The following is a 228,970-nucleotide window of genomic DNA, read 5'->3' as shown; positions in this document are numbered from 1 at the left end:
AAACTCGTTGCGGTGCGCCAGATCTGGAGATAGACCTCTTGCGTGGTCTCCTCCGCGTATCCGGGGTCGTGGAGGACCCGGAGGATCAGGCCGAAGACGCGTGCGGACGTCCGGTCGTACAGTTCGGCAAAGGCTTGCTGGTCGGACATGCCGCATCGTTCCAACAGTGCAGCTAGCTCGACTCCTTCGGCCGCGCGTGCGGTAACCGCAGAATCCACGCTCGGTGGGAAGGCTTCGCTTCGGAACCCATTCTGTGTCATCGGTCACGAATGTAGCCCGCGGCTATGACCTCCCTTCGCCCGGGGTGCCTTTGGATCGCGTGCCAGCTGTTTGCTAGAGATTCGGCACGCCACGCCGGGCGGATGGGATTTGATTTGCCGAGCTATCTACACGGCCATGCGGCGCCGGTTGCGGCGCGCGTGCATCTCCCGCTCGGTCTCCGACATCCCGCCCCAGATGCCGTACGGCTCGCTGACCTTGAGGGCATGGGTGCGGCACTGCATCAGCACGGGGCAGGCCCGGCAGATCTCCTTGGCGCGCATCTCGCGCGCGGTGCGGGCACGGCCACGCTCGCCGTCGGGGTGGAAGAAGACGGCGGAGTCCTGACCGCGGCACGAGCCACGCATCTGCCAATCCCAGACGTCGGCGTTCGGACCGGGGAGGTGGGTGGGCATGGGCATGTGAACTCCTTGTGGTGCGAGCTCGTCAGCGTTGTCGAGCGACGTGGTGCGGCAGGTCTTCGCGCCACCTGGTGCGGTGGCCGGCTCGACGGTGCCTGACGGTGCGCCTTGAGGTGGTCGCTGCAATTTCGCGCGGCGCCGACCCCGGCGATGAGCTACGTTAGGTGCAGGCGGGAAATTCCGTCAATAGTTCCGCGCACTGATTCCGCAAATCCACAACGCTGAAATTTAACCTGCGAACTGTTTACATTTCACTTCCGATTCGTCCATACTGTTCGGTTGGCTATGGGTCGGTCCATGTGCGGTGTCCCTCGGTTCCGTGGTTTTCCCAGGTCGCGCGCTCATAGCCGGTGTACGGCCTGGTGAACGGCCCGCGGGACGGGTGGTGCGGGTCACAACCCCCGTCGGCGTCGAGGACCGCGCAGATGGCGGAAACGGGGCGCCGAGGTTAATTGCGCGAAACGCATGTGAATTCGAAACATTGCGGTAGAGGCGCCTACGGTCGGAGATTTACCTGATGGCAACATCGGGGCCCCGGAGAAAAGCTGACCGGTTGCTGATGGCGGACGACTGGGACATATCACGAGAACGGCCGCGGCGCGGTGGCGGCTACAGTCTCGGCGTGCAGACAACGGCTTCACCCGCGGATATCGGTTCCGAAATACTCGTTTCGACAGCTTTCGGGCCCACCCCCGGCCGGTCCGCTGCGGAGTTGCCGGAACCCGCGACCCCTGGACAACGATGGCAGCGCGCCGTCGCGCTCGGTGCCCAGGGTCACTACGCCGCCGCCAGAGCCGACCTGTCGATCCTCGCCAGAACCCGGATCGACCCCGCCCTGCGCTCGCTCGCCGCGAGTACCCACGGTTCCCTCGTGCGCCAGCTCGGCGGTCACGCCGCGGCCGCGACCCTCGACGGGCGCGCGGCCGCGTCGGCCAGGGCCGCCACCGGCTCCGCCGGGGCCGAGGCCATGGCCGACGCGCTCACCGGGCTCGCCGCCGACGCGCTCGGCACCGGCAGGCTCGCCCTCGCGCACCGCCTGCTCGGCCGGGTGGAACCGCTGCTGGTCGACGCGCCGGATCGCTGCGCGGTGCGGTGGCACTGGGTGCGCGCGGAGACCGCGCTCGCCGGGGGCGCGGCCGCGCCCGCGCTGGCCGACGCCGAGCGGGCGGCCGAGCTGGCCGCCGCACTGACATCGGTACGGCACCGGGTGAAGTCGGCGCTGCTGGTCGCCGCGGCCACCGCGGCGTCCGGTGACCTCGCGCGCGCGGCCGAGCTCGCCGACGCGGTCGATCTCGCCTGCCGCGAGCACGGCCTGCTGCCGCTGCGCTGGGCGGCCGCGATGCTGCGCGCCGGCGTGGCCGAACCGGCCGCCGCGCAGGTCGCCGCGCGCGAAGCCGCAGATCACGCCGCCCGCATCCGGGCCATGGGCGGGGATTTCGCCGCGCCGTCGCGCTGACCCACCCAAGTGATCTTCCTGAGAGCTCCCCTAGAAGGGACCAGGCCCGCTCGCGGGTGATCTCGGGGTCGCTATTGTTAGTTCCGTTCCGCCACTTCGGTGGAAGCTCGGTCACATCGGACCGCGCCACTCGTAACGCCAGGAAAATCTCTGACGATGACGCATATGGGCGAAGAGTTGGACCTCGCCGTCGCTGCGGCTGCGCAGGGCGACAGGACCGCTTTAGCTCAGGTACTGGAACTGATCCGGCCGCTGGTAGTCCGCTACTGCCGAGCCAGGATCGGAGCCGCGGAGCGCGGGCAGCTCTCCGCGGATGATGTTGCGCAAGAGGTCTGTCTGGCTGTGATGACCGCCCTGCCCCGCTATCAGGATCAGGGGCGGCCCTTCATGGCCTTCGTGTACGGCATCGCTTCGCACAAGGTCGCCGACGCCCATCGCAACGCCGCCCGTAACAAGGCGGAGGCGATGGCCGAAGTACCAGATGTCATATCCACCGACCAGGGACCGGAGCAGCGAGCTCTCGACTCGGAGACGAGCAGGCAGATGAACACTCTGCTGGCCACGCTCCCCGAGAAACATCGGGAAATCCTGATCCTGCGTCTGGTCATGGGTCTGTCAGCAGAGGAAACCGCAGTCGCCGTGGGCAGCACGGCGGGGGCGATACGGGTAGCCCAGCACAGGGCACTCGCGAAACTGAAGTCACAAGTGGCGAGGGCAGGTGAAATGTATGGCTAGGGATGGCGAGCGCGGTCGAGGCGACCGGAAGGTTTGGCGTGGGTCGCACGACAGCGGTCCCTACGCCGCCGAGGATGCCGGTGATTCCGGTCCGGTCGACATTGCGGCGGTGCGCAGCGACGATGCGCTGATCGACGCGATCGCGAGCGACGGACCGGTCCGTACCGACAGCCCCGAGGAGTTCCAGCTGGCGTCGTTGCTTGCCGATTGGCGGGCCGACCTGCTGGCCGAGCCGATGCCGGCAGGTCCTGATCTGGATACCGTCTTCGCGGCGGTCAATCAGGAGATCGGCGCGCGGCAGGTTCGAGTCGGAGCATCCTCGCGCGGACGTCTACGGCTGGTCAGGCCCCTGCTCGGGGCCGCCGCGGCACTGGCCGTGGTCTTCGGTGGTCTCACAGCGTTCTCCTACAGCGCGGCACCCGGCGATCCGCTGTGGCGGGTCAAGGAGGTCGTGTTCAGCGAACAGGCCCAGTCGACGGTCGTGCAGCATGCCGACGACGATCTGGTGGCCGCGCAGAATCTGCTCGACTCCGGCAACCCGGAGCAGGCGCGGGCCCGGCTGGAACAGGCGTCCGCCACCGCCAGCCAGGTCGACGACAAGGGTAAGCGCGAGGATCTGATCGCGCGCTGGAACCTGCTGCGTGATCAGCTCGCCGTGAAGGCGCCCGAGATCGCCGCGCAGCTCCCGACGCCGGCGCCGACGACCCCGGGCCAGACCAAGCCGAGTTCGCCGTCCCCGGCGAGCCCGTCGCCCGCCAATCCCGGCTCGACCGCGCCGGTGGCCCCGACCAACCCCGGTTCGGGCACCGCCGATCCGTCCGAGCCGCCGGTGATCATGCAGACGCCGGGTCCGGAGACCAAGCCGATCGCGCCGGAGCCGACCGAGCCGACGCAGCCGCCGGTGACCACGGTCCCGACGACTCCGCCGCCGGTCACCGTCCCGACGGCGCCGACGACCATCGCCGAACCACCGCCGGTCACCGTGCCGACGGTGGCTCCGACGTCGCAGCAGCTGCCGCCGACGATGCCGATCCCGCCGGTCACCATCCTGCCGGTGCCCCCGGGCGTGCCCTCGCCCTAGCACTCGACGCGAAAGGCCCCGAACCGTTCAGGTTCGGGGCCTTTCGCGTTGCCCGGATGGTCGTCGCGTCGTGACCCGCGCACGCGTGACCGGGGCGGGAGAAGCGGCGCCGTGCGGGCGGCTCAGTTGTCGAAGCCGTCGAACCCGTCGCCGTGGAACGCCTCGTTCATCGACGCGTCGGCGTAGCCGCGGCAGTAGTCCCACGTGACGTACGCCTCGGGCGTCGGGTCGTAGGCGGGCTCGTGCGGACGGACGGTGCCGTCGACGAGTAGCTGGAGCAGGTTCGCCCGCAGCATGTCCCAGTCGTGGTAGTGATCTTGCCGACAATCCTCACAGCTGACGACGAGCCCGCGGATCCCGCGATGGGCCAGCAGGGCTTCGTAGACGGCGAGGTCGGCGAGATCTTCCTCGACCGCGAGGCGCTCATGAGGATCCAGCGGCTCACCGGGCTCGATGGCATCGAGCGCGGCGGACGGGTCGGAGGGGTCTCCGGCGAAGGGATCCGGCGGCAGGCCAGGTGGTAGATGGTCACGCACATCCCCACGGTACGCAGTACTTGGTGGTCTGCGCCAGCGATGCACCGGGCAAGTTTTGCCACGGGCCTCACTTCGCAGGCGTGTTCGCCCGCCGGATACCATGGAATGCAGGCATCGGCGAGCTTGTTCTCACCGACCATCAATCTTTTCCGCTCAGCACCGTCGCATCGCAGCTTTCGGCGTACGTTGCTACCGACGACCAGGAGGGGTCGATCCGAATGAGTAATCCCGTGTCGGGCGAACGAATCGCGGTGCGCCCTCCTACGGGTGGCGACGATCCGAACAAGATCGCCATGCTCGGCCTCACGTTCGACGACGTGCTGTTGCTGCCTGCCGCCTCGGATCTCATCCCCAGTTCCGTCGAGACCTCCAGCAGGCTCACCCGGGAGATCACCCTGCGCACGCCGCTGGTGAGCTCGGCCATGGACACCGTCACCGAGGCGCGCATGGCCATCGCCATGGCGCGTGCGGGCGGTATGGGCGTGCTGCACCGCAACCTCTCGGCCGCCGATCAGGCCGCCCAGGTGGAGACGGTGAAGCGCTCGGAGGCGGGCATGGTGACCGACCCGGTCACCTGTCGTCCCACCGACACCCTCGCCGAGGTCGACGCCATGTGCGCCCGCTTCCGCATCTCGGGCCTGCCCGTGGTGGACGAGACCGGCGCGCTGGTGGGCATCATCACCAACCGCGACATGCGCTTCGAGGTCGACCAGGATCGCCGCGTCGACGAGGTGATGACCAAGGCGCCGTTGATCACCGCCCAGGAGGGCGTCACCGCCGAGGCCGCGCTGGGGCTGCTGCGCCGCCACAAGATCGAGAAGCTGCCGATCGTCGACGGCAACGGCCGCCTGCGCGGCCTGATCACGGTCAAGGACTTCGTCAAGACCGATCAGTACCCGAACGCCACCAAGGACCGCGACGGCCGCCTGCTGGTCGGCGCCGCGATCGGCGTCGGCCAGGACTCCTGGTCGCGCGCGATGACGCTGGCCGACGCCGGGGTCGACGTGCTGATCGTCGACACCGCGCACGGCCACCAGTCGCAGGTGCTGCAGATGGTCTCCAAGGTGAAGGCCGAGGTGGGCGATCGCATCCAGATCGTCGGCGGCAACGTCGCCACCCGCGCGGGCGCCGCGGCGCTCGTCGAGGCGGGCGTCGACGCTGTCAAGGTGGGTGTCGGTCCCGGCTCCATCTGCACCACCCGGGTCGTGGCCGGTGTCGGCGCGCCGCAGATCACCGCGATCCTCGAGGCCGTTGCCGCGTGCAAGCCCGCCGGTGTGCCGGTGATCGCCGACGGCGGCGTGCAGTACTCCGGTGACGTCGCCAAGGCCATCGCCGCGGGCGCCTCGACCGTGATGCTCGGCTCGCTGCTCGCGGGCACCGCCGAGTCGCCCGGCGATCTGGTGCTGGTCAACGGCAAGCAGTTCAAGGCCTACCGCGGCATGGGCTCGCTCGGCGCGATGCAGGGCCGCGGTCAGGCCAAGTCGTACTCCAAGGACCGCTACTTCCAGGACGACGTGCTCGCCGAGGACAAGCTGGTCCCCGAGGGCATCGAGGGCCGCGTCCCGTTCCGCGGTCCGGTCAACCAGGTGATCCACCAGCTCGTCGGCGGCCTGCGCGCGGCCATGGGCTACACCGGCTCGCAGAACATCGAGCACCTGCAGAACGCGCAGTTCGTGCAGATCACCGCGGCGGGCCTCAAGGAGAGCCACCCGCACGACATCACCATGACCGTCGAGGCCCCGAACTACACCGGGCGCGGCTGAGTACAATAGATGCGTTTGTGCGCCGGGAGGTACGCTCCCGGCGCACAGCCATGCGGTCGTCGAGGATCGTGACAACGCGCGCACACGCGCGCCCGAACACAGGGAGCAACTGTGCGTGACATGGTGGAAATCGGGATGGGCAGGGTTGCCCGCAGGACTTACGAGCTCGACGATGTCGACATCGTGCCCTCGCGGCGGACCCGGTCGTCGAAGCAGGTCTCGGTGGCCTGGCAGCTCGACGCCTACCGTTTCGAGATCCCGGTGCTCTCGCACCCCACCGACGCGCTGGTCTCGCCCGAGTTCGCGATCGAGCTGGGCCGCCTCGGCGGCCTCGGCGTGATCAACGGCGAGGGCCTGTGGGCGCGGCACGCCGACGTGCAGGACAAGGTCGATCAGCTGATCGACCTCGTCGACAAGGGCGGCTACGAACGCGCCATCTCCCTGCTGCAGGAATTACACGCGGCACCGATGCAGCCCGACCTGCTCGCGGCCGCGGTCGCGCAGGTGCGCGCGGCGGGCGTGACGGTCGCGGTGCGGGTGAGCCCGCAGAACGCGCGCGCGCTCACCCCGGCGCTGGTGCAGGCCGGTGTCGACCTGCTGGTCGTGCAGGGCACCATCATCTCCGCCGAGCACGTCGGCGACGGTGAGCCGCTGAACCTCAAGACCTTCATCGCCGAGCTGGACGTGCCGGTCGTGGCCGGTGGCGTGAGCGATCACCGCACCGCGCTGCACCTGATGCGCACCGGCGCCGCGGGCGTCATCGTCGGCTACGGCTCCTACCCGGGCGCCACCACCACCGGCGAGGTGCTCGGCATCGGCGTGCCGATGGCGACCGCGATCGCCGACGCCGCCGCGGCCCGCCGCGACTACCTCGACGAGACCGGCGGCCGCTACGTGCACGTCATCGCCGACGGTGACGTGGCCACCTCCGGCCAGCTCGCCAAGGCCATCGCCTGCGGCGCCGACGCCGTGATGCTCGGTGTGCCGCTGTCGGTCTCGGCCGAGGCGCCCGGTCGCGGCTGGTACTGGCCCTCGGCCACCGCGCACCCGTCGGTGCCGCGCGGCTCGTTCCTGCCGGTCGACGAGTCCTGGCTCGACGGCGCCGACGGCACCGTCACCCGGCCGAGTCTCGAGCGCGTGCTCTACGGCCCGTCCGACGACCCGTTCGGTTCGCTGAACCTGGTCGGCGGCCTGCGCCGCTCGATGGCCAAGGCAGGCTACTCCGACCTCAAGGAATTCCAGAAGGTCGGGCTCAGCGTTCGCTAACGCACGTGGGCGAGTGAGACCCGCTCCCGCAGGAAGCGCGCGATCGCCGCGTTCACCGGTTCGGGGTGGGTCATCGTCACGGCGAGACGGGCGCCATCGATCTCCACGAATGTGGAGGCGGTGAGCCCGTCGGCCAGCGTGCGGGCGCGGGTGCCCGCGATGCCGCTGTGGGTCGCGTGGATGATCAGCGCGGGGCAGGTGATCTCGCGCAGCCGGTCGAGGACCGAGTCGCGCCCGAGCAGGCAGCCGACGGCGGCGTCGAGGCCGTTGTGCGCGTCGCCGACCCAGCGCCTGGTCCAGATGTCGCGGTACCAGGCGTCGTCGCCGATGAGCCAGTCGGCGAGGCGGTTGGCGGCTTCCTCGCGCGAGCCCTTGTCGTGCCACTCGTCGAGGAAGCGCTGGGTCGCGGTGGACTGTTCCGGCGTCGGCCCGTGCGCCTCGGTGCTGATGAGGATGAGCGCGGCCACCCGTTCCGGCGCGACCAGCGCGGTGCGCAGCGCGGTGAACCCGCCCTGGGCGGTCCCGCCGACGATGGCGCGTTCGGCGCCGATGTCGTCGAGGATCGTCAGCGCGTCGCGCGCGGCGGTCCAATACGTGAACGGCAGTCGCTGATCCCTGGTGCGGCCGTGCCCGCGCGCGTCCCAGGCCACGATCCGGAATTCGGGGGAGAGAGCGGCCTGCTGCGAGGCGAACATCGTGCGGTCCATGAAGAACTCGTGGGCCAGCAACACCACCGGCCCCGTGCCACCGCTGTCCTCGTAGTAGATGTCGGCATCGATCGCGCGGGCGAATGGCACGAGCACGAGGATAGCCAGGTCGGCGCCGTCATGCGCAATGTTCGCCCGACGCGTGTAGCGACCACCGATCCCGCTGCTCGCCCGTCGTGTGCCGTCACTAAACTGTGGCGGTGGCAGAAACTCAGAGACCGGTCCTCGTCGTCGACTTCGGCGCGCAATACGCCCAGCTGATCGCTCGGCGGGTGCGCGAGTCACGGGTGTTCTCCGAGGTGATTCCACACACCATGACGGTGGAGGAGATCGCCGAGAAGCGGCCGCTGGCCGTGATCCTGTCCGGCGGCCCGTCCAGCGTGTACGCCGAGGGCGCACCGCAACTCGACGCGCGGCTGTTCGACATCGACGTGCCCGTGTTCGGCATCTGCTACGGCTTCCAGGCGATGGCGCAGGCGCTGGGCGGCACGGTCGCCCACACCGGCACCCGCGAGTACGGCCGCACCGAACTCAGCATCGATGGTGGCGTGCTGCACGGTGGTCTGCCGACCCTGCAGCCGGTGTGGATGAGCCACGGTGACGCGGTGACCGATGCCCCGGAGGGGTTCGAGGTCACCGGAACCACCGCGGGCGCCCCGGTCGCCGCGTTCGAGGATCGCGCGCGCCGCCTCGCCGGTGTCCAGTACCACCCCGAGGTCCTGCATTCGCCGCACGGCCAGCAGGTGCTGAGCCGCTTCCTGCACGAGCTGGCCGGCATCCCGCCGCAGTGGACCCCCGCCAACATCGCCGAGTCGCTGATCGAGAGCGTGCGCGAGCAGATCGGCGACGGGCACGCGATCTGCGGTCTGTCCGGCGGTGTCGACTCCGCCGTCGCCGCCGCGCTGGTGCAGCGCGCGATCGGGGACAGGCTCACCTGTGTGTTCGTCGATCACGGTCTGCTGCGGGCCGGTGAGCGCGAGCAGGTGCAGCACGATTTCGTCGCCGCGACCGGTGCCAAGCTGGTCACCGTCGACGCGGTCGACAAGTTCCTCGGCGAGCTGAAGGGCGTCTCCGATCCGGAGGAGAAGCGCAAGATCATCGGCCGCGAGTTCATCCGCTCCTTCGAGGACGCGGTCTCCGGCATCGTCGCCGAGCACGGTGGCGACGGCTCGGCGCCGAAGGTCGAGTTCCTGGTGCAGGGCACCCTGTACCCGGACGTGGTCGAGTCCGGCGGCGGCACCGGCACCGCGAACATCAAGAGCCACCACAATGTCGGTGGCCTGCCCGACGATCTCGAGTTCGAGCTGGTCGAGCCGCTGCGCCTGCTGTTCAAGGACGAGGTCCGCGCGGTCGGCCGCGAGCTGGGCCTGCCCGAGGAGATCGTCGGCCGCCAGCCGTTCCCCGGCCCGGGCCTGGCCATCCGCATCGTCGGCGAGGTGACCGCCGACCGTCTCGACCTGCTCCGCCAGGCCGACGCCATCGCCCGCGAGGAACTCACCGCCGCCGATCTGGACAAGCAGATCTGGCAATGCCCGGTCGTGCTGCTCGCCGACGTGCGTTCGGTGGGCGTGCAGGGCGACGGCCGCACCTACGGCCACCCGATCGTGCTGCGCCCGGTCTCCAGCGAGGACGCGATGACCGCGGACTGGACCCGGCTGCCCTACGACGTGCTCGAGCGCATCTCCACCCGCATCACCAACGAGGTGGCCGAGGTCAACCGCGTTGTCCTCGATGTGACGAGCAAGCCGCCGGGCACTATCGAGTGGGAGTGACGGGCGGCTTCGTCTCGGCCGGAGCCGTGGCCGGCGGTTTGTGCCGGTAGGCCAACAGGATTCGGCCCAGCGGTAGCCCGTTCGCGGGCCGAGCCGGGGGGCTGGTGTTTCCGGAGCCGTTGATGTCGTTCATCGTTCTCGTCTCAGGGTGTTCGGTTGTCTCTCACCGTCGTTTGCGGCTCGGGGCGAAGGTGAGCAGCAGGCCGACGACGATGGCCGCGAGGACCACGCCCCAGCCGATCGGCAGGATGCCGCCGTCGCCGGGGGTCGGCCCGCCGAGCAGGGCCCACACGCTCACCGCGAGGGCGAGCAGGCCGGTGACCAGCAGGGAGAAGGCCGGACGGCGGCGGGTTCCGGGAGCGGTCTGGTCAGCCACGGGTCACCGCCACGTCGCCGAGGTGCATCGTGATGCGCAGGTCGAGGACCGGGGCGCCGGGGGTGTTCGGTCCGGTGATCCCGTCGACACAGCCCGAGTCCGAGACCCGGACATCGCAGGTGGTCTTCACTGTCATTCCTTCCGGCAGGAGTACTTTCGCGTCACCGATGTTCACCGCGACCTCCACGGTGCGGGATTCGGTGAGCTCGAGTCCGCGCAGATCCAAGGTGCCCGAACCGATGTCGAGCGCGTAGCGCGGTTGCAGTTCGGTCACCGAGGTCGGTGCCCAGAGCCGCTCGCCGATGTTTCTGCCCTCGAAGTCGATCGGCCCGATCAGCGAGGCGAGCAGGACGAACCCGGCCAGTGGCGCGGTGAGGACGAGCAGCCCGTAGCCCCGGCGCAGGAAGGCGCCGGCGATGAGGCCGAGGCCGACGACGGCGAGTGCGAAGGCCGCGATGCGCGCCGGTGTCATCCATTCGACGCCGGAGGCGGCGACCGCACCGGCCACGGCGGCGGCCAGGATCGCCAGCCCGATGGTCACCGGGGTGAGCCGCGAGCGCGGCCGCTTCGGCGGTGGCGGGGCGGCCACGGCGTAGCGCGGGGCGGCCTCGGGGAGTTCCCAGGCCAGCGGGGCGATGCTGAGCGGATCGATGCCGGGGGGAACCTGGGCGCCCGCGCGCGGGAAGCCGGGGGTGGGCTGCGGGAATTCCTTCGCCAGGACCGTCGTCGGGTGGTCCGGCTCGGGGGTGCGCTGGTCGAGGTCGGGATTCGGATCGTCCTGGACGGCAGCGAGTTCGGACGAGCCGCCGGTTCGGGGGGACTCGTCGTCCGCCGTCGGGGAGCTCGCGGTGGAGGACTTGGTCAGCTGGACCGAATCCGAGGCGGGCTCACCCGGTTCCGTGGTGGACCCGTCGGCGGTCACGTCCGTGGTGTCCACCACCGCGGTCGCGGAGGTCACGACGTCGGCGGGGACCTCGATCGTGGGCTCGGGGTCCGTCGCGTCCTTGTGCAGGACGACCGTGTCGGTGGCGTCGACGCGCAGCAGCGGGGTGGATTCCGCTGTCGCCGTGCGGCTTTCCTCGCGGGGCAGCACGGTGGTGGCCGGGTCGGGGACGTAGGCGTCGGGCAGCTTCGTGTAGGGGGTGTACATGCCGGTCGGCGGCACGTCGGGGGTGTACGGGTAGCCGCGCACCGGCACGCCGGTCGGGTAGCCCACGGTCGGGTAGTCGCCGGTGCCGTACGCCGCGGCGCGGTAGGTGTCGAAGCCCGTCGGCAGTTCGGGATGCCGGATGTAGAGCATCCACCAGCCCGCCAGCATCAGCCCCATGCTGACCACGCCGGACCCACCGAGCCCGAGCCCGATCGGACCCATGGTCGAGACCGCGATGGCCAGCGCGACGATCAGCACGATCGTCTTGGTCTGCGAATGCCCGCCGCGCGCGTGATCGGTCAGCGCCTCGGCGGCCGAGGCCTCGTTCCCCGCGGAACTCAGCACCAGCCAGGCCAGCAGGTACAACACGATGCCCGCGCCACCGAAGATGGTCGACACCACGAACGCCACCCGCAACAGCACCGGATCGATCCCGTACCGCAGCCCGAACCCGGCCGCGACACCGGCGATCGGCCCCTGCCGCGGCAGCCGGACGGGCCGCGTATGCCACATCTGCTGGATCTGGTCACCGAAGCTCGTTCTGCTCATGCCCTCCATGGTCTGCCCGGCCAGCCCTTTCCCGCATCGGGGGGAACCCTGAGGTTTGCCCGGGTTCAGGAGCAGGGCGGGCGATAGGGGACATGCGGGAGCTGGCGCTCCCAGACCTGTTCGGTGAGCAGGTCACCGGTGGCCGCGCAGATCCGGTCGGCGACCCGCTCCGGGACGAGGTCCCAGACGCCGAGCTGGCCGTTGTCGGTGAGGAATACCAGGTGGCCACCGCCGGGGTGCAGGATCGCTCGCCGATTGCGGCCGTCCGCCGGGCCGATCGGGCCGCTGGCTCGGCGAGGAGCGCGCGGGTCGGTGGTGTCCCACAGCAGGGTGGTGCCGTCGTCGCTGACGGTGGCGAGCAGGCCGTCAGCGGCGGATGCCGAGACGATCGGCGCGATCTCGGTACTGATCGACTCTGTCAGTGGCTCGAGACTTGCTTCGGTCTGGCGCCACAGCCGGAAGTGATCGAAGTCGGCGACGACCGAGCTGTTGTCGTCGGGCAGGTAGACGGAAGTCTGGAAGGCGCCGGCGGGGTCGGGGGCGACACCACCGACGCGGGCCGGACCGCGTGGGTCGTCGAGGTTCCAGACCTGCCGGAGATAGGGCTGGGGCAGGTCGTCCATGTCGAACGAGATCAGCTCCATCCGTTTTCCGTCGGGCGATAGCTGCGCGCGGGTGATGTTGCCGTGTTCCGCGTCGATCGGTCGGCCGAGACGCACCGGCGCCAGCCGGTCACCGATATCCCATAGCTGGACGGTGGTGCCGTAGGTGACGGCCATGCGATTGTTTCCGACCACCGACTGCGCCGTTCCCCGGGCAGGCCAAGCGGGCAGCGCCCGCGGGCTGCGCGGGTCGTCGAGCGCGTAGACGAGCCGTTGGCTGCTCGCGCGGTCGTGCACCGACAGGGTGCGCCCGTCCGGGCTCAACGCCGCATCGGCGAGGTCCGTCGTGCCGGGGATCGTGGACAGCCGGACCGGGCGGGCGGGGTCGGTGGTATCCCAGACCACCATGGTGCCGGTGGCGTACAGGACCACCATCCGGTTCCCGGTCCGGTCGAAGACGGGTGTCTTCGGCAGGCCGGCAACGATGTCCACCACGGACCTCGGCAGTGACCACATTCGCAGCGCGCCGTCGTCTCCTGCCCCGGCCACCAGTCCCCGGCCGGACAGAAAGTCGACCGACTGGGGTCCGGCCTTGCACGGTGACATCACGTAGTACGGGCACGGCACGGGGCTGATCGACATCGTGGGCGCAAGCTGAACCGGCTGGTTCGGATCGGCGATGTTCCACAGCTGCCCGGCACCGTTCGAGCCGGAGGCGAGGATCGTTCCCGCCACGTTGAACGCGATCGAGTTCAGCACGTCGTTGTCCGCGTACCAGGGGGCGCCGACGCGACGCGGATCGCGGGGATCGGCGACGTTCCACAGTTCGATCCGGCTCGACTGGCCGGTGGTTGCCTCGGTCGATCCGTAGGTGGCGAGGGCAAGCGTGCGGCCGACCGGGCTGAACGCGAGGTCGCGCAGGCGCGTGTTGCCCGACGTCGTTTTCGCGGGACCGACCCGACGTGGCGCTCCTGGATCGCCGATATCCCAGAACTCGACGGTATCGGCGTCGTCCACCTCCAACTGAGTCCGGCCGAGCGCGAGCAGGTTGCCGTCCGGGCTGACGGCGACCCGGTGCAGTTGTCTGGAACGATCACCGGACAGCGCGATGGTGGCGGCGTGCGAGGGACGGTCGCGATCGCCGATTCGCCAGAGCGTCAGCGCGTCCGCGCTGACCGCGACCAGGCGTGTGTCGTCACCGGCTACCGCGATCCCGTGTTGGTTCTCGACGCCGAGGGTGTGCAGCAGCCGGGGCGATTCCGGTCGAGCCAGATCCCACAGCTGTACTCCGGACGGTCCGTCGGTCACCGCGTCGGTGCTGTGCGGAACGAAGGCCAGATGATCGATCGGCACGGGGAATTCGCCGCCGAGCCGCCGGGGGCGCGCCGGATCGATGGTGTCCCAGAAGAAGGCTTTTCCGTCGTAGCCGACGGAGGCGAGCATGCCGTCACCGGATCGGCCGACAAGCTCACTGATCCGCTGATCGTGCGCGACGACCGAGCCTGCCAGCGGCAGTTCCTGCGTATTCAGCAGCTGAGTGAGCGTCGACTCGTCAGGGCGCATCCGATAGGCGGCCAGTGACAACTGCGCCGACAGCGACGGATCACTGGCCCTGGTCCGCTGCGCCGCCGCCACCAGTTCGGCGTAGTCGCGGTCGGCGGTGCGCTGGTCGGCGAGTTTGCCGCGGTCCCAGGCCACGACGCCGGTGCCGAGCAGGGCGACGACGACCAGGGCGGCGCCGACGCGCCAGCGCTTGCCGAGGCGGGCGGAGCGACGGGAGGCGTCGAGGAAGGCGCGGGAGCGGGGGCTGGTGGTGCCGCGCGCGTGCTCGGTGGCGGTGTCGAGGCGGGTGCCGCGGTAGAGGAGGGCGGGGTCGCGGGCGGCGGCCTCCCATTCGGTGGCGTCGGCTTCCAGACGCTGGCGCACGAGGTGACCGACGCGATCGGTCGCGATCCAGCCGCGCAGCCGGGGCCAGGCGGTGAGGACGATCTCGTGGGTGAACTGGACCGAGTCGGCGTCGAGGGCGACTAGCCTGCTGGCGGCGAGGACCTCCAGCGCCTGCGCCGTGGCGTCGGGATCGGCGCTGCGGGAGAGCAATTCGGCGCGACCGGCGGTGCGCCGGGTATCGCGCGCGTCCTGCCCGACGGTGACCAGCGAGCCGAGCAGATCCTGGGCGGCCTCCTGCTGCACCGGCGTCAGCTCGCTCCACGCCAGTTCCGCGGTCTCGGCGACCGATCCGGCGACGCCGCCCGCCTTGCGATACCCGGCGACGGTGAGTTTGCGACCCTCGCGTTGCTGCCAGGTCGCGGCCATCACGTGCGAGAGCAGGGGCAGCGAGCCGGGGTCGTAGGCGTCGGTGTCGGCGTGCGCGCCCAGCCCGCGCAGTTCGCTGAGGACCAGCTCTTCCAGGCCCTGTTCGAGGGTGAGCCCGGCCGCGGTCGCGGGCCCGGTGATCGCCCGCGACACCTCCTCCATCGACATCGGACCGAGCAGATAGTGGTTGCGCCGCAGGCTGTCCCGCAGCACCGGGTGGTGCAGGCAGCGTTCGTAGAAGTCGGCCCGCAGGGCGAGCACGACCGTGAGCGGGTCGGCGGCTCGGGTGGTCAGGTCGGCGAGGGCGGTGAGGAAGGACGTGCGCTCGGCCTCGTCGGGACACAGGGTGAACAGTTCCTCGAACTGGTCGACGATCAGGACGCGCGGCTCGGCGGTGTCGACGGCGGCGAGCGCGGCCAGCGGCGCGGCGCCCGGGGTGATGGTGGCCGAGGGCAGGTCGAGGGCGGGGCGAAGGCCCGCGGCCAGCAGTGAGGACTTGCCCGCCCCGGAGGCGCCGATCAGCACCACGATGCCGGTGGTGGCGCGGACCAGGTCGACGAATTCGGTGGTGGCCTGCTCCCGGCCGAAGAACAGCGCGCGCTCGTCGGCGCGGAAGGCGCGCAAGCCGGGATAGGGGCAGGTGTCGCCGTCGGTGGCGGTGGCCGTCCAGGTCACCGATTCCTGCCACAGCCTGCGCCATTCGTGCGGGTCGGCGAGCCGGCGTGGCAGCTCACGCTGGGCCTTCTCGGTGAGATCGACGAGCGTGAGGACCACCGGCAGCAACGATTCGAAGCGGGCGGGCACATTGCGTCCGGCCTTCCAGTCGCTGATCCGCTGGGGTGACGGGGTGCCCGCCTGCGTGCCGCGCATGCGCCGCTCGGTGGCCGCGGCGACCCGGCGCAGGGTCGGATTGCCCGCGGCGGCATAGAGTTCGGCGAAGCGCTGCGCGAAAACCGCACGCGGCGAAGCGCTCTGCGGATCGGTGATGGTCAAGGAACCCCCCGTTCGATGAAAACGACCGAGGGGAATGATATTTGGTGGTTCGGGGCCCGGCACCTCGCCGGGCCCCGATCGATCACAGGAACATGGTGTCGCCGAAGATCGAGTTGGTCGCGCTCACCTGCGGAGTGCTCGCGGTGACGGTCGCCCAGGAGTAGATGTTGAGCGGGCCACCGCAATTGCCCACCATCAGGTGGAAGTCGCGATTCACCAGGTAGGTGGTGCCGGAGCCGAGTGGCATGCTGCCGACATCGATCTTCTTGATCTCGCCCGGCGCGAGCGTCAGGCTCAGGTCGATCCCCGCGAAGATCGACGGACCGATGTCGACCGACGCGTCGGGCCCCGACGAACCGAATCCGGCGGACGCCCCCGCGTCGACGGCGATGCCGCCGTCGAGTCCCACCGAGAGCTCCAGATCCACGGCGCAGGCGACGAGGTAGCCGGATTCGAGGGTGCCGGTGGCCCCGGCGGGCGCGGTGACATAGGCGGTGTTGTTCAGGAACACCTCCCGGTTGGTCGGCATGGCGTTGAGCGCGGGCACCTGCCGGTAGGACTCGTCGGTGTGGCCGAGGGTCAGCTCGAAACCCGCCGGCCCGAGATAGGTGGTCTCGTGCGGCGCCATCGGACCGGCCGCCGCGACGGGCGCGAGCCCGGTGGTGGCGAGTGCGACAGCGGTGGCCCCGAGCACGGTGGTGATGATGTTCAACGTTCCTCCCCTGACTGTCGGCCGTGGATTCCGGCCTGACATCAACGTAGGAACCGGCCCATGGTCCGGGCTGCCGGAAACCCGCTGCAAGAGCGGATAACCGCAGGTGCGAGGGCGGTGACCGGTTATCCGGTCCGGCGTCGCCGAGCGCGTCGTCGGCCGTCCGGTGGCCTCGGTGAATGCCCAGGTAGGGCGGGTTTTCTGTCCGGACCGGACAGTGTTTGCCCAGGTCGGGGCGGCGGGTGGGTGGGCACCCGGCCGGGCGGCGGCACAGCGCGTTGGGTGATCGGCTCGGCGCGGGTGTGGCAGCCCGCGTCCCCGATGCGCGGAAAGCGGCGAGATCAGGGAGATTCCCGATGCCGGGGGTCGGCGGAGCGTGCCACTATCGAAGGATGGATCCGTCTGTTCCTCCGCGCACCGCCGCTCCAGGGGCCGTGGCCTCGTCCGGGCTCGGCGCTGTCCCGGGGAACACCGCACCGCGCTCGTCCGCTGATCCGGGCGCCGGCCCGGCGTACCGGGCACCGGCACCGGGTGCGGTCGGCGCGCCGGGCGCTCCCGTGGCGAACGGTCCCGCGGTCGGCAGCGCGTACAACCCGGGCGGCCCGGCGCGGGGTGTCGCGGCGTCCGGTCCCGGCGCGGCCGCGAATCCGCGCGGTGGGCACTGGCCGCGGGGTCCGCAGCGCTTCGTGGCGCGCACCTTCGGCGCCGGGCACGCCGTCTACGGCGCGCCGCAGCCGTATCTGCCGCCGCAGTCCTACCGCTCGATGCAGCCGTATCAGGGCGCGCCCGCGGGCTACGGCGTCCCGCGCGGCTACCGGCCGGGCATGCTGCCCGCGCCGGGGCCGGAGCCGATCGGCGCGCCGCCCGCGGAGACCCGGCGACTGGTCCGGCGGACCGGCGGACGGGTCGTCGGCGGGGTCGCCGGCGGACTGGCCGATCACCTCGACGTCGACGTGTTCAAGGTGCGGATGGCGTTCGTGCTGCTGTCCGCGCTGATGGGCGCCGGTCTGGTCGCCTACGGCCTGCTGTGGATCTTCACCCCCGCGGGCGGTGACGCGACGAAGCCGACCGGCGACGAGCGCAGGCAGGCCATCGGCCTCGCCCTGCTCGGCCTCGGCCTCACCGCGACGGTGGGCTGGCTGTTCCAGGGCACCGCGGCGCGGGTCATCGCGCCGATCGTGGTGATCGCGGTCGGCGCCGCGCTGGTGTGGCGCGAGTACGACGTCGCCGCGCCGGGCCCGCGCGCCCTGTTCGGCCTGCCCGCGCGACCGTCGGTGATCACCTGGTCGCGGATCGTGGCCGGGGCGACGTTGATCGTGCTCGGCCTCGGGGTGGTGGTGCTGGCCAGGATCGACCTGAGTTCGCTCGGGTCGGCGCTGATCGCGGTGGCGGTCACCCTGATCGGCGCCGGTCTGCTGACGGTGCCGCTGTGGCTGCGGATGGTCCGCGCGCTCAACGCCGAACGCGGCGCCCGCATCCGCAACGAGGAACGCGAGGAGATCGCCTCGCACCTGCACGATTCGGTCCTGCAGACGCTGGCCCTGATCCAGCGCCAGGCCGAGGACCCGCAGGAGGTGCTGCGCCTGGCCCGCAGCCAGGAACGCGAACTGCGCAAGTGGCTCTTCGACGACACCGCGCCCGCCCACTCCAGCCTGGCCACCGCGCTGCGCACGATCGCGGGTGAGGTGGAGGACCAGCACGGGGTGAAGGTCACCCCGGTGACCGTCGGCGATGTCGCGATGGACCCCGGCGACACCGGCGCGGGCCTGCCGAAGGAGCATTTCACCGCCCTGCTCGGCGCCACCCGCGAGGCGCTGGTCAACGCGGCCAAACACGCCGACGTCCCCGAGATCGACCTGTTCGCCGAGGCCGAGCCGCACCAGGTGAGCATCTTCGTCCGTGACCGCGGCGCCGGATTCGACATCGCCACGGTGGCCGACGACCGGCGCGGCATCGCGAAATCCATCTGCGCCAGGATCGAACGCCGGGGCGGCACCGCCGAGATCGACTCCACCGTCGGCCGTGGCACCGAGGTGCGGATCGTGATGCCGCGCACCGACTCCGGCACCGCCGAGCCCGAGGCCGAACCGGCGCCGGACGGCGACGCGGAGGGCTCCGCCGTCGCCGGGCCGGGCCCGGCCGAAGCGGATCACCCGGCGGCCGAGGACCGCGCACACGACTGAGCACCGCGAGATCCGCGCCGGGATCGGCGGCGGGGTGACGCGCTGTGGTACCGATGAACCGAGCCGATCGCACGGTGGGATGAGGGAGAGCTGTCAGTGAGTGTTCGGGTGTTCCTGGTCGACGACCACGCCGTGTTCCGCTCGGGCGTGCGCGCCGAGCTGAGCCGCGAGACCGATATGGAGGTCGTCGGCGAGGCGGGCGGGGTGGCCGAGGCGGTGGCCGGGATCGACGCCGCGCGCCCCGACGTGGTGCTGCTCGATGTGCACATGCCCGACGGCGGCGGCGTCGCGGTGCTGACCGGGATCGCGGAGGGCCCGGTGTGCCTGGCGCTGAGCGTCTCCGACGCCGCCGAGGACGTGATCGCGGTGATCAGGGCGGGCGCGCGGGGGTATGTCACCAAGACGATTTCCGGCGCCGAGCTGGCCGACGGCATCCGTCGGGTGGCAGGCGGCGACGCCGTCTTCAGCCCGCGCCTGGCCGGTTTCGTGCTCGACTCGTTCACCGGCCGCTCGCCGGTCCCCGAGCCGCCGCTCGACCCCGAACTCGATTCGCTCACGCCCCGCGAACTCGAGGTGCTGCGCCTGCTCGCGCGCGGCTACACCTATCGCGAGATCGCCGAGACCCTGTTCATCTCGGTGAAGACGGTGGAGACACACGCCTCGAACGTGCTCCGGAAAACCCAGCAGTCCAATCGAAACGCGTTGACCCGCTGGGCCCACCGCCGCCGCATCGAGTGACTACATCACCGCGATGATGATCGCGATGAGGATGACCAGCCCGATCAGCACGCCCGCGCCGATGGCCAGCGGTGCGCCGTTGGGCAGGTTGTCCAGGAAGCTGCCGGTGCGCGGCGCCGCGGCCGGCGCGGCGACGGGCGCACGCTGGGGACGTGGCAGCGGCGCGGAGTGCGGGCTGCGCAGGCCGCTGGCCCCGTTGCGGGCGGCCCAGGACGGGATGGTGCCGTCCTCGGTGCGCAGCGGCACGCCGAGGATGTAGGCGGCGGTGCCGGGACCGAAGGCGGCGGTGAGGATCTCGTCGCGCGCCTGGGCCATGCTCGGGCGACGCTGCGGCGCGGGCTCGAGCATGTGCAGCAGCGGCTGGGTGAGGATGCCGGTGCGGCTGGGCGGGATGATCTGCCCCATCGCGGCCTTGGTGACGACGTCGTTCTCGTCGCTGTCGAAACCGAACGGCGGCTGGCCCTCCAGCATGGTGTAGAGCGTGGCGCCGAGGGAGAACACGTCGCTGGCCTCGGTGGGCGTGGCGCCGCGGGCGACCTCGGGCGGCAGGTAGGCGGGGGTGCCGGTGATGATGCCCTCGGGGTCCTCGCCGTGGGTGTCGCCCGCGCCACGGGAGATGCCGAAGTCGCTGAGCTTGGCCTTGCCCAGATCGGGGCCGCGGTCGGCGACGAGGATGTTGCCCGGCTTGATGTCGCGGTGCACGATGCCCGCGGCGTGCGCGGCGGCGAGCGCGTCGGCCACCTGCGCGCCGATCTGGGCGACCTCCACGGCGGGCAGCGTGTCGACCATCGAGAGCGCCTTGGCCACGCTGCGCGAGGGTAAGTGCTCCATGACGAGCCAGGGCTCGCCGGCCTCGAGCACCACGTCGTAGACGGCGATGGCGTGCTCGTGGGACAGCTTGGCCGCCACCCGGCCCTCGTGCACGATGCTGCTGCGGATCGCCTCGGCCTCGGCCTCGCTCAGACCGGCCGTGGAGAGCACCTGCTTGATGGCGACGTCCCGGTTCAGCAGCCGGTCGGTCGCGAGCCAGACCGCGCCCATGCCACCGCCGCCCAATTTCGACTGCAGGCGGTAGCGACCCGCGACGAGGTAGTCGGGGCCGATATGGGGACGAGCACGTTCGGTCACGGGTGCGAGGGTAGCCGAATATGCCGATGACTGGCCGGTATCACGGCGCGCGGGTATAAGGCCCCCGCGGTGGACACGGGGGAGGGGTGGGTGTCACGCTGGTCGCTATCGAACGTATATTCGAATACGATCGATAGCTGGAACGGTGCTGTGATTCCGGCGCCGAGCGGTCTCCGCTCACGGGTCCATCGTGGAAGTAGGTGGTGTTGATGGGTTCGGATGCGTCCTCACCCGAGGTCGATGCGCGGGCGGGCGCGATCGCCGACCTGCGCCGCCGCATGGCCGCGGTGCAGGGCCGCCGCGAGACCGCCACCCGGCACATGCCGGGTGACCAGCCGCTACGTCGCGATCTTCTGCCGGTGCCCGGCCCGCTCGCCGACCTGTTGCCCGACGGCGGGCTGCCCAAGGGCGCGGTGGTCGCCTACTCCGGCGCGCACTCGCTGCTCTCCGGTCTGCTCGCCGCGGTGACCGGCGACGGCGGGTACGCCGCGGTGGTCGGCCTGCCCCGGCTCGGTTTGCTGGCCGCCGCCGAGATGGGCGCGCAGTTGTCCAGGCTGGCGGTGATCGCCGACCCGGGCCCCGATCCCGCCGAAGTCGCCGCCGTCCTGCTCGACGGCCTCGATCTGGTGGTCCTCGGCCTCAGCGGGCGCGCCGTCCCGCCCGCCCGCTGCCGTGTCCTGGCCGCCCGTGCCCGCAATCGCGGCGCCACCCTGGTCGTGGCGGGCGGTGCCTGGACCGAGCCGGCCCTGCGGCTGGACACCCGCGTCACCGGCTACGACGGTCTGGGTCCCGGCCGTGGCCGCCTGCGCTCGGTCTGCCTCGACGTGCGCGTCAGCGCCAAGGCAGGCCCGCCGCGACACGGCCGGATAGACCTGTGCGCTGCCGCGGGCCGCACCGAATGGCTCGCGCGCGAACCGGTTTCGCGCCCGGCCGAGGTGCGCGAGCTCAGGGAGGCCGTGTCGTGACGGGCCTGCGGTACATGCCGGCGGCGGCGCACCCGGATGTGCCGCGATGACGCGTGCGGATCGGGTGCTCGCGCTGCTGTGTCCCGACTGGTCCGCGGTGGCGGCGGCCGCTGGGGCCGGGGTGGCGGCGGATCGCCCGGTGGCGGTCCTGCGCGGGAGCAGGGTGGTGTCGTGTTCGGCGCTCGCCCGTCTCGAGGGCGTGCGGGTCGGGCTGAATCGCCGGGAAGCGCAGTCGCGGTGCCCTGATCTGCTTGTCGCCCAAGATGATCCGGATCGCGATGCCCGGCTGTTCGAACCGGTGGTCGCGGGCGTCGACGCGACCGTTCCCGGCGTCGAAGTCCTGCGCCCCGGCCTGCTCGTCCTCGGCACGCGCGGCGCCACCCGCTTCTTCGGCTCCGAGGAAGCGGCGGCGGTGCGGCTCATCGACGCCGTCGCGGCGGCGGGCGCCGAGGCGCAGATCGGCATCGCCGACGCCATGTCCACGGCGGTGCTGGCGGCCCGGCGGGCCGCGATCGTGCGGGCGGGCGAGGGCGCGAGCTATCTGGCGCCGCTGCCGGTGGCCGAGCTGGCCGCCGAACCGGCGCTGGCCCCGCCCGAGCGCGCCGACCTGGTAGACCTGTTGCACCGCTTGGGTTTACGCCGCGTCGGTGACTTCGCCCGGCTCACCCCCGCCGAGGTCGCCTCCCGTTTCGGCGCCGACGCGGTGCAGGCCCACCGCCTCGCCCGCGCCCTGCCGGAACGTCCGCCCTCGGCCCGGCAGGCGGCGCCGGAGCTGGCCGTCGACCTGGACTGCGACCCGCCGATCGACCGGGTCGACGCGGCCGCCTTCGCCGGTCGCGCCCTGGCGACCCGGCTGCACACCGCGCTCACCGCGGCGGGCGTCGCCTGTACCCGGCTGGCCGTCACCGCGCGCACCGAGGCGGGCGAGGAACTCTCGCGCATCTGGCGCTGCGCCCGCCCGCTCACCCCGCCCGACACCGCCGACCGCATCCGCTGGCAGCTCGACGGCTGGCTCACCCACCGCGACCGCCCCACCGCGCCGATCGTCGCGCTGCGCCTGGAGCCGGTGGAGGTGGTCGCCGCGGGCGCGCTGCAGCTGGGTCTGTGGGGCGGGGAGGGGGAGGAGACCGAGCGGGCCCGCCGCGCCCTGGTCCGGGTGCAGGGTCTGCTCGGCGGCGAGGCGGTGCGGGTGGGGGTGCTCAGTGGTGGGCGCGGTCCCGCCGAACGCATCACCATGATCGCCCTCGGTGACGAGCTCACCCCCGCCGCCGACCCCGCTCAGCCCTGGCCGGGTCGCCTGCCCGAACCCGCCCCGACCCTGCTGCTCCTGCACCGGCCCACTGTCGAATTGACGGCCGCCGACGGCGTCCCCGTCGAGGTCACCGCGCGCGGCCTGTTCACCGCCGACCCCCTCCGCCTGCGCTGGGGCAGCAAGCAGTGGGCCCTGCTCGGCTGGGCCGGTCCGTGGCCGGTCGACGAACGCTGGTGGACCACGACCGACCCGGCCACCCCCGTCGCCCGCGCCCAGGTGCAGTTGGACGCCGCGCCCACCGAGATCCGGGTGGTCCTGCTCGTCTACGACGCCGACTCCTGGCACGCCGAGGGGGTCTACGAGTGAGTCCGCCGCGCACGAGATGAGTCCGGCGCGCTCGAAGCGGCCGAGCGGCGGTCGGTGCCCGACCTGGCGCGCGTCGGGACCGCCGTGTGTGCACGGTGATCCACCAGGACCACGGCAGCGGCCGGATCACAATGCGCCCGCGTCGCCGGTCTGCTGATCGACGCAGGGGAGTATCGCGGCACAGCCGAACACAGGGTGCCCTTACCGCTCGGCCCACACACGGCTCTAGAGTGAAATGACGCCTGGTCCGGATGGCCCGGCGATGCGGTCGCGGAAGGAGCTGTCATGAACCCGTTCGAGGGCATGGGCTGCTCGGCGGCCGCCGTCGACCTGCCGATGCTCGGCACCGCGGCGCACGTGCCCGGCTGGCTGTGCGTCGAGCACCCCGGCGCCTGGGGTCGCGACGTGATCGGTGACGAGGTGCTCGGCCCGGAGATCACCGCCGAACTGGCCGCACGGACGACGGCCGCTCAGGTGCGTCCCACGCTGATCCGCCGCCCCGGCCGCAACGAGTTCACCGGGAAACGCACTGTCCTGCTGGCCTCGTCCCGCCCGGAGGGCTCGTGGTGCGAGCGCTTCGAGATCACCGACCTGCGCGAACTGTTCGACATCGACCTGCGCCTCGTCGACGGTCCCGCGCCGGGAATCGGTGCGCGCGTGGACGACCCGGTGGTCCTGGTTTGCGCGCACGGCAAGCGCGACCAGTGCTGCGCCCTGCTCGGCCGCCCCATCGCCGCCGCGCTGGCCGCCGACAACCCCGGCCGGGTCTGGGAGGCCACCCACACCGGCGGCCACCGCTTCGCGCCCGCCGTGGTCCTGCTTCCGTCGGGCCTGACCTACGGCCGGGTCGACGTGCCCGCCGCCCGCACCCTGCTCGCCGCCGCGGATCAGGGCGAGGTGTCCATGACCGGCCTGCGCGGCCGCGGCTGCTACGACCCGATCGGGCAGGTGGCCGAAATCGCCGTGCGCGAACAACTCCCGCCCCTCGCGCTCGACGACCTCACGGTCACTCCCGCCCAGGCGCCCGCCGAGGACGCGACGCTGGCCGGCGCAGCTCTCGTCACCCATCGCGACGGCCGCCGCTGGCATGTCACGGTCCGCACCGTCGCGGCACCGCCGCGCCAAGCCAGCTGCGGTGGCCCGGCCAAACCGGTCACCTATCTGGAACCCGCCGCGGTGGAACAACTCTCCGCGGCGGCCGCCGTCCAGGCCGGCTGCCCGTCGGCCTGATCCGCGACTGCGACCTGGGTCCCGCCTCGCCGTCGCCCGCACCCGCCCCCGAGACGACTCGATGCGAGGGCTTGTCGGGAGCGCCTCAGCGGCTGATCACCAATGCGTGCCCGGCACCCAGCGGGCCGCGCGGCGCAGGGCGCTGCCGGTGGCCTTCCGTGCCGCCGACTTGGGCCTCGGCGCGGGCGCGTCGGTCGCTTCCACGACCACCGGCTCGACCGATTCGCCCTTGGCCGCAGGGGAATCCGGTAGCGCGCGGTAGTAGCGGTGCAGCACGCGGTCACGCAGCTTCGGGGTGATGATGCCGCCGTACTCGGCGAGGGTGCCGACGGGGACATCGATGCGCTTGGGCCGTTCGCTGAGCGCCCGGACGATGGTGGCCGCGGCCCATTCCGGCGATTCGGAGGGCCCCTGATCACCGCTCGGGGTGATCATCGGCGTGCGCACCAGGGGCATGTGGATGGTGGTGAAAGTGACTCCGTTGGCGAGGGTTTCGATGGCGGCGACCTCGGTGAACTTGTCCAGCGCCGCCTTGGAGGCGAGATAGGCGGCGAAGCGCGGGGTGGCGATCTGTACCCCGGCACTGGAGATGTTGACGATGTGGCCGAAGCCGCGCTCGCGCATCTGCGGCAGCAGCGCCAGCGTCATCCGCACCGCGCCGAAGTAGTTGACCGCCATGGTGCGTTCGAAGTCGTGCATGCGGTCGGTGGAGCGGTGGATGGCGCGCCGGATCGAGCGGCCCGCGTTGTTCACCAGCATGTCCACGTGGCCGTGCTGATCGAGGATCGTCTCGACGGTCGACTCGACGGACTCGGCGTCGGTGACATCGCACTGGTAGCCGTGCGCGCGCCCACCCGCGGCGCCGATCTCGGCGACCACCTCGGCCAGTTCGTCGCCGCGGCGGGCCAGCAGGAATACGACGGCGCCTTTGTCGGCGGCCGCCAGCGCGGCGGCCCGCCCGATTCCGGACGACGCGCCGGTGATCACGACATGCCGGTCGGTGAGATCGCGCCGCCGCCGACGGTTCGGTGTGCCGGGAGAAACCTGGGACATCACTGCTCCTTTGCAGCTCGTTGCCTCGAACTTACTCCAAAGTAAGTTCCGGGACCAGGTCTGGCGAAAAACTCGAAAATATGTTCGAACACCTCTCGCCATTGTTCGAACGTATGTGCGATACTTGTGCCCATGGCGGACGATCGGATGGCGGATATCTATGCCGCGGTGCGGCTCGGCGGTATCGACCCTGACGCTGCGCGCGCGGCGCTGACCAGGCTCTGGGACGAGATAGGGGAAGGCGGCGACGCGTTGCATCGCTGCGTGATCGCACATCACCTCGCTGATGTGCAGGAGCTACCCGAGGGCGCGTTGCTCTGGGATCAGCGGGCGCTGGCCGCGGTGTTCGGGCCGGGCGTCCCGCTGGACGAGGGGCTGCGCGGATTCCTGCCCTCGCTGTATCTGAACCTGGCCGACAGTCACCGGCGGGTCGGTGACTTCGAGATGGCGCGGATGCAGCTGGCCATCGCGCGCGGGCACCTGGACGTGCTCGCCAACGATGCCTACGGCGCGGTGATCCGGTCGGGCCTCGGCCATGTGGAGGCCGCGCTGGAGTCGCGGTCGATGGAGCGTTTGCCCGCGAGTTGAGGGGTCGGGCAACCGCGATCGAGTGGGAGGTGACGGGGCAGGGAGAGGAGTTGGCGCGTGGGCTGAGCAACGGTCCGCCGACCTGGTCGGAACTGGAGCGGGTGCTCTCGGGCAAGCCGAGTCGCCGCCCCGCCGAGGAGATGCATCCCGGCGACGGCGGTGACAGCCCCGCTTGGTCGCGCAAACGCGGGGCGTACGAGGCGGATTCGATCGAGCGACCCGCCGCGACCGTGCCCTTCGCCGAGTTGCACGCCCACTCCGCCTACAGCTTCCTCGACGGCGCGAGCCAGCCGGAGGAGCTGGTGGAGGAGGCGGTGCGGCTGGGTCTGGAGGCGCTCGCGCTCACCGACCACAACGGGTTCTACGGGACCGTCCGGTTCGCCGAGGCGGCCAGGGAATGGGGAATACCAACGGTTTTCGGTGCCGAACTGTCACTGGGAACCGATGCGGAGGCGGCGCCGGGCCGAGGGGATGCGGTCCGGCGCCGTACTGTTCCCCGGGGCGGCAGGCGCCCCCTCGGCGACCCGGCGATATCCGAGGGCGCCAACGGACATGTGCGGGCACCGGATTCGCTGCCGCGCACGGGATCCGCCGATCCAGGGGGACCACATCTGTTGCTCCTCGCCCGTGGTCAGGAGGGCTACCGCAGGCTGTCGCGGGAGATGGCGGCCGCGCACATGGCGGCGGGGGAGAAGGGCATCCTGCGCTACGACCTCGACACGCTCACCGCCGCTGCGGGCGGGCACTGGCATGTCCTCACCGGCTGCCGCAAGGGTCACCTGCGTTCCGCGCTGGAACTCGACCTGCGCGCCGGCGACACGACACTGCCGAAAGCCGAAGCGGCCCTGCGTGAGCTGGTCGAACGCTTCGGCGACGACCGGGTGAGCGTGGAGCTCACCCATCACGGCATCGCCACCGACGACGAGCGCAATGCCCATCTCGTCGCGCTGGCCGACCGGCTCGGCCTGCCCGTGCTCGCCACCACCGGCGCGCATTTCGCCTCGCCCGCCCAGCGGCGCAGGGCCATGGCGCTGGCCGCGATCCGGGCCAGGAGCAGCCTCGACGAGATGGCGGGCTGGTTGCCGTCCACCGGTGGCGCGCACCTGCGCTCGGGCGCGGAGATGGCGCGGCTGTTCGCCGCGCATCCGCGGGCCGTGGCGAACGCGGTGGAGCTGGCCCGCGCATGCGCCTTCGACCTGCGGTTGATCGCGCCGAAACTGCCCCCGTTCGAGGTGCCGTCCGGCCACGACGAGGACTCCTGGCTCCGCCACCTCAGCTACGAGGGGGCCGCCAGGCGCTACGGCCCCCGCGAGACGAACCCGAGGGCGTACGCGCAGATCGAGCACGAGCTCGCGGTGATCGAGCGGATGGAGTTCCCCGGCTACTTCCTCGTCGTGCACGACATCGTCGAGTTCTGCAAGCGCAACGGCATCCTGTGCCAGGGCCGTGGTTCGGCCGCCAACTCCGCGGTCTGCTACGCCATCGGCATCACCAATGTCGATCCGGTGGGCAACAACCTGCTGTTCGAACGCTTCCTGTCCACCGAACGCGACGGGCCGCCCGACATCGATATCGACATCGAATCCGATCGCCGCGAGGAGGCCATCCAGCACGTCTACGGCAAGTACGGCCGCGACTACGCCGCCCAGGTGGCGAACGTGATCACCTATCGCGGCAAGTCCTCGGTGCGCGATGCCGCACGGGCGCTGGGCTTTTCACCCGGCCAGCAGGACGCGTGGAGCAAACAGGTGAGCCGCTGGTCGGGGGTGGCCGCCGAGACCGGCACCGACATTCCCGCGCCGGTGCTCGAACTCGCGGGCGAGCTCGACGGTCTGCCACGGCATCTGGGCATCCACTCCGGCGGCATGGTGATCTGTGATCGGCCGATCGCGGACGTGTGCCCGGTGGAGTGGGCGCGGATGGCGGGTCGCAGCGTGCTGCAGTGGGACAAGGACGACTGCGCCGCGGTCGGTCTGGTGAAATTCGACCTGCTCGGCCTCGGCATGCTCTCGGCGCTGCGCTACATGATCGAGCTGGTCCACGAGCACAAGGGCGAGAAGGTCGAACTGCACGCGCTCGATCTCGCCGAACCGGCCGTCTACGAGATGCTGCAGCGCGCCGATTCGATCGGGGTGTTCCAGGTGGAGTCGCGCGCGCAGATGGCCACCCTGCCCCGGTTGAAGCCGCGGGAGTTCTACGACCTGGTGGTGGAGGTGGCGCTGATCCGGCCCGGGCCCATCCAGGGCGGTTCGGTGCACCCGTACATCCGCAGGCGCAACGGCAAGGAGGCGCCGGTCTGTGACCATCCGGCGCTGGAGAATTCGCTCGCCCGCACCCTCGGCATCCCGCTGTTCCAGGAGCAGCTGATGCAGATGGCCATCGACGTCGCCGGCTTCAGCGCCGCCGAGGCCGACCAGCTGCGCCGCGCCATGGGTTCCAAGCGGTCACCGGAGAAGATGGAACGGCTCAAGGGCCGCCTCTACCAGGGCATGCGTGACCTGCACGGGATCACCGGCGCGCTGGCCGACCGCATCTACGAGAAGCTCTACGCCTTCGCCAATTTCGGTTTCCCCGAAAGTCATTCGCAGAGCTTCGCCTCGATCGTGTTCTACTCCTCGTGGTTCAAGCTGCACCATCCCGCCGCGTTCTGCGCCGGGCTCCTGCGCGCCCAGCCGATGGGCTTCTACTCGCCGCAGTCGCTGGTCGCCGACGCGCGCAGGCACGGCGTGCGGGTGCACGGTCCCGACATCAACGCCAGCCGGGCCGAACCCACCCTGGAGAACGCCGGGACCGAGGTCCGGCTCGGCCTCGCCGCCGTCCGGCACATCGGCGACGACCTCGCCGAACGCCTCGTCGCCGAGCGCGCCGAGCACGGCCCCTACACCTCGATGCTCGACCTCACCGGTCGCGTGGGATTGTCTGTCGCCCAAGCGGAATCGCTGGCCACGGCGGGTGCGCTCGACGGGCTGGTCGATGCCGAGCCGGGCGGGCACGCGGCAGCCCGGCTCCTACCGGATGCGCCGGTGAAGCCGTCCGCTGTGGCCGAGGCCGGACAGAGTGGTGCCGACCGGGCGGCGCGCGGGAGCAGTGTGCGCAGGGCCGCGTTGTGGGCGGCGGGCGCGGCGGCGGGGGAGCGTCCCGAGCTGCTGCCCGGCACCGGCGCGGTGACCGCGGCCCCGTCCCTGCCCGGCATGAGCGCGCTCGAGCTCGCCGCCGCCGACGTGTGGGCCACCGGCGTCTCACCCGGCAGCTATCCCACCGAATTCCTTCGTGCGCACCTGGATTCGCTGGGCGTGGTGCCCGCCGCCGACCTGCTGCTCGTCGAGGACGGCACCCGCATCCTGGTCGCGGGCGCCGTCACCCACCGGCAACGTCCCGCCACCGCCGCCGGCGTCACCTTCCTCAACCTGGAGGACGAGACCGGCATGGTCAACGTCGTCTGCTCGGTGGGCCTGTGGACCCGCTACCGCCGCCTCGCCCAGACCGCCACCGCCCTGCTCGTGCGCGGCCGCCTGCAGAACGCCGAAGGCGCCGCCAGCCTCCTCGCCGACCACCTCGCCCCCCTCGACCTCACCATCGTCGCCCGCTCCCGCGACTTCCGCTGACGCGCAGCCGAATCGGCGCCGAACAGCCTGTCCGGCACCGGCAGAGCCGAGTACCGTGGACCTCGGGGCGGGGGGCAGAAGTCGAACGATGACCGCTCCGGTCGCCTCGGGAATCGGGGGGCGCTGTGCGGCGGCTGATCACGCGACGGGACCGGTGCACGGTCGCGCTGGGGACGATCGCGGTCTCGTTGCCCTCGATGGTGCTGAGCGGCTGGCTGCTCGCGACGGTCGCCGGGTATCCGGGGCGATGGGTGGCGGTCACGGTGACCGCGTTGTGGCTGCTGTGTGGTGTGCTCGTGCAGTGGCTGGGGGTGCTGCTCGCGACGGTCGCGCGGCACGGCACCCCGGTCGATCCCGAGTCGCCGGCGGGCCGGGCGTGGGCGGAGGTCGCGCGGGCGGCCGGGATCGACGCATCCGGCTTTCAGGTCTGGATCAGTGAATCGGACCGAGTGCACGGGTTCGCCACGGCCGGCGGGCATCTCGTCGTCACGCGGGCCGCCGTCGACGCGCTCACCGGCCCGCAGCTCGCGGCATTGCTGGCCCACGAGCTGGGACACCAGGTGCTGGCATCGCATCGGCTGGTGCTGCTGACCCGCTGGTATCGGTGGCCCGTGGACGGGCTGCTGTCCACCTCCACGTGGGCGATCTACCTCGTGCTCGGCCTGTTGCGCCCGGACCCGGTACTGACCGACGCTCGGTTCCGCGCGGGAACGCTGGGATTTCTGGTCGGTTCGCTGACGGTGTTCGTGCCGATGGTCGCGGCCTTCGCGTGCTGGGTGGCGCTGGTCGGCGCCGGTCTCGTCTTCCTGCTCGGGGTTCCCGGCGCGGCCTGCGCCGCGCTGCTGCTCATCGCGCAGGAATTCGCCAGGCCCGCGTTGTCGCGGTGGGTGGAGTCACGCGCGGACGACACGGCGGTCGACCTCGGCTACGGCCGCGCCTTCCTCGGCGTACTGATCCAGCTCGCGCACCAGGACCAGGAGGTGGAGCCGACGCTCCAGCTGTCGCGCCGGCTCGGCACCCACCCCACCGTCGACGCCCGCATGAGCCGGGTGCACCTGCGCGAAGCGCGCCGCCGCCGCGAGCTCACCGAGCGCACCCGGCCGCCATGACCCCCGCCGACGGCGACGTCGGCACGGCACGCCGTGCGCGATGGGTGGTACCATATATGGCATGATCAAGACGACCGTGTACCTCCCCGAGGAGTTGGAGGTCCGGCTCGATGCCGAAGCTGCCGCGACCGGCGTCAGCAAGGCGGAACTCATCCGACGGGGGATCGCGATGCTGCTCGACGCTTCCGAGGTGCCGAAGAACGACGCGCCGCTGCCGGTGTTCCGTAGCGGCCGGGCCCGCACCGTCGAGGAGATGGATCAGTCCATCTACGACCACATCAAGTCCCGGTCCGAGCGCCGATGATCATCGTCGCCGACACCTCGGCCCTGTTCGCCGCGTTCGACGCCGATCAGCCCGAACACGACCGCGCGGCCGCGGTCATGGCGACCGAGACCCTGGTGATCTCGCCGCTGGTGTTGACCGAGCTGGATCATCTCGTGCACCGCGATCTCGGTTTCGACGCGGCGATGCAGGTCACCGAGGCCTTGATGGCGCGCATGCTCGACGGCCGGTACCGGCTCGCCGAACTCAAGCACGTCGATCTCGCTGCGGCGCAGACCATTCGGGCCAAGTACGAAGGTTTGCGGCTCGACCTCGCCGACGCGGTCGGCGTCGCCCTGGCCGACAAGTACCGCACCGACTGCATCTTCACGCTCGATCAGCGGGACTTCCGGGTGATCGAACCGCTCACGCCTGGTGTCGCCGCGTTCCGGATACTGCCCGCCGATCTGTAGTCGGCGGCTACGCCCGCCGACGGCCTCGGCGCATTACGCTGCGACCATGCGCAAGCTTGCGGTGGTGTTGATCGGGGTGCTCGGCCTGTTGTTCCTGGCCGGGTGTGGGGACGACGCGGGGGAGACGAGCGCCGACCAGGCGTCCTCGCCAACGGTCTCCGGGCCCGCGGCGGCCGTCGCGCCCGGGTTCCGGGAGGGCGCGCCGGCGAAAGAGAGTCCGGCGCCGCAGGATTCGGCGAACCGGAAAGAGGTGATCACCGGGTCGGTCGACATCACCGCCGACGATCCGATCGGCGCCGCGGCCACCGTCGCCGAGCAGGTGCGCGCCCTGGACGGCCGCATCGACAGCCGGACCGAACAGCCGGGCACCGACAAGCGCACGCCGCGCGCGGTGCTCAGCGTGCGGGTGCCCGCCGACAAGACCGATGCCTTCATCACCGGGTTGGGCGGCGTCGGCAGCGTCACCAAGGTGAGCACCAACCGCGACGACGTCACCATGCAGTGGGAGGACCTCGACGCCCGCATCCGCGCCCTGCAGGCCTCCGTCGACCGGCTGCGCGCGCTCATGGCCAACGCGGCCAACACCGCCGACCTCATCGACGCCGAGGAGGCGCTGTCGAGCAGGCAGGGCGAACTCGACAGCCTGACCGCGCAGAAGCGCTCCCTCGACGACCAGGTCGCGCTGTCCACGCTCACCATCACGCTCACCGCCGACGACAAGAACGCCCCCGGTGACCCGGACAACTTCTGGGACGGCATCGTCGCGGGCTGGAACTCGCTCGTCGACTGGCTCCAGGACGCGATCGTCTTCGTGGGCAAGGCGATTCCGTGGCTCGCCTTCCTCGCCGTCCTCGGCGGAGTGGGCTGGCTGGTCCTGCGCGCGGTGCTGCGCCGCCGCCGTCCCGTCACGGCGCCGACCACCTCGACGAAGAAGGGGCCCAGCGGTGCCGACGGTACGGGCGACGATCAAACCGAACAGCCGTAAAGGCCCGCTGGTCGAGACCGCCGAGGACGGCACCCTCACCCTCTACGTGCGCGCCCCCGCCGTCGAGGGCAAGGCCAACAAGGCCGCCGCCGAACTCCTCGCCGCCCATTTCGGCGTCCCCAAATCCGCCGTCCGCCTGACCGCGGGCGCCACCTCCCGCTTCAAACGCTTCGACATCGACGCCTGAATTCCGCTACTCCCCGCCGGGGAAGCCGAGTTGGCGCCAGGCCTCGTAGACCGAGACCGCGGCGGCGTTGGAGAGGTTCATCGAGCGGCGGCCGGGCAGCATCGGGATGCGGATCTGGTCGGTGATCCGGGGGTCGGTGAGGACCTCGGCGGGCAGGCCCGTGGGTTCGGTGCCGAACAGCAGGGCGTCGTTGTCGCGGTAGGCGATGTCGGTGTAGCGGGTGCTCGCCTGGGTGGTGAAGGCGAACACCCGGCCCGGGTCGATGGCCGCGAACGCCGTCGCGAGGTCGGGGTGCACGGTCACCACCGCGAGGTCGTGATAGTCCAGTCCGGCGCGGCGCAGCTTCGATTCCGACAGGTCGAAACCCAGCGGCTCGATCAGATGCAACGCGCACCCGGTCCCCGCCGCCAACCGGATCGCGTTGCCGGTGTTGGGCGGGATCACCGGGTTGTGAAAGATCAGGTGCAGCACAGCGCACCACTCTGTCATGCCGGGGTGGCGCGGCTGACGCCGAGATCGGACTCGGGCCGCCCGCTCGGTGCCGGCGTCTGGAACAATCGGGGCCGTGAACAAGGCGGAGACGACCGGGAAGCATCGGGTCGTGCGGATGACGGCGGGTGAGCAGTACCTGCGCAGTCACCTGCCGATGACCGTGGTGAGCGCGCTGATCCTGGTCGCGATCGTGTTCGTCGCCTGGGATCGGTGGCGCCGTGGTGCGATCATCTTCGGCAGCGCGGCCCTGGTGGCCGCCGCCTTCCGGCTGTGTCTGCCGACGGTCCAGGTGGGCCTGCTGGCCGTGCGCAGCAAGCCCTTCGACGTGGCCACCCTGACCGCCCTCGGCAGCGCCATCGTCTTCCTGGCCGTCACCATCAACACCCTCGGCGTCAGTTGAGATAGCGCTCGGCGAACACCGTCAGCTCGCGCGGCCTGCGGCCCGGGTGCGGCGGAACCGCGACACCGTGGCCGACGGTGACCATGACCGCGATGGCCAGATCCGCGTCGGCGTCGATGCCTATCGCGTGCTTCACCAGCTCGGCGTCCCACCCGTTCATCGGCGCCGAGGCCAGCCCGAGGCCGGTCGCGGCGAGCATCACGTAGGTGGCGGCGATCATGGCGTTCTTCACGGCGTTCTCGCGCAGCAGCCCGCGCTCGCGCAGTGCGTGATACTCGGCGCGCGAGTCGAACATCGCCCGGAACTCCGCGTTCCAGGCGCCGCTCGCCGAGGCCTGCTCGGCGATGTCGGCGTTGGCCGCCGCCCAGGCCGCCGGGTCGGCGACGAAGACGAGGACGGCGGGCGCCTCCAGCGGTTGGGGTTGCCCGAAGGCGGCCTCCGACAGCGCTTTCCGGCCCTCGTCGCTGGTCACCACGACGATGGAACGGTCCTGCATGTTCCAGGCGCTCGGTGCCTGCACGGCGAGGTCGAGCAGTTCGTCGAGCAGCGCGGGGTCGAGCGGTTCGGGGCGGTAGTGGCGGACGGTGCGGCGGGTGCGGATGGCTTCGGCGACCGAAAGTGTCTGTGTGCTCATGATTCCTACTATCGGAGAGTCGCTCTCCATTGGGAAGTAGGCACCTGAAAGTGCGTTAGAATCAGCGAGGTGTCCACCATTCACGAAGCCAGTGGCCTGCCCGCCGATGTCTACTCGGCGAAATGTCCCACCCGCGAGGTCCTCGACCACATCGCGGGCAAGTGGACGGTCCTGATCGTCGACGCGCTGGCCGACGGCACTCTGCGCTACACCGACCTGCGCCGCCGCATCGAGGGCATCTCACAGAAGATGCTCACGCAGACGTTGCGGCAGCTCGAGACCGACGGATTCGTGGCGCGCACGGTGTATCCCACCGTGCCGCCGCGCGTGGAGTACACCCTCACCGAGCTCGGGCACAGTCTGCGTGAGCCGATCGCGGCGCTGCGGGAATGGATCGAGACCAATATCAACCGGATCGACGAGGCCAGGCGCGCGGCCGCGTCCTGATCCGGCGTGGGTGAAAGGCCGGCCACGGCATCGTCGGCGTGACCGGTCTCGCGCGATGCCCTTGTCCGTCAGGCGGATTCGGCGATCGCGGGCTGTTCCCACAGGCTGCGAGTGCCCTGGCTGCCGTAGAGCTCACGCGCCCGCTGCGGCGTGATCGTCTCCAGCTTCTGCGGCGGTGCGGCGTCGGCGTGGGCGGCGAAGATCGCGCCCGTCATCGGGGCGATGAACGGGGCTGCCTTGATGATGGCCCAGTTGTCGCGGCGGGCGGCGGTCCAGGCGATCACCTTCGCCGGGATCCGGACCAGCGGATCGACGACGCGCGGCACGGCGAAGCGCCCGAGCCTGCGCATCCACATCGGCAGGGTCGGAATGCTGGCCAGCGAGAGCAGCCTGCTGCCGATCGCGAAGTGCCAGCCCTTGCTCGGTGGCGTCCACATCAGGTAATGCATGCCCTCGATCGCCCGCTCGGAGGCGCACAGCCGGGGGCGCACCCGCTCGAAGTAGGCGCGCACCTCGGCACGGTTTCGCGGCACGTCGGCGGGTTTGCAGGTCTGCAATTCGGCGGCGATCGCGCACTCGGCCCAGAAGCGGTCCTCCTCCTCGGGGCTCAGCGGACCCGGCCCGTACACCTCGTAGCACTTGAGCACCGAATGCCAGCCGGTGATGTGGATCCACAGCTGGGTGTCGGGGCTGTTGGCGCTGTAGCGCTTGCCGCTGATCGGCTCGATGCCGGTCATCGGCGCGTGCACCCTCATCAGGTGCTCGGCGGCCTGGATGGCGGTGCGGCCGTCGCCGACCGCGACCAGCACGAAGTAGGCGAGGGTGTGGTCGAGGCGAGTCGCCGGGTTGTCGTAGATCCCCCGTGAGTCGGCCACCGCGGCCGTCAGAAACGGGTCGAAGTGCTCGAGGCTGACCGCGCGCTGGAACCCGATCAGCGAGGTGGGCGACGTCCACACCTTCCAGCTGGGGGAGTCCGGTCCGAAGAAGCCGTAATCGTCGCGGCGCAGGGTGGACGGGTCGAAAGCCATTGCACGTGCTCCTTTGCAGTGCCGAGGCGAACCTCGCAGGTGAATACAACGCCACCGTAGCAATTGCGCGCAGTGAATACAACGGCTGCGTAGGAATAGTGTGATGGGGCCGGGTATCGTCTGGTGGACGAAGGAGGTGTCCGGTGACCGCGACGCGAGAGCAACGACCGCGGCGCCGCTATGCCCAGCGCCTGCCCCCGGAGGAACGCCGCGCGCAACTGCTCGACGCCGCGTTCACCGTCCTGGGCCGGATGGAACTGCACGAGCTGAGCATGGAAGCGGTCGCGCAGGCAGCCGGCGTGGGAAAACCGGTGCTGTACACCGTGTTCAAGACCCGCGCCGAACTCGTCGAAGCCCTGCTCGAACGTGAGCGCGAACGTGGCCTGGAACAGATCGCCGACACTCTGCCGGAGAATCTGCTCGACACCGATCCGGTGGCCGCGGCCTCGGCGACCGTGGAGGCGTTCGTCGGTGTGGCACTGGCGAATCCGACGCGCTGGCGGCTGATCCTGGCGACCCCGGCCAGCGCCCCGGACGAATACCGGGCCGCCCTGCGCGCGGGCCGCGACGAGATCCTGGCCCGCGCGGAATCCCTTGTCCGCGTCGGCATCGCGATGTCACCGCGCTGGTCGGGAATGGACGCGCAACTACTCGCGAACTCGACCCTCACCGTCGCCGAGATGCTCGGCAGGCTCGCGGTGAGCGAGCCGCAGGAGTACCCGAAGGAACGGCTCCAGGACTACGTGCGCTCGATCGTCACCCTGCTGACGAGCTGAACCCGTCAGCGGTTCTCGCGCGCGAGACGCATGGTCTCGGTGAGCAGCTTGGCCACCGCGGCCGCCTCGGTGAGGAAGCCGTCGTGGCCGTCGCGCGAATGCACGATCTCGAGACCGGCGCAGCCGGGCAGCCCCTCGGCCAGCTCGGCCTGGGTGTGCAGCGGGTACAGCCGATCGGAGTCGACGCCGCCGACCACGCACGGGACGGGCGTCGAGGCCAGCGCGGCGGCGACACCGCCGCGCCCGCGGCCCACGTCGTGCCGGTTCATGGCCTCGCTGAGCAGCACGTAGGTGGCCGGGTCGAAGCGCTGGCACAGCTTCTCGGCCTGGTGCTCGAGGTAGCTCTGCACCGCGTAGCGGCCGCCGGTCCACGGATCCTCGTCGCCCTGGGCCTGATTGGTGAAGCGGTGGTCGAGCTCGCCTTCGGTGCGGTAGGTCAGGTGCGCGATCCGGCGGGCCAGGCCCATGCCGGTCATCGGCGCGCGACCGGTGCCGTGGTAGTCGCCACCGAGCCAGTCGGGGTCGGCGGTGATGACGGCCATCTGGGTGGTCTGGGTGCCGATCTGATCGGCGGTGGCCCTGGCGCCGACGGCGAGCACCAGCGCGGCCGCGACCCGCTCGTGCTGCCCGATCATCCACTCCAGCACCCGCATGCCGCCCATCGAGCCGCCGACCACGGCGGCCAGCCGCTCGATCCCGAGCAGATCGAGCAGCTGCGCCTCGGCGGCGACCTGGTCGCGGATGGTCAGGTCGGGGAAGCGGGAACCCCACGGCGCGCCGTCGGGCGCGAGCGAGGACGGTCCGGTGCTGCCGCGACAGCCGCCGAGCACGTTCGTCGCGATCACACACCACTCGTCGGTGTCGACCGGGGCGCCGGGACCGACCATCCCCTCCCACCAGCCGGGGGCGGTGTTGTCGGCGCTCGCGATGACCTGCGAGTCACCGGTGAGCGCGTGCTCGACCAGCACCACGTTGTCGAGCGTGGGCGAGGGCTCGCCCCAGCGTTGCACCGCCAGCCGCACATCGGGGACCACGGCGCCGTTCTCCAGCGCCACATCCCCGATGGCGACCACGCCGAGTCGCCCGTCCGGCGGCGGCAGCAGGGCCACCCCGGTCGCGGGACGGGCGATCGGCGATTCGGTGCTCACAGTCACGTGTTCGCCGCCGCGAATCCGGCCCGCAGATCGGCCAGGATGTCGTCGATTCCCTCGATGCCCACGGCGAGCCGGACCAGCCCCGGGGTGACGCCGGAGGCCAGCTGCTCCTCGGGCGTCAACTGCGAGTGCGTGGTCGACGCCGGGTGAATCACGAGAGAACGCACATCACCGATGTTAGCGACATGGCTGTGGAGGCTGAGAGCGTCCACGAACTTCTTGCCCGCGTCGACGCCGCCGGCCAGTTCGAACGAGACGATCGCGCCCGCGCCCTTGGGGGCGAGCTGCTTGGCCCGCGCGTGCCAGGGCGAGGTCTCGAGGCCCGCGTAGTACACGGCGTCGACACCCGGCTGCTCGGCGACGAACTTCGCGACCGCCTCGGCGTTGGCCACGTGCCGCTCGATCCGCAGGCTCAGCGTCTCGATGCCCTGGGCGATGAGGAACGCGTTGAACGGCGACACCGCCGCGCCCAGGTCGCGCAGCAGCTGCACGCGGGCCTTCAGCGCGAAGGCGGGCGCGCCCAGGTCGGCGAAGACCGCGCCGTGGTAGCTGGGATCGGGCTCGGTGAAGCCGGGGAAGCGGGCGTTGCCCTCGGCGTCGCGCACGGTCCAGTCGAAGGTGCCGCCGTCGACGATCGCGCCGGCCACCGCCGCGCCGTGGCCGCCCAGGTACTTCGTCGCCGAGTGCACGACGATGTCGGCGCCGTGGGCCAGCGGCTGGATCAGGTACGGGGTCGCGACGGTGTTGTCCACGATCAGCGGCAGGCCGGCGGCGTGAGCGACCTCGGCGATGCCGGGGATGTCGAACACGGCGCTGCTCGGGTTGGCGATGGTCTCGCCGAAGAAGGCCTTGGTGTTGGGCCGGACGGCGGCGCGCCACTGCTCGAGGTCGTCGGGGTCCTCGACGAAGGACACCTCGATGCCGAGCTTGGGCAGCGAGTAGTGGAACAGGTTGTACGTGCCGCCGTAGAGGTGCGGGCTGGACACGATGTGGTCACCGGCGCCCGCCAGGTTCAGGATCGCGTAGGTCTCGGCGGCCTGGCCCGAGGCCAGCAGCAGCGCCGCGACGCCGCCCTCGAGCGCGGCGATGCGCTGCTCGACCGCGTCCTGCGTCGGGTTCATGATCCGGGTGTAGATGTTGCCCGGCTCGGCCAGCCCGAACAGCGCGGCGGCGTGATCGGTGTCGCGGAAGGTGTAGGAGGTGGTCTGGTAGATCGGCAGCGCCCGCGCGTTGGTGCTCGCGTCGGGGGCCTGGCCCGCGTGGATCTGCTTGGTCTCGAACGACCAGTTCTCGGGCAGGGCGGAATCGGACATGGCTACATGCTCCAGGGGTTGTGCGTCGGTGGGTTCAGCTGGGGCGGATCGACGGACAACAACACATGGGGGCCTCCTGCGAATGCGCGCTTGCTCCCGACCTTCGAGAGCCCGGTCATCACCCGGAGCACCCCACCGCAGCTGGAGGGTTGCCGACCAGCGAGCCGGGGCTTGACGCTGGTACTCATGACCTTGCCGTCATGGTAACCGGACAGCCCGCCCACACGGAAACTTCCCACCGAAACGTCGCCTGGATCACTTCTCGGCCGGTGTGCCGGGCCCGGCGTGTCGGCACGGGCGCATGCGTCCCGACATCGGCCGATCGGGGTGCGGCCCGGCCGCAAATCGTTCGCAAGCGGGTGCCAATCGGAGGCGGTCAGGCTCGGCGCATGACGATCGAATACGCCCCGGAATCCACCACCACAACCGTCGCGGCGCCGCCTCGCCGTGACCGTGCCCGCGCGGTGACCCTCGCCGTCGGCGCACTGCTGTGGGCCGTGGGCAATCTGCTGCATCCGCTCGAACACTCCGAGGACGCCGTGCACGCGCCGACCTGGGCGGCCGCGCACCTCACCTTCGCCGTCGGCGCCGTGCTGATGGCGGTGGGTCTGCCCGCGCTGGTCCGCGCGATCCGCCGCCCGGACGGCGGCTGGGCGAGCCGGATGCTCACCCTCGCGCACGGACTGCTGTTCGCCGGGCTGGCCGTGGCGATCCCGATCGGCGCCTATCACGAGGTGTTCGTGAGCACCGGTGTCGACCACCACACCGCCGACGAGATCGCCGAGGCGTCCGCCGCCGTGCTCGCGCCGCTGTCGCTGGCGCTGCTGCTCGGTTTCGTGCTGCTGGCGGTGTACGCGCTGCTCCGGCCCGCCGGGGTGTTCGGGCGGTGGTCGGGTGTGCTGATCATCGCGGGCACGCTGTCGATGACGGTCGCGGCGATGATGCCCGGTGTGCTGCCCGGCGCCGAGGGTTGGTGGATCATCCCCGGCACGGTCGCCCAGGGTCTCGCGATCGGCGTCGCGGGGGTGCGTATCGCCCGGTAAATTGACCGTATCGAACAGGAAGGACCGTACGGCGGCGCGACCGCCGTACGCATCGATGTGCTCGGCCCGCTGCGGGTCGAGGTGGGCGAGCGGCCCGCCGATCTGGGTGGGCCGCGTCAGCGCGCGCTGCTGGCCAGGCTGGTGCTGGCCGGCGGCGAGGTGGTGTCCACCGACCGGCTGATCGAGGACCTGTGGGCGGGCGACCCGCCGCCCAAGGCACTGGGTGCGCTCCAAGCACACATCTCCTACCTGCGCCGCGCCGTCGAACCCGCGCGCCCACCGCGCGCGCCCGCCACCGTCCTGGTCTCCGAGGCGCCCGGCTACGCTCTGCGCCTCGATCCCGCGGCGGTCGACGCCTGGCGTTTCGAGCGGCTGCTCGCCGAGGGCGACCCGGACGACCACGCGCGCCGATACCAGCGGCTCGGGACGGCGCTGGCCTGCTGGCACGGCGAGCCGTACGCGCCCTTCGCCACCGCGCACTGGGTGCTCGCGGAAGCCGCCCGCCTGCACGAACTCCGCCGCGTCGCCGTCGAGGGCCGCGCCGAATCGGCACTGGCCCTCGGCCGCCCCGACGAGGCCTTCGCGCTGCTGCACCGCCACGTCACCGACCATCCCGACCGGGAGAACGCCGCCCGCCTCCTCGCCCTCGCCCAGTACCGCCTCGGCCGCCAGCTCGACGCCCTCGCCACCCTCCGCGCCCTGCGCACCTACCTCGACACCGAATTCGGCGTCCGCCCCAGCCCGGCCCTGAGCGCCCTCGAAACGGCCATCCTCACCCACGCCCCGGAACTGGACCAGCGGGTGGGATCGGACCGTGCGGACGATGCAGCCCCCTTCCCCGATCGGGTCGACACGGGCGCACCTGGTCAACCGGTCCCGCGGTCGGACCCGGAGGCCGATACCGCGCCCGAAACGGTCGCCGAGCCCACGCTGGTGGTCGGCTACGCCTCCGAACGCGCCGCCCTCGTCGCCGAGACCGCGGAGGTGGTCGCGCACAAGCGGGCGCGGGTGGTGTGGCTGGAAGGCGAAGCGGGCGCGGGCAAGTCGACACAGGTCGACGTGCTGGCCGGGGAGCTGGCCGCCGACGGATGGACGGTGGCGAGCGCGTCGTGTCCCGAGGTCGACGGCGCCCCCGCCGCCTGGGCCTGGGTTCATCTGCTGGATGCCCTCGATCCGACCTGGTTGTCTGCGATGGGGGACGAGTCTGCCCGGACACCGGTCCAGGCGGGGCCGTTCGCCATCGCGCGGGCGGTCGCGGAGGTGTGTGGGCGGCGGCTGGACGACGGTCCGTTGCTGGTGGTGCTCGAGGACGTGCATCGGGCCGACAGCGCGACCCTGCAGATTCTGCGGCAGGTGGTGGCGTGGTTGACGCGGCGGCCGCTGCTGGTGCTGGTCACCGCGCGGGGCTCGGAGACCGACGCGGGGGTGCGGGCCACCGCCGCGGCCCTGGCGGGGTCGACCGGTCGGCGGCTGGAGCTGGGTGGGCTCGACGGCGCGGCGGTGCGCGCGGTCGCGGAGCGCGCCGGGCTGACGTCCCTCGACGACGACACGGTCGAGTGGCTGCGCGCGCGGACCGCGGGCAACCCGCTGTTCGTCCGCGAGGTCGCCACGCTCGCGGCGGCGGTGGGCGATCTGCGCGCGGTGCCCGAGGGAGTGCGTGCCGTCCTGCACCGCCGCATCGCTCGCCTGCCCGCGGGCGCCGCCCGCGCCCTGCGACTGGCCGCCGTCTGGGGCGACGACATCGACTTCGACACCCTGCTCGCCCTGACCGCCGAACCCGAGGACACCCTCATCGATCTGGTCGACACCGTCACGGTCGCCGGTCTCGTGCGCGTCGACACCGATCGGATCACCTTCGCCCACGCTCTGATCCGCGACGCGGTCTACGGCGACATCCCCACCCTGCGCCGCGCCCGCCTGCACTGGTCGGCCCTGGAATTCCTCGAAAGCAGAACCTTTCCCACCCGGCCCCCGTCCCGCCCGGGCGCGGATCACGCGCACGGCGCCGCCGAACCCGGCCTCGATTCCGGCCCGATGCCGATCGGCGCCGAATCCGCCACCGACCTCGCCGCCGTCGACACGGTCGTCCTCGATGCCATGGCCCACCATGCCATCGCGGGCGCGGTCACCTCGACGGCCGATCACGCCCTGCGCTACGTCCTCGCGGCCGCCCGCCGCCGCACCGCCCGCCGTGCCCACCAGGACGCCGAACCACTGTGGCGCGCTGCCCTCGAACTGCACGCCCGCGCCGGCCACGACAGCCCCACGGCCACCCGCCCCGACCGCCTGGCCGCCCTCGCCACCCGCTGCGCTCTCATCAACGCCCTCGCTTACGGCGGCAACGACGACCAGGCCCGCCGCCTACGCGCCGAATCCCTGACCATCGCCCGCGCACTGATGCCCGCCGACAGCAGCGCGAGACCAAGCGAGGGCGGCGCGGCCGGTGATGATGTGCGGGCAAGCCACGATGCCGGTGCGCCCATCACCCGCCGAGATCCTGCCGCCTCGCCCGGTGACCACTCCGGCCTCGGCCGGTCCGCCGTGCCGGAGGCGGGCCGGGCGTCCACCGCGGACTCCCGGATCGCCGTGGACCCCGTCGTCGCGGTTCTCACCTGCTGGCGCGCACCCACGATCTGGACCAGCCGGGACCGTGGTCTGCCCGACTCCGACATGGCGGCCGATCTCGCGGCCGCGCTGGACCGTACGACCGCGCCGGATCTGCGCGTCCGGCTGCTGGTCACCACCGTGTTCGCGGTGGAGGGGTTCGACAATCCGCGCGCCTTCGCCTGCTCCGCCGAGGCCGTGCGTACCGCGCGCGAGTTCGGCGAGCCCGAACTGCTGTGCGCCGCGCTCAATGCCAGGGCCTTCGTCGCCCTCGGCCCCGACCTGTGGTCGGAACGCGCCGACCTGGCCGACGAACTGCTGCGCGTGGCAACGGCGGCAAGCCTGCCCGAGTATCAGGCCGTCGCGCACTTCCTGCGCTTCCTGGTCGCTTCGGGCGCGGGCAGGCTCGTCGACGCGCGGTCGGAGATCGCGCGGGCACTGGACTGCGCGGAGGGTGGACAGCTCGGCCCGCTGCTGGTCGTCGCCACCGCGCACCTGGCCGTCCTCGCGGTGCTGCGCGGCGACCTCACCACCGCCGAGGCGATCGACACCGACCTCAGCGCGAAGATGATCGCCGCGGGCAACGCCAACGGCGCCCAGCTGGTCCTGCTGGCCCAGATGATGACCGGATGGGCCCGCGGCGACCTCAGCCCGGGCCTGGACGGCTACGCCCAGCTGTACGCGGCCGCGCCGTACGCCATCAGCTACGTGTACGCCCTGGCCCTGCTCGACGCGGGCGACATCGAGCGAGCGGCCACCGTGCTCGACGCGGGCACCGAGGTGCTGCGCGACTACTACTGGGGCGCGATGTCGGCGTTCGAGGCCAGGGTGGTCGCCCGAATCGGCACCGTCGCAGCCGCCGCGCGGCTCTACCGCGACCTGCTCCCCAGAGCGGGCACCATCGCGGGCATGGATTCCGGCTCGGTCGCCTTCGGCCCCGTCGACACCGTCCTGGCCGAACTGGCCGACCGGCTGGGTGACCACGTCGCCGCAGCCCAGCACCGCGCCGCCGCCGAGCGAGTCCTCGCCAACCTGTCCACCGAGCTGGCGGCCCTCGACCACACCGGCGCGACACTCACCTGACCGGCCCAGCCGTCGCTCGCGCCCCGATCCGGCGGCCCTTCCCGCTCCCCTCGCGTGGGCGCCTGCCCGTGAGCGATCCGGCGGCCCCGCCCGCTCCCCACGCGTTGGGGCCCGTGATCCAGCAGCGGCCCCGCCTGTCCCCTCTCGCGTCGCGGGCCTGCCCGTGAGCCAGCGGGACCAGCCCGCGTGGCCGCCGGCACAACCCTCAGCCACCCGCCAGCGCCCGCTCCCGCCTGCGATGCCGCACCCCGAACACCGAGAGCATCGCGCGCACCGGCAGACCGCCTTCGCGCAGCACCTCGGCACGTTCGGCGGGTGTGCAGACCGCCATCATCCGTGGCAGTTCGAAGCGCAGTACCGCGCCACCGCGGGCGGCCGCCTCGACCTGGCCCCAGCGTGCGGGGCTGAGGTACTCGGTGACGATGGGGAACACGGTCCGCTCCTCGTCGGTGATGTGCTCGTCGAGCACGGTGTGCAGGCAGGTCAACCGGTCGGCGAGGTGCGCGGCCGCCCCGGCCCGGCCGGCGACGAGGTCGGCGCAGGCGGCCCTGATCCCGGCCAGCATCGGGTCGAGCTGGGCGTGGTCGTCGGTGAGTTCACGCAGGTCCACCGCGTCGCCCGCGGCGGCGGCGAGCATGGGCCAGAGGACCTCGTCCTCGACCCGGTGGTGATGGTGGATGGAGTCGCACAGCAGCCCGAGATAGCCGGCGACCGCGCGCGCTCGGCGCGGCGGGCACGGCCCACCGGCGAGTTCGCGGGCGAGGGTGGCGAAGCGGGCGGTGTCGGCGAGCATGGCGCGGTGGGCCAGCCGGATACCGAGCAGGTTCGGAGTCGGAGGTATGTCGGTCACCTCCCGAGGGTGTGCCCGCTCACTTGCGACCCGTTTGCCATCCGCTGCCTGCGGGTTCCGTCATTACTCGCGAGTACGCGGAGCGGGTGTGGCGGCGGTGTCCGGGCGGGGTAACTTCGTGGAGTCCCGCACAGCGGGCCCTCCCGTCGCGGTGAGGGCGGGGGCAGCAGTACGCTCGTCTTGTTTGCACCACACGTCCCGCAGACAACGCGGGGCATATACGTTGTCTGTTGGAACAGCTGGGGTCCGCTCACAAGCGTGTTCGCCTGGCCGTGCAATGAGGGCACCATCCTAGGAGGACACGAAGATCCATGTCCAAGATCAAGGTTGAAGGTACCGTCGTAGAACTCGACGGCGACGAGATGACCCGGATCATCTGGCAGTTCATCAAGGACAAGCTGATCCACCCGTATCTCGACGTGAACCTCGAGTACTACGACCTCGGCATCGAGTACCGCGACAAGACGGACGACCAGGTCACCGTCGACGCCGCGAACGCCATCAAGAAGCACGGCGTGGGCGTGAAGTGCGCCACCATCACCCCCGACGAAGCGCGGGTGAAGGAGTTCAGCCTCAAGAAGATGTGGCGCTCGCCCAACGGCACCATCCGAAACATCCTGGGTGGCACCATCTTCCGCGCGCCGATCATCATCTCCAACGTGCCGCGCCTGGTGCCCGGCTGGACCAAGCCGATCATCATCGGCCGTCACGCGTTCGGCGACCAGTACCGCGCCACCGACTTCAAGGTCTACGAGGCGGGCACCGTCACGCTGACCTTCACGCCGGAGGACGGCAGCGAGCCGATCGTGCACGAGGTCGTGAAGATGCCCGAGGACGGCGGCGTCGTCATGGGCATGTACAACTTCAAGAAGTCCATCGAGGACTTCGCGCGGGCCTCGTTCAACTACGGCCTGCAGCAGAACTACCCGGTGTACCTCTCCACGAAGAACACCATCCTCAAGGCCTACGACGGCATGTTCAAGGACACCTTCCAGGAAGTCTTCGACGCCGAGTTCAAGGCCGAGTTCGACGCGGCGGGCCTCACCTACGAGCACCGTCTCATCGACGACATGGTCGCCTCCTCCATGAAGTGGGAGGGCGGCTACGTCTGGGCGTGCAAGAACTACGACGGCGACGTGCAGTCCGACACCGTGGCGCAGGGCTTCGGCTCGCTGGGCCTGATGACCTCGGTGCTGCTCACCCCGGACGGCCGCACCTGTGAGGCCGAGGCCGCGCACGGCACCGTCACCCGGCACTACCGCCAGCACCAGCAGGGCAAGCCGACCTCGACCAACCCGATCGCGTCGATCTTCGCCTGGACCCGCGGTCTCGAGCACCGGGGCAAGCTGGACAACACCCCCGAGGTGATCGGCTTCGCGCAGGCGCTGGAAGACGTCGTCATCAAGACCGTCGAAGGCGGCCAGATGACCAAGGATCTGGCGCTGCTCGTCGGCGGCGACCAGGGCTACCTGAGCACCGAGGAGTTCCTCGGCGCCCTGGACGTCAACCTGGCCCGCGCCCTGAAGCGCTAGCACCACCCCTCCCGACACCCGGCCGCCCGGCGCGCGATCCGCGCCCCGGCCGACGGCGAGGCAGATATCCCGACCCGGTGAGTCACCCGTGTTCCCCCAGAACACGGGCCACTCGCCGGGTCGCACGCTTTCATGGGGGATTTGTGCATCGTGACCTGCTGCCCTGGCCTGCGGGCTTCGGCTCGCAGCAGCCCAGGTACCTCATCGCCGGGGCGATCGTGGCGACGTTCGTCCCGGGAACGATGCTGTTCCTGGCGGGCTTTCTCACTGCGGTCGAAGACGCCGACGTGCCGCTCGCGGTGTTCTGCGGGTCGGGTGCCGCGATGTGTGGGTTCGGCCTGCTCGGTCTCCCCGTCTTCGTCCGGGAGATCCGCATCGACGCGACCGCGCACCGCATCGACCCGGCTCTGCTCTATCACCTGATCCGGTTCTATCGCGCCGAGGCGAATCGTCGCCCCGAACTCGGGACCGAGGCCGCTCTCGCACGGGTTCGGGAGGGGGACCTGGCAGTCTGATGCCCGTGGTGGGATAACTCACGGTCGGGTCGGGTAGCGATCGGGGGGTGGGGGTCGTTGCATGGAGGCGTGACTTCTTCCCTCTCCACCGCTGACCGCGTCGAGACGCCCCGCACGAGCTGGCACGTCCCCGCGATGCTGGCGTTGGCGCTGGGTGGGTTCGGTATCGGGACCACCGAGTTCGTGACCATGGGGTTGCTGCCCGACATCGCCGCCGACTTCGGTGTCTCCGAGCCGACGGCGGGGCACGCGGTGTCGGCGTACGCGCTCGGAGTCGTGGTGGGCGCTCCGCTGATCGCGGCGCTGGCCGCGCGGGTGCCGCGCAAGAAGCTGCTCATCGCGCTGATGGTGGCGTTCACCATCGGCAACGCGGCGACCGTGCTCGCGCCGACGTTCGGCACCCTCACCCTGGCCCGGTTCGTCTCCGGCCTCCCGCACGGCGCCTACTTCGGCGTGGCCTCGCTGGCCGCCGCGACCCTGGCGCCGGTCGGGCAGCGGGCCAAGGCGGTGGCCGCGGTGATGCTCGGCTTGAGCGTGGCCAATGTGATCGGCGTGCCCGGCGCGACCTGGCTCGGACAGCATCTGGGTTGGCGCGACGCGTATGTGGTGGTCGCCGTGATCGGCGTGGCGACGGTGGCCGCGCTGTGGCGGTTCGTGCCCGACCTGTCCGGAATGAAGGTCACCAACCCGATCACCGAACTCGGCGCGCTGCGCAGGCCGCAGGTGCTGCTCACGCTGGCCGTCGGCGCGATCGGCTTCGGCGGCATGTTCGCCGTGTACACCTACATCGCCACCACCATGACCGATGTGGCCGGCATGCCGATCGGCGCGGTCCCGGTCGTGCTCGCCCTGTTCGGGCTGGGCATGATCGCGGGCAACATCCTCGGCGGCGTCCTGGCCGATCGCGGCGTCGACCGCTCGATCTTCGCCGCGCTGCTGGCGATGGTGGTGATCCTGGCCGGCTTCGTCCTGGCCGCGCACAACCCGATCACCGCGGGCGTCGGCGCGTTCCTGGTCGGCGCGTCCGGCGCCGCCCTGGCCCCCGGCCTGCAGACCCGCCTCATGGACGTGGCCGCCGACGCGCAAACCCTCGCCGCCGCCCTCAACCACGCCGCCCTCAACATGGCCAACGCGGCAGGCGCCTGGCTGGGCGGCCTGGTGATCGCCGCGGGCTTGGGCTACACCGCCCCTGCCCTGGTCGGCGCGGTCCTGGCGGTCCTCGGTGTCCTGCTGTTCACGGTCACCGTGTGGCTCCAGCGCGCGCCGCGCAACACGCCGTAGTTGATTCGAAAGTATCTTCGATTGGCCGTACGTTGCGGCGCATGCCGAGCTACCTCCACGTTCTGCGATTTCACCGATGTCGGTCCCAAGGAGTTCCGGGGCGATCTTGCGTTGAGTACGCATGATGCTCGAGATCGTCCCGTACTCGGTGTTTGTGTCGAAGTGCAGTTGGACCGCAAGGACGTACGCCGGTGGAAGTGGCCGGTATACCTCACCACGTTGCGCGCTCGGCTCTGCTGTCCGGTGGTGCTACTCGTGGTCACGCCGAGCCACAGCGTCGCGAAATGGGCGGAGATGCCGATCGAACTCGACACCTTCGGGTCGGTCATCCAGCCCCAGGTGCTCGGGCCCGACCGCTTTCCCCTGGTCACCGACCCCGATGAAGCCAGGAGGTGCCCAGGACGCGCGGTACTCTCGGCCATGGCACACGGGGCGGGACCACACATGGACGAGGTTCTGTCGGCGTTCCTGTCCGGCTTGATGAATACCGACGACGAACATGCGAAAATGTACCTCGACCTGGTTGACGAGGCGTTGACCATAGCGGCGAGCCGACGTCTGGAGGAACTTGTGAAGAGCACTCCCGAGTACCGTGGCCGCATCGCCACCAAGTATGTGGCGAAGGGTCGGGAAGAAGGGCGGGCGGAGGAGGCAGCGCACGCGGTCCTCACCGTGCTGACCGCCCGCGGACTCGAGCTCTCCGCTGCGCAGCGCGCTCGTCTCGCCGAATGCACCGACCTCGGTCAGCTCAATGCATGGCTGGTGCAGGCGGTCACCGCGACACGGACCGACGAACTCTTCGACTGAAGGCATGCGCGCCCGCCGCTCTGCGACCGGCCGGATGGACGTCCCGGGAAAGGCCTAGTCAGGACCAGTCCGGACGCGAAGCCGGACCATCGGCAACGTGCCCACCGGCGTGCCGGTCGCCCGTTCGATGGTGGCCCGGAGCTTGTCCCAGGCGCGCGGATGAGCTTGCGCGTACCGCGTGAGGGCCTGCGCCGATTCCTCCTCGGTCATCGGGGTGGCGAGGGCGGGGACGAGTCGCCGGAACCACCACGAGACCCGGACGTGCGGGTCGGCGACGACATTGCGGTACCACTGCGCGCCGGTGCCGAACCCCGAGACACTCTCGCAGCGTAACTCTCACCCCGCGCGGGGATCAGCGTTCACCGGCCGGGCGCGCCCAGCCGACACTGAGCTGCACCGCCCGCTGCCACCGCTCGTACTCCTCGTCGCGGACCGCTCGGTCGTCGCGCGGCACCCACTGCGCCGCCACCCGCCAATTACCCCGCAGCCCTTGCAGATCCGGCCAATATCCGACGGCCAGTCCGGCCGCGTAGGCGGCGCCGAGGGAGACCGTCTCGGTCACCAGCGGGCGCATCACCGGCACACCGAGCACGTCGGCGATGATCTGCATGAGCAGATTGTTGGCCGCCATCCCGCCCGCGACCCGCAGCGACCCGGCCCGGAGCCCGGCGTCGGCGTTCATCGCCTCGACGACGTCGCGGGTCTGCCACGCGGTGGCCTCGAGCACCGCGCGCGCCAGGTGCCCCTTGGTGACATACGAGGTCAGCCCGATCAGCAGGCCCCTGGCGTCGCTGCGCCAATGCGGCGCGTAGAGCCCGGAGAAGGCCGGGACCAGGTAGCAGCCGCCGTTGTCGTCGACGGTGCCTGCGAGCGTTTCGATCTCGGGCGCGGTGGCGATCAGGCCGACGATGTCGCGTACCCACTGCACCAGCGATCCGGTGACCGCGATCGGCCCCTCCAGCGCGTACACCGGTTCGGGGCCCACCTGATAACCGATGGTGGTGAGCAGTCCGTGCCGCGAGCGGATCAGTTCGGTGCCGGTGTTCATCATGAGGAATCCGCCGGTGCCGTAGGTACATTCGGTCTCGCCGGGCGCGAAGCAGGTCTGGCCGAACAGCGCGGCGTGCTGGTCGCCGAGGGCGGCGCCGATCCGCACTCCGGGCGCCACCGTGCGCGCTGTCCCGAAATCGCCGGTAGACGGCTCGATGCGGGGGAGCATGGCGCGGGGAATGTCGAAGAACCGCAACAGTTCCGCGTCCCATTGCCGGGTGGCCAGGTTCATGAGCAGCGTGCGGCCGGCGTTGGTGACGTCGGTGACGTGGACGCCGGTGAGGTTCCAGATCAGCCAGGACTCCATGGTCCCGAACAGCACCTCACCCCGTTCGGCGCGCGCCCGCAGCCCCTCGACGTGGTCGAGCAGCCAGCGCAGCCGGGGCGCGGCGAAATAGGTGGCCAGCGGCAGCCCGCTCAACTCTGTGATCCGGTGTGCGCCGGGCGCTTTCCGATACTCCTCGACGAGCTCCTCGGTGCGGATGTCCTGCCAGACGATGGCCGGACGCACCGGCACCCCGGTCCCGCGGTCCCACACCACGGTCGTCTCGCGCTGATTGGCGATCCCGATCGCCGCGACCTGCTCGACGGTGATCCCGGCATCCCGCAGCGCCGCGGGCACGAGGCGCTCGACCGTCCGCCAGATCTCCATGGCGTCCTGCTCCACCCACCCCGAACGCGGATACCGCTGACGATGCGCGCGCTGCGCCAGCCCCACCAGCCGCGCGTGCCGGTCGAACACGATGCACCGGGTGGAGGTGGTGCCCTGATCGATGGCGACTACGAACCGTTGCGTCACCGGAGCCTCCCGTTCATCGTGCCGCGGGCCTCGCACCTGCCGTCGGCCCGCTGCCACCCCGCGAACCGCGCCGATGGCCGCAGCGGCGAGTTCGTCTTCGGCGCGGCGGTGCGCATCATCGGACCGCCCCGAGATCGCGATGGACAGCCTGAGCGGCAGCACGTACCCGTTCGGCAGCGGCCGGTCGGATCTGTAATCGGTTGTCGCACAATCGCTCTGGCGGCCCTGTGATGCCGATGGCGGCGACCACCAGGCCGCCCCTGGCCCGGATCGGCGCGGCGATGCCTGCCTGGCCGGTCCGATACTCCTCGATCTCACCGGCCCAGCCGGTACGCCGCACCTCGGCGATCGCCCGGTCCAGCGCGGACCGATCGACGATGGTGCGCCGTGTAAAAGACTGCAGTGCACCGGTTTCGGTCGCCGCGTCGTAGGCGAGCAGTACCTTGCCCAAGGCGGTCGCGTGCGCGGGCAGCACCTCGCCGACGGCGAGCACCTGCTCGGTGTTGTCGGGTCGGAAGACGTGATGCACCACCGTCACTCCGGCAGGGCGCGCCACGGCCATCCGCACCGACTCGCCGGTCCGTGCGGCGAGCGCGTCGGCCCGGTGGATCGCGCGCGATCGCAACTCGTTGACGTCGAGATGGTCGCTGCCGAGTTCGCCGAGTGCCGGCCCGAGCAGATACCGGCCCGTCGCCGGATCCTGGTCGACGAAGCCCACTCCGAGCAGGGTGCGCAGGATCCCGTGCGCGGTGGGTTTGGCCAGGTCGAGCGCGGCCGCGATCTCGCCCACCGCCAGCGGCCCGGATCCGCGGGCGAGCAGTCGCAGCACCGCTGCGGCGCGTTCGATCGACTGGATCGGTCCGGGCACGATCCGAATCTAGCAGCCCTTGCGTTCAGCATTGTCGAACGGCAGCCGTGGCGTCCGGGTTGTCCCGTTTCTAGCGTGGAGCGCGGGCCCGGCGGCGACCGTGCGCCCGGTGGACGGACTCGACGGCGAGTCCCTCGAAAGGACCGCGATGAACCGGTATGTGGGTGCGATCGACCAGGGCACGACGTCGACGCGCTTCATGGTTTTCGACCACACGGGCAGCGTGATCGCCCGGCACCAGCTCGAACACGAGCAGATCATGCCGAGAGCGGGCTGGGTCGAACACAATCCGGACGAGATCTGGGAGCGCACCCGCACCGTCGTCAAGACCGCGCTGGCCACCGCCGATCTCACCGCCGCCGATCTGGCCGCGATCGGGGTCACCAACCAGCGCGAGACCACCGTCGTCTGGAACCGCCACACCGGCCGCCCGTACTACAACGCGATCGTCTGGCAGGACACCCGCACCGACCGCCTCATCGCCGCGCTCGACGCGGCCGGGCACACCGATCTGATCCGCGAGCGGACCGGATTGCCCCCCGCCCCGTACTTCTCGGGCGGCAAGCTGCGCTGGATCCTCGACAACGTCGAGGGCGTGCGGGCCGACGCCGAACGCGGTGACGCCCTGTTCGGCACCCTCGACACCTGGCTGATCTGGAACCTCACCGGCGGTGTCCGCGGCGGCGTGCACGTCACCGATCCCACCAACGCCTCGCGCACCATGCTCATGGACCTCGAGACGCTGCGCTGGGACGACGAACTCCTGCGGATCTTCGACATCCCGCGCGCCGTGCTGCCCGCCATCGCGCCGTCGTCGAACCCGGCCGGTTTCGGCACCACGAATCCCGACGGCCCGTTCAAGGGCGCGGTCCCGATCGCCGGCGTCCTCGGCGACCAGCAGGCCGCGAGCGTCGGGCAGGTGTGTTTCCAGCCGGGCGAGGCCAAGAACACCTATGGCACCGGCAATTTCCTGATGCTCAACACCGGCACCGAGATCGTCCGCTCGAACCACGGCCTGATCACCACCGTCGCTTACCGCTTCGGCGACGACAAACCGGTCTACGCGCTGGAGGGCTCGATCGCGGTCACCGGGTCGGCCGTGCAGTGGCTGCGTGATCAGCTCGGCGTCATCGCGGGTGCGGCGCAGATCGAGGACCTGGCCGGGCAGGTCGCCGACTCCGGTGGCGTGTACTTCGTGCCCGCGTTCTCCGGTCTGTTCGCGCCGTACTGGCGCCCCGACGCGCGCGGCGCGGTCGTCGGCCTGTCGCGATACAGCAACAACGCCCACTTGGCCAGGGCGACACTGGAATCCATCGCCTACCAGACCCGCGACGTGGTCGAGGCGATGCAGCGCGATTCCGGCGTGCGGCTGGCGACGCTGCGGGTCGACGGCGGCGTCACCATGAACAAGCTCGCCATGCAGATCCAGGCCGACCTGCTCGGCGTCCCGGTCTCGCGGCCGGTCGTCGCCGAGACCACCGCGCTCGGCGCCGCCTACGCGGCCGGGCTCGCGGTCGGGGTCTGGGACTCCACCGACGAACTGCTCGCGAACTGGCACGAAGACGTCCGCTGGTTCCCCTCCTGGTCCGGCGAGCAGCGCGAACGCGGCTACCGCCGCTGGCACAAGGCCGTCGAACGCACCCTCGACTGGGCCGAACTCGACTGATGCACGATCACCTCGACAAGGAGCAAGCCGTGTCCGTTTCCCTGGACCCCACCTACCGCGCCGCGGCGATCGCCGCCCTAGGCGACCGCGAGATCGATGTGCTGGTGATCGGCGGCGGTGTCACCGGCGCGGGCGCCGCGCTCGACGCGGCCTCGCGCGGCCTGTCGGTGACCCTCGTCGAGGCCCGCGATTTCGCCGCGGGCACCTCGAGCCGCTCGTCCAAGCTCATCCACGGCGGTCTGCGCTATCTCGAGCAGCTGGACTTCGCGCTGGTCCGCGAGGCGCTGAAAGAGCGTGGGCTGTTGCTGAACACGCTCGCCCCGCACCTGGTGCATCCGGTGCCGTTCCTGTTCCCGCTGCGGCATCGGGTCTGGGAGCGCGCCTACATCGGCGCGGGCGTCGCGCTCTACGACACCCTCGGCGGAGCGCGCGCGGTGCCCATGCACAAGCACCTGACCCGTTCCGGCGCACTGGAACTCGCCCCCGCCCTGCGCGAGGACGCGATGACCGGTGCGATCCGCTACTACGACGCCCAGGTCGACGACGCCCGCCACACCATGATGATCGCCAGGACCGCCGCCGAACACGGCGCGACCGTGCTGACCCGCACCAAGGTCACCGGGCTCGTGCGCGACGGCGAGCAGGTCGTCGGCGCCCACGTGGTCGACCTGGAAACCGGTGCCGCCCACACGATCCGGGCCCGCAGCGTGATCAGCGCGACCGGGGTGTGGACCGACGACATGATCAAGATGACCGGCGTCGACTTCCCGTTCCACGTGCAGATGTCCAAGGGCGTGCACATCCTGGTGCCGCGCGACCGGCTCGACCTGCGCACCGGCCTGATCATGCGCACCGAGAAGTCGGTGCTGTTCGTGATCCCGTGGGCCGAGCACTGGATCATCGGCACCACCGACACCGCGTGGTCGCTGGACAAGGACCACCCCACGGCCACCGCCGCCGACGTCCAGTACATTCTCGACCACGTCAACGCGCTGCTGCGCGAGCCGCTGACCAGGGCCGACATCGTCGGCACCTACGCCGGGCTGCGCCCGCTGATGACCGGCGCGTCCAAGGAGACCGCCAAGCTGTCCCGTGAGCACGCCGTCGCCGAGCCGGTGCCGGGGCTGTTCGTGATCGCCGGCGGCAAGTACACGACCTACCGGGTGATGGCCGCCGATGTCGTCGACGCAGTCACCGCCCGGCTCGGTGGTGACATCCCCGCCTCCGGAACGGCGCGGCTGCCGATCGTCGGTGCGCAGGGGTATGCCGAGATGCTCGCCGAGGCCGCCGAGCTGGCCGCGTCGGTGGGCCTGCCGCTCGAGGTCGTCGAGCACCTGCTCGGGCGCTACGGCTCGCTGGCCACCGACATCTTCGAGCTGATCGCGGCCGATGCCACGCTGCGGCAGCCGATTCCGGGTGCCCCCGACTACCTCGCCGCGGAGGCCGTCTACGCGGTGACCCACGAGGGCGCGCTGCACCTGGACGACCTGCTCACCCGCCGCACCCGCATCTCCATCGAGGTCCCGGACCGCGGCCTGGCCGCCGCGCCGGAGATCGCCCGGCTGATCGCGCCGCTGCTCGGCTGGGATGACGAGCGGACGAACGCCGAGATCAACCGCTACTTCGATCGGGTGCACGCCGAACTGGCCGCCAACGAGGCGGGTGACGACGAATCGGCGAACTCCGCCCGGCTGGTCGCCGTGCGGTGACCGCTTACCAACAGGTCTGTATGTAAGCGGTAAGATCGGCCGATGACCAGCACCGCAGCCGACAGACCGCAGCGGCGGACACAGGAGCAGCGCAGCAGCGAGATGCGCGTCCGCCTGCTCGACGCGACCATCGACTGCCTGGTCGAATACGGCTACGCGGGCACCACCACGCCGCGCGTCGCCGAGCGGGCCGGCGTCACGCGCGGGGCCCAGGTGCACCACTTCGGGTCCAAGCACGATCTCGTGGTCGCCGCGATCAAGCACCTCGCCGAGCGCCGGGTCGCGGCCGCCATGAGCGAGATGACACAGGTGCGGGTGGGCGACGACCCGGTCGGCGCCGCGCTCGAGTTCCTCTGGGACCTGCACCAGGGTCCGCTGTTCATCGCGACGGTGGAGCTGTGGGTGGCGGGCCGCACCGATCCGGTGCTGGCCGCGGCGATGGAGGAGGTCGAGCCCGTGGTCAACACGGCGGTGCTGCGCGCCATCGCCGAACTGATCCCGGACGACCTGCACCGCAAGGGCGCCCGCGACTTCACCTACACCGCCATGGACGCGCTCCGCGGCATCCTCGTCGCCAATTTCGTCGTCCCCGACCCGGAGCGCGCGCACCGCCGCTGGCGTCGTGCCATGGTCGACCTGCGTGCCGCCGCGGCCACGGTGATCGCCTCGGGTCCGCGCTGATCACGAACCGGGGACCGCGGTGATCACCAGCGCGTTCGCGGTGATCGGTTCCGCCCGTGGGGGCGGATGGCTAGCGTGAAGCGCATGGAATCGCACATCGAGCCCTCGTCGGCACCGGCGGTGACGTCGTGAGCCGGGGCACCATCGTGATCACCGGCGCCAGCTCCGGTCTGGGCGCCGAGATGGCCCGCCAGTTCGCCGCACTCGGCTATGACCTCGGCCTGTGCGCGCGCCGCACCGAACGGCTCGACGAGCTGCGCACCGAGATCCTGGCCGCGCACCCCGAGCGGGTCGTGGCGGTGAAACAGCTCGACGTTACCGATGACGCCGCCGTGTTCACCGTCTTCGACGCGTTCGCCGCCGAGTTCGGCGGCATCGACCGGGTGATCGTCAACGCCGGCCTCGGCAAGGGCGCACCGCTGGGCACCGGCAAGCACGCCGCCAACCGGGAGACCGCGGTGGTGAACTTCCTCGCCGCCCTGGCCCAGACCGAGGCCGCGATGTCGATCTTCCGCGCGCAAGGCCGCGGCCACCTGGTGATGATCTCCTCGATCTCCGGCCTGCGCGGCATGCCCAAGACCCTCACCACCTACGCCGCCACCAAGGCGGGCGTCGCCGCGCTCGCCGAGGGGCTGCGCGCCGAAGCCGTTCCCGGCGTTGATGTCTCGGTGATCTACCCGGGCTACATCCGCTCGGAGATGAACGATCGCATCAAGCACGAACCGAAGTTCATGGTGGACACCGAGACCGGCGTGCGCGCCATGGTCGCCGCCATCGAGAAGCGCCGCGCCAAGGCCTATGTGCCGGACTGGCCCTGGATCCCGATCGGCTTCGCCCTGCGCACCCTGCCGCTGCCGCTGGTCCGCAAGCTGCTCTGAGCACGACGAAGGCCGTACCCGGCGAAAGGTGTTCGCCCGGTACGGCCTTCGCGCACGCGGTCAGTGCTGGCGCGGCAGCAGGTGCTTGCCCTCGCGGTCCGTCGACAGCGCCAGCGAGCTGATGTACTGGATCTCGCCCTCGGGCCCCGGCACCGCGGAGGCGATCATGTCGGGCCGCTCGAACTCGAGCCCGGTGACGTGGCAGGGCAGCAGGTCGCCCGACGGGTTGCCGTGCTCGTCGAACATCGGCAGTTCGATGCCGTCGTCGGCGCGGCGCAGGTAGTACTTGCCCTTGGTGAGGACCGCGGTGAGCGGGGTGGCGACGAACGCCACCAGCACCGCGACCAGCGGCGAGTACGGCTTCAGCAGCTCACCGAAGAGTCCGAAGAAGGTCATGATCGACAGCACCGCCGAGAGCCCGAAGCCGACCAGGCCCACCGGGTTGAAGTCGTAGAGCATGCCGCGCCGGAACTCCGGGACCTTCGGCGAGATCTTCAGCAGGTACTTGTTGACCGCGATGTCGGTGGCCACGGTGACGATCCAGGCGATGCCGCAGTTGGCGTAGAAGCCGAGGATGTTGTTGAGGAAGTCGAACATGTCGGCTTCCATCAGCACCAGCGCGATGGCCAGGTTGACCACCAGGAACACCAGCCGGCCCGGGTAGGTCTTGGTGACGCGGGTGTAGGAGTTGGTCCAGGCCAGCGAGCCCGAGTAGGCGTTGGTGACATTGATCTTGATCTGGCTGATCACCACGAGCACCACGGCCAGCGTCATGGCCAGCCAGCCCGGCACCATGTCGCGGTAGATCTCCAGGAACTGGTGCACCGGCTGGTTCGCGATGCCCTGCGCGGCGGGCAGATTGGCGATCAGGTAGACGGCGAGGAACAGGCCGACGACCTGCTTGGCGGCACCGAAGATCACCCAGCCCGGCCCGGCGAGCAGCATCCAGCCCCACCACTTGGCGCGGTTCTCGGGGGTGCGCGGCGGCATGAAGCGCAGGTAGTCGATCTGCTCGGCGATCTGGGCGATCAGCGACAGGCACACACCGGCGGCCAGCAGCGCGCCCGACAGGCTCACCCCGGCGCCGTCCTTGCCGCCGTAGGCGAAGAACGAGCCGACCGAGTCGGGATGGCGCAGCAGCAGAAAGCCGAACGGCGCGACCATCAGCAGCAGCCACAGGGGAGTGGTCCACACCTGCAGTTTGGCCAGCGTGTTCATGCCGTAGATGACCAGCGGGAAGATGATCACCGTCGAGGCCAGATAACCCAGCCAGAGCGGAATTCCGAGGCCCAATTCCAGGCCCTGCGCCATGATCGAACCTTCGAGCGCGAAGAAGATGAAGGTGAACGAGGCGAACACGATATTGGTGATCACCGAGCCGTAATAACCGAATCCGCTGCCGCGCGTTATCAAATCCAGATCGATGTTGTAGCGCGCCGCGTAATAGGCCAGCGGGAAGCCGGTGAGCATCACGACGACGGCGAAGATACCGATCCCGATCAGCGCGTTTCCGGTGCCGTGGGCGATACCGATATTCGCGCCGATGGCGAAATCGGCCAGATACGCGATGCCGCCGAGCGCCGAGATGCCGACCACCGCCGGGCTCCATTTGCGGTAGCTCCGCGGGGCGAAACGCAGCGTGTAGTCCTCGAGTGTCTCTTTGGCGGCGGTATCTGCTCCGGCCATTGCCTCTCTCCCTCATCTGCTCGCCCCACGAATTCGTGCGACTCACCGACGGTCCTCGATGGATGTAGACGGCAATTTTCCGAACCGTTACGCCGCTGTTACGCACCCCGATGGTGACCGGCGTCACCGAAACCGTTGTGAAGATACATGCAGAGCTGTATGTTTGTGGCCACGCGCGAGGATGGGAGATCGATGGCGAACAAGGTCTATGTGATCGGCGTCGGGATGACGAAGTTCGAGAAGCCGGGCCGCAGGCAGGTCGAGGAGGCCGATGGAACCACCAGGGCCTGGGATTATCCGGACATGGCCCGCGAGTCGGGCACCAAGGCGCTGGCCGATGCGGGCATCGACTACCGCGAGGTCGAGCAGGCCTACGTGGGCTACGTCTACGGCGAGTCCACGTCCGGTCAGCGCGCGGTCTACGAGCTGGGCATGACAGGCATCCCGGTCGTCAACGTCAACAACAACTGTTCGACCGGCTCGACCGCGCTCTACCTCGCGGCCCAGGCGATTCGGGGTGGCCTGGCCGAGTGCACGCTGGCGCTGGGCTTCGAGAAGATGCAGCCGGGCTCGCTGGCCTCCACCTGGGACGACCGCGAGCAGCCGATGGGTAAGCACGTGCTGGCCCTGGCCGAGATCTCCGAGGTGCTGTTCCCGGTGGCGCCGTGGATGTTCGGCGCGGCGGGCCGCGAGCACATGAAGCAGTACGGCACCACCGCCGAGCACTTCGCCAAGATCGGCCACAAGAACCACAAGCACTCGGTGAACAACCCGTATTCGCAGTTCCAGGACGAATATTCGCTCGACGACATCCTCGGTTCGCGGATGATCTACGACCCGCTCACCAAGCTGCAGTGCTCGCCGACCTCCGACGGTTCGGGCGCGGTGATCCTGGCGAGTGAGGCGTTCGTCGACCGGCACGATCTGTCGGCGCAGGCGGTCGAGATCGTGGGGCAGGCGATGACCACCGACTTCGCCTCGACCTTCGACGGCACCGCCAAGAACCTCATCGGCTACGACATGAATGTCAAAGCGGCGCAGCTGGTGTACGACCAGGCCGGGCTCGGCGCCGAGGACTTCCAGGTGATCGAGCTGCACGACTGCTTCTCCGCCAACGAACTGCTGCTCTACGAGGCGCTCGGGCTGTGTGGCGAGGGCGAGGCCGGGAAGCTGATCGACGCGGGCCAGACCACCTACGGCGGCAAGTGGGTCGTCAACCCCTCCGGCGGACTGATCTCCAAGGGGCATCCACTCGGCGCCACCGGGCTCGCCCAGTGCTCCGAGCTCACCTGGCAGCTGCGCGGCACCGCCGACAAGCGCCAGGTCGGCGACGTCACCGCCGCACTGCAGCACAACATCGGCCTCGGCGGCGCCGCCGTGGTCACCGCCTACCAGCGCGCCGTGCGCTGACCCACAGGAGAACCGACATGGGACACATCGAAGCCACCAAGTCCGTCACCGCGAGCCCCGAGGCCCTGTGGGCGGTCGTCTCCGACCCGCAGACCTGGGACAAGTGGTTCACCATCCACGAGCGGTTCATGGAGGAACCGCCGACGGTGCTCACCGAGGGCGCCGGCCTGGTCGCCAAGATCGTCATGCTCGGCATGGCGAACAAGATGGAGTGGACGGTCAAGGCCGTCGAGGTGCCGAACCGTTTGACGCTCACCGGCGCCGGAATGGCCGGTGTGCGTACCGAATTCACCTTCGACATCCAGCCCGACGGCACCGGCAGCACCATCGTGGTCTCCGGCGATTTCGAGGGCGCCCTGATCAAGGGCGCGCTGGGCAAGGCGGTGGAGAAGGACGGTCACACCCAGCTGGACAAGTCCCTCGACCAGCTCGACGCGCTGGCCTCGGCGTAAGGCGCGCCGATGACAGCGCAGGCAGCGGGCCGGGCGGTCGAGTTCGACGACTCCGGCCTCGAGAAATGGAGTGACGCCGAGCAATTCGCCGTCACCGCCGAGCGGATCGGCGAGTACGCGGCGGCCACCAACGACCCGATCCCGGCGCACCGCGAGGGCGCCGTCGCGCCGCCGGTGTTCGCGATCGTGCCGGTGTTCGAGGCCATGATGATGCCCGTCATCGACGTGGCGCCGATGGACATCTTCGGCCGGGTCGTGCACGGCGAGCAGGACTTCCACTTCCATCGGCCGATCCGGCCCGGTGAGGAATTGACCTCGCGAGCCAAGGCCGTCGGCTACACGAGCAAGTCCACCGGGACCACCATCACGATCCTGGTCGAATGCCGCGACGCGGCGGGCGAACTGGTGAACGAGCAGTACCTGACCGCCTTCTTCCGCAACATCGACGCGGGGAAGTCGGTGGGCGAGCAGGCTCCGGCGCATCGTTTCGACGAGAACCTCAGGGCCACGGCGCCGTTCGCCGTCGTCGAGCACCACGTCGACGACGACCAGACGTTCCGGTACTCGCCCGCCTCCGGCGACCCGGTGCCGCTGCACCTCGACGAGCAGGTCGCCAAGGACGCCGGGCTGCCCGGCATCATCGCGCACGGGCTGTGCACGATGGCGATGGCCTCCTGGGGCGTGCTCACCGCGACCGCGGGCTCGGATGTGCACCGGTTGCGACGGTTCGCGGTGCGCTTCGCCAAGCTCGTGTTCCCCGGCGACGATCTGCAGACCCGGATCTGGCCCGTCACCAGCGCCGACGGCGCCACCACCTACGCCTTCGAGACGGTGCGCGGCGAGGACGTCGTGCTCAGCGACGGCCTCGCCGTGATCGCCGACTGAACCACTCACACACAGGAGTCCTATCCATGAGTTCCCTGGCAGGCAAGGTCGCCGTGATCACCGGCGCCGGGCGCGGCATCGGACGGGAGCACGCGCTGCTGTTCGCCCGCGAAGGCGCCAAGATCGTGGTCAACGATCTGGGCGGCAGCAACGCGGGCGAAGGCGCCGACGTGGGCCCCGCCCAGCAGGTCGTCGACGAGATCCGCGCCGCGGGCGGCGAGGCGGTCGCCAACACCGACAACATCGCGACCTGGGACGGCGCGCGCACCCTGATCGAGCAGGCCGTCGCGGAGTTCGGCGGGCTCGACATCGTCGTGAACAACGCGGGCATCCTGCGCGACGTGTTCGTCGCCGCGATGGACGAGACCCAGTGGGACGCCGTGATCGCCGTGCACCTCAAGGGTCATGCCGCGGTGCTGCACCACGCGGCCGCCTACTGGAAGGCGCAGAGCAAGGCCGGCAACCAGCCCAACGCGGCCGTCATTAACACGGCCTCGGCCTCGGGCGTCACCCTGCCCAACGCGGGCCAGGCCAACTACGGTGCGGCCAAGGCGGGCATCGCGGCGCTCACCCTGGTCGCGGCCGAGGAGCTGGGTCGTTACGGCGTGCGGGTCAACGCGATCGCGCCGATCGCGCGCACCCGGCTCACCCTCGCCACCCCCGGCATGGGGGAGATGTTCGCCGCCGAGGCCGCCGCGGCCGAGGAATCCGGCGGCTTCGACGCGTTCAGTCCCGCCAACATCTCGCCGCTGGTGGCCTACCTGGCCTCCGACAAGTGCCCGATCACCGGCAAGGTGTTCGCCGTGCAGGGCGGCGCCATCTCCGAGCTGGCCGGCTGGCACGACGTGAAGACCATCGAGACCGAAGGGCCGTGGGCGATCGACGACATCGCCGTGCGGCTGCCCTGAGCACGGGAGACGACATGATCGAATGGTCCGAGACGGATCTGATGATCCGCGACGCGGTGCGCACCTTCATCGACAAGGAGGTGCGCCCCCACCTGGACGCCCTCGACAGCGGGGAGATGCTGCCGTACCCGATCCTGCGGAAACTGTTCAGCCAGTTCGGGATCGACGCCATGGGCGAGGACGCTGTCGCCAAGATGCTGGCCAAGGAGGCGGCGGGTTCCGGCGAGAAGTCCGGTGCCGGATCGCCGTTCGGCGGGCAGCAGTCCATGATGGCGGTGCTGATCAGTGAATTGTCCGGCGTCTGCATGGGTTTGGTGTCGGCGCTCGGCGTGAGCATCGGGCTCGGCGCCACCACCATCATGTCGCGGGGCACGCTCGCGCAGAAGGAGCGCTGGCTGGCCGACATCGTGACGTTGCGCAAGGTGGCCTCGTGGGCGATCACCGAGCCCGACTCCGGTTCGGATGCCTTCGGCGGCATGAAGACTCGCGTCGAACGCGATGGCGAGGACTACATTCTCAACGGGCAGAAGACCTTCATCACCAACGGCCCGTGCGCGGACGTGATGATCGTCTATGCCAAGCTCGACGAGGGCGACGGCGCCGACAAGCGTGACCGCAAGGTGCTCACCTTCGTGCTCGACAAAGGCATGGAGGGGCTCACCCAGGGCAAGCCGTTCAAGAAGATGGGCCTGCACTCCTCGCCGACCGGTGAACTGTTCTTCGACAACGTCCGCCTCGGCCGGGACCGGCTGCTCGGCGAGACCGAGGAGCACAAGGGCGGCGACGGACGTGAAAGCGCCAGGGCGAGTTTCACCGCCGAGCGGATCGGCGTGGGATTCATGGCGCTGGGCATCATCGAGGAGTGTCACCGCCTCTGCGTCGACTACGCGCGCAATCGCACGCTGTGGGGACAGGAGATCGGGCGTTTCCAGCTGATCCAGCTCAAGCTGGCGAAGATGGAGGTGGCCCGGATCAACGTGCAGAACATGGTGTTCAACGTGCTCGAGCGCAGCAAGGCGGGCAAGCCGCCGAGCCTGGCCGAGGCGTCGGCGATGAAGCTGTACTGCTCGGAGGCCGCCACCGAGGTGGCCATGGAGGCGGTGCAGTTGTTCGGCGGCAACGGCTACATGAGCGAATACCGGGTGGAACAGCTCGCGCGCGACGCGAAGTCGCTGATGATCTACGCGGGCAGCAACGAGATCCAGGTGACCCACATCGCCAAGGGTCTGCTCGGCAAGTAGCACGGCACGACACCCCGGTCCCGAGGGGCCGGGGTGTCGTCGTGTTCAGACCGCGCGCAGGTGCCCGCGGCTGGCGTAGATGTGCTCGGCGATGAGGGTGGCGATCCGGTCCGGCGCCTCCAGCATCGGCACGTGCCCGACGCCGTGGACCAGGATGCGGTCCGCGGAGTCGGGCAGTTCGCGCAGGTAGCGGGTGGCGTAGACGTGGTTGGGGATGATCCGGTCGTACTCGGCGAGCAGCATCCGCACCGGAGTGGCGAGTTCGCCGAGGTCGTCCATGCCCGGCGCGCGCAGGCTGCCGAGGATGAGCGGGATCATCGCGTCGCAGTGCAGCACGGCCGTGAGGACGGCCGCCAGGTCGCGGCGGGGGACCGCGCCGGTGTTCTTGCTCACCAGGAAGGCGGCCACCTGCTGGATGAGCGCGTTGTTGACCGCAAGACCACCCAGGCGCTTGCCGATCTCCACGAACGGGATCATCGCCGCGAACTTCAGGCCCACCCGGAACTGGCTCAGCGACGGCGAGGCCCAGCCACCGGCCGCCGCCACCGTGGTGAGAGTGCGGGCCCGGCCGCGGCGGGCCAGCTCGAGGCCGACCCAGCCGCCGAGGGAATTGCCCGCGATGTGGCAGGTGCGCCAGCCCAGCTCGTCGAGCTGGTCCTCGATCTGGTCGGCCAGCGCGTACACATCCAGCGACCAGCCCTCCACGCGCGGCCCGCCCCAGTGCCCGGCGAAGGCGGGCGCGTAGACCTCGCAACTGGCCGACATCCGCCGCGCGACCTGCTCCCAACAGTGCGGCGACAACAGGAAACCGTGCAACAGCAGCACCGGGTCACCGGACCCGAGATGCAAGGCCGCGACGGGTGCGGGCGGGGCAGCGGGCTTCGCGGTGCGTGACGTCATCGTCATTCACCCCTTCCTGGACAACGATGTCCTCAGGGCGCGTTCCTGACCTGTCATTGTACGGTTTCCGAATGGCTCTCATCCTCTCTACCGTGAACGTCAACGGCGTGCGTGCCGCGGCGACCAAGGGCATGGTGCCGTGGTTGGCCGCGACCGAGGCCGACATCGTCTGCCTGCAGGAGACCAGGGCGACCGACGCGCAGGTCGCCACCGCGCTGGCCCCGGCGCTGGACGCGGGGTGGGTGCTCACACACGCCGAGCCGGAGTCCAAGGGCAGGGCCGGGGTCGCGATCCTGTCGCGGCGCACGCCCGACGCGGTGCGGATCGGGTTCGGGAGCAGCGAGTTCGCCCAGTCGGGACGCTACGTCGAGGCCGATTTCGACGACCTCACCGTCGCCAGCGTCTACGTGCACTCGGGCGAGGAGAACACCCCGAAGCAGGACGAGAAGTACCGGTTCATGGCCGAGTTCGGCGCCTACCTGAAGACGCGCACCGGCGATTTCGTGGTGAGCGGGGACTGGAACATCGCCCCCGCCGAGGTGGACCTGAAGAACTGGAAGGGCAACCAGAAGTCGGCGGGCTTCCTGCCCGAGGAGCGGGCCTGGATCGCCGAACTGCTGGCCGCGGGCTACGTCGACGTGGTGCGCGCCCTCCACCCCGACGTCGCGGGTCCCTACAGCTGGTGGTCCTACCGCGGCCGCGCCTTCGACAACGACTCGGGCTGGCGCATCGACTATCAGCTCGCGCGCGGCGAGCTGCCCGGCCGTGCCAAGCAGGCCGTCGTCGAGCGCGCCGCGGCCTACGACCAGCGGTGGTCCGACCACGCACCCGTTACGGTGCAGTACCGATGAACCTCTCACGCAAAACGCTCGGCCTGCTCGGCGGGCTCGTCCTGATCGTCCTCGCGGTCGGCTTCACGCTGCTCACCGGTCGCGGGGAGAACACGGCCGCGACCACCACCAAGCCGGTCGCCGGGATCACCACGTCCAAGACCGCGCCCAAACCCGGTCCCCCCGCGGGCAATTCCAGCGCCGCGACGACCGGCGCCGCGCCGGTCACCAAGGTCGCCGGCGTGCCCGATCGCGCCTACGCCACCCTCGTCGAGATCGACGCGGGACGCTGGCCCGATTCGGCGAACGCGCCGGGCACCAAGGGCGGCGAGCAGTGGATGAACCGGGGAACCAAACTGCCGCCCAAGGATTCGGCGGGCAAACCGGTGACCTACCAGGAGTGGGATGTCAATCCCAAGCAGCGCAACCGGGGTCGGGATGCCGAACGCATCGTCACCGGCAGCGACGGCACCGCCTGGTACACCGGCGACCACTACGAGACCTTCACGAGGATGCGCTGATGACACAGCGAATGACGCTGTCGCAGTTCCTTGCTCGTCCCACCACCGACGCACCGGCCGCTCTCGCGCGGCCGGTGCTCGGCGCCCTCGCGGTCGACGCCTCGGCGTTCAGCGGCGTCCGCTACGACGCCCCCGCCGACTACCGCGTCCGCGAACTGCGCGGGCCGAAGATGCGCGAGCTCGCCACGCTCTTCGACGAGTTCGCCGCCGCCTTCCAGTTCCCGTACTACTTCGGCGCCAACAAGGACGCTTTCGACGAATGCCTGCGCGACCTGGACGATTTCGTCGGCGACGCGCCCGGCTACGTGGCCGTGGTGCGCGACGCGGCCGACCTGCTCGCCGGACAACCCGACGAGCGCGCCTGGTTCGACAGCGCCATGCGCGACTGCGCGGCCTACTGGTCGCGCCGCGACGTCGTCTTCCGCGTCGTCCTGCAGGGCGAGCCGGAGACCTTCGACGCGGTGGCACTCACCGACTGACCGCTCGGGCGCGTCGGGGTGTGGTGCCAGGCAACAAGCGCGGCACAATCGCGCGGTCGCCACCCAGACCAACCGCCGCATCACCACCGGATCGACGTCATCGACCAGACCAGCACGCGCTGCACGTCGTCGACGAAGTCCGGTCGCCCGTGCGGCCTCGAGCCGCTCGCCGACCCTGGTCGGTGCCACGTGCACGCGGCCGACCTTCAATGCTCACATTCCAGAGGCCATATCAGCTGACATCGCGGCCTGCACTTCGCCCTGCACCACCGCCAGACCGACCCCGACCGCGCGCGAGAATTCCCGGAGCGACTGCCCTCGGCGTGACGAGCCAAGATCGCGCGCCTCTTGTCTTCGTCGACCACCCGAGGAAGTCATCACACCGCGGATTCGGGCGGACCGAGTAGATCCCATCGGTTTCCAGAGATGTCGTTGAAGACGGCGACCCGGCCGTAGGGCTCGGTGCGGGGCTCGGTCACGAACGCCACTCCGGCTGCGAGCATCCGCTGGTAGGCCGCGGCGAAGTCAGCGACTCGCAGAAAGAAGCCGACCCGGCCGGCGACCTGGTCGCCGATAGCGCGCTGTTGCCTTTCGCCGTCCGCTTGTGCGAGCAGGATTCCCGTCGTCGCGTCAGGCGGGCGAACGATCACCCATCGCTTGGGACGTCCGTCGTCGGTCATCGACGGCGAGTCCTCGATGAGGTCGAAACCGAGCTTCTCGACGAAGAATTCGATGGCCGAGTCGTAGTCCTCAACGATGATCGTGATGAGCTCCAGGTGCACTCGAAGAGCCTATGGCGTGGCCGCTCGGGTATCCGCACATGCCGCTGATCGCTCGCCTCGATGCCGCCACCAGTGTCGGTGAACGATCGTTTTCCGCGGTGGCGCCGCGGAGCATAGGAGTCAACCGAGGCGATGCCCTTCCCGGCCCCCCGTCCTTGGACTCATACGCCTGGCTCGCGGCGATGGTCTCGCCGTTGCCCGGCCTTCAGCCGCCACCGGCACTTGCCGCCCTGATCAGCGAAGATCTCGAACTTGCCCGCAGCCACTCGGGTCGAAGTCTCGGTCTCAGCCGAATTCATAGGAATCGCTCGAGATCCGGAAGTAGCGGTCGCCGTGGGTACACCGAACGCCGTCCGTGGCGCTGGTACAGGCGATCCCGGCGAAGGTGATCGACGCACCGTATTCCAGAACTTTCATGTTCACCGCTCACGCCCGGTGAACCCACCCGCTCCATTGTCGGTCCGCCGCGGATGTCGCGCATCCGGCGAATGCCGTAGTCGGCTACGCCGGTCTACGTAGAGTTCACGTGGTCCGGACGCTGACTAGGACACGACCAGTCGCGGCCGCGCCGCCGGGCGACCGCTCTTGGCGATGAGTCTCGCGTTCGGTCTCGCCGCCGGGATATGCGCGTTTCGCGGTGGATTACTCGAATCGCGCCAGGCGTTCGGAGAGCAGCACGATCCGCGTCACTGACCCGATCCCTTCACCCGATTCGATTACCCAGCCCCGTCGGCCGGGCAATGCATCGCATCGTCGGTGCGGCGAGCGGCGTGGTGGGTCGTGCCGGTGCCGATCGCCGATATCGAGTACCGCGAGGTCGGTAGCGACGGGCTGCTGCGGCACCCGAGCTCCCGCGGGATCCGCACCGACAAGACCCCCGACGAGGTCGGCTGACGGCGTCGGCTCCGACCGCTTGCCAGTAGGCTTCCGCCTCACCCTCCTCGGAGCCCCTTCGTTGACCGGGTCCCCGGACTTCGGCGGCTGGGCCGGCCCCGGCGACTTGTCAGCGGTGCCGTTCGGCGAGGTCGTCGCCGAGGAGGACGAAGACCTCGGTGACCTGGTCGATCAGTTCCTCGCGGGTGAGATCCAGGTCGCCTGCCAGCCAGGTGGTGAGGGTCTGGGTCAGCCCGCCGATGAGGTAGATCGCGCGGAAGTCGACGAGCTTCTGCGGCACCTCCACCCCGTAGAAACCGGTGCCTTCCGCGGCGACCAGCCGGGAGAACGCGCGCACCGTGCGGGCCGTGCGGGCCCGCAGCTCCTGTGTCGCCATGCCCGCGATCAGCGCGGCCTTCGCCTTGCGCGGATCGTCGATGAGCACCGCGATGCCCGCCTCGATCGCGGCATGTGACTGGGCCCGGCTGTCGGCAGGCGCCGTGGTCAGCGCGGCGACGATGGCGCCGGTCAGTTCCTCGGCGATGCGGTCGAGCAGGGCCTCGAGCACGCCGTCGCGATGCTCGAAATTCTCGTAGTAGTAGCGCTCGTTCAGCCCGGCGCGGGCGCAGAGTCCCGCGACGGTGAGCTTGGCCTGCCCCTCTTCGGCGACGATGTCGAGCGCCGCGTCCAGCAGGGCGGTGCGGCGTTGGGCCCGGCGCTGTTCGGCCGAGACGCCACCGTAGGTGCGTTGTGCTGCCACAGCTCCCATTCTGCGTCCTGCCGTCGCGGAAGATGTTTCTGGTAGAGACCCTTGCCAGATTGCCAATTCTGGTGGATTCTATTGCCAGATGCACTCGACGAGGAGGCGCAGCATGGCCGCACGGCAGGGCGAACCCGGATATTTCGCCGACGATTCGATGATCCGACGGGTGATGAGCAAGCGGGCGGTCGGTCTGACCTACGGCGTGCGGGCGCTGGTGATCGGCGCGGTGCACCCGCTGCTGTTCGTCGGCACCAGCGAGCACACCGCCCATCGCGCGACGCCCTACACCCGGCTGGCCGTCACCGGCGCGCTGTTCGAGGCGGTCTTCCTCGGCAGCAGGAGCGAGGCCGACCGCGCGCTGGCCTTCACCCGGCGCAAGCATGAACGGGTGGTCGGCGCCCTACCCGAGGACGCCGGCGCTCACCACCCCGCCGGTACGCCGTACGCGGCCCACGATCCGCACCTGATGTTCATGACCATGGCGTTCACCTTCGACTCCGCCGAGGCGATGTACGACCGGCTCGTCCGTACGCTCACGCCCACTGAACGCGAGGACCTTTACCAGGACTACGTGCGCTGGGGCGAGCTGTTCGGGATGCCCCGCGACGCCGCGCCGGCGGACTACCCGGCCTTCCGCCGCTACTTCGACGGCTACTTGAACTCCCCGGAGCTGTTCCTCACCGACGAGGCCCATCTGGTGGGCTCCTACCTGGCCGGTCACCGCAAGGCCTATCGCCTGCGCCCGCCCGCCGAGCAGGTCGGCGCGACGCTGTACCTGCTGATCCAGGGCAGCCTGCCGGAGCGGATCCGGCGGATGTACGGCATCGAATGGGGCCTGGCCGATCAGCTCGCCTACAGCACCCTGTGCCGCAGCCTGCGCACCGCGCACGTCGCCCCGCCGCTGGCGCCGCGCGTACTGGCCGGTGCGCTGGCCGGGCCGAGCGCACCGTCCTATCAGCTGCTGGCCCGCCGCGAGCAGCGCATGGTCCGCGCGGGCAAGCCGAGCATGCCGGGTGTCGATCCGCGCAACTGGGTGCAGCGAAATTCCGCTTGATGGTCATGGAAAGATCGGGGGCATGTCCAGTCCTGCCCCGGCCGCGACGGCCGAACGCAAGCAGCGGGTGCTGTCGGGCATCCAGCCCACCAGCGACTCCTTCCACCTCGGCAACTACCTGGGTGCGCTGCAGTACTGGGTGACGATGCAGGACGAGTACGACGCGCTCTACTTCATCCCGGACATGCACGCCATCACCGTCAGCCAGGACCCCAAGGCGCTGCGCGGCCGCACCAAGGCCGCCGCCGCGCAGCTGCTGGCGCTGGGCATCGACCCGGCCAGGTCCACGCTGTTCGTGCAGAGTCAGGTCCCCGAGCACGCCGAGCTCGCGTGGGTCCTGAGCTGCATCACCGGTTTCGGCGAGGCGAGCCGGATGACGCAGTTCAAGGACAAGTCGGCCAAGCAGGGTTCGGAGAACGCGACCGTCGGCCTGTTCACCTACCCGGTGCTGATGGCGGCCGACATCCTGCTCTACCGCCCGCACCAGGTGCCGGTCGGCGAGGACCAGCGCCAGCACCTGGAGCTGACCCGAAACCTGGCCCAGCGCTTCAACACCCGCTTCAAGAAGACCTTCGTCGTGCCGGAGCCGCACATCGTGAAGGGCACCGCGAAGATCTTCGACCTGCAGGATCCGACCGCGAAGATGAGCAAGTCGGCCAGCACCGACGCCGGGCTGATCAACCTGCTCGACGATCCCAAGGTCACCGCCAAGAAGGTCAAGTCGGCCGTCACCGACACCGAGCGCGAGATCCGCTACGACCCCGAGCACAAGGCCGGCGTGAGCAATCTGCTGGTGATCCTGAGCTCGCTCACCGAAACTCCGATCGTCACCCTGGAGGAGAATTTCGCAGGCAAGGGTTACGGTGATCTCAAGGCCGAGGTGGCCGACGCGCTGGTCGAATTCGTGACACCCGTGCAGAAGAAGGTGCAGGAGTATCTGTCGGATCAGGCAGAACTGGACCGGATTCTCGCGGCGGGTTCCGAGCGGGCGCGGGAGATCGCAGGCAACACACTGGCCCAGGTGTACGACCGGGTGGGCTTCCTCGCTCGCTGAGACGTTGTGCGCCTGGGGTTTCGGCTGAAGGGGCGCGCGGTATGCAGGTCATCGACAACATCTCGGCCACCGTCAAGCGGCAGGTCGAGCAGCGGCCCTGGCTGGATCATCTGGTCAGGGCGGGTGGGCGGTTCCAGAGCCAGCGCGGCGACTACTACGCCGCGGGCATCACCTACTTCACGGTGCTGTCGCTGTTTCCGCTGCTGATGGTGGCGTTCTCGGTGGCGGGCTTCATCCTGGCCGGGCGGCCCGAACTGCTGAACGAGCTGCAGGACAAGGTCGTCGAGAACAGCGGTGAGTTCGCCGATCAGATCAACGACCTCATCGACCAGGCGATCAACTCGCGCGGCACGGTCGGTGTGCTCGGTCTGCTGGTCGGTCTGTACACCGGGCTCGGCTGGATCGCGAACCTGCGGGCCGCGCTCACCGAGCAGTGGGCGACCAAGAGTCCCGAAAAGCCGTGGTGGCGTAGCAAGTTGTCGGATCTGGGCGCACTCATCGGCCTCGGCCTCGCTTTCGTCGTCTCGCTCGGCCTGTCGGCGGTGGCGTCGAGCGGGCTCGGGAGGAAGGTGCTCGAGGCGGTCGGCGCCGATCACCTGCCCGGTGCGTCGCTGGTGCTCTCGGCGCTCTCGATCGCGCTCGGCCTGCTCGCCTCGTGGGCGGTGTTCGCCTGGATGATCGCCCGGCTGCCGCGCGAGCCGGTCTCGCTGCGCAGCGCGATGCGCGCGGCGGCGCTGGCCGCGCTCGCGTTCGAGGTGTTCAAGTTCATCGCCGCGATCTACCTGCAAATGGTGCTGCGCAGCCCGGCCGGCGCGACCTTCGGCTCGATCATCGGTCTGATGGTGTTCGTCTACACGACCTACCGGATCCTGCTGTTCGCGACGGCGTGGGCGGCGACCTCGGCCGACAACGAGCGCGCGGCCGCGATCGCGGCGCCGGACGCGGTGGTCATCCGGCCGCGCGTCGTCGAGCACGGCATGTCGGCCGGGGCGGGCGCGGCCTATTTCGGCGCTGGCGCGATCGCGGCGCTGGCGCTGGTGCTGTTCGGCAGGCGCCGCTGACTCAGCGGACGCGCCGGTACGCGCGCCGGATCCACAGCAGCAGCACCAGCGCCGCCAGCGGCGCGCCGATCAGCACGCCGACCCTGGCGGCCTGATGCGGCGGCTGCTCGGGCTGCGCCTGGGTGCCGTCCGCACGCGGCGGCGGTGAGGCCAGCGGCACGCTGGGTTGCACTGCCGCGCTGCCGGATTCGGGCAGCTTGCCGACCCGGGCGTCGGCGTCGAGCGCGAAGCCGTAGTCGAGCAGCCGGGCGGCCTGCTCCCACGGCCGGATCGGCCGCACGTCGGCCTTGAGCAGGGTGACGACGAGGCGGTGCCCGTCGCGCTCCGCGGCGGCGACGAAGGTCTGCCTTGCGTCGTCGGTGAAACCGGTCTTGCCGCCGATCGCGCCCGCGTAGTTGTAGAGCAGCTGGTTGTCGTTGGCGATCGGGAAGCCGGGGTGGTCCTCGTCGCCGGGGATCTTCGGGTCGGCGGGGTAGCCGGGGAAGTCGACCTGCTCGGTGTGGATCAGCTCGGCGAACAGCGGGATGGTCATGGCCTCGCGGAACAGCACCGACAGGTCGTAGGCCGAGGTGCTCATGCCGGGCCCGTCGAGGCCGGAGGGTGTCGCCGCGCGGGTGTCCATGGCGCGCAACGACTTCGCGAGATCGTTCATCTTCGCCACAGCGGCCTTGTCGCCGCCGAGCTGGGTGGCGATGGCGTGCGCGGCGTCGTTGCCCGAGCACATGATCAGCGCCTGCATGAGCTGGCGGTTGGTGTAGCGGCCGCCCGGCCCGATCCCGACCCTGGTGCCGTCGACGTCGGCGTCGGCCTGGGTGCCGGTGACGACGGTGTCGAGGTCGAGGGTGCGCAGCGCGACGATGGCCAGGGCCACCTTGATGGTGCTGGCGGGCCGGTAGCGCCCGTGCGGGTCCTTGCCGGCGAGTACGCGTCCGGTGTCGAGGTCGGCGAGCAGCCAGGACGTCGCGGAGATGTCGGCGGGCAGCGGCGGCGCGCCCGCGTGCAGGACGACGCCGCATTCGCTCATCCGGTCGCCGCCGACGGCGGGGGAGGGCACGGGCAGGGCGCTCGGGGTCGGCTCGCCGGGCGCGGGGACCTCCGAGGTGTCGATCGGCGGCGGCGGTTGCGTGCGCTGGGCGCAGTTGTCGGTGTTCGGGGTGGTGAACGGCGGCGTGGTGGTCGTGCTGGAGCCGCTCGGCGGCGTGCTCGGCGTGGGGACGGCGAGGACGGGAGCGGCGGTCAGAGCGGCCGCGATGGCGGCGGCGCCGATAGTGCTGGCGGCGCGCACGCCGTGTTCGCGGAGCTTCATCGCCTCAGAGCCTAGCGAGTCGCCGCGCCCGGGTCGCGGCGGCGGGGCCCGTCTATTGACATAGGCAATCAAATGCGAGTTACTAGCAAATGACAGTAACTCTCATTTGGAGGAGATATGCGGACGGAATCCACGCGCCGCTGGCTCGCCCTCGGCGCACTGGCCCTGGCGATGCTCACGATCGGGCTCGACGTCACCGTGCTCACGGTCGCGATCCCGACCCTCGCGGTCGACCTCGACGCGAATACCGCGGCGCTGCAATGGTTCAGCAGCGCCTACACCCTCGCCCTGGCCGCGCTGATGCTGCCCGCGGGCGCCCTCGGCGACCGCTACGGGCGCAAGAAGGTGCTGCTCGCCGCACTGCTGTTGTTCGGGGTGGCCTCGGTGGCTTGCGCCTTCGCCGGCTCCGCCGGGCAGTTGATCGCCGCGCGCGTGCTGCTCGGCATCGCGGCGGCGGCCCTGATGCCGCTGTCGATGGCGGTGCTGCCGGTGCTGTTCACCGACCCCGGCGAGCGGCAGCGCGCGCTCACCATCTGGGTCACCTCGACCGCCATCGGCCTGCCGCTCGGGCCGATCCTCGGCGGCTGGCTGCTGCAGCACTTCTGGTGGGGGTCGGTGTTCCTGATCAATGTGCCGCTGGTGGTGGTCGGCGCTCTCGCCGTGGCCACGCTCGTGCCGGAATCACGCAGCGACAACGAGTTTCGCGTCGACGTGGCAGGCGCTCTGCTCTCGGCCGGCGGCATGCTCGGGCTCACCTACGGCTTCATCCGGATCGGCGAACGCGGCTGGGGCGACCCGCTCGCCTGGCTCGCGGTCGGCGCCGGCGTCGGGCTGCTCGCCGTGCTGCTCTGGTGGCAGCGCCGCAGCAGTCACCCGCTCATCGATGTCACGCTGTTCGCCGCGCCGGGATTCCGGTGGGGCACCGTGATCGCCATCGGGGTCAGCTTCGCGATGTTCGGCCTGTTCTTCACGGTTCCGCAGTACTTCCAGGCCGTGCTCGGCGTCGACGCGCTGGGCAGCGGCGTGCGACTGCTGCCCCTGATCGGGGGACTCGTCGTCGGCAGCAGGCTGGTCGACCCGCTGCTGCCCCGCCTCGGCGCGCGGGTGGTGGTCACCGCGGGGCTGCTGGTGGTGGCGGCCGGGGTCGGCCTCGGCGCATTCACCCGCGTCGAGAGCGGGTACGGGCTCACCGCGCTGTGGACGACGGTGTTCGGCGCCGGTCTCGGCGTGGTCATGCCCGCCGCGATCGGCATGGCCATGGGCGAGCTGACCGCCGAGCGAGCAGGGTCGGGTTCGGCTCTGCTGCAAGCGCTTCGGCAGGCGGGCGGCACGATCGGCGTCGCGGTGCTCGGCACCGTGCTGTCCACCGCCTACCGGGCCGATCTCGGTGAGCTGGACCGGGCGCCGATTTCGGACGGGGTGAACGCGGGCGTGGCCGTGGCGCGGGCGACGGGCGATCCCGCGATGCTGGACCAGGTGCGGCACGCATTCGTCTTCGGCATGGACACCATGCTCGGCGTGTGCGCCGCACTGTGCCTGGTCGCCGCCCTCGGCACGGGGCTGTTGCTGCGGCAGGCGCCCCCGGTGCGGCAGGCTGATGCGGCAGAATCGATGCATGTCGGTTGAGATGTCGCTGCGTGAGCGGAAGAAGGAGCGGACCCGCCGGACCATCAGGGTCGAGGCGTTCCGGCTGTTTCGGGAGCAGGGCTACACCGAGACGACGGTCGAGCAGATCGCGGCGGCCGCCGAGGTCTCCCCGAGCACCTTCTTCCGCTACTTCCCGACCAAGGAACAGCTGGTCATCGCCGACGACCAGGACGCGGTGATGATCGAGGAGCTGGCCACGCTGCCGCGCGGCATGAATCCGATCACCGCCATCCGCACCGCGGTCGCGGCGGTGTTCGGGCGGATGTCGCCGGAAGACCTGGCCTTCGAGCAGGAACGCCAGGCCCTGCTGTTCCACGTGCCGGAACTGAGCTCGGCGATCGGCCTGGAATTCCTGCGCAGTATCGAACTCGCCGCCCAGATGCTGGCCGACTACACGGGGCGATCCGCGGAGGACTTCGATGTGCGGGTCGCCGCCGGCGCGATGATCGGCGCGATGCTCGCCATCGCGCCGGCGACTCCGATGAATGTGGGCAACGTCAGCGCCGCCCTGACATTCCTGCAGGCAGGCCTGCCGTTCGACGAGAAGTCCTGATCACTCGGACTTGCCGTGCGGCACCGGGCAGCCGTGCGCCAGCGGGCCGAGCAGCTTGTTGTTGTCGTAGAAGTGTTCCAGCTCGAGGATGCGCAGATCCTCGCTCACGCGCGCGATGGTGACGCCGAACATCTCGATCTGCTCGCCGGTGGGCTGGTGGCCCTTGTACTCGCCCTCGTATTTGCCCCAGTGCCGCCACCGGAAGGTCACCGCCGGCGGGCCCGAGAGCACCTCGACGACCTCCCAGAAGAAGCCGCCGGGGAACGCGGTGTGGAACACCTTGTGCGAGGACTCGAAGGTCTCGTTCGCCGCGTCGTAGAACGGGTTGTCGCCGATCAGGATGTTGTAGCTGCCGATCCGCGCGAATTCCTCGGCGTCCTGCCACTGCCCGCCGTTGACCCGCCCGCGGTACTGCTCGGCGACGACCGAGAGCCAGGTGGCCGGGTCGCCCTTGTGTGAGACCTCCATCTCGAAGACCTTCACCAGATCCTCGACGATCGCCTCCAGTGAGCCGGGCGCGTGCTCGGTGCTGCGCTCACGCGGGATCACCACGTGGCTGAGGTGGTAGTCCGGCGCGCCGTCGCGCCATTCCTCCGGCGCGGCCGCGGCGATGACCGCCTCGCGGCCCTGCAGCCACAGTGGCGTCGCTGGTTCGGTGTTCTGCGTATCCGTCTCGTCCACAGTCATTTTCGGTCTACCGACCCTTTCGCAAAGCTCGAACAACCGGACGAAACTAACAGCCGACCGGAGTCCGCGCGCGGTCAGATCTCAGCATGTGAGACGGCATTAAGTGGCGAACTGCGTTCTGTGGCAACGATTTCGAGGGTTGCTAGGCGACCGGATGCAGCCGTGCGGGGGTGTCGTCGTCCATGGTCGCGAAGAATTCGCCGAGCACGTCGACGATCTGGTCGACGGATTCGGCGCAGAACAACACCGGCTGGTAGTGGGTGATGTCGTAGCTGATGGTCCCCATCTCGGCGACATTCAGCGGGCGTAGCCGGGCGTGGCGGAATTCGTCGATCTCGCCGTAGGAGGAAAGCAGACCGGCGCCGTAGCAACGGATCTCACCGGCCTCGCGCACCACGCCGAATTCCAGCGAGAACCAGAACACATCGGCGAGGAATTTCAGCGCGGTCTCGGTCTCCAGCCTGCCGACCGCGTTGCCGACCGTCTCGTACAGCGCGGCGAATCGTGGGCTCGCGATCTGATTGGCGTGGCCGATGATCTCGTGGATGGCATCGGGTTCGGGGGTGTACAGCGGCGCCGAGTGATGGCGGATGTACTGCGTCGAATGGAAGGTGCGCTCGGCGAAGGAGCCGAAGAATTCGCGCAGCGGAACCAGCCCGGCCGCCGGGACGTATCGGAATCCGGTGAGCGGGGCGAGCAGGGCTGACACCTCGTCGAGCTGGGGGATGTGATCGCGCGGCAGGGCGAGCGCGGCGGCGGCGTCGCGTACCTCGGCGCAGGCGTAGATCTCGTGTTTGCGGGCCAGTTCGGCCGAGGCGATCCGCCACACCCGCTGCTCTTCCTCGGTGTAGTCGACGTGCGGCAGCGGACTGTCCGGCGTGTAGTCGAGCGCCATCGCCGCGATCGCGTTGCGCCGCGTGCGGTAATCGGGATCGTTCACACCTGGGTGGTCGGCGCTCAGATGAACGGTGACATCGCCGTCGTTCTCGCGCGTCACCGGAGAATACAGCTGCGCCTCGGTGAACATGACTCAAGGCAAGCACCGCACCGGCACTTCGACAACAACGACGCGCACAACTGTGCAAACTGCCCAGTTTCGGCTGGCCCTTCGCCGCGATTCCGACGATCATCAGGGTTTTCTGTGCGCTTGCTGACGACTGCGGCGGCCTGCCGGAAACCGGTGATGTGCGTGTTTGCGAACGGCCGCGTCCGGTAACGAGACGGTGAATAGACCGACGCGTCCGCGGCGCATAACGCAAGATTGCGATCAGACGAAGGAGGACGATTGCGATCCCTGCGGATAGATCTCGATCAGCACCTGCTTGCCGCGGCGGCCGACATCATGGGCACAGCCGACAGCAACGCGACCGTCAACGAGGCGCTGCGCCGCATCGTCGTCCACGAGCGCCAGCTTCGCAATCTGGAGCGTTTGATGGCCGACTCGATCTTCAGCACCCGGCCGGAGGCCGATTCGGACCTCGCACTCGACGGCGAACCGGTGGCCGAACGATAGCTCCAGCGCGAATCTGTCGGTACCCGCTGGGAACATCGAGCACGTCACCGATCCGCAGGGGGAACGATGTCGGTACCGATCGCGCACTTGCCGGCGGCGCAGCGTCCGCGTGAGCGCCTGTTGCTGCTCGGCCCGCACGCGCTGAGCGACGGCGAGTTGCTGGCGCTGTTGCTCGGCCAGGGCACCCGTGGGCTCTCCGCGCTCGAGCTGGCCGCCCAGTTGCTCGGCGAGTACGGCGGATTGGCCGAACTGGCCGCGGCGCGCCCGGAGGAACTGGCCCGCAGGGCCGGCATCGGCCCTGCCAAGGCGGCGACGGTGATCGCCGCGTTCCATCTCGGCACCCGCTCGCGCACCACCGAGTCGGTGCCGCAACTGTCCACCCCCGCCGACATCGCCCGCGTCGCGGTGCCGCTGTTCGCCGGAGCCAGGGTCGAACGCCTGCTCGTGCTCATCTGCGACACCCAGAACCGCCTGCGGCACCGCGCTTTCGTCGCCGAGGGCGCCATCGACCACGTCGCCGTCCCCGTCCGCGAGGTGCTCAACACCGTGCTGCGCCACGACGGCCGCGCCTTCGCCGTCATCCACAACCACCCCTCCGGCGACCCGACCCCGAGCACCGACGACCGCAGAGCCAGCACCCTGCTCGCCACCGCGGCCACCACCGTCGGCCTGCGCTACCTCGACCACCTCGTCATCGCCGGCGAATCCTGGTCCACCGCACCGCCATTGGAATGAGCCGCCATGCCGGTGCAACCTCGCTAGCCTTGACCATATGGGCGAGGTCTTCGATCACCTCAGGCGCCTGCTGGGGGTCTTCTGTACGTTGCTCGACAAGGTGAGTCCGTGGGGCGTCCCGTGGCCGATCACGCTCGGACTCGTGTTCCCGGTCATCATGTCGGTGCTCACCGTGACGGTGTGGTTGTCCAGAGGCAGAGCGTGGCGCGTCGCCTGCGACTACCCGCTCACCTCGACCAATCAGCCGTGCCGCAATCCCGTCTTGGGGGAGTGGACGCGCTGCCACCATCACCGGCCGGGCACGGTTCGCAGCTCCGGGAGCACGGTGCGCGCACTGTTGCGTTGGCAGACGGTTCGTTCCGGTGGGGCGGTGGTCGAGCGGGCCGACATCCACGGACGCGGAGTACTCAGGGACAGACCGCGCTTCCGTGGGCTTCTCTACTACCGGGGCTTCGCTCGTCCGCCGCGCGACGTAGTCGGCTTCGCGCGAACGTGGTGGGATGAGCGCCTAAGCGACATCAAAGCGCTCTGGCGTCAGCTCCAGGACGCCGGAGCCGTCGATCTCCGTGTCATCCTGCGCGGTCCCGCTGGTCCGACTGCTCGGGTCGGTGTGTCCGACCATGTGGCCCAAGTGATCCGGGCGACCAGGGTGACTGCCGTACTCGTTGTGATCGGCTTGCTGATGGTCGGCTACATGGTGTGGAAACACCTGGGCTCGAAATACTGGCTGAACTACACCGCCACCTATGCCTTTCTGGCGGCGTGGGCAGTCGTGCGGTTCGGAATCTGGGCGTCCATTAGCGAGGGTGCGCCGACCGAGGAAGCGGCGAGCTGGCCGAAACAGGCCGCGAAGGCCGCTACGAAGTGGTTTGTCGCGTTCATCGTCATCTCGGTCCTGGCCGGTCAGTTCTTGGACTTCCTGGAGAAGCTGGTGAACGGACCGGACGCGATCAGAGTCGGGTTCTAGCGCTCGAGGTCGGCGGCGGTGAGGCGGGTCATGGCTTCGGGGGTGGGCCAGGTGCGGGCTTCGAAGCGGGTGGGCTCGATGGTGGGCAGCGGGGTGAGGCCGAGAACCTCGACGACGGTGGGGAAGGGGACGGTGCAGACCAGTTCGACCTCGCCCGCGTCGTCGCGGCGCAGGAAGCGGACGACGTCGGTCTCCGGGAGCAGGTACTCGACGCCTTCACCCCACACCACCGAGGTGAAGGCGCCGTCGGTGGACTCCTCGTAGTTCACCGAGGCGGCGTAGGCGGGCTCGATGTCGAGCTCGGGCAGCTCCAGGTACTCCTCGAAGGTGTTGTTCAGGTACTCGGTCTGAATGCTGTACTCGGTCGCGGCCAGGCCGGCCCTGGCCCGCAGGGCCAGGGGCATCGACGGGTGCTCGCCCGCCTCGTCGAACGGGACCACCGCGCCGTCGGCGTTCACCGTGTAGCCCTGCGGCGAGATCGGCCTCGCGGCGTCGCGGTATTGCTGCTCGACCATTTCGAACACCCCGACCAGCAGCTCGGGATCGTCGGGAACCACGAGCAGTGAATCGTTCTCGGCGATGAACGCGACCGGCCGGAATTGCCCGCCCGCGTACCCGGCCAGCCAGCCGGGCACCAGCAGCCACGAGGCCGTGTAGGAGTCGCCCGCGTCGAAGAAGCGCAGCACCTGCAGGTTCTCCGGCGCGCCCGGCTGCGCCAGCGCCGCGAGATTGCTCCGCGCCGCCGCGAACACCTGATCGGCGTCGACGCCCCACTCCGCGGGCTGAGTCGTCGACACGAAGGACCGGGTGCGCGGCAGGTCGACGACGACCACCTCGTCGACGAACGGGAACGCGGCACGGTGCAGCGGGCGTGGCCCGTCCTGCCCGAGGGTCACCGGCCGCAGCACCGAGCGCAACAGCGGCCGCACCGACTCCCAGTCGCCGGGAACCTCGTCGGAACTGGTCAGCGCGGCGACGAAGGCATCGATGCGGTCCTGACTCTCCGCCGCGTCGAGGTGCTCGCACTCGCGGAAGATGTTGCCGAGGAAGATCACCCGGCCGGTGCCGAGCCGCACACTGAACTCGTCGTCGGCGTACTCGGCGTCCTCGACGCCGCTGTCCCGCACGCTCGCCAGCACCGTCCGCACGAACTGCTCGCGCTCCATCGCTCGTCACTTCCCGTCCCTGTCGGTGTCGTCTCGATCTTGGCCCACCGCAGTGGGTTTCGTCGAGGCGAAGCCGGGCTCAAGGTGCGAAGCCGGTGGTGCGGGCCAGTTCGGCCAGCATCGCGTCGAACATGATCTCCGGCTCGGCCAGCGGGATCGGGTAGTTGCCGAACACCTCGAGCGTGACGTGCCCGAACAGCCGGGCCCAGATCTGCACCATCAGGTACGTGACGCCGAGGTCGAGCTTCTCGGCGGGGAACTTCTGCCCGGACTCCGACAGCACGGCGAGCAGTTCGGTCTGGAAGCTGACGAGGTCGTCGCGCAGCGCGGGCGGGATGGTGTCGCCCGGCGGAGTGGCGATGTCGAAGTTCGCCAGCAGCCGCCCGGCCGCGGCGAGGAAGATCCGGCCGAAGGGTTCGTCGAAGCGGCCGATCATCGGCCGCCCCGACGCGGGCGAGGCGAAGACCAGGGTGAACGCCCGGGGATTGGCCAGCGCCCAGCGCCGGAACCCGCGACAGATGGCGAGGAACTGCACCGCGCCGTCGTCGGGGAGCGGGGCGATCTCGGTCGAGAGGTAGTCGGCCAGATCGGCACAGAACTCCACCCGCATCCGCTCGATCAGCTCGTCGCGGGAGGCGTAGTGCCGGTACAGGGCGGGCGCCGTGACCCCCAGCTCGCGGGCGATGGCCCGCAGGGTGACGGCTTCGGGCCCCTGCTCGGTCAGCAGCGCCCTGGTGACCCGCCGGATGTCGGCATCGGTCACCACGGGCGCGCGGCCGCGCGCCTTTCCCGTCACCCGGCGGTCCCTTCGATCATGGTCTTGCTCAAGCGTATTCGACTTCCCAGCGCTTGATGCCGTTGAGCCAGCCGCTGCGCAACCGCACCGGATCGGCCACCTGGCGCAGGTTCGGCATCGCGTCGGCAATGGCATTGAACATCAGGTCGATCTCCAAGCGGGCCAGATTCGCCCCGACACAGTAGTGCGTTCCGGTGCCGCCGAAGCCGACGTGCGGGTTCGGGTTGCGCAGGACGTCGAAGGTGAACGGGTCGGCGAAGGCCTCCTCGTCGAAATTGGCCGAGCTGTAGAACAGGCCGATGCGCTGGCCCTTCTCGATCTGCTGTCCGCCGAGTTCCAGGTCGCGGGTGGCGGTGCGCTGGAACGCGGTCACCGGGGTCGCCCAGCGCACGATCTCGTCGGGGGCGGTGCGCGGCCGCTGCTCCTTGTAGAGCTCCCACTGCTCGGGGTTGTCGACGAAGGCCTTCATGCCGTGGGTGATCGAGTTGCGGGTGGTCTCGTTGCCCGCGACGGCGAGCAGGATGACGAAGAACGCGAACTCGTCCGAGCCGAGATGCTCGCCGTCGACGTCGGCGTTCACCAGCTGGGTCACGATGTCTTCGGCCGGACAGCCGCGGCGCTGCTCGGCCATGTTCCACGCGTAGCCCATCACCTCGGCGGTGGCGGTGTGGTGGTTGCCCTCGAACTCCGGATCGTCGTAGGAGATCATCTGGTTGGTCCAGTCGAAGATCTTGCGGCGGTCCTCCTGCGGCACGCCGAGCAGTTCGGCGATCGCCTGCAACGGCAGTTCGACGGCCACCTGCTCGACGAAGTCGCCGCGCCCGGACTTCTTGGCCTCCCACACGATCCGCTCGGCCCGTTCGGTGAGCGCGGCCCGCAGGCTCTCCACCGCGCGCGGGGTGAAGCCCTTCGACACGATCCGGCGGATCTTGGTGTGCTGCGGCGGATCCAGGTTCAGCATCAGCATGTTGCCGAGCATGTCGATCTGCTCGCGCGTGGTCTCCTCGTTGAACCGGATGATGGCGGTGTTCTCGTGCGAGGAGAAGTCGTCGGGGTTCTTGGAGATCTCCTTGATGTCGGCCAGCTTCGAGACCACCCAGTAGCCGCCGTCGTCGAATCCGCTGGCCCGGTCGGGCTGGGAGCACCACCAGACCGGCGCGGTCCGGCGCAGTTCGGCGAACTCCGCGATCGGCAATCGGCTGGCGAGCAGGTCGGGATCGGTGAAATCGAATCCCGCGGGGATGTTGGTGCTGGTCACGACTGTCTCCTCCGGTCTCAACGTGATGCGGACCACGTCCAGCATCGATGAAACCACGGATCGACTCTTTATGAACAGTGTTTAGTAATACCCGTTTATAAAGTGGTCCGCGGGGCGCGTGAGTCGATCGGCCACCGCGGCCGGGGCGCCTGGGCACAATGGCAGCCGTGGACCTGCCGTACCTGCGCGCGAACCCGCACCTGCTGCCCACCTTCCTCACCCATCAGCGGCTGCGGACGACTCCCGTCGGTGGTGGTTCGATCGCCGTCGCCGAACGGATCGGACTCGACGACGGGACGCAGTTGTTCCTCAAGACCTGGCCCGGCGGGGTCTCCGCGGCGCCCACCGACGGTGCGCCCGCCGCGGCGCCGCCCGGCTTCTTCGCCGCCGAGGCGGCCGGGCTGAGCTGGTTGCGGGCGGCGGAAGGGGTCGCGGTGCCGGAGGTGTACGCCGTCTCCGACGACCTGGTGCTCATGCGGTGGGTCGACCACGCCGAACCGACGGCCGCCGCCGCGGAGCGCTTCGGCCACGGTCTGGCCACCACCCACGACGCGGGCGCACCCACCTTCGGCGCGACCGGCGATGTCGCGGCGCGGGACGGCGACGGTGTCGGCTACCTGGGCAGCCTGCCGCTCGACACCACCCCCGGCGACGACTGGCCGACCTGGTTCCGCGAACGCCGCATCCTCCCGTTTCTGCGACTCGCCGTCGACGCGGGCGCCCTCGACGCCGCCGACGCCCGCCTCGTCGAATCCGTCCACATCGAGGCCCCCGCCGAACCACCGTCGCGCATCCACGGCGACCTCTGGCCCGGCAACATCCTCTGGGGTCCCGGCGACACTCCCTACCTGATCGACCCCGCGGCCCACGGCGGCCACCGGGAAACCGACCTCGCCACCCTCACCCTCTTCGGCGGCGCCCCGCAGCTCACCCGAATCATCGCCGCCTACAACGAAACCCATCCCCTCGCCCCCGACTGGCGCTCCCGCATCCCGCTCCACCAGCTCCCGCTCCTGCTCGTCCACGCCGTCCTGTTCGGTCGCGCCTACCGCTCCGCGGTACTCGACGCGGCCGCGCACCACCGATAGCCGGAATCCGCGCGGTCGGTCGCCGCCCTGTGGTGGTGATCTAGGCTCACCTACAGAATCCGGTCGGGGCGGCACAGGGGAGGTGCGGTCGATGGGCTACATCCAAATCGGCGTCGTTGTTCTCGCGCTGCTCCTGCGACTCACAGCGTTCGGCTGGTTCGCCATGATCTATGCCGGGATCAGCGTGTTCACCCTCGGTCTGCTGCCCGCCCTCACCTTCGGGCCGTTGATCTTCGCCGGATTCGCCGCCTCGCCGACGGTGTGGCCCCTGCTCATCGTCGCCGACACACTGCTGCTGGTGTGCGCGTTGACCCTGGACGACGGCGGCGACAACGAATCCACGAACCCGATGGAAGTGCTCACCGGACACGACGGCGGCCTCATGGCCGAGAAGGGGTTCCGATACAGCGGGATCGCCTATCTGAGCGCCCTGCCCCTGCTGGTGATCTGGACACTCGTAACCAAGGTATGAGGGGCCGAGCCGCGCCGAAGCGCCTCCCGTGGCCGGGTCGCCTGGGTGGAATACACTGTCTGAGCAGGCTCGATGGATCGAGGTGGCTGCCATGTCCCGCCTTCGCCACGGTGTTCGTCGTGTGCTCGCGGGCGAGGTCGGCCTGGAAGTGATCGTCGGTGGAACCGGGCCGCCGCTCGTGTTGATCCAGACCGGGCTGCTGGCCGAGGAATGCGCGCCGTTGGCGGACGCGCTGGCGCGCGATTTCACCACGATCCGCTGTCACCGGCGCGGCTACGCGGGCAGCGATCCGGTGACCGGTCCCGGTTCGATCGGCCGCGACGCGCGGGACTGCGCGGCCCTGCTCACCGCACTGGGAACCGACTCCGCGCACGTGCTCGGGCTGTCCTACAGCGGCGCCGTCGCCCTGCAACTGGCGGCCGACCTGCCGGAGCGCGTCCGTTCGCTCATCCTGATCGAGCCCCCGCCGGTCCATCTCGCCGAATTCCGCTCCGCCTGCGTAGAACTCGAGCGCGAATTCACCGTCGCGGGTGCCGACGCCGCCCTCGCGCACCTGATGGAGATCGTCAGCGGACCCGACTGGCGCGCCGTCCTCGACCGCCAGCTCCCCGGCGCGAGAGCGCAAGCGACGGCCGACGCGCCCACCTTCTTCACCACGGACCTGCCCGCCCTCCTGGCCTGGACCTTCACCGCCATCGACGCCGCCCGCGTCCAGGCCCCCGTCCTCTACCTCGGCGGCACCGCGAGCGGCCCCTGGTTCGCCGAGATCAAGGACCTGATCACCACCTGGTTCCCCCACGCCCGATCCGTCCTGCTCCCCAACGCCGATCACGGCCTCGCCCTCACCCACCCCACCTCCCTGGCCGCCGCCATCACCACCTTCACCGCGGAGCTGGGAGAACTTCCGGCACCGTGAAGCCCGCGATCACCGTTTCGCGGCACCGGTCGACGGACCCTCAGTCGACGGTGCCCGCAGGCACGACCCAGACGTGGGGCTGGCGGGTGACGGCGGCGATGTGCTCGAAATCGCGGTCGTAGTGGACGATGACGGCATCGTGGTACTCCGCGATCGCGGCGGTGAGCAGGTCGACCAGGCCCGCGCTGCGGTGGTGGCCCTTCTTCGCCATCAGCAGCTGAACTTCCTTGGCGCGCTGGGCGATCGAATCGTTCATCGGCAGGTCGTGGTACAGGGCACGGCGACGCTGGGCGATGTTCTGGACGTCGGCAAGGCTCCGGCCCGAGTAGCCGGCTTCGAGATCGACTGTCACGCACGTGGCCGCCGCGCGGTCTGCGATCAGCCCGGCGAGGACCGTGCGGACGGCCTCATGGCGGATCCTGGCCGCGGCCGACGTGTCGATCAGATGCAGCCGCAGGGGAGTGGCCTCGGTCAACGCCTGGCCTGGCGCATGATTTCGGGATCGTCGATATCGGGACCGACACCGAATCCGTAAGGATCGCCGAGGACCTGCTCGATACGCCGCCTGCGCTCGGCGACGAACTGCAACGCGGCGTTGACGGTGTCCTTCTTGGTGGTGGTCCCCAGTTCCTTGGCGGCCAGCGCCAGGGCCTCGTCGTCCAGATCGATCATCGTCTTCATGTTTCTCACGATATTTCCCCCGCAATATCAGCAGCAATACTCGTGCGGTATTCGAGACCGACCCGCCGCCGGATCGGTGCGCGGCGGCGATGAGTTCGTGGGTGCTGTGCCGTCTTATCCAGCGAACCCACTCAGTGCTCGTCAGAGGAGAACTTCGATGCGGAAAATCACTGCCGGACTGTTCATGTCGATCGACGGCGTGATCGCCGACCCCCAGGATTGGCACTTCCCCTACTTCGACGACGCCATGGGCGCCGCGGTCGACGCCCAGCTCGGCAGCGCCGACACGTTGCTGCTCGGCCGCGGGACCTACGAGGGTTTCGCCGGCGCGTGGCCGGACCGGGAAGCTGATGGCGGCCCGGACGCCGGGTTCGCGAAGAAGCTGGGTGACGCGCGCAAGCTGGTGGTCACGCACCAGGAAAATCCGGAACTGTCCTGGCGCAATTCCGAGCGGCTCGACGGCGAGCTCACCGAGGCCGCGGCCGCGCTGCGGAACGAGGACGGCGGGGACATCGCGATCAGTGGTTCGGTGTCGGTGGTGCGCCAGCTGCTGGCCGCGGGACTGCTGGACGAACTGCACCTGCTGGTGCATCCGATCGCGGTCGGGAAGGGCGAGCGGCTGCTCGAGGACAGCGCGCCGATTCCGCTGCGCCTGCTCTCGTCGGAGACCTTCGGAACCGGCGTGCTGCACCTGGTCTACACCCGCGACGAGAACGCCCCCACCGGCTCCTACGAGGAAGCCAAGGCGCACCTCGACTGAGAAACGGAAAGGCCGCCTCCCTCGAAAGAGGAAGGCGGCCTTCGCGTTCGGGCTGGAAGGATCAGCGGGCGAACAGCAGCGCGCGCTTGACTTCCTGGATGGCCTTGGTGACCTCGATGCCACGGGGGCACGCGTCGGTGCAGTTGAAGGTGGTGCGGCAGCGCCACACGCCCTCGACGTCGTTGAGGATGTCGAGGCGCTCGCGGGCGCCCTCGTCACGGCTGTCGAAGATGAAGCGGTGCGCGTTCACGATCGCGGCCGGGCCGAAGTAGCTGCCGTCGCTCCAGTACACGGGGCAGGAGGTGGTGCAGCAGGCGCACAGGATGCACTTGGTGGTGTCGTCGAAGCGGGCGCGGTCGTGCTGGGACTGGATGCGCTCGCGGGTCGGCTCGTTACCCGAGGTGATCAGGTACGGCTTGACGGCACGGAAGGCGTCGAAGAACGGCTCCATGTCGACGACGAGGTCCTTCTCCACGGGCAGGCCGCGGATCGGCTCGACGGTCATGGTGAGGGTCTTGTCGCCCTTGGGCAACAGGTCCTTCATCAGCACCTTGCAGGCCAGCCGGTTCACGCCGTTGATCCGCATCGCGTCCGAACCGCACACACCGTGGGCACAGGAGCGCCGGAAGGTGAGGGTGCCGTCCAGGTAGGACTTGATGTAGATCAGCACGTTGAGGAAGCGGTCGGTCGGCAGGACCGGCACCTGGAACGAGTCCCAGTACGCGCCCTTGTCGTTCTCGGTGCTGAACCGGGCCACCTTGACGGTGACCATGACCGAGCCCTCGGGAACGGGCGCGGGCTTCTGCGTGGTGGGTTCGGCGACAGCAGTCATCAGTACTTACGCTCCATCGGCTCGTAGCGGGTCTGCACCACCGGCTTGAAGTCGAGGCGGATCTCGGAGATGAGCTCCGGCCCCTCCTTGTACGCCATGGTGTGCCGCATGAAGTTCACGTCGTCGCGATCCGGGTAGTCCTCGCGGGCGTGGCCGCCACGCGATTCCTTGCGGTTGAGCGCGCCGACGACGGTGACCTCGGCCAGCTCGAGCAGGAAGCCCAGCTCGACGGCCTCGAGCAGGTCGCTGTTGTAGCGCTTGCCCTTGTCCTGCACCGTGATCCGTGTGTAGCGCTCCTTGAGCGCGTGGATGTCGGTGAGGGCCTGCTTGAGGGTGTCCTCGGTGCGGAACACGGCGGCGTTCATGTCCATCGTGTACTGCAGCTCGGTGCGGATGTCGGCCACGCGCTCGTTGCCGTGGTCGGACAGGATCAGCGTCAGCCAGTCCTGCACCATCTGCGCCGGGTTCTCCGGCATCTCGACGAACTCGGTGCGCTGGGCGTACTCGGCGGCCGCGATGCCGGCGCGACGGCCGAACACGTTGATGTCGAGCAGCGAGTTGGTGCCGAGGCGGTTCGCGCCGTGCACGGAGACGCAGGCGCACTCACCGGCGGCGTACAGGCCGGGGACCACGTCGGTGTTGTTGCGCAGCACCTCGCCACGGATGCGGGTGGGGATACCGCCCATCACGTAGTGGCAGGTCGGCATGACCGGCACGAGCTCCTTGACCGGGTCGACGCCCAGGTAGGTGCGCGCGAACTCGGTGATGTCGGGCAGCTTCTCCTCGAGCACGTCCTCGCCGAGGTGGGTCACGTCGATGTAGACGTAGTCCTTGTTCGGCCCGGCGCCACGGCCTTCCAGCACCTCGAGCACCATCGAGCGGGCGACGATGTCACGCGGCGCGAGGTCCTTGATGGTGGGGGCGTAGCGCTCCATGAAGCGCTCACCGGAGGCGTTGCGCAGGATGCCGCCCTCACCACGCACAGCCTCGGAGATGAGGATGCCCAGGCCCGCGAGGCCCGTCGGATGGAACTGGTGGAACTCCATGTCCTCGAGCGGCAGGCCCTTGCGGAACACGATCGCCATGCCGTCACCGGTCAGCGTGTGCGCGTTCGAGGTGGTCTTGTACATGCGGCCCGAGCCGCCGGTGGCGAACACGATCGACTTCGCGTGGAAGACGTGGATCTCGCCGGTGGCCAGCTCGTAGGCGACGACGCCGGTGGCGACGGGGCCACGGTCGGTGTCGGTCATCACCAGGTCGAGCACGTAGAACTCGTTGAAGAACTCCACGTCGTGCTTGACGCAGTTCTGGTACAGCGTCTGCAGGATCATGTGACCGGTGCGGTCGGCGGCATAACACGCGCGACGCACGGGCGCCTTGCCGTGGTCGCGGGTGTGGCCACCGAAGCGACGCTGGTCGATCTTGCCCTCGGGCGTGCGGTTGAACGGCAGGCCCATCTTCTCCAGGTCCATGACCGCGTCGATGGCCTCCTTGGCCATGATCTCCGCGGCGTCCTGGTCGACCAGGTAGTCACCACCCTTGACGGTGTCGAAGGTGTGCCATTCCCAGTTGTCTTCTTCGACGTTGGCCAGCGCGGCGCACATGCCGCCCTGGGCCGCGCCGGTGTGGCTGCGCGTCGGGTAGAGCTTGGTCAGGACCGCGGTGCGAGCACGGGGACCGGCCTCGATCGCCGCGCGCATGCCCGCGCCACCGGCGCCGACGATGACCACGTCGTAGCGATGTTCCTGAATCGGACGGGATTCACTCATGCGAGGTGGCCTGTTCCTAACCGGTGATGTTGGGGTCGAAGGTGAAGATGACGTACGTGCCGACGCCCATCACCAGGATCATCGAGACCACGAGGATGGTCTTGAGCCAGAACCGGGTGGAGTCGTTGCGGGCGTAGTCATCGATGACGGTGCGCAGACCGTTGCCACCGTGCAGCTGGGCCAGCCAGAGCATGGTCAGGTCCCACAGCTGCCAGAACGGGCTGGCCCACCGACCGGCGACGAAGCCGAAGTTCAGGCGCTTCACGCCGCCGTCGATCATCAGCATGATGAACATGTGGCCGAGCACCAGCACGATCAGCAGCAGGCCGGAGAAGCGCATGAACAGCCACGCGTACTTCTCGAAGTTGCTGTTCGACTTGGCCCGCGGGGAGCGGGGCGCGTCCAGGCTGGCCGGGCGGTCGTAGGACTTGCCGAGGACAGGTGCAGACATATCAGTGCTCCGTCAGCAGGTAGAAGAACTGGCGGCCGACGCCGGCGGCGGAGACCAGGACCCAGATGGCCAGCACGATCCACAGCATCTGCTTCTGGAAGCGCGGACCCTGCGACCAGAAGTCGATGAGGATCACGCGGACACCGTTGAGCGCGTGGTACAGCACGCAGACGACGAGGCCCATCTCCAGCAGCGCCACGATGGGCGTCTTGTAGGTCTCGATGATCTGGTCGTAGGTGTTCGGGTTGACCCGGACCAGTGCCGTGTCCAGCACATGCACGAAGAGGAAGAAGAAGATGGTGACACCGGTGATCCGGTGCAGAGCCCAGGACCACATGCCCGGGTCGCCGCGGTACAGCGTCTTCCGCTTCGGCTGGGCCGGAGCCGGAGCTTCTATCGTGGTCATAGAGTGCGGTGCCTCCAACGTCGTTGATGGACCCGGTCACAGATCCGACGCCAGCGTGCGTGGAGAGGCAAATGCCCAGGTGGCTGCGCTGTGTTCGCGAGCGCTGGCCCGCCGCCGGGAACCTGAACCGATCTTCGGCTGACTCTAATCCTCTCTGTTTCGCGGAACTAATTCGGCGTGCCGTGCGTTGCGTGCGAATCCGCCGAGTTAGGTTTACCTTTCTCAATGCCGGATACTGGTCCGGAGGGCGCTTCGCCGACGCGTTCGGCGGTATCGGCTGGAGGTTCGTGATGCCCGAAATCGACTGGAATACCTTGCATGACAAGGCAATTCACGCTATGGGCCTGGCGTATGCCCCGTACTCGGGTTTCCCGGTCGGCGCCGCGGCTCTCACCGCGGATGGCCGAATTGTGAGCGGATGCAATGTGGAAAATGTCTCATATGGGTTAACCCTGTGCGCCGAATGCGTACTCGTCGGTAACTTATTCGGTTCCGGTGGCGGGCGTCTCGTCGCGGTCTCGGTGACCGATTCCCGGGGCGAAATCCTGATGCCGTGTGGGCGCTGTCGGCAGCTGCTGTACGAGCACGGCGGCGCCGAGTTGCTCGTCGACCACGCCGCGGGCCCCAAGCCGCTGGCCGAGCTGCTGCCCTACGCGTTCGGGCCCGACGATCTCGCGGCCGGTCAGGCTGGCGAACGCGGGTGACCACTGGTTGAGTGGGCCCATGGGCAACAGCCACGACGCGGTATCGGTCATCAGGACCAAACGGGACGGCGGGGAGCTGTCGGACGGGCAGATCGACTGGGTGGTGGACGCGTTCACCCGCGGGATCGTCGCCGACGAGCAGATGTCGGCACTGGCCATGGCGATTCTCTGGCGGGGGATGACCCGCCGCGAGACCGCCCGCTGGACCGCCGCCATGATCGGCTCCGGCAGCCGCATGGACTTCACCGACCTGCCGCGCCCCACCGTCGACAAGCATTCGACCGGCGGCGTCGGCGACAAGATCACCCTGCCGCTGGCCCCGCTGGTGGCGGCCTGCGGCGCCGCGGTGCCCCAGCTGTCCGGGCGCGGGCTCGGCCACACCGGCGGCACGCTGGACAAACTCGAATCGATCCCCGGCTGGCAGGCCGACGTCACCGTCGCCCGGATGCGCGAGATGCTGACCGACCCGGCGGTCGGCGCGGTGATCTGCGCCGCGGGCGCCGACCTGGCCCCGGCCGACAAGCGGCTCTACGCGCTGCGCGATGTCACCGGCACGGTCGAGTCGATCCCGCTGATCGCCAGTTCGATCATGAGCAAGAAGATCGCCGAGGGGACCGCCGCCCTGGTGCTCGACGTGAAGGTCGGCTCGGGGGCCTTCCTCAAAACGGTCGAGGGCGCGCGCGAGCTGGCGACCGCGATGGTCGAGCTCGGTCGCGACGCGGGGGTGAACACCGTCGCCCTGCTCACCGCGATGGACACCCCGCTCGGCCGCACCGCGGGCAACGCGCTCGAGGTCGCCGAATCGGTCGAGGTGCTCGCCGGCGGCGGCCCTGCCGACGTGGTCGAACTGACGTTGCTGCTCGCCCGCGAGATGGTCGCCCAGGCGGGCCTGCACATCGACCCGGCCGAGGTCCTCGCCGACGGTCGCGCCATGGACCACTGGCGCGCGATGATCCAGGCCCAGGGCGGCGACCCGGACGCGACCTTGCCCACGGCGCGCCACACCGAAACCGTCCACGCCGACGCGACCGGCACCCTCACCCGCCTCGACGCCATGGACGTCGGCATCGCGGCCTGGAAGCTCGGCGCCGGCCGGGCCAGGCAGGGCGAGGGCGTGCAGGCCGGAGCCGGCGTCGTCATGCATGCCAAGCCCGGCGACGCGGTGACGGCGGGCCAGCCACTGTTCACCCTGCACACCGACACCCCGGATGCCTTCGTGGCCGCGACGAGCGCCCTCACCGACGCGGTCACCATCGAGGCGACCTCCGAGTTCAAACCCGGCGAACTGTTCCTCGGCCGCATCGGCTGAACCCGGGGCGGCGCGCCGATCGGGGCGCCCGGGCGCTGAGGCACGACTGCGGTCTGGCTCTCAGGTACCCGCCAGGCAGCTGCCTGCGGTCGTTGATCGAGTGACGGGCGTGGGTGCACCGCGGGTGGCCCGCAGCAGTCCGTCGCGGGACGGGCGGTCGACGAGACGGTTGCCACGCGGGAAGTTCGCTGACGGGATCGGCGTCTGCGGCTACCGTCAGTACATGACTGGACCGGCGCCCCTAGACCTTGCTTCGATCCGACGCGCACCGAAGGCCCTGCTGCACGATCACCTCGACGGTGGTCTGCGGCCCGCGACGGTGCTCGAGCTCGCCGCCGACTGCGGCTACGACGAATTACCCGCCCACGACGCCGAGAGTCTCGGCGCGTGGTTCCGCGACGCCGCCGACAGCGGATCGCTGGAGCTGTACCTGGAGACCTTCGCCCACACGGTCGCCGTGATGCAGACCCCGGAGGGTCTGCGCCGGGTGGCGCGCGAATGCGCGATCGACCTCGCCGCCGACGGCGTGGTCTACGCCGAGGTGCGGTTCGCGCCCGAACAGCACCTGGAGAAGGGGCTCACCCTCGACGAGGTCGTCGAACACACCATCGAGGGTTTCCGCGAGGGCGAGGCCATCGCGGCCGAACAGGGCCACCGCATCCGGGTGACCTGCCTGCTCACCGCCATGCGGCACGCGGCGCGCTCCCGCGAGATCGCGGAGCTGACGGTGCGGTTCCGCGATCGCGGCGTCGGCGGGTTCGACATCGCGGGCGCCGAGGCCGGGTACCCGCCCACCCGGCACCTCGACGCGTTCGAATATCTGCGAGCCAACCACGCGCACTTCACGATTCACGCGGGGGAGGCGTTCGGCCTGCCGTCGATCCACGAGGCGCTGGCGTTCTGCGGATGCGACCGGCTCGGCCACGGCGTGCGCATCACCGACGACATCAGCGTGCCAGGGGGCGAGATCGCGGACGCTCAGCTCGGCCTCGTCGCCAACTACGTGCGCGACATGCGGGTGCCGCTGGAGCTGTGCCCGTCGTCGAACGTGCAGACCGGCGCGGTGCCCTCGCTGGACAAGCACCCGTTCGACCTGCTGGCCCGGCTGCGTTTCCGGGTCACCGTGAACACCGACAACCGGCTGATGAGCGACACAAGCATGAGCGAGGAGATGCTCAAACTCGTGACGACCTTCGGGTACGGCTGGAGCGATCTGGAGCGGTTCACCATCAACGCCATGAAGTCGGCGTTCATCCCGTTCCCCGACCGGCTGGAGATCATCGACGAGGTGATCAAGCCCGGGTACGCGGTGCTGGTGGGTTGACGGAAACGGGGTGGGCTCGCGCCCACCCCGTTTCACGGTCTATTCGCTGGTCAGCCGCGCTTCGAAGGCGCGCTGCAGCTCGCGGAAGCTCTGCGCCTCCGCGGCGAACGGCGGGTTCGGCGCCATCCGGTTCGGGTCGGGGTTGAGCAGGTAGGAGACGTACCAGCCGAGCGGATTCGACGGCGCCAGCGCCTGTTCCACGCTGTCGTCGTCGGCGTAGTCGGCCGCGTCGCTGAACAGTTCGACCGCCAGGTCGAGCTGCTCGATGTCGACCGCTTCCGGGCCCTCGGCCAGGTCGTCGACCAGACCGGTGAGCACGTACACGTTCTCGTCGGTCACCTCGACCTCGAGTGAGCCGTCCACCGCCGCGGTCTGCACGTCGGCGAAGGTGGAGACCCGCGCCAGTTCGTGCTCGTGATCGTCGGCCAGGTACCGCGCCAGTGCGCGCTCGGAGCCGAACACGGTGATGGTGCGGCCGTTGCCGAGGAAGATCGGCTCGTCGTCGAGGTAGCAGCGCAGCGTGTAGTGCTCGCCGTCGGAGGTGACGATCTTGACCGGGTCGATGCCGACCTCGTGCCAGAAGGAATCGTCCTCTTCGTCCTCGTCGTCGTCCTCGGCGTCGAGGTCGACGGGCTCGAACTCCTCGTCCTCCTCGGCGGCGTCGTCGGCGTCGACCTCGTTCTCCTCGGCGGCCAGCAGCTCGGCCTCGGCGACCGCGACCGCGGCCGCGTCGACCTCGGGCGTGGTGACCACACCGTCGATCGCGTCGAGCACGTCGTCCCAGCCCTTGACGATCGCGGCGCCGATCTGGTCCCACAGCTCCTCACCGTCGCGGCCGGCGTAGGTGTTCACACCGCCGGCCAACGTGTCGAGCACCGGGTTGGAGCCGAAGAACTTCGTCACCACGTCGAGCTCGCACACCTCGCCGATGTTGCGCACCATCGCCAGGGTGTCCTCGAGCTCGCCGACGACCTCGACGTCCGGATCGCCCGCGGCGAGCTCGGGCACGGCGACCAGATCGAAGCTGAAGTTCTCCTCCGGCTCCAGCTCGGCGGCCGACAGCCCGGCGATGATCGCCCAGGCAGGGTGGTCGACGAGATCGTTGTCGGAGTTGGTGCGGATGAACGCCGCCAGCTCCGCAACGGACTCGAATCCGTAGAGGTCGTCCTCGTGACCGAGGAACGCCTCCCACTCGTCGTCACCGTCGCGCCAGCGCGGTGCCCACAGGGTGACGAGATCGCCATCGGTCAGACCGAGCTCGATCGGGACGATGTCTCCAGAAGCCATGACGCGAAGCCTATCGACCTTCAGCCCCGCGCACTATCCGGCCCGGGTGCCAATTGCTCCGACGCCTGCGGCGCCGACCCGGTGAGCGATTCGTTCAGTGTCGCAATGATGTTGGAACGCGCCGAACCGGCCGTCTCGGTGGCCTGCTTGCAGGCGTGCAGGATCAGCTGCGAGGCCTCGGCGGGCGCCAGGGCGGTGATGCCTTCGTCGAGGGTCAGCGCGACCAGGGCGCCGTCACTGTTCACCTCCGCGGTGACCAGCCCGTCCTCGGTGGTGAAGCGTCCGTTGACCTGCTTCAAGCCGTACAGCGCCGCCTCCAGCGCCTCGAGCTTGCCGGTGACCCCGGCGACCAGGGCGTCCATTTCCGCGCTCACAGCGGCCTCATCCAACTCGTCTGGCCGGTGTCGGCGTCGTCGATGCGGTCGAGCTCGTCGACCGCCTGGCGCCGGGTCGGCAGGTTCATCCGGTCGAGCAGGTGATCGGGGATCTGCGCCTGCTCGCTGTAGATCTCGCGCAGCCTGGCGGCGGCGGCGATGGTCGAACGCCTGGTCAGCCGCAGGATCTCATCGGCGAGCGCCTGCGCGCCGTACTGGTATTCGCTGCGCTCGAACTTGATCGCGATGGGCAGACCCATGCTGGTCGCGCGGACCGAGATCGTGCCCGACCGGTTGGTGCTGACCGCGGACTCCACATTGGGAACCTCGGGGATCGGCGTGCCGGTCATGCGGTAGGCCTGTAGAAGCCGTAGAACTCCATGCCACTGTTCTCCGTTCGGATGGAACTGATCGAGACCGGGTCACCGGCCTCGACGAGCTGCCCGTTGCCGACCACCATGGCGACGTGGCCGTCCCACACGGCCAGGTCGCCCGGTTGGAGGTCACCGGGGGAAACCTGAGGATGTCCGATGTGCTGTTCCTGCGCGAGCCGGGGCAGCTCCACCCCGGCCTCCCCGTAGGCGTACTTGGTGAGCCCGCTGCAGTCGATGCCGGAGCCCGGGGTGTTGCCGCCCCACACGTACGGCGTGCCGACGGCGCTGATGGCCGAGCGCACCGCAGTGGCGGCCTCCTCGTTGGGCGCCTCGACCACGCTCCCGTCGGGCAGGGTGATCTTGACGCCGGTGCCGTCGGCGGAGCCGGTCGAGGAACCCGCCGACGAGCCGGTCGAGGTCTTGCTGCCGTTGTTGCCACCCGAGGTGGCCGTCTTCGACCCGTTCGAGGTGCCGCTCATGGCGGTGGACAACCCGGACGACACCGCGCTGAGCACCGTGCTGCCGCTGCCGGAGAGCAGGCTGGACGCCGTCGAGGCGAGGCCGCTCGCGCCCGAGGACACACTCGCCAGCGAGGTGCTCGACGGCGCTGGGGTGAGCTCCTGGATCGCGGCGGTCTGGGTGCCCAGCTCGTCCTGCACGCGGCCGACGACGCCGAGTCCCTGGCCGATGTGGTCTATCGCCGAGCTCACGACCGCGGCCAGCCCGACCGGGGTGCCGAGGGTGGGGCTGAGCGCGGACACATCGCTGAGGAACGAGTTGACGATGGTGTCGAGGTCCTTCTGCCCGGTCTCCACGTACGCGGCGGCCTGGTCGACCACGGTCGCCATCTCGTTGCCGGTGTCGGACAGATTGGCCGAGGAGTTCTGCACGCGCAGGGCTTTGGCCGTGGCCGCGTCGACGGCCTGGCCGTCCCACGCGGTGTTCACGTTGTTGATGCCGGTGCGGCCGAGTTGATAGATCTGGTCGAGATTGGTCGAGGTCGAGCGCAGACCGTCGGAGGCGCCGCCGGTGCCGGAGACGTTGAGGCCGAAGCTCGACAGCAGGTCGTAGAGCGGCTGGGCCAGCCCGCTGAGGTCGATCATGCGCCGGTCCCGATGTCGCCCGTCAGCGCGGTGATCGGCGCCGCGTTGTTGAGGTCGGTGTCGACGAGGGTGGTCGCCGCGCCCGCGGTGGCGGCGCCCATGCTGGCCATCACGGCCGAGAGCTGGGCGATCGCGGCGACGTGACCGGCGTGCGCCGCGGAGTAGGCGGCCACGAAGTCGCCGCCGATCAGGCCCATGATGGGGCCGAGCACGGTGGGATCGGAGGCTACCGAGCCCGCGGCCGCTGTCGCCAGGTCGGTGGCCATGACTTCGGCTGTCGCGCTGTAGGCGATGATGCCCTCGGCATCGGCCGACATCTTTGGCATCGAACTTCCCCCAATCCTCGAGTTCCCGGGCAGAGTACGTCACTCACATGGTTCGACGCACCGAGGCCGCTCCCGGTTCCCTCGACCGCGAAATTTCCCCAGCGGCCGTACCAGGAGCGCCCGGTGACCCTATCGTTTTTTCATGCGCACCGACACCGTCGACCATCCGCTCGCCGCGGCCCTGCTGAGCACCATGCGGGACGCCCGTACCGACAACGCCGCGTTCCGCACGGCGTTGCGCGACCTCACCGGCATCCTCATGTACGAGGCCCTGCGCGACGCGCCGGTCGTGCGCGCGCCCATCGACACGCCGGTCGCGGTCACCGAGGGTGTCCGGCTGGCCGCGCCGCCGCTGCTGGTCCCGGTGCTGCGGGCCGGCCTCGGCATGGTCTACGCCGCCGCCGATCTCGTCCCCGAGGCCAGGGTCGGCTTCGTCGGCATCGCGCGCGACGAGGACACCCACCAGCCCGTGCCCTACCTGGAATCGCTGCCTGCCGACCTGAGCGACCTGCCGGTCTTCGTCCTCGACCCGATGCTCGCCACCGGCGGCTCGATGCGCCACACCCTCGAACTGCTCGTCGCCCGCGGCGCCACCGACATCACCGCCGTCTGCGTCGTCTCCGCACCAGAAGGCGTTGCCGCCCTGGCCGACTCGGGCCTGCCGGTCCGCCTGGTCACCGCGGCGATCGACGAGAAACTCAACGAGAACGCCTACATCGTCCCCGGCCTCGGCGACGCGGGCGACCGGCAGTTCGGCCCGCGCTGAATCCGCTGCCGACCGGCGGACACTGTGCGATCCTGCCTGCATGGGGAGTGCGGACAGCGGGGACGAGCTGATCACAACGGCCTACGACGACCTGATGGATTGGGTCACCGGGTATTTCGTGATCCTGGTCGGCGACGGCGTGGGTTACCGCGACGGTGAGCGGATCCACTGGTGCCCGCAGTGGTGGCGGCATCCGGGCGCGGTGGTGCGGCTGGACGCGCTCTGGCGGGCCTGGGAGTACTGCAGGCACGTGGGCGCGTTCGGGATCAGCCAGTGGCTGCTCGACCACGCGGATCCCCATGTGCGGGTGTTGCTCTCGCCGTCGGGGCCGTTTCAGCACTGCTCGGGCGAACACGGCCACCGGGCCACCGAGCCGCTGCCGGTGGTGGACCTGCCGACGGAGGTTCCCGTGTTCTCCGCCCCGAAGCTGCCCGGCGACAGCAGGGCCTAGCCGAGCGACCGGCAGTAGGCGGCAAGCTCGGCGAGCCGGTCGGCGGCCGCGACGCGGGCGCCGGGGAGCGCGGCCGCGTCGGGGACCGGGGCGAACACCTCCAGATAGCACTTGAGTTTCGGCTCGGTGCCCGACGGACGGATGACGATGCGGAAGTCGTCGGCGTCGAAGATCAGCGCGTCGGTCCGCAGCCGGCCGCGGACCTGGGCCTGATCGGTGAACTTCACCGGGGTGCCCGCGATCTCGCTGGGCGGGGCGGCGCGCAGTGCCGCGGTCAGGGCGATCGCGGTGGCCTGATCGGGCAGGCGCAGCGACACCTGGTCGCCGGCGTGCAGACCGAATTCGACCGCGTAGGAATCCAATTCGTCCTGCAGGGTGCGGCCTGCCGCCTTCAACAGGGCGACCAGGTCGGCGGCCGAGACCGCGGCGGAGATGCCGTCCTTGTCGCGCACCGTGGCCGGGTCGACGCAGTGCCCGATGGCCTCCTCGTAGGCGTACACCAGGCCCTCGCCCGCCCTGGCCAGCCATTTGAAGCCGGTGAGGGTCTCGGCGTAGCGGGCCGAACGCGCGGGCGCCAGCCGCGAGAGCAGCCGGGAGGAGACGATCGTGGTGGCCACCAGCGCGTCGGCGGGCGCGGTGCGCAGCACGTAATCGGCCAGCAGCACGCCGGTTTCGTCGCCGCGCAGCATGCGCCACCCGTCCGGGCCGGGCACGCCGACAGCGCAGCGGTCGGCGTCGGGGTCGAGGGCGATGGCGACATCGGCGTCGACCCGGGCGGCCAGCGCGAGCAGCAGATCGGCGGCGCCGGGCTCCTCGGGATTGGGGAAGGCGACGGTGGGGAAGTCGGGGTCGGGTGCGAACTGCTCGTCGACCACGTGCACATCGGTGAACCCGGCCGCGGCCAGCGCCCGCACCGCGAGCTCGCCGCCGACGCCGTGCAGCGCCGTCAGCGCGATCCGCACCGGGGCCCGCTCACCGGCGCCGCCCAGCACCAGGGGCAGTTCGGCGACGCGCGCGAGATACTCGCCGACGAGTTCCGCGCCGGAGGGTGAAACGAACTGCCGCGCAATGGGTTCGGTGACGGCCTCGATGCACCGCTCGATCTCGGTGTCGGCGGGCGCGATGAGCTGGGAACCGCCGTCCAGGTACACCTTGTAGCCGTTGTCGGCGGGCGGATTGTGCGAGGCGGTGACCTGCACGCCCGCCACCGCGCCGAGCCGCTTCACCGCGAACGCCACCACCGGCGTCGGCACCGGTTCGGGCAACAGCGTCACCGGGAAGCCCGCCGCGGTGAAGATCTCGGCGGTCGCCGTGGCGAATTCCGCCGAACCGTGCCTGGCGTCGCGTCCGACCACGATCGCGCCGCCGCCGAGGCACCGCTCGCGCAGCCAGGCCGCGACACCGGCCGTCGCCCGCGACACGGTGGTCACGTTCATGCCGTCCGGCCCTTCGCGCAGCGGTCCGCGCAGGCCCGCGGTCCCGAAACGCAGCATCTAGACGCGCTCCAGGATCCCGCGCAGCAGCTTGCCGAGGCGGGGCGCGGCGGCCTGCCCCTCGGCGAGCACCTCCGCGTGCGACAGATGGTCGCCGGTGACACCGGCCGCCAGGTTCGTCACCAGCGAGATGCCGAGCACCCGCGCGCCCCGCGAGCGGGCCTCGATCGCCTCGAGCACCGTCGACATGCCGACCAGATCGGCGCCGATGGTGGCCAGCATGCGGATCTCGGCGGGCGTCTCGTACTGCGGACCGGTGAGCCCGGCGTAGACCCCCTCGGTCAGGCTGGGATCGATCTCCCTGGCCACCGTGCGCAGCTCCGGATCCCACGCGTCGACCAGGTCGACGAACCGCGCCCCCTCGAGCGGGGTGCGGGCGGTGAGATTGAGGTGGTCGGCGATCAGCACCGGTTCGCCGACCCGCAGGCCGGGCCTGATCCCGCCCGCGGCATTGGTGAGCAGCACGATCTCCGCGCCCGCCGCGATCGCCGCCGTCACGGGGTGCACCACCTGCTGGGGTGTGTAGCCCTCGTACAGGTGCTGGCGGCCCATCAACAGCAGCACGTGATCGTCGTTCACCGGGATCGAGTGGATCATCCCGCCGTGGCCCTGCGCGCTGGGCTTGCCGAAGCCGGGCAGCTCCGGCATGGCGATCGAGGCATGCGGGGCGCCGATCTCGGCCGCTGCCTCCTGCCACCCCGATCCCAGCACCACGGCGACGCGGTGACGCGGCACTCCCGTACGTTCGGCGATCGCCTGAGCGGCCTGTTCGGCAAGCATGCCGTCAGTCTATGACGGTGGCGACCGGAGCGCTGGAGTGCTCGTGCGTACCCGCGAGTAGCCACCCGCGAACTGCGGTTTATTCTTCCCGCATGCCGTATTTGGAGCGCTCCGGTGACGTGTTCGTGCTGTACCTCGGGAACGAGGGCGAGACCGACAACGAGAACCGTTTCTCGCTGGCCTGGATGGACGCCTTCCACGCTGCCCTCGACGAGGTCGAGGCCTCCGAGGGGGCCGCCGCGCTGGTCACCGTGGCGACCGGCAAGTTCTACAGCAACGGCCTCGACACCGACTGGGTGTTCGGCAACCTCGACAAGATCCACGGCTACCTCGACCGCGTGCACACCCTGTACACCCGGCTGCTGACCTTCCCGATGCCGACCGTCGCCGCCGTCAACGGGCACGCGTTCGGCGCGGGCGCGATGCTGGCCACCGCGCACGACTTCCGGGTGATGCGCGGCGACCGCGGCTTCTGGTCGCTGCCCGAGGTGCACCTGGGCATGCCCTTCACCATCGGGATGAACGGCCTGCTCAAGGGCCGTCTCGCCAACCAGGTGTGCGTGCGGGCGATGACCACCGGACACCGTTTCGCCGCCGACGAGGCGATCGCCGCGGGCATCGTCGACGCCAAGGCCGACGCCGACGCGGTGCTGTCCACCGCCGTCGCGCAGGCGGGCGCGCTGACCAGCCTGCGCAAGCCGATCACCCCGGTGATCAAGACCGCGCTGCACGCCGAGACCCTGGCCGCGCTGGCCACCCCGGTGACCCCGGAAAACCTGGCCTTCGGCAACTGACCGCTCGCCGGTGCGCCCGTGACACCCCCTGATGCGAGACTGGGGGTATGGCACTCTCGCGCACCGGCGAATTCTCGGCCACCACCTGCGACGCCGCGATCACCGCGGCGTCGGCGGAGTTGATCGGGCTCTCGCACGCGATTCACGCCGAACCCGAGCTGGCCTTCGCCGAGACGCGCAGTGTCGCCAAGGTGCTCGCGCCGCTGGTGGAGCGGGGTTTCGCGGTGACCACCGGGGTCGCGGGCCTGCCGACCGCCTTCCGCGCCGTCTACGGCGGCGGCCCGCTCACGGTGGGCATCTGCGCCGAATACGACGCGCTGCCCGAGATCGGGCACGCCTGCGGGCACAACATCATCGCCGCGTCCTCGGTCGGCGCCGCGCTCGGACTCGCCGAGGTCGCCGATCAGCTCGGACTCACCGTCGTCGTGCTCGGCACGCCCGCCGAGGAGAGCGGCGGCGGCAAGGTGCTCATGCTCGAGGCGGGCGCCTTCGACGACATCGCGATGGCGATGATGGTCCACCCCGGTCCCGCCGACATCGTCGGCGCGCGCTCGCTGGCGCTGGCCGACCTCGCCATCACCTTCCACGGCCGCGAGGCGCACGCCAGCGCCGCGCCCGAACTGGGCCGCAACGCCGGCGACGCGGTGACGTTGACCCAGGTCGCCGTCGGCTTGCTGCGCCAGCATCTGCGGCCCGGTCAGCAGCTGCACGGTATAGTGTCCGACGGCGGCGTAGCCCCCAACATCGTGCCCGGACGGGCGGAATTGCTGTACTACCTCCGCGCGGCCGACTCCGCGTCACTCGACGACCTGATGCGCCGAGCGAAGGCGTGCTTCGAGGCGGGCGCCCTGGCGACCGGCTGCACGCACGACATACGGACGCTCGCGCCCACCTATACCGAGCTCACCCCCGATCCGGTTCTCTCGGCTGCCTACCGTGCGCAGATCACCGGACTGGGCAGGACGCCGATCGCGCCCGAGCTCGAGGTGCTGCGACCGCTCGGGAGCACCGACATGGGCAACGTCACCAACGTCATCCCCGGTATCCACCCGGTCATCGGCATCGACGCCGGTGGCGCGGTGACCCATCAGCCGGACTTCGCCGCCGCCGCGGTGAACGCCTCGGCCGATCGGGCGGTGGTCGACGGCGCGCTCGCGTTGGCGCGTACCGCTGTCGCGGTGGCACGCGATGAAGTACACAGAGACAGGTTGTTGCAACGGCTGGTCGAACGACAGGAGGACATTCGGTGAGCATTTCCGGCTATTCGGGCACCGCGCGCGCAGGCGCCGAGTCGCTATCGATGGACGTGGACGTCCACTCGATGATGCGCGAGAACGCGGCCTGTCCGACCATGCCGGACGCCGAGCGAATCGAGATGTCAGGAGCGGAAATCGTCGACGCGTGGCTGGCCGAGCACACCGCCGACCTGGTGCAGTGGCGCAGGCACATCCACGCCAACCCGGAACTGTCGCGCGCGGAGTTCGCCACCACCGAGTTCGTCTCGGGCTGGCTCACCAAGGCGGGCCTGAGCTGGGAGGTGCTGCCCGGCGGCACCGGCCTGATCTGCGATCTCGGCCCCACCGACGGTCCGCGGATCGCGCTGCGCGCCGACATGGACGCCCTGCCGATGCAGGAGTTCACCGGCCTGAGCTTCGCTTCGACCGTGCCCGGCGTCTCGCACGCCTGCGGACACGACGCGCACACCACGGTGTTGCTCGGCGCCGCGCTGGCGCTGGCCGAGGCCGAGGACAAGCTGCCGGTGGGCGTGCGGCTGGTGTTCCAGCCCGCCGAGGAGGTGATGCCGGGCGGTGCGCTCGACGTCGTCGCGGCGGGCGCCATGCGTGGCGTCGACCGGATCTTCGCGCTGCACTGTGATCCGCGTCTCGAGGTCGGCAAGGTGGGCATGCGCACCGGCGCGATCACCTCCGCCGCCGACACGGTCGAACTCGTCCTCGACTCGCCGGGCGGGCACACCTCCCGGCCGCACCTCACCAGTGATCTGGTGTACGCCATCGGCACCGTCATCACCGGCCTGCCCGGGCTGCTGAGCCGCCGGGTCGACCCGCGGACCAGCACCGTGATGGTCTGGGGCGCGGTGAGCGCGGGCAAGGCGCCCAACGCCATCCCGCAGACCGGCATGCTCACGGGCACCGTCCGCACCGGCGATCACGCCACCTGGCTGGAACTCGAGCCGCTGGTCCGCGAGATCGTCGACAGCCTGCTGGCACCGACCGGCGTGCGTTTCCAGCTCAACTACAAGCGCGGCGTGCCGCCGGTGGTCAACGATCCGACCTCGGCGCTGATGTTCGAGAACGCGATCCTGGCTCTCGGTCCCGACGCGCTGGCCGACACCCCGCAGTCCGGCGGCGGCGAGGATTTCTCCTGGTACCTGGAGGAAGCCCCGGGCGCGATGGGCCGCCTCGGGGTCTGGTCGGGCACCGGCGAGCAGCTCGACCTGCACCAGCCCACGTTCGACATCGACGAGCGCGCACTGGCGGTGGGCGTCCGCACCCTGACGAACATCATCCTCCAGGCCCCGAGCAGCACCGGCGTACAGGGGTAACGCACCGACCGACCCACTACCGAACCGCCTGCCGCCGACGCTACGTCGGCGGCAGGCGAGTCCGGCCAGAAGTCGCGGAGCGGCGGACCGGCTAGGCGCCCGGGCCCACGTTCTTGCTGTTGCGGGTGCGCAGGGCATGCACGTATTCCTCGGGGGCCCCGGCCTTTTCGGCCGCGTCGGCGATGACGCCGATGTAGCGCGCCGAGGGCAGTCCGCCCTCGTAGGCGTCGAGCACGTACAGCCAGGCCAGCCGCGACTCGCCCTGGGTCCCGGTGACGCGCAGCCTGATCTTCTTGTGGATCCCGAAGTCCGAGCCCTCCCAGCGGTCGAGGCGCTCCTCGTCCTCGGGGGAGACGTCGTAGAGCACGACGAACACCCGGGAGCCCGGATCCTCGACGACGGTGGCCAACGGCCCTTCCCAGCCGATGTCGTCACCGGCGAAGGTCAGGCGCCAACCTTCCAGCCACCCGGTCCCGGACATGGGCGAATGCGGGCAGCGTTCCAGCATCTGCGTCGAGTCCATGTTGGACCCGTAAGCGGCATAGATCGGCACCTGACGAACTGTAGCCAATAACAGCAGCGGAATTCCCGTCTCCCACCCAGATCGGCTGACGGTCACAGTCGTGGCGCCGTCGAACACGCCGAACACGTTCACCGATCCGGCCCTGGGTTGTCGCCGCGCACCTGAAATGATGGGGCGACAGTACGGGCGGGTCCTCACAAGGGGCGCGGCCGTTGCGGCGAATACAGGGAGCGTGGCTGTGGCACGGATTGCGATCATCGGTGGCGGACCGGCGGGATACGAGGCGGCGCTGGTGGCCGCGCAGCACGGGGCCTCGGTGACCCTGGTCGACGCCGACGGCATCGGCGGCGCGTGTGTGCTGTGGGACTGCGTGCCCTCCAAGACCTTCATCGCCTCGACCGGCCTGCGCACCGACCTGCGCCGGGCGCGCGATCTGGGCATCACCCTCGACGCCAGCCAGGCGCAGGTGCACCTGCCGGAGGTGAACGGTCGCGTGAAGGCCCTCGCGCTGGCCCAGTCCTCCGACATCCGCGCCAAGCTGCAGGCCGCCGGGGTGCAGCTGCTGGCCGGGCATGGCGAATTGGTCGGTCCCGCCGCCGGTTTGGCGCATCGGGTGCGCGCGACCCTGGCCGACGGCAGCACCGAGGAGTTCGAGGCCGAGGTCGTGCTCATCGCGACCGGCGCCAGCCCGCGCGTGCTGCCCGGCGCCGAACCCGACGGCGAGCGCATCCTGAACTGGCGCCAGCTCTACGACCTGCACGAACTCCCGGAGACCCTGGTGGTGGTCGGTTCCGGCGTCACCGGCGCCGAGTTCGTCTCCGCCTACACCGAGATGGGTGTGCGGGTGAAGCTGGTCTCGAGCCGCGACCGCGTGCTGCCCGGCGAGGACGCCGACGCGGCCCTGGTGCTCGAGGAGGCGCTGGCCGAGCGCGGCGTCGAGCTGGTCAAGCACGCCCGCGCCGACGCGGTCGAGCGCACCGCCGACGGCATCGTGGTGAAGCTGTCCGACGGCCGCACGGTCACCGGCTCGCACGCCCTGATGACGGTCGGTTCCACCCCCAACACCGAGCACCTCGGCCTCGACCGGGTCGGCATCGAGCTCGATCGCGGCGGCTACCTGCGGGTGGACCGGGTCTCGCGCACCTCGGTGCCCGGCATCTACGCCGCGGGCGACTGCACCGGCCTGCTGCCGCTGGCCTCGGTGGCCGCGATGCAGGGCCGGATCGCGATGTACCACGCCCTGGGCGAGGGCGTGAGCCCGATCCGGCTCAAGACGGTCGCCTCCGCGGTGTTCACCCGGCCCGAGATCGCGACGGTCGGGGTGAGCCAGACCGCCATCGACAACGGCGAGGTCCCGGCCCGCACGGTGATGCTGCCGCTCAACACCAATCCGCGCGCGAAGATGTCGGGGCTGCGCCGTGGCTTCGTGAAGATCTTCTGCCGTCCCGCGACCGGCGTGGTGATCGGCGGTGTCGTCGTCGCGCCGATCGCCTCGGAGCTGATCCTGCCGATCGCGCTGGCGGTGCAGAACAACCTCACCGTCACCGATCTGGCGCAGACGTTCTCGGTGTATCCCTCGCTCACCGGTTCGGTCACCGAAGCCGGGCGTTTGCTGATGCGCCACGACGATCTGGACTGAGTTCCGCGAAACCTACTGCCGCGTTGCCTGTCTCGGCGTCATGTGGTTGACTCACGGCCGAGGCGCGATCGGTATCGATCGCGTGGTGGAGTAGTGGGGGATTCCCTCCGGGAAAGGGATAAGCGAAAAGTGAAGCATCGTAAGCCGAGTCGGGCGCAGCGAGCGATGGCAAGCACGTCGTTGCCCCTGGCTGCCGCGGCCGCAGTGGCAACCCTCCTTGCGGCCCCCGCCGGCGCGGTCCCCAGCGACCAGCCGACGACGCCGGCCACGCCGGCCCCCGCGCAGCCGGGCACCAACCAGAGCGACGCCCCGGAGACCCCCGAGCAGGAGACTCCGGAGAACGCCAAGCCGGGCGAGAAGAAGCCGGGCGAGACCAAGCCGACCCCGGCCCAGCCGGGCGTCACCAGCCCCGCGCCGGGTCAGCCGGGTCAGGCCACGCCTGCCACGCCGACGCCGAGCCAGCCGGGCGTCACCACCCCGCGTGTCGCGCCGCTGCCGGTGCCGGGCCAGACCGGTCAGAACGGCGAGGCGCAGTCGGCCGTGCAGCCGGAGCGCACCGGTACCACCCCTGAGCAGGAGACGACCCCCGGCCAGCCGGGTACCACTCCGGGCCAGCAGGGCGGCACCACCCCGGGTCAGCAGTCGCAGGGCCAGCCCGCGCAGCCGTCGCAGACCCAGCCGAGCGCGCCGACCGAGGAAGGCGCCGAGGACGAGGGTTCCGACCAGCTCGTGCAGACCCCGACCTGGCAGGCGCCGCACTTCGCCGACGCCCCGGCCGCGCCGGTCGTCGAGATGGAAGGCCCGCACCAGGAAATCGGCGTCTCCGTCGACGGCGGCGGTGTGCTGCCCGGTGTGGTCAACACCCATCACTACAACAACGCGTCCGGCTACGTCGGCACCGTCGGCTACCGCACGCCGACCGGTTTCGGTGACGCGGGCGTCTCGGTCGAGTACATCGGCGAGAACTCGGTCAAGGTCACCAGCTACACCGGTGGCGCGGGCCAGGCTGACAACACCACGGTCACCGTGCTCGACACCACCCAGGCCAACCTGGCCAAGGCGGCGGTCGAGAACTGGATCAAGGCGCAGCCGGGCGGCGTCGCCGCGATGGAAGCGGCCGCGAAGGCTACACTTCCCGTGCCGGGGGAGCTGCTTCAGACGGTGAACGTCGCAGGTGTCACCACCCAGTGGGGTGGCTCGCTCCAGTACTGACACGCAGTACGTCGTGTGGGGCGGTCGGATGCGACCGCCCCACACGTGTGTCCTGGGGAAAGGATTGGAATTGGGCACCGACGGTGACGACAACGAGCGCGGCGAAAAGCGACCCGGGGCCGAATTCGGCCCTCCGGTAAGCGATTTCGGCCCGCCGCTCGACGACGCCGCGGGCTTCGGCGCGCCGCTGGCCGCCCCGCCGCCCACACCGCCGGGCGCGTTGCCGGAAATGGGCTGGCGTCCGGCAGGCGCTCCCGGTCCCTCGCCCGCGACCCCGCCGCCGGGTCCGTTCGGTGCGCCCGTCGCCGGGACGCCCCCGGTCGCTCCGCCGCCGGGTCCGCCCACCATGCCCCCGCGCGGGCCGGTGCAGCCGCCGCGTTCCGCGCCGACGTCCGTCTTCGGTGACGCCGTCGCCGCGCCGCCGCCGGTTCCGCCGCGTGCGCCGGACGCGTCGCCGTTCGGTGCGCCCGATCCGCGCGTCTCCGCGCCGTCCGAGGACCAGACCGTCCGCTTCAGCGGTGAGCGCAGGGACAGCTCGCCGTTCGGCGACTCGGTGCCGGTCACGTCCGGCCGCGAGGCCACCGAGGTGATCCGGCGCGACAAGCCGGGCCCGCGCGCGCAGGCGCCCGCCGCCGAACCGGCGCCGGAGACCGTGCGCATGGCCACGCCGGACATCGTGCGCCAGCCCGAGCGTGCCCCGAGCGCCGACGACGCCGAGGACAAAGCCTGGTGGAACAGCCCCGACGAGGGCGGCGCCGTGCCCAAGCCGCCGGAGGCCGGGCTGTCGTGGGCCGATGACCCGATCGCGCGGCGGCTCGCGCCGAAGAACCCCGTGACGCCCGCCGCCGAGCAGAACAAGACCAAGGAATCCGATCGGCGGCTGCGCTGGATCATCGGTGGCGCGGCCGCGGCGGTGCTGCTCGTCGTCGCGCTGGTGCTGACGATCGGCCTGGTCAAGCGGGGCGGCGGGGACGACCCCGGTGTGACAGCGGCGCCGATCCCATCGGTCGCCTCGCCCACCGAGTGCAAGGCGATGTCGGAGCAGGCGGTCACGGTGGGCAACGGCCCCGGCGACACCTCGACCGGCGCCAAGGCCATCCTCGGTTTCCAGTACGCGTTCTACGTCGACCGTTCCGGCGCCAAGGTGCGCGAGTACGTGGCGCCCGACGCCGAGAACATCTCGCCCGCCGAGACGATCCAGAAGGCGATCGACGACCTGATCCCCGCCGGGTCCACGCACTGCGTGCGGATGCGCGAGACCTCGGTCGGCCGCTACGACGTCGAGCTGCGTGAATGGCATCCGGACGGCTCGGCCATCGTGTACAAGCAGGAGATCGTCACCACCAACACCGACGGAAAGTGGCAGGTCAAGTCGATCACCGCGCGCTAGTGTCTCAGTGTTTGGGACTGCGATTTCACATTCTGGTGGACGATATGCAATCGTAGGATGATTGCTTCCCTTGTCGTCCCCGGAGGTTTCCCATGTCGCAGACCACTCCAGCATTGGCGGGCAAGCTCGCGGGTCTGCAGAGTTCGGCGATCCGGGACCTGCTCAAGCTCACCGCGCGCGCCGATGTCGTCAGCCTGGCCGGTGGTCTGCCGGACGCCGCGCTGATGCCGCGCGAGCGCATCGCCGCCGCCGCGGCGGCCGCGCTGGACGACGCCGCGGTCCTGCAGTACACCGAGTCGCCCGGCTGGCCCGCGCTGCGCGCCGTGCTCGCGGCCAGGGAGACGGCCAGGATCGGGCGTGCCGTGCCGGAGGCCGAGGTGTTCATCACCCATGGCTCGCAGCAGGCGCTGTCGCTGCTGGCCGAGGTGCTGCTCGATCCGGGCGCGCTGGTGATCGTCGAGGATCCCGCGTATGTCGGTGCGCTGCAGGTGTTCCGGGCCGCGGGCGCGCGCATCGTCGCCGTGCCGCTGGATCGTGACGGCATGCGGGTGGACGCGCTGGAGGAACTGCTGGCGGCGGGCGAGCGTCCCGCGGTGGTCCACACGGTCTCCAATTTCCACAACCCCGGTGGCGTCACGCTGGCGCCCGAGCGGCGTCGTCGCCTCGCGGAACTCGCTGAGGCGCACGGGTTCTGGATCATCGAGGACGACCCCTACGGCGAACTGTGGTTCGACGCGCCCGCCCCCGCCCCGATCGCCGCCTACTCACCCCAGGTGATCCGGCTCTCCAGCGTCTCGAAGATCCTCGCGCCCGCCCTCCGCGTCGGCTGGATGGTGGCCCCGGATCGCGTCTGTCGCGCGGTGGAGCTCCTCAAGCAGGGTGCCGATCTCTGTGGTTCCGCGCTCACGCACCGCATCGCCACGGATCTGCTCACCGACACCGACTGGCTCGCCGCCCACGTGACCGCGATCCGCACCGCCTACGGCACCCGCGCCAAGTCCCTGGTCGACGCCGTGCGCACCACCTTCGGCGATCGCGTGAGCTGCACCGACGCCACCGGCGGCATGTTCGTCTGGGCCGACTTCACCGACGGCACCGACACGTCCGCCCTCCTGCCCGCCGCCCTCGACGCCGGCGTCGCCTACGTCCCCGGCTCGGCTTTCGCCGTCTCCGACGCCTACCGCTCCTCCATGCGCCTGTGCTTCACCACCTCCGACGAACCCACCCTCACCGAAGCCGTCACCCGCCTGGCGAAGGCGGCCGAGTAGCCGGGCCGTCGTATCGGTGGGAACGACACGACGGAAGGCGCCCACGGCGATGCCCATTCGATTGTCAAGATCCTGACGATAGATCTCGGAAGTCACTGAGCCGCAGATAATGTGCCCGGCCGATCCGTAGCGGCGTCCGCAGTGATCGGGTTGGCTGCGATAGGTAGCGGGTACATGTTTGGCGTGACGTTCCAGGCGCAGGGCGGGGAAAGCGGCATTGCCGCACCGACATTCGTGTTTGTGCACGGGCTGGCGAGTACCGGATTCTACTGGGCGCCGGTGGTGCGGGAGCTGGTGTTGCTCGGGCATCGGGCGTTGGCGGTGGATCTGCCGGGGCACGGGTTGGACGCGCCGTTCCGGATGTCGTACCAGGCGCCGCAGGACCTCGCGGGGTTCACCGCTGCCGAGTCGCCGCTGGCGGGGATCACGCTGCGCGACAATGTGGCTCACGTGATCGAGGTGGTGCGGCAGGTGCGGCGCCACGGGCCGGTGGTGCTGGTCGGGCACAGCCTGGGAGGGGTGACGATCGGACAGGTGGCGGAGGAGATTCCGGACGACATCCATCGGCTGGTCTACCTGTCGGCGTTCTGTCCGACCACCGCCGAGGCGCCCAGCGCGATGGCCCTGGCCCGGCTGCCCGAGGCGGCCGAGGGGATCCCGGCTCCGGATCCGGAGCATTCACTGTTCCTCGGCCTGGACGCGGTGCCGCCCGGGATCATTCGCTTCAATCTGCGGTCGGCCGATCTCGCGGCCGTCGAGAACTTCCGGCTCGTCAACATGCCCGAGGCGACCTTGGCCCAGACCCTCGCGGTACTCGAGTTCGGCATGCAGCACGAAGACGGCGCGCACACCCAGTTCGCCGATGCCCGCGTCGGCGCCGAACGGTGGGGCCGGGTGCCGCGCAGCTATATCCGCCTCACTGAGGACAACGTTCTCTCCGCCGCCCTGGTGACCCGGATGATCGCCGACGCGGACCGGCTCACCCCGGACAACCCCTTCGACGTGCACAGCCTGCCCGCGGGCCACGCGGGCGTCGTCCTCCGGGCACGTGAACTGGCCGTGCTCCTCGGCAGCCTGCCGTGACTCACACCCAGCCGTAGGTGCGTTCGACGGCCTTGTTCCATTCGGTGTAGCGCTCGGTGCGTTCGTCCTCGGGCATCTGAGGGGTCCAGGTGTGGTCGGCGATCCAGTTGGCGCGCAGGTCGTCGAGGCCGGACCAGTAGCCGACGGCCAGGCCCGCGGCGTAGGCGGCGCCGAGGGCGGTGGTCTCGCTGACGACGGGGCGGACCACGGGGACGTCGAGGATGTCGGCCTGGAATTGCATGAGCAGGTCGTTGCCCGTCATGCCGCCGTCGACCTTGAGGGTGGTCAGCTCGAGGTCGAGGTGCTGGGCGGCGGCGTCGGCGCGCATGGCGTCGACCACCTCGCGCGTCTGGAAGGCGGTGGATTCCAATGCGGCCCTGGCCAAGTGGGCCTTGGTGACGAAGCGGGTGAGCCCGGCGATGACACCGCGCGCGTCCGGCCGCCAGCGCGGCGCGAACAGTCCGGAGAACGCGGGCACGAAGTAGGCGCCGCCGTTGTCGTCGACGCTGCGGGCCAGCGGCTCCACCTCCGCCGCCGAACCGATGATGCCGAGATTGTCGCGCAGCCACTGCACCAGCGACCCGGTGACGGCGATCGAGCCCTCCAGCGCGTAGACGGCGGGTGCGTCACCGAGCTGGTAGCAGGCGGTGGTGAGCAGACCGTGCTTGCTGAACACCGGCGTGGTCCCGGTGTTGAGCAGCATGAAATTACCGGTGCCATAGGTGTTCTTGGCTTCGCCTGGCGACAGGCAGGCTTGGCCGAAGGTGGCCGCCTGCTGATCGCCGAGGATGCCCGCGACCGGCGCGCCCGCGAACGGTCCCGCGGTGATCTCCGCGTACACCTCCGAGGAACTGCGGATGCGCGGCAGCAGCGACTCCGGGATGCCGAACTCGGCGCAGATCTCCGAATCCCATTGCAGTGTGCGCAGATCCATCAGCATGGTGCGCGAGGCGTTGGTGACGTCGGTGAGGTGCTCGCCGGTCAGTTTCCACAGCACCCAGGTGTCCATGGTGCCGAAACACAGGTCGCCCGCCTCGGCCCTGGCTCGCACGCCGTCGACGTTGTCGAGGATCCAGCGCAGCTTCGGTCCGGCGAAATAGGTCGACAGCGGCAACCCGGTGCGATCGGCGTAACGCTGCGGACCCTGATCGCCTGCGAGTTCGGCACACAGTTGATCGGTGCGGGTGTCCTGCCAGACGATCGCGTTGTACACCGGCTCCCCGGTGGCCCGATCCCAGACGACGGTCGTCTCGCGCTGGTTGGTGATGCCGATGGCGGCCAGGTCGCCCGCCGAACAGCCGCTGTTGCCCAGCGCCGCGCCGAGCACCCATTCGGTGTTGCGCCAGACCTCCACCGGATCGTGCTCGACCCAGCCCGGCTTCGGGAAGATCTGCCGATGTTCCCGCTGCGCGGTCCCGACGATCCGGCCCTGCCGGTCGAAGACGATGCACCGACTCGAAGTCGTGCCCTGATCGATGGCGGCCACATAGCGACGCATGGCAGCAGGCTACCCAAGCGCACCGGCCCGAATGTCCCAGTTGGCTGCCACGCCCCGCCGTAAGCCTCGCCCGCGCCGCGGAGGCACTACGTTTAGCGTGTACGCAGCGGTGCCGGACGTGGCCCGGCGCCTCCACCCACTGTCGGCTGAACCGGCCGCCCGGTCGGCGAGGAGTCCAGCATGTCGCAGACACCGGAGTTCCCGTTCCTGCACCCGGGGGAGTTGGTCGCGGGTGGTTCGCGGCTCGGGCCCGGCCAGCTCGGCCCCGAGCAGCGCCGCACCGCCTGGGAGCGCCTCGGCAAGGATCAGTTCGACGTGCTGGTCATCGGCGGCGGCGTCGTCGGGGCCGGCATCGCGCTCGACGCGGCCACCCGCGGCCTGTCGGTGGCGCTGGTGGAGGCCCGCGATCTGGCCTCCGGCACCTCGAGCCGCTCGTCGAAGATGTTCCACGGCGGGCTGCGCTATCTCGAACAACTCGAATTCGGCCTGGTCAGGGAGGCGCTCAAGGAACGCGAGCTGGCGCTGTCGACGCTGGCGCCGCATCTGGTGAAGCCGCTGCGGTTCCTGTACCCGCTCACCCACCGGATCTGGGAGCGGCCCTACGTCGCCGCGGGCCTGACCCTCTACGACACCATGGGCGGCGCGAAATCCGTGCCGGGACAGCATCATCTGACCCGGCACGGCGCGCTGCGGTTGGCGCCGGGCCTGCGCAGGGATTCGATGATCGGCGGCGTCACCTACTTCGACACCGTCGTCGACGACGCCCGCCACACCATGACCGTGGCCCGCACCGCCGCCCACTACGGCGCGGTCATCCGGACCTCCACCCAGGTCGTCGGCCTGCTCAGGGAGGCCGACCGGGTGGTCGGGGTGAAGCTGCGCGACACCGAGGACGGGCGCACCGCCGAGGCGCGCGCGAATGTGGTGATCAACGCGACCGGCGTGTGGACCGACGAGGTGCAGAGCCTGTCGCGCCAACGCGGCCGCTTCCATGTGCGGGCGTCCAAGGGCGTGCACATCGTGGTGCCCCGCGACCGGATCGTCAGCGACGCGGCGATCATCCTGCGCACGGCCACCTCGGTGCTGTTCGTCATCCCGTGGGGCGCGCACTGGATCATCGGCACCACCGACACCGACTGGAACCTCGACCTCGCCCACCCGGCGGCCACCAAGGCCGACATCGACTACCTGCTCGACCGGGTGAACGAGGTGCTGGTCACCCCGCTCACCCACGCCGACATCGACGGCGTCTACGCGGGCCTGCGGCCCCTGCTGGCCGGCGAGAGCGACGAGACCTCCAAGCTGTCCCGCGAGCACGCCGTGGCCAGGGTCGCCCCGGGGCTGGTGAGCATCGCCGGCGGCAAGTACACCACCTACCGGGTGATGGCCGCCGACGCGATGGACGAAGCGGCACAGGACATTCCGGCGCGGGTCTCGCCGTCGATCACCGAGAAGGTGGCCCTGCTCGGCGCCGACGGCTACTTCGCCCTGGTGAACCAGACCGTGCAGCTGGCCGAGCACTACGGCGTGCACCCGTACCGCATGACGCACCTGCTCGACCGCTACGGCTCGGTGGTCGACGAGGTGCTCTCGCTGGCCGTCGGCAAACCCGAACTGCTGCAACCGATCACCGACGCGCCTGCCTACCTCCAGGTCGAGGCCGTGTACGCCGCCGCGGCCGAGGGCGCGCTGCACCTGGACGACATCCTGGCCCGCCGCACCCGCATCTCGATCGAATACCCCGACCGGGGCGCGCACTGCGCCGAGCAGGTCGCCCACCTCGTCGCGCCCGTCCTCGGCTGGGATGTCGACGAGATCGACCGCGAGGTGGCCACCTATCAGGCGCGGGTGCGGGCCGAGATCGAATCCCAGACCCAGCCCGACGACGCGTCCGCCGATGCGCTGCGGGCCGCCGCCCCGGAACCGCGGCCGCAGCTGCTGGAACCGGTGCCGCAGGACCGATGACCGCGCCGGATCAGACGCCGACGCCCTGCAACCGGCGCAGTTCCACGGCGCTGTGCGCGCAGAAGACCGTGACCTCGTCGCCGTGACCGCGCAGGAGCTCACGCAGCCGTTCCTGATTGGCGACGCGCGCGGCGGGGACGGTCTGCACGAGACGTTCGAACAGGGTGGCGCCCGACGGCTGATGCGGGTGCTCCAGATCGACCTGGCCGGGGTGGAAGTAGGCGTCGCCGACGGAGAACTTCCAGCCGTCGCCGGTGTCGATCGCGATGCCGGCGTGGCCCCTGGTGTGCCCCGCCAGCGGGATGAGCAGCAATTCGGCCGGTAGCCCGCGCAATTGACGCACCGCGTCGAAGCCGAACCAGGATTCGCCCAGTTCGTCGTAGCTCTCCCACTGTGGGCCGTGCGCGAATTGGGCCGCGCGATAACGGAACTTCTCGCGCGGGCCGTAGTGACCCTCGAGCGCGCGCAGTTCGGCGCCGTAGACATGGACCTTCGCCTGCGGGAAGTCCGCGAGGCCGCCCGCGTGGTCGAGATCGAGGTGGGTCACGACGATGTCGGTGACGTCCTCCCTGCGATAGCCGAGCGCCTCGATCCGGCGGGCCACCGTGCGCTCGAGTTCGAGAACCGGGCTGGTCATCCGGATGAACTGGCGGCCGAGCCATTCGTCGGGCCTGCGCACCGCGCCCTCGCCGATGCCCGTTTCGATCAGGACGAGGCGGTCGTCGAGCTCGATCAGCACACAGTGGCAGACCATCTCGGCGCGGAGGGTGAGGCCGCTGACGCCGTCGAGCAGGCGGCCGCCGAGGGGGCGCATGGTGCCGCCGTCGAGGTGATGGATTCGCATCAGGAGAGCTCCCGTTCGAGTGTGGCGCGCAGGTGGTCGGCGACCGTGCGCAGGGGGGTGAGGTCGCGGCGGGTGCGGGCCAGCAGGAGGCCGCCCTCGAGCATGGCCAGCGCGACGGTGGCCAGTTCGTCGGCGCGGCGGTCGGGAATGCCCTTGGCGCGCAGGAACTCCTCGATGGCGGTGCGCCAGGATTCGAATCCGGTGACGCAGGCTTCGCGGATCGGTTCGCTGTCGCCGCCCGCGTCGAGCGCGATGGTGGCGATGGGGCAGCCGCGCTGGAAGTCCGAGTCGGTGAGCATCGCGCCGAGCGCGTCGAACACGCCGTCGACGTCGCCGTGGTCGAGGGCGGCCGCGAGCGTCGCCCGCAGCGCCTCCGCCGATTGGACCAGCGCCTCGGCGGCGAGCTGTTCCTTGCCGCCGGGGAAGTGGAAGTAGAAGGAACCCTTGGGCGCGCCGCCCGCGCTGACCAGCTGGTTGACGCCGGTGGCGTGGTAGCCCTGGGTGTGGAACAGGTCGGCGGCCGCGTCGAGGAACCGCTGCCGGGAATCCGTGCGTGGAGTCACTCCCCGAGCGTAGCTCGAGTATGACGACCGGTCTAGTTATTGGGCTCGGGTTGGCAGCGGGGACAGAAGTAGATGCCGCGTTCGCGCTGGGTGATGCGGTCGGCGGGGTCGTCCTCGCCGAGCAGACGGGTGACGATGGCGGTGCCGCAGCGGGGGCACGGCCGCCGGGTGCGGCCGTAGACCATGGGGCGCCACGGTGGCTCGTGCGCGGCTTTGCCCAGCACGCGATGGGCCTCGTCGACCAGGGCGGGCAGATCGGCGATGTCCCCGGTGGGGGTGGCCGGGTGCACGCGCCGTAGGAAGCAGATCTCGCTGCGGTAGATGTTGCCGATCCCGGCCAGGTTGCGCTGGTCGAGCAGGGCAAGGCCGACCGCCCGGGCGGGGTGTGTCTCGAGCCTGCGCAGCGCCTCGGCGCCGTCCCAGTTCGGGCCGAGCAGATCGGGGCCGAGATGGTCGATGACGGTGTGTTCCTCGCCGCGCGGCAGCACCTGCACCTTGCCGAGTGAGAAGCCGACGGCCTCGACCTCGTCGGTGGCGAGCACGACCCGGGCGGTGACGCGCGGCTTGGTCCAGCGCTGGCCGCAGTGGAACACCCGCCAGACGCCCTCCATCTTCAGATGGGTGTGAATGCTGACGCGGTCGGTGCGGATGAACAGGTGCTTGCCGTAGCTGCCGACCTCGGTCACGAGATCGCCGACGAGGTCAACGGTGGCGTAGCGCGGCACGCGGAAGTCGCTGCGGGTGAGCGTCTTTCCGGCCAGCGCGGTGCGCAGCCGCTCGGCGGTGCGGAAGACGGTGTCGCCCTCGGGCATCCGGCTACACCTGCCTGCGCAGGCGCAATCCGCGCGGCGTCATCGAGAAGCCCGCTTCCACCAGGACGTCGGCGAAGGTGTTGCCGTGCACGGATTCCCCGTTGGCCTTGTCGATCACCAGGCTGTCGACGCGGCGCTCGTGCACCAGGCCGGCGAGCGCGACCGCGGCCGTGCGGCGGAGCCCGGGGTCCTCGGTGAAACTGAGCAGCGTCTTGCCGCCGCGCTCGACATAGAGCACCAGCTCGCCGCCGACCAGCACCACCAGGGCGCCCGCCTTGCGGCCGGGACGATGCCCGCTCTCGGCGTCGCCCTTGGGCCACGGCAGGGCGGCGCCGTACGGGTTGGCGGGATCGCAGGCGGCCATGGCCAGCGCGGCACCGGGCTGGGCGGCGCCGCGGTCGGTGTCGAACGAGCGCAACCGGTCGACGGTGTCGGTGGTGGAGAACTGGGCGCCGCCGAGGGTGTCGACGAAATAGCCGCGTCGGCACCGGCCGCGGTCCTCGAATTCGGTGAGCACCCGGTACATCAGCGCGAAACCGCCCGGCACACCCTCGTTCTGGACCGATCCGCGCGTCAGGACGCCGTAGCGTTCCAGTAACTGGTCGGCGGTGGCGTGGGCGCGAAGGGTGTTGTCCCGCACGCGTTCCGGCAGGATCGACCAGCGGCCCGCCAGCGTCGGCGGGCCGGAACGGGTCGGCATGGACGGCCGCGGCAGGTAGGCGCGCCCGCGGGGTGCCCGGCGCGGGGTGCGGTGCGCGGTGGTGCTGCGGGTGGTGCCCGAGAGCAGGGCGCGGACCGGCGCGAAGGTGTCGCCGGCGAGGTAGCCGGCCCAGACCAGCTGCCACAGGGCATCGCCGACGGCCTTGTCGTCGAGCAGGCCGGTGGCATCGGAGAGCTGCCGGAAGAAGAACGCGCCGCCGCCGCGCAGGGTCTTCGGCAGGCGGAAGGCCTGGCCGTGATCCCCGGTGTGCGCTCCACCGATGTCGCCATGCACAGCGTCGGTGTCCCGCCGGCCAGGTGTGGAGTGCTGGGGTGACCGCGCGACCGATTCGGCACGCGGCTCGGTCCGGGAGCCGGCCTGGTCGGCGGTCGCGGTGGGCGGGGCGGCGGATTTCGGCGTGGCATCGGTCGCGTCGAGGTCGACCGGGGGGTGCCGGTCGGCCGGCCACGGCTCCAGTTCGGCGCCCAGGGCGGCGAGGAGGCCGAGCTGGATGTCGGTGGGGTCGATGTCGTCGGGCGGCGGCAGGGTGTACGGCGCCTGGTCGGCCAGGTGCAGCGCGATCCAGCCGTCCTTGGCGGTGATCGCGCCGTGCCCGGACCAGATCACCTCGCCGCTCGCCATCAACTCGTCCAGCATGGCGGGGGAGTAGTCGCGGACCCGGGTCGGCAGGATCAACGACTCCCAGGCCGAGGCCGGAATCGGCACGCCCGCGAGCTGTTCCACCACCGTGGCGACGCCGTCGATACCGCGCAGCTCCCCGGAACCGACGTGCTGCCAGGCGGGCAGGAAGCGGCCGAAGGCGGCGGTGGTGACCGGCTCCACTTCGTGCCTGGCCGCCGCCAGTGAGCGGCGGCGCAACCGGCGCAGCACCTGGGCGTCGCACCATTCCGTCCCCGCCGTGGCCGGCGTGAATTCGCCCTCTACCACGCGCTTCTCGGCCAGCAGGTGGTGCAGCGCCGTCGCCGCGACGGCGCTGCCGAGCCCGAAGCGAGCCGCCACGTCGGCGGTGGTGAACGGGGCGTGGGTGCGCGCGTACCGGCCGACGAGGTCGCCGAGCGGATCGGGCACCGGCTCGATGAAGGCGGCGGGCACCCCGATCGGCAGCGGCACACCGAGCGCGTCCCGCAGCCGCGCGGCATCCTCCACGGCGACCCACCAGGTACGGCCCGCGAACGAAACCTCCAGTGCCCGACGGGCATCGCGCAATTCGGCGAACCAGGTCGGTGCGTCGGAATCGGCGAGGGGATCAGCGCCTGAGCCGTCGAGGCTCCCGGCGGCACCGCGCTCCGAATCGGCCACGCCCGCTCCCGCGGGACCACCATCGTGCGGCTCGGCGCCGGCGGTCTCCCGTTCGGCAGGCGCGGCACCCAGGTGGGACTCACCGCCGATGCCGCTGTGCCGCGGCTCGATGGGTCCGCGGGGAAGGTCCGGAGACGCGGGTTCGGAGGACGTGGCCTGAGCGCCACCGCGCCGCACACAGCGGGCCGCGGCCTCATCGGGAGTGAGCGGGCCGAGCAGGCGCAACAGGTCGGCCAGGCCCTCGGCGTCGCGAGCCCAGCGTTCCGGGGTGAGTCGCTGGAGTTCGCGTTCGGTGAGGGCGAGGACCTCCGGGTCGAGGAGTTCGCGCAGTTCGACCCGGCCGAGCAGTTCGGCCAGCAAGCTGGAATCCAGCGCCAGCGCGGCCGCGCGGCGTTCGGCCAGCGGGCTGTCACCGTCGTAGAGGAACTGGCCCACGTAGGAGAACAGCAGGGCGTTGGCGAACGGCGACGGGCTCGCGGTCTCGACATCGATCAGCCGCACCTCCCGGCGCGCGACCTTGGTGAGCAGGTCGCGCAGCGAGGGCAGGTCGTAGACGTCGCGCAGGCACTCTCGCACCGTCTCGAGCAGGATCGGGAACTCCGGGAATTTGCGTGCCACATCCAGCAATTGGGCCGAGCGCTGCCGTTGCTGCCACAGCGGCGCCCGCTTGCCGGGATCGCGGCGCGGCAGCAGCAGCGCCCTGGCCGCGCACTCGCGGAACCGGGACGCGAACAGCGCCGACCCGCCGACCTGCTCGGTGACGATGTCGTCGATCTCATCGGGTTCGAACACGAACAGTTCGGCGCCGGGCGGATCGTCGGTGGTGTCGGGGAGCCGGACCACGATGCCGTCGTCGGACGCGGTGGGCGCGGCGTCGATGCCGAAGCGCTCCTGCAGCCGGGCGCCGACGGCCAGCGCCCACGGCGCGTGGACGGGGGTGCCGAAGGGGGAGTGCAGCACCAGCCGCCAGTCACCGAGCTCGTCGCGGAACCGTTCGACGATCAGGGTGCGGTCGGTCGGCAACTGACCGGTCGCCGTGCGCTGTTCGTCGAGCAGGCCGACCATGTTGGCCGTCGCGTTCTGATCGAGGCCCGCGGTGCGGACGAGCTGATCGAGGCGGGCGGCGGGCTTGCTGAGCTCGCCACCAGGTGAGCCCATCCCCGCCACGATGCGGGCGAGCTCGTCACCGGGCACCTGACCGGCGGTCCGCACGAATTCACCCAGCGCGGAACCCAATTCGGCAGGCCGGCCCAATCCGTCGCCGTGCCAGAACGGCAGCCGCCCCGGCAGCCCGAACGCGGGCGTCACCAGGACCCGGTCGAAGGTGATCTCCTCGATCCGCCAGCTGGTCGCACCGAGCGCGAACACGTCGCCGACGCGCGACTCGTAAACCATCTCCTCGTCGAGTTCGCCCACCCGCGAGGCCTTTTCGCCCACCATGAAGACCGCGAACATGCCGCGATCGGGAATGGCGCCGCCGGAGGTGACGGCCAGCCGCTGCGCGCCGGGGCGGCCGGTGAGCGTGCCCGCGTCGCGGTCCCAGACCACGCGCGGCCGCAGTTCGGCGAACTCGTCGGAGGGATAACGGCCCGCCAGCAGATCGAGGACGGACTCGTACGCCGACCGCGGCAGGCTCGCGTAGCTGCCGGTGGCGCGGACGATGTCGAACCAGCCGTCGACGTCGATCGGTTCCAGGGCGCACGCGGCGACCGTCTGCTGGGCGAGGATGTCGAGCGGATGCGCCGGGATCTGCAGCACCTCGATCTCCCCGGCCAGCATGCGCTGGGCCGCCACGGTGCAGTGGATGACATCGGTGCGGTGCTTGGGGAACAGCACGCCACGCGACACCTCACCCACCTGGTGCCCGGCCCGGCCGACCCGCTGCAGCCCGCTGGCCACCGAAGGGGGCGCCTCCACCTGCACCACCAGGTCGACCGCGCCCATGTCGATGCCGAGCTCGAGACTGCTGGTGGCGACCACGCAGCGCAGCCGCCCGGTCTTGAGATCGTCCTCGATGATCGCCCGCTGTTCCTTGCTCACCGACCCGTGGTGGGCCCGCGCCAGCAGCTGATCGGCGCCGTGGATCACCTCGGTGGACGGACCCAGCTGCGCGGGGGGCGCGTGCTGGGTCTCCACCGGTTCGCCCAGGCGCGTGGCGTAGGCCTCGTTGAGCCGGGCCGTGAGCCGTTCGGCGAGCCGTCGCGAGTTCGCGAACACGATCGAGGACCGGTGCTCGAGCACCAGGTCGACGATGGCCTCGTCGACGTGCGGCCAGATCGAGCCGGGCTGCTCGGAATCGCCGGGGTCGGTCATGTCGGCCACCGGCACCCGCACCGACAGGTCGAAGGTCTTGGGCGCGGGCGGCCGCACGATGGTGATGGGCGCCGAGCCCACCAGGAAACGGCCGACCTCCTCGGGCGGGCGCACCGTCGCCGACAGTCCGATCCGCTGCGCGGGCCGCTCGGTGAGCTGGTCGAGCCGGGCCAGCGACAACGCCAGGTGCGCGCCCCGCTTGGTGCCCGCGATGGCGTGCACCTCGTCGACGATCACCGTGTCGACCTGCGCCAGGCTCTCCCGCGCGGCCGAGGTGAGCAGCAGGAACAGCGACTCCGGCGTCGTGATCAGGATGTCGGGCGGGGTGCGCTGCATGGCCCGGCGCTGCGCGGGCGTGGTGTCGCCCGAGCGCACCCCCACCGAGATCTCCGGCGGATCGAGCCCGAGCCGTTTCGCGGTCTGGGTGACCCCGACCAGCGGCGCCCGCAGATTGCGCTCCACGTCCACCGCCAGCGCCTTGAGCGGCGACACGTACAGCACCGACGTGCCGCGCGGCGTCCCGGGCTCCGGCGCGGGCCGGTTGGCCAGCCGGTCGATCGCCCACAGGAAGGCCGACAGTGTCTTGCCGGACCCTGTCGGCGCGATGACCAGCGTGTTCTCGCCCCGCGAGATGGCATCCCACGCGCCGAGCTGGGCCGACGTGGGCCCGGCGAAAGCCCCGTCGAACCACTGCGCCGTAGCGGGTGAGAACCGTTCCATGGGATTCAGTGTGCACCGCGGCACCGACAAACCCGTCCAGGTGAACGGCGTCACTGTGACCGGCGCTACTCTGGGCACTCGTGCAAACGGTGCTCAGAGTCGACCTCGTCGGCCACGGCCTGACCGAGGCGGTGCGCAAGGCGCGATTCCCTGTTGACGAACCCCTGGACGAGTCCGGGCGGGCCGCGGTGCGTGCGTACGCCGTGCCGCCCGACGCGCAGGTGCGGACCGCGCCGGAGCGGCGGGCCCGCGAGACCGCCGAGGCGCTGGGCGTGGTGGGCGAGCTCGACGCGCGATTACGCGACCTCGACGCGGGCTCCTGGCGCGGTACCGAGATGAGCTCGCTGGCACAGGATCAGTTGTTCGCGTGGCTGACCGATCCCGAATTCCGTGGGCACGGTGGCGAATCGGTGACCGACCTGGTGGACCGGGCGCGCTTCTGGCTGGCCGAGATCGCCTCGGCGGGCCGCGACACGGTCGCGGTGACGCATCCCGCGGTGATCAGGGCGGCGCTGCTGGTGGTCCTCGACGCGCCACCGAAGTCGTTCTGGCGCATGGACATCCCACCCGGCAGCGTCACCCGCCTGCACTTCCGCGGCACATGGACTCTGCGTCTGGGCTGACCGGGAAACGAAGAAAGGCCCCGGAAGAATCCGGGGCCTTTCGACCAGTAGCGGGAACAGGATTTGAACCTGCGACCTCTGGGTTATGAGCCCAGCGAGCTACCGAGCTGCTCCATCCCGCGTCGTAAACACCACTGTACACGGCCCGACGCGGATGACGAAATCGCTTTCTGATCAGCCGAAATGTATGCCCTGGGCCAGCGGCAGCTCGGTGGAGTAGTTGATGGTGTTGGTCGCCCTGCGCATGTAGGCCTTCCAGGAATCGGACCCGGACTCGCGCCCGCCGCCCGTGTGCTTCTCGCCGCCGAACGCGCCGCCGATCTCCGCGCCGGAGGTGCCGATGTTGACATTGGCGATGCCGCAATCGGATCCGGCCAGGAACAGCTCGGCCTCGCGCTGGTCGAGGGTGAAGATCGCCGAGGAGAGGCCCTGTGTCACATCGTTGTTCAGCGCGATGGCGGACTCGATGTCGTCGTAGGTGAGGACGTAGAGGATCGGCGCGAACGTCTCCTCGCGCACCAGCTCGGTCTGCGCCGGCATGCGCACGATGGCCGGCCGCACGTAGTAGGCGTCGGGCCCGACCAGCTCCACTCGCTCACCGCCGCAGACGATCTCGCCGCCCGAGTCGACCGCCCGCGAGAGCGACTTCTGCATGGCGGTGAAGGCGCGCTCGTTGATCAGCGGGCCGACGAGCACGCCCTCGTCGAGCGGATTGCCCACGCGCAGTTGGCCGTACGCGGCCGCCAGGCGCTCGACGAGCCGGTCGGCGACGGAGGTGTGCGCGATCAACCGGCGCAGGGTGGTGCAGCGCTGGCCCGCGGTGCCGGCGGCCGCGAAGACGATGCCGCGCACCGCCAGCTCCAGATCGGCGCTGGGCGCGACGATCGCGGCGTTGTTGCCGCCCAGTTCCAGCAGGCATCGACCGAACCTGGCCGCCACCTTCGGCGCGACCGTGCCGCCCATCCGGATCGAGCCGGTGGCGCTGAGCAGCGCCACCCGCGAGTCCTCGACGAGGGTCTCGCCGACCGCGACCCCGCCCTGGACCAGCTGGTGCACTTCGGGATCGGCGCCCACATCGACCGCGGCGCGGCGCAGCAGTGTGTGACAGGCCAGCGCCGTCAGCGGGGTGGTCTCCGAGGGCTTCCACACCACCGTGTCCCCGCACACGAGCGCGATCGCGGTGTTCCACGACCACACCGCGACCGGGAAGTTGAACGCCGAGATCACCCCGACCACGCCCAGCGGGTGCCAGGTCTCCATGAGCCGATGGCCCGGCCGTTCCGACGGCATGGTCGCGCCGTACAGCTGGCGCGAGAGGCCGATCGCGAACTCGCAGACGTCGATCATCTCCTGCACTTCACCCAGCGCCTCGGCGCCGATCTTGCCCGCCTCCAGCGTCACCAGCTCGGCCAGCTCGGCCTTGTGCGCGACCAGCAGTTCGGCCAGTCGGCGCACCAGCGCCGCGCGGACGGGCGCGGGAACGGTGCGCCAGCTCTCGAAGGCGGTGGCCGCCCGGTCGATCGCGGCGTCGACGGCGGCGGGGGTGTCAGCGGTCAGCTGGAGCAGGGTGCCGCCGGAGATGGGTGTGCGGGCGAGCCAGGCGCCCGGCTCCGGCACGCTGGCCCCGAGGCCGTGCAGCAGGGCCCTGGCGCGCAGCGAGAGCTGCTCGGAGAAGTGCTCGGTCACGGTGTGGGTCATCGCTGCTCACCTTCTGCTCATTGGTACGGCTCACGGAAAAGTTGGGTCGAATTCGGTGGGGGAACAGAAAGAAGTTTTCCCCGCGCGACCCTCGCGCTGGGTTAGCCTTCGCTGATGGCGGATACACCGGCGAGACCTCAGCTCGACGACATCGATCGACTATTGATCAAAGAACTCATGAGCGATGGTCGCGCCACGTTGTCGAACCTCGCGGAGAAGGCCAGCCTCTCGGTCTCGGCGGTCCAGTCGCGGGTCCGCAGGCTCGAAGCGCGCGGGGTGATCCGCGGATACGCGGCACACGTGGACCCCGAGGCACTCGGGCACCTGTTGTCGGCGTTCGTCGCGATCACTCCTCTCGACCCGTCCCAGCCCGATGACGCGCCCGCCCTGTTGCAGCACATCCCCGGGATCGAGGCGTGCCACTCGGTGGCGGGCGAGGAAAGCTACGTGCTGCTGGTCCGGGTCGCCTCCCCGCGGCATCTGGAGCAGCTGCTGCAGGAGATCAGAGCCACCGCCAATGTGCGGACGCGCAGCACCATCATCCTGCAGACATTCTACGACAGGTAACGATTCCTCGTAATAGTTCCGCGATTTCGTAGAGGTTCCGTAAATATTTGCGTACCCTCGGTGGCGTGACCATCGAACTGGAGCGCCCCGGCGCGGCGGTCACCCCCGCCAACCGGGTCAACGAAATCCTGTCCTCGCACATCCTCGCGGACGGCTTCGAGCTGGTGCTCGATCTACACAAGTCGCACGGCCGCACGCTCATCGACGAGCGCGACGGCACCGCCTACCTCGACATGTTCGGCTTCTTCGCCTCCAATGCGCTCGGGATGAACCATCCCGCGCTCGCGGACGACGAGCGCTTCCGCGCCGAACTGGCCACCGCCGCGATCAACAAACCCAGCAACTCCGACATCTACACCGTGGAGATGGCTCGCTTCGTCGAGACCTTCGCCCGCGTGCTCGGTGATCCAGCGCTACCGCATCTGTTCTTCGTCGACGGCGGTGCCCTCGCGGTCGAGAACGCCCTCAAAGTGGCCTTCGACTGGAAGAGCAGGCACAACGAATCGCACGGCCGCTCACCGGATCTCGGCACGAAGGTGCTGCATCTGACCGGGGCGTTCCACGGGCGCAGCGGCTACACGCTGTCGCTGACCAATACCGATCCGATCAAGACCGCGCGCTTCCCGAAATTCGACTGGCCGCGCATCGAGACGCCACATCTGTTCGCGGGACCCGACATCGAGGCACTGGAGGCCCGCGCCATCGCGCAGGCCGCGCAGGCCTTCGCCGACCATCCGCACGACATCGCCTGCTTCATCGCCGAACCGATCCAGGGCGAGGGCGGCGACCGGCACCTGCGCCCGCAGTTCCTCGGCGCCATGCGGCGGCTGTGCCACGACAACGACGCGCTGTTCGTGCTCGACGAGGTGCAGACCGGCGTCGGTATGACCGGAAGCACCTGGGCCTACCAGCAATTGGACGTGCAGCCCGATGTCGTGGCCTTCGGCAAGAAGACACAGGTGTGCGGGATCATGGCGGGCGGCCGGGTGGACGAGGTACCGGACAACGTCTTCCGGGTGAGCTCGCGGCTGAACTCCACCTGGGGCGGCAATCTCACCGACATGGTGCGCACCCGCCGCATTCTCGAAGTGCTGGAGCGGGATCGGCTGATCGAGAAGTCGGTGCCGCTGGGTGCCTACCTGCTCGGCGAGCTCACCCAGCTCGCGACCGCGCATCCGGACAAGGTGAGCGAGCCGCGCGGCCGCGGCCTGATGTGCGCGATCACGCTGGCCTCCCCGGATCTGCGGGACCGGGTGGTGACGGCGCTGCGCGAACGTCAGCACGTGCTGCTGCTCGGCACGGGCGAGCGGGGCATCCGGTTCCGGCCGCCGCTCACCGTCACCGAGGACGAACTCCGGCACGTCGTGGACGCGCTCGACGCGGTGCTCCTGCGCGAACACCTGTAGCGCACCGGGGTCGCCCGCCGAAGCCACCGCGCTTCGGCGGGCGTCCCGCTATTCGGCGACGGTCACGCGGTGACGGTGAGTCCGAGTGCGCCCGCGACGAACCGGTGCACCGAGGCCAGGCCGGCGGCCAGCGCCTCGTCCTCGCCGGGTCTGGCCCAGCCGGTGACGGTGGCGGTGCCGTCCGGGCCGGGCGTCACGCCGATCTCGGCGACCAGTTCCGCGGTGGTCGGCACGCAGACCGCCCAGGAGAAGTGGCTCTCGTCGGCCCACTGCGCGGCGCGGGTCGCGACGTAGCCGGGGTCGGTGACGCCGCCGTCGGCGAGCGCGGGGCGGTCGTCGATGCGGTCGTCGGCGCGCAGGGCGCGCAGGTACCAGGAGCCTGCGTTGATCTCGATCGGTTCCACGGGCCGAGCCTAGTGCGGCGGCTAGCGGTAGTACGGCGTGGCCTGCACCCAGTGGAATCCGCGGGAGACGGCCGGGAACTGCGACAGGTCCACCAGGTCCAGCCGCATGCGCACCGCACGGCCGCCGAGCGTGCCCTCCAGGATCAGCTGATCCGGTCGCGGCCGGACGTAATCGAAGACCGCGATCTTCCACTGGTGCCCGGTGTCCTTCGACAGCGTGATGGTGTGCCGCTCGGTGTCGACGCGCGCGGGGAACGACACCAGGGAGTCGTCGAGCCGCTGGGCTGTCATGCCCTGCGGGATGTCGAAGATGATGCGGCGGAATCGTTCCGTGGCGCTCGGGAGCCTGGCGTCGTCCGGTGCGCGGAAGTCGACGAGAGCGGGGACCGCCTCACCCGCCACCGAGTACTCGGTGACGTTCCAGATGCCGTAGAGCGGGGACTTCGGCCGCGCACCGCCGTAGGTGTGCCACCCGTCGTAGGCCTCGACGGTCGTCGCGCACAGCAGCCACAGACCGAGCAGCACCTGGGTGACCGACAGAATCCGCCGGCCGCGTGGCGTGGTGACTGGCAGGGCTGGTGTGTGGGCGGGCACGTGGTGGCCGAGCAGTGCTCGCACGATCCGGACGAGGTGCGGCGCCGCCAGGATCGCGGCGAACAGGAGTACCTGCAGGGCGAACAGCTTCACCGGCACGTCGAAGGTGAGATTCACCAGCACCACCTGCAGCGCCACGAGCACGGCGAGTACCGCGCCGAGGCCCGCGGTGAGCGGCAGGATCAGCAGCAGCGCGGCGGTGACTTCCGCGGCGCCCAAGGCGATTTCGTACGGTTCCGAGAGCGAGGACTGCGCCCACAGCACCGCCATCGGGCTCATGTGCCCGAACGGTTCGACCAGCCGCTCGAGGTTGAACGACATCTGCGTGGGCAGCACCTTGATCATCCCGTACAGCAACAGCGCGCTGACCAGGGTGAACCGCAGCAGCAAACGGAACCACGCGAACAGGCGCACGTAGTTCGGGCGGTGACGGTCGAGCACCGACCACACGGCGGTGACCGGCACGGCCACCAGGATCAGGGAGCACACCGCGATCCATTTCGCCGCCGTGTCGCCGCTGCCGGTGACGGCGTAGTCGATTCGCACATCGAACACGTGCGCTCCGATCCAGTCGGTGAGGGGACCCAGCGCCGTCCACTCGGCGACCCCGGCCACCGTCGCCGGCGGCAGCCCCAGGGTGCGCAGCAGCGCGTGCAGCAGCCACGCCCCCGCCATCCCGACACCGACCGTCACGAACGCGAACCGGAACAGGACGAGGACAGCCGGATGCCACCGCTCCACGGATTCCGGACCGAGGTCGTGACGAGCGACCTCGGGCTCTCGCCGAGCCAACACCTCTGTACTCACCCGTCACTCCCACGTTCGACCGCCCCTACGGGGGAAACGCTATGGGCGCGAGCCGAACCGGGGAATCCGGCAAAGTTGTTGCCCCGAGGATTCGGGCCAGTGGTTCAGGCGGGGCGCACCGCCGGGCCGAGCAGCGTGTGCACGGCGGAACGGCCGATCTCGAGCGCGCGGGTGAGCAGGTCGGTGTCGCGGGCGGCGCTGTCGATGGCGGGGGAGTCGGCGGGCGGATGGACCTGCAGCACGCGCGTGCCGAGGCCGGACAGGAAGTCGTCCTCGACGGCCTGCTGACCCGGCCGCTGCGACCACGCCCGGAACGCGCCGGGCGCGATGGCGCGCATGTAGCCGCCGCCGACCACGCGATGCAGCCACGGCGCGGGCGGGCGGACCTCGTCGGTGCGGCGGGTGCGCAGCACCAGGGCGTGCGTGCTGCCCGCCGCGACCGCCGAACGGATCGGCACGGTCTCGGACAGTCCGCCGTCGAAGTAGCTGCGGCCACCGAGCGTCACCGGGGGACCGGCGAGCAGGGGCAGGCCCGCCGAGGCGCGCAGCGCGGTCATCAGCGTGGTCTTGTCGACGATGTGCGGGCCGAGGTCCACCGGCTCACCGGTGCGGACGTCGGTCGCGATCGGATGGAAGGTGGTGGGGTTGGCCAGAATGGCCGGGAAGTCCATCGGCTCGATGCCGTCGTAGACCTGGTGGACGAGGTAGCGCAGGTCGAATACGGGCCGCCCGCGCAGGATCCGCACCGGGTCGACCACGCGCCGCATGATCGCCGCGTCGGTCCAGGACCGCATCCCGGTCGCGGCGCGCCCGCACAGCAGCCACGCGCCGTTGATCGCCCCGGCCGACGTGCCGTAGACCGCGTCGAACACCCCCGACAGGCCCAGTTCCTCGATGGCCTGCACCATGCCGCTGGAGTACACCCCGCGGCTGCCGCCGCCCTCGATCACCAGCGCCAGCCGGTGCCCGTCCGCGCGGTCGCCCGCCGCGCGCCGCCGCCGGATCACCTCGGCGACCGTGGCCGGACCCGGAGAAGCCGACGGGTCCTGATCGATCTGCGCAGTGCTGGTCACCCGATCCACGATACGACAGCGTGCGGGCGTCCGGCCTGGCACGAAGGCTGATCTTCGCCACTCGTTCACCCGGGCTGCGGGCGCTGTTGGGGTGGAACGAGAACGGGCGCCGGTCGATGTCGACCGGCGCCCGCGCTACGTCTGCGTGCTACTTGATCTCCGCCAGGACCGTGCCCTGAGTGATCGCGGCGCCCGCCTCGACGCTCAGCCCGGTGACGACACCGGCCTTGTGCGCGTTGACCGGGTTCTCCATCTTCATGGCCTCGAGCACCACGATCAGGTCGCCCGCCTCGACGGTCTGGCCCTCTTCGACGGCGACCTTCACCACGGTGCCCTGCATGGGCGCGGTGACCGCGTCACCGGAGGCAGCACCGGCGCCGGCACCGCCGCGCTTGCGCGCCTTCGGCTTCTTACGGATGACGCCCGCGCCGTTACCGGCCGAACCGGCGGCACCGCCACCGAGGGTGAACTGACCGGGCAGCGACACCTCGACGCGACGGCCACCGACCTCGACGACGACCTTCTGCCGGGGCAGGGCCTCCTCGTCGTCCTCGGCGACGCCACCGGCCGTGAACGGCTCGATGGTGTTCTTCCACTCGGTTTCGATCCACTTGGTGTAGACGTCGAACTTCTCGCCGTCGCCGATGAACGCCGGGTCCTCGACGATCGCGCGGTGGAACGGGATGACCGTGGCCAGGCCGTCGACCTCGAACTCGGCCAGTGCGCGCCGGGCGCGCTGCAGGGCCTGCTCGCGGTTCTCGCCGGTGACGATCAGCTTGGCCAGCATCGAGTCGAACTGACCGCCGATGACGCTGCCGGCCACGACGCCGGAGTCGACGCGCACGCCGGGGCCCGAGGGCTCGCGGTACACGCTGACCGGGCCGGGGGCGGGCAGGAAGCCGCGACCGGCGTCCTCACCGTTGATGCGGAACTCGAAGGAGTGGCCACGCGGGGTGGGGTCTTCCTTGATGGTCAGCTCTTCGCCGTTGGCGATGCGGAACTGCTGACGCACCAGGTCGATGCCCGCGGTCTCCTCGGTGACCGGGTGCTCGACCTGCAGGCGGGTGTTCACCTCGAGGAAGGACACGGTCTCGCCCTGCACCAGGTACTCCACGGTGCCGGCGCCGTAGTAGCCCGCCTCGCGGCAGATGCGCTTGGCCGACTCGTGGATCTTGGCGCGGACCTCGTCGGACAGGAACGGCGCGGGCGCCTCCTCGACGAGCTTCTGGAAGCGACGCTGCAGCGAGCAGTCGCGGGTACCGGCGACGACGACGTTGCCATGCTGGTCGGCGATGACCTGGGCCTCGACGTGGCGGGCCTTGTCGAGGTACTGCTCGACGAAGCACTCGCCACGGCCGAAGGCGGCGACGGCCTCACGGGTCGCCGACTCGAACAGCTCGGGGATCTCCTCGATGGTGTGCGCGACCTTCATGCCGCGACCACCGCCACCGAAGGCGGCCTTGATGGCGACCGGGACGCCGTACTCCTTGGCGAAGGCGACGACCTCGTCGGCGTTCTTGACCGGGTCCTTGGTGCCCGCGGCCATCGGGGCCTGCGCCCGCTCGGCGATGTGGCGCGCGGTGACCTTGTCGCCCAGGTCGCGGATGGACTGCGGCGAGGGGCCGATCCAGATCAGCCCGGCGTCGAGGACGGCCTGGGCGAAGTCGGCGTTCTCGGAGAGGAAGCCGTAACCCGGGTGGATGGCGTCGGCGCCGGACTTGGCCGCGGCGTCGAGGATCTTGTCGAACACGAGGTACGACTCGGCCGAGGTCTGACCGCCGAGGGCGAACGCCTCGTCGGCGAGCTTCACGAAGGGAGCGTCGGCATCGGGCTCGGCGTACACCGCGACGCTGGTGATCCCCGCGTCCTTGGCAGCCCGGATCACGCGGACCGCGATCTCGCCGCGGTTAGCTACGAGTACCTTCGTGATCCGTGCGCTGGCATGGCTGGGCACTGAGCCTCCTGTGTGCAATCTTTGGTCGCTTCGGGGGACGGGTCGCCGTGTAGGCCCCGTGCCCGGTATCGACAACTTTCGTCTCGGGCGAGTGTAGGCAGTGTGCCAATTCGGCCCGCACTCGGCTAGCCCTACTGTCGAGTAGGTCGCAGGTCACACTACTCGCCGTGCCGGGCTGTGAACACGTTTCAATTGATCCCGCTATGGCTGCCCGGTTCGGCGCCGCGCGCGATGGGCAGGCGCACCGAATTCCCCCATTCGATCCACGAGCCGTCGTAATTGCGCACCGACCTGCGACCGAGCAGGAAGGCCAGGACGAACCAGGTGTGGCTGGAACGCTCGCCCACCCGGCTGTAGACGACCAGGTCCTCGGCGGGCAGCGCGCCGTAGACCGCGTCCAGCTCGGCCCTGCTGCGGAAACGGCCGTCCGGCCCGCAGGCGGCGGTCCACGGGATGTTCACCGCCGACGGGATGTGCCCACCGCGCAGCGCCGCGTACTCCTGATCGAGCGGCTTGTCCTCGAGCTCGCCGGAGTACTCCTGGGCCGAGCGCACGTCGACCAGCGGGGCACCGAGCCGGGCCAGGACATCGTCGCGGAACGCGCGCGCGCGCGAGTCGTCCCTGGCGACGAGGGGGTAGTCGCTGGGCGCGAGGACGGGCAGGTCGAAGGTGGTGTCGCGCTCCTCGGAGATCCAGGCGTCGCGGCCGCCGTCGAGCAGGCGCACGTCCTCGTGGCCGAAGAGGGTGAAGATCCAGGCGGTGTGGGCGGCCTGGGCGTTGCCGCGGTCGCCGTAGATCACCACGGTGTCCTCGCGCTGGATGCCCTTGGCCCGCATCAGCTCGGTGAAGCGCGGGCCGTCGACGTAGTCACGGGTCACCGGGTCGCTCAGGTCGCCACGCCAATCGATCTTGACCGCTCCCGGGACATGGCCGATGTCGTAGAGCAGGATGTCATCGTTGGACTCGATGATCCTCACCCCGGGCACTCCGATGTTTGCGGAGAGCCATTCTGTGGTTACCAATCGATGCGGGACTGCGTAGGAACCGAAGGCGGGGTGCGGATCCGGGGCGACGGGCACGGTGTGGTCCTTCACGCGAGAGTATGGGCGGGTGCGACAGTGTGATCTCGTCGCAGCCGATGGTATGTCTGTGGTGGCACATCACGAATCGACACAATGGTCGAATAAAGCGCAGGGCCGTCCGATAAAGTCTCTGGAGAGGAGGGGTGAGCTATGTCCGATTCTTGGCCGCGGCGGCGACTGCTCGCGATCCTACGTGGCGCGACCGAGCCCCTCGACGCCCAGGAACTGGCCAGGATCACCGGACAGCACGTCACGACCGTGCGTTTCCACCTCGATGTGCTCACCCGCGAATCGCTGGTCCGCCAGTTCCAGCAACCTCCGCGCGGCCGTGGCCGCCCACGCATCGGCTACCGCGCCGTCCAGCGCTCGGTGGGTTACCAGGAACTCGCCCAGGTCCTCGCCGACCACCTCGGACCCGACCCCATCACCCGTTCCGCCGCCGCGATCGCCGCGGGCCGCGCCTGGGGCGCGCGGATGGACATCGGCGCGCACCCGGTCGAGACGCTGGCCGACGCCAGGGACATCACGATGTCGCTGATGTCGGAACTCGGCTTCGCCCCGGAGAAGGACCCGGTCGGCGAGACCGAGGAACACGTGCAGATCACGCTCACCGCGTGCCCGCTGCGCGAACTGGCCCGCTCGCACTCCGAGGTGGTGTGCGGGGTGCACATGGGGCTCATGCGGGAGGTTCTCGACCGTAACGGCGCCCGCGGCCGCGTGGACGTGCGGCTGCATCCCTTCGTCGAGCCGGAGCTGTGCCAGGCCAGGCTGGAACTCACCCTCGGCGCGGAGAACTCCGCCGCGGCGCCCGGTGTGCCCGCCGCGGCCGACGAGCCGGTGATCGCGCCGTCAGGCCCGCGCGTCCCGCCACAGCTGCGTGACACCGACGCCGACATCTTCGAGCAGCCTGCGCAGCAGCGGTAGCCCGATCCCGATGACGCTGGACGGATCGCCCTCGATCCGGTCGACGAACCAGCCGCCCAGCCCGTCCAGGGTGAACGCCCCGGCGACCTGCAGCGGCTCGCCGGTGGCGATGTAGGCGTCGAGTTCGTCCGGCTCCGGCTTCGCGAAATGCACGGTGGTGCCGCTGCACTCGGCCGACTCGGCAACGATCTCGCCGTCGCGCAGCCGCAGCACGCAGTGACCGGTGAGCAGGTCGGCGCTGCGGCCCGCCATCTCGGCCCAGCGGGCCCTGGCGACCTCGGGCGTGTGGGGTTTGCCCTGCAGCCGCCCGTCGACCAGCAGCATGGAATCGCAGCCCACGACGACGCAGTCGGCGGCGAGCTCGGGAATCACGGCCGCGACGTCGGCCGCCTTGGCGCGGGCCAGGGCGACGACGACGTCGGATGCGGCGGTGTCAGGGGGAAGTGCGGCCGCGACCGCGTCCTCGTCCACGCCGGAGACCCGCACGACGGGATCGATGCCCGCCGTGCGCAGGACTCCGAGGCGGGCCGGGGACGCGGAGGCCAGGACCAGCCGGGTCACCTCAGCGCAGGTGCGACAGGAGTGGGTACGCGTACGGCGAGAACGGGGAGGTGCCCCGGTGCTGCAGCGTCGGCACACCCCAGCTGTCGGCCGGGCCCGCCGGCGCGCTCGCCGGCGCCGCCGCGGCGGCCGCGCTCAGCACGGCGACCAGGGCCGCGATGTCCTCATCGGTGGGCGCGCCCTTGACGATGCGGAACAGGGGCTCTCCGAGTGCCTCGGCGGGTTCGCCGGTCACCGCGCTCGCGGACAGTTCGACCTCGTCGACGAGTGGTTCGACAGCGAGCTCGAGCTCGGCGGCGGTCAACACGTCTTCTTCTGCCACAGTGGTCACAGTGCCAGATCCTTCCTGCCTCATCCGGGAGGTCCTCCCGGGCGATGCTGTACTACTCCGAATGACTACAGCGCGGTTGCCGCGATCATTCCCGGTAGGGACGCGACGATCAACTGTTGCGTCTCACGATCAAGTGTGCGCGGCCTACCGGGGATATCGCGTTTTCAGAGCGGAATGTTGCCGTGTTTCTTCGGCGGAAGGGTCACCATCTTGCGCTCGAGCAGACGCAGCGCCGACACGATCTGACCGCGGGTGTGCGACGGCGGGATGACCGCGTCGACATATCCGCGCTCCGCGGCGACGTACGGGTTCACCAGGGTGTCCTCGTACTCGTTCTGCAGCTCGAGGCGCAAAGCGTCCACGTCGGCGCCGCTCTTGGCGGCCTCCGACAGCTGCTTGCGGTAGACGAAACCGACGGCGCCGGAGGCGCCCATGACGGCGATCTGCGCGGTCGGCCACGCCAGGTTCACATCGGCGCCCATGTGCTTGGAACCCATCACGTCGTAGGCGCCGCCGTAGGCCTTGCGCGTGATGATCGTGATCTTGCCCACAGTGGCCTCGCCGTAGGCGTAGAGCAGCTTCGCGCCACGGCGGATGATGCCGTTGTATTCCTGGCCGGTGCCGGGCAGGAAGCCGGGCACGTCGACGAGGGTGATGATCGGGACGTTGAAGGCGTCGCAGGTGCGCACGAAGCGCGCGGCCTTCTCCGAGGCGTCGATGTCGAGGCAGCCGGCGAACTGGGTCGGCTGGTTGGCGACGATGCCGACGCTGCGGCCGTCGACGCGACCGAAACCGCAGATGATGTTCATCGCGCGCTCGGCCTGCACCTCGAGGAACTCGTCGTCGTCGAGCAGCCGGGTGATGACCTCGTGCATGTCGTACGGCTGGTTCGGCGAGTCCGGGATGATCGTGTCGAGCTCGAGGTCCTCGTCGGTGAGCGAGTCCTCGATCGCGCCGGTGATCGGGTCCGACGGCTCGTGCCGGGGCGCCTCGGCGCGGTTGTTGCTGGGCAGGTAGCTCAGCAGGTCCTTGACGTAGTCGAGGGCGTCCTGCTCGCCGGAGGCCACGTAGTGGGCCACGCCGGACTTGGTCATGTGGGTGTGCGCGCCGCCGAGGTCCTCCATGGTGACCTCTTCACCGGTGACGGTCTTGATCACGTCGGGGCCGGTGACGAACATCTGCGAGGTCTGATCGACCATCACCACGAAGTCGGTGAGCGCGGGGGAGTACACGTGGCCGCCCGCGGCGGGGCCCATGATCAGCGAGATCTGCGGGATCACGCCGGAGGCCTGCACGTTGCGGTGGAAGATCTCGCCGTAGAGCCCGAGCGAGACGACACCCTCCTGGATGCGCGCGCCAGCGCCCTCGTTGATGCCGACGAGCGGACGGCCGGTCTTGAGCGCCAGGTCCATCACCTTGACGATCTTCTCGCCGTAGACCTCGCCGAGCGAGCCGCCGAAGACGGTGACGTCCTGGGAGAAGATGCACACGTCGCGGCCGTCGATGGTGCCGTAACCGGTGACGACGCCGTCGCCGAGCGGGCGGTTGTTCTCCAGGCCGAAATTCACGCTGCGATGCTTGGCGAGGGCGTCGAGTTCGACGAAGGAGCCCTCGTCGAGCAGGGCCAGGATGCGCTCGCGCGCGGTCATCTTGCCCTTGGCGTGCACCTTGTCGACTGCGGCCTCACCCATCGGGTGTTGCGCTTCTTCCAGCCGATTCCGCAGGTCAGCCAGCTTCCCGGCGGTCGTGTGGATATCGGGGGCGCCCGCCGATTCCGATGCGGGCTGCTGCTGGACACTCGTCATGGGTTGCGAGTGTAACGAGTGACACCTCGTAGCACTACGGCAGTACGGCTACTCGCCGGTAGAGAAATCCCAGCTAGGTGCGGCCACAAGATCGCCGGTCCCGGGCCGAGTAGCGTGCCGGGAATGAACAGGGCACCGATCGATGCGCAGCGTCTGCACAGCTCCTCGGCCGATGGGCCGCTGTCGTTCTACGACCGGATCGAGGTCGTCGAATCGACCGGATCGACCAATGCCGATCTGGTGGCCCGCGCCGCCGACACCGCCGTCGACCGGCAGGTTCTGCTGGCCGAGGAGCAGGTCCACGGCCGCGGCAGGCATGCCCGCTCCTGGGTGAGTCCGCCGCGCGCGCAGATCTCACTGTCGATCCTCGTGCGGCTGCCCGATATCGACCCCACCACCCTGGGCTGGTTGCCGCTGCTCACCGGTGTCGCTGTCGTCGACGCGCTGCGGGCGACGCCAGGGGTGAGCGCCGACCTGAAGTGGCCCAACGACGTGCTGCTCGGCGGCCGCAAGCTGGCGGGCATCCTGGCCGAGGTCGCGGCCACCGGCGCCGCACCGGCCGTGGTGGTCGGCATCGGCGTCAACGTCGACCTCGATCAATCGGAGCTGCCCGTCCCCCACGCGACTTCGCTGACCCTGGCCGGGGCGGACACCGACCGCACCGCGCTGGTCGCGGCGATCCTCACCGAATTCGCCGCCCGCTTCACCGCCTGGCAGCGGGCGGGCTGGGCGACGACCGAACTGGCCGCCGCCTACCGCGAACGGTGCGCCACCATCGGCATCGAGGTGCGCGCGGAGCTACCCGGTGGCCAGGTCGTCACCGGCGTCGCGACCGATGTCGACGACACCGGCAGGCTGCTGATCGGGGACCGGGCCGTCTCGGCGGGCGACGTCTCCCACCTGCGCGGACAGTACTGACAGCGGCCCGCCGGTCAGGCGCTGTGGCTCGCTCCCGCGCCACAGCGCCTGACCGATCGACCGGGCCGCGAACGCGCCCGTACCTCTCAGCGGGCCGCGACGCCCGCGTTGCGCTCGGCGACCTCGCGCTCGCGGGCGAGCAGCCGGTCGCGCTGCTCCTCGAACTTGAGCACGTCCTTCTCCAGCTTCACCAGGAACTGCGCGAGCTCGTCGCGCGCGATCTCCCCGGCGGACCCGAAGTCGTTGCGGCCGAAGATGTCCCACTGCTTGAGCACGGGCCGCACGACCTCGTCGAGGTGCTGGCGCAGGTCGTAGATGCCGTGCTTGGCCATCAGCACGCCGTTGCGGCGCCAGTTCGGCATGCCCGCGCCGGGCATCTCGAAGTTGGTGAGCACCTTGGTGATCGCGGGCATCGCCTGATCGGGAACCAGGTCCAGGGCGGCCGCGCACAGGTTGCGGTAGAAGATCATGTGCAGGTTCTCGTCGGTGGCGACGCGGGCCAGCATGCGGTCGGCGATCGGGTCGTCACAGACGCGGCCGGTGTTGCGGTGGCTGACCCGGGTGGCCAGCTCCTGGAACGTCACGTAGGCCACGTTGACCAGGAACCCGCCCCAGTTCGCCGGGGCGTGCGCGCCCTGGGTCATGTGGACCATGCGCGCCTCTTCCAGCGCCACCGGGTCGACGCCGCGGGTGACGACCAGGTAGTCGCGGATGACGATGCCGTGGCGGTTTTCCTCGGCGGTCCAGCGACCGACCCAGGTGCCCCAGGCGCCGTCCTGGGAGAAGTTCTCGGCGATCTCCCGGTGGTAGGACGGCAGATTGTCCTCGGTGAGCAGGTTGGTGATCATCGCGGCCTTGGCGACATCGGTGAGCTTGGATTGCTCCGGCTCCCAATCGATTCCGCCCATCGCGGCGAAGTTGCGGCCCTCGTCCCACGGCACGTAGTCGTGCGGGTGCCAGTCCTTGGCGATCGAGAGGTGCCGGTTCAGATTCTGTTCGGCCACCGGTTCCAGGGCCGTCAGGATTTCGAGCTGAGTCAGGGTTTTGGTCACGCGTGCCTCCACTGTCGGGTGTCGAGCAAGCAGGAAATGGGCGAAACCTGGCAACGAGCGTCGAATCACAGTATCGCCTCGGCCGTGGCATCGAGAAATGCGGCGTGACAACGGGGTATCGTTCGGCCATGGGGTACCCGGAGGACGTTCTCGCGCCCGACGAACAGCTGATCCTGCACCGCCACCCGCATTGGAAAATGCTGGTGTGGCCGGTGATCACACTCATCGGCGGCACCGCGATCGCCGGGTTCCTCGGCGGCCTGGCCTGGCGCAACACCGAGGGCCACGTGCGCACCGTCCTGCTGATCCTCATCGGGCTGATCTGGCTCGGGCTCATCCTGTGGCGCTGCGTGGGCAAGGTGATCGCCTGGAAGTCCACCCATTTCATCATCACCGACCGCCGGGTGCTGGTGCGTCAGGGCGTGATCACCCACACCGGCATCGACATCCCGCTCAGCCGCATCTCCAGCGTGCAGTTCCAGCACGGGGTGTTCGACCGGATGCTCGGCACCGGCACGCTGATCATCGGCTCCTCGTCGGAGGAACCGCTCGAATACGACGACATCCCGCAGGTCCAGCAGGTGCACGCGCTGCTCTACCACGAGGTGTTCGAGGCGGGCAGCCGCCGCGACCAGTCCTGGGGCGGCGGTTACCGGTGAGCGCGCGGCGGCATCCGTAATCTGAGCACATGACCGCCGTACTGCTCGCCGAGGACGACGAGGCGATCGCCGCCCCGCTCTCCCGCGCCCTCGGCCGCGAGGGTTACACCGTCACCGTCGAACGGTTCGGGCCCGCCGTGCTGCGCCGCGCCCTCGAAGGCGACCACGACCTGCTGATCCTCGACCTCGGCCTGCCCGGCATGGACGGGCTGGAGGTGTGCCGTCAGGTCAGGGCCAGCGGCGCCGATCTGGCGGTGCTGATGCTCACCGCGCGCACCGACGAGGTCGACTTCGTCGTCGGGCTCGACGCGGGCGCCGACGACTACGTCGGCAAGCCGTTCCGGCTCGCCGAACTGCTGGCACGGGTGCGGGCGCTGCTGCGGCGCAGCGGCATCGGCGACGACGCGGTGGAGGTCGGCGGCATCCGGCTCGAACCGGCCGCCCGGCGCGTGCTGGTCAACGGGGCCGAGGTGAATCTGGCCAACAAGGAGTACGAGCTGCTCAAGGTGCTCATCGACCGGGCCGGCCAGGTGGTGCCGCGCGAGACCATCCTGCGCGAGGTGTGGGGCGACGCCGACCTGCGCGGCTCCAAGACCCTCGACATGCACATGTCCTGGCTGCGCCGCAAGATCGGTGACGAGGGCCCGATGGCGGAGCGGCGCATCGTCACCGTGCGCGGCGTCGGCTTCCGGTTGAACACCGACGGACCGTCGACCGGCAGAGGCTAGTGCGTCGCCGCATCCTGCGCTCGATCCTGACCGTGCTGACCATCACCACGGTCGTGCTCGGCGTGCCGCTGATCTACACGGCCTGGCTCTGGGTCGAGGACATCACCCGCAACGATCTGCAGAGCCGGCTCGAGCGCATCGCCGCCGAGGTGATCGCCCAGGAACGCGCCGACGGCATCGTGCCCGACGGGCTGGACACCCGAGCGATGCGGGCGCTCGTGCCGGAGGGCGGCAAACTCACGATCGTCTATCCGGCGCCGCACGACAACGCCGCCCGCAGCGACATCGGCGTCGACCACGTCGACGATCCGCTGGTGGAATCGCTGTCGATGGGCACCTCGGGGTCGCTGCGGCTCGAAGTGCCCGCCGGCCCGATGAAGGCCAGGCAGGAGCAGGCGGTGGCCGCCGTCGCGCTGGCCGTGCTCGCCTCGTTGGGCGCCGCCTTCTCGGTCGCGGTGGTGACCGCGCGCCGGGTCGCCGATCCGCTGCGTGACGTGGCCGCGCGCGCCGCCCGGCTGGCGATGGGCGACTTCCGGCCCGACCCGCGCAGGCACGGCATCGCCGAACTGGATCGCGTCTCCGATGTGCTCGATTCGGCCACCGTCGAGATCGCGGGCCGGCTGCAGCGCGAGCACGCGCTCGTGGCCGACGTCTCGCATCAGCTGCGCAGCCGGCTGACCGCGGTGCGGCTGCGCCTGGACGAGCTGTCCACGCACGCCGATCCCGAGGTGGTGCACGAGGCCGAGGAGGCCATGGCGCAGGTCGACCGGCTCACCGACGCCATCGACGACCTGGTCCGCGCTTCCCGCGACGAGGACGCCGCCGACCGCGATCCCGTCCCCGTGATGGCCGAGCTGCGCGGGGTGATGGCCGAGTGGGCGCATCCGTTCACCGAGGAGGGCCGTGAGCTGCGGCTCATCGGTGACGAGTCGTTGCGCGCGCCGATCACCGGCTCGCGGCTGCGCGAAGCGGTCGCGGTGCTGGTCGACAACGCCCTCATGCACGGCGGCGGCACCTGCACGGTGTCGGTGCGCACGGTCCCGACGATGAGCGCGCGCGACCCGCTGATCTGTGTGGAGGTGGCCGACGAGGGCGAGGGAGTGCGTGACGAGCTCGCGCCGCACATCTTCGATCGCGGCTTCTCCGCGGGTGGTTCCACCGGTGTCGGGCTGGCGCTGGCCCGTGCCCTGGTGGAGGCCGACGGCGGGCGCTTGGAGCTGCAACGGCGCCGTCCGGCCCTGTTCGCGGTGTTCCTGGGTTCCAAGGTCAACCGGTCACCGAACGCGACCCTGACCGAACCGCGCTGACCTCAGCTGTGGCCGAGGTGCTCCTGCTCTTCCTCGATCAGGTCCTCGAACTCGGCGACGATCTCGTTCATCTCGTCGGGGAAGACCCAGCGGCGCATCGCCCAGAACCGGAACGCCATCTGCAGCAGGTTGCCGATGATGAACGCGCTGACGAAGTCGGCCACGTTCTCGACCAGGAAGCTCACGTTCGGCTGCCGCAGGTCGAAGACGTAGCTCGAGATCCACAGCGGGATGTTGCTCAGCACCACGCCGATGCCGCTGACACCGAAGAACAGCAACGCCTCGTGATGCTTCTCGCGGCCGCCGCGATTCTTGAACGACCACTCCCGGTTCAGGATGTAGGACGCGATCACCGCGACCACGCCGGAAATGATCTTGGCGGTGACCGGCTTCTCGCTGAGTACGGTCCATTTCAGGAGGTAGAACAGGCCGCTGTCGATCACGAAGGTGGTGGCACCGACGATGGCGAACTTGATCAGCTCACGGTGCCGGTACGCGATATCGCGCAGGCGCGGGGGAAGGACGCTGACCACGTCGTCGACGATTGACACGAGTTCCGAGTGTACCGGTAGCAAAGATTCGCTTTCGACATGACAACATTGCACGACGTGAGTGCACGTTCGTTCGATCCGTCTGCCATGCCCACCGTCACGATGGTCGGTGGGGGCCAGCTCGCGCGCATGACCCACCAGGCCGCCGTCGCCCTAGGCCAGCGGTTGCGGGTGCTCGCCGAGCGCCCCGACGACCCCGCCGCACAGGTCACCCCCGAGGTGGTCCTCGGCAGCCACAGCGATCTCTCGGCACTGCGCAAGGCCGCGGTCGGCTCGCACGCGCTGACCTTCGACCACGAGCACGTGCCGACCGAGCACCTCGAGGTGCTGGTCGCCGAGGGCGTCAACGTGGCCCCGCCCCCGCAGGCGCTGATCTTCGCGCAGGACAAGCTGGCCATGCGCACCAAGCTGTCCGAGCTGGGGCTGCCGGTGCCCGCGTTCGTCGAGGTCACCGCGCCCGCCGACGCGATCGCCTTCGGTGACGAGCACGGCTGGCCGTTCGTGCTCAAGGCCGTGCGCGGCGGCTACGACGGTCGCGGCGTGTGGATGCCCGCCGACGCCGCCGAGGCCGAGCGCCTGGTCACCGAGCAGCTCGCGCACGGCGTGCAGCTGCTCGCCGAGGCGAAGGTGGATCTGGCACGGGAGCTGTCGGCGATGGTCGCGCGGTCCCCGTTCGGGCAGGCCGCGACCTGGCCGGTGGTCGAGACCGTGCAGCGCAACGGTCAGTGCGCCGTGGTGCTCGCGCCCGCCCCCGGCCTGGACGAGGACCTGGCCGCCCGCGCCGAGACGATGGCGCTGGAGCTGGCGGCCGGGCTCGGCGTCGTCGGTGTGATGGCGGTGGAGCTGTTCGAGACCCACGACGGCGAGATCCTGGTCAACGAGCTGGCGATGCGCCCGCACAACTCCGGCCACTGGGGCATGGACGGCGCCCGCACCGGTCAGTTCGAGCAGCACCTGCGCGCGGTCCTGGACTACCCGCTCGGCGACACCACCCCGCTCGCCCCGGTGACGGTGATGGCCAACATCCTCGGCGCCCCCGAGGCGCCCACGATGTCGATGGACGAGCGGCTGCACCACCTGTTCGCCCGGCTGCCCGAGGCGAAGGTCCACCTCTACGGCAAGGGCGAGCGGCCCGACCGCAAGATCGGCCACGTGAACATCCTCGGCGACGACGTCACCGAGACCAGGGAGAAGGCCGAGCGCGCGGCACACTGGATGTCGCACGCCGTCTGGACCGACGGCTGGGACCCGCACGGGGCATGACCCTCCACCACGACGAAGGAATGCAGAGATGAGCAACGGTCCCCAGGTCGGTCTGATCATGGGCAGCGATTCCGATTGGCCGACGATGGAGGCCGCCGCCGAGGCGCTGGCCGAGTTCGGTGTGCGCTTCGAGGTCGGCGTGGTCTCCGCGCACCGCACCCCGCAGCGCATGCTCGACTACGCCCGTGACGCGGCGGGTCGCGGCATCCAGGTGATCATCGCGGGCGCGGGCGGCGCCGCCCACCTGCCCGGCATGGTCGCCTCGGCCACGCCGCTGCCGGTCATCGGCGTCCCGGTCCCGCTGAAGTACCTCGACGGCATGGACTCACTGCTCTCGATCGTGCAGATGCCCGCGGGCGTCCCGGTCGCGACCGTCTCCATCGGCGGCGCCCGCAACGCGGGCCTGCTGGCGGTGCGCATCCTCGCCGCCGCCGACCCGTCCCTGCGCACCCGCATGGAGCAGTTCCAGGCAGGCCTGGAAAAGATGGTCCTCGACAAGGACCAGGCCCTGCGCACCAAGCTGCTGGGCTAGGACGGCGCCGTCGTGGGCGGTGACTACGGTGGGCGGGTGGCTCACGACGATGCGGCGCAGTTCCGGCTCACGGTGGTGGATCAGGCGTTGCGGTTGTTCGCCGAGCGGGGGTACGAGGCGACGACCGTGGACGAGATCGCGGTGGCGGCCGGGATCTCCCGGCGGACCTTCTTCCGGCAGTTCCGGTCCAAGGAGGACGTGATCTTCGCCGATCACGAATTCCAGCTCGCGCTGGCCGCGGAGTCGTTGGAGCGCTCGACGGGCGATCCGTGGGACGCGGTGTGCGAGGCCGTGATCGGGGTCTTCGAGCGGTTCACGCAGTGGCGCGACATCGCCGCGCGCCGGTATCAGGTGGTGCGGCGGGTGCCCGCGCTGCGGGAGCGCGAGATCGTCACCGTGTTCCGGTACGAGCGGCTGTTCACCGACTTCCTGCGCGAGCGGCTGCCCGAGGTACCCGACCTGGTGCGGGTGCAGTTCACCGCGGCGGTGACCGCGACGCACAACTACCTGCTGCGCCGGATGGTGCGCGGCGAGCCCGCGGCCGCGGTCACCGATCTGCGCACCGAACTGGCGCAGATCCCGCGCGGGCGTCGGGAGCGGGCGGCGGGCGAGGAGCTGGTCGTCGCGGTGTTCCCACGGGACATGCCGTCGCGCCAGGTGGCGGACCTGATCACCGCTCGCCTCGATAACCTGTGAACGCGGCCCGGACCGCAGCGCCATGATCTGACACTGAGTGCCATCGGTATATGCCCATGTCGCTCGCGACCGCCGAGGGTATAATCTGAGCGGAATGGCACTCGGTGCCGACCGTTCGACGCTGTCGACCGCAGCGATCACCACCCACGACCAGGAGCGTGCCCGATGGCGGGAAACCCGGATTTCAACCTGTTCCAGCTCGAGGACTTCCACGATGAGCTCCGCGGCGCCATCCGCGGCCTCGCCGAGAAGGAGATCGCGCCCTACGCCAAGGACGTCGACGGCAACGCCCGCTTCCCCGAGGAGGCGCTGACCGCCCTCAACGCCGCCGGTTTCAACGCCGTGCACGTGCCCGAGGCCTACGGCGGCCAGGGCGCCGACTCGGTCGCCACCTGCATCGTGATCGAGGAAGTCGCCCGCGTCTGCGGTTCGTCCTCGCTGATCCCGGCCGTGAACAAGCTGGGCACCATGGGCCTGATCCTCAACGGCTCCGAGGAGCTGAAGCAGAAGGTCCTCGGCGACCTGGTCGAGGGCAAGATGGCCTCGTACTGTCTGTCCGAGCGTGAGGCCGGCTCCGACGCCGCCTCCATGCGCACCCGTGCCAAGGCCGACGGCGACGACTGGGTCCTCAACGGCTCCAAGTGCTGGATCACCAACGGCGGCAAGTCCGAGTGGTACACCGTGATGGCCGTGACCGACGCCGAGAAGGGCGCCAACGGCATCTCCGCGTTCATGGTGCACAAGGACGACGAGGGCTTCGTCGTCGGCCCGCTCGAGCACAAGCTGGGCATCAAGGGTTCGCCCACCGCCGAGCTGTACTTCGAGAACTGCCGCATCCCGGGTGACCGCATCATCGGCGAGCCCGGCACCGGCTTCAAGACCGCGCTGCAGACCCTGGACCACACCCGCCCGACCATCGGCGCGCAGGCCGTCGGCCTGGCCCAGGGCGCCCTGGACGCCGCGATCGCCTACACCAAGGACCGCAAGCAGTTCGGCAAGGCCATCGCCGACTTCCAGAACACCCAGTTCATGCTCGCCGACATGGCGATGAAGGTCGAGGCCGCCCGCCTCATGGTCTACACCTCCGCGGCCCGCGCCGAGCGCGGCGAGAAGAACCTCGGCTTCATCTCCGCCGCCGCCAAGTGCTTCGCCTCCGATGTGGCCATGGAGGTCACCACCAACGCCGTCCAGCTCTTCGGCGGCGCCGGCTACACCACCGACTTCCCGGTCGAGCGGATGATGCGCGATGCCAAGATCACCCAGATCTACGAGGGCACCAACCAGATCCAGCGCCTGGTGATGTCGCGCCAGATCCTGCGCTGATCGCCTCCTCGCGCCGGCACCTCGGCGGCCCCCGACGTTCGCGTCGGGGGCCGCCGCTGTTTTCCGGGGCCGCCGGCCGGGTTGCGCGGTGTTATCTGAATTTCCCCTGCTCGGCGGGCGTTTGATGATCGAAATGTGGCCGTTGATAAAGCGGAAATCGTACCGGGAAATTTGTCCGCTATCGGAGGGTTATTCATTCGTGTCGCTGGAGCGAATCGATTCGCGCTGTGCGTGCCATATACCAGGACAGGTGGGATCCAACTGAGCCGTCGGGGCTGAGGTAAGTGGCCGATGTCGAATCCTCCTGAAGTAGATAAGGGTCTGTGAGCTGGCCCTTTCGGCCGTCTATAGCAGGAGTCGACAACATGGTGCATAGCGTTGAAACCTTGTGCGAGCGAGGCCTTCCCGGATATTCGAGCGGCCCCCTGCGCGCGTGCCCGATGTTGTCGTCGGTGAATTCCCGACCTCGTGTGTGGCGAGGTGAATCATGACCGACGTTATTTCTGGAACCCGTTCTGGTATGAGTTGGTATCCGCTGTCGACTTCCGGCGAAGTGGAGCGTTTCACGCAGGCCACGCTCGACGGTCTCCGTGAATGGGCGCTTGACCATTTGACCCAGCCGCTGGACGAGATCGGCCGCGAGGGCCCGGTGTGCCCGTATGTCGGCCCGGCGATGCGCCGCGATCTCATCTGGGTCGGCCGGGTCGCGGGGGCGCGTCCGTGGCCGCCGTACGTGCGGCTGGTGATCGAGGACGCGCTCGAGCTGTTCCCGCGGCTCGACCCGGAATCGGGCGGCTCCGCGGTGCTGCGCTGCCTGGTGACGGCCGTTCCCCAACTGCGCGACTACGCGCTGATCGACGAGCTGCACGCCGAGCTCAAGACCCGGTTCGTCGAACGCGGTCTGATGCTGGGCCAGTTCTATCCCGGCTGCAAGGAACCCGGCCTGTGGAACAAGGACTACCACCCGCTCGACGCGCCGATCCCGATGCTGGTGGTGCGCACGATGATGGCGACGGACTTCCCGTTCCTGCTCTCGCGCCCGGAGTGGATGTCGGCCTACGTCAAGAAGTTCGCGCCCGGCCTGCCCGCCCACGTGCGTGAGGTCGTGGTGGGCAGGCTCATGGCGAGCACGAACGGGGAGGTGCCGGAGTACCACCTGGACGTGCGACCGCCGGAGCCCGTCGGTGCGGGGAGAAGACACCGATGACCCGCGAACTGTCCACCGCGCCGACCAGCGATTCGGCAGCGGTCGAGGAGTTTCCGCTCTCGCCCGCCCAGCTGGGCATGTGGTACGCCCAGCAGCTCGATCCCACGGTGCCGCTCTACGAGGCGCAGTACATCGACATGCGCGGCCCGCTCGATCTCGACCTGCTGGTCGCGGTGTCGCAGCAGGTGAGCCGCGAGTTCGAGTCCGGTCTGCTGCGCCTGGTGGACACGCCCGACGGGCCGCGTCAGGTGGTCGACCGGCGCGTCGAGCTGACCATGTCGCACCTGGACTGCTCCGGCGCCGCCGATCCCGAGGCCGAGGCGCTGCGGTGGATGCGCGCCGACATCGCGGCGCCGATCGACCTGCTCGGCGACCGGCTGGTGCTCACGGCCCTGATCCGGATCGCCCCCGACCGCGTGCTCTGGTACTCACGCGCCCACCACATCGTGGTCGACGGCTTCGCCTCGGCGACAGCGCTGTATCGCGTCGCCGAGCTCTACAACGCCGCGCTCGCCGGGCGGGAACCGCCGCCCGGCCGGGCCGCGAGCCTGCGCACCGTGCACGAGGCGGACCTGCGCTACCGCGCGAGCACGCGCTTCGCCGCCGACGCCGAGTACTGGGCGCGGCGGGCCGCCGACATGCCGTCGCGGTGCAGCCTCGTCGACGCCGCGGCGCCCGCGCACGCGCTCGGCCGCCAGTGCCGCGCGGAGCTGCCCACCGCGACGGAGGAACGCCTGGACGCGGCGGCGGCCCGTTTCGGCGTCGGCACGCCGGGCCTGGCGATGGCCGCGCTGGCCGTGTACTACGCGCGGGCGACCGGCACCGAGGACGTCGTGCTGAGCCTGCCCGTGTCCGGCCGCACCACCGCGACGCTGCGCCGCTCGGGCGGCATGCTGGCCAATGTGGTGCCGCTGCGGGTGCGGGTCGCGGGGGACAGCACCGTCGCCGAGCTGGTCGACGCGATCCGGGTGGAGGTCTCCGGGGCGCTGCGGCATCAGCAGTTCCGGCACGAGGAGATCCGGCAGGGCGAGGCCGGTCGCGGTTTCGTCGGGCCGGTGGTCAACATCATGCTGTTCCCGACCGAGGTCGACTTCACCGATGTGCGGACCAGCCTGCACGTGCTGTCCTCGGGCCCGATCGAGGACCTGTTCGTCAACTTCTATCAGCACGGCGCGAGCAGCCCGATCCACGTGGACTTCACCGCCAACCCGGACCTCTACGACTCCGCGACGCTGTCGCGGCACCACCGGCGGTTCCTGACGCTGTTCGAGGCGATGATCGACGCGGACCCGGCGACACCGGTCCGTTCGCTCGAGTACTTCCTCCCGGACGAGCGGCCGTTGCGCGCCGGGCTGTCCGGCGCGCCCGCACCCTCACCGCGCCTGCTCGCGGAGGTGCTCGACGACGGTCTGCGGGCCGCCGGTCCCACCGCGACGGCCGTCGTCTTCGGCGACCGAACGCTCAGCTACGGTGCACTGGAGCAGGTTTCGGGGCGGTTGGCGCACCGGCTCGTCGCTGCGGGCGCGGGCCCCGAGACTCCTGTCCTCGTGGCGTTGCCGCGGTCGATGGAATCGGTGGTGGCGTTCTGGGGCGTCGCCCGTTCGGGCGCGGCGTATGTGCCGGTGGGGGTGGCGAATCCTACCGAGCGGCTCGCGACCATGGCTGCGGAATGTCATGCACAGCTGGGCCTTACGACCGCCGACCGCGTCGAGGAGCTGCCTCGATCGGTGAATTGGATTGTGCTGCAAGAAACCGATGTCGAAGCCGAAGGAACTGCTGACGGCGCGCTCCCTCGGCCGATGACCGACAACCCCGCCTACATCGTATTCACCTCCGGGTCAACGGGTACGCCCAAGGGTGTCGTGGTGACCCACGGGGGAATCGCCGCGCTGGCGGCAGCGGTCCGCGATGCCTATGGCGCGGACGAGAATTCGCGCGTACTGCACTGTCTCAACCCGAGTTTCGACGCCTCGCTGCTCGAATTGCTGGTCGCTTTCACCGCCGGGGCGACGCTGGTGATCGCCGACCCCGACGCGGTGGCGGGCGCCGGGCTGGCCGCGGTGATCCGCGACAGCGAGATCACCCACCTGTGCTCGACTCCCGCCGTTCTCACGACGCTGCCGCCCGGCGCGCTCGACGGTGTCCGCGCGGTCTCCACCGGCGGCGAGGCCTGCCCGCCGGAGGTGGTCGCCCGCTTCGGACCCGGCCGCGCCCTGGTGAACTCCTACGGCCCCTCGGAAACCACGGTCGCCGCGACGTTCACGCCGCCGCTGCGGGCCGACCGTCACGCGGGCCTCGGCTCACCGATCCCCGGCGTCACCCTGCACGTCCTCGATCGGCACCTGCGACCCGTCCCGGCCGAAACTCCCGGCGAGCTGTATATCGCTGGTCCCGGCCTCGCCCGGGGTTACGCGAGCCGCCCCGGCGCCACCGCCCAGCGCATGATCCCCAACCCCTTCGGCGCCCCCGGCGAACGCATGTACCGCACCGGCGACCTGGTCCGCTGGCACGCCGCCGAAACCGCCGGCCACGCGTCGCCCGACCGAAACGGCGCCGACCCGCACTCCAACGACGAGGCGATGGCATCGTCGGCGCCCGGTGCGGACCGAACGGTGAGTGGTGAAGTACTTCATGTCGATGGCGCTCGGTCGACCGGCTTCGTGCTGGAGTACCTGGGGCGCAGCGATTTCCAGGTGAAGTTGCGGGGGATGCGGGTCGAGCCAGGGGAGGTCGACGCCGTGCTGGCCGGCTGCCCTGGGGTGGAATTCGCGGTGACGGTGGTGCGGTCCGGGGCGTCGGGGCGGGACATGCTCGCCTCGTATGTGGTGCCGGTGCACGATGAGCCGATGTCGCTCGACGGGGCGATGCTGCGGGAGTACTGCCTGGAACGGTTGCCCGCGCACCTGGTCCCGGCGACGGTGACCGTGCTGGATGCGTTGCCGCTCACCGGAAACGGGAAGGTCGATCGGCGGGCACTGCCCGAACCGGTGGCCGCGCCTGCGGCGCAGAGGGCCGGTGCCACCGCGGTGGAGCAGGCGCTGTGTGCCCTGTTCGCGCAGGTCCTCGGGGTACCCGAGGTGTCGGCGGAGGCGTCGTTCTTCGCGCTCGGCGGCGACTCGATCCTGTCGATCCAGCTGGTGTCGATGGGCCGCGCCGCCGATCTGATCTTCTCGGCGCGCGACGTGTTCGAGCATCCCACCCCGGCCGGGCTGGCCGCGGTGGTGGCCGAGCCGGGGGAGCGGCAGGTCCTGCGCGAATTGCCAGGCGGCGGAGTGGGTTACGTCCCGCCGACGCCGATCGTGAAGTGGCTGCTCGCCCGTCCGGGCTGGCGGCACTTCGCCCAGACCATGGTGCTCGCCCTGCCCGCTGGCGTCGATCGCCGCACCCTGGCCCGCACCCTCCAGGCCGTCCTCGACCGCCACGACATGCTGCGCCTCCGCGTCATCGACGGCGACCGCCTCGAAGTGGCCGCCCCCGCGACCATCGACGCCGCCACAGTGCTGGACCACCGCTCATGCGCCCGCCTCGACACGCCCACCATCGACGCGGCGATCACGGCAGCGGTCGACCGCCTCGACCCCGCATCCGGTGTCGCCCTGGCCGCGACCTGGCTCGACCTGGACGAGACGGACCACAGCGCGCCGGCCCACCGCCCCGGCGACAGCCGCTACGACACGCTCCCGGTCAATGGCGATGGCGGACGACACGACACCCTTCCCGGCGCGCGCTCCGAGGGCGGACCCGGTGGCCACGAGCTGCGCGGCATGGGCCGGGGCGAGCCCAGCGGTGACGCGATGCGCGGCGCGGACCAGGGTGCATCGCGCGGGCGGCTGGTCGTTGCCGCGCATCACCTCGCTGTCGATGCCGTCTCCTGGCGCATCCTGGTCGCCGACCTCATGACCGCTTGGAGCGCTGTCGCGGTGGGGAATTCACCCCAGCTGCCACCGGTCGGCACCTCCGTACGGACGTGGGCGCACGCACTCGCGGCGGCGGCCGAGCAGCCGCAGTGGCGGGACGAGCTCGACTACTGGTGCGGTGTGCTCGATGCGCCACAACCGCGATGGGGGCGCCGCGACCTGGATCCCGCGCGCGATGTGGGTACCGGGCTGGACCGGTGGGAGCTCACCCTCTCGACAGAGACGAGCGCACAGCTGGTGCGGCACCTGCCGACCTGCCTGCGCTGCGGCGTCGAGGAGGCGTTGCTCGCCGCGCTGGCGGCGGCCGTGTCCGATCATCACGGCACTTCGGGGCCCGCGCTGCTCATGCTGGAACGCCACGGCAGGGACGAAACGGTGGTGCCCGGCGCCGACCTGTCCCGCACCGTCGGCTGGTTCACCAGCCAGTTCCCGATCGCGCTCGACCTCGGCGACGATCCATACCCGGTCGCCATGGTGGCCGCGGTGAAGGAGCAGCTGCGAGCGATCCCGCACGGCGGCTTCGGCTTCGGGCTGCTGCGGTACCTGCGGTCCGACACGGCCGAGCGGCTCGCGGCCCTGGGCGAACCAGCCGTCGGGTTCAACTACCTGGGCCAGCTCGCGAACACCGACCCCGGCCTCCCGTGGCTGCCCGTCGACGTCGCGGACCGGCTCGGCGCCGCCGGCGATGCCGAACTCCCCGCCAACGCGGTGCTCGCCGTGGACGCGGTGACCATCGAGGACGCCGACGGGCCGAGAGTGCACGCGGTGTGTCGGTTCCCGTCGGACGTCCTCGCTCGCGACGAGGTGACACGGATCGCCCGGCGCTGGGCGGACGGCCTGACCGCGATCGCGCGGGCGATCGCCGAACCAGGCGCGGCCAGGCTGACCCCGTCGGACATCGCGCTGGTACCGGTCACCGGGGCCCAGCTCGTCGACTGGCAGTGCCGCTACCCGCGCCTCGAAGACGTCTGGCCGCTGTCACCGTTGCAGCAGGGCCTGCTGTTCCACACCCGGCTCACCGCGGGGCACCCCGACAGATACGCCGTGCAGGCCGTCTTCGCACTCGACGGCGATGTGGATCCGGCGCGGCTCGAGTCTGCGACCGCCGCCCTCGTGCGCAGGCATCCGGCGCTGCGCACGGCCTTCGTGACCACCGCCGACGCGGCGGTGCAGCTGGTCGTCGACGAGGTCACCGTCCCCTGGCGGGTGCTCGACGCGAGCCCGGACGACTGCTCCCGTCTCGCGGCGGAGGAACTCGCCCGCCCGTTCGACCCCGAACGGCCACCGCTGCTGCGCTTCCTGTGCGTGCGATGCGGGCCGGGCGATACCCGCTTGATCGTCACCAACCACCATCTCGTCCTCGACGGCTGGTCCATGCCGCTGCTGTTCGGCGAGCTGCTCGCGCTCTACGACACCCCGAGCGCCGCCCTCCCCGAGCCGGTCTCCTACGAGCGGTATCTGAGCTGGCTGCACCGCCAGGACGCCGCCGCGGCCGAGGCCGCCTGGTCGGACGCGCTGACGGGATTGGCCGGGCCGACCCTGGTCACCGCGGTCCGTCCGCCGCGCACCCACGACGGTGAGCCCGATGAGCTGCGTCGCGAGGTCCCGCTGGCACCGGGTACCGCCGCCGCGCTGGACCGCCATCGCGCCGAGCGCGGCGTCACGCTGAACACCGTCGTGCAGACCGCGTGGGCGCTGCTGCTGGCCGAACTGACCGGCCACACGGATCTCGTGTTCGGCACCACGGTGTCCGGTCGCCCACCGGACCTGCCGGGAGCGGAGCGCATCGTCGGCATGCTGGTCAACACCGTCCCGGTGCGCATCGGCCTGACCCCGGACGAGCCGGTCGGTGATCTGCTGACCAGGGTGCAGCGCGAGCAGGGCGCACTGGTGGATCGAAACATCCTGGGCCTGAACGAGATCCAGGCGATCGCCGGACTCGGCCCGCTGTTCGACACCAGCATGGTCTTCGAGTCGTATCCGATGGATGTCGAGGCCCTGCGCGCCGCCTCGGCCCAGGCCCAGCTGCGGGTCCGCGATTTCCACGGCCGCGACGGCACCCACTATCCGCTGTGCCTGGCCGCGTTCGCCCACGACGGTCTGCGGCTCGAACTCACCTGCTCGGATCGGTTCTTCGACGAGGCGGAGGCCACGGCCCTCGCCCGGCGGCTGGCCAGGATCCTCGATCAGCTCGCCGACCCGGCGCAGCCCACGGTGGCGGTGCGCGGTGTGCCCGGCGGGGAGGTCGTCCGGGTCCGGCCGCGACCCCTGCGCCTCCTGCCCGACCTGATCGCGGACGGCCTGGCCGACGGCCGGATCGCGGTGGTGGACAACGACACAACGCTCAGCTACGCCGACCTCGACAGCCGGTCGAATCAGCTGGCTCGCGCGATCATCGCCGCGGGCGCGGGACCCGAGGACACCGTCCTGATCGCCCTGCCGCGCTCGGCGGACTGGCTGCTGGCCGCGTGGGCGATCGCCAAGTCCGGCGCCGCCTTCGTCCCCGTCGACCTCGATCACCCCGCCGACCGCATCGCCACCATCGCCCGCGGCTGCGGCGCCCGCCTCGGCATCACCGGTGACGACTATCGAAACATGCTGTCCGACAGCGTTCACTGGCTGCGTGTCGACGGCCGGGCCGCCGCCGCAGACCCCCGAACGGATGCGGCGAGCGTGCCGACGACGCACACCTCGCCGGTCGACACGGCGACCGGCGACCGTACGCGCACGGAGGAGGCGTCCACGCGAGTCGGGCGGCGAGCGTCGTCGGCCGACTGTTCGACTCGGCCGGTGACCGATGCCGACCGTGTCCGACCCCTGCACGCCGGGCACCCCGCCTACCTGATCCACACGTCCGGCTCGACCGGAATCCCCAAGGGCGTCATGGTCTCCCACGCCGGCCTCAGCGGCTTGGTCGCCGGTGTGGCGGAGCGCCTGCGGACCGGCCCCGGCGACCGGCTCCTGCTGTGCATGAATCCGGCCTTCGACGCCGCGATCCTGGTGTGGCTCACCGGCTGTCACACCGGTGCGACGCTGGTGATCGCCGCGCCGTCGGCCACCGCGGGCGACGCGCTCGCCGACACGATCACCGGCACCGGGGTGACCCACCTCGTCGCCCCGCCCGCGGTCCTCACCACGCTGCCGACGGCCGCCGTCGCCGGCGTGCGCACGATCGTCACCGGCGGCGAATCCTGCCCACCCGAGCTGGTCGCGCGTCTCGGCCACGGCCGCACGATGCTCAGCTCCTACGGTCCGGCCGAAGCCACCGTGGCCGTCACCCTGAGCGCGCCGCTGAGCAGGGACGACGCGGGCGATCTCGGTGTGCCGCTGCCCGGCTGCGGCCTGGCGGTCCTGGACCGCTGGCTGCGCCCGGTGCCACCCGGCGCGGTCGGCGAGCTCTATCTGATGGGACCCGGACTGGCCCGCGGCTACGTGGGCGCGCCCGCCCGCACGGCCGAGCGGTTCGTGGCCGACCCGTTCGGCGCGCCAGGCGAACGGATGTACCGCACCGGCGATCTGGTGCGCCGCACCACGGCCAACCGGCTGAACTACTTGGGCCGCAACGATTCCCAGGTGAAGCTGCACGGGATCAGGGTGGAACCTGGCGAGGTGGACGCGGCGCTGCTCGGCGCGCCGGGTGTCGCGTTGTCGGTGACCGTGCCACGGCAGGGGCCCGACGGCAAACAGACACTGGCCTCGTATGTGGCGCCGGTCGCCGGCGCCGAGCCGTCCCCGACGGCACTGCGCGAATTCCTGGTGCGCAGGCTGCCCCGGCACCTGGTGCCCGCCACGGTCACCGTGCTCGACGCGCTGCCGGTCACCGGCAACGGCAAGGTCGATGTGCGCGCGCTGCCCGAGCCACGGCTCACCGCCGCGCCCTATGTCGCGCCGGTCGGCGCCGAATGCCTGGTCGCCCAGGCCTACGGTGCGGTGCTCGGCCGGTCCGAGGTCGGCGCGGACGACGACTTCTTCGCCCTCGGCGGCGACTCGCTGTCGGCCACCAGGGTCGCCGCGCGGCTCGGCGCCGAACTCGGTGTCGAGGTGCCGCTGCGGCTGCTGTTCGAGGCGCCGACCGTACACGGGCTCGCGGCCCGCCTCGGCGGCGAGACCGCACTGCCCGCGAACGCGCTCGGCGGCCCGTCCGCCGGGCCACGCCCCGACCGGATTCCCCTCGCCCCCGCGCAACGCCGCATGTGGTTCGTCAACCAGTACGACCCCGACTCCGGCGCCTACAACATTCCGGTCGTCCTGCGACTGACCGGACGGCTCGAGGTCGCCGCCCTGCGCGCGGCGCTGACCGATGTGGTCGGCAGGCACGAGGCGCTGCGCACGATGTACCCCGATCACGACGGCGTCGGGTACCAGGTGGTGGTGGCGCCAGAGGAACTCGCCGACCATGTCGAGCCGATCGACGTAGCCGAGTCCGAGCTGTCCGACGCCGTCTTCGACTGTGTCAGCGCCGGTTTCGACGTCGCCTCGGCGGTTCCCCTGCGGGTGCGGCTGTTCCGGCTCGCCGCCGATCGACACGTGCTCGCCGTGGTCGTGCACCACATCAGCGCCGACGGGTACTCGATGGGCCTGCTGGCCCGCGACGTGATGACCGCCTATACCGCCAGGGTCGCCGAGGACACGCCGCAGTGGCCGTCGGCCCCCGTGCAATTCGCGGATTACACCCTGTGGCAGCGTGATCGGCTCGGCGATCCGGACGACCCCGACTCGCTGGCCGCCCGTCAGCTCGCCTACTGGACCGAGACGCTGGCCGGGCTGCCGGATCGCCTCGAGCTTCCGGCCGACCGCCCGCGCCCACCGGTGGCTTCGTTGCGCGCGGGCACCGTGCACCGTGTCGTCGACGCACGCACGCGGGCCGCGCTGGAACAGCTCGCCGCGACGAACCGCTGCTCGCTGTTCATGGTGCTGCACAGCGCGCTCGCCGTGTTGTTCGCCCGGCTCGGCGGCACCGACGACGTCGCCGTCGGCACGCCGGTGGCCGGGCGCGGCATCGCCGAGCTCGACGAGGTGGTCGGCATGTTCGTCAACACCGTGGTGCTGCGGACCCAGGTCGGCGCCGCGATGCCGTTCACCGACCTGCTGGCGCACGTGCGGCGCACCGACCTCGATGCCTTCGCGCACACCGAGGTGCCGTTCGAACAGCTCGTGGACCTGCTCGATCCAGCGCGCTCGGCCGCCAGGCACCCGCTCGTCCAGGTCATGCTGGTGTTCCAGAATCTCGGCCACACCGAGTTCACGCTGCCCGACCTGCGGGTCGAACCGGTCGAGCTCGAGCAGCGCAGTCTGCGCTTCGACCTCAGCGTCACCGTCGGTGACGACGGCGCGGGCGGGCTGTCGGCGCGCTTCGGCTACGCCACCGACCTGTTCGACGCGAGCACCGCGGCGCGGATCGCCGACCGCTGGTTGCGCGTTCTGCGTGCGGTGGTCACGAATCCCGCTGTGCCGGTGGGCGATATCGATCTCCTCGACGGGCGTGAGCGCACGATCCTGCCCGGTGCGCCGCTACCCGCCGTCGCCCCGCCCGCCCTGCTGCCCGACCTGTTGCGCGCCGCCGCCACCCGCAACCCGGACGGCATCGCGATAGTCGACGGGACAACCGAACTCACCTACCGCGAACTCGACCGGCACTCGAACCGCCTGGCCCGCATCCTGATCCGTGCGGGTGCGGGTCCCGAACGCCCGGTGGTCGTCGCCCTCACCCGCAGCGCCGGCTCCGTGCTCGCCGTCTGGGCCGTGGCCAAAACCGGCGCCCCCTTCGTCCCCGTCGACCCGGCCTATCCGACCGACCGCATCACCCAGATACTCATCGACTCCGGCGCGACCCTAGGCATCACGAGCGACCGTCCGGGGAGTGGCGGGGAAGCTGTGCGGTGGTTGATGCTCGACGACCCGGCCTGCGACGGCGAGCCGGCGGGTACCTCGGACGCGCCGATCGATCCCACGGAACTCCGCGGGCCCACGCGACTGGCGAACCCCGCGTATGTCATCTTCACCTCGGGCTCGACCGGCCGCCCCAAAGGTGTGGTCGTGACGCACGCCGGTCTCGCCAATCTGGTCGCCGCGCAACGGGAGCGGCTGGGCCTGAATGCCGAATCCCGCGTGCTGCACGTGGCCTCGCCCAGCTTCGACGCCGCCGTGCTGGAACTGCTGCTCGCCGTGGGCGCCGCGGCGACGCTGGTGATCGCCGGGCCGACCGCGTTCGGTGGGGCGGAGCTGGGGGAGTTGCTCGCCCGCGAGCGGGTCACCCACATCGCGCTCACCCCGTCGGCGCTCGGCTCGGTCGACACCGTGCACCACGAACACCTGCGCGCCATCATCACCGGCGGCGAACCCTGCCCGCCCGAACTGGTCCAGCGGTGGGCCGCGCCGGAGCGCCTCCACTTCAACGACTACGGCCCCACCGAGGCGACCATCTGGGCCACCGGCACCGGATCCCTGCGTCCCGGATGCGAGATCACCATCGGCACCGCGGTTCCCGGCCTCGTAGCCATGGTCCTCGACGAGCGCCTGCATCCTGTCCCTGACGGCGTGGTCGGCGAGCTGTACTTGGCGGGCCCCGCCCTCGCCCGTGGTTACCACAACCGCCCCGACCTGACCGCCGCACGCTTCGTCGCGAACCCCTACGCGGCGGGCCGACCAGCCACGCGCCGAACAGCCACGCGCCGAGTATCTTCCGCGGTCAGCGAGACCTCCGCACCGGCCGGCGCTTCGGCATCCGCTGCGGACCCCGCGGCATCGGCTGCCGGTCCCGCGGCGCACCAGTCGGCCGGCCAGCCGGTCCGCAGCGACGCCTGCGGCGAAAGGATGTATCGCACCGGCGATCTCGTCCGCAGGCGCAATCACGTCCTCGAATACCTGGGCCGCTCCGATCTGCAGGTGAAGCTGCGCGGGCTGCGGATCGAGCCAGGCGAGATCGAGGCGGCCCTCACGGCCGACCCGGCGGTGCATCAGGCCGTGGTGACGGTGCACGCCGACGAGGCGCTGGGCGAGTTGCTCGTCGCCTACCTCGTACCGGAACGCGACGCCGCCTTCACCGTCGACACGGTGAAAGAAGCGCTGGCTCAGCGTCTTCCGTCCTACATGGTGCCGACCGCGTTCGTTGTCCTCGACGCGCTGCCGCGCACCGGTAACGGCAAGCTCGACCGCAGGGCCCTACCCGCCCCCGATCTGCGGTCCGGCCGGTTTCGCGCGCCGGTGACCCCCACCGAGCGGACCGTCGCCGACACCTTCGCCGAGCTGCTCGGCGTCGCCAGGGTCGGCTTGGACGACAACTTCTTCGCACTCGGCGGCAACTCGCTGATCGCGACCAGGATCGCGGCCAGGCTCGGCGCCGCCCTCGACGCCCGGGTGCCGGTCCGCATGGTCTTCGACGCGCCGACGGTGGCCGAGCTGGCCTCGGCCGTGCGCACCGCCACGGCGCCGCCGGGACCGAGGCCGGGCCCACGGCACCGCCCGGACCGCCTCCCGCTCTCGGCGGCGCAGCGGCGCATGTGGTTCCTCAATCGGTACGACCCCACTTCTGCCGCCCACAATGTGCCGATCGCGCTGGAACTCGACGGCGAGCTCGATCCGGAGGTCCTGCGGGCGGCGTTGATGGACGTGGTGGCCCGGCACGAGTCGCTGCGCACGGTGTATCCGGTCGACGCCGACGGTGAGCCGTACCAGGAGATCCGGCCGGTCGCCGCCGCCCGGATCCCGGTGCGGGTCGCCGACTGCGCGCCGGAGCGGATCAACGAACGCGTGGCCGAGGAGATCGGGCGCGGCTTCGACCTCACCACCGAACTGCCGCTGCGGGTCACGCTGTTGCGCGTCGACGAGCGGCGATCCGTGATCGCGGTCGCGATGCACCACATCGCCTCCGACGGCTGGTCACTGGCGCCGCTGACCCGCGACATGCTCCTCGCCTACGCGGCCCGCCTGGCCTGCACGCCGCCCACCTGGACACCGCTGCCGCTGCAGTACGCCGACTACGCGCTGTGGCAGCACGAACTGCTCGGCGCCGAGGACGATCCCGACAGCGTGGCGTACCGCCAGCTCGACTACTGGCGCACCACACTCGACGGCCTGCCCGAGGTCTCGGCGCTGCCGACCGACCGTCCGCGCCCCGCGGTGCTCACCCACCGCGCGGGGCTGGTGGAATTCGACATCGACGCCGCCGTCCAGCGGCGGGTCGGAGAGCTGGCGCGCTGGCACGGCGTCAGCGTGTTCATGGTGGCCCACGCCGCGCTCGCCGTGCTGCTCGCGCGGCTGTCCGACACCACCGACGTGTCGATCGGCTCGGTGATCGCGGGCCGCGGCGACGGCGAACTCGACGACCTGGTCGGCATGTTCGTCAACACCCTGGTGCTGCGCAGCCACGTCCATCCCGAGGCGACCTTCGACAGTCTGCTCGCCGCGACCAAGGACGGCGACCTGGACGCGTTCGGCAACGCCGATGTGCCCTTCGAACGGCTCGTCGAGGTGATGGCGCCCGCCCGGTCCACCGCCCACCACCCGCTGTTCCAGGTGCTGCTGGTCTTCCAGAACTTCGACCGGGAACCGCTGGAACTGCCCGGCCTACGGGTCGAGCCGCTCGAAATGCCGCCCGTGGGAGCGAAATTCGATCTGGAGTGGATGCTGGCGGAGAACGTCGACCGCGACGGCGCGCCCGCCGGGATCTCGGGCACGCTGACCTTCGCCCGCGATCTGTTCGAGGAGTCCACCGCGCGTGTCCTCGGTGAACGGTTCGTCGACGTACTCGACGCGCTGACCGCGAATCCGAAACTGGCACTGGGCGACCTCGACGTGACCGCGCCGCCGGGAACGGTCGTGCACCCGGTGGTGCCGGTGCATCGGGTCGACCTGCCGTACCGGCCCGCGGTGACGCCCACCGAGCACGCCGTGGTCGCCGCGTTCGAAACGGTTCTCGATGTCGAGCGAGTCGGCTTGGACGACAACTTCTTCGAGCTCGGCGGCACCTCCATGGTCGCCATCCGGCTGGTGGCCGAGCTACGCGAGCGACTCGGCGTCGCCATGCCGGTGCAGTGGATGTTCGGCGATCCCACACCCGCCGCGCTGGCCCAGCGCCTCGCCGACGCCGACGACACGGCCGTCGATCCGGCGCTGCGCACGGTCCTGCCGCTGCGGGCCGAAGGCGCCGGACCCGCCCTGTTCTGTGTGCACCCCGCGATCGGCGTCGCCTGGTGCTACTCGGGTCTGCCCGGCCATCTCGACCCCGGGTTCCCGGTCTACGGCCTGCAGTCGCCCGGCATCGCGGCCCAACAGCCCGATCGGCCGCTGCGCGATCGCGTGCACCGCTACGCCGACGAGATCCAGGCGATCCAGCCCGCAGGCCCCTACCGGCTGCTCGGCTATTCCGCGGGCGGACCGATCGCGCACGCCGTCGCCGTCGAACTCCAGCACCGCGGTGCCGCCGTCGACCTGCTGGCGATCCTCGACGGGCGCGCCGATGTCGACCCGGCCAGCGCCACCGAACTCCCGCCACCGGAGACCCTGCTCGCCGAATTCGGCGGACTCGATCCGGCCGCGGCCCGCGACGCCGCCCACCTCGTGCGCGCCGACGCCGCCTCCGATCGAATCGAGCCGCCAGCGTCGCCGGCCGATTCCGCGGCGGATCACGCGCCCGCCGCACCGCTGTCCGGCGCCGACAACGAGGTCGGCGCCGGCAACGAGGGCCTGCTCGGCGGCATCACCCCCGCCACGCTGCGCCGTCTCTACACCGACTACCAGCAGGTGATCCGCGAGTCCGCCGCCTACCGCCCCGAGCTCTACGACGGTGACCTGCTCTTCTTCAGCAGCACCAGCGCCCGCCCCGGCTACGAACCCAACGCCGCCACCTGGCGCCCCTACGTCACCGGCACGATCATCGACAACCAGACCGGCCACGAACACAACCGCCTCACCAGCCCCGCGGCCCTGTCCGTGATCGGCCCGATCCTGGCCCGACACCTGCGGAGCTAGGCCACCAGGTCGGCGTACTCGCGGTGTTCGGCGATGTACTTCTCGACGTACCAGCAGGTGGGGACGACCTGGTAGCCGTTGGCGCGGGAGTCGTCGAGGCCGAATTTCACCACGTCGGCGGCCACACCGCGGCCGCGGTACTCGGGGAAGGTCATGGTGTGGTGGAAGTCGCGGACCTTGGTGTCCTCGCGTTCGGCGTAGTCGGCGTAGCCCGCGAGGACGTCGTCGTGGTAGATCTCGTAGCGCGTGTCGGCGACGTTGTGCTCCAGCCTGGTGGTCATACCGGATGCTAACCCGGCCGCTCGGCCGGTTGTTCCGCTAGAGGACCGCGCCGGGGTTGAGGATGCCCTCGGGGTCGAGCGCGTCCTTGATGCGACGGGTCAGCGCCATCACCTCGGGCCCGACCTGATCGGGCAGCCACGCCTTCTTCAACCGGCCGACGCCGTGTTCGCCGGTGATGGTGCCGCCGAGGGCGATGGCCAGGTCCATGATCTCGCCGAAGGCGCGGTGCGCGCGGGCGGTGTTGTCGGGGTCGGTCGGGTCGTGCACGATCAGCGGGTGGGTGTTGCCGTCGCCGGCGTGCGCGATCACTGACACCAGCACGTCGTGGCGTTCCCCGATGGCGGCGACGCCGGTGATGAGGTCCCCGAGCCGGGGCAGCGGCACGCCGACGTCCTCGAGCAGCAGCGGCCCGATCCGTTCCACCGCCGGGATCGCGAATCGCCGTGCGGCCGTGAACGCTTCCCCTTCGGCGGCGTCCTCGGTGTCGAAAACCTCTGTCGCTCCGGCCTTCTCGCACAGCGACACGATGGTGCGCGCTTCGTGGGCGGCGTACTCGCCCGGTGCGTCGGACCGGGCGACGAGCAGCGCGGCCGCGGTGCGGTCCAGGCCCATCCGCATCTCGTCCTCCACGGCGTTGATCGCGACCGTGTCCATGAACTCGAGCATCGCGGGCCGCAGCGCCGAGGTGATGGCCAGGATCGCGTCGGTGGCGGCGGTCAGCGTGCCGAAGCTCGCGACCACCGTCGCCTGCGGCGGCTGGGCGGGCAGCAACCGCAGCGTGAGCTCGGTGATCACCCCGAGCGTGCCCTCGCTGCCGACGAACAGTTTGGTCAGCGAGAGCCCGGCCGAATCCTTCAGGCGCGGTCCGCCGAGCCGCACCGCGGTCCCGTCGGCCAGCACCACCTCCATGCCCAGCACGTAATCGGTGGTGACGCCGTACTTCACGCAGCACAGCCCGCCCGCGTTGGTCGCCGCGTTGCCGCCGATCGAGCACATCTCGAACGAGGAGGGGTCCGGCGGGTACCAGAGGCCCTCGGCGGCCACGGCCCGCTTCACCTCGGCGTTGAGCAGTCCGGGCTGGACCACGGCCGTCCGGGTGACCGCGTCGACCCGGATCTCGCGCATCAGCTCGGTGCTGAGCACGATCCCGCCGTCCACCGCGGTCGCGCCGCCGGACAGGCCCGAGCCCGCGCCGCGCGGCACCACCGGCACGCGGCGTTCGTGCGCCCAGCGCAGCGTGGCCGACACGTCCGCGGTGTCGCGCGCCCGCACGACCGCGATCGGTGTGCCCGCGTCGGGATCACGCGCCCAGTCCTGGCGATAGCCGGCCAGCAGATCGGGGTCGACGACCACCGCTCCCGCCGACACCGTGGAAATCAGCGCATCGAGGTCAACCCTGCTCTCGTCCACCCGTCAACGCTAACCCGGTCGGGCTCCCGGTCGTGGGTACAAAGGATTTTCGCCGCGGACGACACTCCGATGGTCGGCCGTCCAGCTCGGCTGCCCGGTGTGTGCTGGTCACCATGCCCGATGGTGGCGAATTGTGATCCAGCGCGCCGGGTTGGTGTATACGGCGTCCAACCCGTCACAATGCTCGTAACGGGTGTGTCGACCGCGGTTCGCCGCCGGGCACCCGGCGTGTTTCGAGTTCCGCTCCACGGTGTGCCGCTCAGCGCAGTGCGTTCTTCCGAGACGTCGCGTCGCACCGTCTGTCGCCGGGAGGGCCGGAAGATGATGGAACCGCAGGACCGAAGCGAGCTGGTGGCCGCCCTGCTGGCCGCCGAGTACGCCGACGCGGGCATCGATCCCGACGCGATGCGCCTCGTCCGCGCGGGCGAGCACGAGCAGTGGCTGTCGGCGCTGGAAGCGACCGGCATGTTCGGTGTCCGCGCGCTGGCCGACATCGCCGCGGAGTGGACGGCCGACCCCACCCTGCTGCGGGACGCCCTGCTCACCGAGGCCGACGAGTTCACCCGCCGCCGGTGCCTGAGCGTCTGGGCGACGCTGGATCAGCGTCCGGCGCCCGGCGGCGAATCGGCGCGAGCGCGGGCCATCGCCCTGCGCCGCTGAACGCCGCGGCGCAGCGGCCGCCGTTCGCCTTCAGCTCACCCTGGCGTCACCTGGCGCTGGCAGGCTGGGCCGCGTGGAGCAGCACGCGGGTGTCACCGACTCGATCGCCGACCGGTTCACCCGCTGGTGCGAGGCGGTCGTCGCCCGGCTGCCGTTCGGGCTGGACCGGATCGTCCCCCCGACCCTGCTCGGCTTCGCGCTCATCAACAGCTTCACCTTCGGCGTCGACCTGCTGCTGCTGACCCTGCTGCACGACGGGCTCGACCTGCCGGTGTCGCTGTCGATCTCGCTGGCCTACATCGCCGCGTTCGGCCTGGCCTTCCTGCTCAACCGCACCTTCAACTTCCACTCCCATGCCCCGATGGGCAAGCAGGCCGTGGTGTACGCGGTGGTGGTGCTGGTGAATTATCTGGCGTTCATCCTCGGCGTCGGATCCGGTCTGGTGGCGTTGGGGGTGGAGTACCACGTCGCGAGGCTGCTCGCGGGCGCCTGCGAGGCGGTGTACATGTATTCGGCGATGCGCTGGATCGTGTTCCGGCGCAAGCGATCAGCGGATCCGGTCGCCGTCGACCGCTGACCCGCCGCGCAGCACCTCGGTGCGCCCGTCCGCGACCACGACGACATCGTCATCGGTGAGCGCCCAGTGCGCGACCCCCTCGTCCCGGTACCGGGCGAGCAGCCGCGGCGCCTCCCCGTCGGGATCGGTGGCGGAGTCGAGATGCACGACGAAGCGGCGTTCCACCAATCCCAGTCCGTCCCAGCGTGCTTCGACGCCGGTGGCGGGCAGGACCTCGGCCGGATCGTCCATCGTCTCCAGGCCGCGCAGCGAGGGCGCCAGCAGGCAGGCGCCCGCGGAGTAGCCCGCGTAGGCCAGCGCGTCCTCGCGCAGCAGGGCGGGCAGGACGGAATCGGCTCCGCTGCGGGCGAATTGGGCCCGCAGGACGAAGGTGTTGCCGCCGCGCACCCACACGGCGCCGAACTCGCGCAGCCGTCGCTCCAGCTGACCCGGCTGCCCGGCGTAGTCGCGCAGGTCGACCACCTCCGGCGCGTAGCCCCGCTGCCGCAGCGGAGTCACATCGCTGGTGACCGCGGCCGACCACGCATCGGGCCACGCGTCGCAGGCGTTGGGGATCACCGCGATCCGCGCGGCCGGGCCGACCAGCTCGGCGAACCGGTCGGCGAACGCCCCGAAGCGGTACGACGCCAGGAACAGGCGCATCAGATGGTGAAGGCCAGATTCCGCACCAGGCGCTCGCCGAGGGCGGTGTCGCCGTCGAGGGTGATCTGGTCGCGGTGCGCGTCGGCGGTGGTCCGGCCGCCGCGCAGCCGCGCGAACAGCCCGGAGTCCAGGCCGATCGTCGCGGTGGGCTCTCCGTCGGCCTCGTCGAGGACCGCGCCGCGCCCGTCGATCACCGCCAGGTTGATCCGCCTCGGCACCGCGCCGGTGAGCTCGATGGTGACCCGCGACCCCTCCGGCGCCTTGGCGCCCTTCACCAGCGGACGGCCGAGGCCCATGGTGAGTTCGGTGTAGGCGATCTCGGCGCGCTCGCCACCCTCGGCGACGGCGCGGCCGATCCCGTCGGCGAGATCGAGTTCGTGCATCCAGCAGTCGAACAGCCGCACCCGCATGAACCGCCCGTAGGGCACCTGCCCGACCGGCGACACCGTCGGCGTCCGCCAGGCCTGCTCGTCCATGGCGGCCAGCGCCGCCCGCCGGCGATCGGTCACCTCGTCGAACAGGGCGAGCAGCCGCTTGCCCGAGAGCGGGCGCAGCCGGTCGACCCAGATCTCGTTGAGCACAGCGACCTCGTTGCGCACGTGCGGCAGGGTGCGCACATCGGTCTTGGGCCGCAACGGATCATGCGGCGGCGGGGTCTCGCCGAGCAGCCAGGACTCGGTGCCGACCACGTGCGCGACCACGTCGAACAGTGTCCATCCCGGCAGCGGCGAGGGCCTGCGCCAAGCGTTCTCGTCCAGATCGGCGACCAGGTTGCCGATGGCCTCCCACTGCTGTGCGAGCAGATCGGTGAGCTGCTCGCGGTCGGGTGTGCGTTCGGTCATCCCTGTGCTCCTTCTGCTCGGGCCAGCGCGGTGAGTCCGGCGCGGATCGCTGCCGCGGTCGACTCGGTGTCGTGCGGACGCCGCAACAGGAAGCCTTTCGCGAAGCTGAGTTTGTCACCGTGTCTGCGCGGCACCACGTGCAGGTGCACATGGCCGACGGTCTGGAAGGCGGCGGTGCCGTCGTTGAGCACGAGATTGGCGCCGTCACTGGCCAGGCCGCCGCGGCGCAGGGCGCGCGCGAGCCGATGGCCGGTGCGGAAGACCTGCGCGCCGAGATCGGGATCGAGATCGTCGAGCTCGGTGGCGTGCTGCTTGGGGACGACGAGCGTGTGCCCGCGGGTGATCGGCCGGATGTCGAGGAAGGCGCAGACCGCGTCGTCCTCGAAGACCTTGGTCGCCGGCGCGGTACCCGCCACGATCCGGCAGAAGACGCAGTCGTTCACAGCCTCGACCCTACGGTGTGGGCATGACGCGCGTCACGTCCGGCCGGTTACCCGGTCGTTCGACCAGGATTCGGACCCGGAGGTAAGTAGCCCACCACGGTGTGCGTTCTTGTCCGGCCCTACCTGCGGCGACGAATCTGATCATGGACGCGGACCCGCGTCCGACGGCAAGAAGGGGCGTCAACTTGGCGAAACAGGTCGGCTCTGTCCGATTCGGGGTTCCGCTGTCCAGCACTCCGCTGTGACGGGCATCTCGGCTAGGCTCACCGCGAGCCGAGTACAGTTGCGAGGATTTCAGCCGAACTTACTCGTAAGTAATGTCGGCTGACCCGTTGTTCCCAGGCTCGAAGCCAGCACGAAAAGGAAGTCTGACTAGTGGAGACAACGCAAAACGTTGGCGAGGGTTCGCCGCGCGGCGCGCGTGTCGGAGTCGTTCGCGAGTCCGGCGCGGGTGAGCGGCGGGTCGCTCTGGTGCCCAAGATCATCCCCGCCCTGACCAAGCAGGGCGTCGAGGTGGTCGTGGAAGCCGGGGCGGGCCTCGGCGCGCTCATTCCCGACGCCGCCTATGTGGAGGCGGGCGCGACCATCGGTGACCCGTGGTCCGCCGAGGTCGTCGTGAAGGTGGCACCGCCCAGCGATGCCGAGGTGGCCAAGCTGTCCTCCGGGCAGACGCTGATCGGGTTCCTGGCACCGCGCAACGCCGACAACCAGATCGGCGCGCTGAAGTCCGCCGGCGTGCAGGCCTTCGCGGTGGAAGCGATTCCGCGCATCTCGCGCGCGCAGGTGATGGACGCGCTGTCCTCGCAGGCGAACGTGGCCGGCTACAAGGCCGTGCTGCTCGCCGCGTCGGAATCGACCCGGTTCTTCCCGATGCTCACCACCGCGGCGGGCACCGTGAAGCCGGCGACGGTGCTGGTGCTCGGCGTCGGCGTGGCCGGTCTGCAGGCGCTGGCCACGGCCAAGCGGCTCGGCGGCCGCACCACCGGCTACGACGTGCGTCCCGAGGTCGCCGACCAGGTGCGTTCGGTCGGCGCCCAGTGGCTCGACCTCGGCATCGACGCCGCCGGTGAGGGCGGGTACGCCCGCGAACTCACCGAGGAGGAGAAGGCCAAGCAGCAGCAGGCGCTCGAGGACGCGATCAAGGGCTTCGACGTGGTGATCACCACCGCGCTGGTGCCCGGCCGTCCCGCGCCGCGCCTGGTCACCGCCGCCGCCGTGGAGGGCATGAAGCCCGGCAGCGTGATCGTCGACCTGGCCGGGGAGACCGGCGGCAACTGCGAACTCACCGAGCCCGGCGAGGTCGTCGTCAAGCACGAGGTGACCATCGCCTCGCCGCTGAACCTGCCGGCCACCATGCCCGAGCACGCCTCGGAGCTGTACTCCAAGAACATCGCCGCGCTGCTGGAACTGATGCTGGTCGACGGCAAGCTCGCGCCCGATTTCAGTGATCAGGTGCTGGCCGATTCCTGTGTCACCCGTGAGGTGGAAGCCTGATGTACACCGAACTTCTCGCCAATATCGCGATTCTCGTGCTGTCCGGCTTCGTCGGATTCGCCGTCATCTCCAAGGTGCCCAACACCCTGCACACCCCGCTGATGTCGGGCACCAACGCCATCCACGGCATCGTGGTGCTCGGTGCGCTGGTGACGCTGGGCAATGTCAAGGACCCGTCGCTGCTGGTGCAGGTGATCCTGTTCGTCGCCGTGGTGTTCGGAACGCTGAACGTCATCGGTGGCTTCGTGGTCACCGACCGCATGCTCGGCATGTTCAAGGGTAAGAAGAAGGCGGCCGAGTGATGCACGCAGTCGACAACATGACCTACCTGGTCAACGGCCTCTACATCGTGGCCTTCTCCATGTTCATCTACGGCCTGATGGGCCTGACCGGTCCCAAGACCGCCGTGCGCGGCAACCAGATCGCCGCGGTCGGCATGGCCATCGCCGTGATCGCCACGCTGATCTCGGTGCGGCACGCGGACATGATCAACTGGATCCTGATCGGCGCCGGCCTGGTCGTCGGTGTGGCACTGGGTGTTCCGCCCGCCGTGCGCACCAAGATGACCGAGATGCCGCAGCTGGTCGCGGCGTTCAACGGTGTCGGTGGTGGCACCGTCGCGTTGATCGCGTGGGCCGAGTTCATCGACAGCTCGGGCTTCTCCGCGCTGCACGACGAGCCCAACATCCACATCATCATCGGCTCGCTGTTCGCCGCGGTGATCGGTTCGGTCTCGTTCTGGGGCTCGATCATCGCCTTCGCCAAGCTGCAGGAGATCCTGTCCGGCAAGCCGATCGGCATCGGCAAGCTGCAGCAGCCGCTGAACCTGCTGCTGCTCGTCGGCGCGATCGTGTGCGCCGTGGTGATCGGCCTCGGCGCCGACAACGGTGGCGTCTCGCAGCTGTGGATGATCGGGCTGCTGGTGCTGGCCGGTGTGCTCGGCCTGATGGTCGTGCTGCCCATCGGCGGCGCGGACATGCCGGTCGTCATCTCGCTGCTCAACGCCCTCACGGGTCTGTCGGCCGCGGCCGCGGGTCTGGCGCTGAACAACACCGCGATGATCGTGGCGGGCATGATCGTCGGCGCGTCCGGCACCATCCTGACCAACCTGATGGCCAAGGCCATGAACCGCTCCATCCCGGCCATCGTCGCCGGTGGTTTCGGTGGCGGCGGCGGTGCGGCCGGTGGCGGCGCCGGTGGCGAGAACAAGCAGGCCAAGGCGACCTCGGCGGCCGACGCCGCGATCCAGATGGCCTACGCCAACCAGGTCATCGTGGTGCCCGGCTACGGCATGGCCGTCGCGCAGGCCCAGCACGCGGTCAAGGAGATGGCGTCCCTGCTCGAGGGCAAGGGTGTCGAGGTCAAGTACGCGATCCACCCGGTCGCCGGTCGCATGCCCGGTCACATGAACGTGCTGCTGGCCGAGGCCGAGGTCTCCTACGACGCAATGAAGGAAATGGACGACATCAACGGCGAGTTCAACCGCACCGACGTGGTGCTGGTGATCGGCGCCAACGACGTCACCAACCCGGCCGCCCGCGAGGACTCCTCGTCCCCGATCTACGGCATGCCGGTCCTCAACGTCGACCAGGCCAAGAGCGTCATCGTCCTGAAGCGTTCGATGAACTCCGGCTTCGCCGGCATCGACAACCCGCTGTTCTACGCCGACCACACCTCCATGCTGTTCGGCGACGCCAAGAAGTCCGTCGGCGCGGTCACCGAGGAACTGAAGGCGCTGTAAGCACGCACCCAAAAGGGCCCTTGCCGTTCTCTGGAACAGCAAGGGCCCTTCGCGTTGCCGCGGGACCGCCTCGCGCTAGTATTGAGGTCAATGAAGTCAATGGCGCCGATGGCGTCATTTCCTGGAGTGGGTGAGCGGGATGGCTCGATTGACAGTGCGCGATCTACCCGACGACGTGCGCGACCGCTTACGTCTGCGCGCTGCGGCCAACGGCCGGAGTACCGAAGCCGAGGTGCGTGCGATCCTGACCGACGCCGTGACGCCGGAACCCGACGAAGACATCAAGCTCGGCTCGCTCCTGGCCGATATCGGCCGCGACTTCGAACTGACCGACGACGAATACGACCTGATCAACGAGCGTGACCGCACACCCGCCGAGCCACTGGAGTTCGACTAGTGATCGTTCTCGACACCAACGTCATCTCCGAGACCATGCGCAAGGCGCCTGATGCGCGCGTCATCGCCTGGCTGGACGCGACCCCGTTTCGCACGCTCTGTCTCTCGGCCGTCACCGTGGCCGAGATCCGCTACGGCTTGGCCGCGATGCCCGCGGGAGCTCGGCGAGAGCGAATGCGCGACCGGTTCGAAACGCGGATCATGCCCTTGTTCGCGAAGCGGGTACTTCCGTTCGATGTGGCAGAAGCGGCGGCATACGCCGAGCTCATGGCCGCCGCACGTGCCATGGGTATAGCGATCGGCCGCTCCGATGGGTATATCGCGGCCACCGCCAAGGCCGCGGGAATGAGCATCGCCACCCGTGACGGGGCAGTCCGTGCGACCGGCGTACACGTCATCGACCCGTGGGAATGACCGTGAACGCGAACACCCCGCCCGCCGGTGTTCCGGTGGACGGGGTGAGCATGTGACGCGATCGTCTGCGGCTACTTCTTGAAGCGTTCGGCCAGGAGGTCCAGGGTGGCCATGGCCTGGCGGTAGTCGGGGCGCTTGCTGGCGGCGGGGAGCTCGTAGACCTGGTTCTGCTGGAAGGCCGGCAGGATGGCCAGGGCCGGGTCGGCCTTCAGTTGCGGGATGTCGCGGCCGCCGTCGAGGAGCAGGACGAACAGGTTGGGGGCGTCGACCACGGTGCTCAGCAGTTCGGGGCTGAAGGTGACCCAGTCACCGGCCTGGGTGCGGGGCGGGTTGCCCGCCTTCGCCTCGATCTTGTCGTCGATGGTGAAGCCGACCGCGGCGAGCAGGTTGGACAGCGGGGTGTTGGGGGCCAGCAGGACGGGCTTGCCGTCGGCCTGGGACTGCATCACCGCCGCGGCGCCCTGCGGCACCTTCAGCGCGGCCTTCACCTCCTGCACCCTGTCGTTGTAGGCGGTGATCATGGTGTCCACCTTCTCGGGACGGTTCACGAAGTCGGCCACCGTCTTCAGCTGGTCCTGCCAGTTGGCGAGGTCGGAGGGCACCAGGGCGGTGGGCGCCACGGCGCTGAGCTTGTCGTAGTTCTTGATCGTCTGCAGGCCGGGGAAGCCGGGGCCGCCGCCGATGATCAGGTCCGGCCGCTGGGCGGCGATGAACTCGAGGTTCAGGTCGTCACCGGAGGGCACCGCTTCGACGCCCTGCTCCTTGGCGTCGGCGGCCCAGGCGGGCGGGAACTCGCCGGCGCCGAGGGTGACGCCGAGAATGCGCGGGTCCGCGGCCTTCACCTTCGCGTCGAGGTCGAACAGGAAGCCGGCGAGTGCGCCGTTGAGGACCACGATGCGCTGCGGGTCGGCGGGCACGGTGATCGGGCCCTTGGCGGTTTCCACCTGGCGGGTGCCGGTGTCGGCGGCCTCGTCGGAGGTGGAGGTGCCGCAGCCCACGGCCGTCGCGGTCACCGCGACGATCAGGAGTGCGACGGCGGCACGCATGCGTGCCGTCATTCGGTGCGCTGACATGGAGTGTTTCCTTCTTTCTTTCCAGTGGAAGATCAGGTGCGGATCGCGGGATCCACGTCGAGGAGCGCGGCGACCTCGGGCCAACCGGCCGGCATCGCGATCTCGTTGTGTGTGTAGGGAAGTCGCCGGATCACCAGGTGCGCGCCTGCGGCTTGCCACCCGGTGAGCTGGGCGTGCACGCGTTCGGGTTCCAGACCGTTGTCGGCGCAGTACAGGGCCATCGGGCCGCTGTAGCTCGGCGACTCCGACTCGGTGACCATGCGCAACAGCTCGGTCGCGGCATGGACCACCACCGCCGCCAATTCGGCGGGGTACTCACCGATTTCGGGTACGAGCGCCTCCATACCGGAGGGATCGGCGAGCGTCGCGGCTGCCCGGTCGGTCAGGTTCGAGAGCGGATGCGAGTCGAGCAGACCCACGAAGCCGACCTGTTCACCCTCGGCTTCCAGGATGGCGGCCATGGCGTGGGCGATGTTGCCGCCCAGCGAATACCCCAGCAGGTGGTAGGGGCCGTGCGGCTGGATGCGGCGCACGGCGTCGAGGTAGAAGCGGGCCAGGTCGTCGAGCGTGCGCGTCGGCGTATCCGGTGCGGTGAGCTGGGGCATCTGCAGGCCGATGATCGGACGGTCGGCGCGCAGCAGGCGGGCCAGCGGCGCGTATTTCCATGCGGTGCCGCCGATCTGGTGGATGCAGAACAGCGGCGGGGCCGAACCTTCGGCGCGCAGTTCGAGCACCGGTTCGAGGCGCCTGCCCACACCGGCCAAGCCGTCCGCGGGTCGGCGCGCGCCGGGATCGACCGCGCCGACGCGTGCAGCGAGCCCGCGCGGGGTGGGCGCGGTGAAGACGTCGTCGAGCACCACCGGCAGATCCGCGCGGGTCAGGCGGCCGACCAGACGCACCGCGAGCAGCGAGTGCCCGCCCTGCTCGAAGAAGTCGTCGTCGGCGCCGATGTCGTCGATCGACAGCACCGCCGCCATCGCCGCGCGGATGGTGTCGATCGTCTCCCCGCCCGGCGTCGGGCCGCCCGCGCCAAGGGGGTCGACTGCGCCAACCGCTTCCGCCGCGCCCGTGCCAACCGTGCTGCCCGCCGCGCCTGTGCCGACTGGGTCGGCAGTGCCAACCGTGCGGTCCACCGCGACCGCGCTGAGTGGGTCGACAGCGCCGGCCGCGCCGCCGGTGCCGCTCGCGCCGAGTGCGTCGACCGTGGCGCCTGGGTCGGCCGAACCGGGCGCGGACCGCGCCGACCCGTGACGTGGCGCAGCGGCGACGGACTCCGGCGTGGGAAGATCCCGGCGGGCGATCTTCTCGGTCGCGGTGCGCGGCACGTGGTCGAGCACCACGAACGCGGACGGAATCATGTACGCGGGGAGCGCTTCTCGGAGTTGTGCGCGGACCGCTGTGGTGTCGAGCGTGCTGCCGGAGCTCGCGACGAGATAGGCGACCAGGCGCTGATCGCCCGGGGTGTCCTCGCGCAGCAGCACCACCGCGTGGGCCACCCCGGCACAGCCGAGCAGGGCCGATTCGATGTCGCCGAGTTCGATGCGCTGGCCGCGCAGCTTCACCTGGCTGTCGGTGCGGCCGACGTACTCGAGTTCTCCGTGCGGGTTCATCCGCACCAGATCGCCCGTGCGGTACATCCTTTCGCCGTTGCCGCCGGGGTCTGCGACGAAGGCCGCCGCGCTCAGATCCGGACGGGCCAGGTAGCCGCGAGCCAGCCGCACACCGGTCATGTAGAGCTCGCCGACGGTGCCCTCGGGCACCGGGCGCAGCCGGTCGTCGAGAATGCGGACGGCGTCGGCGGGCGCGCCCACCGGCACCGAAGTGGTGTCGGCGTCGACGGTCTCGTGGAAGGTGAAGCCGATCGCGGCCTCGGTGGGGCCGTAGAAGTTGTAGACGGCGGTGCCGGTGAGCGCCCGCACGCGCTGGGCGGTGGCGGGCGGCAGGACCTCACCGCCGGTGAGTACGCAGCGCAGGTCGGTGCAGCCGGACAGGTCGGCCTCTTCGGCGAGCACGGTCAGCATGGACGTGGTCATCCACATCGCGGTCACCCGCTCCGCGCGCATGAGCTCGGCCTGGTAGTAGGGATCGCGGTGGCCGCCGGGCCTGGCCAGCACGATGCGGGCGCCGACGTGCAGCGGCAGGAACATCTCCATGAGCGAGGCGTCGAAGATCGGCGGGGTGCGGTAGAGCATCGTGTCGCCGGGGCCGAACCCGCATTCGCGCTGCAGCCAGGTGAAGGTCGCGACGATCGCCGCGTGCGACAGGCTCACGCCCTTCGGCGTTCCGGTGGAGCCGGAGGTGAACAGCAGGCACGCGGTGTTCGCGGGACGCAGCGGGGCGAGCCGGTCGGCGTCGGTGAGCGGTGTCTCGGCGAAGCCGCTGGTGTCGGCCTCGTCGAGCGAGCTGAGAACCAGTGCGGGAGAGGCGGTGTCGAGGATCTTCTCGACGCGCTGCGCGGGCTGCTCCGGGTCCACCGGCAGGTAGACGCCGCCTGCCCGGCTGATCGCGTGCGCGGTGACGACCGAGTCGATGGTCCGTGGCATGGCGACGGCGACCACGATTTCGGGGCCGACGCCGCGCGAGACGAGCCACCGGGCAAGGCGATTGGCTTTCGCCTCGAACTCCTGGAAGTCGATGGTGACGCCCTCGGCGGTGATCGCCGGAGTCGCAGGAGCGACAGGGCGGCCCCAGTCGGCGAGGGTGGTGCCCCGCGGGTCCTGTTGCAGCGCTGCGGAGCCGGCGTCACTCCACGCACCTGCCCGGTAGGTTCCAGCTCGCCGCGCGGCGGGGGGTATGGAACTCGTGGTTGTGCAGGCCGCTGTCGGTGTCGTGGCGCGGCCCGCGGGCGAGGCGGGGGAGGTCGCCGAGTGATCAGCGGCCGGTGCGAGGCTCGCGGCCGGCGCCGACGGAGCGGCTGTCGGTGCTGTGCCGAAGTCCGACGCGGCGGTGGCAGGCCAGGCGACGGTCGGGGCCGGTGTCAGGGGCTCGATGAACTGGGCCGGTCGGACGTCCGCCGTGGTGGCGACGGCGGTCAGGATCGCGGTGATCCGGTCGGCGATGCGGGGCAGCGTGCTGTCGTGGACGGCGGCGCGGTCGTGCCAGATCACCAGTTCCAGGTGGTCGCCCGGCGGGGCGATGAGGGTCAGCGGGTAGTGGGTGTTGCCGTGGTTGTGGAACTCGCCGCGCCGCAGTTCGTGCGAATCGGGCTGTCCCGGACCCGAATTGGGGAAGTTCTCGAAGGCGACGAGGGTGTCGAAGAGCGTGCCGAGGCCCGCGATCCGTTCGATCTCCGCCAGTCCCGCGTAGTCGAATTCCTGCATGGCGAACTGGTTCTCCTGCAGTTCGGCCAGCTGGTCGAGCAGTGCCCGGTCGGGGTCGAAGGCACAGCGCACCGGCACGGTGTTGGCGAACAGGCCGACCATGCCCGAGACGCCGGGCAGTTCGGCGGGGCGCCCGGAGACCGTCGCGCCGAACACGATGTCGGTGCGGCCGGTGAGCGCGGCGAGAACCAGCGCCCAGGTGCCCTGGACCAGGGTGTTCATCGTCAGGCCGCGACGGCGGCCGAGTTCGGCCAGCTCGGCGGCGAGTGCGGCGGGCAGCGGAACCCGCCACTGCCGGAATTCTCGTTCGAGCGAAGTGTCGGCGCGGACCAACGTCGGTGCGTCGAGCCCGGCGAGCCGTTCCGACCAGGCCGCGCGGACGGCCGCGCGATCGCGGGTGCCGATCCAGGCCAGGTAGTCGCGGTAGGACGCGGCGGGCGGCAGTTCGTCGCCGTGGTAGGCGGCCAGGACCTCGCGCAGCACGATCGGGGTCGACCAGCCGTCGATCACGAGGTGGTGGGTGTTGAGCACCAGGCGGTGCGCGTCACCGGGCATCCGGATCATGGTGGCGCGCAACATCGGCGACCGATCCACCGCGAACCGGTGCCGCGTCGCCTCGGCTTCCAGCAGATCGGCAGCGGCTCGTGCCGCGCGCTCCGGCAGTCCGGACAGGTCGACCTCGCGCCAGGGCATGCTGACCGCGCGGGGCACGGCCTGCACCGGCTGATCCAGCCCCTCGTAGTGGAAGGCGGCCGCCATCGTGGGGTGCCTGCCGACGACGGTGTCGAACGCCGCCGACAACCGGGCACTGTCCAGCGGTCCGTGCAGGTCGACGCGCGCGCTCAAGGTGTAGACATCCTCGGCGCCGTCGCGAATCGCGTGGAACAGCAGCCCTTCCTGCAGCGGCGAGAGCGGCAGGAGGTCGGCCAGCGGGCCGTGCGTGGCCTCCAGCGCGTCGATGGTGTCCTGGTCGACGGGCACGCCGGAGTCCGAGGGGGTGAGCCCGCCGGGGAACAGCATCGCGTGCGCGGCGAAGGCTTCCAGCGCCAGCGCGAAGTGCCGCTGGAGTTCGGCCACCCGGTCAGCGCCGAGAATCCGGCCCGCCGCGGTCCACTCCACCGCCAAGCGGGCCGCGCCTGCCTGTTCGTGTACGAAGATGTTGAGCGCGAGCACCTCGGTGAGTGCCTTCTCGAGTGGCTCGGTCACCGCGAACGGGTCGTCTTCGGGCAGGCTCCAGCCCGCGGCGCCGCCGCCACCGAACCGGCCCAGGTAGTTGAGCAGGACTTCCGGCGCGCGCTGGTCGGCGAAGCGCGGCGCGGTCTCCGGATCGAGCCGGCGCAGCACCCCGTACCCGACACCGTTGCCGGGCACGGCCCGCTTGGCCTCCTTGACCGCGCGCAGCAGCCGCCCCGCCGCCGCACCGCCGGCCAGCGCCTCGGCCAGGCCGGCCGCGTCGTCGACGCCCGTGGCGGGCGTCCACACCGGGAACTCGCTGGTGAACCAGCCGACGGTGCCGGCGAAGTCGGTGTCGGGCCGCAGCGGCTCGCGTCCGTGGCCCTCGACGGTGACGGGCCTGCCCGGCTCCAGCGCCTCGCCGCGCTCACGCCGCCAGGCATTGATCGCCAGCATCAAGGCCGCCAGCAAGACCTCGTCGGGCTTCACCCGGTAGGCGGCGGGGAGCGTGGTCAGCAGCGCCTCCGACACCGCCGGATCGGCGAAAGTTCGCGTCTGCTCGGCGGTCTCGACGCGGTCGACTGTGTGGTCGAGCGGACGGTCACCGAGGGGCGGGACGGTGTCGTCGCCGAGCGCGTGCTCCCAGTGCGCCAGCTCCGGGCGGTAGTCGCCCGCGGTCCCGGACTCGGCGAGCAGCGTGGCGTAGCGCCGCCACGAACTTCCCTTCGTGGACAGCCGTGCCGAACGCCCGTCGCGGGCAGCCGCGCACGCCTCGTACAGCTCGGGCACCAGGATGCGCCACGAAACCCCGTCCACCACCAGGTGATTCGCGACCAGTACGAGTTTGTCGGGCGTCCCCGGCGTGGTGCGCACCAATGCCGCTTGAAGCTGAATCCCCGCCGTGGGATCCAATTCGGCGGCGAGGCCGACCGCCGTCGCCACGATCGGCGAATCCGGATCCGCAGCTGTGTGGTCCGGTGGCGACGATGTAATCGACCTGGTCGCCGTCGCATCGATGCGTTGCGGCCCGGCATTCGAGGTGTTGAAAGAGTCGGGCACCGGGGTGCCTTCGACGGGCCTTGCGGCAGCCGCTCGCTCCCGGTGTGCCGCCACGTCGGCGGCCGCCGCACGGGATGTGGTCCCGGCGGCGCCGGCTCCACTCGGCGTGTCTGGGAATTCGACCTCTGGTGGAGCGCCGGAGATTTCGGTGGTCCGAGTCGTCTCCCCGGTCTCCGTCCCGCGCCGTTCGTCGGACGCGTCGACCGCACCACATCCGGCCAGGGGGGTGTCACGTGCGCCGTCGGCTGGACGCGGCTCATCGAGCACCAGTTCGCGTCTCAGGTCCGCCGCGCGAACGGTGCCGACGCCCGCGACCTCGAGCCGGGGGTCGGAGTCCGCACCGCGCAGGACGAGGCGCAAGGCGTCGTGCCGGTCCAGCAGGGTTTGCAGGCCGGTGGTGAGGTGGTCGAGGGTGAGGTCCTCGTGCAGGGTCAGGGCGGTCCACTGGGCGTACCCGGCGACAGCGTCTGGGCTCGAATTCGCTGCCAGGAGCGCTGCCACCATGGGTGGGATCGGGATGGGGCCCGTCGCCTCGTCCGGTGTGGGGGCCGCCTCGGGGGCGGACTGCTGGGCGGCAGCGGCGATGCCGGCCAGATCGCGCTGGGCGAGCAGGGTTTTCGGCTGGACTTCCCAGCCGAGGGCGCGCAGGCGGCTGCTCACGCCGATGGCGGTGATGCTGTCGCCGCCGAGCCCGAAGAAATCGTCGGTGGCATTCACCTCTGGCAGGCCGAGCGCCTCGGCGACGACTGCGCACAACGCTCGCTCCCGCTCGGTGCGGGGCGGACGTCCGGTCGAGGTGAACTGGGGTGCGGGCAGGGCCGCGCGGTCGAGTTTGCCGTTGACGGTGGTGGGCAGGGCGGCGAGGATCACGAGCGCCGAGGGCACCAGATGATCGGGGACCAAGGTGGTCAGCCGGTGTCGCAGCGCGTCGGGTTCGAGGGCGCGGCCCGCTTCCGGGACCAGGTAGCCCACCAATCGGGTGCTGTCACCGGACTTGCGGATGGTGGCGGCCGCGGCGGCCACCCCGGGCAGCGCGCCGAGCGAGGCCTCGACCTCGCCCAATTCCACGCGGTAGCCGCGCACTTTGATCTGGGCGTCGGCGCGCCCGAGGTAGTCGTAGCCCTGGCCGGGCAGCCAGCGTGCCCGGTCGCCCGTGCGGTACATGCGCTCGCCCGGCACGAACGGGTCGGCGACGAAACGGTCCGCCGTCACCGCGACACGACCGAGGTAGCCACGCGCCAATTGCGGACCGGCCAAATACACTTCGCCGACCTCGCCGTCGGGGACGAGTTGCAGCGCACCGTCGAGCAGATACGCCCGGGTGCCCGCCAGCGGACCACCGACGTGGGGGAGCGGGCCGGTCACCGCCGCGCTGAGCGCGTCGACGGTGGCCTCCGTCGGGCCGTACATGTTGCGGGCGGGCACCGTCGAGGCGACGATCGCCGACCACAGCGCGGGTGGGGTCGCCTCGCCACCGAGCAGCAGCAGCTCGGGCCGATGCGCGCTGCCGAGCAGCCCGTTGTCGATCAGGGCCGCGGCCATCGAGGGCGTGGTGTCGACGACATCGATGCGATCGGCGCGCAACGCCGCGAGCTGCGCCGCCGCGTCCTTCTGGATGTCACTGTCGTACAGGTGGACCCGATGCCCACACCACAACCACAGCAACTGGTCCAGCGCCGCGTCGAAGGCGAAGGAGTAGGTGTGCGCGACCTGCAGTTGCCGCCCGCCCACGCGTGCGGCGGTGTCGGCGTACACGGTCGATCGGTGATGGTGCAGCAGATGTGCCATCGCGCCGCAGGAGATCTGCACACCCTTGGGCTTGCCGGTGGACCCGGAGGTGTACACGACGTAAGCAAGGTGCTCCGCCCGGCGCGGCGCCGCGAGTTCGGTCTCGGACAGCGGACCGTCGGCGAGGCATGCGACGGTCGCCCGAACACCGCTGTTCGACAACCGGATCAACGTCGTCGCGCCGCGCCCCACATCGGCGATCGGGGCGGGCGCGCTCGACCGGGTGGAGGCCACCACGCGCGCGGGCCTGCCGGCGATCCCGGCGAATACGGTGTCCGCGACAGCGTCGTCGGTGAGGATCAGTACCGGGGCTGCGTCGTCGACGATGTCGGTCAGCCGCTGGGCGGGATGGCCGAGGTCGAGCATGAGGAACGCCGCGCCCGCGTGCCGCACCGCCAGCAGGGCGACCACCAGGTCCACCGAGCGGGGGAGCGCGATGCCGACGATGTCCTCGGGGCCGATGCCGTGCGCCCGCAGGTACCGGGCCAGTCGATGCACGCGTGCGCCGAGTTCGGCGGCGGTGAGCCGCTCGGCGCCGTCGACCAGCACGATGTCGTCCGCGTGCGCCGCGACCATGCGGTCGAAGACCTCGACGGTGTCCTCGGGTGCGCCGGGCAGTGCGGTCCCGGCTCGATCAGCGCCGAATCCGTTCGGGTACAGGCTGATCGCGCCGATCGGCTTGTCCGCGTCGACCAGCTCGGTGAGCAGCGCGACCAGCGCGTCCATCCGCCGCCGGACCGTCGCCTCGTCCAGCGATCGGGCGTCGACCTCGAAGCCGAGCTGGACCCGGTCCTCCGACAGCGGAGTGACGGTCAGGCCGAGGTCCTCCGGCGGGCCGCCGGCGACATTGCGCAGCGTGCCGGTGGCGCCGTCGAAATCGAGGGCGAAGTCGAACGCCTTGAGGTTGATGCCGATGCCGTGCAGCAGGGCGCCGGTCTGCGCGCCGCCGAACTCGCGGGCCAGGTCCTCACCGCGAAAACGCTGATGGGCGCGCATCTCCCGCAGCGCGTCGGCCACCCGCTTACCGAGATCGCCGAGGCGATCCTGACTGGACACCGGCACCCGCAGCGGCAGCACGTTGACGGCCATGGACGGGGTGGTCAGGGCGGTCTTGCCGACGCGCGCCATCACCGGCAGCGCGATCACCACATCGGTCTCGCCGAGCACCCGGTGGATGAACCCCACGTACCCGGCGACGAGCACGTCGGCCCAGGTGATCCCGGCCGCCGTCGCCGCCGTCTTGACGCGGTCCATCAGGCCGGCGTCCAGAATCGCGCGCACCTCGTGGGTCCGCTCGACCACGCCCTCGGGCGCGGCCCCGCGCCCGTCCAGCGGCGGCAGCGGGGTGAGCCGGTCGCGCCAGTACTCGCGGTCGTGCTGATGTGCCTGGCTCGCACGGTAGTCGAGGTCCTCGGCCACCAATGTTTCGATCGAGCCCCAGCGCAGGCGCGGCACGTCGGTGCCGCGGCGCAGCGCGGTGTAGTGCGCGGCGACCCGGCGCGAGACCATGGCCGCGCTGTAGCCGTCGATGATCAGGTGGTGGTAGAGCTGGATGCACCACACGTCGGTGTCGGTGAGGCGCAGCAGCGTGTAGGTGTAGAGCTGCCGGTCGACCATCGCCCGGCACGCGGTGGCCGAACGTGTGCGCTCGGCGGCGACCAGGCGGTGCGCGGCGGCGAACGGGTCGGCCTCACCGCGCAGATCGACCAGTGGGCGCAGCTCCGGCTCGTGGTCGGTGATGCGCTGCCGTGGCCCGTCGGGCGTCTCGGCGAAACGCAGTCGCATCGTGTCGGTTTCGGCGATGGTGCGGCGAATCGCGGTGTCCAGCAGCGCCACATCGATCGCGTCGGGCCCGGCGATCTCGAGGACCTCGCCGACCATGTAGCTGAGCGAGTCGGGGTCGAGGCGCTGGGCGTTCCAGATGCCCAATTGCGCTCCGGTGAGCGGTAATCCGGGATGTTCGGCGCTCACGTCGTCCCGTTCCACCGAGCCCACAGCAACTCCTTCATCAACGTTCTCACCCGTCCGCGCGCGGTCCCGGCTCGATGAGCGGGGCCGCGGCGGAAGGTAGGTTAGCCTAAGTTTTGTTCGCGTAGCGGATTGTGGCCCGCGTCACCGCCAACCGCCGGTGACGCGGGCCGCGGATCAGGCGTCGGCCTCGACGCGGGCCGGATCCAGCTGGCGCAGCAGCTCTTCGGTACCGGTGACGGCGCCGCAGCGCCGGGCGACGTAGTTCAGCGCCATCACGTGCTCGTCGCGGCTGAAGTCGGCGGTCGCGTCGTGCACGAGGAACGGGCGCACATCGCCCATGAACGCCTCGGCGGCACTGAGCATGCAGCCCATGTGCGTGTAGACGCCGGTGACCAGGAGCTGGTCGCGCTGGTAGTAGCCGAGCAGTTCGCGCAGGTCGGTGCGCTGGAACGCCGAGTAGCGCCACTTGGTGACCTGGATGTCCTGCGGTTCGGGCGCGAGGGCGTTGATCACCTGGGTGTCGGCGCCCTCGGCCATTCCGCTGCCCCAGAAGTCGGCGAGGATGCCGCGCCGGGACGGGTGCTGGTTGCCGGGCTGCATCGTGTAGATCACCGGGATGTCGAGTTCGTGGCAGCGATCGCGCAGCCGGGCGATGTTCGCGACGAGGGTACGGGCCGGATCGCGGTGCAGGTCGTAGGCGTCGAGGAAGTACTGCTGCATGTCGTGGATGAGCAGCGCGCAGCGCCCTGGCTCGGCGACCCAGTCGACCTGCGCGGGGGTGAACTCGTCGGCGCCGGGCATCGGATAGGGCGCGATCGGGGGGATAGGCATGACGATCTCTCGTTCGGGGGAAGCCGGCCTCAGCCGACGGTGACGGGCAGATCCGCGATACCGAGCGGACCCAGGATGCGCTGGAACTTGCCGGTGGTCTCGGCCAATTCGGCGGCCGGATCGGACGCGGCGACGATCCCGCCGCCCGCGTGCGCGAGCAGGGCGGTGCCGTCGGCGGACAGTTCGGCGCAGCGGATGCTGACCATCCACTCGCCGTTGCCGTCGGCGTCGCACCAGCCCACGGCACCCGCGTAGAAGCCGCGCTCGCCCTCGAGCTCGGCGATCAGGCGGGCCGCGGCGCCGGTCGGGGTACCGCAGACGGCGGGGGTGGGGTGCAGGGCGACGGCGAGTTCCAGCGCGGACGGCCCGGCCAGTGGAACGGTGGCCGAGATCGGCGTCCCCAGGTGCCACATCGCCGGTGTCGAGGTGAGTTCCGGTGCGGGCGTGACGACTTCGGCGCACCGGTCGCTGAGCACGGCGGCGACCTGGTCGGTGACGTAGCGGTGCTCGGCGTGGTCCTTGGCCGAGGTGAGCAGGGCGTCGGCGGCGGCGCGGTCGGCGTCGGCATCGTCGAGGACGCGACGGGCCGAACCGGCCAGCGGATGGCTCAGCACCTCGGTGCCGGTGCGGCGCACCAGGATCTCCGGGCTGGAACCGACCAGGTGGCGCCCGGTGTAGCGACCGCCCGCGGCGGAGAGATCGACCAGGAAGCCGTTCGACAGCGGATCGGATTCGACCATCAGGTCCAGGATGTCGAGCGCCCGCACGGGGGTCGCGGAGACCGCGCGAAGCGCCCTGGCCAGCACCACTTTCCGGACCGGATGCGCGGGGTTCGCGAGGAGCCCGACCGCCGTCGCGACGCGGCGCTGGTGTTCCTCCGGCGCCGGCACCGCCTCGTCGAGCTCGAAGGCGGGCGCCGGGATGTGCGGGCGGGGCAGGTGCGGCGAATCGGTGACGGTCACCGAGTCCGGCGCCCACAGCGCCGTCGGTGCACCCGGGGTGAACGGCAGCGCGCCGACGATGTGGCTGATCCGGCCGCTGCGCAGCGCGGTCACCGCGTCGTGCGCCGAGCGGAAGATCGTCCCGCCCGCGGACGCGGACACGGTCCGCCGCGGACGGGACAGCACGAAAGCGGGGTCTGAACTGTCGGTACTGATGGTGATCACCCTTTCGGTCACATATCTAGCGTTGCGCCACCGTCGACCCGCAGGTCGTGCATGGTGATGTGGCGGGCGCCGTCGGACGCCAGGAAGTCGACGGCCGAGGCGATGTCGGCAGGAGCGGCGATGCGGCGCAACGGGATACCGAGCCGGTAGGCGGCGGGATCGCCGTCCAGCAGCGCGGTCTCGGCGGCCGCGTCGAGCGGGTCGCCGCCGAACATGTCGCGCAGCATGGCCGTGTCGGTGGAACCGGGGGAGACCAGATTCACGCGCACGCCCAGCGGAGCCACCTGCAGGGCGAGGGACTTGGTGAACGCGGTGGCGGCGGCCTTGGCGGCGCCATAGGCGGCCATGCCGATCCGGGGCGTGGCCGCGGCGTTGGAGGAGACCACGACGATCGCGCCGCGGCCCGCGGCGGCCATGTCGACGGCGGCGCGCTGGGTGACCAGCATGGTGCCGGTGGCGTTCACGGCCAGACAGCGCGACCAGCGCGCGGGATCGAGATCGAGCGCAGTGCCGTCGACCATGACGCCCGCGGCGTGCGCCAGCACCTCGACGGTGCCGTGCTCGGCGGTGAGCCGATCGTAGGCGGCGGCGACCGCGTCGGGGTCGGTGATGTCGACGGTGACGCCGTGCACAGTGGCGCGCTGCGTGGATGCTGTTGCCGCACCGGCACTTCCGGTGCGCGTGTGTTCGATGGCATCATCGAGGGACGCGGCGGTCTCGTGTACCGCCGGGTCGAGGTCCCACAGCGAGACCACCCGCTCCGTCGCCGCGAATCGCGCGGCGATCGCGGCGCCGATACCCCCGGCCGCGCCGGTGACGACGACGATCCGCCCACTGGAATCACCCTTAGACATGAGGTTAGCCTAACCTGAATATACCGTCGGATGGTTAGCTTCCCTCATAACCTCCGGCCGCAACACCGGAATGCCCGCTGGAAAGAGGTGCTCGACTTGACCGAACCCGTACTCCCCGGCTTCACCCCGTGGCCCGCTGACCTGGCACAACGCTATCGAGACGAGAAACTCTGGGTCGGTGAGACATTCGGTGGCATGCTCGCCGCGCGCGCCGCGGCCACGCCGGATCGGATCGCGGTCCTCGACACCACCCACCGCTGGACCTACGCCGAACTGCACCACCGGGCGCGCGCCCTGGCCGCCGGACTGGCCCGCCTCGGCATCGCGCGCGGTGAGCGGGTGCTCGTCCAGCTGCCCAATCGCGCCGAATTCGTCGAGGTGGTCTTCGCGCTCTTCGAACTCGGTGCGCTGCCGGTGTTCTGCCTGCCCGCGCACCGCGCCGCCGAGCTGGTGCCGATCGCCAGGGCGGCCGCCGCCACCGCGATGATCACCAGCGGGACCCATCAGCGCTTCGACTACGCGGCGCTGGCCGAGTCGGTGCGCGCCGAGGTGCCCGGCCTGCGCCACGTCCTGCTCGTCCTCGACGAGGGACAGTCCGCGCCCGAGGGCGCCCGTGACCTCGCCGAATTCCGGGACGAGCCGACGGATCTGCCGGGTCCGCAGGCGGGTGACGTGGCGTTCCTGCAACTGTCGGGCGGCAGCACGGGCATTCCGAAGCTCATCGCCCGCACCCACGACGACTACCTCTACAGCGTGCGCCGCAGTGCCGAGATCTGCGAACTCGACGGCGACACCGTCTATCTCGCGACCCTGCCGGTCGCGCACAACTTCCCGATGAGCTCGCCGGGCATCCTCGGCGCGCTGTGGGCAGGCGGCGCGGTGGCGATGACGCCCGACCCCACACCCGCGACGGCCTTCCCGCTGATCGAGCGGTTCGGCGTCACCATCACGGGCCTGGTGCCGCCACTGGCACGGCTGTGGACCGAACGCGCCGAGGCGGGGGAGACCGCCGATCTGTCCAGCTTGCGCGTGCTGCAGGTGGGTGGCGCGCGCTGCCAGGACGAACTGGCCCGCCGGATCGGGCCCGCGCTCGGGGTCACCCTGCAGCAGGTGTTCGGGATGGCCGAGGGCCTGGTCTGCTACACCCGCCTCGACGATCCGATCGACGTGGTGGTGAGCACCCAGGGGCGGCCGATGTCGGTCTTCGACCAGATCGCGGTCGTCGACGACGACGGCGTCGAGGTGGCGCCCGGCGCGCAGGGCAACCTGATCACCCAGGGGCCGTACACGATTCGCGGCTACTACGACAATCCCGAGGCCGACGCTCGCAGCTTCACCGGCGCCGGGTGGTATCGCACCGGCGACATCGTCTCCGTGCGCCCCGACGGCAATCTGGTGGTCGCGGGCCGGGCGGGCGACTGGGTGAACCGGGGCGGGGAGAAGGTCTCGGCCGAGGAGCTGGAGGCGCACCTGCTCGAACACCCGGACGTGCGTGACGCCGTGATCGTCGGTACCCCTGATCCCGTGCTGGGCCAGCGCATCTGCGCCTTCGTGCAGCCCGTCGACCCCGCGCAGCGGCCCACCCTGACCACGGTGCGCAAGTTCGTCAGGGGCCGCGGGGTGGCGGCGTGGAAGATGCCCGACGCGGTGGTGGTCGTCGACGAGTTCCCCGAGACCGGTGTCGGCAAGACGAGCCGAAAAGAGCTGCGCCAGTTGCTCGCCGAGGGTGCGCACGGGAACTGAACCGGAACGGGGTGGCGTGCCGGGCACGCCACCCCGTCGCTCAGGCCAGCAGCTCGATCCAGGAGCCGAGGACGGGATCGCCCGCGAGCGTGGGAAAGTCGATGTCCGCATGTCCGGCCGACCGCCATTTCTCCACCAGCGACATGATGCGCACCGAGTCGAGCCCGGCGTCGAGCAGATCGGTCTCGGCGTCCAGCTCGGCCGCCTCGACGCCCAGCGCGGTGGCCACGTCGGCGATCACCTGTTCGTCGGTCATGGTCATTCCTCTCGATCGAAGTCGGCGACGCCGCGCTTCCAGTAGCCCGCGATGAGCGAGTCCTTGGGGCCGATGCCCAGGTCGTTGCGGATGATCTTGCGGATCCCGCGCAGCACGCCCGCCTCGCCCGCGACCCACGCGTAGACGCGGTGTCCGGCAGGCACTTCCACCGTGCGCACCGCCTGCTCGAGCACGTCGCTGGTACCGGGCTCTAGGTCGCCGCGGTGCACGTAACGCACGGTGATGCCGGCGGGCGGGTCGAGCGGGATCTCCTCGGCGGGCCCGGCCACCTCGATGAACGCCCACCCGGTGGTGTCGCGCGGCATGCGCTCGAGCCAGCGGGCGATGGCGGGCAGCGCGGTGATGTCGCCGGCCAGCAGATAGTCGTCGTAGGTCTCCGGGATGACCACGCCGCCGGGCGGACCCGCGATGTGCACCTTGGTGCCAGGGGCGACCGAGGCGGCCCAGTCGGAGGCGAGACCACCGGGGTGGATGACGAAATCGATGTCGAGTTCGCCGTCCTCGACGCTGTGCCTGCGCACGGTGTACTCGCGCGAGATCGGTCGCGGGTTGCCCCACTCGAGCATCGTCCCGTCGAGCTTCGGCAGCCGGAGCACGCCGTCCTCGCCGGGGAAGATCAGGCGCACGTGCTCGTCCGGCACGTAGCTGTGGAACTTCGCGATCTCGGGGCCGCCGAAGGTGATCCGCAGCAGCGCGGCGCCGACGGGCACGACCCGCAGCACCTCGACTTCCTGCAGGCCGATCGGGTACGGGACCTTGGCGTAGTGGTCCCCGGCGAGCACCTCGGCGATGTTCGCGGCGTAGTCACTGCGATCCTTCACCGTTTTCCTTTCTGTGCAGCGGCCCGGCGACGAGCGCCATCAGGCCGGTGAGTACCAGGACGGCGACGCCGTAGAGCACGAGCGCGCGTCCGGGAGCGAAGGTCTGGCCGACGACGCCGGCCACCATGGAGCCGACCGCGGTGCCGGTGACCGACTGCACCATCAGCAGGCCCGACATGCGGCCACGCATGTGGTCGGGCGCGGCCTGCTGCAGCATCGTGTAGCGCAGCACCATGTTCACGGCCCTGGCCAGGCCGAACCCGGCGAGCCCGAGGAACACCAGGGCCGCGTGCGACCACAGTCCGGCCGCGATCACGCCGATCGGCATCAGCGCGAGCGAGATCAGCAGGGCGCGTCCGGTGTTGACGCGGCCCATCCAGCCGCTGGTGAGCGTGCCGAGCACCGCGCCCGCGCCGGGCGCCGCGTAGAGCAGGCCGAGCGTGCCCGGCCCCGCGTCGAGTTCGACATCGGCGAAGGCGGGCAGCAGCACGAGCGGTCCGCTGACGAGCATCCCGATGAGTCCGGTCGCCAGGATGAGGCGGATCGATTCGTGGCGCAACGCGAAAGAGATCCCGGAAGCCAACTCGCGCAAGGGGTTCTGCAGGTCGCGCTGCGGCGGTGGCGAGGGCCCGATCGCCGTGATCAGCCCGACCGTCGCGGTGGTGGCCAGCGCGCAGAGGAAATAGGCCGTGGCCACCCCGGTTTTCGCGACGAGCAGACCGGCGATCGCCGGGGTGACCATGGTGCCGAGGTCGGTGGTCAACGAGACCAGCGCGCCCGCGGCCGCCACCTTCTCGCGGCCGACCAGCACCGGCACCATGGCCATCAGTGCCGACCCGCTGATCCCGCCCGCGAGGCCGTCGATGACGGCGGCGAGATAGATCGCGGGCAGCACCGGATCCGGCAGCACGGCGTTCACGCCGAGCAGCAGGAAGCCGAGACCGGCCGCGCTGCGCGCCCATTGGATCACCGTGCGGCGGTCGTACCGGTCGGCGACGACTCCACCGGCGAGGCTGCCGAAGAACAGCGCCGCCGCGGTCGTGGTGGCCACCCCGGCGACCTGCACGCTGGAGCCGGTCAGCTCGTAGACCTGCAGCGGCAGGGCCACCATGAGCAGCCCGATGCCGAGCACCGACACCAGCCGCGCCGCGAACGCGCACCGGAAGGCGCGCGAGGCCCGCAGCGGGCTGATGTCGATGAGCAGTCCCGAGGTCACTTGAAGCGCTCCACCAGCAGATCGAGGGTGGTCATCACGGTGCGGTAGTCGGGGCGCGAGCTCGTCGCGGGCAGCTCGAACACCTTGTTCTGCTGGAACGAGGGCAGCGAGGCGTAGAGCGGATCGGCGCGCAGTTCTTCGAGCGAACGGCCGCCGCTGAGCGGGATGGTGAACAGCACCGGGGCATCGATCACCGTGTTGATCAGCTCCGGGCTGAAGCTGATGAAGTCGGCGCTCTGCTCCTTGGCGGGGTTGCCCGCCTTGGCCTCCACCTGCGTGTCCAGGGTGAAACCGACCTCGGCGAGCAGCGCGGGCAGGGCGGCGGTCGGCACGAAGACGGTCGGCTTCTGGCTCTTGATCGACTGGAACACCACGGTCGCGCCCGCGGGCGGCTTGATCTTGCTCTTGGCCTCGGTGAGCTTGGCGTGGTAGTTCGCGATCAGGGTGTCGACATTGGCGGGCTTGTTCACCGTTTCGGCGATGAACCGCAGCTGGTCCTGCCAGTTGGTGGTCTCGGTCGGCATCAGCACGGTCGGGGCGATCGCGCTGAGCTGGTCGTAGGCGTTGACCGACTGCTGGCCCGGGTAGCCCTGGCCGCCACCGATGATCAGGTCGGGACGCTGGGCGGCGATGAACTCGAGGTTGATGTTGTCGCCGGACTGCACGGCCTGGGTGCCCTGCGCCTTGGCGTCCTCGGCCCAGCCGGTCGGGAACTCACCCGGCTTGTTCGGGACGCCGAGCAGCCGCGGATCGGCCGCGACCACCTTGGCCTCGAGGTCGTAGAGGTAGCCGGCCAGATTGCCGTTGAGCACGACCACGCGCTGCGGATCGGCGGGCACCTTGATGGGGCCCTTCGCCGAGGGCACCTCACGTGGCCCGGTGCCGGCGGTGTCGGAGGACGAGGTGCCGCAGCCGGCGAGCGCCGCGACGAGCGCGAGGACCAGCAGGGCGAGGGCGGCACGGAGCCGGCCCGGAGAGCGGTGGGTGAACATGGACGGGGTTTTCCTCATTTCTTCAGTGCACCGGGGCGGCGTTCTCCGCCAGCGGAATCACCAGGGGCGTCCCGGTTTCCGGGTCGTCGATGATGCGGCAGCGCAGCGAGAAGACCTCGTGGACCAGGTCCGCGGTGACGATCTCGGCCGGCTCGCCGGTGGCGACGATCCGTCCGTCGCGCATGGCGATCAGGTGATCGGCGTAGCGGAACGCGTGGTTGAGGTCGTGCAGGACCGCGACGACGGTGCGTTCGGACTCGCGATTGAGCGAGCGGCACAGATCCAGCAACTGGATCTGGTAGGCGATGTCGAGATAGGTGGTCGGCTCGTCGAGCAGGATGATCGGCGTCTGCTGGGCCAGCACCATCGAGATCCACACGCGCTGGCGCTGACCGCCCGAGAGTTCCTCCACCGGCCGCGCCGACAGCTCGGCGACGCCGGTCGCCGCCATCGCCGCCGCCACCGCTTCCTCGTCGGCGCGCGACCACTGCCGCAGCAGGGTCTGGTGCGGGTAGCGCCCGCGCGCGACGAGATCGGCCACCCGGATACCGTCCGGCGCCGTCGAGGTCTGGGGGAGCAGACCGATCTGGCGGGCCAATTCCTTGGCCGGGTAGTCGGTCACGGGCTTGCCGTCGAGCAGCACAGTCCCGGACTCCGGCGGGAGCAGCCGGGCCAGCGCACGCAGCAGCGTGGACTTGCCGCAGGCGTTCGGGCCGATGATCACGGTGAACTTGCCGTCCGGAATGTCCACGGACAGCTGGTCACTGATCGTGCGGCCCTTGTACCCGAGCCGGACCTGGTCGGCGCGCAAGCGCGCGGCGTGAGTGTCGTTCATGTCGCTTTCCCTATTTTCCGTCGCGCCTCGGCGACGAGCAGATACGCCAGGTACAGACCACCGATGGAGCCGGTGACGATGCCGACCGGGATGGTGGTCGGCGCGAACGCGTGCTGGGCGATCCAGTCGCAGGTGACCAGCAGCGTCGCGCCCATCACCGCGGCCGGGAGCAGCGCGATCGACGGTGTGCGGGTGAGCTTGCGCGCCAGATGCGGTGCGGCGAGCGCGAGGAACGCGATCGGTCCGGCCACGGCGGTGGCCAGCGAGGTGAACGCGACACTGAGCGCGATCAGCCAACCCGTCGCCTTGCCCGCGTCGAGCCCGAGGGCGCGCGCGGTGTCGTCGCCGAGTTCGAGGATCTGCAGGCGGGGCGCGGCCGGGATGAGCGCCAGCGCCAGCACCGCCAGGATGCCGACGGTCGGCGCCACCTGCGGCCACGACAGGCCGTTGAGCGAGCCGGCGCCCCAGGCCGCCGCCGACATCGCCGCGTCCAGGTCGGCCCGCATGATCAGCCAGGTGTTGATCGAGGCCAGCATGGCGCTCACGCCGATGCCGACGATGATCAGCCGGAACCCGGTGACGTTGTGCCGGAAGGCGAGCAGGTGGATCACCAGCGCCGCGCCGAGCCCGCCGATCATCGCGCCCGCCGCGGTCTGGAACTGTCCGCCGCCGAGGGTGAGGATCACCAGCAGCGCACCAGTGTAGGCGCCGGTGCTGAAGCCGATGATGTCGGGACTGCCCAGCGGATTCCGGGTCACCGACTGCAGGATCGCGCCGCTCACGCCGAGCGCGGCACCCAGCGCCAGCGCCAGCAGGATGCGCGGCAGACGCCAGTCCCACACCACCAGCCGGTCGAACCGCTCGTCACCGATGACCAGCGCGCGCAGCACCCGGGCCGGGGCGATCTGGAAGTCGCCGCTGCCCAACGCCAGTACGGCCGTGGCGACGGCGACGACCAGCAGGATCGCGCACACCACCAGCGTGCGTACGCCGATCCTGGCGGTCAGCCGTAGCCGCGGCGGTCGCACGATCAGCAGGGTGCGGCCGAAATCGATCTTCGTGCTCATGTGGCTGCTCCCACTCGCGAGCGGCGGGCCAGCCAGATCAGCATGGGCGCGCCGAGGAAGGCCGTGACCAGCCCCGCGGGGACCTCGTCGGGCCGGATGATGACGCGGCCCAGCACATCCGCGGTGAGCACCAGCAGCGGGGCCAGCACCAACGAGTACGCGAAGATCCAGCGCTGATCGGGTCCGACCAGCCAGCGCGCGATGTGCGGCACCGCCAGACCGACGAAGGAGATGGGCCCGACGGCGGCGGTGGCTGTGCCGCACAGCAGCACCAGCGCCAGCGCGGTGAGCAGCCGGGTCCGGGTGACGTGCACGCCGAGCGAGCGGGCCAGATCGTCGCCCAGGGCGACGGCGTTGAGCGAGCGCGCGCAGACCGCGGCGAGCACCAGCCCGACCAGGATGAACGGCGCCGCCCCCGCGATGACGTCGAAGCCGCGACCGGTGAGCGAACCGGCGTCCCAGCGCCTCATCTCGTCGAAAGCCTTGGGGTCCACCAGGATCAGGCCCCTGGTGAGCCCGACGAGCACCGCGGTGGCCGCCACGCCGGCCAGGGTCAGCCGGATCGGATCGGTGCCCGAGTGGCCGGCGGTGCCGAGGCGGTACACAACCATCGACACCAGCGCGGCGCCGACGAACCCGAACCAGACATAGGAGGTGATCTCACTCACGCCGAGCAACCCCACGGCGATCGCGATGGCGAAGGCGGCGCCCGCGTTCACTCCCAGCAATCCGGGATCGGCGAGCGGGTTGCGCGTCAGGCCCTGCATCAGGCAGCCCGCGACGCCGAGGGCGAGTCCGGCGAGAAGTCCGAGGATCGTTCGGGGCAGCCGATATTCGGCGACGGTGACCTGGTCGGGCGAGATTTCCGGGCCGGTCAGCGCCTGCCAGACATCGGCGAACGGAATCGATTTCGTGCCGACCAGCAGGCTGAGCAAACAGGCCGCGACCAGCAAGCCGACCGCCAGCAACCAGCCGCTCCAGCGCGGACTTCTCATCAGGGATCTCTCTCGCAACGAACGTCGGACAGCTCAGAGGTTAGCCTAAGGAACGTCTTGATAGGTGAGGCTTACCTAGCTATGGTCTCGGTTCGTTCGGTCCGCAAGCCTCGAAAGGCACACCCTCGTGAAAATCACCAAGCTCGCCCTGCTGGCCTCGTCTGTCAGCGTGGCGCTCGGCGTCATCGCCGGAACCGCTCATGCCGCGCCCGCCGCGGAGCCCGCCGCGATCAACTACACCGCGACCACCACCGAGACCTCCACCATCATCGGCACCGACGCGGGCTCGATGGTCGTCGAGGACGGCGTGTTCAAGATCAAGGCCGCGGACGGCACCACCGTCGCCGGATCCGAACTGTCCTTCCGTGTGGACGAATTCGTCTTCCCGATCGCCGCGGAGATCTCCGGCCGCACCGCCACCCTGACCCCGCAGTTCGACATCGCGAAGGCCACCTACAAGCCGGTCGCGCTGCCCTACGAGGACAAGGCGCCGTGGAAGAGCGAGTACGACCGTGAGCAGGCCGCCTGGAGCCGCATGACCGGCACCATCTCCCTGGGCGCCAGCATCGCGACGCTGGTGGGCGGCATCGGCGGCGCGGCCGTCGGTTGTGTGCTCGGCGGCCTGGCCGGCGCGACCATCGCCGCGGCGACCATCGTCGGTATGTTCGGTCCGTTCATCCCCGCCGCCGGTGTCGGCTGCATCGCGGGCATCATGGCGATCGGCGCGCTCGGCACCGTCGCGGGTCAGATCCTGATCACCGCCCCCGTCGCGATCATGGCCGCGGTGCAGTACTTCACCACCATCAACTCGCCGATGCCGAACAACCCGCAGCCTGCCAAGTAGGCCGGGCGAAAGAGCCTCGTCGAGGGGACAACTCGAGGAGAAAGTGAAATCCCACCCGACTCGCACCGGGTGGGATTTCGCTGTATTCAGTTAGTTTAAGCAAAGTCTTGATAGGGAAGCCTGCCCTGACTTAGGGTTTCGAACTGTTCAAGATCGGTACAAACCGGTCATAACAGTGATGAGGACTTCCACGATGCGAAAAATCCTTGCCGCCACGGCGTTGGCCGCGGCCACACTCGCCGTCGCCGGCGGACCGGCGAACGCGGACACCTTCGTTCCGCTACCCGACGGTGAGAAGGCCGGCCCCGGTGTGACGATCAAGCGCGTGGGAGAGAGCGCGCTGATCTCGCCGTCGATGGCCGCCAACGGCGCGGGCCGGGTGGCATGGGTGAGTGGAACCGTCTACGCCGACGTCACGGAAACGCCCAAGGGCGAACCGAAGCCGTTCATCGGGGGCAACAACGCGCCGGGTACCAACAACTCCTCGACGCACGGCGCCTCGCGCATCAGCACCGGCTATGTCGTCGGCTGTCAGGTCAGCATCTCCGACAGCGCGGTGTCGGCGGGGCTGTCCGGTGGCGTGTCGACCAGCGGGGTCAGCGGCGGCGGGTCCATCGGCGTGCAGCTCGGGCCGGGCGATGTGAAATTCGTTGGCGTGGAAGGCTTCGACATCGTCGAGGCGGGCAACTATTACGTCAGCTACAAGGACGTCGAGCTGCAGATCCAGGGGTGCGGCGGCTACGCGCAGGCCCGCTCCTACACCGTCGTGGAGATCATCGGCGACAACTACACCAAGACCACTCTCTACGGCGCCCCGTTCAGCATCGGCTGACTCCTCGCACGTTCGACGAATAGGACTCTTTCGATGACCATCTTCACGAAGGCGACCGCTCGGGTGGCCGCCGCCGCGGCGGCCGCGACCATGGCGCTCGGTCTGTTCTCCACCGGCGCCGCCAACGCCGACACGTTCATCCCGCTGCCCGGCGGCGAGATCACCGAGACGCTGCCCGACGGCACCGCGGTGACGATCCGGCTGGCGGACGAATCGGTGACCATCAGCCCCGGTATGGGCGCGACACCGCTGCACCGCAATGTCTGGGCTTCCGGCCGGGCCGAGGTGCGGGTGCACGGCGAGCACGCGGGCACCAAGCTCTACCCCGGCTATGTCGTCGGCTGCCAGGTCGACATCAGCGGCGGCGGGTTCAAGGGTGGCGCCAAAGGCGCGGTCAACCAGTCGAGCAAGGGCAGCGGCGGGGTCACCTCCGGCGGCAACCTGACCCTCGGACCCGGTGAGGCCGCGACCTTCTGGCTGCTCGAGATCGAGGGCGCCGACGCCTACGGCGAGCAGAGCTCGGTCCCCGCGATCAAGTTCAAGGGCCAGGACGGCTCGGTGACCTGGGCCGATTCCACCCTCGCGCTCGACGGCTGCGCGGGCTACGCCCAGGCGCGGGCCTTCGTCGCGGTCGAGGTGACCACCAAGACCGGTCGTTCCGAGCTGCGCCTGTGGGGGCAGCCGTTCAGCCTCGGCTGAGCGTAGGACGAGCACGGCCCCGCCGGAGCGGTCGCTCCGGCGGGGCCGTTGTCGTCAGCCTTCGTCGGTGTCGGTGGACGCCACGTTCGGCGCCGGGATGTGCCGCAGCAACACCATCACCAGACCCGCCGCGACGGCGGTGAGCCCGATGCCGACCAGGGAATTCACCTGCAGCGCATGGGTGTAGGCCTGCCTGGCGATCGTGCTGAGTTCGGCGCCGAGCGCTTCGGGCAGCGTCGCCGCGAGCTGCAGTGCTCCGGCCAGCGTGTCCTCGGCGGCGTGCGCCAGCTCGGCGGGTAGCCCGTCGGGGAGTTCGTCGGCCATCCGGCCGCGATAGACCGCGGTGCCGATGCTGCCGATCACCGCGACACCCAGCGCCGCCGAGAGTTCCTGCCCGGTCTCGGAGATCGCGGACGCGGCGCCGGCGCGCTCCGGGTCGACGGCCCCGACGATGAGATCCAGACCGAGCACGAACATCGGGCTCAGCCCGAGCGAGAACACGACCATGCCGGTGACGATGAGCGCGAGATCGTCGGCGCCGGAGAGCTGGGTGAAGATCGCGTAGCCGACCATGGCGATCAGCAGACCGCCGGTCATCAGATAGGCGGGCCGGATCCGTGGCGCGAGCGCGCTCACCACACCGGCGGCCACCACCATGGCCAGCGCCTGCGGTACCGTCCACAGCCCGGCCTCGAACGCCGAGAGTCCCAGCACCAGCTGCAGATACTGCGACAGCAGCAGGAACAGCCCGCCCATCGCCAGCATCGCGACCATCAGCGCGACCAGTGACCCGCTGAACCGCACGTTGCCGAACAGGCGCAGATCGATGAGCGGATCGGTGAGCCGCTGCTGGCGCAGCACGAACACCGCGCCCAGCACCAGGCCGCCCACCAGCACCGCGACGGCGTCGAGCGCCCACCCGTCCTTGGCCAGCTCCTTGATGCCGTAGATCACGGCCATCACCGACACCAGTGACAACACGGCGCTGAGCACATCGAGCTTGCCGGGATTCGGGTCCTTGTATTCGGGCAGCAGGATCGGACCGGCCACCAGCAGCAGCACCATCGACGGCACCGCCACCAGGAACACCGAACCCCACCAGAAGTTCTCCAGCATGGCGCCGCCGACCAGTGGGCCGATCACCATGCCGACCATGAAGCTGGTCATCCACACGCTGATCGCGGTGGTGCGCTGGCGGTCGTCGTGGAACATGTTGCGGATCAACGCCAGTGTCGACGGCATCAGCGTCGCGCCCGCGATGCCGAGCAGGGCGCGGGTGCCGATGAGCGTGGCCGCGCTGGTGGAGTACGCGGCGACCACGGAGGCGACGCCGAAGGCGAGCGCGCCGATCATCAGCAGCTTGCGCCTGCCGATGCGATCGCCGACCGTGCCCATGGTGATGAGGAAGCCCGCCACCAGGAAGCCGTAGATGTCGAGGATCCACAGCAGCTGCGAACTGCTCGGATGCAGCGCCTCGCTCAGGTGCGGGATGGCCAGGTAGAGGACGCTCATGTCCATCGAGATGAGCAGCGTCGGCAGCGCGAGGACCGCGAGCCCGATCCATTCCTTGACCCCGGCCTTCCCGGCGGGTTCGGCGGTGGTCGGCTCGGGCTGGGTGGCGGTCACCTCGTCGACGTTACCGACGGGCACCGACAGGTCGCCATGGGTTTTTCGCCGGCTCATCCCGTGGGAAGTCACTGGACATTCCGCGGCGGGTGCGGCGAGTATGGGCGCGGTGTCCACACGAAATGAACAGCTCAGGCTCGTCGACCCGCCGCTTCTGCCGCAGGACCGGGATGAGCCGTTCCCGTGGTCGGCGGCGATCGACTCCACCTATTCCACCCGCGACGCGATCGATGCTCTCGCGCTCGCGCCGTTCCTGCGCGGCGACCAGCCCTTCGCTCGCCAGGCCCATCTGGACCGGGTGCGCGCCGAGGCGCCGTTGCGTCCCGAGGGCTCCCGGATCGTGCGCTCGGTGGCCGATGACGACAGCAGCGCGCTGCTCGCCGCGGGGGACGGCTGGTCGCTGCGGGCCGTGCGCTGGGCGGGTGGTTCGGCCACCGTCGAGGTGACCGCCGTCAGCGACGAACTCGCCGTCGAGGTGCTGGCCGCGGCGACCGCGGGCGCGGCCGCGGATCCCCATGCCGACACGACCGTGGAGATGGGCTTCTGGCACATGGACGTGCGGCGCCCGCTGCGCAGGCGGCGCCGGATCGTCGCGCCCGCCTGGCCGGAGATCCGCGGCAACTACGCGGCGGCGGTGTCGGCGAGCATGGATCAACTCATGGCGCTGCGGGTCGACGACATCAGGGGCAGGCTGGTGCTGCTGCACGGCGAGCCCGGCACCGGCAAGACCACCGCGCTGCGAGCGCTGGCCAGGGCGTGGGCGTCGTGGTGCCAGGTCGACTGCGTCGTCGATCCGGAGGAACTGTTCAGCAATCCCGGCTATCTCATGGAGGTGGCGGCGGGCGCCGACGGCGACGACAACAGCCGCTGGCGATTGCTGGTGCTCGAGGACTGCGACGAACTCATCCGTGGCGAGGCGAAAGAGGCGGCGGGACAGAAACTCTCGCGCCTGCTCAACCTCACCGACGGCATGCTCGGCCAGGGCCGCAAGGTGCTGATCGCGGTGACCACGAACGAGGACCTGTCACGCCTGCATCCCGCCGTCGTCCGCCCCGGGCGCTGCCTGGCCCAGCTCGAGGTCGGCCGGTTGTCGGCCGCCGAGGCGCAGGACTGGCTGGACAGAAATGATTGCGCCGCAGGAGGTCCGGTGTCCACCGAGGGGGCGACCCTCGCGCAGCTCGTCGCCCGCCGGGACGGCGAGATCCTCATCCAGTCGGTTACCAGGGAAACTCCGGGCGGCGGGATGTATCTGTGAGGCGTGCCGAGCGGCGACGCTGACCATTCGGTCGGCGCGTGTGGCGGTGGTGCGGTCGAGTCTTCGCTGTGTGTCGGGTGGCACAGGTTGTGGAGTGCCGCCGGGCCCGCCAGGGTGATCGTGTCGCCGGGCGCTTGTCAGGGCCGCCGGGCGACCATGGGCGCGGCCGCGGCGCTGGCAAGAGTGAGGACGAGCGGCACGACCAGCGCGGCGGTGAGTGGGATGAGCGCGGTCAACCAGCCGATCAGCGCCGGTCCGGCGAGCAGGCCGAGATAGCCGATGGTGAAGACACGGGACATGTCGGTCGCGGCCGTACTTCCACCGAGATTGCCCGCCGCCGTGAAGATCTGGGGAACACCACCGGCGAGGCCGAGCCCGCACATGGCCCAGCCGAGCAGCGTCAGCGGCAACCACGGCGAGGCGATCACCACCGCGAGGCCCGCCGCCGCGAGCAGGCTGCCGTAGCGCAGGATCGCGACCGGCCCGATCGCCCCGCTCACCCGATCGGCCCCGAACCGGCCCAGCGTCATGGTCGCCGAGAACGCCCCGAACGCCAGTGCCGCGTCGCCCTCGGAAACGCCGAGGTGCGCACGCGCCTGCAGTGCGCTCCAGTCGCCCGCGACTCCCTCGGCGAGGAGCAGCACGAACGCGATCACGCCGAGCGACAACACCTTTCGTGCCCGGGCGGTGTCACGGTGCTGCTCGCGGCGCGTACGTGCCGCGCTGGACGATGGTGTCTCCGGTGCCGCTCGATCGGCGGCCGCCGCGTGCCCACGCGCGCCGACATCTCGACGAGCGCTCGATGGCGTGCCCGCGTAGTCCTCGGCGGGCCGGATGTGAGCCAGGCGGTCGGCGGTGGGCGCATCGTGATTCGGTGCCGTGTCCGCCGGCCGTGTGGGTGTCAGGTGGTCGGCTGTCGCCGTGTCGTCACCTGGCTCGCCGGGGCATCCGGATCGCGACTCACCTTGGGGTGCTCGGCGTTCCGGAAATTCGGGCGTGGACGGGTCCGCGTGCTGGTGGTGCGCGACCAGGTGCGGCACCAGGAGGGCGGTGACGAGTAGTCCGACGGCTCCCGCGCAGGTCAGCGTCAGCGCCGGTGACCAGCCCGCGCGCTGGGTGGCGGCGCCGACCAGGGCGCCCGCGAAACCGCCGCCGGAGAACATGGCGTGGAAGGCCGACATGATCGGGCGGCGGTAGGCGCGTTCGACGTGCACGGCCTGGGTGTTCATCGAGACGTCGAGCGCGCCGTTGCCCAGGCCGAAACACGCCAGGGCGAGGCCGAGCGCGACCGGGCCGGTGGCCAGGCCGGGCCCGATGACGGTCACCGAGATCGCGGTCGCGGCCACCGCGACCAGTGTCCGGCTGCCGAACCGGTCGGCGGCCGGACCCGCGGCCCGCATGCCGACGATGGCCGCCCCCGCGAGGAGCAGCACGAACATCCCGAGCAGCGAGGGCGACACCCCGGCCCGGTCGGTGATGGCGGGAATGTGGACCACCCACAGGGCCAGCAGGAACCCGTTGAGGGTGAACGCGCCGAACACCGCCGCCCTGGCCAACCGGAGTTCGCGGTCGATCGTCGCTGGGGTCACCGATTCGACGGTACCCGGGCCGAGGCCGACCGCGCCCGTATCCGATCGAGCGACCCGGCTTCGGGGCGGTTCGTTCGCCGCTGCCACCTGCGCGCCCGATGTGCCGAACGTGCGCCGTCCGCTGCTGGACTCCTCGCGTGGTATCGACACGGGGAGTCCGTTCGGCAGCGGCCGTCGCGCGAGTCACGCCCGAGGTGTCCAGGCGCCGGTGGCTGCGGTCTCCTTCGCGTACTCGGTGAAATCGCGCGGTTCGCGGCCGAGGGCCCGGCGCACTCCGTCGGCGGTGGCGGAATTGCGACCGTCGAGGATGGTGCCGAACAGATAGTCGAGCAGGCTGATCACGTCCTGCGGTACCTGGTATTCGCCCAGTGCCGCGACGAATTCCGGCCGCGACACCGGGATGAACGCGATCTCGCGCCCGGTCGCGGCGGCGATCTCGCCGACCGCCTCGGCGAAGGTCAGCGCCCGTGGGCCCGTCAGTTCGTACACCTCGCCGCCGTGGCGCGGGTCGGTGAGCGCGGCGGCGGCCACCTCGGCGATGTCGTCGGCGTGCACGAACGGTTCGGGCACATCGCCGTTGGGCAGGGCGACCGCGCCGGCCAGGACATCGTCGACGAACGCGCCCTCGCTGAAGTTCTGCGCGAAGAAGCTGCAGCGCACGATGGTCCAGGTCAGACCCGAATCCCGCACGATCTGTTCGCATTCCAGCGCCTCGGGCTCGCCGCGGCCCGACAGCAGCACCACCGAGCGCACCCCGGCGGCCACGGCCGCCGCGGAGAACGCCCGGATCACGTCGGGCGCGCCGGGGACGGCCAGATCCGGCTGAAAGGCGAGGTACACGGAGTCGACGCCGGCCAGGGCGGGCGCCCAGGTGCTCCGGTCGGTCCAGTCGAACGGGATCGCGGCCGAGCGCGAGCCGAGCCGGACGGGTCGGCCCGCCGCCTCGAGCAGGGCGACGACCCGGCTCCCGGTCTTGCCCGTCGCGCCGGTGATGAGGGAAAGCTGCTGGTGAGTGGTGTTGTTTGGCATGAATCAAGTACACCGTCGCGCGCGTCGCGGCGACATCGTCGAACCGCTCACGGCCATGCGCCGTCGTCTACCGCCGTGCCTCACCGATGACGGGGGCTCGCCGTGCTTGGCTGTGGAGACCGAGCTCGCCGGGTGACAACGGAGGTGTGTTCCGTGATCTCAGCTGACAGTGATCTCTTTCCCGCCGCCGCGGACGACTACCTGTCGGTGCGCGCGCTGACCGTCCGGGGTACCGACCTCCACATCGGCGCCGCCCTGGGCGATCTCGCTCGCCGTGACTACCACGTCGCCCTCGCGCCCTACGCCTCGCCGGACTACGGCCACGGCCGCCTCACCTACCTCGACCGCAACTATCCGGCCCTCGGCGAGCGGTCCCGCGGCGTCGCCGACGCGTTCGGCGTGTCCTCGACGATGGCCGAACACGACACCACCACGCTCGGCTTCGACGTCCCCACTCAGGCTCCCGGCTGCTCGCTGGTGTGGTTCCCGCCTGGGCTCACCAGCACCGGCAGGCCGATGTTCGGCCGCAACATGGACTGGTTCATCGGCTCGCTCAGCGCGCAACGCGGCCTGACCCCGGGCCCCGACGAACATCCCTCCTGCTCCCGCGCCATCCTGCTGACCACGGCGCCGACCATGGGCACTCCGGTCGCGACCCTCGGCAGCCACGACCTGCTCAATCCGGCCCTCGACGGCGTCAATGCCGCGGGTCTGATGATGGCGGTGCTGGTCGACCACTCCGACCGCGGCAATGTCGGGGCGAGTCTGGCGGGCGGATTCACCAGCGGGCTCACCGCGTTGCAGGTGCCCGGCTGTGTGCTCAACGCGGCCACCACGGTCGCGGAGGCCAAGGCGGCGGTGCTGTCGCAAGCGATCTTCTGCGCAGGCGAGACCAACATGCACTGGTTCATCGCCGATGTGCACGGCGCGGCCACGGTGCTCGAGATCGATGGCGACTCACGGCAATACCGCTTCATCGACGCCGAACCGGACAAGCCGTTCGTGGTGACCAATCACGCACTGCACCGCTACCCGACGATCGACTCCTTCCCCGAGGTCTCGATGGACGCCGAGCACAATTCGTTCGTCCGGTACCGGGTGCTCACAGAGGCGATCGCGGCGCATCGTGGCCCGTGGGATCCCGCGGACATCACCGCCCTGCTCGATGTCGTGCAGTGTGCCTACGTCGACGACGCAGCCGCCGGGATCGAGGGCACGGTGCCGGAACGGACGCTGTGGCACTACGTGGCCGATCCGGTGGAGCGCCGCTATCGGTTCCGGTTCTACCAGCGCGATCTCGACCCGGAGCCGGGCACCAATCACCTGCGGATCCAGCGCACCGAGCCGATCGAATGGGACCTCGGCGCAGCGATCGGGGCGGGGGCGGGCGGGCGCGGCTAGGGTGGATGTGTGGATGCGTTGGCCGGACTGCTCGAAGGCCCGCGCGCCCGCGGCGCGTTTCTCATGTGCTCGTTGCTGAACCCGCCGTGGTCGCTGCGGATTCAGGACGAGGCGCCGTTGACGGTGCTGGCGATGATTCGCGGAAAGGCTTGGGTCAGTACGGATTCCGAGCCGCCGCGCCAGCTCGTGGCCGGTGACGTCGCGGTGTTCCGCGGGCCGCGGCCGTATACGGTGGCCGACGATCCCGCCACCGAGCCGCAGATCGTCATCCGGCCGGGGCAGGTCACCACCACGCCGGACGGTGAAATCCTGTGCGAGACACTGAGTCTGGGCGTCCGGCAGTGGGGCACCGATCCCGCGGGGGAGACCCTGATGGTCACCGGCACCTACGAGACGGCGGGCGCGGTGAGCAGGCGCCTGCTGCGCGCCCTGCCCCAGCTCGCGGTACTGCCGCGCGGCGAACTCGACACCCGGCTGCTCGACCTGCTCGTCGACGAGGCCACCAAGGACCTGCCCGCCCAGACCGCCGTCCTGGACCGGCTGCTCGACCTGCTGCTCATCGCCGCGCTGCGCGCCTGGTTCGCCCGCGACGACGCCCCCGCCTGGTACCACGCCTACAGCGACCCGCTGATCGGCAAGGCCCTGCGCCTGCTCCAGCACAATCCCGCGCACCCGTGGACGGTGAGCGCGCTGGCCGAGGCGGTCGGGATGTCCAGGGCCGCGCTGGCCCGCCGGTTCACCGACCTGGTCGGCGAACCCCCGATGACCTTCCTGACCGAATGGCGCCTGTCGCTGGCCGCCGACCTGCTCGCCGAATCCGACGCCACCGTCGAGGCCATCGCCCGCCAGGTCGGCTACGGCAGCGCGTTCGCGCTCAGCACCGCCTTCAAACGCCACTTCGGGGTGAGCCCGCGCGACCACCGCCAGGGCACTGCGATGATGACAGCGTGAACTATCCCGTCCTGTGGCCGATGCCGACCCGGTGGGCCGACAACGACCAGTACGGCCACGTCAACAACGTGACCTACTACTCCTACTTCGACACCGCCGTGAACGCCTGGCTGATGCGGGCCACCGGCACCGACATCACCGCGCTGCCCGCGCTCGGCGTGGTCGCCCAGACCGCCTGCCGCTTCCACGGCTCGGTGAGCTTCCCCGACCAGCTGCAGGTGGGCCTGCGCATCGCCCGCCTCGGCAACTCGAGCATCACCTACGACCTGGCGATCTTCCGCGAGACCGAGGGCGGACTCGAGCTCGCGGCGAACGGCGATTTCGTCCACGTCTACGTCGACGCCGAGACCCGCAAGCCGGTCCCGATCCCCGAGGTCGTCCGCACGGCCGCCGCGGAGCTGGTCACCGACTAGCCGCGCAGCATCGCCTGGAAGCGGCGCATGCCCGCGAGCCAGCGGTCGTAGTCGGCGCCCTTGTGCCGGTACATGTCGAGGACCTCGGGGTGCGGCAGGATCAGGAAGTGTTCGGCGGCCATCGCGGCGACGACGGTGTCGGCCACCTCCTCTGGGGAGAGCACCTTGCCCGCGGTGGTCACGGCCTTGATGGCCAGGGCCGCGGCCTCGGGCGCGTCGGGGATGAGGTCGCCGCTGAGCAGGCGGGTGTCGACGCCCATCGGGCACAGGCAGCTCACCCGCACGCCCTGGTCGCCGTAGGTCATCGAGAGCCATTCGGCGAAGCCGACGGCCGCGTGCTTGGTCACCGAGTACGGCGCCGATCCGATCTGGGTGAGCAGGCCCGCCGCCGACGCGGTCGTCACGAAGTAGCCGCTGCCGCGTTCGACCCAGCCGGGCACGAGCAGGCGCGCGGCGCGCACGTGCGCCATGACGTTCACATCGATGGCCGCCGACCACTGGTCCTCGGTGCTGTCCAGGCCGGGACCGCCGCCGATGCCCGCGTTCGCGAAATACAGGTCCACCGGGCCGTATTCGCGCTCCGCGGTCTCGATCAGGGTGCTGATCACCGCCTCGTCGGCCACATCACCGCCGACCGCGATCGCGCCCAGTTCCCCGGCCACCTTCGCCGCGCTGTCGGCGTCCAGGTCGGCCACGACCACCCGTGCCCCGCCGTCGACGAGCCGGCGCGCCAGCGCCGCTCCGATCCCCGCGCCGGCTCCGGTGACGATGGCGACTTTGCCCGCAATGTCCATGCCGCACCTTAACGTGACGCCAGGCTCGACACATCGAATCCTGGTGCGGGACCGAGCGGACGGCGTGCCCGAGCCCGCCGGCTCGTGGGCGGCTGTACCGCTCCGGACGCGGCCGCGGTCAGCTCGATACCGGCGCACTCGCCGCCGGGGTGACGGGAGTGAGTTGGGCGCGGGCCAGCGTGCCCAGCTTCGTGTGATTGAAAGCCAGGTTGAGCAGGAACGCCGCGCCCGCACCGAGGGTGACCCCGCTGTCGAGCAGGATCTGGGCCGAGGTCGGGAACTTGGCGAACATGCCGCTGGTCAGCTCGGGCAGCAGGCCGATGCCGATGGCCGTGGCCGCGATGGTGGCGTTCACCCGATCACCCAGGTCGGCCTGCCGCAGCGTGTTGACCCCGACCACCGCGACGGTCGCGAACAACACCAGTCCCACCCCGCCGACCACCGGCTTCGGGATCGCCGCGATCACCTCGCCGATCCGGGGCACCAACCCGAGCACCACCAGGATCGCCCCGCTCACGGCGGTCACGTACCGGCTGTAGACCCGCGTCGCCGCCACGGCACCGACGTTCTGGTTGAAGATCGTGTCCACGAAGGCGGTGAACACGCCGCCGAGCACGCCGGAGAGGCCGTCGCCGACCAGGCCGCGCGCGAGGTCGCCCTTGCCGATCGGCTTGCCGGTGATCTCGCTGATCGCCAGCATGCTCGCCGTCGACTCGGCGAACACCACGGCCATCACGATGCTCATCGCCACCACGGCGGTCACCGGGAACTGCGGTGCGCCGAAGTGGAACGGCTGCGGAATGCCGATCCAATCGGCGGTGCCGATCCCCGCGGTCGACACCAGGCCCATCGGCAACGCGAGCACGATCCCGGCGGCCAGCGCGATCAGCACGCCCAACTGCGACCACACCCCGCGACCGAGGCAGACGAATCCGACCGCGATCAGCACGACCACCGCGGCCAGGCCGATGTTCGACGGCGCCGCGAACCCCGCCGCCTTCGGGTCGGTCCCGATGATCAGGCCCCCGGCGACCCCGATCAGCGACACCCCGACGACCGTGAGCACCGTGCCGGTGACCAGCGGCGGGAAGAACCGCACCACCCGCGCGAACGGCCAGGCCAGCGCGATCCCGACCACGCCGCCGATCAGCATCGATCCGTACACGGCGTCGAGGCCGTACTCCTTGGCGATCAGGATCATCGGGTTCAGCCCGACGAAGGTGGCGCCGCAGATGATCGGCAGCCGGGCGCCCGCCAGCTTGCCCACGCCCAGACTCTGGATCAATGTGATGATCCCGGCCACCAGCAGATCGGCGCTGATCAGCAGCCCGATCGTGGCGCGGTCGAGCCCGGCGGCCGCGCCGAACACCAGCGGCACGGTGATACATCCCGTGTACATGATCAGGACGTGCTGGATGCCGAACGCCAGCTGCCGCGCGAACGGCAGCCGGGTGTCGACGGGATGTGCCTCACTCATGCACCTGTTTGTAGCCCGCCATTTTTACCGCGGATGCCCGCTGTGTTTCGTCGGCGTGACGGCTCGGATATATCGCTCAGACGCGGCTGAGCAGGGTCAACGGGTCCTCCAGGAAGCCCGCGGTGGTGGCGAGGAAGCGGGCGCCGAGCTCACCGTCGACGATCCGGTGATCGAAGCTGAGCCCCAGCGTGGTCACCCACCGCACGGCCAGTTCGTCGCGGAACACCCACGGCCGCTTGCGGATCGAGCCGAGACACAGGATCGCGGCCTCGCCCGGATTCACCAGCGGAACCCCGCTGTCCACCCCGAACACCCCGACATTGGTGATGGTGAACGTACCGCCACGCAGGTCGGCGGGCGTCGCGTTGCCCGAGCGGGCGGTCTCGGCGGCATCGCTGATCTCGCGGCACAGCTCGCGCAGGCTCAGCGTCTGCGCCTCCTTGAGGTTGGGCACCAGCAGCCCGCGCTCGGCGGCCACCGCGATCCCGAGGTTCACGTAGTGCCTGGTGACGATCTCCTGATTCGGCTCGTCCCAGGCGGAATTGATCCCCGGGAACTCCGCGATCGCCGCCAGCGTCGCCTTGGCGACCAGCGCCAGCGGGGTGAGGGTGAGGCCCTCGAAGGACTTCGTCGTGCGCAGGTGGTCGAGCAGTTCCATCGAGGCGGTGCAGTCGACGGTGACGAAGGTGCTGGCCTGCGGGATGGTGCGGGCGCTGGCCAGCATCGCGGCCGCGGTGCGCTTGCGGACGCCGCTCACCGGGGTGCGTTCCTCGCGGGCGGTCGGCTCGATCAGCCCGCCGTCGGTGTCGCCGGAATGCCCGTTCACGGGGGCGGGCGCCGCCTCGCCGACCCGGGCGGGGGTGCGCGGCGCCGTCACCGGCACGGCCGAGCGGACGTCGTCCACGGTGACCGCGCCCTCCGGCCCCGACCCGGCCACGAACCACAGATCGATGCCGAGTTCCTTGGCCAGTTTGCGGGCCGCCGGCGTCGCCGCCGCCCGATGGCTGCTCGGCGTGGTCGCGGCCATCGCCGCCGAGGGTGCGGGTTTGCGTCTGCGCGAAGTGGATTCGGCCTCGGGGCCGTAGCCGACGAGCACGTCGTTGCGCGTCGCGGTCGGCGGTTCGGTGACCTCGAGATCGTTGCGCACCCGGATCAGCGGAGCGCCGACCGGCACGGTGTCGCCCGGCTCGGCCAGCAGTTCCACCACCACGCCGGAGAACGGTGACGGCAGCGCCACCACCGCTTTCGCGGTCTCCACCTCGGCGATGGTCTGGTTCAGTTCCACCGTGTCGCCGACCGCGACGGACCAGGACACCAGGTCGCCGTCGGCGAGGCCCTCACCCAGATCGGGGAGGCGGAACTCGAGAACATGACCGTCGTCGGCGGCTTGTTCCGGCACAGGTGCACCTTTCATCTTCACGCGGCGAGAGTGCGGTCGACCGCCGCCAGAATGCGGTCGGGGTCGGGCAGGTGGTGCTTTTCGAGCTTAGCCGGGGGATAGGGGATGTCGTAGCCACCGACGCGCAGCACCGGCGCCTCCAGGTGATAGAAGCAGCGCTCGGTGATCCGGGCCGCGATCTCGGCGCCGAGCCCGGCGAACACCGGCGCCTCGTGCGCGATCACGAGCCTGCCGGTCTTGTCGACCGAGGCGGCGACGGTGTCGACGTCGAGCGGCGAGAGGCTGCGCAGATCGATCACCTCCAGTGAATGTCCCTCCTCGGCCGCGATCCTCGCCGCCGTCAAGGCGGGCGCGACGGTGCCGCCGTAGGCGACGACGGTCGCGTCGGCCCCGCGCGTGCACACCCTGGCCGAGTGCAGCGGCAGATCCGGTTCGCCTTCGAAATCTACGTCGGCTTTGTCCCAATAGCGACGTTTGGGCTCGAAGAAGATCACCGGGTCGTCGAGCGCGATCGCCTGGCGGATCATCGAATACGCGTCGGCGGGCGTGCTCGGCGAGACGACCCGCAGACCGGCGGTGTGCGCGAAATACACCTCCGGCGATTCCGAGTGGTGCTCCACCGCGCCGATGCCGCCGCCGAACGGAATGCGAATCGTCAACGGCGCCTTCACCTTCCCGCCGGTGCGGTAGTGGATCTTGGCGACCTGGGAGACGATCTGATCGAAGGCGGGATAGACGAACCCGTCGAACTGGATCTCCACCACCGGGCGGTACCCACGCAGCGCCATGCCGAAAGCCGTTCCGACGATGCCGGATTCGGCCAGCGGCGTATCGATGACGCGGTTGTCGCCGAAGTCCTTCTGCAGCGTGTCGGTCACCCGGAAGACGCCGCCGAGCCTGCCGATGTCCTCGCCGAGCAGCACGACCTTGCTGTCGTCGTCCATGGCGCGGCGCAGGCCGGTGTTGAGCGCGGCGGCGAAGGTGGTGATCATGACTGCGCTCCTTCGGCGAGGTAGGCCGAGAACTGCCGCGCCTCTTCGGCGATCAGGGGGTGCTCGGTCGCGTAGACGTGGTCGAACATGCTCATCGGGTCGGGATCGGGCATCTGGGTGGTCGCGGTGCGCACCCGGCGCGCGACATCGTCGGCGGTGGCCGCGACCTGGCCGGCGAACTCGGGGTCGAGCAGGCCCTCACGGTCCAGCAGCAGACGCACGCGTTCGATGGGGTCACGGTGTTCCCAGTACTCGGTGTCGGCGGCGGTGCGGTACCGGCTGGGGTCGTCGGCGGTGGTGTGCGGGCCCATCCGGTAGGTCATCGCCTCGATGAAGGTCGGGCCGCCGCCGGTGCGGGCCCGCTCGATCGCCTGCCGGGTGACGGCGAGGACGGCCAGCACGTCGTTGCCGTCGACCTGCACGCCCGGGATGCCGTAGCCGTCGGCGCGGCGCACCAGCGGCACATGGCTCTGCACGGTCACCGGTTCGCTGATCGCCCACTGGTTGTTCTGGCAGAAGAACACCACCGGCGCGCTCCACGCCGCGGCGAAGCCGAGCGCCTCGGCGATGTCTCCCTGGCTTGTCGCGCCGTCGCCGAAATAGGTGATCGTGGCCAGGTCGGCGCCGTCGAGGTGGGCGGCGTAGGCGTAGCCGGTGGCGTGCAGACCCTGGGAGCCGACCACGATGTTGGCGTTGGTCATGTTGACCGTGTCGGGGTCCCAGCAGTGGTGGGCGGCGCCGCGCCACAGGGTGGTGAGCTGTTCGGGCGGCACGCCGCGGACATAGGCGACGGCCGTCTCGCGGTAGGAGCAGAACACGTAGTCGTCGGGATGCAGGGCGTGCGCCGAGCCCACCTGGGCGGCCTCCTGGCCGAGCAGGGGCGGCCACAATCCGAGTTGACCCTGGCGTTGCAGCGAGGTCGCCTCGACATCGATCCGGCGGGTCACGACCAGGTCCTGATAGAGCTGCCGCAACCGCTCGGCGCCGACATCGGCCACCAGTGCGGCGTGCTCGCGATCGAACACACGCCTGCCGTCCGGCTGGATCAACTGGACCGGATAGGTCTGTTTCTCCGACATCGAGATCGCCTCCTCTCCACCTGGCCTTGTGGGCCGGTGCGGGTACGACAATCGCTGAGTGCGATGTGTATCACTCAGCATCCACGATAAAGCCGACTGCGCAAGCGACCGACACGGCAGTGCGCAGAATGCATGGTCCGCAGGGGTCCGGCGCTGTCATACTGCGTTGTATGACCAGTCGCGAACCCGACGTGACACTAGACGCCACCGACGCCAGATTGCTGCGCGAGCTCATCGCCAACCCCCGCGCGACCGGCGTGGAGCTGGCCGCGCGCCTCGGTCTGTCGCGCAACACGGTGCAGGCGCGGCTGGCGCGCTGGGACAGCGGCGGGGTCCTCGGCAGTTTCGAGCGCCGGGTCGAACCGCGCGCCCTCGGCTATCCGCTGGCAGCCTTCGTCGCGGTCGTCGTCGACCAGCACCAGCTCGACGCCGTCGTCGACGAACTCGCCGACGTCCCCGAGGTCACCGAGGTGTGCGGCATGACCGGCTCCACCGACCTGACCGTCCGCGTCGTCGCCCGCGACGCCGACGACCTCTACCGCATCGCCGGCCAGATCCTCAAGATCCCCGGCGTCGAACGCACCAACATGGCCCTGGTCATGCGCGAACTCGTCGGCCCCCGCACCGCCCCTCTCCTCGACCGCCTCGCCGGCCCGAACTGATCGTTCAGGTCGGCTTAACGCATGACGTTATTGACGCGATGCGTTATGATCGGTCGGTGATCAGGTCATTCGATGACCGGGACACCGAGCGTTTGTGGCGTCGTGAGCACGTAGCGAAGTTCGATTCCCGGATCGTTCGGGTGGCTTTGAAACCGCAAGGGGCAACACAGTATTCGAATCAATGATCAGTGGCGAATCTGCTTCGTATGGACCGATGCCGGCCCGGAGCATGTGGAAATCGTGGACTACCACTGAGGGAGGTGACGAGATGGGCAAACTTGCTCCGGTGCATCCGGGCGAGGTCCTGATGGACGACTTCATCGAGCCGCTCGGAATCACTCAGCACCGAGTTGCCGTGGCAATCGGCGTACCCCCACGCAGGATCAACGAGATCGTGCACGGGAAGCGGCGGATCACGGCCGACACCGCGCTGCGCCTCGGCCGATACTTCGGCACGAGCGATCTCTTCTGGATGAACCTGCAGAACCGCTACGACCTCGAGATCGAACGAGACGCGATCGGCGACGCCTTGGCGGCGATCCAGCCGCTGCGGGTGGCATGAGGGGCTCGGCTGGCGTTGTTGTCGTAGGGGCGCGATACTGTTGGGCGAGAGAGGGTTCGGTGGGTCCGGGCCTGGATATGACGGGGTGGGAATCTCATGCTCGAGCGCAGTGTGTTCGTTGTGGCCGTGATCGCGGTGTCCGCGGTGGTCGGTGGGTGTTCGGAGTCGGATCTGTCGAGTGGCGGCACGTCCACCTCGTCGAGTGTGGCGGTGTCGGCGCCGGTGGTGCCCGAGGTGCCGTCGCTGCCGCTGCTGAACCGGCGGGCAGGCAACGGGGAGGTCGTCCAGCAGGCCGGGCTCGTCGGGGCCGGGACGTTGACCATCGACAACGGCAACAGTTCCGATGTGGCCGTGGTGGTGGCGAACGGGAATCCGGCCGCGCCGCAGGCGACCATCTACGTGCAGGGCAACTCGCAGGCCACGCTCAGCGGGATCGACGGGTCGTACTACGTCTATCTCAAGACCGGCACCGACTGGGATCAGGCCACGCTGAGCTTCACTCGTGATCGCCAGTTCCAGAAGTTCGACGACGTGTTCGACGCAGGCTCGGACTGGGAGATCACCCTGAAGCCGTCGATCGGCGGCAACGCGAGCACGAGCGACGTTCCCGCGTTCTGATCCCGGTCAGGCGCCGCTGGGCAGGAACCGGCGCACCGCCAGGCCGGCGAGCAGCGCCCAGAACGCGCCGCCGATGCCGAGGAAACTCGTCCCTGCCGCCGCCACCAGGAACGTGACGAGCCCGGCCATCCGGTGCTCGGGATCGCTCAGCGCGCCCGTCAGCGCCGCCGCGAGGGTGGCCAGCAGGGCCAGGCCCGCGACGGTTTCCAGGGTGCCCGCCGGTGCCGCGGCGATCAGGGTGACCAGGGCGGCCGAGGCGAGCCCGAGCACCAGGTAGCTCGCGCCCGCGGTGGCCGCGGCGATCCAGCGGCGCTTCGGGTCCGGGCTCGCACTCGGCGCGGCCGAGAGCGCGGCGCTGATCGCGGCCAGGTTGATCGCGTGGCCGCCTGCGCCGGCTCCCGCGATGGTGCCGATCCCGGTGACCAGCATCGACGCCCGCCACGGCACCTGATAGTCGAACGAGCGCATCACCGCGACGCCGGGGATGTTCTGCGAGGCCATCGTCACGATGTAGAGCGGGATCGCGATGCCGACGATCGCCTGCCAATGCCAGTGCGGCACGGTCCATTCCACCGTCGGCACCATCGCGGCCAGGTCGAGGTGGCGGTCCCGCACCGCGATATCGATCCCGGTGCCGACCGCCGCCACGACGAAGGCGACCAGCACCGCCCACTTCGGCGCGTACCGCTGCAACACCAGCCACACCACGATGACCGGCACCACCACGGCCGGGGAGGTCTGCAAGGCCTTCACCGGCGCCAGGCACAGCGGCACGAGCACCCCCGCGAGCATCGCCTGCGCGATCGGCACCGGGATCGCCGCGACCAGCGAACCCAGCCGCTGCCACAGCCCGGTGATCACGATCAGCACACCCGTCACCGCGAACGCCGCGACAGCGCCCGCCCAGCCGCCGGCCACCAGCCCGGTGCTCGCCAACAGCGCCGCACCGGGCGTCGACCAGGCCAGCGTGATCGGGATCCGGTACCGGAAACTCAGCAGCAGAATCCCGATGCCCTGGGTGAAACACAGGATCATCAGGCCCGACGCCGCCTGCGCCGGACTCGCCCCCACCGCCCGCAGCCCACTCAACACCACCGCGAACGAACTGGTGAACCCGACCAGTGCGGTGATCGCGCCGGCTCCGAGCGGCTGAGCGATCCCCGCCCGATGCTCGGTGGCGTCTTCGGGTGTGGTGGTGACCTGCGACATTGTGCAGATATTGCCCCGTCGGTGAAGGTCTGTCGCCTGCCAGTGCCCGGAAAGTGGACTGATCGGCGAGCGCGCCGAACGGTCCAGTTGCGGTATCGACAGGCGAGAGCATCTGCAGCGGTATCAGGGGACCGGACTTGCTGCCGGCGCGCTTTCGCTTCCGTGCGGCGAGGTGACTGCGTAGGGTGGCGAAATCAGGGGGTCCGTAGGCGTGACGGCGAGTGAGGAGTGGGTGTGGGCGCGGTGGTGATCTCTCCGGAGGAACTCCGGAAGGAACTGGCGGACAACAAGATCCATCTACTCGATGTGCGGTGGGCACTTGGTGATCCGGACGGCCCGCAGCACTATCTGGACGGGCACATCCCCGGCGCGGTGTTCGTCGACATGGAGACCGAGCTGGCCGCCGCCCCCTCCCCGGCGCGTGGACGTCATCCGCTACCCGATCCGGGCACCTTCGAGAAGTGCACGCGCAGTTGGGGACTCGGCGAGGGCGAGCCGGTGGTCGTCTACGACGCGACCGGCGGCACGGCCGCGGCGCGCGCGTGGTGGCTGCTGCGCTGGGCGGGTGTCGAGAACGTCCGGCTGCTGGACGGCGGCCTGCCCGCCTGGACCGCGGCGGGCGGCGAACTGGCGACCGGCGCCGAACCCGACCCGGCCCCCGGCGACCTCGTCGTGCGCCCCGGCGCGCTGCCCGTCATCGACGCCGACGCGGCCGCGACCTGGTCGGGCACCCTCCTCGACGCCAGAGCCGCCGAACGCTACCGGGGTGAGGTCGAACCGGTCGACCCGCGCGCCGGCCACATCCCCGGCGCCCTGAGCGCGCCGACCACCGAGAATCTGGACAGCACAGGGCATTTCCTTTCCGCCGAGGACCTGCGCGCCCGCTTCGCTCCCTACGTCGACACTCCGATCGCCGTCTACTGCGGCTCCGGCATCACCGCCGCCCACCAGATCGCGGCCCTGGCCATCGCCGGCATCCCCGCCACCCTCTACGCCGGCTCCTGGTCCCAGTGGTCCAACGACCCGAAACGCCCCGCCGCCACCGGTGCGTGAGCGGCGCTGACGTCCGAGTGGTCCCTGTCGCGACAGGGACCGATGCCAGCGGGCGTCCGAAGCCCGGCATGTGCGGCGGGTGCCTGACTGCTCGGGCGCCGCGGAGCCGCCGGGCGCGCGTGTGGAGGTGAACGCCTCGCCACCAGCGGTGCACGCCGGTGGAGGCTGCCTGGCGCGACTGCCGCGCGATCACGGGCAGCCGCTGGCGACCTCGTGCAGCCTGGCGTTGTCGGCGGCGGTGATCGGTAGGTCGTAGTCGAGGGCCACGGTCAGGTACTTGGCCGCGTAGAAGCAGTGGTTGGGGCGGGCCGGGGGGAGCCAGTCGGCGGGGGTGTCGTCGCCCTTGGACTGGTTGGTCGCGGCGCCGGTGGCGAGCAGGTTCACCGAGAGGTCGTTGGCGAAGCGGGCGCGCCGGTCCGGCATCCACCCGGCGGCGCCCATGTCCCAGGCGGCGGCCAGCGGGTAGACGTGGTCGATCTGGACGCGGCCGCCGTCGGACTTGCGGAACGCGATCTCGGTGCCGGTGTAGGGGTCGGCGAGCACGCCCTCGACCACCACGCAGCGGCCGCGGTGCACCACGTCGCGCAGTTGCGCGGCGAGGACGTTGTTGCGGGTGTCGCAGCCGTCGTGGCCGCCGGGCGCGTCGGTGTCGTCGGACCAGGCCGGGCCGAACACACAGCCCTGGCCGGTCTTGCAGCCGCGTTCGTACCCGCCGGGGCGTGGGCGCGCGGCGACCACCCGCACCCGGTCGAGCAGCGCGGTGACCTCGGCGCGCGTCGGCGAGCCGGGCGCGGGCGTGACCGGCTCTTCGAGCGTGAGCACACCGCAACCTGTGAGGGTGAGCAAGAGCACGAGCGATCCGGCCGATTTCCGCATGCCTGCAGGTTGTACCCGGTGCCACCGACAGCGGCGGCCGGGCGACACGCGCCTACAGCCAGGCGCGCGCCAGGATGTCGTCGGCGGCAAGCTCGCTGGAATTCGGGGGGAATCGGGTGGCCGCGATCGAGGAGATGTGCGTGCCGTCGTGGCCGACCAGCCACGATCCGCCGCGATCCTCGCACTCGGCGATCTTGGCGAACACGGTGAGCAGGAACGTGATGGCATCACGGGGATCGTTGGTGTGTGCCAGACGCTGGGATTCGCCCGGTCTGATCAGATCGAGCCAGACGCCGGATTGGCCGTCCAAGCGCATGCCGACGATCTTGCCTGCGTCGATGAACGTGAATTTGCGCCGTTCCCACGGGGTTGTCGGGGTATAGCTCTGCTCGAGAACCTGGAGCAGAATCGTCATCGCTGCCCTCCGCACACATACAAGGGGTTCATCGGCCGAGCCGGAGCGAGCCCGGTTCGCCTGGGTCGTTGTGCAGTTGTCGCCGGTGGATGGTCCGGCCCGTGACCAGGGGATATCTCAGTATGTTCCGGGACGGGCGAGAAATCCAGGGGTGTGGCCGGTCGCGGAGGCTGTCGGTGCCGCCTGCTTGGATGGGGGCCATGCTGCACGGTCTGTGGTCCCCCGGTTCGGGCCTGCTGCTGTGGCACGACGGGGAGCCGGTCGCCGTGGGTTCGGTGCTCGGCGACATTCTGGAGCGGGCCAGGTTCCGGCACCGCGCCGTGGTGCTCGTCGTCGACGCCGAGGGCAGGTCGGAGACCGCCGAGGTGCGCGCGCACGCGTTGGCGCCGCCCACGGCGGCCGTCGTGCTGCGCAGCCGGCTGCCCATCGAGAACGTCTCCGGCGACCTGCGGTTCCTCGGTCACGTCGCCCGCGGCATCGAACGATGGATCCGGGCGGGCCGGGTGGTGCCGCAGGTCGAGCGGGCAGACGGTCAGTGGTGGGTGCGCTGGCGACTGGTCGGCGGGCAGCGGCAGCGCGCCTGGCTGGCCGAGCTCGCCGCCGCCATGCCCGCGGCGCTGCGCGTGGCCGGGTCGCCCGCGGCGGTGCTCGACGACCTGGTCACCGAGCTCACCGACCCGATCGCCCGCGAGTACCTCGCGCACCGGACGATGACCCACCCGCTGCTCGCGGCACTGGTCGCCGACACTCCGCTCGAGGTCGGGTCGTATCGGGTGGCGGAGACACTGGCCCAGTGGCGCGCGGGGTACGCCGCTGACGAGCCGGAACTCGTCCTGCGCCTGTGCGAACCCGACGGCGAGTTCGGCGCGACCGACGAATCGGTGGCGCTGTGGCGGCTGCAGGTGTGCCTGCGCCCGGTCGACGACGCGCCGAAACCCGTCGCCCTCGACGACGACCCGGTCCTGGTGCGCACCGCCGCCGAGAAGCTGGGGCAGGCCCGCAAGGCCTACCCGCGCCTGCGCGACCTGCCCACCGACCCGCGCGGCCTGGACCTGCTGCTGCCCACCGAGGTGGTCGCCGACCTCGTCGCGCACGGCGCCCACGCCCTGCAGGAGGCCGGCATCCGCCTGCTGCTGCCGCGCGCGTGGAACATCGCCGAACCGAGCATGCGCCTGCGCGTGAGCAGCCCGGCCGCCGCCGAGTCCACCGTGGGCCTGAGCGGATTGCTGTCCTACCGGTGGGAACTGGCCCTCGGCGACCTGGTGCTCACCAAGGCCGAGATGGAACGGCTGATCCGCAGCAAGTCGAATCTCGTGCAGCTGCGCGGGGAATGGGTGCAGGCCGACCATCGCGTGCTCGCCGCCGCGGCCCGCTACGTCGCCATGCACGCCGACGACACCCCGATCACGCTGGCCGACATGATCGGCGAACTCGCCGCCGAGCGCGTCGACGACGTGCCGGTCACCGAGGTCACCGCCGAGGGCTGGGCCGCCGAATTGTTCGCCAGGGAAGGCGAACCCGAGCCGGTCCCGGTGCCGATCGGCTTGAAGGCCGAGCTGCGTCCCTACCAGGAACGCGGGCTGAGCTGGCTCGCCACCATGAGCCGGCTCAACTGCGGCGCGATCCTGGCCGACGACATGGGTCTCGGCAAAACCGTGCAGGTGCTCGCGCTGCTGGCACATGAACGTGAGACCGCTGCTGAGTCGCCCCGCCTCGGTGCGGTCGCGGCGGCCGGGTCGGGTGGTTCGGCACCGATGGGGGAGCGGCCCGCGCCGGTGGGGCCCACTCTTCTGGTGTGCCCGATGTCGGTGGTGGGCAACTGGCAGCGCGAGGCGCAGCGGTTCACCCCCGACCTGCGCGTGCTGGTCCACCACGGCTCGGGCCGGCTGTCCGGCGCGGAATTCGCTGCGGCCGTGGGTGATTCGGACCTGGTCGTGACGACCTACGCACTGCTCGCCCGCGACGCCACCTTGCTCAGTGAACAGCAGTGGGAGCGCATCGTGCTCGACGAGGCCCAGCACATCAAGAACGCCGCCACTCGCCAGGCGCGGGCCGCCCGCGCCCTGCCCGCGCGGCATCGTCTCGCGCTCACCGGCACCCCGGTGGAGAACCGGCTCGAGGAACTGCGCGCCCTGTTCGACTTCGCCATGCCGAAGCTGCTCGGCAGCCCGCAGTCGTTCCGGGCCAGGTTCGCGGTGCCGATCGAGCGCGAACGCGATCAGCACGCCATCGACCGGCTGCGCCTGATCACCGACCCGTTCGTGCTGCGCAGGCTCAAGACCGACCCGGCCGTCATCAGCGACCTGCCCGAGAAGCTGGAGATGACGGTGCGGGCCAATCTCACCGTCGAGCAGGCCGCCCTCTACCAGGCCGTGGTCGACGACATGCTGGAGAAGCTGAAGGACGCGAAGGGCATGGCGCGCAAGGGCGCTGTGCTCGGCGCGCTCACCAGGCTCAAGCAGGTCTGCAACCACCCGGCGCACTACCTGGGCGACGGCTCGCCGATGCTGCGCCGCGGCAGCCATCGCTCCGGCAAGCTGGCCCTGGTCGAGGACGTGCTCGACGCCGTGCTCGCCGACGGCGAGAAGGCTCTGCTGTTCACCCAGTTCCGCGAGTTCGGCGACCTGGTGCTGCCGTACCTCACCGAGCGCTTCGGCGCGCCGATCCCGTTCCTGCACGGCGGGGTGAGCAAGCAGCGCCGCGACGACATGGTCACCGGGTTCCAGCGCGACGACGGCCCGCCGCTGATGCTGCTCTCGCTCAAGGCGGGCGGCACCGGCCTCAATCTGACCGCCGCCAATCACGTGATCCACCTGGACCGCTGGTGGAATCCGGCGGTGGAGAACCAGGCCACCGACCGGGCGTTCCGGATCGGCCAGCAGCGCGCGGTGCAGGTCCGCAAGCTGGTCTGTGTCGACACCATCGAGGAGCGGATCGACGAGATGATCAGCGGCAAGAAGCAATTGGCCGAGCTGGCCGTCGGGGCGGGGGAGAACTGGATCACCGAGCTGAGCACCGACGAACTGCGCGAACTGTTCACCCTCGGCGCCGAGGCGGTGGGCGACTGATGACCGATTTCAGTCAGTTCGGTCCGCGCCGGCCGGTCACCGGTGGCGCCAGGGCGCACGGTGGCTTCGGCCGCACCTGGTGGGGCCGTGCGCTTCTGGACGCGGTGGAGAAGGTGGCCGACGCGGGCAGGCTCTCGCGCGGACGCACCTACGCCAGGGTCGGCCAGGTGGTGAACTACCGGATCGAGCGCGGCGCCGTGACGGCCGAGGTCCAGGGCAGCCAGCCCAGCCCGTTCACCTCGGTGCTGGCCATGCGGCCCCTGCGCGAGGAGGAGGTCGACCTGCTGCTCGCCGAGATCAGGGAGGCGCCCGGCATGCTCGCCGAAATCGCCTCCGGCGCGCTGCCGCCCGCGCTCGGCCCGCACCTGCTCCCCAGCACCGCCTCCGAGCTGGACTTCTCCTGCTCCTGCCCCGACATGGGCTGGCCGTGCAAGCACGTGGCCGCCGTCTGCTACCTGCTGTCGGAACGTCTCGACGAACAGCCGAGCGAGATCCTCACCCTGCGCGGCCTCGACCTCGACACCCTCATCGGCGGCGTCGAGAAGTCCACCCGCAGCGAGGAATCCGACGATCCCTATGGCGACACCCTGGTCCTGCCCGACCTGCCGCGCATCGAGTTCCACCCCGTCATCGACGATCTCGACCCCGTCCCGCTCCGCCGCGCCCTCCGCATGACGACCGAAGACGAGCAGACAGCCGCCTCCGGTCTGCGCGAACTACGGTCCCTCTATCCCGAATTCGACAGCTGACGCCTCACGGCAGCTCGTACTCGAACCAGATGTGGTGACCGCCGGTGCTGTCGACGGACAGGGCGCCGGAGCCGGTGATGCCCGTGAGCGCGCCGGTGCCGCTGGCCGGGACGATGTGGAAGAACTCGTCGGTGCGGTCGGTGCCCTCGGTGGTGGCCGAGTGGACGAAGTTGAACGCGCCCGCCTTGTCGTGCAGGGCGCCTTCGAAGGACTCCATGGCGATATAGGTGCCTGCGCCGGAGGCCATGTCGAAGGCCGCCGTGAACAGGGTGGCCGAGCGGCCGGTGATCTCGCCCGCGTACTCCTTGGTGATGGTGCTGACGCCGACCGGGAGGCCGGTCTCGATGGGTGGCCGCGGGCCCAGGTCGGTGGGGTCGAACGCGGTGACTTCGAACGTGCCGGTTGCCTTCATGCGGCGAATGCTAGACCCGGGCACCGACACGTCGGCGCGATCGCCGGTCAGTCGATACGGTACACGCGAGTCGCGTTGCCGCCGAAGACCTTTCGCAGGCCGTCGGTGTCGGCGCCGGCGTCGGTGAGCACGGTGGCGACGGTCTCGGCGGCGCCGGTGATGCTGGTGATCGGCCGGTCGACCGGGAAGTTCGAGCCCCAGATCAGCCGGTCGGCGCCGAACACCGCGAGCGCGTGCGCGAGCATCGGCCGCACGCGCTCCACCAGGACGGGCACCGGCGTCGGCGCGCCGCGGGGCGGCACCGGATGGCCGAGCACCGGCATCATGAGCCCGCTGACCTTGGCCACCACATTGGGCTGCGCGGCCAGATCGGTGAGGTCCTGGCGCCAGCGCTCGAACAGGGTGTGCCGCTGGGTCACGGTGCGGCCGGTGGACTTGCCGACCGGCCCGAAGAGCCCGGCGGGCGTGCCCAGGTGATCGAGCACGATCGGCACCTCGGGGAAGCGTTCGGCCAGTGCGGTCAGTTCCGGCAACTGGACCGAGTAGATCCAGGTGTCGAACGACAGTCCCCGCTCGGCGAGCAGGCCGAACCCGTCCAGGAACGCGGGCGCGGTGAGCCGCCCGTCGTGCGCCGCGAACGATTTCACCGCGGGATCGGGATGGTGGGCCACGTTCGTCCTGATGCCGTGCAGCAGGGGTGAGGCCGACTGGTGCGCGTCCAGGACGGCCGCGAAGTCGGGAGCGGCGGGATCGGCCGCGCCGACGATCGCGGCCAGCCGCGGCGTGTCGACGCCGAAGGGCAGGCTCGCCACCCAGCGGGTCTCGTCGGGTTGCCACCCGGTCCAGTCCGCCTCGACGTGGACCAGCGCCGATGCCGCGGTGGGACCGAGGTCGGTGCGGTAATCGGCGGGCAGGTACGGGCCCATGTAGGCCGTGGCGTCACCGACGAATTCGCGGTCGCGCCGCGGGGTCAATCGCGTCGCGATATCGATCGGAATCGGCAGATAGCGCAGCAGGGTGGCGTGCTTGCTGAATTGCCGAGGTGTCGTATGCGGGTCCCACTGGTGCAGGTGCGCATCGATGATGTCGATATCGGTCAGTGTCATTCCGCCGCCGTCCCGTCGGTGCCGATCGCTTCGGTGGCGCGATTGTCACACATTCCGACGGGACGGGGTGGATGAACAGCGGGCGGTCAGCGTGCCGGGGTGAACACGTAATCGGCCAGGTCGAAATGGCCGCTGCGCCAGGTGGCCTCCAGCGTCGACGACGGCCGCAGCGGCACGTCGCCGTGCTTGTCGAAGTAGTAGCTGTTGGCGTTGGCGCAGCTGTCCTGCCAGAACACCTGCCCACCGCGCCGCGCGAGCACCTCGCGGAAGAACCGGTCGTTGGCCTCGCGGCGCACCTCCACCCTGGTGGCGCCGGTGTCGCGGGCCCGGCGCAGGCACCGCAGAATATGACGGGTCTGATTCTCGATGAGCGTGAAATACGAGGCGCCGTTGTAGCCGTAGGGACCCATGATGGAGAAATAGTTGGGAAATCCCGGCACGCTGACGCCCTCGTAGGCCTGCAGCCGGTTCTCGTCCCACCATTTCTCCAGGTCGAGGCCGTCGACGCCGCGCAGATCGTAGGTCGGCATATTTCCCGACTCCATCACTTTGAAACCGGTCGCCAGAATCAGCACGTCGGCCGGGTGCTCGGTGTCCGCGGTGCGTACTCCGGTCGCGGTGATCTCGGTGATGGGCGCGGTCTCCAGCGTGACATTCGCGCGGTTGTAGGTGGCCAGATAGTCGTTGGAGAAGCTGGGCCGTTTGCAGCCGAGGGCGTAGTTCGGGGTGAGTTTCGCGCGCACGTCCGGGTCCTTCACCTGGCGGCGCAGATGGGCCAGGCCGGCCCGCTCGCCGATCGCGGCGGTGGGCAGCGAGCGGTGGTAGTGGGCGGCCAGCGGGAAGGTGACCTCGACGTAGGTCTGGCTGATCAACCGGGTGAGGGTACGGCCGCCGGGCAGGCGCAGCGCCCAGCGCGCGGGCGGCGGCACGGGCAGGTCGGGCCTGGGCAGGCACCAGATCGGGGTGCGCTGGAAGACGGTGAGGTGCTCCACTCGCGGGGCGATCTCGGGGATCACCTGCACCGCCGACGCTCCGGTGCCGATGATTGCGACCCGCTTGCCGCGCAGGTCGAGGCCGTGATCCCAGCGCGCGGTGTGCACCGTGGTCCCGGCGAAGGTCTCGATGCCGGGGATCTCGGGCAGCTTCGGGCGGGTGAGCACGCCGGTCGCGCTGAGCACGAAGCGGGCGGTCAGTTCGGCGCCGTCGGCGGTGCGCAGCAGCCAGCGGTCGGCGTCGGCGTCGAACTCGGCGGCGACCACGGTGGTGTTGAACCGGATGTGTTCGCGCAGACCGTGTTTGTCCACGCAGGATTCGGCGTAGGCCTTGAGCTCGCGGCCCGGCGCGTACACCCGCGACCACTCGGTGCGCTGGTCGAAGGAGAACTGGTAGCTGAACGACGGGATGTCCACGGCGACACCGGGATAGGTGTTCCAGTGCCAGGTGCCGCCGACCCCGTCGGCATCGTCGACGAGCAGGAAGTCCCCGAAACCCGCCTCCCGCAGAGCGATCGCGGCGCCGATCCCGGAGAAGCCCGCCCCCACGATGATGATCTCGTGCTCGATGGTGCTCACGCTGATTCCTTCCTGCCGACTCTGGCGGCTGTCGCGGGCAGCTGTCCGCCGCGACCGATGGTGCGCACGACGTGGTGGGAGTCGTCGGCGAAGACGATGGTGTCGACCCGGTGCTCGATGCCGTCGACGGTGCGCACGCCCCTCGGCGCAAGGCGCGCGATCGGCCAGGTGACCAGGCGGCAGTGCGGCTGCCGCAGGGTGCGGTAGTAGCTGTCGTGCACGGCCACCCCCGCGTCGTCGTCGGGGGTGAGCCGGTGCCGCATCCACGAATCACGTATCTGCAGACGGAGATTCGCCCGCGCGACGAGACGTACGAGCCGATCCGGCGCGTGCCGCAGCGCACCCGAGGGCAGCGGTGCGCGCGGCACGATCCAGACGGCCTCGGTCTGGAAAACCGTCACCCGCGCCGCCTCGGCCGCGATACCGGGGAGCAGTCGCGCCGCCGCCGCGCCGGAACCGATGATCGCCACCCGCTCGCCGGTGAATTCCCGGCGCGGGTGGAAGTCGAGGTGATGCACGATCCGGCCGTCGAAGGTGCCGGGGAGCCCGCTCATTTCGCGACCGGATCGTAGGTGAGCTCGCGGACCCACGACGGACGGTGACCCAGCACCCGGACCGGGAACCGGTCGATGCAGGCGCTGGACACGTCGGCGAGCAGCTGGAACGGCTGGCGCCGGTCGATGGTGGCCTTCGCGTGCAGGCGCACCACGTGATACAGCGGCAGCCGCCGGATCTGCGGGCTGCGCTCGCCGACGTTCTCATAGCGGCGCACCGCGTTCCAGAGCTTCTCCTCGTCGAGCCCGAGCGCGACGATATCGGCCGCCATCCGCGACAACAGCGGCGCGTAGAGCAGCGCGCCGAGCACGAACGACGGTCGCGCCGCGAAACCCGCTGTCTCGATGGCGATCTTGCGCAGCGGGCCGGCGCCGAGCTGCTCGAGCACCTGGAATCCGACGGCCAGGTGCCGGGATTCGTCGCTGTTGATGTGCCGGAACACCTCGTGGCACACCGGGTCGTCGACCTCGTCGAGCAGGAACTTCACCAGCGCGCCGTCCAGCGCCGTCTCCAGGGACGGGATGACGGTGCCGAGGACCGGCAGTGTCATGTCCTCGGCGTAGCGGTCGAGCCAGCTGATCACCAGCCGGATGTTCTTGTTGGGCACCGGCATCGCGTCGTCGTCGAGCATCCCCCAGCGGCGCATGAGCGCGAGCTCCGCATTGGCGTGCTTCTGCTCCTCGGCGTGGAAGTGCCGGTAGATCTCGCGCAGCGCGCCCGGCGGCGCCTGCTGGACCAGTGCGGCGAAACCGCGGGCGCCGACGTGTTCGATCCACACCAGATCGGACATGAACGCGGCAAGGCGCGGTCGCTGCTCGTCGGTGACCAGCTCGGCACCTGGTGCGTCCCAGTCGATGTCGGCCAGGGCCCATTGCTTGGCACGCACGGTGGCGAGCATGTCGGGATAGGCGAACGTCATTGTCCGTCTCCTCTCGGTCGGTTCAGCGCACCACCCGCTCGAGCAGGCCCGCCGAACGGGTGTAGGTGGCGGGCATCCAGCGTTTGGCCTGCCACAGCACTTTGGCTTCCAGTTGCGGGACCACGTACAGGTCGCCGTGGTCGACGGCGTCGAGGGTGGTCTTCGCGATGCTCGCGGGTGGGCGGCCGGTCCAGCGCAGCAGCGATCCGCCGAGGCGCTCGGCGGTGTCGTCCAGCGGCGAATCCGACCGCAGGATCCCGGTTTTCACGGCGGTGGGACACAGGACCGTGACGCCGACGCCGGTGCCCGCCAGCTCCGCGGCCATCGTCTCCGACAGCGCGAGCACGCCCGCCTTGCTCACGTTGTAGGCCGCCATCCGTGGGGCGGCACCGAAAGCGGCGGCGGAGGCGACATTGACCACCGCGCCCCGTCCGGCCGCGCGCAGGATCGGCGTGAAGACGTGACAGCCGTTGATGACGCCCCACAGATTCACCCCGAGGGTGCGCTCCCAGTCGTCGAGGGTGAATTCACCGACCGGCGGCCCGCCCGCGCCGATCCCGGCATTGTTGATCACGAGGGTGGGCGCGCCGCCGAACCAGTCCTGCGCGAGGGTCGCCAGCGCGGTGACCTCGTCGATCGCGGTGACATCGCAGCGGGCGCCGATGGCCTTGCCGCCCGCCTCGTCCACCAGGGCGGCGGTGTCGGCGGCCCGGCTCGCGTCGATGTCGGAGCACACCACTCGCCCGCCGCGCCTGCCCAGTTCGACCGCGAAGGCGCGGCCGATGCCGCTGCCCGCGCCGGTGACGACCGCGTCGGCGTGTTCGGTTCGGCGACGGCGAAACAGGCGCATGGCGACTCCCGGGTCCTGGCGGTCCGGCTCCAATTGGTGTCACATGCCACCATTGGCCGCACCTGACACCAATTAGGCGCGCGGGGGAGTACTTTGTCAACCATGGATGTGCGCGCACCGGCCCGGACATGGGGTGGCCGCACCGCGGAGCAACGCAGGGCGCAGCGCCGCGCCGAACTGGTCGAGGCGGCGCTGGCGATCTGGCTCGACAGCGGATGGGCCGCGGTGACGATGCGCGGCGTCTGTCAGCGCGCGGCGCTCAACGACCGGTACTTCTACGAGAACTTCGCCGACCGCGACGACCTGCTGGCCGCGGTCTGGGACGAGGTGTGCGCGGAGGTCTTCGCCGACCTGGCCGCCATCCTGGCCGACAACGCCGGGCGCGCGCCCATGGACATCCTGCGCGCCGCCATCGCCCGCGCCGTCGCCCTGCAGACCGACCAGCGTGGCCGGGCCCGCATCCTGCTGGCCGACCACGCGGGCAGCGCCGTCCTCGAACAGCGGCGCAAGGCGATGCTCACCGACGCCACCGACCTGCTGATCGCCGCCGCCTGGCCCTACCTGCGCCCCGACGTCGACGAGACGGCCGTGCGGATGAGCACGCTGGCCGGCATCGGCGGCTTCATCGAACTGCTCACCGCCTGGCGAACCGGTGCGATCGACGTGGACGCCGCGCGGATCGTCGAGCACACCTTCGCCATCGCCACCCAGCTCGGCGCGATGTTCCTGCCCCCGGAGATCATCGGCGGCTGAGCCTCACACCGTGCGCCGGTACTGGCCGCCCACCGCGAAGAACGCGTCGGTGACCTGCTGCAGCGAGCAGACCCGCGCCGCGTCCATCAGGACCTCGAAGATGTTGCCGTCGGTGTGGGCCACCTCGGCCAGCCGCGTCAGTGCCGCATGGGCCTGCTCGGCGTGTTCGTCCTGGAAGGCGTGCAGGCGATCGAGCTGCGAGCGGCGTTCGGCCTCGGTGCCGCGCGCCAGTTCCAGTGGGCCGTGCGCGGTCTCGTCGTCGTGCCCGCGGAAGGTGTTCACGCCGACGATCGGCAGCGACCCGTCGTGTTTGCGCTGTTCGTAGCGCATCGACTCGTCCTGGATGCGGCCGCGCTGATAGCCGGTCTCCATGGCGCCGAGCACGCCGCCGCGTTCGCTGATCCGCTCGAACTCGAGCAGCACCGCCTCCTCGACCAGGTCGGTGAGCTCGTCGATGATGAAGCTGCCCTGCAACGGATTCTCGTTGACCGCCAGGCCCCATTCCTTGGCGATGATGAGCTGGATCGCCAGCGCGCGGCGCACCGAATCCTCGGTCGGGGTGGTCACCGCCTCGTCGAAAGCGTTGGTGTGCAGGCTGTTGCAGTTGTCGTAGACCGCGATCAGCGCCTGCAGGGTGGTGCGGATGTCGTTGAACTGCATCTCCTGGGCGTGCAGCGACCGGCCCGAGGTCTGCACGTGGTACTTCAGTTTCTGCGCGCGCTCGCCGCCGCCGTAGCGGTGGCGCATGGCCACCGCCCAGATCCGCCGGGCGACCCGCCCGATCACCGTGTACTCCGGATCCATGCCGTTCGAGAAGAAGAACGACAGGTTCGGCGCGAAGTCGTCGATGGCCAGCCCGCGCGCGAGATAGGTCTCCACATAGGTGAATCCGTTGGCCAGCGTGAACGCGAGCTGGCTGATCGGGTTCGCCCCCGCCTCGGCGATGTGATAGCCGGAGATGGAGACCGAGTAGAAGTTGCGGACATCGTTGCGCACGAACCATTCCTGCACGTCGGCCATCATCCGCAGGCTGAACTCGGTGGAGAACAGGCAGGTGTTCTGGCCCTGGTCCTCCTTGAGGATGTCGGCCTGCACGGTGCCGCGCACGGTCGACAGCGTGCGCGCCCTGATCGCAGCGGCCTCCTCGCCCGTCGGCTCGCGGCCCTCGGCCTCGGTGAAGCGTTGGCGCGCTTGATCGATCGCGGCGTTGAGGAAGAAGGCGAGGATGGTCGGCGCGGGACCGTTGATCGTCATCGAGACCGAGGTGGTCGGTGCGCACAGGTCGAAACCGTCGAAGAGCGTGCGCATGTCCTCGATGGTGGCCACCGAGACGCCCGACGTGCCGACCTTGCCGTAGATGTCGGGCCGCTCGGCCGGGTCGTGGCCGTAGAGGGTCACCGAGTCGAACGCCGTCGAGAGCCGGGTGGCCTCCGCGTGCGCGCTGAGCACCTTGAACCGGCGGTTCGTCCGCGCCGGATCGCCCTCTCCGGCGAACATCCTGGCCGGGTCCTCGTTGTCCCGCTTGAAGGCGAAAACACCTGCGGTGAAGGGGAACCGGCCGGGCAGGTGCTCGGCGCGCAGGAAGCGCAGCAGCTCGCCGTGGTCGGTGTAGCGCGGCAGGGCGACGCGCGGAATGCTCGACCCGGACAGCGATTCGCGGCGCAGCGGGGTGCGGATCTCGCGGTCGCGGACCCGGACCACCTGTTCCTCACCCCGATAGCTCTCGGCGAGGGCGGGCCATTCGGCGAGCAGCGCCGCGGACTCGGGGGAGAGGTCGGCGCGCGCCTTCGTCAGCAGCTCGGCGACCGCGGTGTCGTCGGGCAGTTCGGCGGCCACGGCGGCGAGCCGCTGGACACGTTGCGCCGCAGCGCATTGCCGTGTCGTTTCGGCGTGGTAGGACCGCACGGTCTCGGCGATCTCGGCCAGGTACCTGACCCTGGCCGGCGGTACCAGCGTGGCGAAGCGGGTGGACACCTTGGTGTCCACCTTCGGTAGCGTGCCCGGTTCGAGGGCGAGGCCGTGTTCGCTCAGCAGGCCCGTGAGATGCTGGTAGAGCGCGGTGACGCCGTCGTCGTCGAAGGTGGCCGCGCTGGTGCCGAAGACGGGCATGTCGGCGGGGCTCGCGCCGAATTCGCCACGGTTGCGGATCAATTGGCGCGCGACGTCGCGCACGGCGTCGGCCGCGCCGCGCCGCTCGTACTTGTTCACCGCCACCACATCGGCGTAGTCGAGCATATCGATCTTCTCGAGCTGCGAGGCAGCGCCGAACTCGGGTGTCATCACGTACAGCGCCACCTGCACGTGGTCGACGATGCCCGCGTCGCCCTGGCCGATGCCGGGCGTCTCCAGGATCACCAGGTCGTGACCCGCGGCGCGGCAGGCGGCGATCATGGTGTCGATGTCGTCGGGCAGTTCGTGATTGCCGCGGGTGGCCAGCGACCGGAAGTAGACGTGCTCGCCGTCGAGGGCGTTCATCCTGATGCGGTCGCCCAGCAGCGCGCCACCCGCGCGCCGCCGGGTCGGATCGACCGCGAGAACGGCCACGCGCAGCTTGTCCTGCTGGTCGGTGCGCAGCCGGCGCACCAATTCGTCGGTGAGCGAGGACTTTCCGGAACCGCCCGTGCCGGTGATGCCGAGGACCGGGACCTGGCGTCGGCCCGCCGCCGTCAGGATCGCGGCGCGGTCGTCCTCGGTGAGCGCACCCTGTTGGAGGCAGGTGATGGTGCGCGCCAAAGCATTCCGGTCACCGGTGTAGAGGGCGTTCAGGTTCGGCGGGGCCTGCGCCGGATCGGTGTCGCACTCGCGGATCAGCTCGTTGATCATGCCGGGCAGGCCGAGTCGCTGACCGTCCTCCGGCGAGAAGATCCGCACCCCGCTGCGCGCGAGCCGCTCGATCTCCTCGGCGACGATCACGCCACCGCCGCCACCGAAGATCCGCACGTGTCCGGCGCCCGCCGCGCGCAGCGCCTCGGCCAGGTACTCGAAGAACTCGATGTGCCCGCCCTGGTAGGAGCTGACCGCCACGCCCTGGACGTCCTCCTCGACGACGGCGTCGACGATCTCGCGGACCGAGCGGTTGTGGCCGAGATGGATCACCTCGGCGCCCTGGGCCTGCAGGATGCGCCGCATGATGTTGATCGCCGCGTCGTGCCCGTCGAACAGGGCCGCCGAGGTCACGAATCGCACGGGATGGACCGGGACGTGCAGTGCGCCGGACTCGCTCATGACCGCCTCCACGAACAGTGGGTGGATCGCCCGATGCTAGGACGTCCAACTAATTCTAGTATGACCTGGGTCACGCCGCTGCGAAACGCGGCCGGCGCGAATCGCCGGATTCGGCGCGGGCGCTCGACATACTCGACGGATGGTTCGCGAGCATCGGGTCGGGGTGGCGCTGGAGCGACTGGTCGCGGGCGGGGTGATCAGTGCCGATCAGCGCGGGGCGATCCTGCGGGCCGTCGACGCCGAGGAGCGGGCGGGCCGGGCGGGCGCGGGGCGGGTGCTGGCCGAGATCGTCGCCTATCTCGGGGCCGGACTCGTGTTGGCCGGGCTTGCCCTGTTCCTCGGGCGGGCCTGGACGCAGGTGGCGCAGACCGGGCGGGTGGTGTTGCTGCTGGTCGTGGCGGGGTGCGCGGTCGGGGGAGCGGTGGTGCTCGCGGGCGGTTGCGACGGGGTGTTCCGGCGGGTCCCGATCGCCTCGGCCGGGCGCAGCAGGCTCGCGGCGGTGCTGCTGGCGCTGGCGGCCGGGGCCGTGTGCGGCGCGGTGGCCACCGCGTTCGGTGCCGGGGACGGCGCCGAGATCGCCGCGTCGCTCGCCGGACTGCTGATGGCGACGCTCGGCTATCTGCTGGTGCCGAGTCTGCTCGGAATGGCCGTGCTCGGCGCGTTCGGTGTCGCGAGCGTGGTGAACACGACCGGCGAGATCTTCGACTATCGGTCGGTGTGGCCAGGGGTGCTGTTGATGCTGCTCGGCGCGTTGTGGTTCGCGCTCGCCTGGGCGCGACTGCTCGTCGCGGAGTGGGCGGGCTACCTGATCGGCGGGCTCATCGCCGTCGGCGGCGCCCAATCGGTGACCTGGGGTGAGTCGCTGTGGCCGCCCGCCCTGACCCTGCTGGTCGGCCTGGCCTGCTTCGCCCTGTACGCGCTGCGGCCCGAACCCGTGCTGGTCCTCGGCGGCGCGGCGGCGGTGGCGGGCGCGGTCGCCCAGACCGTGGCCGACCACACCGACGGCGGCCCCGTCGCCGCCAGCGCCGTCCTCGCCATCGGCGCCGTCGTCCTCACCGCCGGCCTGATCGCCGCCCTGGTGGGACCGAAGCGTCAGGGCTGACTCAGCCCGCGAGCGCGGCCGGCGCTTCGGCCGTGGACGCCACGTTCACGACGGGTACCGAACTCGTCGTCGACGGCGGTTTCGCCCAGGGGCTGAGTTAGCGAACCTGTGCGGCCCAGGGGGATTCATCGTCGTGCCGGTGGATCCCCAGTCCGGATCGGCCCGGCAGGTGCGGCGGGCGCAGGTTCCAGTCGGCGTCGTAGTCGCCGCTGTCCTGGTGGCGGTAGGGGATGGGCGCGGTGGTCGGCAGGGCGAGCAGCCGGGTGCGCAGGTCGGCGGTGATGGTGGCGAAGCGTTCGTCGCTCACCCGGTTGGTGCCGGGGATGATCACCGGCTCGACCACGTCCATGCCGGTGTAGAAGAAGGTGCCGTGCAGCAGCGGGAACAGGACCTCGGTGAGGTCGCCGTGGATGCCGCGTGGGCCCAGACCCGCGTGCGCGCCGACCGACACGACGGCCGTCGCTCGTTTGCCGGCGAGGCCACCGTCGCCGTAGCGCCGGGTGCGCCCCGACTCGGGGTCGCGCACGCCATAGGCGTAGCCCTGCACCATGACTCGGTCCAGCCAGCCTTTCATGATGGCCGGCATCCCGTACCACCACAGCGGGAAATGCAGCACCACCGTGTCGGCCCAGGCCAGCTTCTCGTGCTCTGCGCGGATGTCGGCGGCCAGGCGTCCCGCGCGCAGGGCCGACTCGGACTCGTGCGCGACGTCGAGTCGCTCGACGCCGTCATGGGCGAAGTCCGAGGCCGTCACGACCGGGTTCCAGTTCATGGCGTAGAGGTCGGATTCGATCACCTCGTGCCCGGCCTCGCGCAGCGCGGCGATCCCGACCGTGCGCAGCTGGGCGGTGAGCGATCGTGGCTCCGGATGGGCGAACACCCACAGGACTCGCATCGCTTCGGCTCCTTTCCGTCGAGCGGTCACCTCGTCCAGGCTGCCGAGCTCGACAGCACCACACCAGTGGCTCGATCGACAAGATATGAAAGAATCGGGCCATGGCTGTCCATCGGGTCGCGGTCCTGGCTCGGGACGGGGTGATGCCGATGGAGCTGGGGATCGTGCACCAGCTCTTCGGCTCGGCCCGCTCCGGCGACGGCGCGCGGCTCTACGAGGTACGAACCTGCGCGCCCGAGCCGGGCACGGTGCGCACGGACGCCGATTTCGCGATCGCCGTCGACCACGGCGCCGCGGCGCTGGCCGCCGCCGACACCATCGTCGTCCCGGCCTCGCACGAGCTGGACGAGCGCGACGACCCGGCGGAGGCGGAGATCGCCGAACACCTGCGCGCGGCACGGCGGGCGGGCCGCCGGATCGCCTCGATCTGCACGGGCGCCTTCGTCCTCGCTCGCGCCGGTCTGCTGGACGGGCGCCGCGCGACCACGCACTGGTTGTCGGCCGAACGGCTGCGCGCCGAGTTCCCCTCGGTGCGCCTGGACGCCGCCGTGCTGTTCACCGAGGACGACGGCATCTTCACCGCGGCGGGCGAAGCGGCCGGAATCGACCTGTGCCTGCACCTTATCCGCACCGATCACGGCGCGGCCGTCGCCGGTGACGTGGCGCGGCGGACGGTCGTGCCGCCCTATCGCGAAGGCGGCCAGGCCCAGTTCATCGATCTGCCGCTTCCCGCCGCGGACGAGTCGACGACCAGCGGCGCCAGGGCATGGGCACTGGCTCATCTCGATCAGCCACTCACCCTGAAGGTCCTCGCCGCGCACGCCGCCATGAGCCCGCGCACCTTCACCCGCCGGTTCCGCCGGGAGACGGGCATGTCGCCGGGCGCCTGGCTCGCCGGGCAGCGCCTGATCAGGGCACGGCAACTGCTGGAACAGAGCACACTCGGCGTCGACCAGATCGCCGAGCAGGCCGGTTTCGGCACCGGAGCCTCACTGCGCCAGCACTTCTCGCGAGCGCTGGGCACCAGCCCGTCGGCCTATCGCGCCACCTTCCACGGCGGGGGATAGGTCAGCGGATCAGCGTGGTCTGCTGGGCGCGGATGGTACGGAAGAAGCGCGGGCCCACATCGGCGCCGTCGTGGTTGTAGCTGTCGATGATCTCGGCCAGTTCGTCGGCGAGGCGGCGCAGGTCCTCGGTCGCGGTGGTGCGGTCGAATTCGTCGAACTCCCAGCCCCACGACGGCGGGATGTCGTCGATGGTGACGACGATCTGATCGGCGAACGGGGTGTACACCGACACCGTCAGCTCGGCGGGCGCGGCGGCGAGCGGGCTGTGCACGGTCACCTCGCCCGGCCCGCCGACGACGGCGAAGCGGCGGGCGAAGGCGATGTCGTCACGCACCGACTCGACGATCGAGGCGGTGCTCGCGTGCCTGCCCGGCCGATCGTGGCGCTTGCCGTACACCCGGTCGGACTCGGCGCGGGCGGCCTCGGGGGATTTCCGCAGGATCCGGTCGAGCATCCGCTGCGCCGTCGCGCGCTCGTCCGGGCCGGTGTTCTCGTGCTCGATCAGCGCGCGCAGGCGGGTGATCCGCACGAAATGGTCGGTGCCCATGCCCCGATTGTGCCGTAGGCAGGCCGGTGGAATGCGTCACATCGTTCCGGGTTCGCCCAGCGCCGAATTTATCGTGACGGGCATGAGTGAAGCGGAAGTGCTGTTCGAGGTACGCGACGGGCTCGGTCTGATCACCCTGAACCGGCCGCGGGCGATCAACGCGCTCACCCACTCGATGTGCTCGGCCATCACCGCGGCCCTGCGCGACTGGGCCGTGGATCCGGCGATCCGCACCGTCGCCATCGTCGGGGCGGGCGAGCGCGGGCTGTGCGCCGGCGGCGACATCGTCGCCATCCACCGCGACGCCAAGGCGGTGACCGAGGGCGGGCCCGCGCCGCTCGATACCCCGTCGGCCGCGTTCTGGCGCGACGAATACCTGCTCAACGACCTGATCGGCGGCTACCCGAAGCCGTACGTGGCGATCATGGACGGCATCGTGATGGGCGGCGGGGTCGGCGTGTCGGCGCACGGCAGCCACCGCGTCGTCACCGAGCGCTCGCAGATCGGCATGCCGGAGACCGGGATCGGTTTCGTCCCCGATGTCGGCGGCACCTACCTGCTCGCACGCACCCCCGGTGAGCTGGGCACCCACGTCGCGCTGACCACGGCGCGGATGGGCGCGGGCGACGCGATCTTCGCCGGTTTCGCCGACACCTTCGTGCCTTCGGCCGACCTGCCCGCCCTCCTCGACGCCCTGCGCACCCTGCCCGCCGACGAGGCGATCGCCCGCTTCGCCGCGCCCGCGCCGGACTCCGAACTCGCCGCGCAACGCGGCTGGATCGACACCTGCTACGCCGCCGACACCGTCGAGGAGATCGTGGAGGCCCTGCGCGCCGCCGACGCGCCCGAGGCGACCAAGGCCGCCGAAGACCTGCTCAGCAAGTCGCCGATCGCGGTGAAGGCCACCCTGCGCGCGCTGCGCGGGGCCCGCGAACTGCCGACGCTGGCCGCCGCGCTCGCTGTCGAACTGCGCATGACCGTGACCGCGCTGAGCACCCATGACCTGGTCGAGGGCATCCGCGCCCAGGTGATCGACAAGGACCGCGCGCCGCGCTGGTCGCCGGCCACGCTCGCCGAGGTCACCCCGGCTCAGGTCGAGGCGTACTTCGCCCCGCTGGGCGCGGGCGAGCTGGGTTCGGCGGTGTAGAAGCCCGGCAGCGCCGCTGGGTATCGTCAGCGGCATCCGTGACCGTTGACGAACACAAGAGGGTGCGCTGTGACCGATTTCGAGACGATTCTGCTGGAGCGCAAGGGCGGCAGCGAGGGTAAAGGCGCGGTCGGCTGGATCACGCTGAACCGGCCCAAGGCGCTCAACGCGCTCAACAAGCAGGTCCTCGACGATGTCGTCGCCGCGCTCGACGAGCTCGAGGCCGATGATTCGATCGGTGCGGTGGTGATCACCGGTTCGGAGAAGGCTTTCGCCGCGGGTGCCGATATCAAGGAGATGGCGCCGCAGTCCTACATGGACATGTACATGTCGGATTTCTTCGCCGGGTGGGATCGGTTGGCGAAGTTCCG

General features: G+C 70.4%; 201 protein-coding genes, 1 tRNA gene, 1 pseudogene and 1 riboswitch (1 of these 204 cut by a window edge). Of the genes and pseudogenes, 107 read left to right on the top strand and 96 right to left on the bottom strand.

Annotated features, from left to right (window positions below; all coding sequences use genetic code 11):
- Both DFR69_RS09295 and DFR69_RS09290 read right to left on the bottom strand, forming a co-directional pair.
- A protein-coding gene (locus DFR69_RS09295; protein WP_373867072.1) for a sigma-70 family RNA polymerase sigma factor crosses the window boundary here: on the bottom strand, positions 1–260 show its start. Its footprint begins 358 nt before the window's first position; 260 of the gene's 618 nt are visible here — the first part of the coding sequence; the start codon lies at positions 258–260; the stop codon falls past the left edge of the window.
- Between the two features lie 126 nt (positions 261–386).
- Positions 387–680, bottom strand: a complete 294-nt coding sequence (locus tag DFR69_RS09290) for a WhiB family transcriptional regulator (protein WP_022567299.1) — start codon at positions 678–680, stop codon at positions 387–389.
- A 712-nt stretch (positions 681–1,392) separates the two neighbouring features.
- Between DFR69_RS09290 and DFR69_RS09285 the strand changes: the two genes are divergently transcribed.
- From DFR69_RS09285 to DFR69_RS09275, 3 genes are all read left to right on the top strand, one after another.
- Positions 1,393–2,136 (top strand): hypothetical protein, encoded by a 744-nt coding sequence (locus DFR69_RS09285; RefSeq protein WP_244198174.1) that lies wholly within the window; start codon positions 1,393–1,395, stop codon positions 2,134–2,136.
- 156 nt (positions 2,137–2,292) lie between these two features.
- A complete protein-coding gene (locus tag DFR69_RS09280; protein WP_110037079.1) occupies positions 2,293–2,871 on the top strand; it encodes a sigma-70 family RNA polymerase sigma factor in 579 nt (192 codons plus the stop codon).
- A 109-nt stretch (positions 2,872–2,980) separates the two neighbouring features.
- On the top strand, positions 2,981–3,952 hold the full coding sequence (locus DFR69_RS09275; RefSeq protein ID WP_110037078.1) for an anti-sigma-D factor RsdA: 972 nt from the start codon (positions 2,981–2,983) through the stop codon (positions 3,950–3,952).
- 122 nt (positions 3,953–4,074) lie between these two features.
- On the opposite strand, the gene DFR69_RS09270 is transcribed toward DFR69_RS09275, so the two are convergent.
- Entirely contained in the window at positions 4,075–4,488 is a 414-nt protein-coding gene (locus DFR69_RS09270; protein WP_022567296.1) for a DUF5319 domain-containing protein, read from the bottom strand.
- A gap of 218 nt (positions 4,489–4,706) precedes the next feature.
- On the opposite strand from DFR69_RS09270, the gene guaB reads away from it, so the two are divergent.
- Both guaB and DFR69_RS09260 read left to right on the top strand, forming a co-directional pair.
- Positions 4,707–6,251 carry an IMP dehydrogenase gene (guaB, locus tag DFR69_RS09265; RefSeq protein ID WP_186817505.1) on the top strand — a complete coding sequence of 515 codons (1,545 nt, stop codon included), beginning with the start codon at positions 4,707–4,709 and terminating at the stop codon, positions 6,249–6,251.
- A 111-nt stretch (positions 6,252–6,362) separates the two neighbouring features.
- Entirely contained in the window at positions 6,363–7,517 is a 1,155-nt protein-coding gene (locus DFR69_RS09260) for a GuaB3 family IMP dehydrogenase-related protein (RefSeq protein WP_110037077.1), read from the top strand.
- On the opposite strand, the gene DFR69_RS09255 is transcribed toward DFR69_RS09260, so the two are convergent.
- The gene (locus DFR69_RS09255; RefSeq protein WP_167456204.1) at positions 7,514–8,314 is read right to left on the bottom strand and encodes an alpha/beta fold hydrolase; all 801 of its coding nucleotides are present in this window, start codon (positions 8,312–8,314) and stop codon (positions 7,514–7,516) included. The genes DFR69_RS09260 and DFR69_RS09255 overlap by 4 nt on opposite strands.
- A 104-nt stretch (positions 8,315–8,418) precedes the next feature.
- Between DFR69_RS09255 and guaA the strand changes: the two genes are divergently transcribed.
- On the top strand, positions 8,419–9,996 hold the full coding sequence (gene guaA, locus DFR69_RS09250) for a glutamine-hydrolyzing GMP synthase (protein WP_110037075.1): 1,578 nt from the start codon (positions 8,419–8,421) through the stop codon (positions 9,994–9,996).
- A gap of 163 nt (positions 9,997–10,159) precedes the next feature.
- On the opposite strand, the gene DFR69_RS09245 is transcribed toward guaA, so the two are convergent.
- The 4 genes from DFR69_RS09245 to DFR69_RS09230 all read right to left on the bottom strand — a co-directional run bounded on the left by DFR69_RS09245 (position 10,160) and on the right by DFR69_RS09230 (position 16,691).
- A complete protein-coding gene (locus DFR69_RS09245) occupies positions 10,160–10,372 on the bottom strand; it encodes a hypothetical protein (RefSeq protein WP_110037074.1) in 213 nt (70 codons plus the stop codon).
- On the bottom strand, positions 10,365–12,071 hold the full coding sequence (locus DFR69_RS09240) for a PspC domain-containing protein (RefSeq protein ID WP_308633275.1): 1,707 nt from the start codon (positions 12,069–12,071) through the stop codon (positions 10,365–10,367). The genes DFR69_RS09245 and DFR69_RS09240 overlap by 8 nt, the downstream gene beginning before the upstream one ends.
- Positions 12,072–12,136: 65 nt before the next feature.
- A complete protein-coding gene (locus DFR69_RS09235) occupies positions 12,137–15,979 on the bottom strand; it encodes an NACHT and WD repeat domain-containing protein (RefSeq protein ID WP_110037072.1) in 3,843 nt (1,280 codons plus the stop codon).
- An 82-nt stretch (positions 15,980–16,061) separates the two neighbouring features.
- Positions 16,062–16,691 carry an MspA family porin gene (locus DFR69_RS09230; RefSeq protein ID WP_167456203.1) on the bottom strand — a complete coding sequence of 210 codons (630 nt, stop codon included), beginning with the start codon at positions 16,689–16,691 and terminating at the stop codon, positions 16,062–16,064.
- Positions 16,692–17,515: 824 nt separating this feature from the next.
- On the opposite strand from DFR69_RS09230, the gene DFR69_RS09225 reads away from it, so the two are divergent.
- Together DFR69_RS09225 and DFR69_RS09220 are read left to right on the top strand one after the other, a co-directional pair.
- Complete coding sequence (locus tag DFR69_RS09225; protein WP_110037525.1) at positions 17,516–18,874, top strand: ATP-binding protein; 1,359 nt, start codon at positions 17,516–17,518, stop codon at positions 18,872–18,874.
- 96 nt (positions 18,875–18,970) lie between these two features.
- Positions 18,971–19,612 carry a response regulator gene (locus DFR69_RS09220; RefSeq protein WP_373867128.1) on the top strand — a complete coding sequence of 214 codons (642 nt, stop codon included), beginning with the start codon at positions 18,971–18,973 and terminating at the stop codon, positions 19,610–19,612.
- Here DFR69_RS09220 and DFR69_RS09215 read toward each other — a convergent pair whose 3' ends face one another.
- The gene (locus tag DFR69_RS09215; RefSeq protein ID WP_110037069.1) at positions 19,613–20,740 is read right to left on the bottom strand and encodes a serine/threonine-protein kinase; all 1,128 of its coding nucleotides are present in this window, start codon (positions 20,738–20,740) and stop codon (positions 19,613–19,615) included.
- 209 nt (positions 20,741–20,949) lie between these two features.
- On the opposite strand from DFR69_RS09215, the gene DFR69_RS09210 reads away from it, so the two are divergent.
- From DFR69_RS09210 to DFR69_RS09200, 3 genes are all read left to right on the top strand, one after another.
- Positions 20,950–21,705, top strand: coding sequence for a hypothetical protein (locus tag DFR69_RS09210; protein ID WP_110037068.1), 756 nt, complete (start codon positions 20,950–20,952; stop codon positions 21,703–21,705).
- Positions 21,706–21,751: 46 nt separating this feature from the next.
- The gene (locus tag DFR69_RS09205; protein ID WP_110037067.1) at positions 21,752–23,323 is read left to right on the top strand and encodes a DNA polymerase Y family protein; all 1,572 of its coding nucleotides are present in this window, start codon (positions 21,752–21,754) and stop codon (positions 23,321–23,323) included.
- A gap of 285 nt (positions 23,324–23,608) precedes the next feature.
- Entirely contained in the window at positions 23,609–24,553 is a 945-nt protein-coding gene (locus DFR69_RS09200) for a sucrase ferredoxin (RefSeq protein WP_110037066.1), read from the top strand.
- A 96-nt stretch (positions 24,554–24,649) separates the two neighbouring features.
- Here DFR69_RS09200 and DFR69_RS09195 read toward each other — a convergent pair whose 3' ends face one another.
- Positions 24,650–25,606 carry an SDR family NAD(P)-dependent oxidoreductase gene (locus tag DFR69_RS09195; RefSeq protein ID WP_110037065.1) on the bottom strand — a complete coding sequence of 319 codons (957 nt, stop codon included), beginning with the start codon at positions 25,604–25,606 and terminating at the stop codon, positions 24,650–24,652.
- Between the two features lie 132 nt (positions 25,607–25,738).
- Between DFR69_RS09195 and DFR69_RS09190 the strand changes: the two genes are divergently transcribed.
- From DFR69_RS09190 to DFR69_RS09160, 7 genes are all read left to right on the top strand, one after another.
- Positions 25,739–26,194 (top strand): hypothetical protein, encoded by a 456-nt coding sequence (locus DFR69_RS09190; protein ID WP_110037064.1) that lies wholly within the window; start codon positions 25,739–25,741, stop codon positions 26,192–26,194.
- 29 nt (positions 26,195–26,223) lie between these two features.
- Positions 26,224–29,799, top strand: a complete 3,576-nt coding sequence (locus tag DFR69_RS09185) for an error-prone DNA polymerase (protein ID WP_244198173.1) — start codon at positions 26,224–26,226, stop codon at positions 29,797–29,799.
- Between the two features lie 125 nt (positions 29,800–29,924).
- The gene (locus DFR69_RS09180) at positions 29,925–30,908 is read left to right on the top strand and encodes a M48 family metalloprotease (protein WP_110037063.1); all 984 of its coding nucleotides are present in this window, start codon (positions 29,925–29,927) and stop codon (positions 30,906–30,908) included.
- A 61-nt stretch (positions 30,909–30,969) separates the two neighbouring features.
- Positions 30,970–31,212, top strand: coding sequence for a ribbon-helix-helix domain-containing protein (locus tag DFR69_RS09175; protein ID WP_110037062.1), 243 nt, complete (start codon positions 30,970–30,972; stop codon positions 31,210–31,212).
- Positions 31,209–31,643, top strand: coding sequence for a type II toxin-antitoxin system VapC family toxin (locus DFR69_RS09170; RefSeq protein WP_110037061.1), 435 nt, complete (start codon positions 31,209–31,211; stop codon positions 31,641–31,643). Before DFR69_RS09175 ends, DFR69_RS09170 begins: the two co-directional genes overlap by 4 nt.
- A gap of 46 nt (positions 31,644–31,689) precedes the next feature.
- Positions 31,690–32,628 carry a DUF4349 domain-containing protein gene (locus DFR69_RS09165; protein WP_110037060.1) on the top strand — a complete coding sequence of 313 codons (939 nt, stop codon included), beginning with the start codon at positions 31,690–31,692 and terminating at the stop codon, positions 32,626–32,628.
- A complete protein-coding gene (locus DFR69_RS09160; protein WP_110037059.1) occupies positions 32,588–32,815 on the top strand; it encodes a DUF167 domain-containing protein in 228 nt (75 codons plus the stop codon). Before DFR69_RS09165 ends, DFR69_RS09160 begins: the two co-directional genes overlap by 41 nt.
- Before the next feature lie 6 nt (positions 32,816–32,821).
- Here DFR69_RS09160 and DFR69_RS09155 read toward each other — a convergent pair whose 3' ends face one another.
- Positions 32,822–33,304, bottom strand: coding sequence for a tRNA (cytidine(34)-2'-O)-methyltransferase (locus DFR69_RS09155; protein ID WP_167456202.1), 483 nt, complete (start codon positions 33,302–33,304; stop codon positions 32,822–32,824).
- 118 nt (positions 33,305–33,422) lie between these two features.
- Between DFR69_RS09155 and DFR69_RS09150 the strand changes: the two genes are divergently transcribed.
- A complete protein-coding gene (locus DFR69_RS09150) occupies positions 33,423–33,707 on the top strand; it encodes a DUF3017 domain-containing protein (protein ID WP_110037522.1) in 285 nt (94 codons plus the stop codon).
- Here the strand turns inward: DFR69_RS09150 and DFR69_RS09145 are convergent.
- Entirely contained in the window at positions 33,700–34,341 is a 642-nt protein-coding gene (locus DFR69_RS09145; RefSeq protein WP_110037058.1) for a nitroreductase family protein, read from the bottom strand. The two genes, DFR69_RS09150 and DFR69_RS09145, sit on opposite strands and share 8 nt — an antisense overlap.
- 69 nt (positions 34,342–34,410) lie before the next feature.
- Here DFR69_RS09145 and DFR69_RS09140 point away from each other — a divergent pair, with 69 nt between their 5' ends.
- Entirely contained in the window at positions 34,411–34,788 is a 378-nt protein-coding gene (locus DFR69_RS09140; protein WP_110037057.1) for a winged helix-turn-helix transcriptional regulator, read from the top strand.
- 68 nt (positions 34,789–34,856) lie between these two features.
- Here the strand turns inward: DFR69_RS09140 and DFR69_RS09135 are convergent, their stop codons facing one another.
- Complete coding sequence (locus DFR69_RS09135) at positions 34,857–35,816, bottom strand: oxygenase MpaB family protein (protein WP_110037056.1); 960 nt, start codon at positions 35,814–35,816, stop codon at positions 34,857–34,859.
- 143 nt (positions 35,817–35,959) lie between these two features.
- Here DFR69_RS09135 and DFR69_RS09130 point away from each other — a divergent pair, with 143 nt between their 5' ends.
- Positions 35,960–36,592, top strand: coding sequence for a TetR/AcrR family transcriptional regulator (locus DFR69_RS09130; RefSeq protein ID WP_110037055.1), 633 nt, complete (start codon positions 35,960–35,962; stop codon positions 36,590–36,592).
- A 5-nt stretch (positions 36,593–36,597) separates the two neighbouring features.
- Here DFR69_RS09130 and metX read toward each other — a convergent pair whose 3' ends face one another.
- Together metX and DFR69_RS09120 are read right to left on the bottom strand one after the other, a co-directional pair.
- On the bottom strand, positions 36,598–37,746 hold the full coding sequence (gene metX / locus DFR69_RS09125; protein WP_110037054.1) for a homoserine O-acetyltransferase MetX: 1,149 nt from the start codon (positions 37,744–37,746) through the stop codon (positions 36,598–36,600).
- Entirely contained in the window at positions 37,743–39,059 is a 1,317-nt protein-coding gene (locus tag DFR69_RS09120) for a bifunctional o-acetylhomoserine/o-acetylserine sulfhydrylase (RefSeq protein ID WP_110037053.1), read from the bottom strand. The genes metX and DFR69_RS09120 overlap by 4 nt, the downstream gene beginning before the upstream one ends.
- Positions 39,060–39,140: 81 nt before the next feature.
- A riboswitch (SAM riboswitch) is annotated at positions 39,141–39,251 on the bottom strand.
- A gap of 197 nt (positions 39,252–39,448) precedes the next feature.
- Here DFR69_RS09120 and DFR69_RS09115 point away from each other — a divergent pair.
- On the top strand, positions 39,449–40,102 hold the full coding sequence (locus tag DFR69_RS09115; protein ID WP_110037052.1) for a hypothetical protein: 654 nt from the start codon (positions 39,449–39,451) through the stop codon (positions 40,100–40,102).
- A 57-nt stretch (positions 40,103–40,159) separates the two neighbouring features.
- Entirely contained in the window at positions 40,160–43,789 is a 3,630-nt protein-coding gene (locus DFR69_RS09110; RefSeq protein WP_110037051.1) for an ATP-binding protein, read from the top strand.
- A 205-nt stretch (positions 43,790–43,994) separates the two neighbouring features.
- Here DFR69_RS09110 and DFR69_RS09105 read toward each other — a convergent pair whose 3' ends face one another.
- The gene (locus DFR69_RS09105) at positions 43,995–44,639 is read right to left on the bottom strand and encodes a hemerythrin domain-containing protein (RefSeq protein WP_244198172.1); all 645 of its coding nucleotides are present in this window, start codon (positions 44,637–44,639) and stop codon (positions 43,995–43,997) included.
- 311 nt (positions 44,640–44,950) lie between these two features.
- On the opposite strand from DFR69_RS09105, the gene DFR69_RS09100 reads away from it, so the two are divergent.
- The 4 genes from DFR69_RS09100 (at position 44,951) to DFR69_RS09085 (ending at position 48,774) form a co-directional block, all read left to right on the top strand.
- Entirely contained in the window at positions 44,951–46,171 is a 1,221-nt protein-coding gene (locus DFR69_RS09100) for an NADP-dependent isocitrate dehydrogenase (RefSeq protein ID WP_110037050.1), read from the top strand.
- Between the two features lie 143 nt (positions 46,172–46,314).
- Positions 46,315–46,686, top strand: coding sequence for a hypothetical protein (locus DFR69_RS09095; protein ID WP_110037049.1), 372 nt, complete (start codon positions 46,315–46,317; stop codon positions 46,684–46,686).
- 69 nt (positions 46,687–46,755) lie between these two features.
- Positions 46,756–47,967: an MFS transporter gene (locus DFR69_RS09090; RefSeq protein ID WP_373867081.1), complete on the top strand. Its 1,212-nt coding sequence runs from the start codon at positions 46,756–46,758 to the stop codon at positions 47,965–47,967.
- A 255-nt stretch (positions 47,968–48,222) separates the two neighbouring features.
- Positions 48,223–48,774 carry a hypothetical protein gene (locus DFR69_RS09085; protein WP_146229237.1) on the top strand — a complete coding sequence of 184 codons (552 nt, stop codon included), beginning with the start codon at positions 48,223–48,225 and terminating at the stop codon, positions 48,772–48,774.
- A gap of 352 nt (positions 48,775–49,126) precedes the next feature.
- On the opposite strand, the gene glpK (DFR69_RS09080) is transcribed toward DFR69_RS09085, so the two are convergent.
- Both glpK (DFR69_RS09080) and DFR69_RS09075 read right to left on the bottom strand, forming a co-directional pair.
- Positions 49,127–50,623: a glycerol kinase GlpK gene (gene glpK / locus DFR69_RS09080; RefSeq protein ID WP_110037520.1), complete on the bottom strand. Its 1,497-nt coding sequence runs from the start codon at positions 50,621–50,623 to the stop codon at positions 49,127–49,129.
- Between the two features lie 115 nt (positions 50,624–50,738).
- Entirely contained in the window at positions 50,739–51,491 is a 753-nt protein-coding gene (locus DFR69_RS09075; RefSeq protein WP_110037046.1) for an IclR family transcriptional regulator, read from the bottom strand.
- Between the two features lie 148 nt (positions 51,492–51,639).
- On the opposite strand from DFR69_RS09075, the gene glpK (DFR69_RS09070) reads away from it, so the two are divergent.
- The 4 genes from glpK (DFR69_RS09070) to DFR69_RS09055 all read left to right on the top strand — a co-directional run bounded on the left by glpK (DFR69_RS09070) (position 51,640) and on the right by DFR69_RS09055 (position 56,425).
- Positions 51,640–53,157, top strand: coding sequence for a glycerol kinase GlpK (gene glpK, locus DFR69_RS09070; RefSeq protein WP_110037519.1), 1,518 nt, complete (start codon positions 51,640–51,642; stop codon positions 53,155–53,157).
- Entirely contained in the window at positions 53,157–54,866 is a 1,710-nt protein-coding gene (locus DFR69_RS09065; RefSeq protein ID WP_373867080.1) for a glycerol-3-phosphate dehydrogenase/oxidase, read from the top strand. The genes glpK (DFR69_RS09070) and DFR69_RS09065 overlap by 1 nt, the downstream gene beginning before the upstream one ends.
- A 42-nt stretch (positions 54,867–54,908) precedes the next feature.
- The gene (locus DFR69_RS09060; protein ID WP_110037045.1) at positions 54,909–55,547 is read left to right on the top strand and encodes a TetR/AcrR family transcriptional regulator; all 639 of its coding nucleotides are present in this window, start codon (positions 54,909–54,911) and stop codon (positions 55,545–55,547) included.
- Between the two features lie 128 nt (positions 55,548–55,675).
- Positions 55,676–56,425, top strand: a complete 750-nt coding sequence (locus DFR69_RS09055; RefSeq protein WP_110037044.1) for an SDR family oxidoreductase — start codon at positions 55,676–55,678, stop codon at positions 56,423–56,425.
- A gap of 60 nt (positions 56,426–56,485) precedes the next feature.
- Here DFR69_RS09055 and DFR69_RS09050 read toward each other — a convergent pair whose 3' ends face one another.
- Entirely contained in the window at positions 56,486–58,111 is a 1,626-nt protein-coding gene (locus DFR69_RS09050; RefSeq protein ID WP_110037043.1) for a purine-cytosine permease family protein, read from the bottom strand.
- 192 nt (positions 58,112–58,303) lie between these two features.
- Here DFR69_RS09050 and DFR69_RS09045 point away from each other — a divergent pair, with 192 nt between their 5' ends.
- From DFR69_RS09045 to DFR69_RS09025, 5 genes are read left to right on the top strand one after another with little or no spacing between them, the layout of a single operon-like run.
- A complete protein-coding gene (locus DFR69_RS09045) occupies positions 58,304–59,521 on the top strand; it encodes a lipid-transfer protein (protein WP_110037042.1) in 1,218 nt (405 codons plus the stop codon).
- 17 nt (positions 59,522–59,538) lie between these two features.
- The gene (locus DFR69_RS09040; protein WP_110037041.1) at positions 59,539–59,973 is read left to right on the top strand and encodes a type II toxin-antitoxin system Rv0910 family toxin; all 435 of its coding nucleotides are present in this window, start codon (positions 59,539–59,541) and stop codon (positions 59,971–59,973) included.
- 9 nt (positions 59,974–59,982) lie between these two features.
- On the top strand, positions 59,983–60,858 hold the full coding sequence (locus DFR69_RS09035) for a MaoC/PaaZ C-terminal domain-containing protein (RefSeq protein ID WP_110037040.1): 876 nt from the start codon (positions 59,983–59,985) through the stop codon (positions 60,856–60,858).
- A 26-nt stretch (positions 60,859–60,884) separates the two neighbouring features.
- Positions 60,885–61,766, top strand: a complete 882-nt coding sequence (locus DFR69_RS09030) for an SDR family oxidoreductase (RefSeq protein WP_167456201.1) — start codon at positions 60,885–60,887, stop codon at positions 61,764–61,766.
- A 14-nt stretch (positions 61,767–61,780) separates the two neighbouring features.
- Positions 61,781–63,007, top strand: a complete 1,227-nt coding sequence (locus DFR69_RS09025; protein ID WP_110037039.1) for an acyl-CoA dehydrogenase family protein — start codon at positions 61,781–61,783, stop codon at positions 63,005–63,007.
- A 45-nt stretch (positions 63,008–63,052) separates the two neighbouring features.
- On the opposite strand, the gene DFR69_RS09020 is transcribed toward DFR69_RS09025, so the two are convergent.
- Positions 63,053–63,907: an alpha/beta fold hydrolase gene (locus tag DFR69_RS09020; protein ID WP_110037516.1), complete on the bottom strand. Its 855-nt coding sequence runs from the start codon at positions 63,905–63,907 to the stop codon at positions 63,053–63,055.
- Between the two features lie 71 nt (positions 63,908–63,978).
- Between DFR69_RS09020 and DFR69_RS09015 the strand changes: the two genes are divergently transcribed.
- Genes DFR69_RS09015 through DFR69_RS09005 form a run of 3 tightly spaced genes read left to right on the top strand, consistent with a single transcriptional unit; the run spans position 63,979 to position 65,737 of the window.
- Positions 63,979–64,758: an exodeoxyribonuclease III gene (locus DFR69_RS09015; protein ID WP_110037515.1), complete on the top strand. Its 780-nt coding sequence runs from the start codon at positions 63,979–63,981 to the stop codon at positions 64,756–64,758.
- On the top strand, positions 64,755–65,258 hold the full coding sequence (locus DFR69_RS09010) for a guanyl-specific ribonuclease (RefSeq protein WP_110037038.1): 504 nt from the start codon (positions 64,755–64,757) through the stop codon (positions 65,256–65,258). The genes DFR69_RS09015 and DFR69_RS09010 overlap by 4 nt, the downstream gene beginning before the upstream one ends.
- Entirely contained in the window at positions 65,258–65,737 is a 480-nt protein-coding gene (locus tag DFR69_RS09005; protein ID WP_110037037.1) for a barstar family protein, read from the top strand. The genes DFR69_RS09010 and DFR69_RS09005 overlap by 1 nt, the downstream gene beginning before the upstream one ends.
- 377 nt (positions 65,738–66,114) lie before the next feature.
- On the opposite strand, the gene DFR69_RS08995 is transcribed toward DFR69_RS09005, so the two are convergent.
- Positions 66,115–66,519, bottom strand: coding sequence for a VOC family protein (locus DFR69_RS08995; RefSeq protein WP_110037036.1), 405 nt, complete (start codon positions 66,517–66,519; stop codon positions 66,115–66,117).
- A gap of 756 nt (positions 66,520–67,275) precedes the next feature.
- Between DFR69_RS08995 and DFR69_RS35675 the strand changes: the two genes are divergently transcribed.
- Positions 67,276–67,413: an ATP dependent DNA ligase gene (locus DFR69_RS35675; RefSeq protein ID WP_341867795.1), complete on the top strand. Its 138-nt coding sequence runs from the start codon at positions 67,276–67,278 to the stop codon at positions 67,411–67,413.
- A gap of 109 nt (positions 67,414–67,522) precedes the next feature.
- On the opposite strand, the gene DFR69_RS08990 is transcribed toward DFR69_RS35675, so the two are convergent.
- Entirely contained in the window at positions 67,523–68,161 is a 639-nt protein-coding gene (locus tag DFR69_RS08990; RefSeq protein WP_110037035.1) for a TetR/AcrR family transcriptional regulator, read from the bottom strand.
- A 103-nt stretch (positions 68,162–68,264) separates the two neighbouring features.
- Between DFR69_RS08990 and DFR69_RS08985 the strand changes: the two genes are divergently transcribed.
- Genes DFR69_RS08985 through yhjD form a run of 3 tightly spaced genes read left to right on the top strand, consistent with a single transcriptional unit; the run spans position 68,265 to position 71,324 of the window.
- Positions 68,265–69,209: an oxygenase MpaB family protein gene (locus tag DFR69_RS08985; protein WP_110037034.1), complete on the top strand. Its 945-nt coding sequence runs from the start codon at positions 68,265–68,267 to the stop codon at positions 69,207–69,209.
- A gap of 22 nt (positions 69,210–69,231) precedes the next feature.
- Positions 69,232–70,263, top strand: coding sequence for a tryptophan--tRNA ligase (gene trpS, locus DFR69_RS08980; protein ID WP_110037033.1), 1,032 nt, complete (start codon positions 69,232–69,234; stop codon positions 70,261–70,263).
- A gap of 41 nt (positions 70,264–70,304) precedes the next feature.
- Positions 70,305–71,324 carry an inner membrane protein YhjD gene (yhjD, locus tag DFR69_RS08975; RefSeq protein WP_110037032.1) on the top strand — a complete coding sequence of 340 codons (1,020 nt, stop codon included), beginning with the start codon at positions 70,305–70,307 and terminating at the stop codon, positions 71,322–71,324.
- 1 nt (position 71,325) lies between these two features.
- On the opposite strand, the gene DFR69_RS08970 is transcribed toward yhjD, so the two are convergent.
- Positions 71,326–72,630: a D-alanyl-D-alanine carboxypeptidase family protein gene (locus tag DFR69_RS08970; RefSeq protein WP_110037031.1), complete on the bottom strand. Its 1,305-nt coding sequence runs from the start codon at positions 72,628–72,630 to the stop codon at positions 71,326–71,328.
- Positions 72,631–72,747: 117 nt separating this feature from the next.
- On the opposite strand from DFR69_RS08970, the gene DFR69_RS08965 reads away from it, so the two are divergent.
- Entirely contained in the window at positions 72,748–74,256 is a 1,509-nt protein-coding gene (locus DFR69_RS08965; protein ID WP_110037030.1) for an MFS transporter, read from the top strand.
- The gene (locus DFR69_RS08960) at positions 74,246–74,830 is read left to right on the top strand and encodes a TetR family transcriptional regulator (RefSeq protein WP_110037029.1); all 585 of its coding nucleotides are present in this window, start codon (positions 74,246–74,248) and stop codon (positions 74,828–74,830) included. Before DFR69_RS08965 ends, DFR69_RS08960 begins: the two co-directional genes overlap by 11 nt.
- Here the strand turns inward: DFR69_RS08960 and DFR69_RS08955 are convergent, their stop codons facing one another.
- Both DFR69_RS08955 and DFR69_RS08950 read right to left on the bottom strand, forming a co-directional pair.
- The gene (locus DFR69_RS08955; RefSeq protein WP_110037028.1) at positions 74,831–75,517 is read right to left on the bottom strand and encodes a SnoaL-like polyketide cyclase; all 687 of its coding nucleotides are present in this window, start codon (positions 75,515–75,517) and stop codon (positions 74,831–74,833) included. It lies immediately after the preceding gene.
- A gap of 142 nt (positions 75,518–75,659) precedes the next feature.
- Positions 75,660–76,544: a phenylalanine 4-monooxygenase gene (locus DFR69_RS08950; RefSeq protein ID WP_110037027.1), complete on the bottom strand. Its 885-nt coding sequence runs from the start codon at positions 76,542–76,544 to the stop codon at positions 75,660–75,662.
- A 258-nt stretch (positions 76,545–76,802) separates the two neighbouring features.
- Between DFR69_RS08950 and DFR69_RS08945 the strand changes: the two genes are divergently transcribed.
- The 3 genes from DFR69_RS08945 to DFR69_RS08935 all read left to right on the top strand — a co-directional run bounded on the left by DFR69_RS08945 (position 76,803) and on the right by DFR69_RS08935 (position 78,732).
- Entirely contained in the window at positions 76,803–77,030 is a 228-nt protein-coding gene (locus tag DFR69_RS08945; protein WP_110037026.1) for a type II toxin-antitoxin system VapB family antitoxin, read from the top strand.
- 66 nt (positions 77,031–77,096) lie between these two features.
- Complete coding sequence (locus DFR69_RS08940) at positions 77,097–77,765, top strand: JAB domain-containing protein (RefSeq protein WP_110037025.1); 669 nt, start codon at positions 77,097–77,099, stop codon at positions 77,763–77,765.
- A gap of 37 nt (positions 77,766–77,802) precedes the next feature.
- Complete coding sequence (locus tag DFR69_RS08935) at positions 77,803–78,732, top strand: hypothetical protein (RefSeq protein ID WP_110037024.1); 930 nt, start codon at positions 77,803–77,805, stop codon at positions 78,730–78,732.
- On the opposite strand, the gene DFR69_RS08930 is transcribed toward DFR69_RS08935, so the two are convergent.
- From DFR69_RS08930 to DFR69_RS08920, 3 genes are all read right to left on the bottom strand, one after another.
- A complete protein-coding gene (locus DFR69_RS08930; RefSeq protein ID WP_110037023.1) occupies positions 78,729–79,898 on the bottom strand; it encodes a DUF1444 domain-containing protein in 1,170 nt (389 codons plus the stop codon). The two genes, DFR69_RS08935 and DFR69_RS08930, sit on opposite strands and share 4 nt — an antisense overlap.
- A 79-nt stretch (positions 79,899–79,977) precedes the next feature.
- The gene (locus DFR69_RS08925; protein WP_244198171.1) at positions 79,978–80,694 is read right to left on the bottom strand and encodes a TetR/AcrR family transcriptional regulator; all 717 of its coding nucleotides are present in this window, start codon (positions 80,692–80,694) and stop codon (positions 79,978–79,980) included.
- 28 nt (positions 80,695–80,722) lie between these two features.
- The gene (locus DFR69_RS08920) at positions 80,723–81,952 is read right to left on the bottom strand and encodes a cytochrome P450 (protein ID WP_110037514.1); all 1,230 of its coding nucleotides are present in this window, start codon (positions 81,950–81,952) and stop codon (positions 80,723–80,725) included.
- 158 nt (positions 81,953–82,110) lie between these two features.
- Here DFR69_RS08920 and DFR69_RS08915 point away from each other — a divergent pair, with 158 nt between their 5' ends.
- From DFR69_RS08915 to DFR69_RS08905, 3 genes are all read left to right on the top strand, one after another.
- The gene (locus tag DFR69_RS08915) at positions 82,111–83,040 is read left to right on the top strand and encodes a fructosamine kinase family protein (protein WP_208643941.1); all 930 of its coding nucleotides are present in this window, start codon (positions 82,111–82,113) and stop codon (positions 83,038–83,040) included.
- A 91-nt stretch (positions 83,041–83,131) separates the two neighbouring features.
- Positions 83,132–83,512 (top strand): hypothetical protein, encoded by a 381-nt coding sequence (locus DFR69_RS08910; RefSeq protein ID WP_110037021.1) that lies wholly within the window; start codon positions 83,132–83,134, stop codon positions 83,510–83,512.
- A gap of 91 nt (positions 83,513–83,603) precedes the next feature.
- Positions 83,604–84,428 carry an alpha/beta fold hydrolase gene (locus DFR69_RS08905; protein WP_110037020.1) on the top strand — a complete coding sequence of 275 codons (825 nt, stop codon included), beginning with the start codon at positions 83,604–83,606 and terminating at the stop codon, positions 84,426–84,428.
- Positions 84,429–84,468: 40 nt separating this feature from the next.
- Here DFR69_RS08905 and DFR69_RS08900 read toward each other — a convergent pair whose 3' ends face one another.
- Both DFR69_RS08900 and DFR69_RS35670 read right to left on the bottom strand, forming a co-directional pair.
- Positions 84,469–84,903 (bottom strand): PIN domain-containing protein, encoded by a 435-nt coding sequence (locus tag DFR69_RS08900; protein WP_110037019.1) that lies wholly within the window; start codon positions 84,901–84,903, stop codon positions 84,469–84,471.
- The gene (locus tag DFR69_RS35670) at positions 84,900–85,109 is read right to left on the bottom strand and encodes a type II toxin-antitoxin system VapB family antitoxin (protein ID WP_186817412.1); all 210 of its coding nucleotides are present in this window, start codon (positions 85,107–85,109) and stop codon (positions 84,900–84,902) included. Before DFR69_RS35670 ends, DFR69_RS08900 begins: the two co-directional genes overlap by 4 nt.
- Before the next feature lie 157 nt (positions 85,110–85,266).
- On the opposite strand from DFR69_RS35670, the gene DFR69_RS08890 reads away from it, so the two are divergent.
- Complete coding sequence (locus tag DFR69_RS08890; RefSeq protein WP_110037018.1) at positions 85,267–85,869, top strand: dihydrofolate reductase family protein; 603 nt, start codon at positions 85,267–85,269, stop codon at positions 85,867–85,869.
- Positions 85,870–85,930: 61 nt separating this feature from the next.
- Here the strand turns inward: DFR69_RS08890 and DFR69_RS08885 are convergent, their stop codons facing one another.
- Genes DFR69_RS08885 through sdhC form a run of 4 tightly spaced genes read right to left on the bottom strand, consistent with a single transcriptional unit; the run spans position 85,931 to position 89,327 of the window.
- Entirely contained in the window at positions 85,931–86,701 is a 771-nt protein-coding gene (locus DFR69_RS08885) for a succinate dehydrogenase iron-sulfur subunit (protein ID WP_110037017.1), read from the bottom strand.
- Positions 86,701–88,470 carry a succinate dehydrogenase flavoprotein subunit gene (gene sdhA, locus DFR69_RS08880; protein WP_110037016.1) on the bottom strand — a complete coding sequence of 590 codons (1,770 nt, stop codon included), beginning with the start codon at positions 88,468–88,470 and terminating at the stop codon, positions 86,701–86,703. The genes DFR69_RS08885 and sdhA overlap by 1 nt, the downstream gene beginning before the upstream one ends.
- 16 nt (positions 88,471–88,486) lie before the next feature.
- Entirely contained in the window at positions 88,487–88,921 is a 435-nt protein-coding gene (locus DFR69_RS08875; protein WP_110037015.1) for a succinate dehydrogenase hydrophobic membrane anchor subunit, read from the bottom strand.
- Position 88,922: 1 nt separating this feature from the next.
- Complete coding sequence (sdhC, locus tag DFR69_RS08870) at positions 88,923–89,327, bottom strand: succinate dehydrogenase, cytochrome b556 subunit (protein WP_110037014.1); 405 nt, start codon at positions 89,325–89,327, stop codon at positions 88,923–88,925.
- Between the two features lie 290 nt (positions 89,328–89,617).
- On the opposite strand from sdhC, the gene DFR69_RS08865 reads away from it, so the two are divergent.
- The 3 genes from DFR69_RS08865 (at position 89,618) to DFR69_RS08855 (ending at position 92,664) form a co-directional block, all read left to right on the top strand.
- Entirely contained in the window at positions 89,618–90,031 is a 414-nt protein-coding gene (locus tag DFR69_RS08865) for a cytidine deaminase (RefSeq protein ID WP_186817413.1), read from the top strand.
- A 19-nt stretch (positions 90,032–90,050) separates the two neighbouring features.
- Positions 90,051–91,340, top strand: a complete 1,290-nt coding sequence (locus tag DFR69_RS08860; RefSeq protein WP_110037012.1) for a thymidine phosphorylase — start codon at positions 90,051–90,053, stop codon at positions 91,338–91,340.
- 223 nt (positions 91,341–91,563) lie between these two features.
- Positions 91,564–92,664 carry an adenosine deaminase gene (locus DFR69_RS08855; RefSeq protein WP_110037011.1) on the top strand — a complete coding sequence of 367 codons (1,101 nt, stop codon included), beginning with the start codon at positions 91,564–91,566 and terminating at the stop codon, positions 92,662–92,664.
- Positions 92,665–92,703: 39 nt separating this feature from the next.
- Here the strand turns inward: DFR69_RS08855 and DFR69_RS08850 are convergent, their stop codons facing one another.
- Genes DFR69_RS08850 through DFR69_RS08830 form a run of 5 tightly spaced genes read right to left on the bottom strand, consistent with a single transcriptional unit; the run spans position 92,704 to position 96,128 of the window.
- A complete protein-coding gene (locus tag DFR69_RS08850) occupies positions 92,704–93,951 on the bottom strand; it encodes a primosomal protein (protein WP_110037010.1) in 1,248 nt (415 codons plus the stop codon).
- A 20-nt stretch (positions 93,952–93,971) separates the two neighbouring features.
- Entirely contained in the window at positions 93,972–94,325 is a 354-nt protein-coding gene (locus DFR69_RS08845) for a YbaB/EbfC family nucleoid-associated protein (RefSeq protein ID WP_244198170.1), read from the bottom strand.
- Positions 94,322–94,675 carry a hypothetical protein gene (locus DFR69_RS08840; RefSeq protein ID WP_110037008.1) on the bottom strand — a complete coding sequence of 118 codons (354 nt, stop codon included), beginning with the start codon at positions 94,673–94,675 and terminating at the stop codon, positions 94,322–94,324. Before DFR69_RS08840 ends, DFR69_RS08845 begins: the two co-directional genes overlap by 4 nt.
- Positions 94,672–95,802: a C40 family peptidase gene (locus tag DFR69_RS08835; protein WP_110037007.1), complete on the bottom strand. Its 1,131-nt coding sequence runs from the start codon at positions 95,800–95,802 to the stop codon at positions 94,672–94,674. The genes DFR69_RS08840 and DFR69_RS08835 overlap by 4 nt, the downstream gene beginning before the upstream one ends.
- A complete protein-coding gene (locus DFR69_RS08830) occupies positions 95,799–96,128 on the bottom strand; it encodes a hypothetical protein (protein ID WP_232996818.1) in 330 nt (109 codons plus the stop codon). Before DFR69_RS08830 ends, DFR69_RS08835 begins: the two co-directional genes overlap by 4 nt.
- Positions 96,129–96,270: 142 nt before the next feature.
- Here DFR69_RS08830 and upp point away from each other — a divergent pair, with 142 nt between their 5' ends.
- Together upp and DFR69_RS08820 are read left to right on the top strand one after the other, a co-directional pair.
- A complete protein-coding gene (gene upp / locus DFR69_RS08825; protein WP_110037005.1) occupies positions 96,271–96,894 on the top strand; it encodes a uracil phosphoribosyltransferase in 624 nt (207 codons plus the stop codon).
- Positions 96,895–96,934: 40 nt separating this feature from the next.
- Positions 96,935–97,345 carry a DUF4913 domain-containing protein gene (locus DFR69_RS08820; RefSeq protein ID WP_110037004.1) on the top strand — a complete coding sequence of 137 codons (411 nt, stop codon included), beginning with the start codon at positions 96,935–96,937 and terminating at the stop codon, positions 97,343–97,345.
- Here DFR69_RS08820 and DFR69_RS08815 read toward each other — a convergent pair.
- Positions 97,342–98,838: a phospho-sugar mutase gene (locus DFR69_RS08815; protein WP_110037003.1), complete on the bottom strand. Its 1,497-nt coding sequence runs from the start codon at positions 98,836–98,838 to the stop codon at positions 97,342–97,344. The genes DFR69_RS08820 and DFR69_RS08815 overlap by 4 nt on opposite strands.
- On the bottom strand, positions 98,839–99,618 hold the full coding sequence (locus tag DFR69_RS08810) for a purine-nucleoside phosphorylase (RefSeq protein WP_110037002.1): 780 nt from the start codon (positions 99,616–99,618) through the stop codon (positions 98,839–98,841). It abuts the gene before it with no gap.
- Positions 99,619–99,710: 92 nt separating this feature from the next.
- On the opposite strand from DFR69_RS08810, the gene DFR69_RS08805 reads away from it, so the two are divergent.
- The 3 genes from DFR69_RS08805 to DFR69_RS08795 all read left to right on the top strand — a co-directional run bounded on the left by DFR69_RS08805 (position 99,711) and on the right by DFR69_RS08795 (position 102,975).
- Positions 99,711–100,412 carry an enoyl-CoA hydratase-related protein gene (locus DFR69_RS08805; RefSeq protein ID WP_110037001.1) on the top strand — a complete coding sequence of 234 codons (702 nt, stop codon included), beginning with the start codon at positions 99,711–99,713 and terminating at the stop codon, positions 100,410–100,412.
- Positions 100,413–100,459: 47 nt separating this feature from the next.
- Complete coding sequence (locus tag DFR69_RS08800; RefSeq protein WP_110037000.1) at positions 100,460–101,662, top strand: M20 family metallopeptidase; 1,203 nt, start codon at positions 100,460–100,462, stop codon at positions 101,660–101,662.
- A 125-nt stretch (positions 101,663–101,787) separates the two neighbouring features.
- Complete coding sequence (locus tag DFR69_RS08795; RefSeq protein WP_110037511.1) at positions 101,788–102,975, top strand: M20 family metallopeptidase; 1,188 nt, start codon at positions 101,788–101,790, stop codon at positions 102,973–102,975.
- Positions 102,976–103,066: 91 nt separating this feature from the next.
- On the opposite strand, the gene DFR69_RS08790 is transcribed toward DFR69_RS08795, so the two are convergent.
- Positions 103,067–103,528 (bottom strand): gamma-glutamylcyclotransferase family protein, encoded by a 462-nt coding sequence (locus DFR69_RS08790; protein WP_110036999.1) that lies wholly within the window; start codon positions 103,526–103,528, stop codon positions 103,067–103,069.
- A 208-nt stretch (positions 103,529–103,736) separates the two neighbouring features.
- On the opposite strand from DFR69_RS08790, the gene DFR69_RS08785 reads away from it, so the two are divergent.
- From DFR69_RS08785 to DFR69_RS08765, 5 genes are all read left to right on the top strand, one after another.
- Positions 103,737–105,137, top strand: a complete 1,401-nt coding sequence (locus tag DFR69_RS08785) for an NAD(P)H-quinone dehydrogenase (RefSeq protein WP_110036998.1) — start codon at positions 103,737–103,739, stop codon at positions 105,135–105,137.
- A 165-nt stretch (positions 105,138–105,302) separates the two neighbouring features.
- The gene (locus tag DFR69_RS08780) at positions 105,303–106,349 is read left to right on the top strand and encodes a hypothetical protein (protein WP_244198169.1); all 1,047 of its coding nucleotides are present in this window, start codon (positions 105,303–105,305) and stop codon (positions 106,347–106,349) included.
- A gap of 70 nt (positions 106,350–106,419) precedes the next feature.
- Positions 106,420–107,739 carry a DUF8176 domain-containing protein gene (locus tag DFR69_RS08775; RefSeq protein WP_146229236.1) on the top strand — a complete coding sequence of 440 codons (1,320 nt, stop codon included), beginning with the start codon at positions 106,420–106,422 and terminating at the stop codon, positions 107,737–107,739.
- Positions 107,740–107,831: 92 nt separating this feature from the next.
- A complete protein-coding gene (locus DFR69_RS08770) occupies positions 107,832–109,007 on the top strand; it encodes an aminotransferase-like domain-containing protein (RefSeq protein WP_110036995.1) in 1,176 nt (391 codons plus the stop codon).
- A gap of 174 nt (positions 109,008–109,181) precedes the next feature.
- Complete coding sequence (locus tag DFR69_RS08765; protein ID WP_110036994.1) at positions 109,182–110,090, top strand: alpha/beta hydrolase; 909 nt, start codon at positions 109,182–109,184, stop codon at positions 110,088–110,090.
- A gap of 1 nt (position 110,091) precedes the next feature.
- On the opposite strand, the gene glpK (DFR69_RS08760) is transcribed toward DFR69_RS08765, so the two are convergent.
- Positions 110,092–111,588, bottom strand: coding sequence for a glycerol kinase GlpK (glpK, locus tag DFR69_RS08760; RefSeq protein ID WP_110036993.1), 1,497 nt, complete (start codon positions 111,586–111,588; stop codon positions 110,092–110,094).
- A 180-nt stretch (positions 111,589–111,768) separates the two neighbouring features.
- On the opposite strand from glpK (DFR69_RS08760), the gene glpD reads away from it, so the two are divergent.
- Positions 111,769–113,553, top strand: coding sequence for a glycerol-3-phosphate dehydrogenase (glpD, locus tag DFR69_RS08755; RefSeq protein ID WP_232996833.1), 1,785 nt, complete (start codon positions 111,769–111,771; stop codon positions 113,551–113,553).
- Positions 113,554–113,563: 10 nt separating this feature from the next.
- Here glpD and DFR69_RS08750 read toward each other — a convergent pair whose 3' ends face one another.
- The 4 genes from DFR69_RS08750 to DFR69_RS08735 are packed head-to-tail and all read right to left on the bottom strand — an operon-like array spanning position 113,564 to position 120,825.
- On the bottom strand, positions 113,564–114,397 hold the full coding sequence (locus tag DFR69_RS08750; protein WP_110036992.1) for an MBL fold metallo-hydrolase: 834 nt from the start codon (positions 114,395–114,397) through the stop codon (positions 113,564–113,566).
- Positions 114,397–114,960: a TetR/AcrR family transcriptional regulator gene (locus DFR69_RS08745; protein WP_110036991.1), complete on the bottom strand. Its 564-nt coding sequence runs from the start codon at positions 114,958–114,960 to the stop codon at positions 114,397–114,399. The genes DFR69_RS08750 and DFR69_RS08745 overlap by 1 nt, the downstream gene beginning before the upstream one ends.
- A gap of 32 nt (positions 114,961–114,992) precedes the next feature.
- Entirely contained in the window at positions 114,993–115,772 is a 780-nt protein-coding gene (locus DFR69_RS08740; protein ID WP_110036990.1) for an Fpg/Nei family DNA glycosylase, read from the bottom strand.
- 4 nt (positions 115,773–115,776) lie between these two features.
- Positions 115,777–120,825 carry an Lhr family ATP-dependent helicase gene (locus DFR69_RS08735; protein ID WP_110036989.1) on the bottom strand — a complete coding sequence of 1,683 codons (5,049 nt, stop codon included), beginning with the start codon at positions 120,823–120,825 and terminating at the stop codon, positions 115,777–115,779.
- Between the two features lie 80 nt (positions 120,826–120,905).
- Here DFR69_RS08735 and DFR69_RS08730 point away from each other — a divergent pair, with 80 nt between their 5' ends.
- On the top strand, positions 120,906–121,448 hold the full coding sequence (locus DFR69_RS08730; RefSeq protein ID WP_110036988.1) for a histidine phosphatase family protein: 543 nt from the start codon (positions 120,906–120,908) through the stop codon (positions 121,446–121,448).
- A 48-nt stretch (positions 121,449–121,496) separates the two neighbouring features.
- On the opposite strand, the gene DFR69_RS08725 is transcribed toward DFR69_RS08730, so the two are convergent.
- Both DFR69_RS08725 and amaB read right to left on the bottom strand, forming a co-directional pair.
- Positions 121,497–121,570, bottom strand: a tRNA-Met gene (locus DFR69_RS08725).
- A gap of 52 nt (positions 121,571–121,622) precedes the next feature.
- Positions 121,623–123,146, bottom strand: coding sequence for an L-piperidine-6-carboxylate dehydrogenase (gene amaB / locus DFR69_RS08720; protein ID WP_110036987.1), 1,524 nt, complete (start codon positions 123,144–123,146; stop codon positions 121,623–121,625).
- 114 nt (positions 123,147–123,260) lie between these two features.
- On the opposite strand from amaB, the gene DFR69_RS08715 reads away from it, so the two are divergent.
- Together DFR69_RS08715 and lat are read left to right on the top strand one after the other, a co-directional pair.
- A complete protein-coding gene (locus DFR69_RS08715; RefSeq protein WP_071926582.1) occupies positions 123,261–123,713 on the top strand; it encodes an Lrp/AsnC family transcriptional regulator in 453 nt (150 codons plus the stop codon).
- Positions 123,714–123,778: 65 nt separating this feature from the next.
- Positions 123,779–125,119, top strand: coding sequence for an L-lysine 6-transaminase (lat, locus tag DFR69_RS08710; RefSeq protein ID WP_110036986.1), 1,341 nt, complete (start codon positions 123,779–123,781; stop codon positions 125,117–125,119).
- A 62-nt stretch (positions 125,120–125,181) separates the two neighbouring features.
- Here the strand turns inward: lat and DFR69_RS08705 are convergent, their stop codons facing one another.
- The 5 genes from DFR69_RS08705 to DFR69_RS08685 all read right to left on the bottom strand — a co-directional run bounded on the left by DFR69_RS08705 (position 125,182) and on the right by DFR69_RS08685 (position 131,030).
- Positions 125,182–125,523: a hypothetical protein gene (locus tag DFR69_RS08705; RefSeq protein WP_110036985.1), complete on the bottom strand. Its 342-nt coding sequence runs from the start codon at positions 125,521–125,523 to the stop codon at positions 125,182–125,184.
- Between the two features lie 21 nt (positions 125,524–125,544).
- Positions 125,545–126,924, bottom strand: coding sequence for a DoxX family protein (locus DFR69_RS08700; RefSeq protein ID WP_146229235.1), 1,380 nt, complete (start codon positions 126,922–126,924; stop codon positions 125,545–125,547).
- A gap of 104 nt (positions 126,925–127,028) precedes the next feature.
- On the bottom strand, positions 127,029–127,997 hold the full coding sequence (locus DFR69_RS08695; protein ID WP_110037509.1) for a patatin-like phospholipase family protein: 969 nt from the start codon (positions 127,995–127,997) through the stop codon (positions 127,029–127,031).
- 148 nt (positions 127,998–128,145) lie between these two features.
- The gene (locus DFR69_RS08690; RefSeq protein WP_110036983.1) at positions 128,146–129,951 is read right to left on the bottom strand and encodes an acetyl/propionyl/methylcrotonyl-CoA carboxylase subunit alpha; all 1,806 of its coding nucleotides are present in this window, start codon (positions 129,949–129,951) and stop codon (positions 128,146–128,148) included.
- 188 nt (positions 129,952–130,139) lie between these two features.
- Entirely contained in the window at positions 130,140–131,030 is an 891-nt protein-coding gene (locus DFR69_RS08685) for a sulfurtransferase (protein WP_110037508.1), read from the bottom strand.
- Positions 131,031–131,183: 153 nt separating this feature from the next.
- On the opposite strand from DFR69_RS08685, the gene DFR69_RS08680 reads away from it, so the two are divergent.
- The gene (locus DFR69_RS08680) at positions 131,184–131,957 is read left to right on the top strand and encodes a helix-turn-helix transcriptional regulator (protein ID WP_110036982.1); all 774 of its coding nucleotides are present in this window, start codon (positions 131,184–131,186) and stop codon (positions 131,955–131,957) included.
- On the opposite strand, the gene DFR69_RS08675 is transcribed toward DFR69_RS08680, so the two are convergent.
- The 3 genes from DFR69_RS08675 to DFR69_RS08665 form a co-directional block, all read right to left on the bottom strand.
- Positions 131,883–132,518 (bottom strand): Maf family protein, encoded by a 636-nt coding sequence (locus DFR69_RS08675; protein WP_110036981.1) that lies wholly within the window; start codon positions 132,516–132,518, stop codon positions 131,883–131,885. The genes DFR69_RS08680 and DFR69_RS08675 overlap by 75 nt on opposite strands.
- A 1-nt stretch (position 132,519) precedes the next feature.
- The gene (locus tag DFR69_RS08670; RefSeq protein ID WP_244198168.1) at positions 132,520–132,849 is read right to left on the bottom strand and encodes an acyl-CoA carboxylase epsilon subunit; all 330 of its coding nucleotides are present in this window, start codon (positions 132,847–132,849) and stop codon (positions 132,520–132,522) included.
- Between the two features lie 164 nt (positions 132,850–133,013).
- Entirely contained in the window at positions 133,014–134,654 is a 1,641-nt protein-coding gene (locus tag DFR69_RS08665) for an acyl-CoA carboxylase subunit beta (RefSeq protein WP_110036979.1), read from the bottom strand.
- Positions 134,655–134,777: 123 nt separating this feature from the next.
- Here DFR69_RS08665 and DFR69_RS08660 point away from each other — a divergent pair, with 123 nt between their 5' ends.
- Positions 134,778–135,572 carry a biotin--[acetyl-CoA-carboxylase] ligase gene (locus DFR69_RS08660; protein WP_110036978.1) on the top strand — a complete coding sequence of 265 codons (795 nt, stop codon included), beginning with the start codon at positions 134,778–134,780 and terminating at the stop codon, positions 135,570–135,572.
- Between the two features lie 86 nt (positions 135,573–135,658).
- Here DFR69_RS08660 and DFR69_RS08655 read toward each other — a convergent pair whose 3' ends face one another.
- Complete coding sequence (locus tag DFR69_RS08655; protein WP_110036977.1) at positions 135,659–136,624, bottom strand: acyl-ACP desaturase; 966 nt, start codon at positions 136,622–136,624, stop codon at positions 135,659–135,661.
- Positions 136,625–136,752: 128 nt separating this feature from the next.
- Between DFR69_RS08655 and DFR69_RS08650 the strand changes: the two genes are divergently transcribed.
- Genes DFR69_RS08650 through DFR69_RS08640 form a run of 3 tightly spaced genes read left to right on the top strand, consistent with a single transcriptional unit; the run spans position 136,753 to position 139,318 of the window.
- Positions 136,753–137,283: a PH domain-containing protein gene (locus DFR69_RS08650; RefSeq protein WP_110036976.1), complete on the top strand. Its 531-nt coding sequence runs from the start codon at positions 136,753–136,755 to the stop codon at positions 137,281–137,283.
- Between the two features lie 29 nt (positions 137,284–137,312).
- A complete protein-coding gene (locus tag DFR69_RS08645; protein WP_110036975.1) occupies positions 137,313–138,011 on the top strand; it encodes a response regulator transcription factor in 699 nt (232 codons plus the stop codon).
- Positions 138,011–139,318 (top strand): sensor histidine kinase, encoded by a 1,308-nt coding sequence (locus DFR69_RS08640; RefSeq protein ID WP_110036974.1) that lies wholly within the window; start codon positions 138,011–138,013, stop codon positions 139,316–139,318. The genes DFR69_RS08645 and DFR69_RS08640 overlap by 1 nt, the downstream gene beginning before the upstream one ends.
- 2 nt (positions 139,319–139,320) lie before the next feature.
- On the opposite strand, the gene DFR69_RS08635 is transcribed toward DFR69_RS08640, so the two are convergent.
- Positions 139,321–139,869 carry a GtrA family protein gene (locus DFR69_RS08635; protein ID WP_110036973.1) on the bottom strand — a complete coding sequence of 183 codons (549 nt, stop codon included), beginning with the start codon at positions 139,867–139,869 and terminating at the stop codon, positions 139,321–139,323.
- Positions 139,870–139,908: 39 nt separating this feature from the next.
- Between DFR69_RS08635 and DFR69_RS08630 the strand changes: the two genes are divergently transcribed.
- The 6 genes from DFR69_RS08630 to DFR69_RS08605 all read left to right on the top strand — a co-directional run bounded on the left by DFR69_RS08630 (position 139,909) and on the right by DFR69_RS08605 (position 158,776).
- A complete protein-coding gene (locus tag DFR69_RS08630; protein WP_110036972.1) occupies positions 139,909–141,132 on the top strand; it encodes a 5-(carboxyamino)imidazole ribonucleotide synthase in 1,224 nt (407 codons plus the stop codon).
- A 28-nt stretch (positions 141,133–141,160) separates the two neighbouring features.
- Complete coding sequence (gene purE, locus DFR69_RS08625) at positions 141,161–141,664, top strand: 5-(carboxyamino)imidazole ribonucleotide mutase (RefSeq protein WP_110036971.1); 504 nt, start codon at positions 141,161–141,163, stop codon at positions 141,662–141,664.
- A gap of 36 nt (positions 141,665–141,700) precedes the next feature.
- Positions 141,701–142,360: a TetR family transcriptional regulator gene (locus tag DFR69_RS08620; protein ID WP_110036970.1), complete on the top strand. Its 660-nt coding sequence runs from the start codon at positions 141,701–141,703 to the stop codon at positions 142,358–142,360.
- A gap of 165 nt (positions 142,361–142,525) precedes the next feature.
- Positions 142,526–143,683, top strand: coding sequence for an acyl-CoA dehydrogenase (locus tag DFR69_RS08615; protein ID WP_110036969.1), 1,158 nt, complete (start codon positions 142,526–142,528; stop codon positions 143,681–143,683).
- A gap of 520 nt (positions 143,684–144,203) precedes the next feature.
- Positions 144,204–144,890, top strand: a complete 687-nt coding sequence (locus tag DFR69_RS08610; RefSeq protein WP_110036968.1) for a DUF6875 domain-containing protein — start codon at positions 144,204–144,206, stop codon at positions 144,888–144,890.
- Complete coding sequence (locus DFR69_RS08605; protein WP_110036967.1) at positions 144,887–158,776, top strand: non-ribosomal peptide synthetase; 13,890 nt, start codon at positions 144,887–144,889, stop codon at positions 158,774–158,776. Before DFR69_RS08610 ends, DFR69_RS08605 begins: the two co-directional genes overlap by 4 nt.
- Here the strand turns inward: DFR69_RS08605 and DFR69_RS08600 are convergent.
- Both DFR69_RS08600 and DFR69_RS08595 read right to left on the bottom strand, forming a co-directional pair.
- Positions 158,773–159,057, bottom strand: a complete 285-nt coding sequence (locus DFR69_RS08600; protein WP_110036966.1) for a GNAT family N-acetyltransferase — start codon at positions 159,055–159,057, stop codon at positions 158,773–158,775. The genes DFR69_RS08605 and DFR69_RS08600 overlap by 4 nt on opposite strands.
- A gap of 37 nt (positions 159,058–159,094) precedes the next feature.
- Positions 159,095–160,468: an FAD-binding oxidoreductase gene (locus DFR69_RS08595; RefSeq protein ID WP_110036965.1), complete on the bottom strand. Its 1,374-nt coding sequence runs from the start codon at positions 160,466–160,468 to the stop codon at positions 159,095–159,097.
- A 321-nt stretch (positions 160,469–160,789) separates the two neighbouring features.
- On the opposite strand from DFR69_RS08595, the gene DFR69_RS08590 reads away from it, so the two are divergent.
- Both DFR69_RS08590 and DFR69_RS08585 read left to right on the top strand, forming a co-directional pair.
- On the top strand, positions 160,790–161,128 hold the full coding sequence (locus DFR69_RS08590) for a hypothetical protein (RefSeq protein ID WP_110036964.1): 339 nt from the start codon (positions 160,790–160,792) through the stop codon (positions 161,126–161,128).
- 73 nt (positions 161,129–161,201) lie between these two features.
- Complete coding sequence (locus DFR69_RS08585) at positions 161,202–161,705, top strand: GtrA family protein (protein WP_110036963.1); 504 nt, start codon at positions 161,202–161,204, stop codon at positions 161,703–161,705.
- Here DFR69_RS08585 and DFR69_RS08580 read toward each other — a convergent pair.
- From DFR69_RS08580 to DFR69_RS08570, 3 genes are read right to left on the bottom strand one after another with little or no spacing between them, the layout of a single operon-like run.
- A complete protein-coding gene (locus DFR69_RS08580) occupies positions 161,676–162,347 on the bottom strand; it encodes a Type 1 glutamine amidotransferase-like domain-containing protein (protein ID WP_110036962.1) in 672 nt (223 codons plus the stop codon). The genes DFR69_RS08585 and DFR69_RS08580 overlap by 30 nt on opposite strands.
- Complete coding sequence (locus DFR69_RS08575; RefSeq protein ID WP_110036961.1) at positions 162,347–163,189, bottom strand: maleylpyruvate isomerase family mycothiol-dependent enzyme; 843 nt, start codon at positions 163,187–163,189, stop codon at positions 162,347–162,349. The genes DFR69_RS08580 and DFR69_RS08575 overlap by 1 nt, the downstream gene beginning before the upstream one ends.
- A complete protein-coding gene (locus DFR69_RS08570) occupies positions 163,186–163,632 on the bottom strand; it encodes an HIT family protein (protein ID WP_110036960.1) in 447 nt (148 codons plus the stop codon). Before DFR69_RS08570 ends, DFR69_RS08575 begins: the two co-directional genes overlap by 4 nt.
- Before the next feature lie 375 nt (positions 163,633–164,007).
- On the opposite strand from DFR69_RS08570, the gene DFR69_RS08565 reads away from it, so the two are divergent.
- The 5 genes from DFR69_RS08565 (at position 164,008) to DFR69_RS08545 (ending at position 167,677) form a co-directional block, all read left to right on the top strand.
- Positions 164,008–165,126, top strand: coding sequence for a Re/Si-specific NAD(P)(+) transhydrogenase subunit alpha (locus DFR69_RS08565; protein WP_110036959.1), 1,119 nt, complete (start codon positions 164,008–164,010; stop codon positions 165,124–165,126).
- Positions 165,126–165,428: an NAD(P) transhydrogenase subunit alpha part 2 gene (locus tag DFR69_RS08560; protein ID WP_056818017.1), complete on the top strand. Its 303-nt coding sequence runs from the start codon at positions 165,126–165,128 to the stop codon at positions 165,426–165,428. Before DFR69_RS08565 ends, DFR69_RS08560 begins: the two co-directional genes overlap by 1 nt.
- Before the next feature lie 17 nt (positions 165,429–165,445).
- Complete coding sequence (locus DFR69_RS08555) at positions 165,446–166,867, top strand: NAD(P)(+) transhydrogenase (Re/Si-specific) subunit beta (RefSeq protein ID WP_110037507.1); 1,422 nt, start codon at positions 165,446–165,448, stop codon at positions 166,865–166,867.
- Between the two features lie 139 nt (positions 166,868–167,006).
- Positions 167,007–167,264 (top strand): FitA-like ribbon-helix-helix domain-containing protein, encoded by a 258-nt coding sequence (locus DFR69_RS08550; RefSeq protein WP_110036958.1) that lies wholly within the window; start codon positions 167,007–167,009, stop codon positions 167,262–167,264.
- Complete coding sequence (locus DFR69_RS08545) at positions 167,264–167,677, top strand: type II toxin-antitoxin system VapC family toxin (RefSeq protein ID WP_110036957.1); 414 nt, start codon at positions 167,264–167,266, stop codon at positions 167,675–167,677. The genes DFR69_RS08550 and DFR69_RS08545 overlap by 1 nt, the downstream gene beginning before the upstream one ends.
- A gap of 71 nt (positions 167,678–167,748) precedes the next feature.
- On the opposite strand, the gene DFR69_RS08540 is transcribed toward DFR69_RS08545, so the two are convergent.
- The 5 genes from DFR69_RS08540 to DFR69_RS08520 form a co-directional block, all read right to left on the bottom strand.
- Positions 167,749–168,750 (bottom strand): ABC transporter substrate-binding protein, encoded by a 1,002-nt coding sequence (locus tag DFR69_RS08540; RefSeq protein WP_244198167.1) that lies wholly within the window; start codon positions 168,748–168,750, stop codon positions 167,749–167,751.
- Between the two features lie 32 nt (positions 168,751–168,782).
- Positions 168,783–178,085, bottom strand: a complete 9,303-nt coding sequence (locus DFR69_RS08535) for an amino acid adenylation domain-containing protein (RefSeq protein WP_110036955.1) — start codon at positions 178,083–178,085, stop codon at positions 168,783–168,785.
- 150 nt (positions 178,086–178,235) lie between these two features.
- Positions 178,236–178,892, bottom strand: a complete 657-nt coding sequence (locus DFR69_RS08530) for an isochorismatase family protein (protein WP_110036954.1) — start codon at positions 178,890–178,892, stop codon at positions 178,236–178,238.
- Between the two features lie 29 nt (positions 178,893–178,921).
- A complete protein-coding gene (locus tag DFR69_RS08525; RefSeq protein WP_110036953.1) occupies positions 178,922–180,070 on the bottom strand; it encodes an isochorismate synthase in 1,149 nt (382 codons plus the stop codon).
- Positions 180,067–180,912, bottom strand: a complete 846-nt coding sequence (locus DFR69_RS08520) for an SDR family oxidoreductase (protein WP_110036952.1) — start codon at positions 180,910–180,912, stop codon at positions 180,067–180,069. Before DFR69_RS08520 ends, DFR69_RS08525 begins: the two co-directional genes overlap by 4 nt.
- Before the next feature lie 87 nt (positions 180,913–180,999).
- Between DFR69_RS08520 and DFR69_RS08515 the strand changes: the two genes are divergently transcribed.
- Positions 181,000–182,655 (top strand): (2,3-dihydroxybenzoyl)adenylate synthase, encoded by a 1,656-nt coding sequence (locus DFR69_RS08515; protein WP_110036951.1) that lies wholly within the window; start codon positions 181,000–181,002, stop codon positions 182,653–182,655.
- A 40-nt stretch (positions 182,656–182,695) separates the two neighbouring features.
- Here the strand turns inward: DFR69_RS08515 and DFR69_RS08510 are convergent, their stop codons facing one another.
- The 7 genes from DFR69_RS08510 to DFR69_RS08480 are packed head-to-tail and all read right to left on the bottom strand — an operon-like array spanning position 182,696 to position 188,858.
- Positions 182,696–182,911 carry a phosphopantetheine-binding protein gene (locus tag DFR69_RS08510; RefSeq protein ID WP_110036950.1) on the bottom strand — a complete coding sequence of 72 codons (216 nt, stop codon included), beginning with the start codon at positions 182,909–182,911 and terminating at the stop codon, positions 182,696–182,698.
- Positions 182,912–182,913: 2 nt separating this feature from the next.
- Positions 182,914–183,753: a siderophore-interacting protein gene (locus DFR69_RS08505; protein WP_110036949.1), complete on the bottom strand. Its 840-nt coding sequence runs from the start codon at positions 183,751–183,753 to the stop codon at positions 182,914–182,916.
- On the bottom strand, positions 183,737–184,969 hold the full coding sequence (gene entS / locus DFR69_RS08500; protein ID WP_110036948.1) for an enterobactin transporter EntS: 1,233 nt from the start codon (positions 184,967–184,969) through the stop codon (positions 183,737–183,739). The genes DFR69_RS08505 and entS overlap by 17 nt, the downstream gene beginning before the upstream one ends.
- Positions 184,966–185,979, bottom strand: coding sequence for an ABC transporter substrate-binding protein (locus DFR69_RS08495; protein WP_167456199.1), 1,014 nt, complete (start codon positions 185,977–185,979; stop codon positions 184,966–184,968). The genes entS and DFR69_RS08495 overlap by 4 nt, the downstream gene beginning before the upstream one ends.
- A 4-nt stretch (positions 185,980–185,983) precedes the next feature.
- A complete protein-coding gene (locus DFR69_RS08490) occupies positions 185,984–186,796 on the bottom strand; it encodes an ABC transporter ATP-binding protein (RefSeq protein ID WP_110036946.1) in 813 nt (270 codons plus the stop codon).
- Positions 186,793–187,863 carry a FecCD family ABC transporter permease gene (locus DFR69_RS08485; RefSeq protein WP_110036945.1) on the bottom strand — a complete coding sequence of 357 codons (1,071 nt, stop codon included), beginning with the start codon at positions 187,861–187,863 and terminating at the stop codon, positions 186,793–186,795. The genes DFR69_RS08490 and DFR69_RS08485 overlap by 4 nt, the downstream gene beginning before the upstream one ends.
- Positions 187,860–188,858, bottom strand: a complete 999-nt coding sequence (locus tag DFR69_RS08480) for an iron chelate uptake ABC transporter family permease subunit (RefSeq protein ID WP_208643939.1) — start codon at positions 188,856–188,858, stop codon at positions 187,860–187,862. The genes DFR69_RS08485 and DFR69_RS08480 overlap by 4 nt, the downstream gene beginning before the upstream one ends.
- Before the next feature lie 127 nt (positions 188,859–188,985).
- Here DFR69_RS08480 and DFR69_RS08475 point away from each other — a divergent pair, with 127 nt between their 5' ends.
- From DFR69_RS08475 to DFR69_RS08465, 3 genes are all read left to right on the top strand, one after another.
- Complete coding sequence (locus DFR69_RS08475; RefSeq protein WP_110036944.1) at positions 188,986–189,702, top strand: DUF8020 domain-containing protein; 717 nt, start codon at positions 188,986–188,988, stop codon at positions 189,700–189,702.
- A gap of 193 nt (positions 189,703–189,895) precedes the next feature.
- Positions 189,896–190,534, top strand: a complete 639-nt coding sequence (locus tag DFR69_RS08470) for an MspA family porin (RefSeq protein WP_244198166.1) — start codon at positions 189,896–189,898, stop codon at positions 190,532–190,534.
- Positions 190,535–190,567: 33 nt separating this feature from the next.
- Entirely contained in the window at positions 190,568–191,233 is a 666-nt protein-coding gene (locus DFR69_RS08465; RefSeq protein ID WP_110036943.1) for an MspA family porin, read from the top strand.
- Between the two features lie 54 nt (positions 191,234–191,287).
- Here the strand turns inward: DFR69_RS08465 and DFR69_RS08460 are convergent, their stop codons facing one another.
- Positions 191,288–192,859, bottom strand: a complete 1,572-nt coding sequence (locus DFR69_RS08460; RefSeq protein ID WP_110037504.1) for an MFS transporter — start codon at positions 192,857–192,859, stop codon at positions 191,288–191,290.
- Positions 192,860–192,959: 100 nt separating this feature from the next.
- Between DFR69_RS08460 and DFR69_RS08455 the strand changes: the two genes are divergently transcribed.
- Complete coding sequence (locus DFR69_RS08455; RefSeq protein ID WP_110036942.1) at positions 192,960–194,114, top strand: DUF5925 domain-containing protein; 1,155 nt, start codon at positions 192,960–192,962, stop codon at positions 194,112–194,114.
- 137 nt (positions 194,115–194,251) lie between these two features.
- Here the strand turns inward: DFR69_RS08455 and DFR69_RS35130 are convergent, their stop codons facing one another.
- Together DFR69_RS35130 and DFR69_RS08440 are read right to left on the bottom strand one after the other, a co-directional pair.
- A complete protein-coding gene (locus tag DFR69_RS35130) occupies positions 194,252–195,703 on the bottom strand; it encodes an MFS transporter (protein ID WP_244198165.1) in 1,452 nt (483 codons plus the stop codon).
- Positions 195,704–195,886: 183 nt separating this feature from the next.
- Complete coding sequence (locus DFR69_RS08440; RefSeq protein ID WP_110036941.1) at positions 195,887–196,732, bottom strand: NAD(P)H-binding protein; 846 nt, start codon at positions 196,730–196,732, stop codon at positions 195,887–195,889.
- A 153-nt stretch (positions 196,733–196,885) separates the two neighbouring features.
- Between DFR69_RS08440 and DFR69_RS08435 the strand changes: the two genes are divergently transcribed.
- Genes DFR69_RS08435 through DFR69_RS08425 form a run of 3 tightly spaced genes read left to right on the top strand, consistent with a single transcriptional unit; the run spans position 196,886 to position 199,497 of the window.
- Positions 196,886–198,133: a C45 family peptidase gene (locus DFR69_RS08435; protein WP_110036940.1), complete on the top strand. Its 1,248-nt coding sequence runs from the start codon at positions 196,886–196,888 to the stop codon at positions 198,131–198,133.
- A gap of 9 nt (positions 198,134–198,142) precedes the next feature.
- Positions 198,143–199,084 (top strand): AraC family transcriptional regulator, encoded by a 942-nt coding sequence (locus DFR69_RS08430; protein WP_110036939.1) that lies wholly within the window; start codon positions 198,143–198,145, stop codon positions 199,082–199,084.
- Positions 199,085–199,104: 20 nt separating this feature from the next.
- Positions 199,105–199,497, top strand: coding sequence for an acyl-CoA thioesterase (locus tag DFR69_RS08425; RefSeq protein WP_244198208.1), 393 nt, complete (start codon positions 199,105–199,107; stop codon positions 199,495–199,497).
- Here DFR69_RS08425 and DFR69_RS08420 read toward each other — a convergent pair.
- The 5 genes from DFR69_RS08420 to pdhA all read right to left on the bottom strand — a co-directional run bounded on the left by DFR69_RS08420 (position 199,494) and on the right by pdhA (position 205,238).
- Positions 199,494–200,291: an SDR family oxidoreductase gene (locus tag DFR69_RS08420; protein WP_110036937.1), complete on the bottom strand. Its 798-nt coding sequence runs from the start codon at positions 200,289–200,291 to the stop codon at positions 199,494–199,496. The genes DFR69_RS08425 and DFR69_RS08420 overlap by 4 nt on opposite strands.
- Before the next feature lie 118 nt (positions 200,292–200,409).
- Complete coding sequence (locus tag DFR69_RS08415; protein ID WP_110036936.1) at positions 200,410–201,768, bottom strand: uracil-xanthine permease family protein; 1,359 nt, start codon at positions 201,766–201,768, stop codon at positions 200,410–200,412.
- A 76-nt stretch (positions 201,769–201,844) separates the two neighbouring features.
- The gene (locus DFR69_RS08410; protein WP_110036935.1) at positions 201,845–203,182 is read right to left on the bottom strand and encodes a dihydrolipoamide acetyltransferase family protein; all 1,338 of its coding nucleotides are present in this window, start codon (positions 203,180–203,182) and stop codon (positions 201,845–201,847) included.
- A gap of 2 nt (positions 203,183–203,184) precedes the next feature.
- Positions 203,185–204,159, bottom strand: a complete 975-nt coding sequence (locus tag DFR69_RS08405) for an alpha-ketoacid dehydrogenase subunit beta (RefSeq protein WP_110036934.1) — start codon at positions 204,157–204,159, stop codon at positions 203,185–203,187.
- Positions 204,156–205,238 carry a pyruvate dehydrogenase (acetyl-transferring) E1 component subunit alpha gene (pdhA, locus tag DFR69_RS08400; RefSeq protein ID WP_110036933.1) on the bottom strand — a complete coding sequence of 361 codons (1,083 nt, stop codon included), beginning with the start codon at positions 205,236–205,238 and terminating at the stop codon, positions 204,156–204,158. The genes DFR69_RS08405 and pdhA overlap by 4 nt, the downstream gene beginning before the upstream one ends.
- A 170-nt stretch (positions 205,239–205,408) precedes the next feature.
- Between pdhA and DFR69_RS08395 the strand changes: the two genes are divergently transcribed.
- The 4 genes and pseudogenes from DFR69_RS08395 (at position 205,409) to DFR69_RS08380 (ending at position 207,080) form a co-directional block, all read left to right on the top strand.
- Positions 205,409–205,900 carry an Lrp/AsnC family transcriptional regulator gene (locus DFR69_RS08395; protein WP_110036932.1) on the top strand — a complete coding sequence of 164 codons (492 nt, stop codon included), beginning with the start codon at positions 205,409–205,411 and terminating at the stop codon, positions 205,898–205,900.
- 56 nt (positions 205,901–205,956) lie between these two features.
- Positions 205,957–206,155 (top strand): annotated as a pseudogene (locus DFR69_RS08390) (type II toxin-antitoxin system RelE/ParE family toxin).
- 13 nt (positions 206,156–206,168) lie between these two features.
- Positions 206,169–206,462 carry a HigA family addiction module antitoxin gene (locus DFR69_RS08385; protein ID WP_110036931.1) on the top strand — a complete coding sequence of 98 codons (294 nt, stop codon included), beginning with the start codon at positions 206,169–206,171 and terminating at the stop codon, positions 206,460–206,462.
- 96 nt (positions 206,463–206,558) lie between these two features.
- On the top strand, positions 206,559–207,080 hold the full coding sequence (locus DFR69_RS08380) for a hypothetical protein (protein ID WP_110036930.1): 522 nt from the start codon (positions 206,559–206,561) through the stop codon (positions 207,078–207,080).
- A gap of 6 nt (positions 207,081–207,086) precedes the next feature.
- On the opposite strand, the gene DFR69_RS08375 is transcribed toward DFR69_RS08380, so the two are convergent.
- On the bottom strand, positions 207,087–208,289 hold the full coding sequence (locus DFR69_RS08375) for a benzoate/H(+) symporter BenE family transporter (protein WP_110036929.1): 1,203 nt from the start codon (positions 208,287–208,289) through the stop codon (positions 207,087–207,089).
- Between the two features lie 234 nt (positions 208,290–208,523).
- Here DFR69_RS08375 and DFR69_RS08370 point away from each other — a divergent pair, with 234 nt between their 5' ends.
- Entirely contained in the window at positions 208,524–209,342 is an 819-nt protein-coding gene (locus DFR69_RS08370; protein ID WP_110037503.1) for a sulfurtransferase, read from the top strand.
- A 189-nt stretch (positions 209,343–209,531) separates the two neighbouring features.
- On the opposite strand, the gene DFR69_RS08365 is transcribed toward DFR69_RS08370, so the two are convergent.
- Complete coding sequence (locus DFR69_RS08365; RefSeq protein ID WP_110036928.1) at positions 209,532–210,218, bottom strand: HNH endonuclease family protein; 687 nt, start codon at positions 210,216–210,218, stop codon at positions 209,532–209,534.
- A 52-nt stretch (positions 210,219–210,270) separates the two neighbouring features.
- Entirely contained in the window at positions 210,271–210,633 is a 363-nt protein-coding gene (locus tag DFR69_RS08360) for a hypothetical protein (protein WP_110036927.1), read from the bottom strand.
- A gap of 200 nt (positions 210,634–210,833) precedes the next feature.
- Between DFR69_RS08360 and DFR69_RS08355 the strand changes: the two genes are divergently transcribed.
- Together DFR69_RS08355 and DFR69_RS08350 are read left to right on the top strand one after the other, a co-directional pair.
- Entirely contained in the window at positions 210,834–213,701 is a 2,868-nt protein-coding gene (locus DFR69_RS08355) for a DEAD/DEAH box helicase (protein ID WP_208643938.1), read from the top strand.
- On the top strand, positions 213,701–214,450 hold the full coding sequence (locus tag DFR69_RS08350) for an SWIM zinc finger family protein (protein ID WP_110036925.1): 750 nt from the start codon (positions 213,701–213,703) through the stop codon (positions 214,448–214,450). Before DFR69_RS08355 ends, DFR69_RS08350 begins: the two co-directional genes overlap by 1 nt.
- A gap of 4 nt (positions 214,451–214,454) precedes the next feature.
- On the opposite strand, the gene DFR69_RS08345 is transcribed toward DFR69_RS08350, so the two are convergent.
- From DFR69_RS08345 to DFR69_RS08320, 6 genes are all read right to left on the bottom strand, one after another.
- Complete coding sequence (locus DFR69_RS08345; RefSeq protein ID WP_110036924.1) at positions 214,455–214,862, bottom strand: DUF3224 domain-containing protein; 408 nt, start codon at positions 214,860–214,862, stop codon at positions 214,455–214,457.
- 47 nt (positions 214,863–214,909) lie between these two features.
- The gene (locus DFR69_RS08340) at positions 214,910–215,968 is read right to left on the bottom strand and encodes an amidohydrolase family protein (RefSeq protein WP_110036923.1); all 1,059 of its coding nucleotides are present in this window, start codon (positions 215,966–215,968) and stop codon (positions 214,910–214,912) included.
- Between the two features lie 86 nt (positions 215,969–216,054).
- On the bottom strand, positions 216,055–217,539 hold the full coding sequence (locus tag DFR69_RS08335; protein ID WP_373867116.1) for a flavin-containing monooxygenase: 1,485 nt from the start codon (positions 217,537–217,539) through the stop codon (positions 216,055–216,057).
- Entirely contained in the window at positions 217,536–218,093 is a 558-nt protein-coding gene (locus tag DFR69_RS08330) for an NAD(P)/FAD-dependent oxidoreductase (RefSeq protein ID WP_110036922.1), read from the bottom strand. Before DFR69_RS08330 ends, DFR69_RS08335 begins: the two co-directional genes overlap by 4 nt.
- Entirely contained in the window at positions 218,090–219,013 is a 924-nt protein-coding gene (locus tag DFR69_RS08325) for a reductase (RefSeq protein WP_110036921.1), read from the bottom strand. Before DFR69_RS08325 ends, DFR69_RS08330 begins: the two co-directional genes overlap by 4 nt.
- A gap of 22 nt (positions 219,014–219,035) precedes the next feature.
- Positions 219,036–219,863, bottom strand: coding sequence for an SDR family NAD(P)-dependent oxidoreductase (locus DFR69_RS08320; RefSeq protein WP_110036920.1), 828 nt, complete (start codon positions 219,861–219,863; stop codon positions 219,036–219,038).
- Positions 219,864–219,965: 102 nt separating this feature from the next.
- On the opposite strand from DFR69_RS08320, the gene DFR69_RS08315 reads away from it, so the two are divergent.
- Positions 219,966–220,616 (top strand): TetR/AcrR family transcriptional regulator, encoded by a 651-nt coding sequence (locus DFR69_RS08315; protein ID WP_110036919.1) that lies wholly within the window; start codon positions 219,966–219,968, stop codon positions 220,614–220,616.
- Between the two features lie 3 nt (positions 220,617–220,619).
- Here DFR69_RS08315 and icmF read toward each other — a convergent pair whose 3' ends face one another.
- Positions 220,620–223,841, bottom strand: a complete 3,222-nt coding sequence (gene icmF, locus DFR69_RS08310) for a fused isobutyryl-CoA mutase/GTPase IcmF (RefSeq protein ID WP_110037501.1) — start codon at positions 223,839–223,841, stop codon at positions 220,620–220,622.
- A 139-nt stretch (positions 223,842–223,980) separates the two neighbouring features.
- Here icmF and DFR69_RS08305 point away from each other — a divergent pair, with 139 nt between their 5' ends.
- Positions 223,981–224,943, top strand: coding sequence for a DUF2157 domain-containing protein (locus tag DFR69_RS08305; RefSeq protein ID WP_110036918.1), 963 nt, complete (start codon positions 223,981–223,983; stop codon positions 224,941–224,943).
- A 97-nt stretch (positions 224,944–225,040) separates the two neighbouring features.
- Here DFR69_RS08305 and DFR69_RS08300 read toward each other — a convergent pair whose 3' ends face one another.
- The gene (locus DFR69_RS08300; protein ID WP_110036917.1) at positions 225,041–225,838 is read right to left on the bottom strand and encodes an NAD(P)H-dependent oxidoreductase; all 798 of its coding nucleotides are present in this window, start codon (positions 225,836–225,838) and stop codon (positions 225,041–225,043) included.
- 101 nt (positions 225,839–225,939) lie between these two features.
- On the opposite strand from DFR69_RS08300, the gene DFR69_RS08295 reads away from it, so the two are divergent.
- The gene (locus DFR69_RS08295) at positions 225,940–226,905 is read left to right on the top strand and encodes a GlxA family transcriptional regulator (RefSeq protein WP_110036916.1); all 966 of its coding nucleotides are present in this window, start codon (positions 225,940–225,942) and stop codon (positions 226,903–226,905) included.
- Between the two features lies 1 nt (position 226,906).
- Here the strand turns inward: DFR69_RS08295 and DFR69_RS08290 are convergent, their stop codons facing one another.
- Positions 226,907–227,452 (bottom strand): hypothetical protein, encoded by a 546-nt coding sequence (locus DFR69_RS08290; protein ID WP_110036915.1) that lies wholly within the window; start codon positions 227,450–227,452, stop codon positions 226,907–226,909.
- A gap of 82 nt (positions 227,453–227,534) precedes the next feature.
- On the opposite strand from DFR69_RS08290, the gene DFR69_RS08285 reads away from it, so the two are divergent.
- Positions 227,535–228,599: an enoyl-CoA hydratase/isomerase family protein gene (locus tag DFR69_RS08285; RefSeq protein WP_110037500.1), complete on the top strand. Its 1,065-nt coding sequence runs from the start codon at positions 227,535–227,537 to the stop codon at positions 228,597–228,599.
- A 69-nt stretch (positions 228,600–228,668) separates the two neighbouring features.
- The coding region (locus tag DFR69_RS08280; protein ID WP_208643937.1) for an enoyl-CoA hydratase-related protein at positions 228,669–228,970 on the top strand (302 nt) is incomplete at its 3' end.

Origin of the sequence: Nocardia neocaledoniensis (assembly GCF_003182135.1) — a bacterium.
Lineage (GTDB): Bacteria > Actinomycetota > Actinomycetes > Mycobacteriales > Mycobacteriaceae > Nocardia > Nocardia neocaledoniensis.
This window is presented reverse-complemented; position numbering and strand designations above follow the sequence as displayed.

Bases quoted from the DNA above. Each gene is read 5' to 3' on its own strand.
- DFR69_RS09290 (WP_022567299.1), bottom strand. From the start codon at position 680: ATGCCCATGCCCACCCACCTCCCCGGTCCGAACGCCGACGTCTGGGAT.
- DFR69_RS09280 (WP_110037079.1), top strand. From the start codon at position 2,293: ATGACGCATATGGGCGAAGAGTTGGACCTCGCCGTCGCTGCGGCTGCG.
- guaB (WP_186817505.1), top strand. From the start codon at position 4,707: ATGAGTAATCCCGTGTCGGGCGAACGAATCGCGGTGCGCCCTCCTACG.
- DFR69_RS09240 (WP_308633275.1), bottom strand. From the start codon at position 12,071: ATGAGCAGAACGAGCTTCGGTGACCAGATCCAGCAGATGTGGCATACG.
- DFR69_RS09225 (WP_110037525.1), top strand. From the start codon at position 17,516: ATGCTGCCCGCGCCGGGGCCGGAGCCGATCGGCGCGCCGCCCGCGGAG.
- DFR69_RS09210 (WP_110037068.1), top strand. From the start codon at position 20,950: ATGGGTTCGGATGCGTCCTCACCCGAGGTCGATGCGCGGGCGGGCGCG.
- DFR69_RS09205 (WP_110037067.1), top strand. From the start codon at position 21,752: ATGACGCGTGCGGATCGGGTGCTCGCGCTGCTGTGTCCCGACTGGTCC.
- DFR69_RS09200 (WP_110037066.1), top strand. From the start codon at position 23,609: ATGAACCCGTTCGAGGGCATGGGCTGCTCGGCGGCCGCCGTCGACCTG.
- DFR69_RS09195 (WP_110037065.1), bottom strand. From the start codon at position 25,606: ATGTCCCAGGTTTCTCCCGGCACACCGAACCGTCGGCGGCGGCGCGAT.
- DFR69_RS09190 (WP_110037064.1), top strand. From the start codon at position 25,739: ATGGCGGACGATCGGATGGCGGATATCTATGCCGCGGTGCGGCTCGGC.
- DFR69_RS09175 (WP_110037062.1), top strand. From the start codon at position 30,970: ATGATCAAGACGACCGTGTACCTCCCCGAGGAGTTGGAGGTCCGGCTC.
- DFR69_RS09170 (WP_110037061.1), top strand. From the start codon at position 31,209: ATGATCATCGTCGCCGACACCTCGGCCCTGTTCGCCGCGTTCGACGCC.
- DFR69_RS09165 (WP_110037060.1), top strand. From the start codon at position 31,690: ATGCGCAAGCTTGCGGTGGTGTTGATCGGGGTGCTCGGCCTGTTGTTC.
- DFR69_RS09155 (WP_167456202.1), bottom strand. From the start codon at position 33,304: ATGACAGAGTGGTGCGCTGTGCTGCACCTGATCTTTCACAACCCGGTG.
- DFR69_RS09150 (WP_110037522.1), top strand. From the start codon at position 33,423: ATGACGGCGGGTGAGCAGTACCTGCGCAGTCACCTGCCGATGACCGTG.
- DFR69_RS09145 (WP_110037058.1), bottom strand. From the start codon at position 34,341: ATGAGCACACAGACACTTTCGGTCGCCGAAGCCATCCGCACCCGCCGC.
- DFR69_RS09135 (WP_110037056.1), bottom strand. From the start codon at position 35,816: ATGGCTTTCGACCCGTCCACCCTGCGCCGCGACGATTACGGCTTCTTC.
- DFR69_RS09120 (WP_110037053.1), bottom strand. From the start codon at position 39,059: ATGTCCGATTCCGCCCTGCCCGAGAACTGGTCGTTCGAGACCAAGCAG.
- DFR69_RS09115 (WP_110037052.1), top strand. From the start codon at position 39,449: ATGACGATCGAATACGCCCCGGAATCCACCACCACAACCGTCGCGGCG.
- DFR69_RS09100 (WP_110037050.1), top strand. From the start codon at position 44,951: ATGTCCAAGATCAAGGTTGAAGGTACCGTCGTAGAACTCGACGGCGAC.
- glpK (WP_110037519.1), top strand. From the start codon at position 51,640: ATGAACCGGTATGTGGGTGCGATCGACCAGGGCACGACGTCGACGCGC.
- DFR69_RS09065 (WP_373867080.1), top strand. From the start codon at position 53,157: ATGCACGATCACCTCGACAAGGAGCAAGCCGTGTCCGTTTCCCTGGAC.
- DFR69_RS09060 (WP_110037045.1), top strand. From the start codon at position 54,909: ATGACCAGCACCGCAGCCGACAGACCGCAGCGGCGGACACAGGAGCAG.
- DFR69_RS09050 (WP_110037043.1), bottom strand. From the start codon at position 58,111: ATGGCCGGAGCAGATACCGCCGCCAAAGAGACACTCGAGGACTACACG.
- DFR69_RS09045 (WP_110037042.1), top strand. From the start codon at position 58,304: ATGGCGAACAAGGTCTATGTGATCGGCGTCGGGATGACGAAGTTCGAG.
- DFR69_RS09040 (WP_110037041.1), top strand. From the start codon at position 59,539: ATGGGACACATCGAAGCCACCAAGTCCGTCACCGCGAGCCCCGAGGCC.
- DFR69_RS09035 (WP_110037040.1), top strand. From the start codon at position 59,983: ATGACAGCGCAGGCAGCGGGCCGGGCGGTCGAGTTCGACGACTCCGGC.
- DFR69_RS09030 (WP_167456201.1), top strand. From the start codon at position 60,885: ATGAGTTCCCTGGCAGGCAAGGTCGCCGTGATCACCGGCGCCGGGCGC.
- DFR69_RS09025 (WP_110037039.1), top strand. From the start codon at position 61,781: ATGATCGAATGGTCCGAGACGGATCTGATGATCCGCGACGCGGTGCGC.
- DFR69_RS09020 (WP_110037516.1), bottom strand. From the start codon at position 63,907: ATGACGTCACGCACCGCGAAGCCCGCTGCCCCGCCCGCACCCGTCGCG.
- DFR69_RS09015 (WP_110037515.1), top strand. From the start codon at position 63,979: ATGGCTCTCATCCTCTCTACCGTGAACGTCAACGGCGTGCGTGCCGCG.
- DFR69_RS09010 (WP_110037038.1), top strand. From the start codon at position 64,755: ATGAACCTCTCACGCAAAACGCTCGGCCTGCTCGGCGGGCTCGTCCTG.
- DFR69_RS09005 (WP_110037037.1), top strand. From the start codon at position 65,258: ATGACACAGCGAATGACGCTGTCGCAGTTCCTTGCTCGTCCCACCACC.
- DFR69_RS08990 (WP_110037035.1), bottom strand. From the start codon at position 68,161: ATGGGAGCTGTGGCAGCACAACGCACCTACGGTGGCGTCTCGGCCGAA.
- DFR69_RS08985 (WP_110037034.1), top strand. From the start codon at position 68,265: ATGGCCGCACGGCAGGGCGAACCCGGATATTTCGCCGACGATTCGATG.
- trpS (WP_110037033.1), top strand. From the start codon at position 69,232: ATGTCCAGTCCTGCCCCGGCCGCGACGGCCGAACGCAAGCAGCGGGTG.
- yhjD (WP_110037032.1), top strand. From the start codon at position 70,305: ATGCAGGTCATCGACAACATCTCGGCCACCGTCAAGCGGCAGGTCGAG.
- DFR69_RS08970 (WP_110037031.1), bottom strand. From the start codon at position 72,630: ATGAAGCTCCGCGAACACGGCGTGCGCGCCGCCAGCACTATCGGCGCC.
- DFR69_RS08965 (WP_110037030.1), top strand. From the start codon at position 72,748: ATGCGGACGGAATCCACGCGCCGCTGGCTCGCCCTCGGCGCACTGGCC.
- DFR69_RS08960 (WP_110037029.1), top strand. From the start codon at position 74,246: ATGTCGGTTGAGATGTCGCTGCGTGAGCGGAAGAAGGAGCGGACCCGC.
- DFR69_RS08955 (WP_110037028.1), bottom strand. From the start codon at position 75,517: ATGACTGTGGACGAGACGGATACGCAGAACACCGAACCAGCGACGCCA.
- DFR69_RS08950 (WP_110037027.1), bottom strand. From the start codon at position 76,544: ATGTTCACCGAGGCGCAGCTGTATTCTCCGGTGACGCGCGAGAACGAC.
- DFR69_RS08940 (WP_110037025.1), top strand. From the start codon at position 77,097: ATGTCGGTACCGATCGCGCACTTGCCGGCGGCGCAGCGTCCGCGTGAG.
- DFR69_RS08935 (WP_110037024.1), top strand. From the start codon at position 77,803: ATGGGCGAGGTCTTCGATCACCTCAGGCGCCTGCTGGGGGTCTTCTGT.
- DFR69_RS08930 (WP_110037023.1), bottom strand. From the start codon at position 79,898: ATGGAGCGCGAGCAGTTCGTGCGGACGGTGCTGGCGAGCGTGCGGGAC.
- DFR69_RS08915 (WP_208643941.1), top strand. From the start codon at position 82,111: ATGGCAGCCGTGGACCTGCCGTACCTGCGCGCGAACCCGCACCTGCTG.
- DFR69_RS08910 (WP_110037021.1), top strand. From the start codon at position 83,132: ATGGGCTACATCCAAATCGGCGTCGTTGTTCTCGCGCTGCTCCTGCGA.
- DFR69_RS08905 (WP_110037020.1), top strand. From the start codon at position 83,604: ATGTCCCGCCTTCGCCACGGTGTTCGTCGTGTGCTCGCGGGCGAGGTC.
- DFR69_RS35670 (WP_186817412.1), bottom strand. From the start codon at position 85,109: ATGAAGACGATGATCGATCTGGACGACGAGGCCCTGGCGCTGGCCGCC.
- DFR69_RS08890 (WP_110037018.1), top strand. From the start codon at position 85,267: ATGCGGAAAATCACTGCCGGACTGTTCATGTCGATCGACGGCGTGATC.
- DFR69_RS08885 (WP_110037017.1), bottom strand. From the start codon at position 86,701: ATGACTGCTGTCGCCGAACCCACCACGCAGAAGCCCGCGCCCGTTCCC.
- sdhA (WP_110037016.1), bottom strand. From the start codon at position 88,470: ATGAGTGAATCCCGTCCGATTCAGGAACATCGCTACGACGTGGTCATC.
- DFR69_RS08875 (WP_110037015.1), bottom strand. From the start codon at position 88,921: ATGTCTGCACCTGTCCTCGGCAAGTCCTACGACCGCCCGGCCAGCCTG.
- sdhC (WP_110037014.1), bottom strand. From the start codon at position 89,327: ATGACCACGATAGAAGCTCCGGCTCCGGCCCAGCCGAAGCGGAAGACG.
- DFR69_RS08865 (WP_186817413.1), top strand. From the start codon at position 89,618: ATGCCCGAAATCGACTGGAATACCTTGCATGACAAGGCAATTCACGCT.
- DFR69_RS08860 (WP_110037012.1), top strand. From the start codon at position 90,051: ATGGGCAACAGCCACGACGCGGTATCGGTCATCAGGACCAAACGGGAC.
- DFR69_RS08855 (WP_110037011.1), top strand. From the start codon at position 91,564: ATGACTGGACCGGCGCCCCTAGACCTTGCTTCGATCCGACGCGCACCG.
- DFR69_RS08850 (WP_110037010.1), bottom strand. From the start codon at position 93,951: ATGGCTTCTGGAGACATCGTCCCGATCGAGCTCGGTCTGACCGATGGC.
- DFR69_RS08840 (WP_110037008.1), bottom strand. From the start codon at position 94,675: ATGACCGGCACGCCGATCCCCGAGGTTCCCAATGTGGAGTCCGCGGTC.
- DFR69_RS08835 (WP_110037007.1), bottom strand. From the start codon at position 95,802: ATGATCGACCTCAGCGGGCTGGCCCAGCCGCTCTACGACCTGCTGTCG.
- DFR69_RS08830 (WP_232996818.1), bottom strand. From the start codon at position 96,128: ATGCCAAAGATGTCGGCCGATGCCGAGGGCATCATCGCCTACAGCGCG.
- upp (WP_110037005.1), top strand. From the start codon at position 96,271: ATGCGCACCGACACCGTCGACCATCCGCTCGCCGCGGCCCTGCTGAGC.
- DFR69_RS08820 (WP_110037004.1), top strand. From the start codon at position 96,935: ATGGGGAGTGCGGACAGCGGGGACGAGCTGATCACAACGGCCTACGAC.
- DFR69_RS08815 (WP_110037003.1), bottom strand. From the start codon at position 98,838: ATGCTGCGTTTCGGGACCGCGGGCCTGCGCGGACCGCTGCGCGAAGGG.
- DFR69_RS08810 (WP_110037002.1), bottom strand. From the start codon at position 99,618: ATGCTTGCCGAACAGGCCGCTCAGGCGATCGCCGAACGTACGGGAGTG.
- DFR69_RS08805 (WP_110037001.1), top strand. From the start codon at position 99,711: ATGCCGTATTTGGAGCGCTCCGGTGACGTGTTCGTGCTGTACCTCGGG.
- DFR69_RS08800 (WP_110037000.1), top strand. From the start codon at position 100,460: ATGGCACTCTCGCGCACCGGCGAATTCTCGGCCACCACCTGCGACGCC.
- DFR69_RS08795 (WP_110037511.1), top strand. From the start codon at position 101,788: ATGTCAGGAGCGGAAATCGTCGACGCGTGGCTGGCCGAGCACACCGCC.
- DFR69_RS08780 (WP_244198169.1), top strand. From the start codon at position 105,303: ATGGCAAGCACGTCGTTGCCCCTGGCTGCCGCGGCCGCAGTGGCAACC.
- DFR69_RS08770 (WP_110036995.1), top strand. From the start codon at position 107,832: ATGTCGCAGACCACTCCAGCATTGGCGGGCAAGCTCGCGGGTCTGCAG.
- DFR69_RS08765 (WP_110036994.1), top strand. From the start codon at position 109,182: ATGTTTGGCGTGACGTTCCAGGCGCAGGGCGGGGAAAGCGGCATTGCC.
- glpK (WP_110036993.1), bottom strand. From the start codon at position 111,588: ATGCGTCGCTATGTGGCCGCCATCGATCAGGGCACGACTTCGAGTCGG.
- glpD (WP_232996833.1), top strand. From the start codon at position 111,769: ATGTCGCAGACACCGGAGTTCCCGTTCCTGCACCCGGGGGAGTTGGTC.
- DFR69_RS08750 (WP_110036992.1), bottom strand. From the start codon at position 114,397: ATGCGAATCCATCACCTCGACGGCGGCACCATGCGCCCCCTCGGCGGC.
- DFR69_RS08740 (WP_110036990.1), bottom strand. From the start codon at position 115,772: ATGCCCGAGGGCGACACCGTCTTCCGCACCGCCGAGCGGCTGCGCACC.
- DFR69_RS08735 (WP_110036989.1), bottom strand. From the start codon at position 120,825: ATGGAACGGTTCTCACCCGCTACGGCGCAGTGGTTCGACGGGGCTTTC.
- amaB (WP_110036987.1), bottom strand. From the start codon at position 123,146: ATGACCCACACCGTGACCGAGCACTTCTCCGAGCAGCTCTCGCTGCGC.
- DFR69_RS08715 (WP_071926582.1), top strand. From the start codon at position 123,261: ATGGCGGATACACCGGCGAGACCTCAGCTCGACGACATCGATCGACTA.
- DFR69_RS08680 (WP_110036982.1), top strand. From the start codon at position 131,184: ATGTCCGATTCTTGGCCGCGGCGGCGACTGCTCGCGATCCTACGTGGC.
- DFR69_RS08665 (WP_110036979.1), bottom strand. From the start codon at position 134,654: ATGACGAGTGTCCAGCAGCAGCCCGCATCGGAATCGGCGGGCGCCCCC.
- DFR69_RS08660 (WP_110036978.1), top strand. From the start codon at position 134,778: ATGAACAGGGCACCGATCGATGCGCAGCGTCTGCACAGCTCCTCGGCC.
- DFR69_RS08650 (WP_110036976.1), top strand. From the start codon at position 136,753: ATGGGGTACCCGGAGGACGTTCTCGCGCCCGACGAACAGCTGATCCTG.
- DFR69_RS08645 (WP_110036975.1), top strand. From the start codon at position 137,313: ATGACCGCCGTACTGCTCGCCGAGGACGACGAGGCGATCGCCGCCCCG.
- DFR69_RS08630 (WP_110036972.1), top strand. From the start codon at position 139,909: ATGACAACATTGCACGACGTGAGTGCACGTTCGTTCGATCCGTCTGCC.
- purE (WP_110036971.1), top strand. From the start codon at position 141,161: ATGAGCAACGGTCCCCAGGTCGGTCTGATCATGGGCAGCGATTCCGAT.
- DFR69_RS08615 (WP_110036969.1), top strand. From the start codon at position 142,526: ATGGCGGGAAACCCGGATTTCAACCTGTTCCAGCTCGAGGACTTCCAC.
- DFR69_RS08610 (WP_110036968.1), top strand. From the start codon at position 144,204: ATGAGTTGGTATCCGCTGTCGACTTCCGGCGAAGTGGAGCGTTTCACG.
- DFR69_RS08605 (WP_110036967.1), top strand. From the start codon at position 144,887: ATGACCCGCGAACTGTCCACCGCGCCGACCAGCGATTCGGCAGCGGTC.
- DFR69_RS08600 (WP_110036966.1), bottom strand. From the start codon at position 159,057: ATGACCACCAGGCTGGAGCACAACGTCGCCGACACGCGCTACGAGATC.
- DFR69_RS08590 (WP_110036964.1), top strand. From the start codon at position 160,790: ATGATGGAACCGCAGGACCGAAGCGAGCTGGTGGCCGCCCTGCTGGCC.
- DFR69_RS08580 (WP_110036962.1), bottom strand. From the start codon at position 162,347: ATGCGCCTGTTCCTGGCGTCGTACCGCTTCGGGGCGTTCGCCGACCGG.
- DFR69_RS08575 (WP_110036961.1), bottom strand. From the start codon at position 163,189: ATGACCGAACGCACACCCGACCGCGAGCAGCTCACCGATCTGCTCGCA.
- DFR69_RS08560 (WP_056818017.1), top strand. From the start codon at position 165,126: ATGTACACCGAACTTCTCGCCAATATCGCGATTCTCGTGCTGTCCGGC.
- DFR69_RS08555 (WP_110037507.1), top strand. From the start codon at position 165,446: ATGACCTACCTGGTCAACGGCCTCTACATCGTGGCCTTCTCCATGTTC.
- DFR69_RS08550 (WP_110036958.1), top strand. From the start codon at position 167,007: ATGGCTCGATTGACAGTGCGCGATCTACCCGACGACGTGCGCGACCGC.
- DFR69_RS08540 (WP_244198167.1), bottom strand. From the start codon at position 168,750: ATGTCAGCGCACCGAATGACGGCACGCATGCGTGCCGCCGTCGCACTC.
- DFR69_RS08530 (WP_110036954.1), bottom strand. From the start codon at position 178,892: ATGCCTATCCCCCCGATCGCGCCCTATCCGATGCCCGGCGCCGACGAG.
- DFR69_RS08520 (WP_110036952.1), bottom strand. From the start codon at position 180,912: ATGTCTAAGGGTGATTCCAGTGGGCGGATCGTCGTCGTCACCGGCGCG.
- DFR69_RS08510 (WP_110036950.1), bottom strand. From the start codon at position 182,911: ATGACCGACGAACAGGTGATCGCCGACGTGGCCACCGCGCTGGGCGTC.
- DFR69_RS08495 (WP_167456199.1), bottom strand. From the start codon at position 185,979: ATGAGGAAAACCCCGTCCATGTTCACCCACCGCTCTCCGGGCCGGCTC.
- DFR69_RS08490 (WP_110036946.1), bottom strand. From the start codon at position 186,796: ATGAACGACACTCACGCCGCGCGCTTGCGCGCCGACCAGGTCCGGCTC.
- DFR69_RS08485 (WP_110036945.1), bottom strand. From the start codon at position 187,863: ATGAGCACGAAGATCGATTTCGGCCGCACCCTGCTGATCGTGCGACCG.
- DFR69_RS08480 (WP_208643939.1), bottom strand. From the start codon at position 188,858: ATGAGAAGTCCGCGCTGGAGCGGCTGGTTGCTGGCGGTCGGCTTGCTG.
- DFR69_RS08470 (WP_244198166.1), top strand. From the start codon at position 189,896: ATGCGAAAAATCCTTGCCGCCACGGCGTTGGCCGCGGCCACACTCGCC.
- DFR69_RS08465 (WP_110036943.1), top strand. From the start codon at position 190,568: ATGACCATCTTCACGAAGGCGACCGCTCGGGTGGCCGCCGCCGCGGCG.
- DFR69_RS08455 (WP_110036942.1), top strand. From the start codon at position 192,960: ATGGGCGCGGTGTCCACACGAAATGAACAGCTCAGGCTCGTCGACCCG.
- DFR69_RS08440 (WP_110036941.1), bottom strand. From the start codon at position 196,732: ATGCCAAACAACACCACTCACCAGCAGCTTTCCCTCATCACCGGCGCG.
- DFR69_RS08425 (WP_244198208.1), top strand. From the start codon at position 199,105: ATGCCGACCCGGTGGGCCGACAACGACCAGTACGGCCACGTCAACAAC.
- DFR69_RS08420 (WP_110036937.1), bottom strand. From the start codon at position 200,291: ATGGACATTGCGGGCAAAGTCGCCATCGTCACCGGAGCCGGCGCGGGG.
- DFR69_RS08415 (WP_110036936.1), bottom strand. From the start codon at position 201,768: ATGAGTGAGGCACATCCCGTCGACACCCGGCTGCCGTTCGCGCGGCAG.
- DFR69_RS08410 (WP_110036935.1), bottom strand. From the start codon at position 203,182: ATGAAAGGTGCACCTGTGCCGGAACAAGCCGCCGACGACGGTCATGTT.
- DFR69_RS08405 (WP_110036934.1), bottom strand. From the start codon at position 204,159: ATGATCACCACCTTCGCCGCCGCGCTCAACACCGGCCTGCGCCGCGCC.
- pdhA (WP_110036933.1), bottom strand. From the start codon at position 205,238: ATGTCGGAGAAACAGACCTATCCGGTCCAGTTGATCCAGCCGGACGGC.
- DFR69_RS08395 (WP_110036932.1), top strand. From the start codon at position 205,409: ATGACCAGTCGCGAACCCGACGTGACACTAGACGCCACCGACGCCAGA.
- DFR69_RS08385 (WP_110036931.1), top strand. From the start codon at position 206,169: ATGGGCAAACTTGCTCCGGTGCATCCGGGCGAGGTCCTGATGGACGAC.
- DFR69_RS08380 (WP_110036930.1), top strand. From the start codon at position 206,559: ATGCTCGAGCGCAGTGTGTTCGTTGTGGCCGTGATCGCGGTGTCCGCG.
- DFR69_RS08375 (WP_110036929.1), bottom strand. From the start codon at position 208,289: ATGTCGCAGGTCACCACCACACCCGAAGACGCCACCGAGCATCGGGCG.
- DFR69_RS08365 (WP_110036928.1), bottom strand. From the start codon at position 210,218: ATGCGGAAATCGGCCGGATCGCTCGTGCTCTTGCTCACCCTCACAGGT.
- DFR69_RS08360 (WP_110036927.1), bottom strand. From the start codon at position 210,633: ATGACGATTCTGCTCCAGGTTCTCGAGCAGAGCTATACCCCGACAACC.
- DFR69_RS08355 (WP_208643938.1), top strand. From the start codon at position 210,834: ATGCTGCACGGTCTGTGGTCCCCCGGTTCGGGCCTGCTGCTGTGGCAC.
- DFR69_RS08350 (WP_110036925.1), top strand. From the start codon at position 213,701: ATGACCGATTTCAGTCAGTTCGGTCCGCGCCGGCCGGTCACCGGTGGC.
- DFR69_RS08345 (WP_110036924.1), bottom strand. From the start codon at position 214,862: ATGAAGGCAACCGGCACGTTCGAAGTCACCGCGTTCGACCCCACCGAC.
- DFR69_RS08340 (WP_110036923.1), bottom strand. From the start codon at position 215,968: ATGACACTGACCGATATCGACATCATCGATGCGCACCTGCACCAGTGG.
- DFR69_RS08330 (WP_110036922.1), bottom strand. From the start codon at position 218,093: ATGAGCGGGCTCCCCGGCACCTTCGACGGCCGGATCGTGCATCACCTC.
- DFR69_RS08325 (WP_110036921.1), bottom strand. From the start codon at position 219,013: ATGACGTTCGCCTATCCCGACATGCTCGCCACCGTGCGTGCCAAGCAA.
- DFR69_RS08320 (WP_110036920.1), bottom strand. From the start codon at position 219,863: ATGCGCCTGTTTCGCCGTCGCCGAACCGAACACGCCGACGCGGTCGTC.
- DFR69_RS08315 (WP_110036919.1), top strand. From the start codon at position 219,966: ATGGATGTGCGCGCACCGGCCCGGACATGGGGTGGCCGCACCGCGGAG.
- icmF (WP_110037501.1), bottom strand. From the start codon at position 223,841: ATGAGCGAGTCCGGCGCACTGCACGTCCCGGTCCATCCCGTGCGATTC.
- DFR69_RS08305 (WP_110036918.1), top strand. From the start codon at position 223,981: ATGGTTCGCGAGCATCGGGTCGGGGTGGCGCTGGAGCGACTGGTCGCG.
- DFR69_RS08300 (WP_110036917.1), bottom strand. From the start codon at position 225,838: ATGCGAGTCCTGTGGGTGTTCGCCCATCCGGAGCCACGATCGCTCACC.
- DFR69_RS08295 (WP_110036916.1), top strand. From the start codon at position 225,940: ATGGCTGTCCATCGGGTCGCGGTCCTGGCTCGGGACGGGGTGATGCCG.
- DFR69_RS08290 (WP_110036915.1), bottom strand. From the start codon at position 227,452: ATGGGCACCGACCATTTCGTGCGGATCACCCGCCTGCGCGCGCTGATC.
- DFR69_RS08285 (WP_110037500.1), top strand. From the start codon at position 227,535: ATGAGTGAAGCGGAAGTGCTGTTCGAGGTACGCGACGGGCTCGGTCTG.